Here is a 230686-nt window from a genome sequence, read left to right on the forward strand (position 1 = left end):
ATCAGCTCGGGTTCGGCCGCGAGCGCGCGGGCGATGCCGATGCGCTGGCGCTGGCCGCCGGAGAACTCGTGCGGCCGGCGGTTCAGCGCCTCGCGCGGCAGCCGCACCGTGTCCATCAGGGAGGTGACGCGGACCTCGAGATCCTCGGCGGATTTGGCGAGGCCGAAATTCCGGATTGGCTCGGCCAGAATGTCACGCACCCGCATGCGCGGATTGAGGCTGGAGAACGGATCCTGGAACACCACCTGCACGCGCCGGCGCATCTGGCGCATCGTGCCCGGATGTGCGTCGTCGATACGCTGGCCGTCGAGGATGACTTGGCCCGCGGTGATGTCGAACAGCCGCAAGATGGCGCGGCCGACCGTCGACTTGCCGCAGCCGGACTCACCGACGAGCGACAGCGTCTCGCCGCGCGCGATCTCGAAGGAGACGCCGTCGACCGCATAGACGAATTCGGACTTGCGGCCGAACAGGCCGGACTTGACCGGAAAGTGCTTCTTGAGGTCGTTGACCTGGAGCAGCGGAGGGCTCATGCCGCGACAGCTCCTTTGGCCGCATAGTGGCAGGCGGCGACGTGACGAGGGCCCTTCTCCTCGAGCCCCGGCGCATATTGGCGGCACAGATCGGTCGCGAGCGCACAGCGACCGGCAAAGACGCAGCCGGTGATCGGCTTTCTGAGATCGGGCACCTGCCCGGGAATTTCGGCGAGCCGTCTTGCCGTGCCCGTGAGCGACGAGCCGAGCCGCGGCACCGCACCTAACAGGCCTTGCGTATAGGGATGACGCGGCGAGCGGAACAGTTCCGCCACCGGCGCCTCCTCGACCTTGCGGCCCGCATACATCACCATGACCCGCTCGGCGATCTCGGCGACGACGCCGAGGTCGTGGGTGATCAGGATGATGGCGGCGCCGACACGGCGCTTGAGGTCCAGCATCAGCTTGAGGATCTGCGCCTGGATCGTCACGTCGAGCGCGGTGGTCGGCTCGTCGGCAATGAGAAGCTTGGGATTGCAGGCCAGCGCAATGGCGATCATCACGCGCTGGCGCATGCCGCCGGAGAGCTGGTGCGGATATTCGCGCACGCGCCGCTTCGGCTCGGGAATGCCGACCAGCGTCAACATCTCGATCGCGTGCGCCTCGGCGGCCTGCTTGTCCAGGCCCTGATGGATCATCAGCGTCTCGCGGATCTGCCGGCCGACGGTCAGCACCGGATTGAGGCTGGTCATCGGCTCCTGAAAGATCATCGAGATGTCGTTGCCGCGGATCGCGCGCATCTCGCGATCGGAGAGTTGCAGCAGGTCTCTCCCGGCAAAGCGGATCGCACCTGCGATCCTGCCTGGCGGCTCCGGGATCAGCCGCATCAGCGACATCGATGTCACCGACTTGCCGCAGCCGGACTCCCCGACGATGGCCAGCGTCTCGCCCTCGTTGACATGGAAAGACACCCCGTCCACCGCGCGGTTGATGCCGCCGGGGGTGCGGAAATGAGTCTGGAGGTTATCGACTTCGAGCAGCGCCATCGCGATCAGCCCCGGTCAGAGACGCTTGGCCATGCGCGGATCGAGCGCATCGCGAAGGCCGTCGCCGAGCAGATTCACCGCAAGCACGGTGACGGACAAGAAGGCCGCCGGAAAGAACACGATGTAGGGCTTGACCTGCCACAGCGCGCGGCCCTCGGCCATGATGTTGCCCCAGGACGGAATGGTCGGCGGTGTTCCGGCGCCGATGAAGGATAGGATCGCCTCGGTGATCATGGCGCTGGCGCAGATGTAGGTCGCCTGCACCAGCATGGGCGCAAGCGTATTGGGCAGGATGTGGCGGAGGATGATCATCGGTGTGCGCGTGCCGCAGGCGACCGCGGCATCTACATAGGGCTGCTCGCGCAGCGACAGCACCACGCTGCGCACGAGCCGCGAAACGCGCGGGATCTCGGCGACGGTGATGGCGAGGATGACGTTGCCGACGCTCCCCCGCGTCAGCGCCATCAGCGCGATCGCCAGCAGGATCGGCGGGATCGACATCAAGCCGTCCATGAAGCGCATCAGGATGCCGTCGGCCCAGCGGATGAAGCCGGAGACCATGCCGATGGCAAGACCCGCCACGGATGCGAAGATCGCGACCGACAGGCCGACCGTGAGCGAGACCCGCGCCCCGAACAGCACGCGCGAGTAGATGTCGCGGCCGAGCACGTCGGTGCCGAACCAGAAATCGGCGGACGGCGCACGCGTGCGCTTGGCAGGGGCGAGCGCGGTCGGATCGACCGTTCCGAGATAAGGCGCGAAGACCGCGATAAGCACGAGCGTCAGCAGCAGCGCGCCACCAATGGCGACCGTCGGATGGCCGCGCAAAAACCCGACGAAGCCGCGCCGGATCGTGACCGGCCGCAGGATTTCCGGCAGTTGTGGCGCAAGAACGAGCCCGGCCGGGAGCGCCTGCGGATTGAGGGTCGTGTCGGTCAATAGCGGATCCTCGGGTCAACGAGCGTATAAATGACGTCGATCATCAGATTGACGAGGACGTAGACGAAGCTGAACAGCAGGACGATGCCCTGGATGACGGGATAATCGCGGCGCAGGATCGCATCGATCGTGAGCCGGCCGAGGCCGGGGATCGCGAACACGCTTTCGGTGACGACCGCGCCGCCGATCAGGAGCGCGATGCCGATCCCGATCACGGTCACGATCGGCACCGCCGCGTTCTTCAGCGCGTGAATGAACAGGATGCCGCCCTGCCCGAGGCCCTTGGCGCGCGCGGTGCGGATATAGTCCTGCTGCAACACTTCGAGCATGGCGGCGCGCGTGATGCGCGCCACCAGAGCGATGTAGACGCAGCCGAGCGCGATCGCGGGCAGGATCAGGTTCTCGAGCCACGGCCAGAAGCCTTGGTTGAGCGGCGTATAGCCCTGCACCGGCAGCCATTCGAGCTCGAGCGCGAAGATGTAGGCGAGCATGTAGCCGACCACGAAGACGGGCAACGAGAAGCCGAACACGGCAAAGCCCATGATGACGCGGTCGATCAGGCTGCCGGCCTTCCAGGCCGCCACCACGCCGAGCGGCACCGCCACCACGATCGTCAGCAGCAGCGTGACGATCATCAGCGACAGCGTCGGCCCTAAGCGCTGTCCGATCATCGCCGAGACCGGCAGATTGGTGAAGATCGAGGTGCCGAGATCGCCGTGCAGGATGCGCCAGACCCAGCCTCCGAACTGGACCAGGAAGGGACGGTCGAGACCGAGGCTCTGGCGGATGCGCTCCACATCCTCCGGGCTCGCCTGGTCGCCCGCGATCACCACGGCGGGATCACCCGGCGCGATGTAGAGCAGGCTGAACACGAACAGCGCGACGATTGCCATGACCGGCAGGGTCGCGACGATGCGACGGAGGATATAGGAGAGCATCTGGCCTCAACGCACGATCATGCAGACTTCGACACGCCCCAGAAGAACGGCAGCGGCCCCTTGGTGATGCCGGAGACGTTCTTGCGCCAGGCCGTGTAGGTCAGGAAGAAGCCGGTCGGCGCATAGACGACATCCTCGAGCGCCGCCTTGTTGACCCGCCCGATCGCCGCCTTCTCTTCCTCGAGATTCTTGGCGTCGAACCAGGTCGTGATCTCCTTCTCGGTATTCGGACTATTGGGCCAGCCGAACCAGGCCTTCTCGCCGTTGGCGCGGATGGCGGTATAGGCGGCGGGCGTGATGCAGTCGGCGCCGGCGTGCCAGCTGTGGAACATGTTCCAGCCACCCTGCCCGGGCGGCGTCTTCGCCGCGCGGCGCGAGCCGACCGTGCCCCAGTCCGTCGCGACGAAGTCGACATTCATGCCGAGCCGCTTCAGGAGATCCGCGGTCACGTCGCCTTGCGCCTTGGTGATCGGCTGATCCTGCGCCACCAAGCAAGTCACCGGCTGGCCGGAATAGCCGCTTTCGGCCAGCAGCTTCTTGGCCGCATCGAGATCGCGCTTGCCCTTCAGGATCTCGCCGCCGAGCTCGCTGTAGAGCGGCGTATCCGGCGTGAAGAAACCCGGCAACGCCTTCCACAATGCGTTGTCGTCGCCGACGATCGCCCGCATGTAGTCTTCCTGGCTCATCGCCATCAGCACCGCGCGCCGCGCCCGCACGTCGTTGAACGGCGCGAATAGATGGTTCATGCGGAACGAGCCGATATTGCCGAGGGGATCGCCGATGTCGACGCTGATGTTCTTGTTCTTCTTCAGCACGGGCACGAGATCGGCGATCGGATTCTCCCACCAGTCGACCTCGCCGTTCTGCAGGGCGGCGGCCGCGGTGGCCGGATCCGGCATCACGATCCATTCCACGCGATCGACCAGGATCTGCTTGCCGCCGGCAAGCCAGGAGGCTTTCTCCTGCCGCGGGACGTAGTCTGCGAATTTCTCGAACACGGCCTTGGCGCCGGGGACCCATTCGCCCTTGGCGAATTTCATCGGACCCGAGCCGACATACTCGGTGATCTGCTTGAACGGATCGGTCTTGGAGATACGCTCGGGCATGATGAAGGAGCACGGCGCGTTGTTCTTGGCGAGAGCGTAGAGCATCTTCGGGAAGGGCTGCTTCAGGACCCATTTGAAGGTGCGGTCGTCGACGGCGGTCAATTCCTGCTGGATCGCAATGATCATCAGGCCCATCGGATCGCGCGCAGCCCAGCGCGACAGGCTCGCAATGACGTCCTTGGCCAGCACCGGCTCGCCGTCGTGGAACTTGAGACCGGGGCGCAAGCGGAACGTCCAGGTCTTGCCGTCGTCGGAAGTCTCCTCGGACTCGACCATCTGGCGCTGCGGCTGCAACGAGGAATCGATGCCGTAAAGCGTATCCCAGACCAGCGCGGCGGCATTCCGCACGACATATTGCGTGCCCCAGATCGGATCGAAATTGGCGAGATTGGCCTGCGGCACGAAGCGAAGGGTGCGGGCTGATGCGCCTTGCGCGATCGCGGGGGCCGAGAGGCCCGTCAATGCCAGACCGCCCGCGCCAGCCAGTCCCTTCAATACGGTCCTGCGATCCATGAAGTCCTCCCAATAATGCCGTGATGCCGGCCATCGTTGGCCAAGAGCAGGTGAAACCAGAACCCATTGGCGTGCAAATGGTATGCCACTAACCGGACCTTCGCCAGCGGGATCTCAACGTCATTTGGGCCGGCCCAGGCCTCACAGAGCTGCCGCCAGCATCTCGCCGGTCTCGATATGCGGGATGGCCTCGACCAGCTTGCGCGTGTAATCGGTCTTCGGATTGTCGAACAGCGCCCGGCTCTCGCCCTGCTCGACGATTCCGCCATTGCGCAGCACGATGGTGCGGTCGCAGAGCATGCGCACCACGTTGAGATCGTGGCTTACGAACAGCAGCGCGATGTCGTTCTCGCGCCGCAAGCGGTCGAGCAGTTGCAACACAACCGCCTGCACCGAGACATCGAGCGCGGCCGTCGGTTCGTCCAGCACCAGAAGCCGCGGCCGGCAGGCGATGGCGCGGGCGATGCCGACGCGGGCCTTCTGGCCGCCGGAGAGCTGGTGCGGAAACCGCGGCAACAGATCCAACGGTAATCCCACCCGCACGGCGCATTCCTCCACCCGTTCGCGAAGCGCCTCACCCGGACGCATGCCGCCAAGCCGCATCAGGGGGTGGGCGATACAATCGAACGCCGTAAAGCGCGGATTGAGGCTCTCGTTCGGATCCTGGAACACCATCTGGATGTCTTTGCGCAAGGGCGAGCGGTGAAAGTCGCGCGAGGCCACGTGTCCGATCGAATGCCCGTCGAACACGATGTCGCCTTCGCTCGGGTCGATCAGGCGGCAGATCATCCGCGACGTCGTGCTCTTGCCGGAGCCGGACTCCCCGACGAGACCGACGCTCTCGCCGCCGGCCATCGTCATCGAGAAGTCGGCCACCGCGGCAGAGCCCTCGTCGAAGCGTTTTGCCAGTTTTCGCACTTCCAGGAGCGGCGGCGTGCCATGCACGAGTTCCGCTCGGGGCTTGCTGGCGACAGTCGCGGAGCGCTCTTTCTCCTCTTCCGTCACGAGGTCTTCGATACGGGACGTCGCGGTCGGCGATGCCGCGACCAGGCGCCTGGTATAAGCGTGCTGCGGCGCGCCGAAGAGTGTCCTGGAACTCGCCTCCTCGACGATGCGGCCACGTTCCATCACGGCGATGCGGCGGCAATAACGCGCCGCGAGCCCGAGATCGTGCGTGATCAGGATCGTGGCCATGCCGCGCGCGGCGGCGATATCCGCCAGGAGATCCATCACCACTTTCTGGGTGGTGACGTCGAGGCCGGTGGTCGGCTCGTCCGCGATCAGCAGCGCGGGATTGCAGGAGATCGCGATCGCTATCATGACGCGCTGGCACATGCCGCCGGAGAGCTCGTGCGGATAGGCGTTCATCCGCGCCTCGGGTTCGCGGATCTGAACGGCGCGCAGCAGGTCCAGCGCCTCGGCGCGCGCGGCGTCCTTGGAGATCCGCTTGTGGGTGAGGATCGCGTCCGCGATTTGCAGGCCGATGGCCCGGATCGGATTGAGCGCCGCCCGCGGGTTCTGGAAGATCATCGACATCGCGGCGCCCTGGAGCTGACGAAGGTCATCGCCCCTGAGTTTTGTCACGTCCCGTCCACGAAACAGGATCCTGCCGCCGGTGACGCGCCCCGCTGCGTCGAGCAGCCGCGTCGTGGCGAAGCCCGTCACAGACTTGCCCGAGCCGCTCTCGCCGACGAGGCCGAGCATCTCGCCCTTCTCGACCGTGAGCCTCACGCCGCGCACGGCCTCGACCATGCCGCGTCGCGTCGAGAACGCGACGTGGAGGTCGTCAATGCTGAGCAGCGCCTCGCTCATGTGCGCATGCGGGGGTCGAGAATGTCCCGCATCCCGTCCCCGAGGAGATTGAAGCACAGCACGGCCATCATCAGCGCCAGACCCGGAAATGCGACCAGCCACCACCGCCCGGTCGAGATGAAGCGCGCGCCTTCCGCGACCATGATGCCCCATTCCGGCGTCGGCGGCTTGACGCCCAGACCGATGAAGGACAGGCCCGCGGCGTTGAGAATGGCCCAGCCGAGGTTGAGCGAGATCTGCACCGCCATCGCCGGCAGGATGTTCGGCAGCAGGAAGCGCAGCACCACCGAGAAATGGCTCTCGCCGCAGGCCCGCGCCGCCTCCACCCAACCGACATTCCGGCGGACATTGACCTCGGCCCGCGCGAAGCGGATGTAGAAGGGAAGATTGATGATCGCGGTCGCGATCACGATGTTCTCGATCCGGTTGCCGAGGGCTGCGACCATGGCCATCGCCAGAACGAACAGCGGAAAGGCCATCATCACGTCGACGAAGCGGCCGACGCCGCGATCGAGCCGGCCACCGGCATAGCCACAGAACGAGCCGACCACGGCTCCGATCGCGAAGGAGATGCCGACGGCCGAGACCGCTATGGCAAGATCTAGACGCGCGGCGATGATGAGACGGCTGAACACGTCGCGCCCGAGCTGGTCGGTGCCGGCAATGTGCGCCGCGCTCGGCGGCAGCAACGCCTCCGAGACATTGGAGGCCACGGGATCGTAAGGCACGATCCACGGTCCGAAGATCGCGACCAGCACGAACAGGAGCACGCCGGTGGCGGCAACGGCGGTGAGCGGGTTTCCGCGCAGGATCCAGACCGAATGGCGGAGGGTTGCGCTGGTCATCCGATCGACACCCTGGGATCGGCGATGCCGTAGCAGATGTCCACGACCAGGTTGACCAGCACAAACAGGCTGGCCATCAGCAGCACAAAGCCTTGCACCGGCGCATAGTCGGAGGACAGCAGCGCATCGAGCGCATAGGAGGCAACGCCCGGCCAGGAGAACACTTTCTCCACCAGCACATTGGCGCCCAGCATGGTCGAGAATACGATGCCGGCGATGGTGATCACGGGGAGGATCGCATTGCGTAGCGCGTAGGTCACGACCACCTTGCGCCAGGACAGTCCGACCGAGCGCGCGGTGCGCACGAAGTCACTGCCGAGCGAGACCAGCATCGAGGCACGCGTGATCCGCGCCAGCGGCGCAATCACGAACAGCGCCATGCTCACCGCCGGCAGGATCAACTGCTTGCAGGCCGCCCACCAGCCCTCGAAATCGCCGGCGAGCAGGAAGTCGATCGAGAGAAACCCGGTGTGCTGCGGCGGCAGCGACGTGAAGACGTCAATCCGCCCTGTCGGATCGGGTGCAAGGCCGAGCAGATAGTAGAAGACGTAGATCAGCAGCAGGCCCGACACAAAGGTCGGCACGCAGACGCCGAGCGCGCAGAACAGCCGGACGCCGTGATCGACGACGGAGCCCGGCCTCAAGGCCGCGAGCACGCCGAGCGGCACCGCGGCGATCAGCGCGATCAGGAGCGCGGTGAAGGTGAGTTCGAGCGAGGCCGGCAGCCGCTCGCGCAGATCCTTCAGCACCGGCTGCCCGGTCATCATGGAGCGGCCGAGATTGCCGCGGCCGATGTCGGAGAGATAGAACACGAGCTGCTCCGGCACCGACTTGTCGAGCCCCATCTGCTTGCGGATCTGCTCGATCTCCTCCTTGCCGGCGTTGGGCCCGGAGGCGAAGAACACCGCGGGGTCGCCGGGCAGGACGCGCATCAGGAGGAAAGTGAAGACCAGCACACCGAACAGCGCCGGCAGCGACGACAGCAGCCGCCCGCCCGCCCGCACCATCGTTGCGCCAAGACCGGTCCTCACCTTCCAGAGCTCCTTTCGTCTGACGCTATCACTTGCGGCTGACATCGCGATAGTCGACCTGGCGGTGGAACTCGTAGGTGTAGCCCTCGATCGAGGACGCCATCACCGCATCCTGATTTGGCTGCCACAGCATGATTTGCGGCATCAGATCGAAATGCATCGCGTTGAGCTTGCGGCCTGCTTCCTCGTACTTCGCCTTGTCCGGCTCGAAGCGGGCTTCCTGCGCGATCGCGGCGAGCTCCGCGTTGTTGATCGAGCTGTAATTCCAGCGCTGATTGCCGGTGTAGAAGTTGCGGTAGAAGTAGTCCGTGGACGGCAGCCAGGCGACGATGCCTTCGGTGTAGAAGGGCAGCTTCTTCTCGTTGATCTGCGTCGACATCTGCGCATCCGGCAGCTTCTGGATGTCGACCTTGATCCCGATCTTGCCGAGCGATTCCTTCACCAGCGCCGCCATCGGCTCGGCGGTCGAGGCTTGGCCGACATTGAAGCTGAAGGTGGTCGAGAAGCCCTCGGGGAGCCCGGCGGCCTTGAGAAATTCCCTGGCCTTGTCGAGATCGATCTTGACGGGTTGCTGGAACGGATAGATGCCGTTCAGCGGCTTGCCGTCCGGCCAGCTCGCACCGAACAGCGGCGCGCCGCGGCCGAACAGGGCGGCCTTGAACATGTCGTCATAGGGCAGCGCGAAGGCGACGGCGCGGCGGACATTGACGTTGTCGAAGGGCGGGATCTGATTGTTCATCGAGACGAAGGTGATCGAATTGTATTGCGGCGTCGAGATCACCTTGAGCTTGCCCTTGGCCTCCAGCGACTGCACGTCGCTGGCCTGCAGATCAACGACGAGATCGGCATCGCCGCGCTCGACCAGATTCGCGCGCGTCGCCGGCTCCGGCACCGACTGAATGATCACGCGCTTGAAGAACGCCGGCTTATCGGGCGAGCCACGATTCCAGGCCTCGTTGCGCTTGACGATCACCTGCTCGCCCGGCTTGAACGTCTCGATCACATAGGCGCCGCTGCCGGCGGTGTGCTCCTTCAGCCAGGCGGTGGCCCAGGGATCATCCGCTGTCGCGTGCTCCTTCGCCACCTTCGAATTGATGATCATGGGATAGACGGTGGCCAAGTTCGGCAGCGCGAGCTTGTCGGGCTTCGGCAACGTCACCTCGATCGTGAGGGGATCGATGACCTTGAACTGGTCGGCCGACGTCAGGGAGCCGGTCAGCAGTTGCGCCTTGCCGAGGATCGGCGCGGTGACGCAGCGATCGAGCGACCATTTCACGTCCTCGGCCGTGACCGGCGAGCCGTCCTGGAATTTTGCATCCTTGCGCAGGCGGAAGGTGAGCTTCAACCCGTCGGGGCTGACGTCGTAGGATTCAGCGAGCTCGCCGGTGATCTTGTCGAGATCGAACACCCATTTGCCATTGAGCTGCTTGCGACCGAACGCCACCAGCCGGTCGTAGGTGCTCATGCTCAGCGCGAAGGATTCGCGGGTCGAACCGGGGATGTTGGGATCGAGCGTGTTGACGGATGCGCCGGTGACATAGCGCAGCGTCTCCGCCCGGGTTTGCGCCTGCGAAGGCGCGGTGGCGATGAGCAACAGCGCAGTGGCGGCGAGCACGGAGGACGCCGGCCTGAAGGACACAAAACGCATTCGTTTTCCCCAAGATTTCGACAACAACGCCAGCAAGGCAGGTTAAGAAAGAAGCAAGTTGCGCGCCAGTCTCATGATGCGATTCTGCGGACGCTTCGTCGCGGCGGCGCATGGATGATCATCGCAATTCCCCGCTGCTTCGCGCTTGCCGCGTGACCACGGCCTGCGGCACGTCATAGGCGCTGAGCGAGGCCCAGTGCCGCGCAACATCGGCGCGGAACAGGCCACGCGTCAGGCCATGAACCAGCTTGGGCACCGCGGTCGTCATCGCGTTGATCGACGATCCCGACGGGCCGAAACTCATGGTCGAGGCGATGGCGAACAGATGGATGTCGGAAATCCAGGGTGTCTCACCCGGCACGCGCTCGGTGAAGGCATAATCGTCGGCGAGATACGGGAAACGGCCGAGCCGCGCGTTGCGTTCGTTCGAAGGCGGCAGATAACGGTCGGTCCAGGTCGCGATATTGCCGGCAAAATTGGAGAGCTCACCGCGGCCGGCAAAGTTCATGTCGATGCCGGTGCCGCAGATGACGAAGTCCGCCGCGATGGTTCCGCGCGGCGTGTGCAATTCAATGCCTTTTCCGGTCGCGCACGCGGCTTCGATCGGCGCGCCCTCGTGCAATGTGAAATTGGCGTGGCGCGCGCAGCGGTCGTAGGTCGCTTGCGGAAATCCCTCGCGCATTTCCAGGATCGTGCGCATGAAACGCCAGCGCCAGGCATCATCGAGATCGCTGAGATGACGCAGGAAGCCGCGGAAGGTCAGCCAGCGATAGGGCTGGATCACCTGGATCTGCGCACGGCGACACAGTAGGTGCACTTCCGCAGCCCCCGCCTCCAGCGCCGTGGCCGCATTGTCGAACGCAGATGCGCCGGCACCGATCACGGCGACGCGCTTGCCGCGAAGGTTTTCGAAATCGATCTCGTCGGCGACAGTTGCGACCGACCCGGCCGGCAGATCGCGCAGCGGCTCGGGGATCATCCAGCCGCCCATGCCCTCCTGCCCCGTCGCCAGCACGATCTTGCGCGCATGGAGCGTCTCGACGCCGTCGGCACGTGTCACGAGGGCAGCCAGCAGGCCGTCGGCCGCTGGCGCAATCTTCAGTAGCTCGCAGCCATTGCGCACCGGCAACGCGATCGTGCGCCGCAGCCAGAGCAGATAGTCCGCCCAATGCTCGCGCTCGATCAGGCCAAGCCCCTGCCAGCTCTCCTTGCCGAAACGGGCTTCATGCCAGGACTGATAAGTCAGGCTGGGGATATCGAGGTCGGGCCCCGTATAATCCTTCGGGCTGCGCAGCGTCGGCATGCGGGCATAGGTCAGCCACGGGCCCTCCATCCCCTCCGCGGCCTTGTCGAGCAGCAGGATGTTGCTGACGCGGGAGCGCATCAGGCCGAAGCCGATAGCCACGCCGGATTGGCCGGCGCCGACGATGAGCACGTCCAGCGCAGGCTTGCCGTCCGGGCCCATCTTCGGCTCGAGCCAGGCGGCGCCGGGATGCGCGATCCTGGCGAGATCGGCGCGAATGCCCCCTTCGAGTTCTGTCAGCGCATCGCTCATGCCGCGAGCCAACCTCCGTCGATGATGGCCGAGCGCCCTTGCGGTGGCATGTCAAATCTCCTCCCGGTGCTGCATCCACCAGGTGCTCATCGCCGCCGCAGACTCTGCGCAGCCGAACCGCGCGTGCCAGCCGAATTCGTCCGCCATCCGTGTAACCGAGAGCGGAGCGCGTTCCGGCCCTTGCAGTCTGATGAAGGTGCTCTCTCCGGGTGCCGCCAGCCGGCATTGCAAACCGGGATGCAAAGCCGCAAAGGCCTCGCCCCATTGCAGCGCAGACCACGCCGCACCGCTGGAGATGTTGTAGAGCCGGTGGCGTGGCCGCTCGGCCTCGATCAGCACAGCGACGGCTTCGGCGGCGTCTAGGGCATAAATCCAGTCCTTCACTCCTGGACCTGGCATGAGCGCCAGCCCGCAGCGAGCGAACTCGGCAAGGATCTGAAACTGAAGGCTCGGCGTATCCCGCACTTTGCCGATCCGCTCCCAAGGACCGAACACCGCGCTCAAACGCACGCTCAGGAAATCACCGCCAAAGAGCTCGGCGTGCCGCGCCACCGATCGTTCCGAGGTGAATTTGCTGATCGCGTAGAAGGAAATGGGATCGCACGGCGTTTCCTCGTCGAGGACCGGGTAACGGTGCCCCGCGGCACCATAGGCGGACGCCGAGGACAGATTGATCACGCGCCGAACGCCACGGCGGATCGCCGCGCTCAGGATCGGCATCTGAGCCATCACATTAATTTCGAGGATGTTCGAGGTCGTGGATCGCTCGAGCTGATCACCGGCCGTTATCGCAGCGCCAAGGACAATCGCATCGAAACCCTGTTTCAGAAGTACGTCGATCCTCTCGACGTCCGTGATCTCGCCCTGAACAAGGGTAAGCCGCTCCCGGTCGTCGACGAAGGATCGCTCCGCTCCCGCCGGCAATTGCTTGCGGTCATACAACGTCACCTCATGCCCGCGCGCGAGCAGCACCTCGGCGAGGTTGAGCCCGACAAAGCCGGTGCCGCCGAAGATGACGATCCTCATCGCGCGCGATCCGCGATCACAGCAGTTTTGCCCCGAAATTCCGTTCCGGGTCCATGTCGGCGACGAGACGGCCGGTGGGCTTGGCCGCCTCGCCGCCGCTGCGTGCCAGGAATTTTCCGCTGCCGGCATCGGCGAGGCACTTGTTGCCGTCGATGATGACCCGGCCGCGCGACAGCACGCTGACCGGCCAGCCCTTCAGCTTGCGGCCTGCAAACGGCGTGTAGCCGGCGAGGTCGTGCATCATCTCATCCGCGATCACGGTCTCGCGGTTGGGATCCCAGATCGCGATATCGGCGTCGGCACCGATCGCGATCGAGCCCTTGCGGGGGTGCAGATTGTAAATCTTGGCAGGCGCCGTGGACGTCAGCTCGACGAACTTTTCCAGGCCCAGCCGCCCCTTCGACACCATCGCATCGAACAGCAGCGGCAGCCGCAGCTCCAGCCCCGGCAGGCCGTTCGCGACTTGCTTGAAATTCGGATTGGGTCCAGCGCGCAGCTTGCCGGTCTCGTCAAAGCGATACGGCGCGTGATCCGACGAGATGGTCTGGAGATCGCCGAGCGACAGCGCCTGCCACAGCGCCTCCTGGTCTGCATGCGTGCGCGGCGGCGGGCTGCACATCCACTTGGCGCCTTCCGCGCCGGGCTTGTCGAGATCGTTCGCGGTCAGGAACAGGTATTGCGGACAGGTCTCGGCAAAAACCTTCAACCCCTGCCCGCGCGCGTCTCGGATCACCTTGGCGCCTTCGGCGGTCGAGACGTGGAAGATCATGATCGGCTGGTCGATCAGCGCGGCCATGCCGATCAGCCGGGTGAAGGCTTCCGCTTCCGACACGCGGGCATGGCTAACGGCGTGGTATTTCGGCATCGTGTATCCGCGCGCGAGCAATCGTTTCACCATCCAGGCAATGATGCCGTGGTTCTCGGCATGGGCGCACAGCATCGCGCCGGACTGGCGCGCGGCGAGCAGGATGTCGAGCAACGGCTCGTCGTCGACCTTGAGCCGGTCATAGGTCATGAAGATCTTGATCGAGGCGTGGCCCTGCTTCACCAGCGCGGGAATGTGCTCCTCGACCGTCTCCTTGGTCGCGTCCGCGATGATCATGTGAAAGGCGTAGTCGATCACGGCGCCCTTCTTCGCCAGCTCATGATAATCCTCCACCACCTGCGGCAGATTCATGCCGACGTGTTGGGCGGCGAACGGGATCACCGTCGTGGTGCCGCCGAAAGCGGCAGAGACAGTCGCGCTCTCGAACGTATCGGCGTTCATGATTCCGGCGGCGGACAGCTGCTCGATATGGGCGTGGCTGTCGACGCCGCCGGGCAGCACCAACTTGCCGCGCGCGTCGATCTCGCGCCTGGCCGCCGGAAGCCCGCGGCCGACCGCCGCGATGGTCTCGCCGGAGATGGCAACGTCGGCCTCGAACACGTCGGTGGTGGTGGCGACGCGTCCGCCGCGGATGATCAGGTCGTAGGTGGGTTCAGTCATGAGGCACTCCGTGATAGGCTTGGGCAAATGCTCTCCATTTCGCAGGAAGACCATCATGTCCCGGCCGCGCATTCTCGTCATCAATCCGAACTCCAACCCCGCGGTCACGCAAGGGCTGGAGGACGCCTTGAGGCCGCTCGGTTTCGAGGGTGGACCGAAACTGGTCTGTCAGACGCTGGCCGAAGGTCCGTTCGGCATTGAGAGCCAGGCCGATGTCGACGGCGTCGCGATGCCGCTGCGACGGCTGGTGGAAGGTGACAACAGCTCGGCTGCCTTCGTCATCGCCTGCTACAGCGATCCCGGTCTTCAGGTCTGCCGCGAAGGCACCGAACGGCCCGTGTTCGGCATTGCCGAGTGCGGCGTGCTGACGGCGCTCGCCCGCGCCGAAACGTTCGGCGTCATCGCCATCGCGCAGCGCTCGATCCCGCGTCACATGCGCCATCTCAGGCAGATGGGACTGACCGATCGCCTCGCCGGCGAGCGGCCGCTCAATATGAGCGTTGCGGAGACCGCTTCGGGCGAAGGCACGCTGGCGAGGATGATCGACGTCGGCCGCGCACTGCGCGACCAGGACGGCGCCCGCGCCATCGTGATGGGCTGTGCCGGCATGGCACGGCACCGTCGCCCGCTCGAAGACGCGCTGGGCATCCCCGTGATCGACCCGACACAGGCGGCCGTCAGCATGGCGCTGGGTACGGTGCAGTTCTCGGCTCACTAGGCGTCCTTCAGCTCTTTGGCATCCTGCCGCGCGCGCCATTGCGCATGGCTCTCGCGCGTCAGCGAAAAGACATCCCGCTGGGTGGTGTAGAGATTGCCAAACATGCGGCCGATCGGCCGGTAAGCGTCGAGATCGACATACATGTTGGCCTCGTCGACCAGGCCCTCGCGGGCGTGAATCCTGAGCACCTCGCCAACCAGCAACTCCCGGTCAGGCGAGAAAGTCAGCACCACATGGCGGCGGCATTCCAGCGCAAAGGGCGCAGCAGCGAGCCGCGGCACTTTCACATCGACTGAGGGAAGAATCGCAAGCCCGGTCGCAGCGACCTCGCTGTCGCCGGAGGGGAAATCGACCGCGCAATCGTTCATCGCGACCGACAGCGCCTCGTCCACCATGTGCACGACGAACTCGCCGTCGCGATGGATGTTGCGGGTGGTATCCTTCGGGCTGTGATCCGGCTTGTGCTGAAGACCGAGCACGATCAGCGCGGGGCTCTCGGAGAACACATTGAAGAAGCTGAACGGGGCCGCATTGACCGCCCCGTTCTCGTCCAACGTCGTCACCAGCGCGATCGGCCGCGGCACGATTACGCCGCAGAGCAGCTTGTAGCGATCGCGCGGATCAAGCTCGCGCAAGGAAATGCCATGATCCGACATCGGCGTCATTTCTGCGGCGGCGGCACCGCGCCGGTTTGGCTGGTGATCAGGCCGTAATGCTCGATCCGGCGATGCTGCGCGAAATTGAAGATCGTGGTCTTGCCGAAATTTGTGGCGTCGAGATCGCAGGGATGGACCAGAAGCTCGTCGTCCTCCGTCCTCGCTTCCGCGACGATCTCGCCGTTGGGATCGACGATCAGGCTGCCGCCGAACAGCGGATGGCCATCCTCATTGCCGGCCTTGGCCACCGCGACGACCCAGGTCGAATTCTGATAGGCGCCGGCCTGCACGGAGAGGCGGTTGTGAAACAGGCGCTTCTCGACGCCCTCCTCGCTTCGCTCCGCATTGACGGAGGGCGTATTGTAGCCGATCAGCACCATCTCGACACCTTGCAGGCCCATGACGCGATAGGTCTCCGGCCAACGCCGGTCGTTACAGATCGCCATGCCGATGATGCCACCCAGCTCGCGCCAGACGTTGAAGCCGAGATCGCCCGGCTCGAAATAGCGCTTCTCCAGATGCTGGTGCGAGCGCTTGGTGTCGTACTCCACATGGCCCGGCAGATGGACCTTGCGATATTTGCCAACGATCTTGCCAGACTTGTCTGTCAGGATCGCCGTGTTGAAGTGATGGCCGTCCGGCGTCAGCTCCGCATAGCCGAAGTTCATTGCCATCCGGTGCTGCGCCGCGCGCTCGAACAGCGGCTTCGTCGCCTCGTTCGGCATCTCGCGCTCGAACCAGATGTCGAACTCGGCGCGGTCCTCCGCGTACCAGCGCGGGAAGAACGTCGTCAGTGCCAGTTCCGGATAGACGATAAGGTCGGCGCCTTTGGCCTTGGCTTCGTCCATCAGCGCGATCATGCGCTTGACCACGGCCTCGCGGCTATCGGCCTTCTGGATCGCGCCCATCTGGGCGGCGGCGACATTGACGATACGCATCAGCGATTTCCCGGTGATCTCTTGGAGGAAGTGAAAGCTTCAACGAATTGCCGGCGCGCAACATAACGCGGCACCGCCGATGGTTTCCAGCCGGATGGGCTGGACGGCTTGCAAGGCGTGATCGGCGCTCATCGGTGCTCCTCGTCGGCAATATCGAGGCCATGGTCGAGCGCATCCAGAAGCTGGTCCGCCTCGCGGTCGGAAATGACGAGTGGCGGTGCCAGGAACAGCGAAACCTGCTCACCGCTGGTTCCGATCACCGCGCCGGCTTCCAGCGCCCGCGTCGCGACGCGCGAGGCGATCGGATCTTCGGTAGTGTCGGCGCGCCAGGAGCGCCAGTCCGGTCCGTGCAGCTCCACCGTCCAGTGCAGCCCCTGCCCCGCCACGCGCTGCACGCTGGGGTGTTTCTGAGCGATCGCAAGCAAGCGGCGGCTGAACAGCTTCTCGAGGCTCTTCACATGCTCGAGAATATTGTCTTCGCTGACAACCTTCAGGTAGGCGCTGACGGCGGCCATGCTGATCGGATGGCCGCGCAAGGTGCCGTAATTCTGCCAGCTCGTGCCCTTCAATCGCTCGACGATCTCCTTCGACACCACGACTGCAGCGACGGCGGCGGCACCACCGCCAAGCGATTTTCCAAGCGTCACGATATCAGGACGGCTTTGCGCGCCCTGAAACGCGAACCAGCGCCCCGCGCGCCCTGCACCGGTGACGACCTCGTCCGCGATCCAGTATGATCCAGCCTCTCGCGCGCAGCGGGCGACTTCGTCCTGATAGGCGCCGTCGTAATAGATGCCGCCCTGGGTGTAGTCGATGATCGTCGCCGCGGTATCCGACAGCAGACGCGTGGCGTCGGCCAGATATTCGCTCGGTGGCTTGTTGTTGGCCGGCCCACCGTAGATCGCGCCATCCGGCGGCGGCAGGATTCGCACCGGCGCCATCGGCGCCGGCAGCCTGGAGCCGCCGGAGTGCACCGCAAGGCCGCCATGCCATTGCGGCTGCACGGTCATGCTGCGCGACAGGCCCGTGATGCCGTGATAGGCGCGCTCGCGCGTCGCCAGCGCCGAGCGCTGAGTCAAGGCCTGGCAGAGCGACAGCGCCATGTCGTTGGCCTCGCTGCCGCTGATGCAAAAGCGCACCGCGCCGACCCAATCGTCCTCGCCCTTGAACGCAATGGCCATCAGATCGTCGGCGGCCTGCTCGCGACCGACCCAGGTCCAGCCCTCGTTGACCACGGGCGTGTCCGCCGCCCGGCGGATCGCCTCCACCATCGCGGGATGACGGTGACCGAGACCGCCGCCGGTGTTGCTGCCGTCGATGAGCTTGCGGCCGTCCGCAAGATGAAAATAGACGCCCTCGCCGCCGACCACGGCCATGGGCGCGCTGTCGCCCGCGTTCAGCCCGGTTCGCAACAATCTGCTCATCGCAATCCCTTCACTCCGCAGCATCAGCGCCGTAGCCACCGCCGCCGCAAGTCTCGACGGTGACGAGATCGCCTTGCTGCAGCACGAGGTTGGATTTGCCGTCGATCGCGACGTTGGCGCCCTGCCTGACAAGCGAGATGCGACAGGCCTTGCCGGGTTCACCGCCCTGCATCCCGAATGGCGGAATCACCATGCGCTCGATGCAGGTCGTCAGATGCATCGAGGGCGCCAGAATGCGGTAGGCACGCACGACACCATCGCCGCCGCGGTGGGCGCCAGCGCCGCCGGATTGCCGGCGAATGGACTGCTGCTCGAGGCGGATCGCGTAGTTCGCCTCGATCACCTCGACCGGCGTGTTGGAGGTGTTGGACAGATGCACCCGGGTCGCCGAGATGCCGGCCCGATCGTGCCGCGCGCCTTCGCCGCCCCCGTGGACCTCGTAGAGCATCTTCCAGGAACCGTCCTGCCGCGGCTGCGCAAAGAACAGGACGCCCGCGGTGGTCGCGCCGCCCGCGGACAATCGTTCGGGGATGGTATCCTGCATGGCGCGGAAGATCGCATCGACGATGCGCATCGACGTCTCGTGGTTGCCCGCGGCGACGGAGGCCGACCAACCCGGCTCCAGGATCGAGCCCGGGCGGGTGACGATGGTCAGGGGGCGGAGCGCACCGGCATTCTGCTGCATGTCGCGCCCGCTCATGATGCGCGCGGCATAGGCGACGGCCGAGCGCGCCATGAACGGCGTCGTGTTGCAGAAATTCGAGACGCGGTCGCAGCTCCCCGAAAGGTCGAAGGTCGCCTCGTCGCCGGCAATGGTAATCCTGACGTGGATACGCGCGGGCGCGTCGTTCACGCTGCCGTCGTCGAGATGGTCTTCGCCCTCGTAGACCCCGTCCGGCAACGCGCGGATAGCCTCGCGCATCTCGATTTCGGAGAGGTCGTGCAGGCGCGACTGCGTCGCGGTGAACACCGCCTTGCCGTGCTCGCGGCAGAGGTCGACGATGCGCCGCTCGCCGGCCTTGGTCGCCGCGATCTGCGCGAGCAGATCGCCCTCACAGGATTCGGCGTCCCGAACATTGGCCTTGAGCAATTGCACGATCGGCGCGTTGATTCCGGCCGCGGTCGCGATCAGCACTGGCGGAATGCGCATCGCCTCCTGAAACGTGTCGATGGCTTTTGCAAAATAGCTGCCGGGCCAGGTGCCGCCGATATCCGGCCAGTGCGCGAGGCTGACCGCGAACGCCACGATCTCGCCATCGACAAAGACAGGGCGGACGACCTTGACGTCGTTGAGATGATTGCCGCCGAGCGCGCCGACATTGTAGATCAGCACGTCACCGTCGTTCAGGCTGTCGCGCGGCACCACCTTCAGCAATTCGGGGACCGTGTAAGCCATCGCGCCCAGATGGATCGGGATGTCGCGGCCCTGCCCGACCAGGCCGCCATGGCCGTCCGTGATCGCCGACGACAAATCGCCGGCCTCGCGCAGCAGCGGCGAGCGCGCCGAGCGCGTCATCACCAGGCTCATCTCCTCGGCCGCAGCCGAGAGCCCGTGCCTGATGACCTCGACGACGAACGGATCGAGCTTCATGTCGCCCTCCGCGCCAGGAACAGATTGCCTGAAACGTCCGGCCTCGCCTGCCAGCCCGGCGGCACCACCACCGTCGACCACGCGTCTTCGATGATGGCCGGGCCACTGACGGTGTCGGCCAGCGATGCGCGGTCGATAATCCCTGTCGCGATGTCGTGGAAGCCGTCGAACGAGCAGAGGCGCGTGCCTGATGACAGCGCCCTCGCCGCCGTCGCCGGCCGGCCCACCACCGTTGTCGACGGCCGACGCGCCTGTATCCGCACGGATTCGATGACGCAGGGCTCGCTCGTCGCATAGCCGAAGAGTTCGTGATGCCGCGCCAGAAAATCGCTCTTGAGCCTGATCACGTCGAGCGGCAGTGCGAGCGGGACTGGAATGGCGTCGTTCTGCGCCGCGTAACGCATCAGCGCCACCAGCTCGACTTCGATCTCCGCCTTCGCGACACCGTTGGCGATCAGGGGCGCCGACGCATCGTCAATGAGCGTCCCAATGCGCTCCGATACGCGCACGAGATCGATGCCGTCGAGATCGGCGCGCAGGGTCTGCTGCTGCAGGAAGCTGAAATCGGCGGTGAGACAGCCCAGCGCCGAGAACGCGCTCGATGCGCTGGGCACGACGACCTGCGCAATCCCGTAGAGATCGGCGAGGCCCGCAGCATGCATGGGGCCGCCGCCGCCGAAGGCGAGCAGCGTGCAGTCGCGCCCGTCGATGCCGCGCTCGACCGTGACGCGGCGCAGCGCGCGGGCCATCGTCGCGTTGGCGACCTTGATGATGCCGAGCGCCGTTTCGGTCAGGCTCAGCCCCAACGCCCGCGCGATCGGCGCGATGACGCGCTTGGCCGCATCGATGTCGATGCCGATGCGGTCGCCAAGCTTCGTTTCGGGATTGAGATAGCCGAGCACGGCGTTGGCGTCGGTGATCGTAGTCTCGGTGCCGCCGCGGCCGTAGCAGGCCGGACCCGGCTCGGAACCGGCACTCTCCGGCCCGACCGTCAGGCCACCCGGGCCGTTGCGCACGATCGATCCGCCGCCCGCCCCGATGGAGTGAACCGCAAGCATCGGCTGACGCAGCGGCTTGTCGCCGAGCATGCGGCCGTCGGTCATCTCGGCCTGGCCGTCGACGATCAGGCACACGTCCGTCGTGGTGCCGCCCATGTCGAAGGTGAGCATGCGCGGCGTGCCGAGCTGGCGCGCGATGCTGACCGACGCCGAGACGCCGGCGGCCGGGCCCGACATCGCCATCACAAGCGGGCGACGCTTCACCGTGGAGATCGGGATCATCGCGCCGGCGGAATGAAACACTTGCAGGCCGGGGCCAATCGGCAGGCGTTGCTCCAGTTCGCTCAGATACTCGACCGCAATAGGCATCGCGGCCGCGTTGAACACGGTCGCCGAGGTCCGCTCATACTCGCGTGCCTCGGGGTTGACCTCATGTGACAGCGAGACATGGGCGACGACGTCCTTGAGGCGCTCGCCGAGCATTTTTTCGTGCACGGGATTGGCATAGGCGTGAAGGAGAGCCACCGCGACGCTCTGAACGCCGGTCTCCTTCAGCCAGGCCACCAGGCGCTCGATCTCCGCTTGTTCCAGCGGCTTCAGCACCCGTCCCTCGTGATCGAGGCGCTCGGCGAGCCCGAAGCAGCGCTCAGGCGGCACGAGCGGCGGCGATTTCGGCGGAATGTCGAGACGGTAGAGATCGCGGCGGCGATAACGCGCGATCTCGAGCACATCGGCAAATCCCTCGGTCGCGACCAGCGCCACCTTCGGCAGTCGGCCCTCGACGATGGCGTTGGTCACGCGCGTGGTGCCGTGGACGAAGCGCCTGACCTCGCTTCTGCGCAGGCCCACCGCCTCGATCGCCTCCAGCATCGCCTGAACCGGAGCGTCGGGGCGCGACGGCACCTTTGCAATCCGCGCCTCCGATGAATCGCGCCGGATCGCGACGATATCGGTGAAGGTGCCGCCGATATCGGTGCCGACCTCCCAGTGATTTTCGGAGGAGCTCATGTGCGGGGGCAGCGACGGATGAGGTCCGAACCGGACGCCGGGCTGTTACCGTCCATCGCGACATCCAATGCCCAACCGAGAGCGCTCATCATGCATCCCTTGTCTTGCCATTGTCCGCGAGTGTGCGACAGAGCGGTCAGGTCGGGATAGAGCCAGGTTTGTCGCAAACCACCGGGCCGGCGCCGCGAGCTGCAAGTTCGGTTGCACGTTTTGGTGCAGCAGTGCCCGCGCGGAGAGCATGCAGATGTCGACTGCTGGACACCAGCAGAGTGCATCGCACCACGGATTTTTCGGCGCAAACCGTCACGTCCGTTGCACTGCAATCCGAACATCCAAAATCACCTGTCTAATTTGCAGGCGATCGAGGGGCGCTGCGCGAGGTTCGGATGCCCATGAGCTATGCACGGCAGGCGGCTCAGCCTTTCTTTATTGTACGGTCAGTAAGCGAGGATATCGTCCGGTCCAATCGATGGGCGACAGCGCAGCCATCCGTTGGGACCAGCTCGTTAGAAACCATCGAGATTCGGACATCCTGCGTTGAAAGTCGCGATCGCGGGCCAGATATTGCCTGAACCCGCCAGTCAGTTCGGATCGACCATCGCCTGCATGCCCTTCTTCCGGCTCAACGACGACCATATGAACCCCGATGATCTCGGGGATTTCGATCCTGAAACCGTGCCGCGCGCCGTCGCCGCGTTCGGGGGCCACATGGTCACCAAGGGCATGGAGCTGGCCATGCACGAGCATCGCAAGGACGAGCTCGTCCTGACCATGCGTGGCATCGTCAGGCTGGAGGCCGGACACGGCGTCTGGATCGTCCCGCCGCGCTGTGCGGTGTGGATTCCCGGCCATGTTCCGCACAGCGTTAGCGTCGCTGGCGACGTCGAGATGCATTGCCTGTTCGTCGAACCGGATGCGGTGCCGGCGCTCCCGCGGCAATGTTGCACGCTGACGATCTCGCCCTTGCTCGAGCATTTGCTGGTGCACGCCACCCACATGCCGGTCATGTACGATCCCGACGGCGCCGACGGCAGGATCGCCGCGGTGCTGCTCGACCAGCTGTCGCTGGCCCCCGCCGAAGAGCTGCGATTCCCCATGCCGGCCGATGCCAGGCTGCGCCGGATCGCCAGCGCGATGATGACCGATCCTTCCGATCGCGCGACGATCGAGGATTGGAGCCGGCGCATGGCCGTCGCCCCGCGCACCCTCACCCGCATCCTGCAACGCGAGACCGGCATGAGCTTCGGCCGCTGGCGCCAGCAGCTCCACATCCTGATCGCGCTTCAGCGCCTCGACCAGGGCGCATCGGTCCAGGCCGTGGCGCTCGATCTCGGCTATGAGGGGGCCAGCGCCTTCGTCACCATGTTCCGCAAGGCACTGGGCAAGCCGCCAGCGCGATATCTGGCCGAACGCCGCATCGGCGCACACTGACCGGAATTCGCAATCGATTGTCCCGTTCGCGGAATGCGGTCTGAAGGACCATTTCGTATCCAGGCTCCGAAGCGCCCGGGGGGGCATTGCAAGGAGCCGACCGACATGGATTCACTCAGCAAGGGCGTCGTCGCCGACGTCCTCCATCGTCTTCATCAGGAAGCGGAGATCGCCGACGGCCAACTGATGCAAACCTTCGCGAACGAAGCGAAGAGCCGGGATGAGATCATCAGCAAGGCCATCGCGGCCGAGAGCCGCGATCTGAACGAAGTCTATCGCGAACTTGCGGACAATTTCCTGAGCGTCTCTCCGCGGTTCGGACGCTTCCTCTACATGTGCGTCCGCGCCTCCAAGGCACAGCGCATCGTCGAGTTCGGCTCCTCGATGGGGATTTCCGCGATTTACATGGCGGCGGGCTTGCGCGACATCGGTGGCGGCCGCCTGATCGGGACCGATCTCGAACCCGGCAAGATCGAGCGGGCGCGGGCGAATCTTGCCGCCGCGGGGCTCGCCGACCTCGTCGAGTTCAGGCACGGCGATGCGCGCGAAACGCTCAGCTCCGGCCTTGGCGACGAGATCGACATGGTGATGCTCGATGGCGCTTTCACTCTCTATCTTCCCATTCTCAGGCTGCTGGAGCCGCACTTGAAGCGCGGCGCGCTCATCGTCGGCGAGAACGCGCTCGAGGAAGCCTCGGGCTATATCGACTACGTGCGCGATCCCGAGAACGGTTACCTCTCACTGTCGCTGCCCTTCGAGCCGGGACGCGGCAACGAATTCACGATCAAGACCAGATGATCGGCATGGCGGTGAACCCTGCGATGGAGCCAAACTTGAACGAGCCCGCTCACGAGCCACAAACGTCAGAGCCATCGCGGGCACCGCAGGGACGGGTCACGCGGATGTTGCTGCGATGGCTGATGCGCCCTGCGCGCGTTGCCGGCATCAAGACGCTCTCGCCGCACTTCCGGCTCGTCGAGCTCGAAGGCGAAGCGCTCAGAAACGTCGCCTGGGCGGCCGGCGACAATATCCAGGTCGCGATGGGCTCGGGCCTGAGCGCGCGCACCTATACGCCGATGTCGTGGGACGCCGGCAACGGCAGAACGCGGCTGCTGGCCTTTGCACATGGCGAAGCCCCCGGCAGCCGCTGGGCTAGCAGTTTGCGCGAAGGTGACAGTTGCCAGTTCTTTGGTCCACGCCGCTCGCTCGACCTTGCCGACCTCCAAGCGCCCATCGTTCTGTTCGGCGATGAAACCTCGTTCGGCCTTGCGGCGGCGTTGCGCGACAGCCTGCAGGCTGGCGGCGCGCTCCATCTGTTCGAAGCCGCTGATATCGCGGAGTCGAGACTTGTGCTGGACTCCATCGGCCTCGGCCACGCCAGGCTAATGGCACGCAGCGCCGATGACACCCATCTTGCAACCGCCGAATCCGAGTTGCTCCGCCTTGCCGCAAACGGCGCACGGTTCGTCCTGACCGGTAAGGCATCCTCGATCCAGCGCGTCGGCCGCGCCTTGAAGGCCGCCGGCGTCGCATCATCGCGGATCAGGGCAAAAGCCTATTGGGCACCGGGCAAGACCGGCCTGGACTAGAGAGGAGCCGATAGAACCGCCGGCCGTTGGTCAAGACACGCGGTCTCGGTCAGGACCGCAGACGCCGCCAGCCAATCGCGATCCCGGTGACGGAGAACGCCAGTCCCAACGCACACAGTCCAACGATAAGGGTATCGCGCAGACGCGGATGCGCCAGCAGGACCGGAAAATCGAGCGTGTGGAGCGCGCTGTAGAACCAGCGGTAGGCTCGCCGCGAGGCATCCAGCCTTTGCAGCACACTGCCATCGGCACCGTCGATATCGAACCAGAGGTCGCCGCAGCGCAAGCGGTAGACGGGCGCACCGGGAATAGCCGATTGCGCGGGGTAGTCGTCGTTGCCAGCAAGAACGGACGGCGCGCCGCAGCCGGCGGCGAGGCGCGCCACCAGATTCTGGATCTCATGCACGTCCAGAAATTCCGTTGGTCCATCGCGGGGCGCGTCCCCTGCCTTGATCAAGACCTGACGGTCGAGGCCCACCCGGTCGCGCCGGTAGACAGTGCCGTTGAAGGCAAACCATTCGATCTCCCGGGCCGAGGGCGATATCGGCTGCCGATCGAGCCATGAGGCAGCCACCCAATCAGGCAACGCGTTCATCACGCCGGATTCGGCCGCGGTCAATTGTCCGCGCGAGAACAGCCGGCCGTGATCCATGGAGAGCCAGCCGCTGAGGCTCCATGTCAGCACGAACATTGTTGCCGTGAGGCCAATGACGTGGTGCAACGCGTGCCAGCCACGATAGGGCGAGGACATCCGGCGCCCTCGCAGCTGCACCCGCGCGATCCCGAGCACCGCACCAAGCATCGCCGCGATCAAGGCCAGCAAGGACAGCGTCCAGACGACGCGATCCCACAGCGACCAGTTGCTTCTCAGGACTGTCGGGTAAATCCAGTGCAGCACACTGCCGGCCCAATTCCAGCCCCGCTCGCGCCGCCTCGTTTCCAGGACGATCTCGCCGGTGGACGAGGAGACATAGACTTCCGTCCCGGCAGCATCGCCGAGCGCCACACGAAACAGCGGCCGGTGGCGATCGAAGCCGTTCGGCACGCTCCACTGATCGTAGTCCGAACGCGCAACGACCGCGGCCCGCGCGGCATCGAGCCCGCGATTGCGCGCGTGCTCCCGCGCGATGGCAAGCGCAGCATCGGCAATTGCGACCGACGCATCCGCTCCGTCGAAAGCGCGGACCGCGCGCACGCGCGACGATCCCGACACGATGTAGACCGCTGCATCGCTCCGCTGGATCAGCCGGACGCGCACGGCGCCCGCGACCCCGCTCGCAGCGACCGCCTCCACAACCGGGATCCTCGCCGCTCCACGATCCACCGACGCAAGGCCGGCAAACCGTTCCGCTTCCGTCAGCGACGGAAACGGAACGAAGTGCATCACGATCCCCGTCGCAAACCACATCGCGAACAGCAGGCAGAACGCGATCCCGAGCCAGCGATGCGTAACGACGATCGCGCTCATCATCCGTTCAGCGCCCTACCATTTGAACGCGGCCGAGAGCTCATAGGTGCGCGGCGCACCGAGGAGGATCTGGTCGGGATAGAACGGATCGCCCCAGATCGCATAGCGCTTATCAGTGATGTTGCGCACGCGGAAGGTCAGGCGGGCCTGGTCGACCGCGTTGAATACCGTCTTGGGGATATCGACGAAGGCGTAGACGTCGGCGACGGTATACGCCTTCATCGTCACGACATTGGCATCGGTGTTGTAGCGGTCGCCGACATGGCGGCCGGTGATGCCGAGCTCCACCGGCCAGGGCGTGAAGAAGCGCCAGGATGCACCCGCATTCGCCACGATGCGCGGCACGTTCGGCGGCGTATTGCCGGAGAACGAGCCGCCGACGAAATTGTAGTCGGCATAGCGGGCGTCGACATAGGCGATGTTGCCCCACAGACGCAGTGGATCGATCGGACGGACCGAAGCGGCGAGCTCGACGCCCTTCGACTCCTGTCGCCCGGCGATGTTGAGCGCCATGCCGCCGGCCGCGGCATAGACGTTCTTGCGCACGATGTCGTAGGCCGAGAAAGACCACTCCGCCCTGTTGTCCCAGAACAGGTGCTTGACGCCGGTCTCGTAGGTACGCGAGGTCGTCAGGTCGAGCGGCTGGGTCGGCGACAACAGGAAGCTGGTGTTCGCGGAGACGTCGGCGCCGGTCGCGTACTGGCTGAAGAAGGTCAGGCCGGGCACGGCCTCCCAAGTGTAACCAATGCGGCCCGTCACCGGCGCCCAGTCTTTCGTGAACGGGAAGCCCGCGTTCACCAGGCCGGCGGCATCCGTCGAGTTGCGATCGAGCCCGATGTGCTCGACGCGCAGGCCGCCGATCAGCGCGAAGGTCCGCGTCAGCTTCAGCCGGTCCTCGAACGACAGCGCCTCGTTGTCGATACGCGCGGTCTGCTGCTTGGTCGTGAGCAGACCGTAGAAGCCGCGGTTGGGATCGACCAGCGAAACATAATCGTTCGGGAAGTTTGCCGCGCCCGGCCTGACGAAGTCGAGATAGCTCGACGACAGCGTCGTGACCAGCCGGTTGTCGAAGCCTGCGATATTCGTGTCCCAGATCAAATCGGTGATGTTGCCGACGAGGCGCTGGCTGTGCGCGACATAGAAGCGCTCGCGATACACCTGGTTGTTGGTGGAATCGAACGCCTCGATCTCGTTGTTGAACCAGGTGCGCTCGGCACCGTAACCATAGGCCTGACTTTTCAGCGTCAGGTCCGGCGCCAGCTTCAGCTCGAAACCACCGCGCAGCCACACCTCCTGCGCGACATTGCGGTTGTCGAGGACATTGTAGTTGGTATTGAAGGTGCGGTCGTCGATCGTGACAGCCCCAAGATCAGTCCTGTTGAAGTAGTTGCCGGAGACGATCCCCGTCGTCGCGTGCGATCCAGTGAAAGCGATCGGCACCAGCGGCGCGCCCCAATAGGCTTTCGAGCGATCCTCGCGATACTCGATCGCGCCCCAGATCTTGAGACTGTCCGAGATGCGATAGTTGAGCTGGCCCGACACATCGAGCATCTTGGTATTGGTGTCGTCGGCAAAGCCGTTGAGCGCCGAACGGCTGATGTCGAAGCGGTAGTCGAGGCCCTGCACATTGGTGCTGCCGCCCGAGCCGTAATGCGCGCGGAACGAGCTGAGCGAATCCCAGGAGAAATCAGCTTCGTTCCGGATCGCTCCCGTGTGCGGCTGCTTGGTCACAAAATTGATCGCCCCGCCGGCGGCGCCCTCGCCCGAGATCAGCGATGCCGGGCCCTTCAGGAATTCCACGGCTTCCAGATTGGCGGTGTCCATGATCCGCGAGGTCATGTTCTGCGGACCGATCTTGATGCCGTTGTAGAGCGTGTTGATCTGGCTGTTGGTGAAGCCGCGCATCGAGAAGGCGGAAGGCTCGGCCGGATTATCGCCGGAGGTGACGCCGACCGCCCCCTGCGCCACGTCGGACACGGTGCGATAACCCTGCTCGCGCATGGTCTCCGCGGAGATCACCTCGACGGTCGCGGGCGTCTCGCGCACCGTCAGGCCGAGCCGCGAGGCGCTTTCGGCCACGGCATTGCTGTTGAGCGGCGTCGGGGGTGCCGCAGTCGGCACGGCAGGCTTCGGCATCGCTGCTGCGGTCGCCGGCCTGCGCGCTGCTGCGCGGCGCGTGCTCTGCGCCTCCCGGCCGGCAGGCTTGGCCTGCTTGCGGGATTGGGCCGGCGACACCTCGACCGGCGGCAGGGGCTCTCGGGCCTGCTGCGCCAGCGCAGCGGGCGGATCGAGAGCGGCAAAGGATGTGAGTGCCGCGGAGGCGAGCAGGAATTTTCGCGGTCGTACGATACGGATGGAAGACACGGTTTCGGGCCTCGGTATGACGTCAGTGGCACGTCACAGCGAACGAGGTCTCACCTTTTGGCCCTTCAGCCGTCCGATGAAGCCGAATGTCTGTACTCCCCGACCGACATCTTCGCGTGTGACCACGGCTGACGGCAGGTCTCCTGGCTCGCGGGTCATCACCACTTCGTCGCCTTCCCGGGACCGAGGACCCAGTGGCTTCTGACGAAGGATTATCCGCTCACAGTTGCGGGGGCAGCCACGGCGTTGGGGACAATGTCCCCGCACCGTATTCCCTTTTCATCCCCTCTCGGGAAAACCGTCGCGAGCATCTAGGATTACCATCACAACAGAGTCAATGTGCCAGTTGCGGCGTTATGGCCACAACGACCAACTTCCTTGGAGATGAGCATGGAAGGCGAGACCTTCCTCTGGTTGATACGGCACGCGCCCGTCGCGGGCGTCACAGGCACGATCCACGCGTCCGACGCGCCGACCGATCTCAGCGATCGCGCGCAACTGCACGCTGTGCGGCGGCGCTTGCCACCGGATGCCGCCGGCTATGCCAGCCCGTCGCGGCGTACGGTCGAGACGGCGCGCGCGCTGGGCCTCGAACCGGAGCCCGTCAGTGAATTCCGCGAGCAGGATTTTGGTGACTGGACCGGCCATCGCCATGACGAACTCGAGGCGACCCGCGGTGAGGCCTATGCGCAGTTCTGGAACGATCCAGCTGGCGGACGACCGCCGGGCGGCGAGAGCTTTGCGGATCAGGTCGCGCGTGTCCGGCTGGGCCTGTCGCGGATCGCAGCCGGATCGGCCACGCTCGTCGTGCATTCCGGCACCATCCGCGCCGCACTCTGCATCGCGCTGGACCTGACGCCGCAGGCGGCCTTGCGCTTCGTGGTCGATCCGCTGTCGCTGACCCGGATCGATCGCCTCCTGAGCGGCTGGCGCGTCGTCTCCGTCAATCAGCGGATCAGCTAGGACGATCCGGCACATTGGCCTGCGCAAACGTCGCCATGCCATTGTGGAGGCTGCAGGCGAGGCGCACCAGCGGCAGCGCGATGGCGGCGCCCGATCCCTCGCCGAGCCGGAGATCGAGGCTGATCAACGGCTGCACGTTCAGCGCGCGCAGCACCAGCCGATGCCCTTGCTCCGCCGATTGATGCGACGGCAGCAGGAACGGCTGGCACGACGGATTGAGACGTGCCGCCGCCAGCGCCGCCACCGATACGATGAAGCCATCGATCAATACAGGGATGCGGCGCTGCGCGGCCGCGATGATCGCACCTGAGATCGCCGCGATCTCCAGGCCGCCAACGGCGCATAGGATTTTTTCCGGCGAAGCGCCGCCAACGCCGTGACGCGCGATCGCAGCATCAATCACACGGGCCTTGTGCGCGCGCCCCGCCGCATCGATCCCGGTGCCGCTCCCCGCAATCTCTTCGGCGCTGATGCCGAGCAGGCCCGCCGCGATTGCCGCCGAGGTCGTGGTGTTGCCGATCCCCATCTCGCCGAAGATCAGGAGATCAGGCTGATGGGCAGCCGCACGTGCGACGGCGCGCTGGCCGGCCTCGAACGCATACCCCAGCTCGGCGGGTGCGAGAGCGGCTTCGACGCTGAAATCGCGTGTGCCGTGGCGCGGCTTGTCGGTGACGATTCCTGCCATCTCGTCCTGCGCCAGCGTGCCGGCGTCGACCACCTCCAGGCTCGAGCCAAGCTCGCGCGCCAGCACCGAGATCGCGGCGCCGCCGGCGGCGAAATTCGCCATCATCGCGATAGTCACGGCTTGCGGATAGGCCGATACGCCCTGCGCGACGATGCCGTGGTCGCCGGCGAAGATGATGATCGGCACCCGTGCGGCACGCGGCTGTTCGGTCGCCTGCAGGCCCGCAAGCTCGATTGCGAGCTGCTCGAGCCGGCCGAGCGCGCCGGTCGGTTTTGTCAGTTGCGCCTGCCGCGCAATCGCCGCCTCGCGATGGGCCGCGGAGACATCGGGGCAGTTCTGGGGGACCCATTCGGGGAGCATGCTGCCTCGCTTAACGTGCGCGCTTGAGAATGTAGCTGTCCATGATCCAGCCGTGCCGCTCGCGCGCTTCCTGCCGCGCCGCGACGATGCGCGGGCCAACCTCGGCGAGCGCGCCGGACATGATGATCTGGTCGGGCATGCCGAGATAGGCGCCCCACCAGATCTGCAAGCCCCGCTGATCGAGCGATTGAAACGCCGTGCCGCCGTCGAGCATCACCACCACGGTATCGACATCTTGCGGCCAGCCGCCTTCGCGCAAGCGCCGCCCCGTCGTGACCAGAAAAGGCTCGCCGATGTCGTTGAGCGGCAGCGCATGCGCCGCGCACAGCGCCTGGATCGAGGTGATACCGGGCACGACCTCGATCGTCGGCAACGGATTGAGCCGTCGTGCAATGCGCAGCGAGGAGTCATAGAGCGAGGGATCGCCCCAGATCAGCAGCGCAACCTTGCCTTCGCCTTCGAGATGGTTTGCGATCGCTTTCGACCAGGCCGCGGCAACCGCATCATGCCAATCGTCCACGCCCTTGCGATAGTCAGCTTCACCAGCGTCGCGCACGGGAAGGTCGAATTCGGCAATGATTGTCTTGTCGCTGGTGAGCACGTCCGCGCAGATCGTCCGCCTGAGATCGGCGAGATCGGACTTTGCCGCCCCCTTGCGCGGAATCAGGACGAGATCGGCGGCGTTGATCGCCTGAACAGCGGCGCGCGTGAGCTGGTCGGGATCGCCGCAACCGATGCCTATCAGGGAGAGTGTGAGCATCGCGAACGCGACGGGCGGCCCTGCTGGCCGCCCGTTCGCTTGTCTCTCAGGCCGCGTTGTGCAGGCGCGGGGTGACGAGGCCGGGCGCGGTGACGCCGCGCAGCGACTTCGCCAGTGCCAGCACCGCGAGATCGGCGAGCGGCTCGATCACGATGACGAGCGCATAGGACGCCGCGAACGTCGCGATGTTGGCGAGGTTGCTCATCGCAAAGCCCGAACCATAGAGCGCCCAGAACGCCACCCAGGCGATCACGCCGGCCTGGTAGGTCGTCGAGAGCGCCAACGCCTGCCGATACTTCAAATCGACATAGGCGGTGTTGCGCGAGATGATCCGTGTGGCGATCGCCTGGATCGTGAACAGCGGCACCAGCAGCGTGGTGACGTTCATGCCGTATTGCGGGATGTCGGCCGGCTCGAAGAACACGCCCTGGAGCAGCAGACCGAAGGCAAGGCCGAATGCCGCCGGCGCCGCGCCGAACAGCAGGAACAGTGTCGAGCCGAGAATGAAGTGCACCTCGGAGACGCCGACCGGGAAGTGCGGCAGGATCTCGAAGAAAGTGAAGACGAGGACTGTGGTGGCCAGCGTCCGCGCCGCGAACGACGTGATGCCCTGCTCACGCACGGTCTCGACCGCGAGCTTCAGCGCAACGCCGCCTGCGGCGATGCCGGTTGCGTAACTCAACACGAGCTTGGCGCCCGTCACGACCCCGGGTTCGATATGCATGGCTCAGTTCCTTCCTGCCGTCACACCCGACGGCCTTGGCCTCAAAACGTGCAGGGCCGGTCTCCTGGCTCGCGGTTCCCCGGGATTTCCGGCCTTCCCGGACCTTGCGGCCCAGTGGCTGATCGGAGTCCCTCACCGCTTACAGTCGCGGGGGCGGCTGGGGTTTTGGGCGCCGCAACTGGGTCCGCCCACCCCCATTCCCGATTATGCTCCGGCGCTTTGCGCCGCGTCGAGCACCATGCCTCTCTTGTGTGCCCCTTTCGCTGAGCCTGCGTCAAGGGGCGAACGGCGGCCAAGGCCGTCATGTGGGATAATCCCCCGCCAGCGCCCCAAACAGGATCACGGCGGCCGTCGAGGCGGCCCCGCCGCGCGCAAGCTGCTCGGCAAGCTCGGCGATGGTGGTGCGGACCAGCCGTTCGTCGGGGCGTCCGAGGGATTCGGCGAACAATGCCGGCGTGGTTGGGGCGAGGCCGTGCGCGATCAATTTTGCAGCAAGCGCTGGGAAGGTGCGCCGGCCCATATAGACCACGGTCGTCGCTTCCGGGTCGGCCAGTGCCCCCCAGTTCAGGTTAGGCGGCAACGCGCCGGTGACATCAGCCCCGGTCACGAACTGCACCCGGCGCGAGGTATGGCGCCGGGTCAGGGGAATGCCGGCTTGCGCCGCGGCAACGCAGGCCGATGTCACGCCGGGAACGATCTCGTAGCCGATGCCGGCCTCACGCAGCGTCTCAAGTTCTTCCTCGAGCCGGCCGAAAATGCCGGCGTCGCCCGACTTGAGCCGCACCACGCGTGCGCCTGTCGCCGCATAGTCGACCAGCAGGCGGTTGACGTGGTGCTGCTTGGTCGAGGGACGCCCTGCCCGTTTCCCCACCGCGACGAGATTGGCGCCTGGCCGGGCGAGATCGAGGATCGCGCCAGAGGCAAGATCGTCATAGAGCACGACGTCGGCTTCGCGCAGCCGCGCGGCGCCCTTGAGCGTGAGAAGCTCGGGGTCGCCGGGCCCGGCGGAGATGAAGGAGACGAATCCGCTCACCGGTCCTCCGCGATCAGATGAAAGAAGGTGCCGGTGGCGTGGCCGCGCTGCGAGCCGGTCTCGGCGATGACTGCGCCAGTCGCATCATGCACGACCGCCAGCGGCGTATCAGGCTGGGCAAGAATGGTCGAATAGTGGAATTCGTGGCCGCGCAGGCGCGCGCCGGAGCGATGTCCCGGCATCGGCGCGGCGAGTTCGGCCAGACGATAACCGAGATGCATGCGGCGCTTGGCAAAGCTCGTCTCGAGGCCAAGCAGGCCTGTCATCTCGTGGCGGATTCCGTCCGCATCGGTCAAAGCGGTTCCCAGCACCATATAGCCCCCGCATTCGCCGTGCACCGGCCGCGTTTCGGCGAAGGCGCGCAGGCCGCTGCGAAAACGCGCATTGGCCGCGATCTTGCCGGCATGCAACTCGGGATAACCGCCGGGCAGCCAGCACACATCGGCGCTCGCGTCAGGCGCTTCATCGGAGAGCGGCGAGAATGTCGAGATCTCCGCGCCCGCCCGGCGCCAGGCTTCCAGCATATGCGGATAGACGAAGGAGAACGCCGCATCGCGGGCGAGCGCGATGCGCTGGCCCGGTGGCGTCACGTTCAGCCCCTTCGCGGCAGGTTGCGGCGACCAGCTGGCAGCCGATCGCAGCACCGCATCGACATCGACATGCTCGGCGACGAAGCGCGCGGCCTCGTCGATCAGCTTGCCGATCTCGCCCTGCTCTTCGGCCTGCACCAGGCCGAGATGTCGCTTCGGCAGGCTGATCTCGGCATGACGCGGCAGCGCGCCGAACACGGCAATGCCGGAATCGTTGAGCGCACGCCGCACGAGGTCTTCGTGGCGCGGGCTGGCAACGCGGTTGAGCACGACGCCCGCAAGGCGCACACCGGGGCGATAATCGCGAAGTCCCGCGGCGATCGCCGCCGCGGTCTGCGCCTGACCGGAAGGATCGATCACCAGCACCACCGGCCAGCCCAGCATCTCCGCAATGTCGGCGGTGGCACCGGTGCCGGAGACACCGCGCGCGGCGACGCCGTCGAACAGGCCCATCGATCCCTCGGCGAGCACGACATCGGCGTCCGCGCCGCGGCTGACGAGATGGGCGATGCCCCCGCGGTCCATCGCCCAGCTATCGACGTTGACGGAAGCGCGCCCCGTGGCGGCGGCGTGGAAGGCGGGATCGATGTAATCGGGACCGCTCTTGAAGCACTGCACGTTCAATCCGCGATTGCGCCAGGCGCGCGCGAGCGCCAGCGTCAGCGTGGTCTTGCCGACGCCGGAAGCCGGCGCGGAGATGACGAAGCCTGCCGCCATCACGAGGCCTCCGGAAAGCGTGGCTCGGCACCGACAGGCCGATAGCGACGATCGTAGTCGGCGGCATAGAGGCGGCTCTCGTCGAAATCCGCAGCACCAAGCGTTCTGCCGACCAGAATGATCGCGGTGCGCTCCATCTCGGTGCCGACGGCAGCATCGAGCGTAGCAAGCGTGGCGCGGACGATGCGCTGGTCCGCCCAGCTCGCGCGCCAGACGATGGCGACCGGGCAATCCGCGCCATAATGCGGCGCGAGCTCGGCGACGACCTTGTCGAGCAGATGGATCGACAGATGGATCGCAAGCACCGCACCGGTCGCGGCGAATGCGGCGAGCTTCTCGCGCTCGGGCATCGCACTGGCGCGGCCGGGCGTGCGCGTCAGCACCACCGTCTGGGCGAGACCGGGCAGCGTCAGCTCAGCCTCCAGAGCGGCGGCGGCGGCGGAGAAGGACGGCACGCCAGGCGTCACGGTGAAAGGGATACCGAGTGCGCGCAGGCGGCGGAGCTGCTCGCCCATCGCCGACCAGACCGAGAGATCGCCGGAATGCAGGCGAGCGACGTCCTTGCCTTCGGCATGCGCGGCGGCGATCTCCGCGATGATCTCGTCGAGCGATAGCGGCGCGGTATTGACGATGCGCGCGCCCGGCGGGCAATGCGCCAGCATGCCTTCGGGGACCAGTGAGCCCGCATAGAGGCAGACCGGACAGGCCGCGATCAGGTCGCGGCCGCGCAACGTCAGCAAATCGGGCGCGCCCGGCCCTGCCCCGATGAAATGCACCGTCATGCGCCGTCTCCTTCCGCGATCGCGGCGGTCGCGGTGCGATCCTGCGAGACAACGCGTGTCGAGATCAGCCGTGCACGCGGCCCCGCCGCAGCGAGAGCTGCAGCTTCGGCAACCGATCCGATGCCGAACTTCTCCATCACGAGTTTGGACTGGGTCGGCGTGGCTATCCTGGCCAACATGTCGGCCGGAACAGCCTTGATCGGCAGGCCGCACTCAAGCGCGAGCTGCTTCAACGGCTCCGCGTCGGCCTTGTCGCTGACAGTTGCCATCGCAGTGAGGCCTTCGGGATCACCCGCAGCCAGCAGCGCTTCGCGCAGCGAAGCGAGAGTGACATCTCTCCTGAACCCAAACCCGGCCACCTTCATCGGACCGTACTCCACTGCACCACCGGCCGTGCCGCCTCCCAGGACCGGTAACGGCCGAGCGGGCCAGCATAAGCGATGTCGACCCGCATCAGCTCGCCGCCGTGGCGCTGGTGCAGACCGCCGAGCAACGCTTCCGTCTCCAATGTGACCGAATGTGCAACCAGCCGTGTGCCCGGTGCAAGCCGCGACCAGATCGCATCGAACATCGCGATGTCGAGGCCGCCGCCGATGAAGACCGCATCCGGTGCTTCGAGTGCAGCAACAGCTTCAGGCGCCCTCCCCGTGACGACGGTTATCCGGTGCGAAAGTCCAAACGCCGCTGCATTGCTGCGGATGTTTGCGACGCGATCCTCGCGCGGCTCGATTGCGGTCGCCGTCCCGCCGCACAGCGCCCACTCGACCGAGATCGACCCCGAACCGGCGCCGATATCCCACAGCCGTTCGCCCGGACGCGGCGCCAGCGCCGAAAGCGCGAGCGCACGCACCGGCCGCTTGGTGATCTGGCCGTCATGGACGAACAGATCGTCAGGACGCCCCGAGGCGTGGGGCATACCATGCGTGCCCTTCGCCTCAACGGCGACGGTGATCAGGTTTCCAGCGGGATCACCGGCGAAACCGTCGGCGCGATGTTCTTGGATGCTTTCGCGCGGACCACCGAGTGCGGCGAGCGTCCAGAAGGACGAGGCGCCCCATCCACGCTCGCTCAACCATTTTGCGAGATCGCTTGCCGCTTTCCCATCGCGCACGAGGCAGATGATGCGCGCCCCTCGCGCCAGATGCGGAACGAGACGTTCGAACGGTGCGGCGTGAAGCCCGAGGCAGACGGCGGATTCGAGCCGCCAGCCCAGCCGTGCGGCCGCAAGCGAGAAGGTCGACGGAGCGGAATGCGCGGTCCACTCGCCGGTCTGCAGCTTCTCGGCGAGACCTGCACCTGCGCCATGCCAGAACGGATCGCCGGAAGCGAGCACCACTGTCGGCCGGCCGCGGCTGCTCAGAACGACGTCGGCGTCGAACGGCACCGGCCACGGACGGCCGCGGCTGCCGACGCCGGCAAGCGCGAGATGCCGTGCACCACCGAAGACGGTTTCGGCCTCATTGAGCGCCTTTCGGCTTGCTTCGGACAGCCCGGCAAGGCCATCTTCGCCGATACCGATGATGGTCAGCCAGGGATCAGCCAAGGAATCAGCCATGACGCGCGCCCTCATTCTGGGCGGAACTGCCGATGCGAGCCTGCTCGCCGCGGCGATCGCGCGCGCAGGCATCGAGGCCATCTATTCCTATGGCGGCCGCACCCGCGCGCCTGCGGATCAGCCGCTGCCGACCCGCATCGGCGGCTTCGGCGGCGTGAGCGGGCTTGCCGACACCATCCGCAGCGAAGGCATTACGCATGTGATCGACGCGACGCATCCTTTCGCTGCGGAGATGAGCCGCAATGCGGTCGAGGCGTGCGCGGAAACCGATACGCCGCTGATCGCGCTGGAGCGCTCGCCTTGGACCGGGATGTCCGGCGACAATTGGATTGAGGTCGCGAATGTCAGCGCCGCGGCCGCGGCGCTGCCCGAGCCGCCCGCAAACGTGTTCCTCGCCATCGGCCGCCAGCATATCGCGCCGTTCGCGACGAAGCCGCAGCATGCCTACACGCTGCGGTTCGTCGATCCGCCGGAATCGCCGCTGCCCTTCGCCGCCGATGTGATCGTGTCGCGTGGACCGTTCACGTTGGACGGTGAATTGGAGATGATGCGCGAACGCGGCATCGGCTGGATCGTCGCCCGCAATTCCGGCGGCGATGGCGCGCGCGCCAAGATCGACGCGGCCCGCATGCTCGGCCTGCCCGTGATCATGATCTCGCGGCCGAAGCTGCCCGAGCGGCCGCGGGTCGAGAGCGTGGCCGAGATCATGCGGTGGCTCGGTCATTCTACCCGCCTCGGCGCATAGACCCAGCGGCCGACCCGGCGCGTCTGCGAATTGCAGACGATCACCAGCGTCCGCATGTCGGCCATCTCGGGCCGAGCTTCGTGCAGCGTGACAGTTTCGATCCTCTCGTCAGCTGTGCTGACCGCGCGCGCAAAAATCACGAGGCGCTCGCCGCAACCGGCGTCCTTCAGCACCGCGAGCGCGCGGCCGAATCCTTCCGGCCGACTTGCCGAGCGCGGATTGTACATCGCAATCGAAAAATCAGCTTCGGCGGCGAGCCGCAGCCGCTTCTCGATGACTGCCCACGGCTTGAGATTGTCGGAGAGATTGATCGCGCAGAAATCATGGCCGAGCGGCGCGCCCGCGCGCGCGGCAGCTGCCAGCATCGCCGTGATGCCAGGCAGCACGCGAATCGAAAGATTCCGCCATTGCGGCGCCTGTTCGAGCGCCTCAAACACGGCAGAGGCCATCGCGAAGACGCCGGGATCGCCGGAGGAGACGACGACGACCTGCCCGCCGTCTGCGGCAAGCCGCAGGGCTTCGCTCGCGCGCTGCAGCTCCTCGCGGTTATCCGAGGGATGCAGCTTGAGCCCAGCGCGCGCGGGCACGCGCGCGACATAGGGCGCATAGCCCAGAATATCGGTTGCGGAGGCCAGCGCAGCCGTGACCTCGGGCGTCACCAGAGCATCGCTGCCCGGCCCGAGGCCCGCGATGGTCAGCGTGCCCGTCATTCGGCGGCGTCCAGGTGCCGGCCCTTGCCGTGTACCAGCACGATCGCGAAGTAAGGACAGTCGGCGCCGTCGACCTCGGCAAGCCGCACCACGCGCTCGCCCGCCATGGTGCCGCACTCGACCAGCCAGGCATCATCGAGCCGGCCGGCTGAGCTGAGCGCGCGGCGCACCTTTGCGAGATTGCGCCCGGTCTTCATGACGACAACCGCATCGGAATCGCGCATGCGCCGCTCGAGCTCGTCCTCGGCCAGCGTTCCCATCAGCACGGTCGTCACGTCATCGCCGAGCGCGATCGGCTGCCCGACGCCGTTCCAGCAGCCGACCATGCCGGGAATGCCCGCAATCACCTCGATCTCGACACGGCCCTGCAGGCGTATGTGCAGATGCATGAAGGAGCCGTAGAAATAAGGGTCGCCCTCGCAGAGCACGACGACGTCGACCGCGCGCGAAAGCCGCGCCAGACGCTCCGCCCACTCGTCGTAGAAGCCCGCCAGCAGCTGCACGTACTCGGCGCTGTCGAAGGCGATCTCGGTGGTGACCGGATATTCCATGGGATATTCGGTGACATCGGCCGCCAGCATGCCCTCGACGATCCGCCGCGCCTGGCCCGGCCGGCCCTTCTTGCGGAAGTAGGCGACGTGGCTTGCGGCGCGCACGGTGCGATTGGCGCGCACGCTCATCAGATCAGGATCGCCAGGGCCGAGACCGCAGCAGATGATGCGCCCCATCGCTATTCGCTCCGGCTCGCCAAGGCGTTCACGGCGGCAACGGTAATCGCGGAACCGCCGAGGCGGCCCTCGACCGTCAGCGCCGGCGCCGGCGGATCGGCCATCAGCGCGGCCTTGGATTCGGCAGCGCCGACGAATCCGACGGGACAGCCGATGATCGCCGCGGGCCGTGGGCAGTCACGGTTCTCCAGCATGTTGAGCAGATGAAACAGCGCGGTCGGCGCATTGCCGATCGCAACGATCGCACCATCGAGATGCGGCCGCCACAGCTCCAGCGCCGCGGCCGAGCGGGTGTTGCGCATGGATTGCGCCAGCGCTGGAACGGCCTCGTCGCCGAGCGTGCAGATGACGGCATTGGCTGCCGGCAACCTCGCGCGCGTAATCCCTTCAGAGACCATACGCGCATCGCACAGGATCGGCGCGCCTCGTTGCAGGGCGGCGCGCGCAGCGGTCGCCATGCCCTGCGTGAAGCGGATATGCGCCTCCAGGCCGACCATGCCGGCGGCATGGATCATCCGCACCACGATTTGTTCTTCGTCCGGCGTGAAGCGGGCAAGATCGGCCTCGGCGCGGATGGTCGCAAAGGACTGCCGGTAGATCGCCGCGCCGTCGGTCTCGTAAGTGTGCGGCATCAGTTTCCTCCCACCAGAATGGAGGGATCGCTGACGATGTCCGCGCCGTTCAGGCCGCGCAGCACCGGCTCGTCGCGGATCGAGCCGTCACGGACGAGATCGAAGCCGGCGCGGGTCGCCACCAGCGTGACCGCGGCCGTGCCGGAATGGGCACAGCCCTTGCCGCAGCCGGAGACGTGGAGCCGCGCATCGGCGGCGATGCGCGGGGCGAGCGCTGCCGCGAGCGCACGCGTATCGGCATGAGCTTCGCGGCAGCGCGGCGCGCCGCTGCAGGCGATGACGCGCAGCGCGGGATCAAAGGGCTCGGTGATCAGGCCCGGCGCGCTCGGCATCTCGCGCTTGCCTTCGCTCAGCACCATCCGCCAGGGCGTCATGCGCAGCGCATGTCCACAACCGGCGAACTGATGCAGCGTCGTGTGCAGCATCTGCCCGAACGCGACGCCGACCATCGCGCCTTGCGGATAGTGCCCGGGACGCGAGGCGGCCATCACGGGCGCGGGCTCGATCTCGCCGCGCAGCGATTGAGGCAATGCCGCGCCGGACGCGATGTGGGCCGCCATGCGCCCTCGCCCGCCTGTCGCGCCGCCGGAGACCAGGAACCAGCTCGCGAGCGCGAGCGCCGTGCTCACGGCTTCTCCGCGTGCGACGGAGCGGCCCAGCTTTGCGCCATCGGCCCGCACCAGGAGACGGCCTGTGCGATCGCGCTCGATGCGGATGTCGGCGGAATCGCCGGCGAGCACGCGCGAGGTCCCGTCATCGATGGCGAAGCCGAATTTCGTTGGAAGCGCGAGCGAATTATCCTCGAGCGCTTCTTCCAGCTCGGCGGCAAGCGATTGTGTTGCGTCGCCAGCGCGCCAGAACGGCGTGACGAGGATGTTGCGACGGGCTTCCGTGGCCGGATCGGGATCGAGCAGCGCCAATCGTGCAAGGCCGTCGATCAACGGCCTATGGCCTGCTTCACTGACGCCCCTGATCTGCAGATTGGCGCGGCTCGTCACGTCGATCAGACCATTGCCGTGTTGCCCGGCGAGCTCGGCAAGTCCGGAAATTTGCGGTGCTTCCAGCCGTCCACCGAACGGACGCACGCGCACCACGAGCCCGTCGCCCGAGAGCATCGGGCGCAGCGCGCCGGGACACCAGCCCTTGACCGTGGCCGCGCTCATGAGGCCTCCCGCAGCGCCGCGGCGATCGAATTGCGGCGCGTTTGCCAAAGCGCCGCATCGTGCAGGCGCGCAAAACAGGTTTCCATCGCGGCGAGCGCCGACGGATTTTCACGCGCCATGAAAGCGCGGACGTCATCATTGCCGAGCGTTGCATCGTAGTAGAGATCGAACAGATGCGGCGGCACGGTGCCGGCGAGATGCGCGAAAGCGGCCATGTGCTCCAGCGTCGCGGTGATTTCGGCGGCGCCGCGAAAGCCGTGACGCATCATGCCGGCGATCCAGGCCGGATTCGCGGCACGCGCACGGACGACACGCGCGATTTCCTCGGTCAGGGTGCGCGCATGCGGCTGCTCGGGACGCGTCGTGTCGAGATGATAGAGCGCCGGCCCTGCCGCGCCGAGATGCGCGGCCGCGGCCGCAACGCCGGCTTCATGCGCGGCATAGTCGGCCGCGAGCAGCAAATCGGTCTCCGGCAAGTCCTGGACATGGACAAAGCCATCGGCCGCAGCGAGGCGCTGTTCGATGCCGGCGCGATTCGGCTGCATCTCGCCGTCGGCCGAGAACGCCCAGGACGATGCCGCCAGCCAGGCTTCACCGGCTGCCTCGCGGGTCTCCGGCGTGAAGGCATCAGGGATCGCGGATAGGCCCACGCCGTATTGTCCGGGGCGCGGCGCGAACACGCGGGAGGCGCGGTGGCGGTACGGATTCTCATCGCCCTCGTCCTCGCGCGCCGCAAGCGCTTCGGAGGCGGCCTCGAACAATTGCGCAAGGCCTGAGAAGACGTCGCGGAACAGGCCGGACACGCGCAGCGTGACGTCGATGCGGGGGCGGCCGAGCTCGGCCGGCGCGACGATGTCGTAGCCGGTGACGCGGCCGGAGGCGTGATCCCAGCGCGGCGCAAGGCCGGCCAGATGCAGCGCCATCGCGAACTCTTCGCCCGCGGTGCGCATCGTTGCCGAACCCCAGAGATCGACGACGAGCCCCTTCGGCCAGTCGCCGTGATCCTGCAGATGGCGGCGCAGCAGCTCTTCGGCGAGTTTTATCCCCTGCGCATGTGCCGACGGCGTCGGCACGGCGCGCGGATCGACCGCAAAGAGATTGCGCCCGGTCGGCAGCACGTCTTGACGGCCGCGATAGGGCGAGCCCGACGGTCCCGGCGCAACGCGCTGGCCGGCAAGCGCGGCGCGCAGCGCTCCGCGCTCCGCCTCGCCGCAGGCGCCGCGGCCGAATACGTGCAGGCCGTCCCCGAATTGGCTTTCCTTGAGATCGCAGACGAAGCGATCAATCCGCGGAATGGCTTCGGCGGGCGCGGCCGAGGCATCCAAACCGAGATCGTCTTCGAGGCCTGCCACGCGCGCCTCGTCGCGGATCGCGGCAATCAGCCGTTGGCGGCGCGCGGGATCGAGACCATCAGCGGTCGAATATTCGTCGAGAAGTCGTTCGAGCCGGCGCAGGGCCTCCGGCACCGAGGATGTTTCCAGCGGCGGCGGCAGATGGCCGATGGTGACGGCGCCAATGCGCCGTTTCGCCTGCGCGGCCTCGCCGGGATCGTTGACGATGAAGGGATAGATGATTGGGAGATCGCCGATCAGGGCTTCCGGCCAGCAGTGCGATGACAGCGCCACGGATTTTCCGGGCAGCCATTCCAACGTGCCATGTGCGCCCATATGCACGACGGCATCGCAGGCCTGCTGCCGGAGCCAGAGATAGAACGCGACATAACCGTGGCGCGGCGTGCGGGCGAGATCGTGATAATCGATATCGCGCGTGGTCGCATCGCCGCGTTCCGGCTGAACCGCGATGATCGACTTGCCGCAAGCGACGGCCGCGAATTGAAACGCGCCGTCCTGGCTGCTCGGATCATCCTCCGGCGCGCCCCAGGCTTGCGCGAGATCATCCTGCAAGACTTGCGGCAGGCGCGAAAGCGCCGCGCGGTAATCGACGATGCTCCAGGTGAGCTGCGGCCTCAGCAGCGTCGCGCCGAGCGCATGGACGGGCGCAACATCGAAGCCGGCCTCCGCGAGATCCGACACCAGCGCCTCGACCGAAGCCAGCGCATCGAGACCGACCGCATGCGCGATCTGATGCGGCCGGCCCGGATAATTCGAGAGCACGATCGCAATGCGCTTCTCGGCCGCTGGCTTCTCCGCGAGGCCCCGCCAAGCCGCGACGCGCGCGGCGACGGCCGTCACGCGCCCTTCATCGGCGCCGTGCGCAAGACGCGAAAATTGCAGATCGGGGTCACGCATCCCCGCCGATTTGAAGCTCACCACGCCCGCGAACAGGCGGCCATCGACCTCGGGCAGCACCACATGCATCGCGAGATCGCCGGGCGACAGGCCGCGCAGCGACTCCGTCCAGTCCTCGCGCCGCGCGGTGGAGAGCGCGACCTGAAACACCGGACAGGATGCGGCGTCGAATGGTGTCGTGCCGTCGTCGCCCATGGCCGAGAACGCCGTCGCATTGACGATCGCCGCCGGAGGATTTTGCGCAAGATACGCGCGCAGCCAATCCGCAACGCCCGCAGCCTTCAGCGACGTGACGAACGCGCCACAAGTGTCAAATCCCTTCTGACGCAACGTCGCGATCAGGGCATCGACCGGGCCGGTGTCGGCAGCGGTGAGATAGGAGCGATAGAACGTCACCAGCGCGCGCGGCCTGCCCTCGCCGCCCACCGGCGCAGCAATGACACCACGCGCGGGATCGTAGAACCCCATCTCGGGCACGGTCGTCTCGCCGATAACTGGCCCGGCATAGAGGCCCGAGGCCAGCGCGAGCTGTGCAATCGCGGCCTGCGCCGCGACCGGGCCGCCGGTGTCGCAGAGCACCTTGAGCCGGCGCAGCGTCGAGACCGGCAAGGTCGAGTATGCATCGAGCCGCGTGTCGTCACGGCCATCGGCCGGCAGCACGGCCAGCACAATGCCACGGTCCTTCGCGAGCTGTTGCAGGGCCGCAAGCCCATATGGCCAGTAGGACTCCCCGCCGATCAGCCGCACCAGAATGCCGCGCGCCTGCGACAGCGTGCGCTCGATATAGGTGTCGACCGACAGCGGATGACGCAGCTCAGCAAGGTTCGCGAGCCGCAGCGTCGGCAGGTTCTCGCGACCACGCCGCCAGCCGGCTGCGAACGCCGCGAGATCCGAATCCGAATACGAGAGCACCACGAGATCGGCCGGGTCCTGGCCGATATCCCTTGGCGTCGCGGTCTCCTCCAGACCACGGCTCTCGCGGAAGACGACGTGCATCAGATACCTAGTCCTGCCTTGATGGCGGCCTCGTCGATATCGCCGTGCTCGCCGATCACGACGAGCTTCGACCGCCTGTGACCGGCGCCCCACGGCTTGTCGAACTGGTGGCGCACGCGCTCGCCGACGGCCTGCAGCAGCAGCCGCATCGGCTTGCCCGCGACCGCGATGTAACCCTTGGCCCGCAGCACGTTCTGCTCGCGTGCCAGCTTCTGGACGGATGCGACCAGCGCATCGACGTCGGCGACTTCAGGAAGGTCGACCACGACGGAGGCGAAGTCATCGTGCTCGTGCTCCTCCTCGCCGTCATGATGCGAGGGGCGCGCAGCGAGATCGTTCTCGGCGGCGGCGCCGAGACCGAGGATGACGCGCGCATCGATCGCGCCGTCGGTCACGGGGAGCATCGGCACGCGGCGCGGCATCTCGGCAATAATCGCCGCCTTGGCCGCTTCAAGCCCCGCCGCGCCCGCAAGATCGGCCTTGGTCAGCAGCACGATATCGGCGCAGGCGATCTGATCCTCGAACACCTCCGACAGCGGCGTCTCGTGATCGAGATTTTGGTCTGCCGCCCGCTGCGCTTCGACGGCATCAGGATCCGGTGCAAAGCGGCCGGCGGCGACAGCCTCGGCATCCGCGAGCGCGATCACGCCGTCGACGGTGATGCGCGAGCGGATCTCCGGCCAGTCGAATGCCTTCAGCAGCGGCTTCGGCAGCGCCAGGCCCGAGGTCTCGATCAGGATGTGATCGGGGCGCACGGGCCGCGCCAGCAGTTTCTCCATGGTCGGAATGAAATCGTCCGCGACCGTGCAGCAGATGCAGCCATTGGCGAGCTCGACGATGTTCTCCTCCGGGCAATTGGCATCGGCGCAGGATTTCAATATCTCGCCGTCGACGCCCTCACTGCCGAACTCGTTCACGAGCACCGCGAGCTTCTTGCCGCCGGCATTGCTGAGCAGATGCTGGATCAGCGTCGTCTTGCCGGAGCCGAGAAAACCGGTGACCACCGTCACAGGGACTTTTGCGAGCGAGTTCATTCGGCGGCCTCCGGCACGACGGCAATGGGGGGTATGCGGGCAAGCGATTGCTTGCGGAATATTTCCGGCCGGCTGCGCCAGGGCACGAGACCATCCGGCGCCGCCGCATAGGCCGCCGCCCCCGCGACCACATCCTGCGCATTCGCATCCGACAGGCGGCCATAGACATACGACCAGCGGCCGGGCGCGCTGAGCGCGACCGAGCAGCCCTGATTGCAGGCCGACAGGCATTCGACGGGAACCACATTGACGCCCTCGGGCACGCCGGCGTCGAGGATCGCCCCATGCAGGCGCTTGCCGGGCGTCGCCTCGCCCTCGCCAGGCGTCTCGCCGGCACGGCAGGTGATGCAGACGTGAAGTGTGACGGTCATCGCCTCTTCCAGATAACAGCGGGAGGCGATGAGGCACACGGACCATTCTTCAGAAGGCCCGTTTCCCCGTCGCGGAACACCCCGTCCGCCGGTCCAAAACTCGTCCGCGCTGGCAGGTCTCCCGGCTTGCGGAGCAGGGTTTTCCCCTTCGATCCCCGCCTTCCCGATTCCCGCGGGAATCAGTGGCTTCGGGCATCTCTCCGGTCACGGTCGCGGGGGCGGCTGCATTTTGGACCCAAATCTTGCCGATTCGGACCCTATCGCATTCCCTCTTCGCCTGTCATAGGACAGGAACCAACGCCGGGCCACCATTTGCCGGTGGCCGCCACTTGTCAAGCCGAAGGACCGGGACCGATGACGCCTGAACCGGATACAAAAACGGCCGAGGAAACCGACGCCCGCCACGCCACGAAAATGGCGAAGAAGAAGGCCGCCCGCGACAAGATCATGGCGACCAAGAGCGGCGAAAAGGGCCTCATCATCGTCCACACCGGCGCCGGCAAGGGCAAGTCCTCCTCGGCCTTCGGCATGATCGTCCGCTGCGTCGCCCATGGCTTCCCCTGTGCGGTCGTGCAGTTCATCAAGGGCGCCTGGGATACCGGCGAGCGACGCCTGCTCACCGGCCATTTCGGCGACCTCTGCCAGTTCCACGCCATGGGTGAAGGTTTTACCTGGGAGACGCAGGACCGCGCCCGCGACATCGCCGCCGCGCGCGCCGGCTGGGAGAAGGCCAAGGAGCTGATCCTCGATGAGAGCTTGCGCATGGTCGTGCTCGACGAGATCAACATCGCGCTGCGCTACGACTATCTCGACATCGCCGAGGTCGTCGAGTTTCTGACCACCTCGAAGCCGCCGATGACGCATGTCGTCCTCACCGGGCGCAACGCCAAGGACGAGCTGATCGAGATCGCCGATCTCGTCACCGAGATGACGCTGGTCAAGCATCCCTTCCGCTCCGGCATCAAGGCGCAGGCCGGCGTCGAGTTCTGAGTTCGATGGCGCGCGCATTGATGATCCAGGGGGCCGGCTCGGACGTGGGCAAGTCGCTCATCGTCGCAGGCCTTGCGCGTGCCTTCACGCGGCGCGGCCTGCGCGTGCTGCCGTTCAAGCCGCAGAACATGTCGAACAACGCCGCCGTCACCATCGATGGCGGCGAGATCGGCCGCGCCCAGGCGCTGCAGGCGCTGGCAGCAGGCGTCGAACCGCACACCGACATGAACCCCGTGCTGCTCAAGCCCGAGACCGATGTCGGCGCGCAGGTGATCGTCCACGGAAAGCGCATCGCGACTGCGCGCGCGCGTGACTACGCCGCGATGAAGCCCTCGCTGATGGGCGCGGTGCTGGAGAGCTTTGAGCGGCTGAAGGCACGCGCCGATCTGGTGCTGGTGGAAGGCGCCGGCAGTCCGGCCGAGGTGAATTTGCGTAAGGCCGACATCGCCAATATGGGTTTTGCGCGCAAGGCCGACGTGCCGGTCGTGCTGATCGGCGACATCGACCGCGGCGGCGTCATCGCCCAGCTCGTCGGCATCAAGACGGTGATCGACCCCGACGATGCCGCGATAATCCGGGGTTTTGTCATCAACAAGTTCCGCGGCGATCCCACCCTGTTCGACGACGGCTACAGGCTGATCGAGCAAAAGACCGCGTGGCGCGGCCTTGGCGTGCTGCCCTGGTTCGCCCGCGCCGGCGAGCTGCCGGCCGAGGATGCGCTGGGCCTCAGCGACGCGCGCAAGCCGGGCCAATGCAAGATCGCCTGCCTCGCGCTGTCGCGGATCGCCAATTTCGACGATCTCGATCCGCTCAAGCTCGAGCCGGGCGTCGATCTCGTGATGGTACGCCCCGGCGAAGCCATCCCAGGCGATGTCCGCCTCGTCATCGTTCCCGGCTCGAAATCCACCCGCGGCGATCTCGCCTTCCTGCGCACGCAAGGCTGGGACATCGATCTGCTCGCACATCACCGCAGGGGTGGCTATGTGCTCGGCCTCTGCGGCGGCTATCAGATGCTCGGGCGCAGCGTTGCGGACCCAGAGGGGATTGAAGGTCCCGCAGGCGACACGGCGGGGCTCGGGCTGCTGGATGTGGACACGGTGATGAGTCCGCAGAAGACGCTGACGCGGGTTACGGCTGTGCATGCCGCCACGGATCAGCCGATCGAGGCGTACGAAATTCACATCGGCCGTACCGATGGGCCCGATCGTGCGCGCCCGTTTGCGACACTGAACGGCGAGACCGAAGGCGCGATCTCGCGCGATGGCCGCGTGCAGGGCAGCTACCTGCACGGCCTGTTCACGTCGGATGATTTCCGCAAGGCGTACCTCGCAAAGCTCGACATTCCCGCTGGCAACGAGCCCTACCACGCCCGGGTCGAGAGTGCGCTCGATGCGCTGGCCGACCACATCGAAAAGCATCTCGACGTCGAAGGTCTGCTTGCGCTAGCGCGCTAGCACCTCGGCAAGGCGCATCCATTCGGCTTCGCTGCCGGGAAGCCCGAGCCGAAGCCATGTCGGCTTTTGCGCGAAGACGCGCGACCAGATCTGGCTTTGTGCCAGTCTGTCTTGCGCGGCGAGCGCGTCGGGTGTCTCGTAGAGACGGAACAGCGGCGTCCCCCCAAGCAGCATCCAGCCTTGCGCTTGCGCTATGGCATCGAGGCGAACACAGTCCCGGGCAAGTCGCGCTGACGTGGTCTCAGCCCAGGCGTCGTCGCGCAGCGCGCGACAGCCGATCGCGATCGCCGCTCCCGAAACCGGCCATGGACCCGACATCGACGCAAGCTTGCCAATGTCGGCGGCATTGCCGATCGCGAAGCCGAGCCGCAGGCCGGCAAGGCCATAGAACTTTCCGAACGAGCGCAGGATCAGCAGTCCCGGTCGATCGGCTTCCGATGCAAGCGACAGCTGCGAAACGGCGTCGACGAAGCTCTCGTCGATGACGAGGCGGCCGACGCGCGGCAGCAGTGCGAGCAGATCCTTTGGTGCACGATGCTGTCCGCCGGGGTTGTTGGGATTGACGATCACCGCAAGATCCGCGCCCGCCAGCGCGTCGAGTTCCCTGACCTCCTGGACATCCCAGCCTGCGGCCGACAGAACCCCTGCGTATTCATTGTACGTCGGTCCGAAGATGCGGGCGCGGCCGGTTCGTAACAGCCGCGGCAGCAATTGAATGGCAGCCTGCGCGCCGCCCATCGCAACGATCGGTGCGCTGGTGCGATAGGCATGCTGCGCCGCCTGATGCAGGGCGTTGATGTCGGATTGCGAGGGCAGCGCATTCCAATAGTGCGCATCGATCTCGCCGACGGGATAAGGCAGCCGGTTGATCCCTGTCGACAGATCGATCCAGTCTTCCGCGCGTCCGCCGAAACGCTGCTGTGCCAGATCCAGATTTCCACCGTGCTCGCGCATGTCCCGTTCTTTCATGCGAAAGCCAGGATCGCAAGGGTGCCAGCGAGCAGCACCATGGCGCGGCGGTAGACCGTCAGTGCCTCGGCGATATCAGCGGCGCGCGGATCGCGCGCGCCCTCGTTGAGCCAAGGCTCGTCGGTCGCGCTGCCGTGATAGATGCGGGGGCCGCTGAGCCGGACGCCAAGCGCCCCCGCCATGGCCGCCTCCGGCCAGCCGGCATTGGGCGAGCGGTGACGGCGTGCGTCGCGCGTCATGCACGACAGCGCCTCCGATCGCCGCGGCGCTAGCAGCACGAACAAAAATCCGGTCAGCCGCGCCGGAATGAAATTGGCGACATCGTCGATGCGCGCCGCCGCCCAGCCGAAGGCCTCGTGCCGCTCGTTGCGATGGCCGATCATGGAGTCTAGCGTGTTGATCGCCTTGTAGCCGAGGATGCCCGGCAGGCCGAACAACGCGCCCCAGAACACCGGCGCCACGATGCCGTCGGAGGCATTTTCCGCAAGGCTCTCGATCGCCGCGCGCGCGATGCCGGCTTCATCGAGCGCTGCGGGATCGCGGCCGACGATCCGCGAGACCGCGTCGCGCGCGGCGGCGATATCGCCAGCCAGCAGAGGATTCGCGACCGCGGCGACGTGATCATATAGCGAGCGCAGCGCGACCAAGGGCCAGGCCAGGATGCCAATCAGCACGACCTGGATCCAGCCCAGGGACAGCAAGGATTGAAGCATCCAACCGAGTGCGACGGAGAGCGCGATCACGAGAAGCGCGCCAGCAATGCCCGCGCCGCGGCGAAATGCCGGCGGATCGGACGAGCGGTTCCAGGCAATGTCGATGGCACCGATCAGCCGGCCCAGCCAGCTCACGGGATGCCCGATCCGCGCGAACAGAGGCGACGGCCAGCCCAGCAGGGCATCCACCGCCATTGCCACCACCATCGCGCCCGCAAAACCCACATTCGTCTCCTGTCCCGCCCCTGTTGCGCAAAGCGAGGGGCGAGCGCAAGCCCCTCGCCTCCCGATTTCGGCTTTGTCTTTGGCCGCGTTTGATGATTAGTCAGGCCCGCAGGAGACCTTTTATGGCCGTCATCTTGATCACCGGCGGAGCTCGATCGGGCAAGAGCAAGCGCGCGGAAACGCGCGCCCGCAGCTTCCCGGGCCAGCCCGTTTATGTCGCGACGGCCGAGGCGCTTGATGCCGAAATGGAGGCGCGCATCGCCAGACATCGTACGCGCCGCGGAACCGACTGGATCGAGCGCGAGGTGCCGCTCGATCTCGTGCCGGCGCTGGTTACAAGCGATAGCGGCGGCGCGCGGCTGGTGGACTGCCTGACGCTGTGGCTCTCCAACCTGATGCATGCGACGCGCGACTGGGAGCACGAGGTGACCGAGCTCGCCGCCGCCCTGCCCCGTCTCAAGAGCCCGGTCGTCCTCGTCACCAACGAAGTCGGCCTCGGCATCGTGCCCGACAACGCGCTCGCTCGCAGCTTTCGCGACGCCGCCGGGATCATGAACCAGGCCATCGCGGCCGTTGCCGACGAGGTTGAGTTCGTCGTTGCCGGCCTTCCGATGAAATTGAAATGATGCCGCGCGCCGAGCTTCTGAAAGACATCGTCGCCGATCTCAGGATGGCGGTATCGTTCGTGACGATCCTCCCGGTGGCCTTGTCCAAGCCCGCGGCTGACGGCACCGTCGCGCGCGCGACCTGGGCGCTTCCCGTCGCGGGACTGCTGGTCGGCCTTGCCGGCGCTTTCGTCTACAAGGTTGCCATCCGCTTCGGACTGACGCCGAACATTGCCGCCCTGCTCGCACTCGCGAGCACCGCCCTCATCACCGGCGCGCTGCACGAAGACGGTCTTGCCGATACCGCCGATGGGCTCGGCGGCGGCCGCACGCGCGAGCGCAAGCTCGAGATCATGCGCGACAGCCGGATCGGGACCTACGGCGTCTGCGCGCTGATCCTGTCGTTCGGCCTGCGCTGGAGCGCACTCGCGGCGATCGCCGATCCCTTGCTGGTGACATTTGCGCTTTGCGCCGCGCACGCCGCCGCCCGCGCGGGCGTGCCGGCCTTCATGTCACTGGTACCGCCAGCGCGGCCTGACGGGCTGTCGGCGAGCGCGGGATCGCCGCCGGGCCGCAGCGTCGCCATCGCCTTCGCTCTTGGAACGCTCGCGCTCGCTCTCGCGTTGGGGCCGGGCAAGGCGCTGGTCGGCCTGATCCTGCTGTCGCTCGCCGGCCTGTTGCTGGCGCGGCTTGCCGTGCGCCAGATCGGCGGGCAGACCGGCGACATCCTCGGTGCGTTCGAGCAGATCGGCGAGATTCTCATTCTGCTGGTCGCGGCATCGTTCCGGATGGGAGGCTGATCTCATGGTCGAGTTCGACGACACCTTCCGTCAGCACTTGCGCGAGCTGTTCGTGTGGCGCCGCGACGTCCGCCGCTTTCGAGCTGACCCGCTGCCGGCCGGCGCCATCGATCGCCTGATCGAGACGGCCTGCCTGTCGCCCTCGGTCGGCCTCAGCCAGCCCTGGCGCTTCGTCACCGTCGATGATGCTGCACGACGTCGCGCCATCATCGATGATTTCACGGCGTGCAACGCCGACGCACTGAATTGCTATTCCGGCGAACGCGCGGCCCGCTACGCCACGCTGAAACTGTCGGGCCTTGAGCAGGCCCCCGGTCACCTCGCCGTGTTCGCCGACAAGGCCAGCGACATCGGCCACGGCCTCGGCCGTGCGACCATGCCGGAGACGACCGAGTATTCCGTGGTCGCCGCCATCACCGCGATGTGGCTCGCCGCGCGCGCCGAGAGCATCGGCATCGGCTGGGTCTCAATCCTCAACCCGGATCGCATCCACGTCGTCCTCGACGTGCCCGATACCTGGAAGTTCATCGCCTATCTCTGCATCGGCTATCCGGAAGCCGAATGCGACCAGCCCGAGCTGGAGCAGGCGAAATGGGAGCACCGGCGCGGCGCGGACGAGTTTACGTTGCGGCGTTAAGCGGATCGCGCCCCAACTCGCCCGTCAGATACCAGCAGTCGATCCATCCTCTGTCATTGCGAGCGAAGCGAAGCAATCCAGGATCGCAAGGGCTCCTGGCAATGACGGCGGAGAGAGCGGCACAACCTTCCGTTACGACCTGCTCCTGCCGGCCACTGCCGCCACAGGCGCGGGTGGCTCCGGCTTCTGGAACATCAGCAGCGGGCGGAAGATGACGCGGCCATAGGCCTCGTAATGGTTCTGGGTCGAGACCGCCATCTTCAGTGGCGTCGCGTAATTTGCCTCGAAGGTCATGAACTGCGCATAGGTCCAGGAGAAACCGACGCCGACCGAGGCCATTTCGGTGACGCCGGGGAAGGTCGAATACACCGCACCCCAGTCGGTGAAGATGTAGGTGTCGAAACCCCTGAGCCATTGCGACCAGTTGTAGTGCAGCTCGGCGCTGAGATAATAGCCGCTGTCGCCGGAGGCCGCATTGGAGGGATAACCGCGTACGGTGGTGGGGCCGCCGATCGAGAAGATCTGATCGCCCGGCAGCAGCTTCTCCTGCGTGTACTGCCAGCTCGCCAGCACATTGGCGCTGAAGTTCTGGGGCCCTGCGGCGCTCGTCGCGATCAGCGAGCCGGTATAGGTGTTGAACGCGCGGTTGTTGCCGAGCACATAGTCATGCCACGCGACGTAGTTCACTGCCGGCGAGACCGTGATCGAATAGGTGTTGCCGGACTTGGTCACCGAGATTCCAGCCGTGGTCTTGTCGTAGTGGTCGTCGGTGACGGCGACCGTGGCAAAGCGGCTGACAGTCTTGCCCTCGGTCAAGGCCGCGTTGAGCAGCACCAGCCAGTCCTGCGTCACCCAGACCGGCTGGCTGAAATTGACAGCGGCCTGGCTCGAGCGACCGGTGACGTCGAGCGCGACGAACGGCCCCTGGACGATCTTGATCTTGCCTTCGGTATAGCTGACGCCGGCGCGGCCGCCCCAGGGATTGACCGGGATGCTGTAGGCGACATTGCCGTTGAGATTGCCGTCGGAGCGGACGCCGTAGAAGGTCAGGCGGTCGTCGACGCCGAACAATCCGTGGCGCTTGTAGAAGGCGCCGCCCTCCCAACGCCCGGTATTTTCGGAACCCTGATTGTCGGTGAAGAGCTGCAAGGTGTCGACCGGCGGCTCGATCACCGCGAACTGGAGGTCGGTGAGGCCGAAGCTCGTGCCGGGCTGCAGCAGCGCCTTGATCTGCACGTCGTTGGTCCGGTTGAACCAGATCACGTCGCGGTTGAGCTTTGGAACGTCGAGGACCTCGCCTTCGGGCTCCTTCACGCGATCGAGGATGTAATCGGTGCGAGTCTGCTTGTTGCCCTCGACGGTCGTCTTCTGCAGCCGTCCCTCGGTCAGCTTGACGCGGACGACGCCGCCCTTGGCATCCTGCTCGGGCAGGGTCGCGATGCCCGTGACGATGCCGCGCGCGGCATAGACCGCATTGATGTCGGCAACGAGCTGCAACAGCGAGGCGATGTCGACGTCCTTGCCGACATATCTCTTCGCGATCTCATCCAGCTCCGCCGGCGTGATGAACTTGGACTCGTCGAACGTGACCTTGCGCAGGCGAAATTTCGGCCCGCCTGGCTTCAGGAGCTGGGACTTTTCCCGCTCGCCGCCGATCACCGCCGGCCCGGTGAGCTTGGGCGGCGCGCTCTGCTGCTCGAGCTGCCGCCGCTGCCGGTCGACGTCGTTCTGGATCACGCCGGGATTGATCGACTGGGCGCGCGCGGACGCGATGCAGCAAGCTGCAAGCCCGATCGCCAACGATGCCCCCAGAATCCGCATCCCGAATCCAATTACCATGCCTGTGCGAGACGGCCAACGGCCGGCTTTTCCGTTTCAACCGCCGCATCCTTCCAGCCCGGACGTCCCGCACGCTGCCCCTTCTGGCGCAGCTTGCGCATGTCGCTGAGCCCTTCGACGTTGACGGCGGGGCCGGAGCCGACGGCCTCGACCGGCCGTGGCGTCAGCAGCGCGTCCAGCCGCGCCTGGCCGGAGAGACCGAGCAGGTAGAAGGTCCCCCCATCCTTCTTTGCGAGCCAGGTCTCGATGCTCTCTTTGCCCTCGCCGTCGACCGAGATGTTGCGCACCATGCTGGCACCGGTGAAGACATTGCAGCAGCCGTGGGTCGACCCGTAATTGGTGACGGTCGCCGAAACGTCGCCGGTATAGAACACCACATAGGCATTGCTGACATTGGCGTTGCCGACCTGGCTCATCGTGAACACGCCGCCCGGCTGATACAGCTGAAGCGACGGCCAATTGGACGGCGCCGGCGTACGGTTGTTCAAGAGTATCTGCTGGGTCGCCGTGGTGAGCATGAGCTGGCCCGGCACGTAGCCGTTCAGGATCGAGACGGCCGGCGCATCGGTCCAGAAGGTCGCGTCCACCACCCTGAACTGGTTGACGATGATGTGGTCGGGGTCGATCGAGATGTTGGCAGACTTCGCAACGCCGCCGTTGTAGCCGGTGACGTTCAGGATCAGCGGGACCGCCGGGTTCGAACGGATCTGCTCGCCCTTGACGTTAATCGTATCAGCCGCGAGGTCGAGCTCCCGCACGACGCTGACCCAGTTGATCGTCAAATCACCCGACGAGGTCATCTTGACGATGTCGCCGCTGATCCGGTCGAGCGAGACCGGTCCGACCACATCGAAATGCGTGTCGCCGTGGGCGGAGATCGATCCGCCGCGGAGCGAGCCCGTGTCGGACTTGACGTTGAGATCGCCGGCATCGCCCGGGATCCCCGTCGTGGTGAGCTGGCTGAAGACGACGTCGTTCACGGCATGCAGGGTCTGCGTGCCGCCGCTGATGGCGGTGTCGACGGTGATCCCTCCGGTCGTCGCGGTGACGTCGAGCGTGCCGCCAACGTTGAGATTATCCCAATGAACGACCGTGCCGCTGAGGACTGCATTGCCGGCGGTGGCCGTGAGGTTATGCCCGGTGTTCGCACCCGCCGCGATCAGTCTCGCCGAGCCGTGGGCCGAGACCGAGCCCAGCGTCGGCACGCCGCCTGAAATCACGGTCTGCGCGAGGATGAAACCGGTGTCCGCGTTGACGTTGATGCTGCCGGCATCGCCGTTGATGCCCGTCGCCGTCAACGCGTTGAAGGTGACGTTGTCATGGGCGTGGATGGTCTGCGTGCCGCCGCTCTGCGCTGTCTGGAACGTGATGCTGCCTTGCCCCGCGGTCGCGCCCAGCGTCGTCCCGACATTGAGGACGTTCCAGTTGATCGGGCCGGTGGCAGTCAGCAGGCCCGAGCCCGTCGAAGCCGCGAGCGTGTTGCCGGTGATGGTCGTGGCCGCAACGAGGCTCGCCGAGCCGTGGGCCGAGACCGAGCCGAGCGTCGGCACGCCGCCTGAGGTCACCGGCTGCGCCAGGATGAAGCCGGTGTCGGCGGTGACGTTGATGCTGCCGGCATCGCCGTTGATGCCCATCGCGGTCAGCGCGTTGAAGGTGACGTTGTCGTGGGCGCGAATGGTCTGCGTGCCGCCGCTCTGCGCGGTCTGGAGGGTGATGCTGCCCTGCCCCGCAGTCGCGCCCAGCGTCGTCCCGACGTTGAGCGTGTTCCAGTTGATCGGGCCGGTTGCCGTCAGCAGCCCCGAGCCGGTCGTGGCGGCGAGCGTGTTGCCGGTGATGGTCGTCGCCGCTAGCAGTGTCGCCGAGCCATGGGCCGAGACCGAGCCGAACGTGGTCACACCGCCCAACGTCACCGTCTGCGCCAGGATGAAGCCGGTGTCGGCGGTGACGTTGATGTTGCCGACGTCGCCGCTATTGCCGGTGGCCGCGAGCGACTTGAACGTCACATTCTGGGTCGCGTGGACCGTCTGCGAACCGCTGCTCTCGGCGGTGCCGATGAGGATGCTGCCATTGTTCGCGACGGCGCGGAAAGATCCGCTCGCGCCGGTCGCCGTGCCCGCCAGCACCTGGTCGAGCCTCAGTCCGCCGGTGCCGATGATGTCCACACTGCCCTTCACCGCGGACAGCAGGCTCACCTCGGTGTCAGCGAGAACCTTGACGTAGATATCGCCGGCGCTCGCGCTCGCAGACAGCCGCGCGGCACTCAAGGTAAACCGCCCGGTCGCACCGCCGATGCCGTTCGATGCGCTCAGCGAGAGCTCGGCGCCCGCGCCGGAGGCGATGAACTTGGTCTGGCCGTCGCCATTGTCGATGATCGCACCGAGCGAGGCGACGCCGCCGGCGGTGACGATGATCGACGGGGCGTTCGAGGCGGCAGCGTAGGACAGCGAGGAATTCAGCTGGCCGATCGTCGCATCACCCGTGGTGGTCACCGAGATCAACCCGGGCGCGTTGATGGCCGAATAGGCGCCCATCGATAGCGTCGCGGCAACCAGCGTCACGCCGCCCGTGCTGCTGGTCGCAACCACCGGCGCCGCACTGATGCCGGCCGCGAAGGTCATGCCGCGATTGGCGAGCAGCTGCATCAGGCCGTCGCTGGTGATGCCAGTATTGATGGTGAGCGCGCCGCGCGCCACGTTCAGCGTCAACGCGCCGCCAGCCGTCAGCGCCCCATAGGGGCCGCTGGTGCCGACCGCGAGATCGCCGGTGACCGCGAGGATGCTGACGTCGCCGACCGCCGAGCCGGTCACCGCGCCGGAGATGTTCACCTGCAGCGGCTGGAAGGCCCCGCCGTTGAAGCCGATGCTGCCGCCGGCGCGCAGGTCGAGGTCGGTGCCAAGGATGTGGATCGCGGAGCGGTCCGTGAAGCCGGCCTCGGCGTAGATGCTGCCGGTCGCGGCGAGGTGGATCGCATTGCCGGCGGCGATGTTGCCGAGGATGAGATCGCCGGTGGTCTGCTTCACATAGATGCCCTGCGCCGACGAGACCTGGTCGAGCTGGTCGTTGCCCGGATCGGCAAAAGCGATCTGAAGCGCGTTGGCGTTGGTCGCGGGATTGCTTCCGGCAGCGCCCGGCGCGCCGACATTGCCGTGCTCGGCGATCAGGGTCAGGTTGGCGATATCGCCCGAGATCACGGCCCCGCCCACATTGGCGGAGATGCTGGTCACGGCGTCGAGCTTGACGTCGCCGCGGCCGGTCACCTCGATGCCGTTGGTCTGCGCGGCCGTGACCGGGCCGTAATTGGCGGTGACGCCGCCGAGCGCGAGGCTGTTCTTGCTGCCGAGATAGACGTTGGTCAGTGCCTTGGCCGAGATCGCGATCGGGTTGTCGACGACGACGAGGTTCTGCTGCGACAGGCTGACCGTATAGGTCGTGACATGGGTCGTCGGATCCGTGACCGCGCCGACGGTGAGCTGGCCGGGGCCGGCGGTGGCCAGCAAGCCCCTCTGCTCCGGCGTCAGCGACGAGGAATCGACGCTGGTGAAGGTGAAGGTCTGGGGCGCCGCCGAATTGCCGACCGAGCCGCGCGGCGCGTAGAGCATGATCTGGTTGGCGCTGACATTGGCGATGACGTTCTCGTCGATCGGCGGCGGTGCCGCACCGACGGCCGACGACGACACCGTGTAGGCCAGCTGGCTCTGGGTCCACTGCGAGCCCGCGGTGATGATGCTGTAGACCCGCTCGGTCGATGCGAGCGTGTAGCTGTAGTTTGCATTGTAAGCGCCAAGCGCCGTTTGCAACGCCGTGTTGCTCGGCATCCGCTGGCTGGTGGTCGCCACGCCGTCGAACAGCTTGGTGAACAGGGTCGCCGACAGCGAGCTGCCGAACACGGTCCCCAGCGGATCCGCGGGAGCGGCACCGAGCAATGTCGTCAGCGAGGTCTTGAGCTCGTCGGTGGTGATCTTGCCGAGCAGGAACTGATCCCTCAGGAACCGCGTCGTGGCCTCGGTCTTCATCTGCGTCGCGGTGACGTCGGCAGGGTCGATGCCGAGCTTGGCCGCCACCTGCGCCCGCAGCACCGTCTGCCCCACCGAGGTCGGGTTGTAGGTGCTGCCGTTCGTAAAGGCGATGTTCTTGAGCTGGAAATAGTCGTTGTAGGCCGACGTCACCATCGACTGATAGCTGTTGACGGCGTTGGTGGCGGCGTTGCCACTGACAAGGTCGAGGCTGGCCTGGACGTCCTGAAGATGCTGGCTCTGTGCCTGGGTCAGGCCGACCGCCGCCCGGCCGTTCAGGATGTTGGCCTGGTTGCCGTCGGAGCCGGCGGCCTCCAGGAACACCGGGCCACCGGTCGACTGGATCGTGCCTAGGCGGAGGTCGCCCTTGGACTGAATGATGTAGGTGCCGGTGGCCGAGGCGCTGTCGAGCACGCCGCCATCCACGCTGCCGCCCGCCTGAACCGTCCCCGTCGCCTGGATCACCAGCGGATTGATGTTGGTCAGGGTGGACGCGCCGTTGACCACCGCGCTCGTCGCGCCGATGGCACCGGAGGCGGAGTTGATCTCGATGTTCTTGCCGATCACGACGGGATTGGCGGGGTTGTAGGCGGAGGCCGAGTTGATGTCGCCGGTCGCCGACAGGAACACGTTGCCCTGCGGCGTGGCGCCTGCCGAATTCACCTTCACCTGGTTGATCGACAGCGCGCCGATGGCCGAAATCGCGATGTCGCGGTCGATCGAGCTGGCGGTCAGGCTGCCACCATAGATCTGCACCTGGACGGGCGTCCTGTTGGCGCCGAGCGTGCCGATGCCGCCGTCACCCCGAAGCGTCACGCTCGTACCCGAGATCACCGGGTTGTTGGCATTGGCGCCGACCGTGATAGACGAGTTGGCGCCGGTGGCGGCCAGCGTCGTCGTTCCCTGCTGGTTGTTGATCGACCCGTTGATGACGATGCCTGAGGTCGAATTGACCACGACGTCGCTGCTACTGCCACCGGTGAACTTGATGTTGATCGGGTTCGACGCCTTGACCGTGTTGGTCAGCGAGAGCGTCAAATGATCATAGATCGCCTGGTACCAGTTGTACTGGGCATCTGCGCCGCAGCACGCGTTGGAGTGGGTGTTGAGTCCAACGGGGCTCCCGTCCGGGTTCGTGCCGCCCGCCCAGTGATAGCTGCCGGTGGCGGTCGTGACCTTCTGGTAGTTGGTGCTCTGCGTGCCTGAAACCAGGCTGGTCGAGCGAGTCCAGCTCTCGCCGGTGGTCTGATTGGGCGTGAAGCTCCAGCCGTAGTCGAACTGCGTGCTGGTGGGTAGACGATCCAGCGTCGCGGTGTCGACCCATTGATAGAGCATGTTCTCCTTCGTCGCGTACTGAATACCCGCCGTACCGGTCCTCGCTGCAAGCATCGACGGGTCGATCGCGGCCGCAGTGACACTGTTGGTCTCGTACCGCGACACCTGCTGGCTGCTTGCAGCCTTGGGATCGTAGACCCACCACGTCGTCTTCCCCTTGAGCTGGTCGACGATCTCGACCACGCTCTGGGCAGTGACGCTGGTATTGATGGTGTTGGTGACGAGCTGGAGCCCGCTGGTGTTGTTGACGGTGACCGTGCCGGCGCCGCCTTTGATCTCGATGTTACCCTGGGTCTGGGTGCTGTCGGTCGAGGTCGAGATGATCTTGCCGTTGAGGTAGACGTAGCCGCCGGCGCCCTGCGCCACGCCATTCAGGATGAGCTGGTCGGTGAGAGCGTTGTACCTGACCCCGATCTTGGCGTCGCCGCTGGCCGACGCCGTCACGGAGCCCGAGATATCGTAATAGACGCCGTTGCGCGCATTGGCCTGGGCCGCGGCAAAGTCCGCGCCGCCGTTGCGGTTCTTGAGGCCGTTGCTGCCATAGATGGCATCGTACGCCGCGGCGCCGATGTCGACCGAGTAATTGCTGCTCGAGCCGGCCTGGATGGTGCCGTTGATGTTGATCACCGACGCCGAGATGATGACCGCCTGGCCGCTGATGGTCCGGGAGGCTGTCGCGGTGGCCGGCGAATTGGCGGTCTTCGGCGTGATCGCATCCGGCTGGATGTTGATCACCTGGAAGAAGCCCGAGCTGTCGCAGGCTGACGCACAGTTGAACGGCGTCTTGTACGGACCGCTATCGGTGTAAACGTTGCGGCCGTCATAAGTCGTTTTCTTCCACTGCGCGAGCACGACATTGGTCGAGTCCTGCGACTGCCCCTCGATGATCTTGAGGGTCGCGATGTCAGGCACGCTGCCGGCATCGGGAGTGCTGGTGTTCCCAGGCGTACCCCTGCCCACCGGTAGGAAGATCGATGAATAGAGCGAGGTGCCGTCGTAATACGTCATCAGCATGCGCGCGGTGAAGATCGTGCTGGCGTCGGCGTTGCCGACGGGTTGATACACGCCGTGGCTGCCGTCGGTGCAGCAGTAATAGAAATAGGGGTGATCGGTTCCCGAAGCGATATGCGGAGCGGTATAGTAGTCGCCGTAGGCGCCGAGATAGGTCGCCGCCGTCATCACCGCGGTCAGCGTGTCTTCCGGCCTGTTTTCAGTGGTGGCCCATTGCGAGGTGACCGCGCTGCCGCTGTCGTAGAAGCTCCCGATACCGCCGAGGAAGGTGAAGGTGCCTTTTGGCACCACGATCTGGACGGTCGCGGCACTGAGCGACTGCGATGCGACGACGCTGCCGAGATTGTTGATGATCTTGAGCAGGCCGTTCGCGTTGTTGACGGCGCCATTGAAATAGATGTCGGGCGTGCGGGTCAGCACGTTGCCGTTCTGGTCAATGCCTTGACCGGAGTCAGGATCCAGGCGGTTATAGGTGGCCGAGATGTCGATGACCGGTGTTGCGCTCGGCATCGCGGTGAAGGTCACATTGGAGTGCGAATCCGGGTCGACATGGTCGATCTGGCGGTAGGTGATGTTGCCTCCGCTCACGTCGGTGACCGTGAGGTTGCCGAGGCTCATGAAGTCGAGGCCCTTGTTCTCGATCTTGATCAAGGGCGAGCTGCGCGCGATGACCGCGGGCGCGGCCGGGTTCGTGCCGCTGTTTCCGGTCAGCTTCTGCGCCAGGATCGAGACGTTGCCGGCGGACACCAGCATGTCGCCGAACGCGAAGGCGTTGCCGGGTGCGTCGGAGGTGAACGGCGCCTGCTTGATCAGCGTGTCGATCTGGCGCTGGATGTCGCCGGTCGGATCGGTGCCGGACGGCGCCATCGTCGCGGGCGCCGTAGGCGTGGCCGCCGCGAGCTGGGAGCGTACTTGCGCCTCTGTCAGGCCGGTCAGCGACGCCAGCTGGTTGACCACCAGCTGGTACGGATTGAAGTTGCCGACCACAGTGTACTGGACCGTCTGGTGGTTCCAGCTCATCACCGGGCTGAAGTGATTGACGTCGGAAACGGCCTCGAGGGTCAGCGCGGAGTAAGGGCTGGTCGTGCTCAGGGTCGGCGTGCTCGCGCCGAGCTCGATCGTGATGGTCACGTCGTTGTTGATGCCCGCCACCACCAGGCCGTTGAGCGCGACATCGCCGGTTCCGCTGGTGTGGCTGTGATTGTCGCTGTTCTTGGCGCTGAAGATGTCCAGATACGGATTGTAATTGCTGCCGTTGCCGGCGGCCGTGACCTGCCCTTGCGTTGCGCCCAGATAGATATTCCGCGCGCCGAGGATGCTCGAGGTCGGGGCCAGCGTCAGGCTCGTGCTGTCGTCGGCATTGGCCGTGCCGCGGTACAGCGTGGAGATCGGAATGGCGGTGTTGTTGTAGACGACCGTCGTCGCCGTCGCCTGCACGCTGCTGAAAACGAGGCCATCGCCGGACAGGCCGGCATACATGGTGATGTCACGCCAGGCCATGATCTTCGCGCCGGCGCCGACATTGACGGACTGGTTGGCGTGAACCCAGCTGTTGGTGCTGGCGCCGACGCCAGCGATCGCGCCATAGAGGCTGGCATTGGCGTTGGTCGCCGCCGCCATCTTCGCGGCCGTGCCAATATAGATCTTGCCGGCGCTGAACAGCTCGCGGGCGTTGATGTTGACCGCGAGCGTGGCGTTCGCCGTCATGTTGGATTCGGCGCCGCCGCCGGCGAAGAAGCTGGCGGTGGCAAGGCTCGCGGTGTCGTTGGTGTTCAGCGTGTTGTAGGCCTCGATGTTGATCACGGCCGTCGAGGTCCTGGGATCGTCGTTGAGGCTCAGCACCGTGCCGGCGCCGATATTGGTGGTGACGTTCTGCGTCACAAAGGACTCGCTGAGCGCGGCCGCCCCTGAGAACGAGCCGCCGGAACCCGAACGCGCGCCGCCGCCACCCTGGTTGACGATGTCGTTGGCGATCACGACCATGTCGCCGGCCGCCGAATTGATGATCAGATGCGTCCCGATCTCGGCCGTGGTGGTGGAGTCGACGTCGTTCCGCGCCTTGCCGGCGGATACGCCGGCCGTGGACGCCTGATAGGCATCGCCGCTCGCCGCGTAATTCGTGGTGTGCTTGGCATTGATGCGGAGACCGCCGAAATAGAGCGTGTCATCAGCCGTGCCGCCGTCGAAGCGCGCGTTGGTCACGGCGGTCGAGCTGGTCGTTGCGACCGCGGCCGCGCCGGCATAGGTGCCGCCCGCGCCGACCGTCGCGTTGGAGACGTTGGTATCCGTGCCGGTGGCCGTGATCCGCAGGATACCGATGTAATTGCCGTGATTCAGATTATCCATGTCGGCAGGCGCACCCAGATAGGCGTAGGTATGCGCGCTGGACGAGGTCTGCGCGACGGTGGCGCCGAGCGCCAGGAATCCGGTCGAAAGACCCGTCGCCTCGGCGTATTGGGCGCTGTCGTTTTCGGCCGCGACGGTCACATCAGCGTTGGGCAACGTAATCCCCGTCCCGCCATAGGCGCTCACGGTCGCGTTTTCCGACGCCTTGGCGTAGCTGCCCTGCGCGCCGATCAGCGAGCCGCCGCCGCCCGCGAGCGCCTTGGCCCACGTCGTCGTGCCGCTGGTCGGAACCAGCGCCATGGCGGTCACCGCAAGCGCACCACCCGAGAAGCTCGTGTTGTCGCCAACATCGGCAGTGACCGTGGCGCCGACCGTGGACTGGGCGATGGCGACGCCGACCGCGGCACCGCCGACCGAAACGCCGATCGCCTCGCTCGATAGATTGGGCGTGATCGAGGCCGACACCAGTGTGCCGACGCCGGTCGCGGATGTCGTGATCGAGGCACTGCTGCCGATCTCCGCCAGCACGGACGAGTTCTCGTGCGCCTCCGCATCCGCACCGACGCCCGCGACGATACCGCCGCCGAGCGCGGTGGCCGTCGTCGTCAGCGTGCCGGCACCGCTTGCGCCAACTGCCAGAGTCGCGACGTTGACGGAGGAGCCGTTCAGAACCCTCGCGGCGACCGAACTCGCTCGGCTTGCCGTTGCGACCGAAGCACCGGCCGCCACGGCACCGCCGGTGACGCCGCCGGTGAAGACGACCTGGGTCGTCGAATCCTGCGCCATGACGGCGGCGCCATTGCCGGTGCCGCCCGTGCCGGTGATCTGGCCGCCGAGCATGGCCACCACGGAGTTGCTGACATTGCCGACCGCGACAGCCGCCTGGGCGCCAAAGTAAAGCGCCGCACCGCCGGCGATGGCCTCGGTGTCGACGGTCTTGCCGGCATAAGGCCCGGTAGTCGCGTCCTTGACGACCGCCGCAACGGTGACAATCGGCGCCGAGACCGCCAAAGGCGTATCGGCGGCCACCAGCACGCCGGAGCCGTTGCGTCCGTAGTCACTCAGATTGGCGAGCACGGTGCTGTTGACGCTGGTGTAGCCGATGCCCGCACCGATGCCGACATTCTTGGCAAAGCCGGCGCCGAGCAGATACATCTTGGCCGCGTTGGCGCTGGTGGCGGCGACGTTGACCTGCGTGCCCGTGACGTTGCCGCCCGCGATCTGCGCGACGACGACGTCGTTGCCGCCGCTCAGCACGTTGCTGACGTCGTAGGTCGAGCTGACATTAGCACTGTTCGGATTGCCGGCCGTGCCGCTGGCGACGGCGTTGCTACCGTGGGTGTTGCTGGTGCCACTGTTGACCGACGCGATGGTGCCGGTGCCGCCCTGATTGAGCTGACCGGTCTGCTGGCCCTGGGTGTCGGCATCGGCGGTGTTGGTGCCGATGATGATGACGCCGACGGTCGCGCCGATGCCGACGCTGCCGCCGATGCCGGCGGTGACCGCGTAGGACAGCACCTCCTTGGTGCTGAGCGCATTGACGTTGATCGCGCCTGACGAGTTCAGATTGCTGTTCCAGCTCTCGGCAACGGTCCGGCTCTTGAACACGATGACGTTGGCTGCGGCGCCGACGCCGACGCCTCCCCCGCTGGCGCCGACCGCAAGTGCGCCTGCGATCTCCTTGATCGCCACGTCTTCGTTGGCGTTGATCGTCACCGCGCCGGCCGTACCGCCCGTCACCCCATGCAGCGTGGTGTCGTAGACGCCGGCGATGGTGGTGTTGTTGGCGACCTCAATGTTGGCCATGCCGGCGATAGCCGCCGTCCCGGTCGAGAGCGCGCCGCCGATCGCATAGGCCTCGAAACGGTTCTTGGTCTTGGCCTCGACGTCGAGCGCGCCGCTCAGATTGAGCGCGGTGGTGTGTGCGGCACCATTGCCCTGATAGCGGAACTCGTCACCGACATAGGCCAGCGTCCGGTTCGAGGAGACCTGGACCAGGAACGCCGCGCCAATCGCGGCCTGGCTGCCATAGGCGCCGGAGCCGTTCGCGGAGAAGATACCGGTGTTGTTGTTGGCGTTCACCGTCAGTGACGAAGCCGTCAGCGCGCCGCCGTCAACATAGGCTTCCGTGGTTGCCTGGAAGACGTTGAGCCCGACCGAGCCGGTGTTGAAACCGATCGCGATCGACGACGCATCCTGCTCCGCATTGGCCTTCACAGTGACGGCGCCGACCGTCTCGCTCGACGACTGCACGCCGCCGACTGTGGCATTCGTGATATAGGCCAAGGTCTCGCGCGACATCGTCGTCGAGATGATCGTCGCGCCACCGCCGCCACTGCTGCCGTAAGCGATGCCGGCGCCGAACGCGCCGGAATAGGAGAAGCTCGACGCGGCGACCTCGATCTGCGGCTTGAGCGTCGAGGAGGTCAGGCGCGTGTCGATGGCCGCGCTGTCGATATAGGCTCGCGTCGCCCCGCTCATCACATTGGTGATGGGGTTGATCATGATCGCGATGCTGGAACTCGCGGCAAGCGAGGCGACGCTGGTCACGACGGCCTGGTGCGAGCTCGCGACCACGGCAAGGCCGCGCACGGTGTCCTGGTTCTCGGAGAGGTCGGGCGTGGTGTCGGTCGGCGCATGGGCGGTGCCGAGATCGAACGCGTGGACGAGCGTGCCGTTGTTGACCGACAGCGTATCGGACGAACTGGTTCCGAGCGCATCGACTTTGGTGTTGGCACCACTGATATAGGCTGCGGTGGTTCCGGTGATCTGGTTGGTCACCAGCGAACCCGCGCCGCCGGCCGCCCCCTTGCTGATCGACAAGGCACCGGCGAACACCGCCGCCTTGTCGTTGTTGCCGGCGATCACGCCGACATTGTTGGTGGCGGTGACGTCAGCGCCGTTGATGCCGTTGGTGCCGGCCGCGGTGATGCTGGCCGTGACATTGGTCCCCATCAGATTGGTGGCGACCGAACCGGCCAGACCGACCTGCGAGGACATCGCGACACCGACGGCGACCGTCGAGATGCTGGCATTCGAGTTCGCACCGACGGCAACGCTGCCCGAGGCCGTCAGCTTGGAGCCGGTGACGCCGGCGCTGACGTTGTTGGCGATGCTGCTGTAGACCAGCGCCAGACCTGCGGCGCTGCCTTGCGACGCGGCGCTCGCGATCGCGGCGGTTCCGGTGATACTGGAATTGTCGGTCGCACTGACGGAGATGTTGCGGGCCGTGACGGACGATTGCGTCGTGCTGGACAGATTGTTGCCGATGGTCGCCGAGACGGTATTGGCGATCGAGCTGATCGTCGTGCCGCCGACGCCTGCAAACTGTCCGGTCGCCAGACCGAGGCCGATCGTGACCGATTGGATCTTCGAGGAATCGACCGCGCTCACGCTGACATTGCTGCTCGCCGTCATCAGGACGTTGGCGATATAGGCCGAATGCGTGGTTGCGATGGTGTCGTAGATGATCGAGGCGCCGACATTGTTCTTGCCGGCCTGGATGAGGCCCGCAACGGAGATGATGCTGGCGCCCGGACCATTCCCCGTGCCGTCGTTAAGCGCCGCCGCGCCGAAGTCGATGCAGTTCTGCCCGCCCGTGCCGCCGGCGACCGTGCAGGTGTCCGTGGCGAGATGATTGTTGTTCGACTTCTTGACGAGGTTGCCGAGCGCTGTGTCCAGCGCCGACACGGCGCCGCTGTCCGCCAGCACCGTCACGCGCCCGACGTTGATGCTCACCGTCGCGCCGCTGTTGATGTAGGCCGTCGTGGTGGGCGAGATCTCGCTGACGACGATCGCGCCGGCAAGCCCGTTGGACCCCGCCCCGCCCGAGGCCGCGCCGGCCGCGATCACGCTGGCGCTGTCGGCCAGCACCAGCAGGGTGTCGTAGTTCGAGATCGAGGTGCTGCGGATATGCGCATCGGTCGCGTTGCCGCCGGTGGGATCGGCGATCGAAGCATAGGTCAGCCCGATGCCGACGCCAGCCTGGCCACCCGAGATATAGAGCGAGCCGCCACCGATCGCGATGTTCGTGGTCTGGTAGGCGTCGACCTCGAGCGCGCGGTTGACGCCGGAGGATTGGCCCGTGATCGTCGAACTCTCGATGTAGGCGTTGGCGCTGTCGGTGATGATGCCGACCGAGGCCGACAGCGACGCCGCATTGGATTTAGAGCCCGCCACGCCGAGGGCGACGACGGTCTCCGAGCCGCCATTGAGCGCCTGCACCGTCACCGAACTCTGGTTGTTCATGGTGGTGCCGTAGATATAGGCGAGCGTCGAATTGTTCGACATCGCCGCCGCGATCGCACCGCCGATCGCGGCCCCCGTGGCGGACCCTCCGGCCAGATTGAGCGCCGCAGAGCCGGAACCATTGTTGAGCATGGTGTCGTTGAGGGCCTGAACGATCGTGTTGGTCACCACCGCACCGGTCGTGGTGTACTTGTTGACCGTCGTGTTCCTGATATAGGCGCTGGTAACCAGCGAGACGTCGCTCACTGACGAGCTGCCGGCGAGATCGAGGCTGAAGCCGCTGGTGCTAGATCCCGAGGTCGAACCGATCTTGCCCGCCGCCGTCGTCACGCCGGCGGCGCCTCCGGTCGAGGCGGCGCCGGCAGCGCCTGCCTTGTCGGAGAAACTCGACGACGCCGGGTCGGAGACGGCTGCCGCGACGGCGGCAGCGGTGATGCGCCCCGAAGTGGTCGCGCTGAGTGTCAGATTGTCGACATTGACCGCCCCGCTTCCGCCGCTGGTGCCGGCGAACGGATCGTTGGCGCTGAACACGCCGGGCCGTATGTCGGAATGGTTGTCGCCGATATAGGCGGAGGTGTCGGCATTTGCGCCGAGATAGGCGACCGACAAGCCGACCGCCGAACCGCCGCTCCCGTTATAGCTCATCGCGCCGGACAGCGTCACGACCGACAGATCCTGCTGCGCCAGGATGCCGACGGTCGGTGCATAGACGGTGGCCTGGCTCGAGATCGACGCATGCGTCGTGTTGTTCAGGAAACCGAGCGAGGTGATGCCATTCAGCGCCAGCGTGCCGGCAGCCTTGCCGGACGACGGTGCGACAGCGACGAACCGGTCTGAAGTGATCGCGTTGACGGCGATGTCGTCCGCCGCACGCAGCGTCGCGCGGTCCGAAACGCCAGCGATGGTATTGGTGTTGAACTGGACGAGATTGAGCGCGCCGCCGACGGAGGAGCCGCCCGAGGTGTTGCCGAACAGGAAGCCGAGCGTGCCGACATTGCCGGCGGCGTCGATCGACGCCGTGGTCGTGGTGGCCGCGATCTGGAGGCTGGCGTCGTAGGTATGGACGTCGCCATTGTCCATCCCGACCGACCAGCCGGTGCCACTGCCGCAGGCCGCGGTCGCGCAGGTCGCCGTCAGGCTTGCGCTGCCGGCCACCCACGCCGTCGTGTTGTTGTTCACGACGAAATGGTTCAGCGAACCGGCGATGCCGATCGTGTCGCCGGCGTCCGCGGTGGCATTGGCGTAGCTGGTCAGGATGTTGCCGCCGACGCCGAGATTGCCGTTGAGGTGGCTCAGCACGGCGCCCAGACCATCCCACTTCAGCCAGGTGTTGGTGATCGGCAATTCGGTGGTGGCATCGACGGCGATATTCGCCGCGTTGATCAGCGTGCCATTGCCGACATAGGCGTTCGAATTATGCGTGAAATTGCCCCAGGCGACGGCCGCGCTGATCGCGGTGCTCTCGCCGGACACCGGGTCTTTCGTGATCGCGCTGGACGTCGCGTTGCTGCGAACGCCGCGATCAATGACATTGCTGGCGACGGCAACGTTGCCGCTGGCATAGATGCTCGGCGCGCCGCCGCTCGGATTCTGCGCGATCGCAGCGGTCGCGCTCTGGGTGCTGTTGGCCAGCGACAGCGCGGCTGCGACCTTGAAATCGAAGCTCAGCGGCACCAGCGATCCCATGTGGTCCCTGATGATCGACGTCGGCGAGGTCACGGCGCGCAGTCCTCGTTCGATCGCCGCGATCAGCGCCGGTAGGCCGGCGATGGACGAGGCCATCGTGGAATTGCTCGTCGTGTCGGACGTCGCTTCGACCAGAACGGAGGCGTTCATCCGGTTGTTGATATCGGTTCCGAGCGATGCGCCGAGCGTCGCGGTCGCGGACGTCGTGATGTCGCTGATGGCGAACGCGCCTCCGACAGCACCGCTCGCCCCCGTTCCGGGCGCCGCAACCGACGTTGCGCTGGTCGAGAACGAGTTGTTGTTGATCGCGCGCACCTTCAGGGTGCTGCCGCTCGTGTTCACCGTGCCGGCAGCAATATGCGCGCCGGTCGCAACGTTTGCGGTCGTCGTCACCGAGCCCTTGGAATAGGCCACCGTCGGGACGATCTGCGCGCTCGTCGATGCCGCGAGGGCAGAGACGGCGATGGTCGCATCGTTGAGCGCCTTGATCTCGAGGTTGCCGCCGGCGTTGATCGTCGCGCCCGAGGCGATGTTGGTGGTCACGTTGCCATCGATCTTACCGACGACCACGCCGGCCGCGACCGGCGTGAGACTGCCGAGCAAGGTGGATGCGACCGCCGGATCCGACGCGGTCTCGGTGGCATGTGCGGAAATGGTGACGTCGCCGCGGCCGTTGATGTCGGCATGGCTGTTGATGTTGATCGTCGCGGTCGCGCTGGCCGCGACATAGCCGCCATTGAGCCCGAGCAGCGAGGCGGCGAGCGTCGAGCCGACGAGCGCGAGATCACCGACCGCAGAACCGTTCAGGAAGCTCGACACGGCCGTCGAGGTCGCGGTGATCGAGACGGTACCACCGGTAATCTTGCCGTCGACCGTGATCGCCGTCGTGGCTGTGGCCTGACCGGACAGCGTGATGTCGCTCGCCGTTGCCCGCAACGTCACATTGCCGTCGGCGTAGGTGGTTCCGCCGAAATTGACCGACTGCGCCAGGATCTGCGCGCCATTCATGATCTCGATGTTCGGCGCGTCGATGATGACGTTGTTGGCGTTACCGGTCGAATGGCCGGAGCCATCGAGACGACGGGCGTCGATCATCGCATGCGCGGCGAGCGTGATCGAATGATCCGCCTGGATGAGGTAGTCGGAACCGGCGCTGAGCCCGGCGAGCGCCGCCGCGACGGAGCTGTTCGACAGCGTCACGCCGGTATCGCCCTGGGCGGCATCGCCGACGACCAGGTCGGTCGGATCGATCAGCAGCGTGCCGGCCTTGCCGTTGGCCGCGCTGAGATTGACCTTGATGCCCCGGCCGATGTCGATGACGCCGTTCGCGCTGAAATCGACCAGACCTGCATTGCCGGTCTTCGCGCTGGCGTTGAACCTGGCCCCGCCCGTCACGGTCAGATTCTGCGCCGCCTTCAGACGGATCTCGCCGGCATCGCCGTTCCTGCTGGCGATATTCAGCCTGGCGTTCTTGCCGATATCGATGTTGTTGCCGGCCTGCACCGTGATGTTGCTCGGCGTCGAGGTCTTGCTGTGCGCGGTCAGGCGGCCGTTGACGCGAGCGTTGTTGACGGCGCCGATATGGATCGAACCGTTGCTGACGGTGATCGAGCTGGCGCTGCGCAGGCCCTTGGAATTAACGGATGCCGCGAACTGGGCGGCGTGGTCGAGATTGGCGATGTCGCGCTGGGTCGCGCCGCCGACAAAGACGTTCTGCCCGGTCAGACGCACGCCGTCCTGGGCATTGACCCGGCCGTAGATGCGGATGTTGCCGTCCGGCGAGACCGGGAACGAGCCCGCCATGAGATTGCCGACGGCCGTGCCGTTGATCGCGCCGCCGGGACCGATCAGGCTGTCGGTGAACTCCCGTGTCGGAGTCGAGACATTGAGGCTGCCGACATTGACCACGCCGCTGCGGCCGACCACGAACCCCTTGGGGTCGGCGAAATAGACGTTACCGCCGATTGAGCCGTTCATGTAGGAGTTCAGCGTGCCGTTGACGTAGACCGGCGCGTCGCGAACGATGTTGACGAGATTTCGCGTCCCCGTCGGCAGTTGCAGGTTGACCGTATTGCCCTGCCCGACGCTGAACTGCGAGAAGGAGTTGAAGGCGTTGTTGCCCGAGACCGTCGACGTCGTGACGTTGGTGACGCTGCCGGAAGTTTGAAGGCTGGTCCCGGTCCGTCCATCGGGAACGATGACGTTCGCCGTCTGCGCCTGAAGGCGGACGCTGAACACCGGCAGAAAGACCATCTGCATCGCGCAGAGCAGCGACATCGAGCGGAACCGCGCCAGCCGGCGCAGCGTCGTCCGCTCGTCATCGTTTCGCGCCGCAGATGGTCCGCGCATGTCAGATCCTCGTCATCGGCATTGGCGCCGACCCACAACCGGGTGGGAGAATGTCGTGCGATCCAGACATCAGAACTGGCCGGGCGGCAGCTTGAAGATGTCGGGGCTCTTGGCGTCGGCCACGTAGAACAGCAGCAGGCTGGTCGGGGTCAGCACACGCTGGTTGTTCTCCTTGTTCTCGAACGTGCCCTGGAGGAGCAGGATCACCGAGCGATCCCTGGCGTCGCTGCCGCGGAACATCACGATGCCGCCGGCGACGGGCATGTTGACCGCGATGGAGTCGGGCTTGAAGCCTTCACCCATGAAATGGGCGCGCAGGATGTTGGCGTTGGAGAACAGCTTCTCCGGCGTGATCGCTGCGTCAGTCGCCTTCGACCAGACCGCGCCGACCTGAATCAGCGACTTCGACTTGTAGCCGAACACGTAGGAGAGTTCGGCGGTGCCGCCGTTCGGCAGCAACTCCGGAACGGACAGCAGAATGCTGTGCGTCAGCTCGGACGCGTTGTCCTGTGACTTGATGGCGTCGGGCTTGGCGTTGAAATCCTTTGTCATCGCCGCGCGCACATCGGCCTCGTTCATGCCGAACTTGGCGGAGCGGAAACCGTCAATCGCCTTGATCTTGTCGTCCGCGGCCGGTGTCTCGGCCGAATTCGCCCCGGCGGCGACGGGCGTGCCGGCTGCAGCGGGGGCGCCGGCCGCAGCCGCTCTGGGTGCCGGCGCAGCCTTCTGCTTCGGTACGGCGCCCTGGGCCGCGAGCGGTCCGGCAGCAATGACGGTGAGCAGGCCGACGACGGCCGGAATGAGATAGATTTTGCGCATCGAGAACCTTCGAAACAACTTGAAACAACGCTTCAAAAATCGGCAGCTGCGAAATCGCCTTCCGCGAACCGTCGTCGCAACCGAGACGGAAAATGTTGCAACGCGAAGGCGTTACAAGGCGTCACGAAGGAGACAACGCTCGAAGCAGCGACTCTTTGGCAGCGTAGGAATACGGTATCGGGCTGCCAAACGCTGCGAATGAGCATTCATAAGCGCATTTTTTCATCAATTGTGGATGCCGGCCGTTCGCGCTAAGCATCCGCTCCGGGGCAAGCCATCATGCGAAGAGTTTCATGACCGAACGGCCTTCCGCTCTCGCGGTCGATCGCCGCGGGTTCATTCGCCTTGCGGGCGCAACCGCCGCGGGATGGGTCGCGCTCGGCGCAACGTCGGATCGCATGCGGATCGTCGGATCGCTGACCGCATTGCCGCTCGACGACGAGCTGACCCGGCGGAGCCTGATCGACAGCACGACCTCCCGCCTCGGTGGCCTCGTCGCCGGCTTGAGGCAGCGCGGCTGGGTCGAAGGCGTCAACTTCCGCCTCGAGCTCCGTTCGACCTTCGGCGCACCGGACCGGCTGAAGGCCGCGATTCAGGAATTGCTGGAGCTGAAGCCGGACGTGATCCTGACGGGGTCGACGGTCGAAACCGCGGCGGTCCTTGCCGCCACCAGGACCATCCCGATCGTCTTCGCGACCGCCAACGATCCCGTCGGCAATGGCTTCGTCGAAAGCCTTGCGCATCCCGGCGGCAACGTCACCGGCTTCACCAACAGCACCGCCGAGATGGGTGGCAAATGGCTGCAGCTGATCCGCGAGGCCGTGCCCGACCTTGCGCGCGTCGGTATCCTGTTCAACCCGGCGACCACCCCTCGCGGCGGGCGCTTCTTCCTCGACTCGATCGAGCAAGAGGCGGCCGAGTCCGGAGTGTCCGCAATCCCCGCCCCCGTCGACGCGCCGGCGGACATCGACGAAGCCGTCAGGCGCTTCTCCGAGCCGCCGAAGGCGGCGATGATTGCGCTGGTCGACAGCTTCCTGGTCGTCAACCGGAAGGCGGTCGTGGCGGCGGCCGCCAAGTATCGCGTGCCCACGATCTATCCGTTTCATTACTTCATGGACGCCGGCGGGTTGATGAGCTACGGGCCGACGCTGGAAGTGCGCTCGGCCGACTATGTCGATCTCATCCTGCGCGGCACCAAGGCCGGCGACCTGCCGGTGCAATCGCCGCGGAAATACGAGCTGCTGATCAACCGCACGGTCGCCCGCACGCTGGGATTGACCATACCATTCACGCTGCTCGCGCGCGCCGACGAGATCCGCGAGTGAACGAAACGGTCGACCAGGGACATTTGCGAACGCCTCCCGGCCGGCTGTTCCGCAAATATCTCTACTCGATCGTCGCCCTCGCCTTTGCCGCGCTCGCCATCAACACGGGCTTCGACGTCTGGTTCTCCTATCGCGAGCAGAAGCAGCTTCTGGCGGCGACCCAGCGCGAGCAGGCAGCGTCCGCGGCGATTCAGATCGGCCAATTCATCGGCCAGATCGAAAACCAGATCAGATGGCTCTCGCGCCTGCCGCCGGAGCTGTCGACCAACGAAGACGAACGCCTGAACGCCATCCGTCTCCTGCGCCTCTCCCCGGCGATCGCGGAAATCGCCGAGCTCGACTCGCACGGGCTTGAACAGATGCGTGTGTCCCGCCGTGTGGCAGACCGAATCGGCAGTAAAGCCGACCTCTCCGCCTCGCCCGCCTTTCGCGGAGCCAATGAAAGCCGGGCCTATTACGGGCCGGTCTACTTCTTCGGCGATACCGAACCCTTCATGACGCTCGCCACGCGGGGGATTGGCCGCAATCCCAATGTGATCGTCGCCGAGGTCAATTTGCGTTTCATTTGGGACCTCGTCGCCGGGATCAGGGTCGGCAACACCGGCAAGGCCTACGTGGTGGACCGCACGGGTATCTTGATCGCGCATCCCGATTTGTGGCGAGCCCTGCAACGCAGCGATCTCTCCGGCCATGCCGACGTCCGCGCCGCGCTCGACGGCGTGGGGCCGCCCTCCGGCGGCCTGATCAAGGAGGATCTGTCCGGCCAGCGCGTGCTGTCGACCTATGCGACGGTCCCCTCGCTCGGCTTGCTGGTGTTCGTCGAGCTGCCGCTCAGCGAGGCCTATGCGCCGATCTATGCGTCGATTGGCCGTTCGACCTTTCTCCTCGTCGTCCTGCTGGCCGGTGCGGTGCTGGTCTCTCTCTTTCTCAGCCGGCGCATGACGGGGCCGATCCAGCTGCTGACGCAGGGCGCACGGCGGATCGGGAGCGGCGATCTCGGCCTGCGGCTCGCGATCAAGACCGGCGACGAGCTGGAAGCGCTCGGCGACCAGTTCAACCGGATGGCCGCGCAACTGCGCTATTCCTACGCGACGCTGGAGCGCAAGGTGATCGAGCGCACCTCGGAGCTGGAGAAAGCGCGCGATCAGGCCCTTGCCGAGCACGATGCCGCCGAGCGCGCGCGCAGCGCGGCGGTGGCGGCCAATGAGACCAAATCGCGCTTCCTTGCCGTCGTCAGCCACGAGCTGCGCACGCCGCTGAACGGCGTCATGGGCGTGCTGCAGCTGCTCGACGACGGCAAACTCGGCGAGGCGCAGCGGCGCCACCTCACGACCGCGGCGGCATCGGGGGAGACGCTGATCGCGCTGGTCGATGCCATCCTGGAATATGCGCGCCTGGAGGCCAGCGCCGAAGCCCTGGAGCCGCGTAATTTCCACCTCGACCAGCTGATCGAAACGGCCGCCGACCTGATGCGGCCCCAGGCCTTCGGCAAGGGACTGACCTTCGACCTTGCCTGCGATGCCTCGGTCAGGACCTCGGTGCACGGCGATCCCGTCAGGCTCAATCGCATCCTGCTCAATTTGATCGGCAACGCCATCAAGTTCACGCCATCAGGCGCGATCGCCGTCAACGCAGCCGCCGAGCGCCATGATGGTCATGTCCTGCTGCGCGTGACCGTTCGCGACACCGGCATCGGCATCGCCCCCGACATGCATGAGCGGATTTTTGAGGATTTCGTGCAGGCGGACGACAGCATCGCGCGGCGGTTCGGCGGCACCGGCCTCGGACTCGCGATCGCGCGGCGTCTCAGCCGTTTGATGCGCGGCGAGCTGACGGTGGAGAGCACGCCGGGCACGGGTAGCACGTTCACACTCGAAGTGCCGCTCGATCCGGCCGTCAGCGGCATCGCCCAAGGTGCACTTCCGCCACCGTCGCGGCGCCTCCGCGTGCTGCTGGTCGACGACGACCCCATCAATTGCGAGGTCGGCGAAGCAATGCTGAATCGGCTCAGCCATCATGCCACGATCGCCAGAAACGGCGCCTCGGCCGTCGCGCTCGCCCGCGATCACGCGTTTGACGTCATCCTGATGGACCTGCACATGCCCGACATGGACGGCGTCGAGGCGGCGTCGCGGATCGGCAAGCTCGGTCTGCCGAGAATGCCGCGCATCATCGCCGTCACCGCGGACGTGTCCTCCAGCGCACGCGAGCGGCTCGCCGACGCAGGCATTGTCCAGATCGTCAGCAAGCCGATCCTGATCAACGCGTTGCGCGAGGCGATCGAGGACGATCCGGAGGTCGCGCCGGCAGCCGTGCAACTCGCCGCGGGCGCCTTGATCGACCGGCACTATCTCGACGACCAGAAGGAGCTGCTCGGCGCCGCGCAAATCACAAAGCTCCACCACTTGCTGGAGGAGACCAGCGAAAAGCTGATCGACGACATCACCAAGGCTGCCGCGACCGGCGACCATAAACAGCTCGCCCGACAGGCACATCAACTCGGCAGCGCCGCCGGAGCGCTCGGCCTCGTCCGCCTGTTCGAGCGCTGCCGCGAGATCGAGCTGGCGTCGCCTGCGATGTCGGCGCCTGAGTGCCAGAGCGCCGCGCGCGAGCTCGCTGCGCTGCGAGCAGCCTCGATGAGCGCGCTCGACGATCTGCTCCGGCCTGCCGAGCAGCGGTCGGTCAGCTAGATTTGTTCAGATCGAGCTCTTGGCGTTTTGCCCCCGAGCAGACCAAGACGGCTGAAATCGCACATTGACGTCTGCGAGCCCCCGGCGTTGAATGGTGTCTTCGATGTGGCGGAGGAGCTGCGGCGTCCCGTCGCCCGACAAGCGGTCGGTTAGCCGCTCCTGATCTTCGCCTTCGGGAAGTACAGTTTGGCTTCACCGACGCGCTGGGAGGTCGAGAGCCATGAGATTTCCGACCGCTCTATGGGTGTTCTCGTTGGCATTGCTCACCGCGGCGGGGGCGCGTGCGCAAATCCAGGAGGGCCCGCCAGCATGGGCCTACCCGGTCAACCCGCCCAATTTTCAACGCACGCCTGACGATGGCACGATCAGGCACGTTCCTGACAGCGCCGCCGGTTTTACGCTCACGCAAGTGCGCGATCTGTTCGCCGCGCCCGACTGGCATCCGGACGATCATCCACCAATGCCAGACATCGTGGTGAGGGGGAGAAAGCCAGAGGTGTTCGCGTGCGGCGTCTGCCACCGGGCAGACGGACCGGGCGGTCCTGAGAATGCCAGCCTATTTGGCCTCTCCGCGGAATACATCATTCAGCAAACGGCGGAGTTCAAGACGGGCCTGCGCACGAACTCTGCGCCTCGCGTCGCCACCGACCTGATGATCAAGTTGTCCAAAGCGGTGACAGATCAAGAACTCGCAGAGGCGGCAGCCTACTTCGCCTCCATCAAGCCGAGATCGAATATTGTCGTCGTTGAAGCCGAGGCGGTGCCAAAAACACAGGTGAGAGACCTGTTCCTTGCTCCGCTGGACGGCGCCGAGAAAGAGCCCATCGGCCAGCGCATCATCGAGATACCGGAAAACGTTGAACACTTTGTCAGCCGGGACTCGCGCGCTCGTTTCACCGCCTACGTCCCGGTGGGCAGCGTTCAGAAAGGACGGACGCTGGCAACGAACAGCGATCCGCGCGTCCAGTGCGGGACCTGTCACGGTGCTGACCTCAGCGGGACTGCCATCGCGCCGGGGCTTGCGTCCCGTTCGCCCACTTACATGTTCCGGCAGCTCTATGACTTCAAATCGGGTGCGCGGAAGGGCGCCAACAGCGAAGTCATGAAACCGGTTGTCGAGAATCTCGGCGTCGACGACATGATCGCACTGGTCGCCTTTTCAGCGTCGCTCAAGCACTGAAATTCTTCAGTTGCTGTGCAAGCCAGCCGGCGCGCTTGGCGCGATTCTTCAGCAGGTCGCCCGGACGGCAATGTGCCGCCGGCCGGGCCAACACGCCACCCAAGGAATCAACTTCCTTCGTGTGGGACCTGTGACCATTGCGCTGTCACGAACCGGACGTCTTAACGACGAGCTTTATGTTCAGCAGGTTGACGCCCTTGAATGGGTTCGGCGCGCTTTCGATTGTTCCCGTGCCCGTGGCGTTCGCATAGGCACCTGTGCCCGACAGGATGGTGTATTCGCCCGTCGATTTGCCGTCTTTGGCCGAACCGGTGTAGCGCGCGGTAATCGAGCCTTCCTCGAATGTGTACGTGCTGTAGCCGAAGAAGGGGCCCGACCCTTTGAGCAGGTCCGAAGTATTGACGAACTCTTTCACTCCGATACGGCCATCGTTGAAGACGGCGACCCCAAAGAATTTGCCAGACACAACCGTCTGTCCCTCGACGTTTGCGGCCTCTATGACCTTGAGGTCGATCGGCTTCGTAACCAGCTTGAACTCAAGCACCCGCTCACCGGCTACGGCTGTTGACGCCGCGACGGCCAATGCCACGCCAGAAAGGAAAAGGGTGAGAGACTTCCGCATAGCTTCCTCCTGCGCTTGTTGAAATCAAGTCGAGAAGTGTGAGCTACTCATCGTGCCCGGCTCTTCGCGGTGGCACGGAAGAGAGCCCTCGGAACGCCCCGACAGCGGTTGAACTCTTTCTGTCCTGAGGCGCGAAGTCGGGACGCTAATATGAGTCCCAAGGCGCGGGAAGAAAGTTCAACTTTCCGGTGCGGTATAATCGTATCAAGCCACTGCGCGGACTCTCAGCAAAGGCACAACCATCATGGCCTTTGCTGGTAGCCGGACTTCATCCAGTCGTTCGCGGGGAGAGCAATTCCGAGGAATCACTGTCAGCAACGTTGACAATAGAAGAACCCTTGCCGCTCACCCTTTCAAAGGAAACCCCCCGACTGCCGTGTAGCTCGCCTTCTTGACTCATCGCGAGAGATCGCTGCGAGCCGTTGCCCGGGCAGAGTCATGGCTTCCCGACCCAGCCTCAGCCCCCCTGCGCGCCGACTTCTTCATCGCGGCCAAACCGCTCAACGAGAAAGTCGATGAAGAGCCTGACCTTCACCGACAGGTGCCGCGTCGGCGGATAGACCGCATAGAGCGCGAGCGGCGGCGCAAAATAGTCTTCCAGGACGGCGCGCAGCTTGCCTGTCCGCAACGCGTCGGCAGCGATGAACTCCGGCAGCAGCGCGAGCCCCCTGCCCTTGATCGCGACGTCGCGCAGCACCTCGGCATTGTTCACGCACAGCGACCAGGCCGGCTGGATCCAGTGATCGCCGTCGGCGCCTGTAAGCTTCCACTGATTACCGGTGAGCAGGTAGCCGTAGGTCAGCGAGGCGTGCTCGCGCAGATCCTGCGGGTGCTTTGGCGTGCCGTGACGTGCGAGATAATCCGGCGAAGCGCAGATCATGCGCGCCACCGGCATGATTTTTCGCGCGATCAGGCTCGACGATTCCAGTTCCGCGATCCGCAAGGTCACGTCAAAGCCGTCCTGGACGGGATCGAGCAGGTCGTCACTGAGCACGATCTGGAGCTGGAGCTCGCCATAGCGCGCCATGAAATCGGCGAGCACGGGCCCGAGTCGCATCGTGCCGAACGACATCGGCGCGTTGACGCGCAACAATCCGCGCGGCGCCGAATGGGCCTGCGTCACCGCCTGGTCGGCCGCCTCGATCTCCGAGAGGATGACGAGCGCGCGTTCGAAATAGCGCTGGCCGTTCTCGGTCGGGCTCGCATGCCGTGTGGTCCGGTTCAACAGCTGGACGCCGAGGCTCTCCTCGAGGTCGGCGATGTACTTGCTGATCGCCGAGCGCGACAGCCGCAGCTGCCGGCCCGCTTCCGCAAAGCTGCCGCTTTCGACCACCTTCACGAAGGCCCGGAGACTGCCAAGCTTATCCAAGAGCTGCACCCGCCGATTGTTTCCAAATCGTAGACATAGCCGTCATATTTGCATGGATTGTCTCCAATCCAAAGCGGAACGATATTTCCGGCCAGAGCAAGACGCTCCCCGAACCCTGGAGGACGACAATGTCTGGACTGCACCATGTCACCGCGATCGCCGGCGACCCCATCAGGAATTTCGGCTTCTACACCCGGGATCTCGGCCTGCGCTTCGTCAAGAAGACGGTCAATTTCGATGATCCCGGCACCTATCACTTCTATTATGGCGACGAGACCGGCCGCCCCGGCACCATCCTGACCTTCTTTCCGTGGGCGGGCGTTCCGGCCGGGCGCCGCGGCGTCGGCGAAACTCATCAGACCGCCTTCCGCGTGCCGCAGCGCTCGCTCGGCTACTGGACCCAGCGTTTCACCGAGAAGGGCATTGCCTACGAGGCGCTGGAGAAGCGCTTCGGCGAATCCGTGCTGCCGTTCACCGATCCCGATGGCATGGCGCTGGCGCTGGTCGGCATTCCCGGCGCCGAGAGCGAGCCCGGCTGGAGCAACGGCGACGTGCCGGCCGAGCACGCGATCCGCGGTTTCCACGGCGTGACCTTGCTGCTCGACAGCGCGGCGAAGACGGCCGCTGTCCTCACCGATGTGTTCGGCTTCAAGGAGACCGGCCGTGAAGGCTCGGTGATCCGCTTCAAGGCGCCCGGCGATGTCGAGGGCAGCGTTGTCGACATCTATGAGGCCAAGGGCTTTTTGCGCGGCCATCAGGGCGGCGGCTCGGTGCATCACATCGCGTTCCGCGCGGCTGACGATGCCGAGCAGGGCAAGATGGCGCAAAAGCTCGTGAGCAATCACGGCCTGCATCCGACTGAGCAGAGGGACCGCAACTACTTCCGCTCGATCTACTTCCGCGAGCCCGGCGGCGTGCTGTTCGAGATCGCGACCGACATCCCCGGCTTCGCCGTCGACGAACCCGTCGCGACGCTGGGACGTGACCTCAAGCTGCCTGTTTTCCTCGAAGCGCAGCGCAAGCAGATCGAGGGTGTTCTGCCGAATCTGGAAGAGACCGTGTCATGACCGAGACTGAATTCATCCATCGTTTCGAGCCCGCGGCCAGCGCGGGCTCCCCTCCGCTCCTCCTGTTGCACGGCACCGGCGGCGACGAGAACGACCTGCTCGGGCTCGGCAAGATGATCTCGCCGGGGTCCGCCCTGCTCTCGCCGCGCGGCCGCGTGCTCGAGCACGGCATGCCGCGCTTCTTCCGCCGTCTCGCCGAAGGTGTATTCGACGAGGACGACGTCCGCCGCCGCGCGAACGAACTCGGCGAGTTCGTCAACGCGGCGCGGCAGCGCTACGGCATCGCCGCGCCGGTCGCCGTCGGCTTCTCCAATGGCGCCAACATCGCAGCCGCGCTGTTGCTGCTGAAGCCGGAGGTGCTTGCAGGCGCGATCCTGCTGCGCGCGATGGTGCCGCTGTCGGATCGGCCCAAGGCCGAGCTTGGTGGCAAGCCAGTCCTGCTGCTGTCCGGGCAGGCTGATCCGATCGTGCCGGCCAGCAATTCGGCCAAGCTTGCGGCTCTGCTCTCGCAAGCAGGCGCGAGCGTGACCCACAGGGTCCTGCCGGCGGGCCATCAATTGTCGCAAGCCGATTTGACGCTCGCCCGCGACTGGATCGGCAACGTCGACGCCAAGGCAGCATGACCTGGCAGGCAGCGCATCGTTTCCAAACGGTGCGCCGCCGCCTTCACTCGAACCGCCCATCGTAGGTCGCACCCATACGGCCTTGATCGCGCCGAAGGGATGCTCGACTGTCTCACGTCGCGTCCGCATGGCGTCTGGAGTGGAATCGAGCAGTCTCTCAACTCTCAAGAAGCGAGCGTCTCGCTACTAGCAAACGCATTGCCTATGCGGTGGGCGTCGCGCCGAGCGCTGAGTGCGATGGTACACCCCTTACGAAGTCTATGAATGCGCGCAACGGCGCCGGCACGAGACGTCGACCAGGATAGTAGAGAAAGGGACCCGAAAAGCTTTGCCACCAGGGTTCGAGGACCGGCTCGAGCTGACCACCGGCGAGATGGGGACGAAGCCAGTCCTCGAAGAGGGTGACAATGCCGGTCCCGGCGATGGCGGCGGCAACGGCTAGATCTGTCGCCGCCCCGACGCTGACCAGCAGCGGTCCTTTGGGTTCGACGCGAACGATTTCGCCCTCCCGTTCAAACTCCCACGGAGCCACCATCGCGCCGGACGAAAGACGACTGCCAAGGCAAGCGTGGTCGACAAGCTCGCGAGGATGATTGGGCCGGCCGTAGCGATCCAGATAGTTTGGAGAGGCAGCGGTTGCAAAGCGCTGAACGCGAGGGCCGATTGGAATCGCCATCATGTCCTGCTCCAGACGCTCGTCGTATCGGATGCCAGCATCACAACCAGCAGCCAGAACGTCGATAAAGTTATTCTCCGCAATCACTTCAAGCCGGATGTCAGGATAAGCGGCGAGAAAGGGCGGCGCGATGGTGGGCAGCACGAGGCGTGCCGCACTGACCGGTACGTTCAGACGCAGGGTACCTGCTGGCCTGTTGCGGGAGCTGTTAACGACATCGACGGCAGCTTCCACCTCGGCGAATGCTGGCCCGAGCCGCTCGAGGAGACGTTGACCTGCCTCAGTGGGCGCCACGGTTCGCGTCGTCCGGTTCAACAATCTGACGCCGAGTTGCGCTTCCAGTCTGGTTACCGCTTCGCTGAGTCCTGACGCACTCGCCCCGCTCGACCGAGCTCCGTCCCGAAAGCCTCCGGCCCGCGCGACGGTCACAAAAGCGTTCAGTTCACCCAGATCGACTTTCACTGTTCGCTTCTCCGAACAACCCGTTCGGATTGTACCCGGTTATCGATCGCGCGGGCAACGTCTACCTACCGGCCATTGGTTCTTATGGAGATGACCTATGCCCAACACCGCCCTAACTGCCAGCTTTGACCTCGGAGACCGCCGCGTGAAGCGGCTTGGCTACGGTGCCATGCAGCTTGCAGGCCCGCACGTGTTCGGTCCGCCCAGGGATCGCGCCGCCGCGTTGGCTGTGCTGCGAGCGGCCATCGCGTCCGGCGTGAACCATATCGACACGGCCGACTTCTACGGCCCGCATGTCACAAACCAGTTGATCCGTGAGGCGCTGCACCCCTACCCCAAGGATCTCGTCATCGACACCAAAATCGGGGCTCTGCGTGGCGCGGACGCCTCATGGAATCCGGCCTTCTCGCGCGAAGAGCTCACCCAGGCAGTCCACGACAATCTGAAAAATCTCGGGGTCGACGCACTCGATGTCGTCAACTTTCGCGTCATGATCGACCGGCATGGCCCGGCCGAGGGCTCGATCGAAGCGCCACTGAATGTCTTGGCCGATCTCCAACGTCAAGGCCTGATAAGGCATATTGGGCTGAGCAACGTGACCGCGACGCAGGTCGCGGAAGGACGCAAGATTTGCAAGATCGTCTGCGTGCAAAATCAATACAATCTGGCCCACAGGTCTGACGACGCCTTGATCGACGACCTTGCCCGGGACGGCACTGCCTATGTGCCGTTCTTTCCGCTCGGCGGGTTCACCCCCCAGCAATCGTCCACTCTAACCGATGTGGCTGCTCGCCTCGGTGCAACGCCCATGCAGGTCGCGCTTGCTTGGCTCCTTCGTCGCTCACCTAACATCCTCCTTATCCCCGGCACTTCGTCGGTCGCGCATCTGCGCGAGAATCTCGCCGCGGCCGAACTCGATTTGCCGGATGATGCGATCGATGAGCTGAATGGCCTTGCCAGGAGCCCCGGTTGAGACGGTCTGCGGGCACAGCATGGCGACAGTGCTGCCTCATGCCAAATGGGGGCCGACCGTATGAAACTGGAAACGCTCAAGGACATCGGACGTCGCCATGCCCTCAAGACCCTGGCCGGCGCCGAGGTTGGGGGTATGGCGCTGCGGCGGTTGGCGCAGCCGCTGCGGCCGGTGCTTACGGATACTACAACTCCGGCTGCGACGATGACAGCTACGGACAGTATATTTGTCCGGGGCGCAATACACTTACCGGAATTGATCAGCCAAAGTTTAGGACGGCGGTTCGAAGCCGCCGTACTCATGCCTCGGCCAGAGCGCCGCTTCGTCAACGGCCATCGTGAGTTTGTAAGATGGCCAAGATGCCCACCGCGTGGCGGCGTCTACAATCTGAGACTGGGACCTGAGTTGCAGCTTTTGCAGCAGCCGCTTCCGCTGTTCGCCAACTTGATCAACTCTTCCGCCGATCTGAACCGCAATGGTGTGCTGAACTCGGGGAGCAACAGCCGATAATGCTCCTTCCGTCACCGCGAGACTGTTCACTTTTGGCCACAGCCGCCATCGTTGATGCAATTCGCTTATGCGCAGCAAGTGCGGGACGAACCGATCATAATTCGATAGAAACGGTCATATGACCGACCAAACTGCTGACGTCCAGGCTGCTATGCAGTATTTGACCTGGGCACTGGAAAAGATCGAAACGATGGGCAACCAGAAAGCAGCCCACCACGCCCGTATAGCCTTAGAGGCGCTGCGCAAGGGTTCAGCTGGTAAGACTGAATAATCAGCTTCGGCCTGGCACAGCAAGCCCGCTTCGGGTCAGAAGCGGTCGTCCAAGCGCGGAAGCGGTAGCGCTGCTGGGCGGCCAAGAGTGCAACCCGCGTCTCGCCCCGCCGCGGGCGGAGCGAGATCGTTGCGCCCAAACCAACTCGCTCAGATGAGGAAGTCGGTCTGGTGCAGGCTCGCCGTTTGCACGCCGTCAAGCGTGATGGTGTCGCTCGCCGACAGATGAATCACGGCGTCGCCGGCGGCATTGTCGCTGATCAGGCTCGACAGCGCCGCCCAATCCGCGAACCCGTAATCGTGCACATTGATCAAATCATGCTCGGTCACGGTGCTGCCGACCGCCTTGTTGCCCTGGTCGAAATCAGTGATCAGGTCGTAGCCGGAGCCGGCGTTGAAGACGAAGGTGTCGCTGTTTCCCCCGCCCGAAAGCTGGTCATTGCCAGCGGCGCCGTTGAGGACATCCCTGCCGCCGGTGATCGAGCCCGGCGTTGCGGGGGCATAGTTCGCGGCATCACCATAGAGGTGATCGTTGGTTGCTCCGCCGGTGAGAATATCGTTACCGCCTTGAGCATTGCCGGACATGGTCCGCGCATCGCCGAAGAGCTCCGGGTTCGTATAATGGAGGCTGTCGATGCCATCGAACTCGACTGTGAGAATATCATCTCCCCCCTGGGCATTGTCGGTCAGCGAGGTCGCCGAATCTCCGTAGCCGAATCCGGCGGTCCAGACGACGTCGGTGCCGAAGGTGAAGGTGAGGTTGTCGTTGCCACCATGCGCATCGCCGCCGATGGAGCCGATGGAATCGCCGCTCGCTGTCGCAAAGCCCTGCATGGTGTTCACAGTGATGTCGAGCGTGTCATTGCCGCCCTGAGCCGTGCCGCTCATGGAACCGCCGGCATCGCCGGCGTACACATGGTCGTAGCTTCGCCAGCCCACCGCGCCCGCGATGGTGTCACTGCCGCCATGCGAATTGCCCGACATGTCGCCGGCGGCATCGCCGAAAACATGCACGTCGGTGTACATCCCCGTAGCTTGGACATTGATCGTGTCGTTGCCGCCCTTGGCGTCGTCGGTCATCGCCTGAGCATCGCCAATCACGAGGAACGTGTTCCAGCCGTAATTCAAATTAACGGTCAGGGTGTCGTTGCCGCCGTGGGACTGGCCATGCAACGTCGTGTTGTCGTCGCCGAAGATCGTGACGTCTGCTTCGGGCTGGATGGCGGTTGCCGTCACGGTGTCGTTGCCGCCCCAGGCGTCCGCGGTGGTCGGGAAGTTCGGATCGCCGTAGATGGTTTCGATTTGACCAAACTGGTCCAGCAGGACGTCGATGGTGTCGTTCGGCAGATGCTGCATGGCGTAACTCCCATTTCATTGTCGGAAACGGGCCTGACGCCTGCAGAGCTGCTTTTTGCAAGACGCGTTGTTGACCACGCTTCACCGGGAGCGAATCTACCTTTGGTAGATGGCAGAGATTTGCAGGAATTCGGGAGAGAGTTTGATTGGGCGCATGGAACCGCGCTGACACCGCGAGGAACCTCGCCGCAGGTTGCGCATCCGTGAAACTCTGATGACCTGCAAAAGCGCGCTGGCGCACGCGAGCATGTCCGCCTGCTACGGCACCAGGCGGAACTGGCCTCCGTCCACCGTGATCAGGAAGGCGGAGCGCTCGTCGTACCCGTTGTGGTCGGTCGGGCTCGTCGTCGACAGGGCGTTGTCGAGATCGTGGTTTGCCCGACGGGTCAATGTCCAGCGCATTGCGCCAACCAACGAAGTTCGCAACGCGCAAGCTATTGAAATCCCCGGCTGCTGTGCATGGGGTTGTTTCTCGGGCTCTTGTTTTGGACGTACCAAACGATTGGCCTCTCCCAATGGGGAGAGGCCAGATTGAAACGAGAGGCTCGACTCGATCGAGCGCTCCTACTCCCAAGACCACGTCGAGAAATCGTTCTCGTATTGCGGGACGTCCTTCCAGACGCCCTTCAACTTCTTGTTGGTGATGGTGATGAGCTGCGGCTGGTACAGGTAGGCGGAGACGGCGTCGGTCGCGAGCATACGCTGGGCGTCGCCGAGCAGTTTTGCGCGGGCGGCCTCGTCCGGCGTCGATACGATCTGCTTGTAGAGTGCGTTGAACGCCTCGTTGTTGTAGCCGAGATAGTAGTCCGCCTCGGTGATCTTGACGAGATCGAACGGCTCGACATGGCTGATGATGGTGAGGTCGAAATTGTGCGGACCGTTGCCGGCGAACACCTGCGACAGCCATTGCGCCCATTCGACGTTCTCGATCTTGGCGACGATGCCGACCTTGGCGAGCTGGGCCGCGGCGATCTCGCCGCCCTGCCGCGCATAGGACGGCGGCGGCAGCTTGAGCGACACTTCGAGCGGCGTGGTGACGCCGGCTTCAGTGAGCAGCTTCTTGGCCTTCTCGGGGTCGTAGGGATTGATGCCGGTGGTGTCGACATAGCCGAGCGCCCCCGGCACATAGAAGCTGCCTATCGGCGTGCCGAAACCGTCGACGGCGCCGTCGATCATGGCCTTGCGGTCGATCGCGGCGAGGATGGCGCGGCGGACGCGGACGTCATCCAGCGGCTTCTTGCGGTGGTTGATCGCGACGATGGTCTTGGCCCTGGAGCCGCCGACCAATACCGTGAAGCGCGGATCGGCCTTGAACTGGGCAATGGTGCGCTGGGCCGAGACGCGCGGGAACGCATCGACGTCGCCCGAAAGCAGCGCCGCGGTCTGCGCGGCCGGATCGGAGATGAAGCGGATCGTCACCTTGGAGAGCTTGACCGCGGCGGCGTTGCGGTAGTCTGCCCATTTGGTCAAGGTGATCGAGGAGCCCTTGGCCCAGGCACCGAGCTGATAGGGCCCGGTGCCGACCGGCTGCGTGACGTTGGAGGCAGCGCTCTTCGGCTCGACGATCGAGCCGCCCGCCTGACCCAGCAGGAACGGCAGGTTCGGCTCGCCGTATTTCAAGGTGATCACGACCGTGTCGGCATCGGGCGCCTCGACCTTCTCGAAGGCCTGGTAGAGGCTCTTGTCCTTGTTGGTGCTGTTCGGCGCGGCGTTGCGCTCGAACGAGAACTTCACCGCGGCAGAATCGAATACCTCGCCGTTGTGGAATTTGACGCCCTTGCGCAGCTTGAACGTATAGGTCTTCAGGTCGGGCGAGGCTGTCCAGTTCTCCGCCAGCAAGGGCGAAACGGAGCCGTCCTCGTTGATCTTGGTCAGGGTCTCATAGATGTTGTAGAGCGTGACCTCGGCGATCGCGGCAGCGGCCGCATTGGTCGGATCGAGCCCCGGCGGCTCCAGCGCCATCGCCATGACGACGCTGTCCTTCTTGCTCTGCGCAAGCACCGGCAAAGGCGTTGCGACCAACGCGGCGGCAAATGCAACGATCGACAATTTCCTGAACATGCGTAACTCCCCGGCCAGTTCTGTTCTAAGCCTACGCCAATCCTGCTCCGGACACTAACCTTCCATGGCCGCCTGCGGCAACGCCATCACAGCCTCGGCCTTGTGGCAGGCGGCAAGGTGCCCCTCGCCCACCTTGCGTAACTCAGGCATGGCCTCGCGGCAATGCTGGTCAGCGAGCGGACAGCGCGCGACATAGGGGCATCCGGTCGCGGCCGCCGATTGCGAGGCGATCGCCTGGCCACCGCGCCGCCGCCGGCCGCCGCCGGCGCGCGCCCGCGGCACCGCCTCCAGCAGCGCCCGCGTATAGGGATGGGCGCAATGCTCGAACAGGTCTTCGGGCCGGCCCTGCTCGACGATCCGGCCGAGATACATCACCGCGACCTCGTCGCAAAGATAGTCGACGACGGCGAGGTCATGGCTGATCAGGATGTAGCTCAGGCCAAACTGCTCCTGCAGATCCTGCATCAGGTTCAGCACCTGCGCCTGCACGGAGACGTCGAGCGCGGAGACCGGCTCGTCGGCGACGATGAGCTTCGGCTGGGTGATCAGCGCACGTGCAATGGCGATGCGCTGGCGCTGGCCGCCGGAGAACTCGTGCGGATATTTCTCCATGTCGGCATCGCGCAAGCCGACCTGGCGCAGCACTGCGGCGACGCGCGCGCGAAAGGTGGTACGGTCGGCGTCTTCCAGCACGGTGAGCGGCTCGGCGACGATGCGGGCGACGGTCTGGCGCGGATCGAGCGATCCGTAGGGGTCCTGGAACACCATCTGGAAATCGCGCCGGGCGCGACGCAGTTCGTCGGCCGAGATGCGATTGAGATCACGGCCGAGCAGCGCGACCTGGCCCGACGTCGGCCGCTCCAGCGCCATCACCAGCCGCGCGAAGGTCGACTTGCCCGAGCCCGACTCGCCGACGACGCCGAGGCTCTTGCCGGCGGCGACCTGCACGCTCACGCCATTGAGCGCGCGCACCTGCCCCGGCGGACGGAACAGGCTTTCCCGCGGCAGGGCGTAGCGCTGTTCGAGATCCTTCACGTCGAGAAGAGGCGCAGCGGTCATGCGGTCACCGCTCCAACGTTCTCAGCCATTGAGACATCCGTCCTGATGCAACGCACGAAGTGCCCGGGTCCGACGTCGACCATCCGCGGAAGCGCGGCGCGGCATTGATCGATCACGAACGGACATCGGTCGGAGAACGTGCACCCCGCCGCCAGATCTGCGAGCTCCGGCACGGTGCCCGATATCGTCTTCAGCCGCGTCCCCTTGCGCGCGCCGAGCTTCGGCCGGGCGCGAAACAGGCCCTGCGTATAGGGATGCCCCATCCGGCGAAACACCTCGTCGGTCGGCCCGCTCTCGACGACGGTGCCGCCATACATCACCATCATGCGCTGCACGTTCTCGGCGATGACGCCGAGATCGTGCGAGATCAGGATCATCGACATGCCGCGCTCCTCGACGAGATCGGCGATGAGGTCGAGGATCTGGCCCTGGATGGTGACGTCGAGCGCAGTGGTCGGCTCGTCCGCGATCAACAGATCCGGCTCGCAGGCGAGCGCCATGGCGATGGTGATGCGTTGGCGCTGGCCGCCAGAAAACTGATGCGGATAGGCATCGACGCGCCGCGCGGGATCGGGCAGCCCGACGCGGTCGAGCAAGGCGATCGCCTCCTTGCGCGCCTGCGCCGCCGAGTGCTTCTTGTGACGTCGCAGCGGCTCGGCGACCTGATGCCCGATCGTGTGCATCGGATTGAGCGCAGTCATCGGCTCCTGGAAGATCATACTGATGCGGTTGCCGCGCAGACGGCAATAATCCGCATCCGGCAATCGCGCGAGCTCGTTGCCGTCGAGCTTGATGCTGCCCGAGACCACGGCGCTATCGGGCAGCAGCCCCATCAGGGACATCGCCGTGACCGATTTGCCGCAGCCGGACTCGCCGACCAGCCCCAGTGTCTCGCCGCGCTTCAGGGCAAAGCTGACGCCGCGCACGGCCTGCGCCGGCCCGCGGCTGGTATTGAGGCGGACGCCAAGATTTTCAACCTCGATCAGCGGCATGACGCGTTGCTCGCCCATCGTCATCGCTCCCGTGCCAGTCTGGGATCGAGCAGGTCGCGCAATCCGTCACCGAGAAGATTGAGGCCGAGCACCGCGATCGCGATCGCAGCGCCCGGATAGACCGCGAGCATCGGCGACTGGAACAGCAGCGTCTGCGCATCGTTCAGCATCCGTCCCCAGGACGGCTGCGGCGGCTGCGTGCCGAGGCCGAGATAGGACAAAGCGGCTTCGGCGAGGATCGCGAGCGCGAACTGGATGGTGACCTGCACGATCAGGATCGACAGAACATTCGGCAGCACGTGCTCGATGGTGATGCGGAAGGCACCCTTGCCTGCCGCGCGCGCGGCCAGCACGAATTCGCGCGCCCAGATCGCGTTGGCGGAGCCGCGCGTCAGCCGGGTCAGCGTCGGGATCTGGAAAATGCCGATCGCGACGATCGAGGTGACCATCCCCGGCCCCACCACCGCGGCGAGCATGATCGCGGAGAGCACCGCCGGAAAGGCGAAGGTGAAGTCGGAGAAGCGCATGATGATCTCTTCGGTCCAGCCGCGCCGGGCCGAGGCGATCAGGCCCAGCGTGACGCCGAAACTTAGACCGATGCTGACGGCGATGACGCCGACCATGATGGTGGAGCGGGCGCCGGCGAGCAGCAGCGAGACGATGTCGCGGCCGAAGGAATCGGTGCCGAGCCAGTGCGCCGCCGAGGGCGGCCGCAGCTTCGAGGCGATGTCGATCTCGTAGGGCGACCACGGCGTCCACACCAGCGAGAGCAGCGCCGAGGCAAGCACCAGCAGGCTCAGCGAACTACCGAGCACGAAACTGCGATGGCGCAGCGCGCGGCCCCAGAAGGTCCTGGCCGGCAGGCGGCGTGTTGCGACCGGCGCGTCAATCGGAGTGGTCAGGGGGGTGCTCACAGGTCGTGGACCTTGATGCGGGGATCGATGAAGGCATAGAGCACGTCGACCACGAAATTGACGATGACGACCATGGTCGCCAGCAGCATCACGCAATTGCGCACCACGATCAGGTCGCGGTTGGCGATCGACTGGAAGATCAGCCGGCCGAGGCCCGGCAGATAGAACACGTTCTCGATCACGATAGTGCCGGCGAGCAGATTGGCGAATTGCAACCCCATGACCGTCATGACGGGGATCATCGCATTGCGCAGCACGTGGCTCCAAAGCACCTCGCGCTTGCCGAGCCCCTTCGCGCGGGCGGTGCGGACGAAGTCCTCGCGCAGCACTTCGAGGACGGCCGAGCGCGTGACACGCGCGAGGATCGCAGCCTGCACCACCGCGAGCGAGATCGCCGGCAGCAGCAGCGACTTGACGCCGAGCCAGATGCCTTCCTCCCAGCCGGAGAATCCCCCCGCCGAGAGCCATTGCAGCCGTACCGAGAACAGGAGAACCAGCAGGATCGCGAACCAGAAATTCGGCAACGCGATGCCGACCTGCGTCAGCGACATCACGCCGACGTCGCCGAGCTTGTTGTGGTTGGCGGCGGTGTAGATGCCGGCCGAGAGCGCCAGCGTCACCGTGATCGTCATCGCCATGATCGCGAGCGGAACGGTCAGCACCAGCCGCTCCGCGATCAGGCTGGCGACCGACGTGCCGTAGACATAGGAGTTGCCGAGATCGCCGACGAGGAGGCCCTTGATCCATTGCAGATAGCGAACCGCCAGCGGCTGGTCGAGCCCGAGCTTGACGGTGAGCGCACGCACTGCGTCTGGCGAGGCATCGGCGCCCATCAGCATCTGCGCGGCATTGCCGGGGAGCGCATCGAGCACCAGGAAAATGATCAGGGATGCGCCGACCAGCGTCGCCAGCAAGGTCAACAGACGTCGGAGGACAAATACGCTCATGCGCGCTCGGCTTCAGGGCTCAGCTGCGGCACGATCAACATGTCCGGGCGGCTGAGGCAAGCCTTTTGCACACAAGTCCTTTGCACCCGAGCCCTTTGCTGCATGCCCCTCTCCTCAAGCCGGCCAGCGGGACAGGAGGTCGTGCGAGGCTTCGAACAGTGCGCTGACACGCAGCAATTCCGCATCGGCACGGAAGCGGCCGACGAGCTGAAGCCCGATCGGCAGGCCGTCGCGGCCGAAGCCAGAGGGCAGGCTGACGGCGGGATGGCCGGTCATGTTGAACGGCATGGTCCAGGGGAACCAATGCGGCCGGACGCTGTCGAAATGCGCTCCGTCGATCTCGATGGTGCCGAACAAATCCTGCTTGATCGGCAGCGCGGTGCGCGTGAGCGTCGGCATCGCCAGGAAGTGTCCGCGCGCAAGCAGCGATTGCACGCGCCGAAACAGCGCGGTGCGCGCGAACATCGCCTCCTGATAGTCGACGCCGCTGACTTCGGTCGCAAGCGCGAGCTGCTTGAGGAAGGCCTCGCTCAGCTCGTCCTTGTGCTCGGCTGCGAGTTTTGCAAAGCGCGTGCGCCAGACCGTGTGGTTGATGGCGCGCCAGATCGGCTCGATGTCGAAACCGTCGCCGGAAAATTCCTCGAGCTCGGCGCCGAGCCCCGCCAGCCGGTCGAGGCTCGCCTTGAAGCTGGCTGCGACCTCGGCGGACACCGGACGGCCCGGCGGCGTCAGGCAGTACAGGATCCGCTGCCCGCGCAAATCGCCGCGCGGGGCGGCCGTGCCGATGAAATCGGGCACGGGAACGCCGATCGACCAGGGGTCGCAGGCATCGTCGCCTGCCATCGCCTGCATCATCAACGCGGTGTCGGCGACGGTCCGCGTGGTCGGCGTGACATAGGTCTGGTTGCCGAACACATCCAGCGCCTGGCTGTGCGGGATCACACCGTTGCTCTGCTTCAAGCCGACCACGCCATTGCAGGCGGCGGGAATTCGCGTCGAGCCGCCGCCGTCGGTCGCGATCGCGAGCGGCGCGATGCCGCTGGCCACCGCCACCGCCGCGCCGCCGCTGGAGCCGCCGGAGGAACGGCACGCGTCCCAGGCATTGCGGGTGCGACCGAACAAAGGCGAATCCGTCAGGCACTTGCTGCCGAATTCCGGCGTCGTGGTCTTGCCGATCAGAATCGCGCCTTCGCTGCGCAGCCGCGCCACCGCGACGGCATCCTCGGTCGGCACATTGTCCTTGTACGGAACGGCGCCAAAGGTGGTCTTGACGCCCTTGGTGTTGACGATGTCCTTGACGGTGACGGGGATGCCGTGGAGCAGGCCGAGCGGCTCGCCGGCCATTATTTTGCGCTCGGCGACGCGCGCCTGCGCCATCGCCTCGTCGCCACACAGCGTGATGAAACAGTTCAGCTCGGGCTGGAGCGCCTCGGCGCGCGCGAGCACGGCACTGACGATCTCGACGGGGGAAATCCGCTTTTCGGCGATGAGGCCGCGCAGTTCGGTTGCGGACAGCAGACAGGGATCGCCGTTCATCGTCACATCACGCTCCGAGGCGGGCCGTCGTTGGCCCAAAGCATTGACAGCGAGAATGACAGTTTTGTTAACTCGCCGTCCAATACGATTTTGGTCGCCAGCCCATACGTTTTCGGTATGCCAATGGATCTTCGCCGCCTCCGCTATTTCGTCGCCGTCGCCGAGACACGCAGCGTCGGCAAGGCCGCCGAGCGGCTACGGATGGCTCAGCCTCCGCTGTCCGTCCAGATCCGCAAGCTCGAGGCCGAGATCGGCGCGCCGCTGTTCCGCCGCGGCACCCGCGGCATGGACCTGACCGAGGCCGGCCAGGCGCTGCTGGCGCGTGCGAGCGAAGCTCTGGCGCTGGCCGTCGACGGCGCCGAAGCCGCGCGCGCGGTCGCCACCGGCAAGCGCGGGCGGCTCTCGGTCGGCTACATGTTCGTCCTGGCGAATGCGATGCTGCCGCGGCTCATCCCTGAGCTGCGCCGCTCGGTTCCGGGCGTCGATCTCGACTTTGCCGAGCTCAGTGCATCGACGCGCGAGGCCAGACTGCTCGACCGCAGCGTCACGGTTGCGCTGTGCATGCCGGCCATCAACCATCCTGAGATCCAGGTGGCTCGGATCGGTGCGCAGCCATTTATGCTGGCAGTGCCGATCCGCTCGCCGCTCGCACGTCTCGGCGCCGTGCCGATGGCGCGGTTGCAGGGCCGTCCGCTGATCGCGTTGCCGCCTCCGGAGCAAGATCCCGCCTCCTCCGCGGTCGCAGCCCTGCTGCGCCGACATCAGATCGTGATGCCGATCGCGAGCCGGGTGGAGACCGTGCATTCGGCGATGAGCCTGGTTCTCGCCGGCGAAGGTCTTGCGATCGTGCCGGCCTGCGCCCAGCTCGGCGCGCCACGCGGCATCGTGTTCAGGCCGCTGCGCGATGCGGCCGATTCCATCGACATCGCGGTGTGCTGGCGGAGGGATTCCCAGAGCCCGCTGATCTCCAGGTTCATAAAATGCGCCGAGAAGGCCGTTGCGCGGATGTGAGGCGGCGCTACCAGCTCCAATTGATCTCACGGCTCCAGGGCGGATCGGCGCCCGGGCGGGTGCAGGTCAAGCCGGCGCAATTGGCGGCAAAGGACAGCGCCCGGCGGAGCTCGTCGACATTGATGTCCTTCAGTGCTTTCCGGGCAATGCGCCCCTGCTTGTGCAGGGCAAAGAGCAGCGCCGCCTGAAAACTGTCGCCCGCGCCGATCGTGTCGGCGACTTCGACCTTGGGCGCGGCGACCTCGATCTGCCCTGCCCCCGCGTGCCATGCGATGGCACCGTTGTTGCCGCGGGTGATGACGACGAGGCCCGTGCCCTGCCCGAGCAGCGCGCTCGCCCGCTGCTGATACGGCTCGTCGCCGAAGAGATAGGCGAAGTCGACGTCGGACATCTTGATGAGATCGGCGTGGCCAGCGAACTCGGCCATGCGCGCCAGGTAAGCCGGCTTGTCCTTGACCAGATTGGGCCGGCAATTCGGATCGAAGGAGACCGTCGATGACGCCCGCGCGTCCGCGATCAGGGCTGTCGTCTCCGCCGCGCCCTGGTCGTTGACGAGCGTGGTCGAGCCGACATGAACGGCTTCCACATTCGCGAACGGAATCGTCCCGCGCTGGTAGGTCCAGTTCCGCGTCGCGGTTCCCGCGTCGTAAAAGGCGTAGTGCGTCTCGCCCGCGACGATGCGGACGAAAGCCAGCGTGGTCTGGTGATCACTGCGGGTGGCGAGATTGAGGTCGACGTTGGAGGCCGCCGCATGATCTGCGATCATCCGCCCGAACATATCGGTCGAGATGCCGCCGACGAATCCGGTGGGTGCGCCCAGCCGGGCCATGCCGATGGCAACGTTGAGACAGGAGCCGCCGACGGCCGGCATCACTGCCTCGCGTCCTTGCGCATTTCGCGTCGGCACGAAATCGATCAGCGCGTCACCGCAGGCAATCAGCATGTCCGTCAACCTCTCGCGATGTCGGCCATCGCCGCGCGGCTGCCGCGATCGACGTCGCGCAGGAGCTTATAGACCTCCCGTTTGCGGGTGTGAAACGCGGCCATGTCGGGCGCGGTCGGCTCGCTCTTCCGTCCCAGCGCCGACATCTTTGCCATGGTCTCGCCGATCGAGGCATAGGCGCCGCCGGCCATCGCCCCCAGCATCGCAGCCCCCAGCAGCACCGGCTCCCTGGTCTGCGGCAGCGCGACGGTGAGGCCCGTCGTATCCGCCATGATCTGCCGCACCAGCGGGCTGCGGCTCGCACCGCCCCCCATGATCATGATGCTGGAGCGAACGCCATGCGCGGCAAAAGCCTCGATCACCTCGGCGAGCCCATAAGCGAGCCCGCACAGGCCGGCGACGAACAGCCGCTCCATCGCGGCGATGTCGGTGTCGAGATCGAGGCCCGCGATCACCGCGCGCGTATCAGGGTCGGCATAGGGCGAGCGGTTGCCGATGAATTCGGGGAGAACATGGATGTCGCGGGCGAGCAGCGCGGCACGGCTGGCGCTGCCTGCGCGCGCGATGATGCGGCGCTCGAGGAAGTCGATGAGGTCGAGGCCCTCGCTGCGCGCCGCCGCGCTCGCCTCGGTGTGGCCCGGATGCGACTTGAGCAGATGGTCGATCGCCGCCCCCGCGGCCGACTGGCCGCCCTCGTTGAGCCAGAAATCAGGAACCATGCCGGAATAATAAGGCCCCCACACGCCGGGAACGAAGCACGGCTCCGTCGTCGTCGCCATGATGCAGGCCGACGTTCCCATGATGTAGGCAAGCCGGTCATTGACATCGCTCGCCCCGCCCGATCCGTCGCGGCCGCCGATCGCGCCGATGCCGCCGGCATGGGCATCGATCAGCGAAGCGCCGACCGGTATGCCCGGCGACAGGCCGAGCTCGGCAGCAGCTATACGGGTGAGCCCCGCACCGAGCCGCGTGCCGGGGGCGACGATCTCGGTGCCGATGCGGGCGTATTTCTCGTTGACGAAATCAGACAGGCCGATGCGCTTGAAGAATTGCGCGCTCCAGCCGCCGCGATCATGGGCGAGATAGTTCCATTTGCAGGTGACGGTGCAGGTCGAGCGCTGGAGCGAGCCGGTCGCGCGCCAGGTCAGATAATCCGCGAGATCGAAGAAGTGGCCCGCGGCGTCGAAGCTCGCGCGCAGATGCCGCTTCAGCCATAGCAGCTTCGGCATCTCCATCTCTGGCGAGATCGAGCCACCGACATAGCGCAGCACGGCGTCCTCGGTCTCGTTGATCAGCCGCGCCTCGGCGATGGCGCGATGATCCATCCAGACGATGACATTGCGTTGCTTGTCGCCGGATGCGCTGACCGTGAGCGGCTCGCCCTGCCTGTCGAGGACAACCAGCGAACAGGTCGCGTCAAAGCCGATGCCGCTGACGCTGTCGGGCGCGATGGCGGCTTCCGCCATCGCGGCCCGCACCGATGTCGCGCAGGCGTCCCAGATGTCCTGGGACGATTGCTCGACGATATCGCCGGCCTCGTGCCAGATCCGGATCGGATGCCGGGCGGTGGCCAAAAGCGTGCCGGCCTCGTCAAACACTCCGGCACGCGTGCTCGTGGTCCCCACGTCGACGCCGATATACGCTCGCGGCATTGTCGCTCCCGGTCGCTTTCCGTCAGCTTTGACGGTGAGCCTACCAGCAAGTATAGCCGCCATCCACCAGCACGATGCTGCCGGTCATCAGGCTCGCGGCCTCCGACGAGAGGAACAGCACGACCGAGGCGATCTCCTCGACCTGCCCCATCCGCGCCATCGGGGTTCCGCCGATCCAGGCGTCGTACATTTTGGCGTTACTCTTCACGAAAGCGTTGAGCGGCGTCTCGATATAGGTCGGCGCCACCGCATTGACGCGGATGCCGCGCGCGCCCCATTCGGCGGCCAGCGATTTGGTCAAATGATGCACCCCCGCCTTGGAGGCATTGTAGAAGCACTGCTCCTGCGGCTTGTTGACGATGAAGCCGGACATCGAGCCGACATTGACGATGGCGCCGCTTTTCGCCTTCAGCATGTGCTTGCCGAACTCGCGGCAGCACCAGAAGGTGCCGTTGAGATTGACGTCGATGACGTTGAGCCAGTGCTCGTCGGTCACGGTCTCCGCCGGGGTTTCGCTGCGGGCGATGCCGGCATTGTTGACGAGGATGTCGACCTTGCCATGGCGGGCGAAGAGGTCGTTCGCGACCTCCGCCACGCGCTTGGTGTCGGTCACGTCCATGATCGCGGTCTCCACGTCAAAGCCCTTCGCCTTCAGGGTGGCCTTGGCGCTGTCGGCGACCTTGCTGTCGCGGTCGCCGATGATGACCCTGGCGCCGGCTTCGGCCAGCGCTTCCGCGCAACCAAGGCCGATGCCCTGCCCGCCGCCGGTGATGAACGCGGTCTTGCCGTTCAGCTTGAATTTTTCCAGGTACATGGTGATCTTTCCGTTTCTTGCCGTTTTCTTGTCAGTTCCGAAGCGCGTTGCCGCTCGAGTCGAAGCGATGAATGCGCGCGGGGTCCGGCACCAGCGACACATGGTCGCCGGCATGCAGGCTCAATTCACCGATATAGCGTGCGGTCAGCATCCCGAGCGGGCCGGCATCGACATAGAGGAATGTGTCGCTGCCAAGATGTTCGGCCACCGCGATGGTCCCCTGCCAGCCTCCGGTGCCATCGCGGTCGATCTTGAGATGCTCCGGCCGGACGCCGATGGTGGCAGCACCACGTTGCAACGCGAGCTCGCCCGTGACGAAATTCATCTTGGGCGAACCTATGAAGCCGGCGACGAAGAGATTGGCCGGCCGCTCGTAGAGCTCCAGGGGCGAGCCATATTGCTCGATCTTGCCGCCGTTGAGCACGACGATCTTGTCGGCCATCGTCATGGCCTCGACCTGGTCGTGGGTGACGTAGATCGCGGTGGTGCCGAGCTGCTTCTGCAGCCGCGTCACCTCGATTCGCATCTGCACGCGCAGCGCCGCATCGAGGTTGGACAGGGGCTCGTCGAACAGGAACGCCTTGGGCTCGCGCACGATGGCGCGGCCAATCGCGACGCGCTGGCGCTGGCCGCCGGAGAGCTCGCGCGGCTTGCGATCGAGATAGGGCGTAAGGTTAAGCGTTGCGGCGGCGGCCTCGACCTTGCGGTTGATCTCGTCCTTGGCGAGGCCCGCCATCTTCAGGCCGAAACCGATATTGCCGCGCACGCTCATATGCGGATACAGCGCGTAGGACTGGAACACCATCGACAGCCCGCGCTTGGCGGGCGGCGTATCGACGACGTTCTTGCCGTCGATCAGGATCTTGCCGCCAGAGACGTCTTCGAGTCCGGCGATCAGCCGCAAGAGCGTGGTCTTGCCGCAGCCGGACGGACCGACAAACACCACGAAGGAGCCATCGGCAATCTCGAGATCGGCGCCCTTGATGATGTGCACGGGGCCGAAGGATTTCTGCACGTCCTGAAGTGTGATCTGACCCATGATCCGGCAGCCCCTCTACTTCACCGCGCCGAAGGTGAGCCCGCGCACGAGCTGCTTCTGGCTGAACCAACCGAGGACGAGAATGGGCGCGATCGCCAGCGTCGAGGCCGCCGACAGCTTTGCCCAGAACAGCCCTTCCGGGCTCGAATAGGAGGCGATGAACGTGGTGAGGGGCGCCGCGTTCGAGGTGGACAGGTTGAGCGTCCAGAACGCCTCGTTCCAGGCGAGGATCAGATTGAGCAGCATGGTGGAAGCCAGCCCCGGGATCGCCATCGGCGTCAGCACGTAGACGAGCTCGCGGCCGATGGTGGCGCCGTCCATGCGCGCGGCTTCAAGGATGTCGCGCGGGATCTCCTTGAAATAGGTGAACAGCATCCAGATCACGATCGGCAAGTTTCCGAGACACAGGATGAAGACGAGGCCGATGCGGGAATCGAGCAGGCCGAAGGTCTTGTAGATCAGGTAGATCGGCACCAGCACGCCGACCGGCGGCATCATCTTGGTCGAGAGCATCCAGAGCAGGATGTCCTTGGTGCGCTTGGTCGGCGAGAACGCCATCGACCAGGCCGCCGGGATCGCGATCAGAAGCGCAATCAGCGTCGAGCCGCCTGCGATGATGACCGAGTTCATGGCGTGGTGGAAATAGTCGCTGCGCTCCTGCACGGTCGCATAGTTTTCGGTAGTCCAGTGGAAGAACAGAAAGGATGGCGGGATGGCGAAGGCCTCCAGCTCGGTCTTGAAGCTCGCCAGCACCATCCAGAGAATCGGGAAGAAGATCAGGAAGCCGAACAGCCAGGCTACCGCCGTCGAGACCACCACCCGCCGCGTCGTCGCCATCCGTGCCATGCTTCAAGCCTCCAGATTGCGGCCGACGATGCGGACGAGGAAGAAGGCGACGACATTGGCGATCACCACCGCGACGAGGCCGCCCGCGGAGGCGCTGCCGACGTCGAACTGGATCAGCGCCTGCGAATAGATCAGGAAAGCGATGTTGGTGGTTGACAGTCCCGGGCCACCGCCCGTGGTGACATAAATTTCCGCAAAGACCGTGAGCAGGAAGATCGTCTCGATCAGGATCACCACGGTGATGGGCCGCGCCAAGTGCGGCAGCGTGATGTAGATGAAGGTCGAGACGGCGCTGGCGCCGTCCATCTCGGCGGCCTCCTTCTGCTCCTCGTCGAGCGACTGCAGCGCGGTGAGCAGGATCAGCGTCGCGAAGGGCAGCCACTGCCACGTCACGATCAGGATGACGGCAAACAGCGGCAAATCGTTGAACCAGTCGATCGGCGTCAGATGGAACAGCGAGGCGAGCCAGGCGAACAGACCGGACACCGGATGCATCAGCAGGTTCTTCCAGACCAGCGCGCTCACCGTCGGCATCACGAAGAACGGCGCGATCACCATCAGCCGCACGAAATTGCGGCCGATGACCGGTTGGTCCATCAAAAGCGCCAGGGGAATGCCGAGCAGGATCGTCAACGCCAGCACCGAGCCGACCAGCACCAGCGTGTTCTGGAGCGAGGCCAGGAAGGCGGGATCGGTGAGGAAGTAGCGGAAGTTCTCCAGCCCGACGAATGATTCCGAGCCGGGATCGAGCAGGCTGTAATGCAGCGTCGAGAAATAGATCGTCAGCGCCAGCGGGACGATCATCCAGATGAACAGCAGCCCGACGGCCGGCGTCAGGAGCGAGCGCGCAAGAGTCTGCGTCTGCCGGGTTGCCATCAACGCTTCTCCGCTGGCGGGAAGAAGGCGGCCATCCATGACCCTGGATGGCCGCAAGTCTGAGCTCAGGAGGAAGAGCTCGGGTTCACTTGATGTAGCCGGCGCGCTTCATCTCGCGCTCGGTCGCGGACTGCGCGGCAGTCAGCGCGGCATCGACCGTCATCGAGCCCGCAAGCGCGGCGGAGAATTGCTGGCCGACCTGGGTGCCGATGCCCTGGAATTCGGGGATCGCAGCGTATTGCACGCCGACATAAGGCACCGGCTTCACCGTCGGCTTGTTCGGATCGGCCGCGTCGATCGAGGCCAGCGTCAGCTTGGCGAACGGGGCGACCTTCAGATATTCATCGTTCTTGTAAAGCGAGGTCCGCGTGCCCGGCGGCACGTTGGCCCAGCCCTCCTTCGATGCCACGAGCTTGGTGTAGTCCTTGCTCGTCGCCCAGGCGATGAACTTCTCGGCGGCTTCCATCTTCTTGGAGCCGGCGGGGATCGCGAGATTCCAGGCCCACAGCCAGTTGGCGTTCTTGCCGAGCCCGGTGTTGGGCGCGAGCGCAAAGCCGACCTTGTCGGCGACCTTGGAATCCTTCGGATTGGTGACGAAGGACGCCGCCACCGTGGCGTCGATCCACATCGCGCATTTGCCGGCGTTGAACAGCGCCAGATTCTCGTTGAAGCCGTTGGAGCTTGCGCCGGGAGGGCCGGCTTCCTTCATCAGATTGACGTAGGTCGTGAGCGTCGTCTTCCATTCCGGCGTGTTGAACTGCGGCTCCCACTTCTCATCGAACCAGCGCGCGCCGTAGGAATTGGCCATCGCGGAGAGAAACGCCATGTTCTCGCCCCAGCCGGCCTTGCCGCGCAGGCAAATGCCATAGGTGCCGGCGCTCTTGTCGGTGAGCTTCTTGGCGGCATCGACCACGAAATCCCAGGTCGGCTTCTCCGGCATCTTCAGGCCGGCCTTCTCGAACAGATCGGTGCGATACATCACCATCGAGCTCTCGCCGTAGAACGGCGCGGCATAGAGCTTGCCGTCGGCGGTGACCGCGTCCTTGATCCTGGGCAAGAGGTCGGCGACGTCGTAGTCGGCGCCGAGATTGGCGAGCGGCACCAGCCAGCCCTTCTTGGCCCAGATCGGCACCTCATAGGTGCCGATGGTGAGCACGTCGAACTGACCGCCCTTGGTGGCGATGTCGGTGGTGACGCGCTGACGCAGCACGTTCTCCTCCAACGTCACCCACTTCACGGCGATATCCGGGTACTTCTTGGTGAACTCGGCCGTCAGCCCCTGCATGCGGATCATGTCGCCATTGTTGACGGTCGCGATCGTCAGGGTCGTTTCGGCCATCGCGGGGACGGCCAACAACAGAACAGACGCGCCGCAGACGGCGCCCAAGACATGTTTCACGGTGACCTCCCTCAAACTCGCGTTTTGAGCATATGCCCACGCGTTGGGCGTATGTTCAACGCAAGGGAGGAGGATTGTCAAGCAGGCGCGAAGCCGTTTGCGCAACTTATGAGTGCTGCGGTGCGGGAGTGGGTGGAGTGAATGGAAACCGGTGGCGCGGCTTGCTCCACCTCTCCCGCTTGCGGGAGAGGTCGTATCGCATCGCCAGATGCGATACGGGTGAGGGCTTTTTCCTCTAGGGGAATATTGCGAGCGGAGAGACCCTCTCCCGCAAGCGGGAGAGGGAGCCGAGACCCGCAGTCGCGCTAGCCCGCCTACCGCTCCAAAATCGCCCTTGCCGTCGTCTCGTCGGTAATCAGCCCGTTGATCAGCCCGCCGTTCAGCGCCGCCGCGATCGCCGGCACCTTGGCGGCACCGACCGCGGCGGCGATGGTCGTGGTCTTCGCCGGCACTTCCGGCGGGATGCTGGTGAGGCGCTTGTTGGTGCCGGCCTTGAGCAGGCGGCCCTTGGAATCATAGGCCCAACCGGTGATCTCGCCGATGGCACCCAGCCGCATCATCTCGAACAATTCGTCGCGAGTGACGAAACCGTCGACATGCACCTGCGCCTTCTGGTCCATCTGGCCGATGCCGACGAGGCGCAAGTCCGCCTTGGCCGCGACCGCCTTCACCTTGGCGATCGGCTCGATGCGGACCATCTTGTTGCGCTCGTCCTCGGACGACATCAGGAACGGCAGCGGCATCGGATAGTGCCGCGCTCCCGTGCGGTCTGCGAGTCGGCCGACGGTGTCGTAAAAGCTCGCCGAACCGTCCGCGGAGATGGTGCCGACCAGCGAGACGATCTGATGGTTGGGCCTGTCGATCGGCGTGACGCGCTCGACCGCGGCGCGCACCGCACGGCCGGTGCCGAGCGCGACGATCACCGGCGTCTCCGAACGCAGCGTCGCATCGAGCAGATTGGCGCAGCGTTCGGCGATGCCTGCAGTGGCCTGCGGCGCGGCGGGATCAGCGGGCACCACCTCGCAATGAGCAAGGTCGAAACGCTCCTTCAGGCGCGCCGCAAGCTCCATGCAGGCGGCGATGGGATGTTCGAGCCGGAAGGTGATGAGGCGCTCGGCAAGGCACAGCGACACCAGCCGCTGCGCCGAGGCGCGCGAGACCTGCAGCATCTTTGCGATCTCGTCCTGGGTGTGACCGGCGATGAAATACAGCCAGCCGGCGCGCGCGGCGTCGTCGAGTCGCGACTTGTCGTTCTCGGCGGCCATGCGGGCCTCACGCCTCCCAGAAATCGCTCATGCGCGCGAAGACCCGATCGGCCCCCGCCTCGGACAATATAGCCCGCCCGTCGCGTCCGCGGTAATGGCTGCCGCCGACAAATCCCCAGACGGTCATGCCGGCCGCCTTGCCGGCCTTGACGCCGCTGACGCTGTCCTCGATCACCAGCGTGCGCGCAGGTTGCACTCTCATCTTTTCTGCCGCGAGGAGAAAGAGGTCGGGCGCCGGCTTGCCATGCCGGACCATCTGCGCGGTGTAGAGCCGCTCGCCGAAATGCGCCCGCAGGCCTGTGACGTCGAGGGAGAGCGCGACGCGGTCGAGGTCGCTGGACGAGGCCACGCAAAACGGCACGGACAGGTCGGACGTCACGCCGGCAATGCCGGGAATCGGCTCAAGCGAAGCTGCGAACGTCGACAGCACTTGCGACTTCAGGCGCGGCAGAAAGCCGTCGGGCACGATCTGCCCGAGATCGCGATAATGCTGCTCGATCGCCTTGGTGCTGCGCCCGAGAAAGAGCTCGAGCGCCTGCTCCTGGCTGAGCGCGATGCCGAACTCGGCCAGCACCTCGGACAGGCATCGGCAGCTCAACAGCTCGCTGTCGACGAGCACGCCGTCGCAATCGAAGATGATCAGATCGGGTCTTGGCTGGCCGCGGTCCATCCGGCCATACGATCATATACTCACGCTATGAGCAATAGTTCACCGGAGGACCGGGCGCCGCGGGGCGCGCCGGATGAGTGCGCGACCGGATTAGTGCGCGACCTGCCGGTAGATCGCCGGCAGCGCCGCGGGTAGCCGCTTGATGTTCCCGACGATGGCATAGCCGCCACGGCCGAACAGGGTCGGGAAATAGGATTGCGCGGTTGCGTCCACCGTGACGCCGAAGGCGGCGATGCCGAGCCGGCGCGCCTCCTGCACCGACTTGCGGGTGTCTTCGAGCGCGAAGCGGCCCTCGTAATGGTCGACATCGTTCGGCTTGCCATCGGTGAGGACGAGCAGCAGCTTCTTGCGCTGCGGCTGGCGGGCGAGCTCGGCCGCGGCGTGGCGCACCGCCGCGCCGATCCGCGTGTAATAGCCGGGCTTCAGCGCGCCGATGCGGCGCTCGACCGTCCCGCTCATCGGCTCGCCGAAGGCCTTGACCGTCTCGAGCCGCACCCAGGACCGCCGGCGCGACGTGAAGGTGAGGATGCTGTGGTGATCGCCGCAGGCCGAAATCCCGTGGGCGAGCGCCAGCAGCGCCTCCTTCTCGACGTCGAGCACGCGATAGCCGTCGACCCAGGCATCCGTGGACAGCGAGACGTCGACGAGCAGCGTGACCGCGAGATCGTGCCCTTGCGGGCGCATCGCGACGTGAATGCGATCAAGACCGCTGCCGCCGCTGCCGGCGCGGAGGTCGCACCGCGCACGTACCAGCGCGTCGAGATCGAGGTCGTGTCCGTCGGCCTGAGCGCGCATCAATTCATGGCGCGGCCGCAACACCTCGAAGCGGCGGCGCACCTGGCGGATGTGCCGGCGCATGGCGTCGTCAGGCGTCCAGCTCTCACCGTGCTCGGAGGCCGCACCGGCCAGCACGCGGCAATGATCGGGCAGATAGGAGCCGCTGCGGTAATCCCATTCGGGATAGGTGAGGCCCGCGTTCAGCCGCGATGCATCGAGGGCTTCCGGCGGCAGGTCGAGGTCGAACTTGAACCGGCTCGCCGGCTTGCCGGTGCGGCGGCTGAGCGTGATCTCCTCGAGATCGTCGGCCGCTTTCTGCGCATCCTCGTCCTCACTGTCGTCGGCCGGACGGTCGACATTGACCATCTCGGCCATCGCGAGGATCTTCTCGAAGCGGTTAAGCACGAAAGGATCGCGGCGATTGGCATTGTCCTCGCGCTCGCGGACGGCAAAGCGCTTGCGATTGTCCTGGGCCTCGGGCTCGGCGCCCGGCGCGCACTCGTCCTCGCCGGCATGTGCGGGCGAGAGCTCGCGCGTCCAGCAATCCCCCCAGAGCGGGCACGGCAGGATCGAATGATAGCCCGGCGGCGCCTTGTCCGGCAGCGGGCCCGTTCCCATCATCGCCGGCCACAGTCTGCCCGCAGGCGCCTTTCCGGCGCCGAGCAAGGCCAAGACGATCTGCTCGACCTCCTGCTCGATGCGTGGCAAGGGGCGACGAGGCCGGGCCTCGGCGGTTGCCGCGGCGAGCTGGGCGTAATCGGCGACAAGCCCGGGGAATTGCGTGAGCACCCAGACCGCCGTCTCACTTGCCCGGCGCAACACCAGAAGATCCCGCCGCAGCGGATCGGCTTCCGTGATCGTCTCGATCGGTGCGACTGCGAACCATGCCGCAAGCCAGCGATAGAGCGCCGCGTTCAACGCGCGGTCGGGAAAGATCGAGATTCGATCGGGCAGGAAGATGGTCGCGGCATCGCGACCCGGCTGCTCAAGGCGCTCGTCACCGAGGCCGATGCGCTGCCGCCAACCGAGACGGTGCCCCGATTTTCGCGCGCCCGCGCTTGCGATCTGAACCCCGGTCTCGCCGCCAAGCGCGCGGAACATCACCGCGAGCCGGCCTCTCACCTCGGTCAGTGCAACGGCGTGATCATCGTGAACCGGATAGCTCGCGGTGCCGCCGACCATCCTGTGCCAGGCGCGGCCGACCGTCTCCTCCAGTTCGAGGAAGTCGAGCATGGGCGCGGCCTCACCCGACGACGGCGCGTGCGACGTCCAGCAGGGCAGCCTTCACGTCGGAATCGTCGGTCAGCGGTTCGATCATGCCGGCCAGCACGGCATCGGCAATCGGCGTGCCCGCGGCAATCAGGGTCGCGCAATAGACCACGAGCCGGGTCGAGACACCCTCTTCCAGATCGTGGCCCTTGAGCGCGCGCAGCCGGCCAGCCAGCCCCACCAGCGGCCGCACGCGCTCCGGCGACAGTCCGCTTTCGGCGGACACGACGGCGATCTCCTGCTCAGGCGGCAGGAAGCCGAATTCGATGGCGATGAAGCGCTGCCGCGTCGATGGCTTCAGCGCCTTCAGCAGCGTCTGGTAGCCGGGGTTGTAAGAGACCACGAGCATGAAGCTGTTCGGCGCCACCAGCTCCTCGCCGGTCCGCTCCAGGGGCAGGATACGGCGGTCGTCGGTCAGGGGATGCAGCACTACTGTGACGTCCTTGCGGGCTTCCACGACCTCGTCGAGATAGCAGATGCCGCCCTCGCGCACGGCGCGCGTCAGCGGACCATCGGTCCACACGGTGTCCCCGCCCCTGAGCAAATAGCGGCCGGTGAGATCGGCGGCGGTGAGATCGTCGTGACAGGCAACCGTGTGAAGCGGCAGGCCCAACCGCGCCGCCATATGCGCGACGAAGCGGGTCTTGCCGCAGCCGGTCGGCCCCTTGAGCAGAACCGGCAGACGACGCCGCCAGGCATGCTCGAAAAGCTCGCATTCGTTTCCGGATGGAACATAGGCCGGCAGCTCGGGCGCCGAGGTTACCGTGTGAAGGGCAGCTTTCATGATGTCTCTCCGGATTTTCCAGGAAGCAGGCGGCCGCGGCGAACCGCGGCCGCCCTTTCTCGTTTACTCGGCCGGCTGCAGCACGGCGGGAATGATCGCCTGCTTCTCGCGGCCCGGCACCAGCACGGCCCACACGAACATCAGCGCGGAGATCGCGACGAACACGCCGGAGCCGAGCCGGACCCAGTAGAACATCGCGAGCTGGTCCTGCACGTCCATGTAGCCCTGGCCGAGCACGCGCTGGAGATGGACCTGGACCACGCCGGCAAAGGTCAGCGCGAAGGTCATGGTCATCATGGCCGTGCACATGATCCAGAAGCTCGTCATGGAGAGCCACTGATTGTAGGGCGCACGTCCCTTGATCTGCGGGATCGCATAGGCCATCACCGACAGGTTCAGCATCACATAGGCGCCGAAGAAGGCGAGATGGCCGTGCGCGGCGGTGACCTGGGTGCCGTGGGTGTAGTAGTTCACCGAGGACAGCGTGTGCAGGAAGCCCCAGACGCCGGCCCCTAGGAACGCCATCACCGAGCAGCCGACCGACCACAACAGCGCAGCGCGGTTCGGATGCTTGCGGCCCGCCTTCCAGGTCATCTGCACGGTGAAGATCACCATGGTGAAGAACGGCGCGACTTCGAGCGTGGAGAACAGCGAGCCGATCCACTGCCAGTAACCGGGCGCGCCGATCCAGTAGAAGTGATGGCCGGTGCCGAGAATGCCGGAGAACAGGGCAAGGCCGATGATGACGTAGAGCCACTTCTCGACGACCTCACGATCGATGCCGTTGAGCTTGATCATGAGATAGGCGAGCACGGAGGCCATGATCAGCTCCCAGACGCCCTCGACCCAGAGATGGACGACGTACCACCAGTACATCTTGTCGACGGCAAGGTTCGCCGGGTTGTAGAAGGCGAACAGGAAGAAGATCGCAACGCCCCACAAGCCGAACAACAGGATGTTGGTGACCGTGGTCTTGCGGCCCTTCAGCGCCGTCATCGTGACGTTGAACAGGAACATCAGGCAGACGACGACGATGCCGACCTTGATGATGAAGGGCTGTTCGAGGAACTCACGGCCCTCGTGGTAGTGGAAGAGATAGCCGACCACGGCGACGCCGGCTGCGCCGAAGAACATCCAGAACTGGATCTTCGCCAGCAGCGGGCTATAGAGCTCATTCTCGGTCTCTTCCGGGAGCAGATAGTAGGTCGCGCCCATGAAGCCGATCAGCGACCACACGATCAGCGCGTTGGTGTGGATCATCCTGACGATGTTGAATGGCAGCAGCGTCGACAGCGTATTGGGTAGGACGTAGATGGTCCCGGCGAGCAGGCCGAACACGACCTGGGCCAGGAACAGGGTCAGCGCGCCGTAGAAATACAGCATCGCGACTTTCTGGGTTTGGTACTTCATCTCGGGTTCTCTCTGTCTTGAAAGAGGAAAGCTGTGCTCAGCCCGCCTTGTTCGGCGGCCAGCTCTGGCGCTTGATCGTGCTGGTCCATTGCAGGAAGTCAGCGAGATCGTTGAGTTCCTGGTCGGTCAGGTTGAACTGCGGCATCTGCCGCCGGCCCTCCGCGCCCGAGGGCTGCGATTGCATCCAGGCCTTCAGCGTCTCGCGCGCGGCGGCCGGATCCTCGTTGCCGCCCCAGCGATCCCAGACGTTGCCGACCTCTGGGGCGAAATAGGCGCCCTCGCCCAGCAGCGTGTGGCAGTTGATGCAGGAGTTCTTCTCCCACACATGCTTGCCGCGGGCGACCGACGACGTCAGCGTCTTCGCGTCGGTCGAGGTCGTGGCCATGTAGTAATGGCTGTGCGCCGTCAGCCCTATGAAAATGGCGAAGAAGAAGGCCGAACCGCCGTAGAAGACATTTCGAGCGGCCGACTTGGTCAGGCGTTCAGCCATTGCCAATCCTTTCCGTTTGATTCCTGAGGAAGATGCGATCCTGCGATTTATTGCCGATTGCCAGGGGGCACTCTTTGACGAAGCGCAAGCAGCGCGACGATGCGCAACCGCCAGTCAGATCAAGGCAACGACGGCCGATGCGAGCCAGGCAAACAGCACCACGATGAAGACCCAGGCGCTGACGATGCCGCGCCAAAGCGCCGGCGCTGAGCGAAGATCGAGGAAATCGAGCACGATACGGCGACCCTTGAGGGCGGCGAACGTCAGCAGCAGGGCATTGGCGAACAAGGCACGCGACACCAGCGGCGGGACCAGAATGGTCGCGAGCGCAAGGCCGATCAACACGATCCAGGTGATGTCGAGACGATCCGGAATCACGGGTGCACCAGATAGATGATGGGAAACATGACGATCCAGAGCAGGTCGACCATGTGCCAGAAAGCCGCTCCGGTCTCGACGCCCGCCGCTCGGGCACCCCGGGACACTACGGCCAGAATCACGATGCCGAGGCCGACATGCAGGAGATGGAAGCCGGTGAGGAGGAAGTACAGCGTGAAGAACGGGCTGGTCTCCAAGCCGTTTCCTAACGCGATCTCGCCGGCATATTCGAACAGCTTGACCGCGATGAAGACGACGCCAAGCGCCATGGCGCCGAACAGCCAGCCGCGCGCACGCCGGCTTTCGCCCGCCCGTGCAGCAGCCGCCCCGCGCGCGGCAGCCCAGCCGCTGGTCACGAGCACGATGGTGTTGATTCCGGCCAGCTGCGCATCGAGACTGGCCTGACCGGCCGCGAAGACCGCCGGGTGAAGCGCGCGCGCGATGACGAAAGCGCCAAGGAACAGGCCGAAGGCGGCGAGCTCGCTGAAGATCAGCACCCAGATCATGGGATCACCGGGAAGATCTTCCAGGATTCCCCAGCCGGTTCCCTGTTGTTCGCAATCCGTTGCCGACATCTGACTTCCGCATCAAGACGCCGAACAGATATCCCACCGGCGCGATTCCAACTTTGTCGCCGGACAAATAGTGCAACTGGCCAGAGGCGGGTTTGCGCTATCGCAACGTCCCGCCCGCCTCACCGTCATAGGGTGGATGCATCCGGCGGTTCCGCAAAATGGCGAGCGATGCAATGAGCGATGCACAAATCGGGCTGATAACCGCGACCCCCATCATCATCGTGTTCGCCATCGCGCTGCGGCGAATGGGGGTGCTGTCGACCGTGGCGACCGTATCGGCGGTGACCCTTTCCGTCGCGATCGCGACGGTGTTGTTCACGACGCAATCACCGCTGCCGTAGCGCCGTTGCGGCTACCGCCGCTGGTTATACACGTCGATACACACCGCCCCGAGCAGCACCAGGCCCTTGATCACCTGCTGGTAGTCGATGCCGATGCCGAGGATGGACATGCCGTTGTTCATCACGCCCATGATCATGGCGCCGACCACGGCGCCGCCGACGCGCCCGACCCCGCCATAGGCCGAGGCGCCGCCGATGAAGCAGGCGGCGATGACGTCGAGCTCGAAACCCAATCCCGCCTTCGGCGTCGCGGTGTTGAGGCGCGCGGCGAAGACGAGGCCGGCGAGCGCGGCCAGCACGCCCATGTTGACGAAGGTGAGGAAGGTCAGCCGTTCGGTCTTGATGCCCGACAGTTTTGCCGCCTTCGCATTGCCGCCGACCGCGTAGACTTGCCGGCCGATCACGGTGCGCCGGGTGACGAAGCCATAGAGCGCGATCAACGCGGTCATGATGACCAGCACGTTCGGCAGGCCGCGATGCGAGGCGATCAGATAGGTGAAATAGAGCACGGCGCAGGCGAGCAGAACGCTCTTCCCCAGGAAGAACACGTAGGGCTCGACCTCGATGCCATGCGATTGCTCGCGCGAACGGCCCTTGGCACTGGCATAGACGAGCCCGAGCGCGAGCACGGCACCGATCAGCATGGAGGTCGGATGCAGCGTGCCGGCTTCGGGCAGCAGTTCCGGAATGAAGCCCGACGACAGCTTCTGGAAGGTCGCCGGGAACGGGCCGAGCGACTGCCCCTGCAGCACCGCGAGCGCGAGGCCCTTGAACACCAGCATGCCCGCCAGGGTCACAATGAAGGACGGAATGCCGAAGAAGGCCACCCAATAGCCCTGCGCCGCGCCGATCGCCGCCCCCAGCAACAGGCAGGCGATGAAGGCGAGCGTGTAATCGATCTTGTAGGTCACCATCAGCACGGCGGCCACCGCGCCGACGAAGCCGGCGACCGAGCCGACCGACAGGTCGATATGGCCGGTGACGATCACCAGCAGCATGCCGAGCGCCATGATGACGATGTAGCTGTTCTGCAGCACCAGGTTGGTCAGGTTGAGCGGCTGCAGCAGCGTGCCGCCGGTCATGACCTGGAAGAACAGCATGATCGCGATCAACGACATCAGCATGCCGTAGTTGCGCAAATTGTTCTTGATGAAGCTGCCGTGCCGGCGCTCCTCGGGCAGCGATACCGTCTTGTCGGTCATGGCTGCATTCCTCCCATTTCCGCGGCCGCGGGCGCGGCGTTCCCAATGTTTCGTTCGTTGCGCATGATGGCGCGCATGATCTTTTCCTGCGTCGCGTCCGCACCCTTGAACTCGCCGACGAAGGCGCCGTCGTTCATGACGCAAATCCGGTCGCAGATGCCGAGCAGCTCGGGCATCTCCGAGGAGATCACCACGACGCCGCGGCCGGCTTCCGCCAGCTCGTTGATGATACAGTAAATCTCGTATTTGGCACCGACGTCGATGCCCCTTGTCGGCTCGTCCAGGATCAGCACCTTTGGGTCGGTCATCAGCCATTTCGACAGCACAACCTTCTGCTGGTTGCCGCCGGAGAGCTGGCCGGTCTCCTGGTAGACGTCGGAGCAGCGGATGCGCATGCGGGTGCGATAGTCGCTGGCGATCTTCAGCTCGGCGATGTCGTCGATCACGCGTTTGGGTGCAACCTGATCGAGGCTGGCGAGCGTGATGTTCTTGCGGACGTCGTCGGCCAGGATCAGGCCGAGCTGCTTGCGGTCCTCGGTGACGTAGGCAAGGCCGGCGTCGATCGCCGCCGCGACGCTCGGCAGCACCATGTCTCTGCCTTCGAGCCGGATGCTGCCGCTGATATTGCTGCCCCAGGAACGGCCGAACAGGCTCATGGCGAATTCAGTGCGGCCGGCGCCCATCAAGCCAGCAATGCCGACGACCTCGCCGCGCCTGACGCCGAAACTGACGTTCTTGATCACCTGCCGCTCGGGATGGATGGGGTGATAGACTGACCAGTTCGCGACGTCGAGCACAGGCTCGCCGATCTTCACGCTGCGCTCCGGGAAACGGTGAGCCATGTCGCGATTGACCATGCTGCGGATGATGCGGTCTTCCTGGATCGGCTCGGCGCGACAATCGATGCTGTCGACGGTGCGGCCGTCGCGGAGCACGGTGATGTGGTCGGCGACCTTGGCGACCTCATTGAGCTTGTGCGAGATCAGGATCGAGCCGATGCCCTGCTCGCGGAACGCCATCAGGCGTTCGAGCAGCGCGGCGCTGTCGGCCTCGTTGAGGCTCGCGGTCGGCTCGTCCAGGATCAGCATGCGCACCCGCTTGGACAGCGCCTTCGCGATCTCGACCAGCTGCTGCTTGCCCACGCCGAGATCAGTGATCAGGGTGTCCGGGGATTCCTTCAGGCCGACCTGTGCCAGCAGCTCACGTGTACGACGGTAGACCTCGTCGCGGTCGATGACGCCGAGCTTCGACGGCGGATGCGACAGGAAGATGTTCTCGGCGATCGACATCAGCGGGATCAGCGCCAGCTCCTGGTGGATGATGATGATGCCGAGCGCCTCGGAATCGTTGATGTCGCGGAAGCGCCGCTCCTCACCGTCGAAGACGATGGTGCCCTCGTAGCTGCCATGCGGGTAGACCCCGCTGAGCACCTTCATCAGCGTCGACTTTCCGGCGCCGTTCTCGCCGACGAGCGCGTGGATTTGCCCGGCGTGAACCGAGAAGTTGACGTCGCGCAGCGCCTGCACGCCGGCAAAGCTCTTGCTGACGTTGCGCATCTCCAGCATGGCGGTCATGGCGTCGTGTCCTTGGAAACTTTCGTGAATCCCTCCGCCGTCATTCCGGGGCGATGCGAAGCATCGAACCCGGAATCTCGAGGTTCCGGAGTCGCCCTTCGGGCGCCCCGGAACGACGGCACGAGAACTCTACTGGAACTGCGACTTCTTGTAGTAGCCGCTCTCAACCAGCACCTTCTCCCAATTGTCCTTGTAGACCACGACCGGCTTGAGCAGGTAGGACGGCACGGTCTTGACACCGTTCTCGTAGGTCTTGGTGTCGTTGACCGCGACCTGCTTGCCGGCCAGCGCGGCGTCGACCATGTCGGCGGTCACCTTGGCGAGGTCGCGGGTGTCCTTGAAGATGGTCGAGTACTGATCGCCGCGCAGCATCGCCTTGATCGAGGGCACCTCGGCGTCCTGCCCCGAAATGATCGGCATCGGCTGATCGGCGCTGCCGTAGCCGACGCCCTTCAGCGAGGAGATGATGCCGATCGAGATGCCGTCATAGGGCGAGAGCACGGCGTTGATCTTCTTGTTGCCGTAGTAGGCGCTGAGCAGATTGTCCATGCGGGCCTGGGCAGTGGCGCCGTCCCAGCGGAGCGTCGCGACCTTGTCCATGCCCATCTGGCCCGAGGCGACGACGAGCTTGCCGCTGTCGATATAGGGCTTCAGCACGCTCATCGCGCCGTTGTAGAAGAAGTAGGCGTTGTTGTCGTCGGGCGAGCCGCCGAACAGCTCGATGTTGAACGGGCCCTTGCCGTCCTTCAGCCCGAGCCCCTGCGCGATCGACTGCGCCTGGAGCACGCCGACCTGGAAATTGTCGAAGGTCGCGTAATAGTCGACGTTCGGCGTGCCGCGGATCAGGCGGTCATAGGCGATCACGGTGATGCCTTTGGCCTTGGCCTGCTTGAGCACGTCGGACAGCGTGGTGCCGTCGATCGCGGCGATCACCAGGGCTTTCGCGCCCTTGGTCACCATGTTCTCGACCTGCGAGAGCTGGTTCGGGATATCGTCCTCGGCATATTGCAAGTCGGTGTTGTAGCCGCGCTCCTTCAGCACCTTGACCATGTTGTTGCCGTCGTCGATCCAGCGCGCCGACGATTTGGTAGGCATCGCGATGCCGACGGTCGCCTTGTCCTGGGCGGAGGCGGTGAGGCCTGTGGCCATCGTCGCAGCGCCGGCCAGCGCCAGTGCGAGGAATGTCGTCTTCAGTTTCAGCATGTTTTACTCCCTTGGGTGTCAGACTGTTTCTTTATTTCGTCGAGAACGTCGTCGTGGGCTGCCTCCGGTCTCCTATGCGAGCTTGACGTCGGGCTCCGCGCGACCGCGCGCGGACGCCTCCAATAGAAACGTGCAACCGGCTTGCGGATCGGCGGCGCGCCCTGCCGCGTCCATATCCTGCCACGCTGACGTGACAAGGAGGCGCGACAGATCGGAACCGACGAAGGCGGGACAGCTCGCCTGCTTCGCCGGCACGCTCAGTGAGCGCAGACGCTCGCCTTGCGGGGAATAGACATCGATACGGCTCGCGCCCCAGCAGGCATTCCAGATGTTTCCGTCGGCATCGCACACCGAGCCATCGAGGCCGCCGATGCCGGTGTGGCGCAGCAGCACCTCCGGCTCGCCGCGCGGCAGGCCGGTCGCGGGATTGAGCGGGACTGCATAGAGCACGGCGCGCGCAGTGTCGGTGAAATAGCCAATGGCGCCATCCGGCGAGAAGCAAATCGAGTTGGGAATGCTGATGCCGGGAAACAGCGTCGAGATCTTGCCGCGATGGAGCGCGTAGATCGCCCCCGCCTTCGGCTCGGCCTTCTTGCCCATGGTGCCGATCCAGAACGTGCCGGACTGGTGCACACGGCAATCATTGGAGCGCGTGGCAGGATTGTCCGCCTCGAGCGGACAGAACAGCGTCATGGCGCCGTCGGCAAGCTTGCGGATATACAGACCGTCCTCGGCGACGATCAACTGGCGCTCGGCATCGATGCGCCCGAGCGCGCTCGCCATCCGGCCGAGCGCATGGACGCGGATGCTGCCGCTGCCGAGTTGCGCCTCGAACAACCGTCCTTCGCGGATGTCGAACCACCACGCCGTATCGGTGGTCACGTCATAGGTCGGGCCCTCGCCGAGATGGCAGGGATCGTCCGAGAGAACTGATGTCGGCACCTGTTCCATCATGACGTCCTCACACCGAAGCGATAGACCGTGTGGTGCCGATAGGCTCCGCCGGGATCGAGGCGCGGGCTCGGAAAATCCGGCCGGTTCGGCGCGTCAGGCCAGATGTGCGGCTCCAGGCACATGGCATCCGATTGCCGGATCAGCTTGCCGCCCTTCCCCGAAATCGTGCCATCGAGATAGTTGCCGGAATAAACCTGAACGCCGGGCTGATCGGTGAACAGCTCCATGACGCGCCCCGAGCGCGGTGCCTCCAGCCGGGCAGCAAGTGCGAGCTTGCCGTCGCGCGCGAGGCAGTAGGTGTGGTCGTAACCCCTGCCGCTCTGCAATTGCTCATCGCTCTGCCGGATGCGCTCGCCAACCTGCCGAGGCTCCCGGAAGTCGAACGGCGTGCCGGCCACCGCGCGCGGCGGTCCGGGCAGCGGAATGGCGGTGGGATCGATGGCGAGGAAATGTTCGGCGGCAACCGTCAGCCTGTGATCGAGAATGGGCGTGCCTGACGTTGCGCCTTCCAGATTGAAGAAGCTGTGGTTGGTCAGGTTGACGATGGTGGGACGGTCGGTCCGCGCCTCCATGCTCAACGACAATTCGGTCGGGCCGGTGACGCGATAGGTCAGGCGGACATCGAGCTGGCCGGGATAATTCTCCTCGCCATGCGGACTGACATAGGTCAGCGTCACCGCGGGCTCGGCGCCGTCGTCGATCTCCGCAATCTGCCAGAGCTTGCGGTCGAATCCATCGAGGCCGCCGTGCAGCGCGTTCGGCCCGTTGTTGACGGGAAGTTGCACCGTCTCGCCGTCGAGCGAGAACTGCCCCTTGGCAATGCGGTTGGCATAGCGGCCGACGGTGGCCCCAAGGAACTTTCGCTCCGCGAGATAGCCGGCGAACGCGTCATGGCCGAGCACGACGTCGTCATGACCGCCCTTCGCATCCGGCGCAATCAGCGCCTGGATCACCGCGCCGTGGGTGATGATGCGCGCCTCGAAGTCGCCCTCGCCGCGCAGCACGATGCGCTCGACCTTGCGACCGTCAGGCAGTGTGCCGAAGATGTCTTTTGTGATTTTTGATGCGGCCATGTCTAATCCACAAACGGTTCGACGACGGTGCGCCTGCCGAGCAGGAAGGCGTCGGCAACGAGGCGAAGCGGCGTCAGATCGACGTCGCTTGCGCCGGTCGCCGCGAGCTCGACGAAGCGCCGGTAGAGCCCGCGATATTCTTCATCGGGCGCCTCGGCAAGCACCTTGCCGTCGACCTCCAACCGTGCGCCACCGCTGGACAAAGTCATCCGGCCCTGGTCGGTATCGACGAGGATATCCCAGCTCTGCGGTCCGGTCTGGCGGAAATCGAACTCGGCGGTGACAGCAAGGCCGTCGATGTCCGTCAGCGTCAGGTTAGCCGCAATCGGTGCCTGGCAATTGGCGGGAAACGCCAACTCGGCCGCGGTGACGAACACGGGCTTCGGCAGGATTTTGGTCAGGATCGACAGCGCGTTGATGCCGGGATCGAACACGCCGAGGCCGCCTGGTTCCCAGATCCAGCCCTGACCGGGATGCCAGACGCGAACATCCTCCTTCCAGCTGACGTGCACCGACTTGATGCGTCGCTCAGCGAGCCATTGCCGCGCGGGCTCGACCGCCGGCGCATGGCGCGAATGCCAGGTCGCAAACAGCGTGCGCTTTGCCTCCGCCGCCATCGCTACAAGCGGATCGAGCTCGGCGACACCGATGCCCGGCGGCTTCTCCAGCATGACATGCTTGCCGGCCGCGAGCGCCGCGGCGGCCTGCGCGCGCCGCACCTGCGGCGGTGTGCAGAGCGAGACCGCATCGATCGGCGGTCCCTTTTCCAGCAGCTCCTCGATGGTCGCGAAATGCGGCAGTCCCGGCAGCGAGGCGTTACGGCTGGCAATGGCCGCCAGCGCCGCGCCCGGCACGGCGGCGATTGCGCCGACATGCTGGTCACGCGCGATCTTGCCGAAGCCGACGATGGCGATGCGAAGTTCCGTCACGATCCCTCTCCAGATTCCACGGAGGCCGGTGCGGTCTCGATGACCGTGCCCTCATGGCGATGCATGCCGTTATGAATGACGAAAATCATCGCCTCAGAGGCGGCCTCCGCATCGCCGGCCGCAATGGCATCGACGATCTTCTGGTGCCAGAGCAGCACCGTGTCGCGGTCTTCCAATTCGACCGGCGCACTCAGCAGGAACGAGGCGCGAAGCGCGGCCTCGATGACGTGACCGATCGAGCGCATGAACAGGTTGCCGGAGGCGCGCGCCACGGCGACGTGGAGTGCGAGGTCGGCATCGGCAAAGCCGACCGAATCGGACGCTTCGAGCCGCATGCGGTCCATGCTGCGCCGAAGCTCGGCCAGGTCCTCCTCCGACCGCTGCGCGGCCGCCAGCATCGCCGCGCGCGGCTCGACCGCGAGACGGATCTCGGCGAGGTCGTTGAGGAAACGCTTGTCGATGCCGGCGTCCAGATGCCAGGCCAGGACGTCGGCGTCGAACATGTTCCAGGCGGCGCGTTCGCGTACGACGGTGCCGACGCGCGCCTTGGTGGTCAGCAGGCCCTTGGCGACCAGGGTCTTCACGCTCTCCCGCAGCACCGGCCGCGACACGCCGAACATCGCGATCATCTCGGCATCACCAGGCAGGCGAGTACCCTCGGCGTAGCGGCCGGCGATGATGTCGATGCCGATCGAGCGGGCGACCTCCGCATGGTTGGAGTGAGCCCGCCGCGTCGGGATGACGACGATGCGCGATGTCATGTGGCGGCTCCTGCGCTCTTCGCCAGCGGCCGGCGCGCGAGCGCGACCAGTCCCTGCTGCAAGGCAATAAAGGCGAACAGCAAGATACCGGTCGCGATCTTGGTCCACCAGCTCGACAGCGTGCCGTCGAAATTGATGTAGGTCTGGATCAGGCCCTGGATCAGCACGCCGAGGAAAGTACCGATCACCGAGCCCTGCCCGCCCGTGAGCAGCGTGCCGCCGATCACGACGGCGGCGATGGTCTCGAGCTCGACGCCGACGGCGGAAAGCGAATAGCCGGCGCTGGTGTAGAACGAGAAGACAATGCCGGCGATGCCTGCGAGCAGGCTCGACAGCATGTAGATCTTCACCGTCATCTTGCCGACCGCAACGCCCATCAGGCTCGCGGTCGTCCGGCTGCCGCCGAGCGCATAGACGTTGGCGCCGAACCGGGTGAGATGCAGCAGCAAGGCTCCGCCGATCACGATCGCGAGCATGATGATCGCAATTGCCGTCAATCGCCCGCCACCCGGCAATCGCAAGGCGAAGTCCGACACGGTGGAATAGATCGGCGCGGTGATCGGTATGGATTCGGTGGAGAGCAGGAAGCTCGCTCCGCGCGCCAGGAACATGCCGGCGAGCGTCACGATGAAGGGTGGCAAATCAAAGACATGGATCACCGCGCCCATCGCCGCACCGAAGGCCGCCGAGAGTGCGAGGACGGCGACGAAAGCAACCAGCGGCGGCATGCCCCAGCGCTCGATCGCGAGCGCAACGAAGACCGTGGTGAAGCCGATCACCGAGCCGACCGAGAGATCGATGCCGCCGGAGATGATGACGAAGGTCATGCCGGCCGCGACGATGCCGAGGAAAGCGTTGTCGGTGAGGAGATTGCCGACGACGCGGGTCGAGGCGATGTTGGGAAACTGCACCGCGCAGGCTGCGAAGCCCGCGACCAGCACGATCGCCGTAATGAGGGCGGGCGGCAGACCTCTCATGCCTTCGTCCTCCGCAGCCGCGCAGAGATGCCGGCAAAGCCGGTCAGCTTCGGCGATTGCAACAACAGCACCGTGAGCACCACTACCGCCTTGACCAGCAGGTTGAACTCCGGCGGATAGCCGGACAAAAGGATGCCGGTGTTCATGGTCTGGATGATCAGCGCGCCGAGTACGGCCAGCACGAGGCTGAAGCGGCCGCCGAACAACGAGGTGCCGCCGATCACCACGGCCAGGATCGCATCGAGCTCGAGCCAGAGGCCGGCATTGTTCGCGTCTGCCCCCATGATGTCGGCCGCCGCGATCACGCCAGCCAGCGCGGCGCAGACGCCGCACCAGACATAGACCGACAGGATCATCGCACGGGTGCCGACGCCGGCAAGCTCGCTCGCCCGCGCGTTGCCGCCGGTCGCCTCGATCAGGAGCCCCAGCGCCGAGCCACGTACCACCGCGCCGGTGAGGATCAGCATGCCGAGCGTAATCACGACCGGTACCGGCAGGCCGAGCACCGAGCCATTGCCGAGCCAGACCAGATCCGGCGAGGAGAACGTCACGATGCGTCCCTCGGTGATGAGCTGGGCGATGCCGCGTCCGGCCACCATCAGGATCAACGTCGCCACGATCGGCTGCATGCCGAGTACCGCGACAAGGAAGCCGTTCCACAGCCCGCAAATCAGGCCCGCGCCGAGCGCTGCCGCCAGCACGACGGCCAGACTGTGAGTGTCGGCGAGGCTCGCCGCGATCGCGCCCGCGATCGCCATGACGGCGCCAACCGACAGATCGATGCCGCGCGTCGCGATCACCAGAACCATGCCGAGTGACAGCAGCGCCACCGGCGTGCCGCGGTTGAGCACGTCGATCAGGCTGCCGAACAGACGGCCGTCCTGGAGGCGCAGGTCGAAGAATTGCGGCGACACAACACGGTCGACCGCGAGGATGACGATCAATGCGAGGATCTGGGCAAGGCCGCGGCGCGGCAACAGCGCTGTCATGTGTGGGCCTCAAGCGCAACAGCGACGCTATCGGCGGCAATGGCCGCGAGAATGTTGCCGACGTCGACCGCGTCGCCCGCCAGCTCCTCGACATGGGCGCGGTCGCGCAGCACCACGACGCGGTCGGAATAGGTCACGATCTCATCGAGCTCGGAGGAGATCACGAGCAGCGACAAGCCGTCGTCGCAGAGCTCGCGGATCAGGCAGATGATCTCGGCATGCGCGCCGACGTCGATGCCGCGGGTCGGCTCGTCCAGCACCAGAAGCCGCGGCGAGGTCGCGAGCCAGCGCGCCAGCAGAACCTTCTGCTGATTGCCGCCGGACAACAGGCCGACGGGGCGCTCAGCATCGGGCGGACGGATGTCGAGCATCTTGACGTAGCGGCGCGCGATCTCGTCCTGCTCGCGGCGCGACAGCGGCCGATGCAGGCCGCGTTTGGCCTGGAGCGCGAGCACGATGTTCTCGCGCACCGTGAGCTCGGCAACGATGCCGTCGGTCTTGCGCTCCTCCGGGCAATAGCCGAAGCCGTGGCGTACGCCGTCGCGAGGCGACTGCAGCCGCACCGGCACACCTTCCACCCTCGCCTTCCCGCCATCGGCGCGCTCGGCGCCGAACACCAGCCGCGCCGTCTCGGTCCGGCCCGAGCCGAGCAGGCCGGCGAGACCGACGACCTCGCCATGGCGCAGCTCGAGATTGAACGGCGCGACATAGCCGGCCTTGCCGTAATTCTCGAAACTCGCGCAGATTTCGCGCACCTTGTGCTCGCCCGCTGATGCGCGTGCGCTGGTGGTCTCGGCCAACTCGCGGCCGAGCATCAGCCGGATCAGCTCGAGGCGCGGCAGCGAGGCGGTCTCGCGCTCGCCGACGAGGCGACCGTTGCGCAGCACGGTGATGCGATCGGAGATCTCGTAGACCTGGTCGAGGAAGTGACTGACGAAGACGATGCCGATGCCGCGTTTCGCGAGCTGGCGCATGATGCCGAACAGGATCTCGACCTCGTGACGGTCGAGACTCGCGGTGGGCTCGTCCAGGATCAACACCCGCGCGGAGAGATCGACGGCGCGCGCGATCGCGGTGACGTGCTGCACGGCGACCGAATAGTTGCCGAGCGGCGCGGCGACGTCGATGTCGAGGCCAAACTCCGCAAGCAGCGCCTTGGCGCGGCGGCGCATCTCGCCCTCACGCACGATGCCGAAGCGCATTGGCTGGCGATCGAGGAACAGATTCTGCGCCACCGACAGGTTCGGCAGCAGATTGACCTCCTGGTAGACGGTGGCAATGCCCGCGGCCAGCGCTGCCTTGGCCGAGCGCGGCGCGACCTCTTCACCGCCGATCCTGACGATGCCGGCGTCGCGTGGGAATACGCCGGTGACGACCTTGATCAGCGTGGACTTGCCGGCGCCGTTCTCGCCGAGCAACGCATGGATCTCGCCGGCGCGCAGCGTGAAGTCGACCTCCTGCAGCGCGCGCACAGCGCCGAAGCTCTTGCTGATCCCGCGCACCTCAAGAAGGGGCAGAGCAGGATCGGGGCTGTTCTGCATGGCAAATTCGCTCCCACGGGTGCCCGCCATTGAAGCGGACACCCAGCCTAGTCGTTCGTGCAGCGGTTTCGAAGGGGGGCGACGGACCACCGGAAGCGGTCCGGCGCGGCGCCCGCCTCAGTAACCGAGGCCCTTCTTGCTGTCGTAGATCTTCTGCGGATCATCGGCGGCAGTATAGAGCTTGGACTCGGTCTGAATCCACTTCGGCGGTACCGTGCCCTTGCCCTTGAAGGCTGCGACGGCATCCAGTGCTGGGCCGGCCATGTTCGGCGTCAGCTCCACCGTGGCGTTCGCTTCGCCGGCAACCATCGCCTTGAAGATATCGGGGACCGCGTCGATCGAAACGGTGAGGATATCCTTGCCGGGCTTGAGGCCGGCTTCCTTCATCGCCTGAATCGCGCCCACCATCATGTCGTCGTTGTGGGCGTAGACCGCGCAGATGTTCTTGCCGCCGCCTTCGGCCTTGATGAAGCTTTCCATCACCTCCTTGCCCTTGGCGCGGGTGAAGTCGCCGGTCTGGCTGCGCACCACCTTCAGGTTCGCGTGCTTGGCGATGGCGGTGTCGAAGCCTTTCTTGCGGTTGGTGGCGACGCTGGCGCCGACGGTGCCCTGCAGCTCGACGATGTTGCAGGCCTTGGCGCCGACTGTCTTGGCCAGCCAGTCGCCGGCGACCTCGCCCTCATGCACGCTGTCCGAGGTGACCGCGGTGAGATAGAGCTCCTTGCCGGACGGATCGATGTCGCGGTCGAGCAGCACGACCGGGATCTTGGCTTCCTTGGCCTCCTTCAGCACCGAGTCCCAGCCGGTCGAGACCACGGGCGCGAGGAAGATCGCATCGACGTTCTGCGCGATGAAGGAGCGGATCGCCTTGATCTGGTTCTCCTGCTTCTGCTGCGCGTCGGCGATCTTGAGATTGACCTTGCGCTTGGCGGCCTCCTGCTTGGAGACCGACGTCTCGGCCGCGCGCCAGCCGGATTCCGATCCGATCTGCGAGAAGCCGATGGTGAGCTCGGCGGCATTCGCCGGCAGCGCGAGCAGCAAGGCGGCCGTGGCGCTGGCCGCAAAGAGGGCTTTGAGGATCATCAGGCGAGTCTCCCAAGATGTTATCCGGGGCGCCTATTGGTAACATGGCACCCGCAGGCCGGCCTTCGAGGCGGCGGGAGGGACTATTTCACGGAAGAAGAGTTCCGACTAGTCATATTATTTGACTATTTAGAGGAAATCGCGCCGAGCGGCGGCAGGCGATTCTAAGACACGCCAAGCGCGATTTTGTTCCCCCGATGCAACGGGAAGATGAAGGAGGTTTGTAGGTGAGTCCAGCCACGGACAACCGTCATGGCCGGGCCTGTCCCGGCCATCCACGCCTTACTTCGCCTGACAAAGAACGTGGATGCCCGGGACAAGCCCGGGCATGACGGCCTCATAGACGTTCGCGTGGGAGGTCAGCTGCGAGACGTGAAGCGCTAAATCAGCTTCCGCTGCGCCAGGTTCTTCATCAACGCACCGATGCCGAAGGTCCAGGGCTCGCACTCGTCGCTGGTGCGCATGCGGTTGACGAGCTTGCCGAGCTGGGGCGCTGCGATCGTGACGATGTCGTCGCGCTTGTGGGTGAACCCCTGCCCCGGCGCATCGCGATCCTTGACCGGCGCGAACATCGTGCCGAGGAACAGCACAAAGCCATCAGGATATTGATGCACCTTGCCGATGGTCTGCTCGACCAGATCGGTCGGATCACGGCTGATCTTGCTGATCGAGGAATGGCCGTCGAGAACGAAGCCGTCCGCCCCCTTCACGTTCAGGCTGATGTCGAGCTTGCGCGCATCGTCGAGCGTAAAACTGTCGTCGAACAGGCGCAGCAGCGGTCCTATCGCGCAGGAGGCGTTGTTGTCCTTGGCCTTCGACAGCAGCAGCGCCGAGCGTCCTTCGAAGTCGCGCAGATTGACGTCGTTGCCGAGCGCGCCGCCGACGATCTTGCCGCGGCTCGACACGAACAGCACGAGCTCCGGCTCCGGATTGTTCCAGGTCGATTTCGGATGCAGGCCGGCATCCATGCCGGTGCCGACCGAGGACATGGTCGGCGCCTTGGTGAACACTTCGGCATCGGGACCGATGCCAACCTCGAGATATTGGCTCCAGGCGTTCTGGTCGATCAGCACCTGCTTCAGATGCATCGCCTGGTCGGAGCCAGGCTTGAGCTTCGACAAATCATCGCCGATCAGCCGCGTCACTTCCTTGCGGATCGCTTCGGCCGAGGCCGGATTGCCCTTTGCGCGCTCCTCAATCACGCGCTCCAGCATCGAGATGGCAAAAGTGACGCCGGCAGCCTTCAGCGTCTGCAGGTCCACGGGCGCAAGCAGCCAAGGTTTTTGGCGATCGCGCTGGTCCGGCGCCGTGTTGGCCACGATGGCGTCGAGATCGCCGATGCGCTCGCCCTTGGTCAGGCTCAGCGCCTTGGCCGGGTTGTCCTCTTCGCAGAGCGCGCTGATGGTCGGAAATCTTGCGGTGACGTCGAACACGCCGTCGCCACGGACGGCGACCACGGCCGGACCGTTCGCCTGCGGCAGCCAGACGCGGCCGGCGAGTGCGCCGCGTGTTCCGTCCTCAGGGAGAAGGTCTTTCACCGTCAATGTCGTCATGGCCGCGCCCTCGTTGTTTCTCGGATCAGCCGCAGCCGATCACATTGGCGAAAACCAATAAACGTCTGGCGGGGGAAGTCCAGAGAGCGCGCCGCTCACTTGAACCAATGCACCAGTGCGATGCTGATGCCGAGCAGCAGCATCAGCGACAGCGTTACCGCGGCCGTCACCCGCCCGCCGACATTGGCGAGCACGCGTACGTCGACGCCGAGACCGAGAGCCGCCATCGACACCACGGTGAGAAAGCTCGTGATCTTGGTCACCGGACCAACCACCGTCCCCGGCACGATTTCGAGGGAACGCAAGGTCGCCAGCGCCAGAAAGCCGAGGATGAACCAGGGCACCAGGCGGAAGAAGCCAACATGGGTCTTCTTGGCATCGCTCTGCCAGCGCGAGGCGGCGAGCGACAGGCCGACCACGACCGGCCCGAGCATCAGCACACGCATCAGCTTCACGAGCGTGCCGATCTGCGTCGAGACGAGCCCGGCCGGGACCGTCGCGGCCAGCACCTGCGGCACCGCATAGACCGTGAGGCCCGCGAGGATGCCGTATTGCGTGGCAGACAATTGCAACAGCGGAATCAGCAGCGGCAGGCCGAGCACCATCATCACGCCAAGGATCGCGGTGAAGGAGATTGAGGATGCGATCTCGTCATTGTTGGCGCCGATGATCGGGGCCACGGCGGCGATCGCCGAATTGCCGCAGATCGAGTTGCCGCAGGCGATCAGGATCGACAACCGCGTCGACAGACCCAGCATCCGGCTGATGCCAAAGGAGACGCAGAGCGCAATCACCACGACCGCTGCGATCGACGCCAGCAGCGCGACGCCGGAGGCCGCGATGGCGGCGAAGCTGATCGAGGCGCCCAGCAGCATGACCGCGACTTCGAGGAGCTGTTTTGCGCTGAAGGCGATGCCGGCCTGCCAGCGCGGCGCGGGTTTCCAGAAGCTGCGCAGGGCCATCCCGAGCAGGATCGCCATCACCAGCGCCTCGACATAGGGATGCTCGAAAACGCCAAGCTCCGCCCTTTCGAGCAGGGCCGAGACACCGGCGACGGCGACACAGAGGAGGATGCCTGGAATCAGCGCGAAAATACGGCTCGCGGCGGTGGCCGGCTTGGCATCGGCCGGGCTGGATGCTTGATTCTGCGACACAAATCTCTCCCAGAGGAGAAAGATTTATACGCAGCGCCAGCTCAATGGGGAATAAGTTTTCGACATATCAGGGCCGAGGGAAGTTCTGTCCTAACCCGGAATAAACGGCCTCAGAAGATTAGGCTCTTGGCGAGCGAGGCCACACGGCTGAACCCGTCGTAAACGCCGGGTTCGAAGAACGCTGCACGCGCGAGCACGATTCCGGCCACGAGCGACCAGAACACCCCGGTGCCGACCCGCAACAGGAGCTTTGACGCGCGCGACTTCGGCTGGGCATCCGTCGCGGATACCAACTGCTCGCCAAAGGGCTCAAATCCAGTGCGTTCCATAGCAGGCCAATCCATCAATTCGTGGCTGAAATGTCGTCTTTTCGACCCCAAACAGCAATGGAAGCGATTGGCTTTTTTGGTCCCCCGCGGGGAAACTCCTTCCGCCGGAATGACCTCGGACAACCGCTTTCTTCTTCGGGCCTATTCGGACACCGCCCGCCCGGCTCAGAGGGCCAGATAACGCCGGCGGATGGCGTCGTTGGCCTTCAGCTCGTCGATTCCGGCGGCATAGACGATTTGGCCCTTGTCGATGACCGTGGCGTGGCTCGCGAGCCCCAGGCAGAAATGCATGTTCTGTTCGGCGATCAGCACGGTCGATCCGATGCTTCGAAGCTGCCGCAACAATTCGCCGATCCGCTGCACGATGATCGGCGCAAGCCCCTCGCTCGGCTCGTCCAGCAGCAACAGCGCAGGATTGCCCATCAGCGTGCGCGCGATGGCCAGCATCTGCTGCTCGCCGCCCGAGAGACGCCCGGCAATGCGATGGCGCAGCGGTTCCAGCAGCGGGAAGACCTCATAGATGCGCTTGATCGGCCATTCGTCCTGGCCCTCCGGCCCCCTCTTCTTCCCGATGACGAGATTGTCCTCGACCGTATGCTCCGGAAAGATCTGGCGGTCCTCCGGCACGAAGCCAAGACCGGCGCGCGCAATATGATGCGGCTTCCGGCCCGAGATCAGAGCACCGCGCAGGCTCACTTTGCCCCGTCGCGGCGGCGCCAGCCCCATGATCGCCTTCATGGTCGTCGATTTGCCGGCCCCGTTGCGGCCCAGGAGTGCCATGGTCTCGCCTTGCCGCACCGAGAGGCCGACACCGAACAGGATCTGGCTGGTGCCATAATAGACGTCGAGATCGGCGACCTCGATGACGACAGAGCTCATCCGGCCGCTCCTGCATGTTCGGTGCCGAGATAGGCTTCGATCACGGCGCTGTCGTTGCGGATCTCCTCGGGCGTGCCGGTGGCGAGGATGCGGCCGTAGCAGAGCACGACGATTTTTGGCGCAATCTTGAAGACGATGTCCATGTCGTGCTCGATGAAGACGACCGTGATTTTTTGCGTCTCCCAGAGCTCGCGCACCTTGTCGATCATGCGCCAGCGCTCCTCGGGGCCCATGCCGGCGGTGGGCTCGTCCAGCAGCAGCACCTTCGGTTCGAGCACCAGCGCCAGCGCAATGTCGAGCAGCTTTTGATCGCCATGTGACAGCGTCGCGGCCGTGCGATGGCGCTTGCCGGCAAGGCCCAGCAGCTCCATCACGTGCTCGGCGCGGTCGCGCGTCTCCGGCAGAGGAAAGCGCTTGTGCAGCACTGCCGAGGTGCGCTGGTCGGCACTGACGGCGGCTAACATGGTCTCCTGCACCGTCAGCGACTTGAAGATGCTCGCCACCTGGAAGGCGCGGCCGATGCCGTGACGGACGATCTCCGGCGGCGAGCGGCCGGCGAGGTCGACACCGTCGAGCAGCACCTGGCCGGTGTCAGGCTTCAACGCGCCGGTGATCAAATTGAAGAAGGTGCTCTTGCCCGCGCCGTTCGGACCGATCACCGCAGTGAGCGAACCGTCGGGGAAATCCAGCGAGACGTCGTTGGTCGCCTTCACGCCACCAAAGGATTTTGCGAGGTTGCGGATCTCCAGCATCGCTAGCGGCCCTCGCCTGCGTCACGCCGCTGCGAGAACCACTCGGCGACGAAATCCAGCAGGCCCTTGCGCAGGCCCAGCGCGAAGAACAGGATGACCACGCCGAGCACGATGCCGTGATACTCGGTGAACCGCGTCACGGTGTCGTTGAGCAGCAGCAGCAGCACGGTGCCGACCATCGGCCCCAAAAAGGTTGAAACGCCGCCGAGCATGTTGATGAAGATGCCTTCACCCGAGATGGTCCAATAGGCGAATTCCGGATAGGCGCCGGAAACGAACAGCGCCATCACCATGCCGCCCATCGCCGCGAACAGCGCCGCCAGCACGAACACGGTGAGCTTGGCGCGCCAGACGTCGATACCGAGAAAGCTCGCGCGCGCGGCATTGTCGCGGATCATCCGCAACGTGTAGCCGAACGGCGATTGCGCGATCTGCCGCATCGCGAGCAGCCCAAGGATCAACAGCGCGCAGCTCGCGATGTAGAGATGGACGTGGTTGGCCAGATCGATGCCGAGAAAGACGGGTCGCGGAATGCCGCCGCGCAGGCCCTGGTCACCGCCGGTGAACGAAGCCCAGGACAGGATGGTCGAGTGGATCAGCATCTGGAAGGCGAGCGTGACGAAGGCGAAATAGATCTCCTTCAGCCGCACGCAGATCGCGCCGATCACGGCCGCGATGAGCGCCGTGATCGCCAGCGTCGCAACGAAGGCGACCGGAATGGGCACGCCGAGCTTCTGCATGATCAGGCCGAAGCTGTAGGCGCCAAGGCCGAAGAACATGCCATGGCCGAACGAGGTCAGGCCGGTGTAGCCGACCAGGAGGTTGAGCGAGGTCGCGAACAGTCCGTAGGCGGAGCAGCGGATGACGAAATCGAGCAGCGCCTTGCTGCCCGTCAACAGCGGCAGGCTCGCCAGCACGGCAAAAGCGATCAGCGCGATCAGGACGTCGCGATAGCGTTGCAGCACCGAGCCACCGCGCACGGGTGCCAGCCCTTGCGCGTGTCCGGCCTCCAGCTCGGTCATGCCGCCTCCTTGCCGAACAGGCCGGTGGGTTTCGAGACCAGCACGATCACCATGAACAGATACATCAGGCCTTCCGTGAACAGCGGAAAGCCGAGCGAGCCGAACGAGCGGATCAGGCCGAGCAGCAACGCGCCGATCAGGGCGCCCAGGATCGAGCCCATGCCGCCGATCACGGTGACGATGAAGGATTCGATCAGCACCGAGAATCCCATCCCGGGCGTGAGCGAGCGCACCGGCGCGGCGAGCGCACCCGCGAGGCCCGCCAGCATGCCGCCGAGCGCAAACACGCCGCCATAGATCAGGCCCGTGTTGATGCCGAGCGCGGACACCATGCCGGGATTTTGCGCGGCGGCGCGGATCACCTTGCCGATGCGGCTGCGCGACAACCCGATGCCGAGCACGACAGCCGCAACGAGCGCAACGCCGATCAGCAGCAGATAATAAGGCGGCACCACGCCGCCGGCGATGAACAGCGGCATCACCTGGAACGCGGACGGCATGCCCATCGACTTGAATTCCGGCCCCCAGATCAGGCGCACGACATCGTCGAAGATCAGCACGAAGGCGTAGCAGACGAGGAGCTGCATCAAGACGTCCGCGCCATAGACGCGGCTCATGAAGACGCGCTCGAAGATCAATCCGAGAATGGCGGTGCCGGCCGCGCCCGCCAGCATCGCGAGCGCGAAGCTCCCGGTGAGCTGATAGGCGGTCATCGCGAAATAGGCGCCGAACATGTAGAAGGCGCCGTGGCTGAAATTGACCACCTTGAGCACGCCGAAGATCAGCGTCAGCCCGACCGCAACCAGGAACAGCAGCATGCCGATGATGAGGCCGCTGGTGGTCTGCGTCACCAGGCAGGCGGAGCTGGAGAGGCAGCCGGCAAGCGCGTCGAGATCCACGGGAGCACTTTCATTGCGGCGCGCCTGACACGGCGCGAAAATCAAACGAAAACGGCGAAGACGGTCGCCCGTCTCCGCCGCACATCAGATCAGGTGTAACCCTTGCTTTTCTTCCACTCGGCCTCCAACTCGAAGATCGTCTTCCAGTCGCCGGCCTTGACCTCCGGCACATACGGCTCCTGCGGGATCGTGGTGCCCCAGCCGATGGCGTAGCCGACCAGCGTGTGGTCGTCGCCGCGCATCGTCACGGTGCCGTCGGCACCGAACGGGCACTTGATGGTGAGGCCCTTCAATGCCTCCGCGATCTTCTTGCCGTCGGCGGAGTTCGCCTTCCTGGCGGCCTCGGCCAGGAACATCACGGCGGTCGCGTTCTGCCACGACCAGTTGGTCGGATACTCGTTATACTTCGCCTTGTAGGCATCGCCCCAGGCCGCGTTCTCCGGCGTGGTCGGAAAGGTCTTGATGTAGCGGTTGCCGGAGTGGATGCCCTTGGGCAGGTTCTTCACGACGGTGAGCGCGGTGTAGTCGGCCATGTTGACCGCGAACACCTCCATCTGGCTGAACATCGCGTAGATGTTGGCCTGGTCGATGTAGGAGGTGAGATCGCCGCCCCAGAGGCAGGAATAAAGCGCCTGCGGCTTGGCTTGGAGGATCTTCGTCACCACCTCGGTGTAGTCGGGCTGGAACAGCTTTGGCCAGGACTCGCTGATGATCTCCACATCAGGCGCGAAACGTTTCAGGTACAGCGTGAATTCGCCGGTGGTGTCGCGGCCGTAGGCATAGTCGGGCGAACAGGTCGCCCATTTCTTCAGGCCCTTGGCCTTGGCGATCGCGGCGGCGTAGCTGCCGCCGACGATGGAATCGTGGATGCCCTGGCGCACGCAGCGGAACGCGTTCGGGATGTGCTGCTTCGGATCAGCGGTCAGCGAAGAGGCTTCCGAGCAGGTATGGACGCAGAGCACGCCGAGATCGCGCGCGACCTCATGCACCGCGAACGATCCGGAGGACGCCTCGCCGTCGAGCAGCAATTCGCAGCCGTCGGTGTTGACGAGCTCGCGCGCGACGCGGGCGGCTTCCTGCGGCTGGCCCTTGGAATCGCGGATCACCATTTCGATCTGCCGGCCGGCCAAGCCGCCGGCGGCGTTGACCTTCTCGACCTCGAGCATCACCGCATTGCGCGAGGACGTGCCGAGCTGCGCCACGCGGCCCGACAGGATCGTCGGCATGCCGATCTTGATGGTCTTGGCTTGCGCACGCGCCACCCAAGGCGCGGCAACACTCATCGCACCGGCGCCCATCAGCGCCAGCGTTGAACGGCGGCTGATGCCCGGCGTGCGGGTCCTCGTCATTTTTCCCTCCCTCTGTCGGGTCGGCGTGTCCTGATCCCTGTCGGAGATCGTCTCGTCTCCGTGCTCCCAAGGATTTCAGAGGGTGGGGGGTGACGTCAAGCCGAAGATGAATTACGAGTCAGAATTCATCGAGGGAGGAAGCGAGGCCGATGACCGGCCCAAGATCCGCAAAATGATCAATCTTTCGAGCTTCATCGCCTTTCATGCCCGGCGCACGCCGGACCGGCCCGCGCTGAAATATCGCGGCGAGGAGATCTCCTACGCGGCGCTCGATGCGCGTGTCCGAATGGTGGCAGGCTGGCTCGCCGCGCAGGGCATCAGCGCCGGCGACATCGTGGCGGTGCTGATGAAGAACAGCGCGGCGTTCCTGGAGCTGGTCTTCGCCACCAGCCATCTCGGCGCGGTGTTCTTGCCGATCAACTTCCGTCTCTCCCGCGACGAGGTCGGCTACATCACCGGCAATGCCGGCGCACGGCTTCTGATCGTCGACGAGGAATTGGCTGCGAATGCCGCGGGCACCGGGATTGTCGTGCTCGACGACGCCGCGCAGCAGAGCATGACGCATCTCGCAGGCGATGTGCCGCCCGCGCCGATGCATGGTCGCGCGCCATCCGACCTGATGCGGCTGATGTATACCTCGGGCACGACCGATCGTCCCAAGGGCGTGATGCTCTCTTACGATAATTTCTACTGGAAGTCGGCGGACCAGACGATCGCGCTGGGGCTCAGCGCCGAGACGCGACTGCTCGTCGTCGGCCCGCTCTATCACGTCGGCGCGCTCGACCTGCCCGGCCTCGCCGTGCTCTGGCATGGCGGCTTCATCCGCATCGAACGCAATTTCGAGCCGGAGACGACGCTCGCGGCGATCGCCGAGGACAAGCTCAACGCGGCATGGTTCGCGCCCGTGATGACCAGCGCGATGCTCACCTGCCCGACGCGTGAGCGCTACGACGTCTCCAGCCTGCGATGGGCCATCGGCGGCGGCGAGAAGACGCCGGAGCTGCGCATCCGCGCCTTCTCGCAACTCTTCCGCAATGCGCGCTACATCGATGCCTATGGCCTCACCGAGACCGTCGGCGGCGACACCTTCATGGAGGCCGGCCGCGAGATCGAGAAGATCGGCTCGACGGGGCGTGCGATTGCCCATGTCGAAATCGAGATCCGCGACGAGGACGGCAAGGTCGTGCCGGCGAACGTCAACGGCGAGATCTGCTTGCGCGGACCGAAGATCACGCGCGGCTACTGGAAGGATCCGGAGAAGACGGCGTCCGCCTTCTTCGGCGACTGGTTCCGCAGCGGCGACGTCGGCTATCTCGATGAGGATGGCTTTCTGTATCTGACCGACCGCAAGAAGGACATGATCATCTCCGGCGGCGAGAACATCGCCTCTTCCGAGGTCGAGCGCGTCATCTATGAATTGCCCGAGGTACGCGAAGTCGCGGTGATCGGCCTGCGCGATCGGCGCTGGGGCGAACGGCCGGTCGCGATCGTCGTGCTGACCGAGGGCGCCAGGCTCGAGCTCCCTGCCCTCACCGAGCATTGTCGCGCGCGGCTCGCGAGCTTCAAGGTGCCGAAGGAGCTCATCATTCGCGACAGCCTCCCGCGCAACCCGTCTGGAAAGATTCTCAAGCGCGTGCTGCGCGCCGAACTGGAGACCGTGGCATGACGCAAGGCCCCGCCACCGCGAAGATCACAAAGCTCAACCGCGTCGAGCGCAACGCCTGGACCAAGCAGAAGATCTTCGAGGCCGCCACCAAGGTCGTCGGCAAGCATGGCTATGCCGAAGCCTCCGTCGCCCGCATCACCGAACAGGCCGGCGTCGCGCAGGGCACTTTCTACAATCATTTCGAGAACCGCCAGGAGCTGCTCGACCAGCTGCTGCCGAAGATCGGCCTCGACATGGTCGAGTTCATCCGCGCTCGCACCGGCACGGCGGATGCGGCGCGGCAGGAGATCGAGCGCTTCGCCGCCTTCTTCGACTTCATCCGCGAGGTGCCGGAATTTTTGCGCATCCTCAACGAGGCCGAATTCTTCGCACCCATCGGATACCAGAAACATCTCGACAACATCTCGGTCGCCTATGTCCGCATCCTCCGCCGTGCGCGCCTTGCCGGCGGCATCGAGGATTTCAGCGACGACGAGTTCGAGGCGATCGTCCACATGCTGATGGGCGCGCGCGGCTATCTCAGCCGCCGCTACTCCTACTCGGCCGGCGGCGTCACCGCCGTGCCCGAGCACGTCATCTCCGCCTATCGCAAGCTGATGACGCGCGGCCTCTTCACCGCCTCCGGAGACCAGGACACGCCATGAACATCGAATCTCCGCACAGGCCGCTCGACCTCGCCTCGACCATCGCGGAAGGCGACATCCGCTGCCTCCTGATGGTGCTGGTGCATATGACCGGCGACGAGAAATGGCTCGCGGCGCCGTACTTGCCCAAGCGCGACATCCGCCTCATCCCCGATCCCGAGGCCGGCGTGCCCAAGGAGATCCAGGACGAAATCCGCGCCGCCGTGGTGAAGCTCTTCGCCGATGGTACGCCGAAGCCTGTCATCGCCGACCCTGGCGACGAGCTACTGCTGAAGATGATGCGCGCCTGTCTCGGCGAGAATGTCGCGCCGGAATATGCCCCTCTGATGCGCGAGGAAATGGGCTTCGTATCGCGCGAGGCACGTTGGACCAAGCGTCCTGCCGACGACAAGCTTGCCGACCAGCACGTGCTGATCGTCGGCGCTGGCGTCTGCGCCATTGCGCTCGGCGTGGCGCTCGGCCATCTCGGCATTCCCTACACCATCGTCGAGAAGAACGCCGAGCTCGGCGGCACCTGGTGGATCAACCGCTATCCCGGCTGCGGCGTCGACACGCCGAACCACTCCTATTCTTATTCCTTCGGCTCGGGGAATGCTTGGACGCGCTATTTCTGCCGGCGCGAGGAGCTGCTCGGATATCTCCAGAAAGTCGCCGACGAATACGGCATCCGCGAGCATCTGCGCGTCAACACCGAGCTGACCTCGTCGCGCTGGGACGAGGGCAAGCTGCGCTGGATCTCGACGCTCAAGACCGAGACCGGCGAGGAGACCTTCGAATCCACCGCGCTGGTCTCCGCCATCGGCCAGCTCAACGATCCCTCCCGCGCCCGCTTCAAAGGCGAGGAGGACTTCAAGGGAACGATCCTGCATTCGGCGCTGTGGTCGAGCGATATCAATCTCGACGGCAAGCATGTCGCCGTGATCGGCACCGGCGCAACCTCGATGCAGCTGGTGCCGTCGATCGCCGGCCGCGTCGCCTCGGTCGCCGTCTATCAGCGCAGCGCGCAATGGGCGCGGCCGGTGAAGGGTTATGCCGATCCGATCAGCGAGGGCGCGCGCTGGCTGCTGGCGCATCTGCCGTTCTATGTGCAGTGGTACCGCTTCAACATGTTCTGGCGCTATGGCGACGGCCTCTTGCCGTTCCTGCGCAAGGACCCGGCCTGGCCGCATCCGGAGCGCGCCGTCAACAAGGGCAACGACCGGCACCGCCAGGAGTTGACCGACTTCATCCTGTCGGAATTGCAGGGGCGGCCGGACCTGATCGAAAAATGCGTGCCGACCTATCCGCCCTACGGCAAGCGCATCCTGCTCGACAACAACTGGTTCAAGACGTTGACGCGGCCGAACGTGGAACTCGTCACCGACGCGATCGACCATTTCGATCGGGGCGGCATCGTCACCGCCGACGGCAGGCACCGCCCGGCCGATGTCATCGTGGTCGCGACCGGGTTCAAGGTGACGGAGATGGCGGCCCGCCTCAACATCAGCGGCCGCGACGGCAAGAATTTGCGCCAGGCCTGGGCCAACGACAATCCGACGGCGTTCCTCGGCCTCACCGTGCCCGATTTCCCCAACTTCTTCTGCATGCTCGGCCCCAACTCCGGCCCTGCGCATGGCGGCAGCGTGATCTTCCAGTCGGAATGCCAGAGCCGCTACATCGCCGCCTGCCTAGCCGAAATGATCGAGCACGACGTCGCTGCCATCGACGTCCGCCCTGATGTGCTCGACGACTACGTCCGAAAGGTCGACACCGAGCACGAGACAATGATCTGGACCCATCCGGGCATGAGCACCTACTACCGCAATTCGAGTGGCCGCGTGTTTTCCGCGATGCCGTGGCGGTTCGTCGACTATTGGCGCATGACGCATGATCCGGATCTGGGGCAGTACAGGCTGACGAAAGCTTGAGGTCATTCGTCGGGACGAACTCAGGCTGAAGCTTGTCCCACATCGTCATTGCCAGCGCAGCGAAGCAATCCAGACCCTTTCCGCGGAGGGATTCTGGATTGCTTCGCTTGCGCTCGCAATGACGGCCTATTCAGGCCGCGAGCCCAGTCTCCACCGGCGCAAACTCCAGCCCGAGGCTCTCCGCCACCGCCTTGTTGGTGATGCGGCCGCGATGGACGTTCAGCCCGTTGCGCAAATGCGGGTTTTCCAGCACCGCGGCAAAGCCCTTGTTCGCGAGCATCAGGCCGAACGGCAGCGTCGCATTGTTCAGCGCCTGGCTCGACGTCACCGGTACCGCGCCCGGCATATTGGCGACGCAATAGTGCACGACGCCGTCGACCTCGTAGGTCGGGTCGCTGTGCGTGGTTGCGTGCGAAGTCTCGAAGCAGCCGCCCTGGTCGATCGCGACGTCGACCAGCACGGCGCCCGGCCGCATCGATTTCAGCATCGCGCGCGTGACCAGCTTGGGGGCGCTGGCGCCCGGCACCAGCACCGCGCCGATCACCACGTCGGCGGCGAACACCTCGTCCTCGACCGATTCGATGGTCGAGAAGCGGGTACGCACGCGTCCGGCAAAAAGATCGTCCAATTGGCGCAAGCGCGGGATCGAGCGGTCGATCACGGTGACTTCGGCACCGAGGCCCGCGGCCATGCGCGCCGCCTGCGTTCCGACCACGCCGCCGCCAAGCACGACGACGCGCGCCGGCTGCACGCCGGGCACGCCGCCCAGCAGCAGGCCGCGGCCGCCTGCCGAGCGCTTGAGCGCGGCGCCGGCGGCCTCGATGGCGAGGCGGCCGGCGACTTCGCTCATCGGGGCGAGCAGCGGGAGGTGACCGTTCGCGTCCGTGACGGTTTCATAGGCGATCGCGGTACAGCCGGAGGCAAGCAGGCCCTTGGCCTGCTCCGGATCCGGCGCAAGATGAAGATAAGTGAACAGGATCTGGCCTTCTCGGAGCTGGACCCACTCGCTCTTCTGCGGTTCCTTCACCTTCACGATCATGTCGGACTTGGCAAAGATATCGCGGGCGCTCTCGGCGATGGTGGCCCCTGCCCGCCGATACACCTCGTCGGGCGCGCCGATGCCGCCGCCGGCGCTGGTCTCGACCGTGACCTGGTGTCCGGCCGCGACATATTCGCGGACCGCGCCCGGGGTGAGCCCGACGCGATATTCCTGCACCTTGATCTCCTTGGGCACACCGACGCGCATCTTTTGGGCTCCTTTGCCAACGCCTTGATTCGGTTCCTCATCGTAGCGACGGGGCCGGTTTGGTTTCGTGCAAATATCCGCTAGTTTCGGCAGGCCCGCGCCGGTTTTCGGCGCCAAGCCGCCCTTTCACGCTGGAAACGAAACATTGGCCCTCGACCGGAAAGACCTCGCGATCCTCGCGGAACTCACGACCAATGCACGTGCCAGCCACACCGAGCTTGCCAACAAGGTAGGGCTCTCCAGCACGGCGCTGGCCCGGCGGCAGAAGGCACTGGAGGACGAGGGCTACATCCAGGCCTACCAGGCCGCACTCGATCTGGCCCAGTTCGGCCTCACCACCACCGTGCTGGTTCGCATCGCGCTGGAGAGCCAGAGCGACGACGCATTGAAGGCGTTCGAGGCCGAGGTGGTGAAATGCCCTTCCGTCGTGCGCTGCTTCCTGATGTCGGGAACCGACGACTACATCCTGATCGTGCTCGCACGCGACATTCAGGATTTCGAGCGCATCCACCGCACCGAGCTGTCCCGCCTGCCGCGCGTCGCACGCGTGCAATCGAGCTTTGCCCTACGCGACATCGTCAACCGTGCGGTGCCGACCGTGGTGTTCGGCGAAGCGAAGCGGTAGCCGGGGCCATCCCGCTCCACTGTCATAGAACTGTCATCGAATGTGCCGAGAGCTGTGCTTCTCGCACATTCGGGACAGACCATGGATTATTTCAAGCGCTTCAACTTCCTGTTCGCCGCACCAGTATTCGACGCCGACGATCTCGAAGGCGTCCGCTTCAACCAGATCATCGAGGAGATCCAGCGCTCCGGCTTCGAGGTGGTCCGGGCGCGCAAACTAGAAGATGCCGAGATGGCGGTGCAGACCGATGCCGCGATCGGGTGCATGGTGGTGGACTGGGGCAAGAAGGGCCTGGAGGGCAAGACCTCGGCGCTGATCAACCTGATGCGCCGCCGCGGCCTCGATTTCCCGATTATCCTGCTGATCCGGCGCAAGCGCTTCGAGGACCTGCCGGTCGAGGTGCTCGATTTCATCGACGGCTACGTCTTCCTGTCCGAGGAGACGCCGACCTTCATCGCCAAGAATCTGATCAGCCGGCTCAAACAATATGCCGAAACGCTGAAGACGCCGTTCTTCGGCGCCCTGGTCGACTATGCCGAGGAAGGCAACCAGCTCTGGACCTGCCCGGGGCATAATGGCGGCGTATTCTACAACCGCAGCCCGATCGGCCGGGTCTTCGTCGAGCATCTCGGCGAATCCGTGTTCCGCGACGACCTCGACAATTCCGTGCTCGATCTCGGCGACCTCCTCACCCATGAAGGGCCGGCGCTGAAGGCGCAGAAGGAAGCCGCGCAGATTTTTGGCGCGGAGAAGACCTATTTCGTGCTCAACGGCACCTCGACCTCGAACAAGGTCGCGCTCGGCGCCCTCGTTACCGACGGCGACCTCGTGCTGTTCGACCGCAACAATCACAAGGCCGCCCATCACGGCGCGCTGATGATCAACGGCGGCGTCCCGGTTTACGTGCCGACCATCCGCAACGCCTGGGGCCTGATCGGACCGATGCGCTGGGACGTGCTGGACGAGAAAACCTTGCGCGAGGCGATCCGCAATCACCCGCTGGTCACGGACAAGGAGGCTTGGCGCAAGGAGCGGCCGTTCCGCGTCGCCGTGGTCGAACAGTGCACCTATGATGGGACGATCCACAGCGCCGAGATGATCCTGAAGCGCATCGGCCATCTCTGCGAGTACATCCTGTTCGACGAGGCCTGGGCCGGATTCATGAAATTCCACCCGCTCTATGCCGGCCGTTTCGCCATGGGGCTGGCGAACCTTCCGCCGGAAGCACCGGGCATCATCGCGACGCAATCGACCCACAAGCAGCTTGCCAGCTTCTCGCAGGCCTCACAGATCCACATCAAGGACCGCCACATCCGCGGTCAGAAGCGGCGCGTCGAGCACCGCCGCTTCAACGAGAGCTTCATGCAGCACGCCTCCACGTCACCCTTCTATCCGCTGTTCGCCTCGCTCGACGTCGGCGCCCAGATGATGAAGGGCCGCTCAGGCGAAGTGCTGTGGGACGACACCATCCGCCTCGGCATCGAGCTGCGCAAGAAGATCCGCGCGATGCGGAGGGAGTTCGAAGAGAAGGAGCAGAACGCCGATCGGCGCTGGTTCTTCGAACCCTTCGTTCCCGACCGCGTCGCCATTCCCGATGTCGGCCGCCCCCGCACCGTCCACAACGTCGCCTGGGAAACCCTCTCGACCGATGAGCTCGCCACCAATCCCGCGCTGTGGCAGCTCTCTCCCGATACCAACTGGCACGGCTTCCCCGGCATGGCCGAGGGGTTTGCCATGACAGATCCGAACAAGCTGACGCTGCTCACCCCCGGCTTCGACCGCTCAGGTGCCTATGCCGAGCACGGCATCCCCGCCCCCGTTGTGGCGCAATATCTGCGCGAGAACCGCATCGTTCCCGAGAAGAACGACCTCAACTCCCTGCTCTTCCTGCTCACCCCCGGCGTCGAGGCGAGCAAGGCCGGCACGCTGATCTCCGGCCTGGTCGCCTTCAAGAAGCTGCACGATGACAATGCGCTGCTGTCCGACGTCATTCCGGAGTTCTACCAGCGGCGGCAGGCGCGCTATGCCGGCGTGCGCTTACGCGATCTCTGCGGCGAGATGCACCGGTTCTTCCGCACCGCCGACGTCAGCGCGCTTCAGGCGAAGCAGTTCATGCCCGAGCACATGCCTGAGATCGCGATGTCGCCTCGCGATGCTGCCCGCTATCTGTTCAAGAACGATGTCGACTACCTGCCGATCGAGGCCATCGCTGGCCGCATCGCGACCACGCCCTTCGTGGTCTATCCGCCAGGCATCGCCACCATCGTGCCCGGCGAGCGGCTGACGGAACGGGCCAAGCCCATGGTGGATTATCTCAAGATGTTCGAAACCTGCTTCAACACGTTTCCGGGCTTCGACGTCGAGATCCAGGGCGTCTACAAGGAGATCGATGCCCAGGGGCGCATCGGGCTCTATACTTACGTCGTTGCCGAGTAGGTGAGAATGAACGAAACAGCTGCGCGCGCGAGCGACGAAGCCGTCCTGGTCAGGCCGTCACGCGACAGCGATGTCGAGGCAATGTTGGCGATCTACCGCCATCACGTCCGCAACGGCGTGGCGCGCGACATCGAGGGAACCGGCGCGCCCGAGCCGGACGATCTGCGCGACCGGCGCAAGAACCTCAAGCAGACCCGCCTGCCGCATCTGGTCGCAACGTTTCGCGGCGAGGTGGTCGGCTATGCCTATGCGGTGCTGTTCCGCAAGCGCCCGGCCTATCGCTACACGGCCAAGCATTCGATCTACGTCCACCACGAGCAACTCGGCCGCGGCGTCGGACGGTTGCTGCTGCAGGAATTGATCGATGCTTGTGCGGCGGCCGGCTTCCGCCAGATGATCGGCTATATCGACGCCGACAACGCGCCTTCGCTGGCGCTGCACGAGAAGTTCGGCTTCGCGCGCGCCGGCCTGCTTTGCGGCGTGGCCTATCGCCACGGCCGCTGGTCTGACACTGTCATGGTGCAGCGATCGCTCGGCGCGGGGACCACGGCGCCCCCGCCCGTCACGGCGCCGGGCCGGTAGACCTCAAGACGGAAAGTCGGCCGCTCGCACATGGATGCGGTCGGCATGCAGCGACCAGTGATGCAGGGCCTGGTCCTTGCAGAACCTGGCCTTCGCCCGCTCCCTGGCCTCGTCCTCGTCGGAGGCGTCGATTTCCAGCGTACCCTGGCAAATCTCGCTCTGCCGGCCGTACTCGCCGAGCACATCCTTCATGAACTTGACGACATAGGTTGACATGGGACCTCCCTGCTGCCCCGGCCGCACTCTAGTCCCATTTAAGCCGAACTGGGGAAGGAGATTTTGACGCGGATCAAAGGCCGGCAAGGTTCCCGCCGCCCATTCCGGCGGCAGTCCGCCTCATGTGGTTATATCGAGAAGCGACTCTGTCGTTTCCGCGTAAGCCTGAATGACTTTCGCATTGGCAATGAAGCTGTACTTGGCGGCCGCCAGTTGAACGAATTCGCTGGCGATATCGACATTCGGCGCTGCGACCAGCCCATCCTGGTTTGCGAAGGAAGCGCTTGGGTCTGATTGCGCGGTATAGCTCGGCGATACCGTCGACACCTTCACGGTCGTGCCGCCCGGCGTCGAGCCGCTCGATTGGTCGACCTGATCGACGCGCAATGGCACGTAAGCCGCGGGAAACGTCGGAGCAATGCCCGGACTGCCTGTAACGGCCGACGGGCTCGACCCGCCCGAGGTCGGCAGCGGGCCGGTCGTTCGAACATTGGCGATGTTGCTCGCGGCCACGTTCACGCGCAAACTCGCCGCGGAAAGTCCGGATGTCGCAATCGAGAAGATGCTCATGGGCTTTCAACTACAGGACAAGTGATACGCGTTCACTTACCCGCTCGATAAGATGCGGCGCTTTGCCTTTCCGTCGTGGTAACCAATGATCGGAGCGCTGACCCTTCGCGCCCCTACCCCGGCGTCACGCCAAAAGCCTGCTTGAAGCGCTCCGCATAACGCGGCCAGACCTCGGGATTGATGATGCGTGGCGGGCGCTTGCCGTCGAGCGTGTCCAGCACCTGCTCGGCCGCGATCCGGCCCATGTTCTGGCGCGCCTCGATCGTGACGCCCGCGGTATGAGGGCTTGCCAGCACGTTGTCGAACTGGAGCAGCGGATGCTCCGGCGGCGGCGGCTCCTTGGACCAGACGTCGAGGCCGGCACCGGCGATGCGCTTGTCGCGCAGGGCCTGGAGCAGCGCATCCTCGTCATGTATGAAGCCGCGCGCCGTGGTGATGAAATACGCATGCGGCTGCATCAGCCCGAACTCGCGCGTGCTGATCATGTTGCGGCTGCCCTTGTCGAGCGGACAGGAGATCGAGACGAAATCGGCGCGGCGCAACAGCTCGTCGAGCTCGACCTTCTCGCCGCCCCGTTCGGCCATCACTTCGGCCGACAAATATGGGTCGTAGGCCAGCACCTTCATGCCGAGCAGGCCCTTGCACAGCGCGGCGATGCGACGGCCGACATTGCCGAGGCCGATGATGCCGACGGTCTTGTGCTCGACCTCGTTGCCGACCAGATCATTGCGGTTGACGTCGCGCTCGCGGCGCAGGCGGCGATCGGACTGGATGATGCGCTTGGACAAGGTCAGCATCATCGCCAGCGCGTGCTCAGCGACGGAATGGGCATTGCCGCCGGACTGGTTGACGACCAGCACGCCCGCATCCGTGCAGGCCTCGACGTCGACAGGGTCGAAGCCCGCACCATTGCTGGAGACCAGCAGCAGGTTCGGCGTGCGCTTCAGCAAGGCGGCGCCAACGTGGAAATGCGGGGCGAGCTCGTCCCGGGCGGCGCCGATCTGGTAGACATGCGCCGCGCTCAGGATCGGCGCGTAGACATCTTCGGGGCTCTCGTTCTCGATACGATCGAGCCGGACGTCGGACCGCGCCTTCAGGATGTCGATATAGATCGGATTGGCCAGGTATTTGACGTAGAAGACGCGCTTATTGTTGACGGACATCAGGACCCTTCCGGCTCTCCAGGGAGATCCGCAAGGTCGGCGCGATGCGCGCCCGTCCGTGCCCCCTCCCGTTTTCTCGTTGTCGCCGCTTATGACATGGCGGTGCCGACCACGACAGGCCGTTCAGCGCAGATCACGGTGCGGCCCGGACATGTTGACAATCCCGCCCGCTCCGTCAAGTTCGGCCGGTCGCGCGACGGAAAGAACCAAGAAGATGCGCGGCCCAAGAAAATACGCCAAGGGAGAACGCAATGGCGATTGCGGAACAGCAGACGCAAGCGGGACAGGCGTCCAGCGACGGGAGCTGGCACGGCATCGTCCTGCAGACCCTGAAGCGGAACGAGATCAGCCTCGTCCCTTACGTGCCCGACCGGGTGCTGACGCCCCTGATCAAGAACCTGCATGCCGATCCCTTCTTCACCACCTTCGCCACCGCCCGCGAGGAGGAAGCCGTCGGCATCGTCTCTGGCGCCTGGATGGGTGGGCGGCGCGGCGCGGTGCTGATGCAGACCTCCGGCTTTGCCACCCTCGCCAATGTGCTCGCCTCGCTCGCGGTGCCCTACCAGATCCCGCTGATCATGTTCGTGTCCGAGCGCGGCACGCTCGGCGAGTTCAACTACGGCCAGTCGCTGGTCTGCCGCACCATGCGTCCGGTGCTGGATTCGCTGGCGCTGGAGCACCACACCATTACCCGGCTCGACGAGCTCGAATTCATCGCCGACCGTTCGATCAAGCAGGCTGTCACGACACAGGCGCCGGTGGCCCTGATCCTCAACCCGCTGCTCACCGGCGGCAAGGTTTTCGACAAGTGAGCGCCACCATGAACACTGGCAATACCAAGGTGATGAACCGGTTCGATGTGACCTCGCGCCTGATCGCAAAGCTCAAGCACGAGGAAGCGGTGATCGGCGGCATCGGCAACACCAATTTCGACCTCTGGGCCGCCGGGCATCGTCCGCAGAATTTCTACATGCTGGGCAGCATGGGCCTCGCCTTCCCGATCGCGCTCGGCGTGGCGCTCGCGCAGCCCGACCGCCGCGTCTTCGCGCTCGAAGGCGACGGCTCGCTCTTGATGCAGCTCGGCGCGCTCTCGACGATCGCGACGTTGAAGCCGAAGAACCTCATCATGATCGTGATGGACAACGGCATCTATCAAATTACCGGCGCGCAGCCGACACCCGCGGCAAGCGTCGCGGATATCGTTGCCATCGCCGCAGGCTCCGGCCTTGCGAATAGCGCCTGGGCTGCGGACGAGGAGGATTTCGAGCGCCTGGTCGATGCGGCGATGTCCGCCGCCGCGCCGAGCCTGATCGCGGTCCGCATCGACCACAAGCCGGGCGTCGGCACCACAAGGCGTGATCCCGTACAAATCCGGGAACGCTTCATGCACGGGCTCGGCGTACGCGAGCCGCTTTAACATTTTGTCATTAACTACACAGCGATCTGATGGAGGGACTGTACCGGTCCGCTGCCAATCTGTGCTAAGCGAACCGGATGTCCATTTTGATACGTTCATTTGCCTGGCTGCTCGCGGCCGCCGTTACTTTCGCCACCCTCGGTCCCCCCGGCCTGCGGCCCCATTCCGACCTCGGCCAGGACGGCGAACATGCGCTCGCCTTCATTCTGGTGGGACTGGCCTTCGGCCTCGCCTATCCGCGGCGGCGCCTGCCGGGCGCAGGAGCCGCGGTCGTCCTGATTGGCGTGCTCGAGCTGATGCAATTTTGGGCACCCGGACGCCACGCCCGGCTGGAGGACTTTCTGGTCGACGCGCTCACGGCCTGCTTCGGCTTTGCGCTCGCGGCGGTCACCGATTGGGCTATGACACGCTTTCGCGCAAGCGCCTCTGCAGCAAGCGAAGGCCCCGCGGAGTAGAACTCCGCAGGGCCCCCTTTCCCCTCCACGCCTGTGGCCGGCCTGGATCAGTCGATGATCTTGACTACCCGACGCGTGCGCGGCTCGACGATCACGCGGCGATCGTTCACGACCGCATAGCGATACTCGGTGTAGTTCGGTACGGGGCGGAGCACCACGGTCGGCGGCAGCGGCTCGCCTACCACGACGCGCTCCTCAACCACGACGGAATCGCTGCGAGGAATTCCGCCGAGGACCGCATTCGGAATCTCGAGGCCAGCGCCGACGGCCGCACCAACGGTGCCGCCAACCATGGCGCCGATCGGTCCGCCAATATCGCCGCCCGCACGCGCGCCGTCCCTGGCGCCTTGTTCGGTCGTCGACTGGGCAAAGGCTGCGCTCGACGCCAGCAGCGACGCTGCAGCCAACGTAATCGCAAGACGGGTTTTCATGTTGATTTGTCTCCAGTGATTGTCCTGCGCCTTCAACCGCGGGGCCGGAGCATTGTTCCGGTTCCCCCGAAGCGAAGACGCCTCAAAAACTGGAGACTGTTACCGCGTAACAGTTCAGGCTGCGGCGATCTCGTGACCTGCCATCAGTTCCAGTGCCCGCACCATCGCGGAATGATCCCAGCCCTTGCCGCCATGCGCGGTGCAGGCCGAGAACAATTGCTGCGCCACTGCCGTGCTCGGCAACGAAAGGCCCAGCGAGCGCGCGCCTTCGAGCGCAAGATTGAGATCCTTCTGATGCAGCTCGATGCGGAAGCCGGGAGCGAAATTACGCTTCACCATGCGCTCGCCGTGCACTTCGAGGATGCGCGAGGAGGCAAAGCCGCCCATCAGCGCCTGCCGCACCAGCGCCGGATCGGCCCCGGCTTTCGATGCGAACAACAACGCCTCGCTCACCGCTTCGATCGTGAGCGCGACGATGATCTGGTTGGCGACCTTCGTCGTCTGCCCGTCGCCATTGGCGCCGACGCGGGTGACATTCTTGCCCATCTTGTCGAACACCGGCTTCATGGTGCCAAAGGCCCGCTCCGGCCCGCCGACCATGATGGTGAGGCTCGCGGCCTTGGCGCCGACCTCCCCGCCTGAGACCGGCGCGTCGAGATAGTCCGCCCCGAGCGCCTCGATCTTCTTCGCGAACTCCTTCGTCGCCAGCGGCGAGATCGAGCTCATGTCGACGACGATCTTGCCCTTGGAGATGCCGCTCGCAACGCCGTCCTTGCCGAACAGCACCGCTTCCACATGCGGCGTATCCGGCACCATGATGATGACGGCATCCGCGCCCTCCGCGACTTCCTTGGCCGACTTGCAGGCGATGCCGCCCGCGGAAATCAGCTCAGCCGCAACCGGCGCAACATCGTGCAGGAGAACACGATGGCCAGCGCTAAGGAGATGGCCGGCCATCGGCCGTCCCATGGTGCCAAGTCCGATGAAGCCGATGTTGGTCATGTCTCATTCCTCCAGATTTAGGCCAAGTCGATCCACAAGCTCGGTGCACCTCTCCCGCTTGCGGGGGAGGTCGGCGCGTAGCGCCGGGTGGGGGCTCTATCCGCTTGGGGGCTTTCACCGCATCTCGATCGAATCTTTTCGCGGAGATACCCCCACCCCAGCCCTCCCCCGCAAGCGGGAGAGGGAGCGCACCGTCGCTGTGGGTGCATTCTCACGTCTCGAACGTCTGCGCCGCGTGCCACGAAAGCCCTTCCAGCGTCGTGGTGCGCGGCTTGTATTCGCAGCCGATCCAGCCGCGATAGCCGATCGCATCGAGGTGGCGGAACAGGAAGGGATAATTGATCTCGCCGGTGCCGGGCTCGTGGCGGCCCGGATTGTCGGCGAGCTGGATGTGGGCGATCTGGGGCAGATATTCCTGCATGGTGCGGGCGAGATCGCCCTCCATGATCTGCATGTGATAGATGTCGTACTGGACGAACAGATTGTTCGACCGCACCTCGGAGATCAGCTGTATCGCCTGCTCGGTGCCGTTGAGGAAGAAGCCGGGAATGTCGAGCGTGTTGATCGGCTCGACCAGCAGCTTGATGTTCTCGCGTGCCAGCGTGGAGGCGGCGAAGCGCAAATTTCCCACCAGCGTCTCGTTGAGTTCGCGCGGATCGGCATCGGCAGGCGCAATACCCACGAGGCAGTTGAGCTGCTCGCAATCGAGCGCCTTGGCATAGTCGATGGCGCGAAACACGCCGTCGCGGAATTCGGCGGTGCGATCGGGCAGGATCGCAATGCCGCGCTCGCCCCCGGCCCAGTTTCCGGCCGGCAGATTGTGCAGCACCTGGGTCAGGCCGTGGGCTTCCAGCTGCTCGCGCAGCTGCGCCTTGTCGAAATCATAGGGGAAGAGATACTCGACCCCGGAAAAGCCCGCCGCCTTCGCCGCTGCGAAGCGGTCCAGGAACGGCATCTCGTTGAAGAGCATGGTGAGGTTGGCAGCGAATTTCGGCATGATGAGGTCCCCTCTCCTATTCCGCCGGCTGCAGCACGCCTGGGCGCGCCCGCTCGACCTCGTCGAGCGGCAGGTCCAGCACCTCCTCGAACTCGACGATGTTGTCGATCTCCGTGCCCATCGCGATGTTGGTGACGCGTTCGAGGATGAACTCGACCACCACGGGCACGCGGTGCTTGGCCATCAATTCGCGCGCGGTCGCGAACGCGGCCTGCGCGTCCTTCGGATCGGTGACGCGGATCGCCTTGCAGCCGAGGCCTTCGGCGACCGCGACGTGGTCGACGCCGTAGACGCCGATCTCGGGCGCGTTGATGTTCTCGAAGGAGAGCTGAACGTGATAGTCCATCTCGAAGCCGCGCTGGGCCTGGCGGATCAAGCCGAGATAGGAATTGTTCACGACGACGTGGATATAGGGCAGATTGAACTGCGCCCCGACCGCGAGCTCCTCGATCAGGAACTGGAAGTCGTAATCGCCGGAGAGCGCGACGATGTCGCGATCCGGGCACGCGGCACGCACGCCGAGCGCGGCGGGCAGTGTCCAGCCGAGCGGCCCCGCCTGACCGGCATTGATCCAGTTGCGTGGGCGATAGACGCCGAGGAACTGCGCGCCGGCGATCTGCGACAGGCCGATCACGGTGACGTAGCATGTGTCGCGACCAAACGCCTTGGTCATCTCCTCATAGACGCGCTGCGGCTTGATCGGGACGTTGTCGAAATGGCTCTTGCGCAGCATCGTCTTCTTGCGATCGCGGCAGGCCGCGGGCCACGCCTGGCGCTCGCGCAGCTTGCCTGACCGGCGCCACTCCCTGGCGACGGTGACGAACAGCTCGAGCGCAGCCTTCGCGTCCGAGACGATGCCGAGATCGGGATTGAACACGCGCCCGATCTGGGTCGGCTCGATGTCGACATGCACGAAGGTGCGGCCCTTGGTGTAGGTCTCGACCGAGCCGGTGTGGCGGTTGGCCCAGCGGTTGCCGATGCCGAGCACGAAGTCGGATTCGAGCATGGTGGCATTGCCGTAGCGGTGGCTGGTCTGAAGGCCGACCATGCCCGCCATCAGCACGTGATCGTCGGGTATCGCGCCCCACCCCATCAGCGTCGGGACAACAGGCACGTTGGCAATCTCGGCGAATTCGACCAGGAGATCGGAAGCGTCGGCATTGATGATGCCGCCGCCCGCGACGATCAGCGGCCGCTCGGCGGCGTTGAGCATCTCCAGCGCTTTCTCGACCTGCTTGCGCGTCGCTGTGGGCTTGTAAACCGGCAGCGGCTCATAGGTCTCGTCGTCGAACTCGATCTCGGCGAGCTGCACGTCGAGCGGCATGTCGATCAGCACCGGCCCCGGCCGGCCCGAGCGCATGACATGAAACGCCTGGCTGAACACGCGCGGCACCAGCGCCGGCTCGCGCACGGTCACCGCCCATTTCGTCACGGGCTTTGCGATCGACTCGATGTCGACGGCCTGAAAGTCTTCCTTATAGAGCCGCGCGCGCGGCGCCTGCCCGGTGATGCAGAGGATCGGAATGGAATCGGCGATCGCCGAATAGAGCCCGGTGATCATGTCAGTGCCGGCCGGCCCCGAGGTTCCAATGCAGACCCCGATATTACCGGCCTTCGCCCGCGTATAGCCCTCGGCCATATGCGAGGCGCCCTCGACATGCCGCGCCAGGATGTGCCGGATCGTGCCGCGCTTCTTCAGCGCCGAGTAAAGCGGATTGATCGCGGCCCCGGGAACGCCGAAGGCGGTGGAGATGCCTTCCTTCTCCAGAATTCGCACGGCAGCATCGATAGCTCGCATCTTCGCCATATCGGACCTCGCTCAAGTTGCGTCAGCGAGCGAGATCATCGGGTGCGCAGAAGCCGATCTCAACGAGATCGATTTTATTTTCCACGATGCGGCAGCCGCGGAAAAATAGCGGCGGTCTCAAACGGTTAGATCGAGAGTTGCATGAAAGCGGATCACTCGAACAGCGGCGCCAGTTCCATCTGCGGCACCAGCACCAGGCCCTTGTCGGTGATGCGAATTTCCGGAATGACCGATAGGGGAATCAAATTGAAGCCCATATAGGGGATGGTGCAGCCGGCCTCGGCCCATTCCTTCTTCAGCGCCTTGACCTCTTCGGCCACCTCCGTGACGCGCTTGTCCGAGAGAAGCCCCGCGATCGGCAGCGGAACCAGTGCCTTTACCTTGCCGTCGGCGACGACGCAGACGCCGCCCTGCTGGTCCTTGATGGCCGCGATCGCGACCTGCATATCGGGCTCGTTGGTACCGGCGACGATGATGTTGTGGCTGTCGTGTCCGACGCTGGAGGCGACCGCGCCGCGCTTCAGGCCAAAATCCTTCAGCAGTCCGTAAGCGACATTGCCGGCCGACTTGCCGTGGCGCTCGATGACTGTGACGAAGCACAGGCCGTAACGCGCGAACAGCGACGGCCAGTCCTTTGCTGGCTCGATCGCGACTTTGTCATGGATCAGCGTGATACCCGGCAAGGCTGTCTTGATGGCATTGACGGTGCAGGCCTTCGCCGGCAGATCCGGCGTCAGCTTGACCTTCTCCGGCAGCTTCACGGTCGCGTAGGCTGCCTTTGGATATTGATAGCGGTGAGACAGCGCCTGATCGAGCAGCCCGGTGATCTCGCCGTTCTCGACCACGAGCTCGCCGCCATACCAGGTGCATTGTGGCTTGAGCTGGTCGTCCATCAGCACGAGATCGGCGCGGCGGCCGCCGCCGAGGCCACCGATGTCGCCATCCATGCCGAAGCGCGTGGCGCCGTGCAGCGAGCCCATCGACCAGGCCTGCTCCGGTGACATCCCGGCCTTCACGGCTTCGCGCACCACCCAGTCGAGACCGAACATCAGGAGGTCGTCGGCGTCGCGGTCGTCGGTGCACACCGCCGTGCGCTTGTGCGAGGCGCCGAGCTCGGTGATGGTGCGGATCGCCTGCGGCAGCGAATGCCATGGCGTGGTCGGCGGACCGCCGCGCAGGAATATCCAGACGCCGGCATCGAGCAGATCGTCGGCGATGTCGCGATCAATGGCTTCATGGGTATCGGTCACACCTGACGCCGCATAGGCCGCGACGAAGTCGCGGCCGTAGACATGGCCGGACACCGGACGTCCCCGCTTCAAGGCGGCCGCGAGGATCGCGTGGCTGCGCTCGTCGCCCATCGTGACCGGGACAAAATCCATCTTCTCGCCGAGCCCCACGGCTTCGGGCCAGCGGTCGAACAGGCCGGCGATCTTGTCCGGTGTAAGGTCTCCTCCCGCCGTTTCGAGCTCGGCCGAAGTCGCAGGGACAGTCGACGGCACCGTCAAAAAGATCGAGAGCGGCGCCTCGCGCGCGTCTTCCAGCATCGCCTCCACGCCGGCGACATCCATGACGTTGCCGATCTCGTGGCTGTCGCAGAAGATCGTGGTGGTGCCGTTGAGCAGCGCGGCCTCCGCATAGGCGCAGGCCGTCACCATCGAGGATTCGATGTGGATGTGCGGATCGACCAGCCCGGGTGCGATGACGCCGCCAGCGGCATCGTAGATGGCCACGTTGGGCCAGATCTTCTTTGCCGCGCCTGATGGCTTCACCGCCGCGATGCGCCCGCCGGTGATCCAGACCTCCCGACCGGGATGGATGCGTTCCGAATAGGTCGAGAGCACCCGCGCGCCGGTAATGACCAGATCTGGCGCGAGACGCGCGGACGCGACATCGGCGAGACGCCGGGTCATCGCATGCAGCGGGGCGACGGTGAAGCGGTTGAGTTTGGTCATCGGGACCCTCGCGCGGCGTTACGGCCCGGCGATGGTTACGCCCTGCACCAAACCGGGCAAGTGCAAATATGACGGCACGCCCTGCTTACGCCTTGGGCGCCGCACCGCCTGCCGTTCCCGACCTGGCAGATCGGCGCGGGTTCCGCGTTCTCGCCGGCGGCGCCGCAGCGGGTTTGACCCGGATCCGCATCGACCGGCCCTTCGGCTCATCGATCTCGAACGAATTCGTCTTCCGCACCAGGTCGCTCAGCTTGCGGAAGCCGTAGGTCCTCGGATCAAAATCGGAAGCGAGATTGGCGAGCTGCCGTCCGACTTCACCGAGCGCGACCCAGCCGTCCTCGCTCTCCATCTGGGTGATGACCTTCTTGATGATGGGCGTGGCGGCATCGGGCGGCTGAAGCGGCGCTGAGCGTGAAGATGCGTCCTGGGCGGTCGCCGTGCCGGCAAGCAGGTTCTCCGTATAGACGAACCGTCGGCAGGCCTGCCTGAAGCTTTCGGGCGTCTTCTGCTCGCCGAACCCAAAGACATCGATGCCCTGCTCCCGGATGCGGGCCGCCAGACGGGTAAAGTCGCTGTCGGATGACACCAGGCAGAAGCCGTCGAACCGGCCGCTGTGAAGCAGGTCCATGGCGTCGATGACCAGCGTGATGTCGGATGCATTCTTGCCCGTCGTATAGGCGAACTGCTGCTGCGGGATGATGGCGTGCTTCGACAGAATGTCGGCCCACCCCCTGGACCGCGCGTTGGAGAAGTCGCCGTAGATTCGGCGGACGCTGGCCTCGCCGATCTTGGCGATCTCCTCGAACAGTCCGTCCGCGATTTTTGCCGACGCATTGTCGGCATCGATCAGGACGGCGAGACGGGGCGAACGAAGTTCTGACGGCATGGAATGTCCCCACGAGATGGACGCAGCATCACAAGATGCCAGCGCCGGGATGACTAATCTTCGGTCGCCTTGAACCGGCCCAGCCCCTTCAACACGAAGGGCGCCAGCAGCGCGATCAGTGCCAGCGCCAGCAGCGTCGCCGAGATCGGGCTCTGCAGCAGCGTCATGGGATCGCCGAGGCTGATCGCGAGCGCCCTGCGCAACTGGCTCTCGGCGATCGGGCCGAGGATCAGGCCGACCACGACGGGGGCGATCGGAAAATCGAACCGGCGCATCAAAAAGCCGAGCACGCCGAAACCGGCGAGCATGGACAACTCGACCACCGACGGTTTTGCGGCGATGGTGCCCATGGTCGCGAATACGAGGATGCCGGCATAGAGCCATGGCTGCGGGATCGCAAGCAGCCGCACCCACAGGCCGACCAGCGGCAGATTGAGCACCAATAGCATCACGTTGGCGATGAACAGGCTCGCGATCAGGCCCCACACGAGATCAGGCCGCTCGGCGAACAGCAGCGGTCCCGGGTTGAGGCCGTATTGCTGGAAGCCCGCCAGCATCATCGCGGCCGTCGCCGAGGTCGGCAGTCCCAGCGTCAAGAGCGGCACCAGCGTGCCGGCGGCGGAGGCGTTGTTGGCGGCTTCCGGCCCCGCGACGCCTTCGATCGCGCCCTTGCCGAACTCTTCGGGGTGTTTCGTCAGCCGCTTCTCGGTCGAATAGGACAGGAAGGTCGGGATCTCAGCGCCGCCCGCCGGCAGCGCGCCGATCGGAAAGCCGAACATGGTGCCGCGCAGCCACGGCTTCCACGAACGCTTCCAATCCTCCCTGGTCATCCACAGCGAGCCGCGCACCGGCTCGAGCTTCTCCTCGCTGTGGTGGCGGCGCGAGGCGACATAGAGCGCCTCACCCACCGCGAACAGGCCGACCGCGAGCGTCGTCACCTCGACGCCGTCGAGCAGTTCAGGAACGCCGAACGCAAGCCGCGCCTGACCAGTCAACTTGTCGATGCCGACGAGGCCAAGCGTCAGGCCGATGAACAGGCTGGTCAGGCCGCGGATCGGGGAATCGCCGAAGGTCGCCGACACCGTGACGAAGGCGACGCACATCAGCGCGAAGTAATCCTCAGGACCGAAGCGCACGGCGAAATCGACCAGCCACGGCGCGAGGAAGGCCAGGCCGATGGTGGCGATGGTTCCGGCGACAAAGGAGCCGATCGCGGATGTCGCAAGCGCCGGCCCGCCGCGGCCGGCCTTGGCCATCTTGTTGCCTTCGAGCGCGGTCGCCATCGAGGCGCTCTCGCCGGGCGTGTTGATCAGGATCGCGGTGGTGGAGCCGCCATACATGCCGCCATAATAGATGCCGGCGAACATGATCAGCGAGCCGCCGGGATCTAGCTTGTAGGTGACCGGCAACAGCAGCGCGACCGTCAGCGCCGGGCCGATGCCGGGCAGCACGCCCACGGCGGTGCCGAGGAATACACCGATCAGGGCATAGAGCAGGTTCATCGGCTGAATGGCGACGGCCATGCCGTGCGCCAGCGCCGCAAAAGTGTCCATCACAGCAGTCGCTCCAGCGGGCCGGTCGGAAGGCTCAGCGTCAACAACCGGTCGAACGCGAGATAGATCAGGATCGACATCACGAGGGCGATGATGCTGTCGACGAGGATGGCACGGCGGCCGAAGGCGGCCGATGTCGTCACGAACAGCGCCGACGTCGCCAGGATGAAGCCGCCGCCAAAGCCGATGATGGCGATCAGCAGCGCAAGACCGATGAGGATCAGAACCACGGGCACGGGATCGGCGCTCTCGCGCGCCGGCAAATTGCCGCGCAGCGCGTCGATGAAATTGCCGATCGCAAGCAGCGCAAGGCCGCTGGCGATCACGACAGGCATCGCCTCCGGCCCCATGCCGTACATCGCGGTGGACGACAGGCCGCGCGCGTCGAAGACCAGCACCGCGGCGAGGCCTGCGAGCAGTGCAGCGATGACGATGCCGGCGCGATCGACGCGCCGCGGCGGCTGGGCCGGATCGCCCGAGGTCATGACTTGACCAGGCCGACCGATTTCAGCACGTCGGTGACCCGCACGGTTTCCTTCTTCAGGAAGTCGGCGAAGGCGTCACCGCCGAGATAGGCGTCTTCCCAGCCCTTCTGCTTGAGGATTTCCTTCCAGGCGTCCGACTTCACCATCTTCTCGACCGCATCGCTCAGGGTTTTGCGCTGCTCCGGCGTGATGCCGGGAGGCGCCACCACCGAGCGCCAGTTGGCGATCACGAGGTCGATGCCCTGCTCCTTGAAGGTCGGGATGTCGCTGCCCTGGATGCGCTTCTCCGAGGTCACGCCGATCGCGCGCAGCTTGCCGGACTTGATCTGCCCTTCATATTCGCTGAGGCCCGAAATGCCCGCGGTGACCTTGCCGCCGAGGATCGCCGCCAGCGACTCGCCGCCGCCGGAGAACGGGATGTAGTTGATCTTCTTGGCATCGGCACCGACCGCGCCGGCGAATAACGCCGCCATCACATGGTCGACGCCGCCGGCCGAGCCGCCGGCGAAAGTCACCTTGGCGATATCGGCCTTCACCGCGGCGGCCAGATCCTGCGCAGTCTTGATCGGCGAATTCGCGGGAACCACGATCACCTGGATTTCCTCGGTGAGGCGCGCGATCGGCGTCACCTGCTCCAGCGTCACCGGCGACTTGTTCATGGCGAGCGCGCCCACCATGACGAAGCCGTTGACCATCATCTGATTGCCGTCGCCCTTGGCGCCGTTGACGAATTGCGCGATGCCGACACTGCCGCCGGCGCCGGGAACGTTGGTGACCTGCACGCTGCGCGCGACGCCCGCGGCCACCAGCGCCTGCTGCATGGAGCGCGCGGTCTGGTCCCAGCCGCCGCCCGGGGCCGCCGGCGCCATCAGCTTGAGCTCGAGCTGCTGGGCAAGGGACGGCGTCGCTGCCGCAAGGGTCAGCGCGACGGCTGCGCCGGCAAGGCGCGCGGAAAATTGAAACATGAGGACGCTCTCCAGGCTCATGCGGACGTTTGCCGCATTGTGTCGTTTGGTCGCATATCAGCCAAAACGGCCGATGCTGTCCAGCGACAGTGCCCGGGTTCCCCAGTTAGCGCGGCGCCGGCATCACCCCACCGAGCGCAACCGTCAGCTCGCCGGCGACCTCGCGCACGATTTGGCCGATTTCCGGCAGCCTGTCGTCGGTCAAACGGCTGGTCATGCCTGAGACGGAAATCGCCGCGAGCGGCTCGGCACAGTCGTTGTAGACCACTGCGGCAATACAGCGCAGCCCCATGCTGGCTTCTTCATCGTCGAGGGCAAAACCCTGCTTGCGGATCTTTTCGAGCTCCTTGAACAGGTCGCTCGGCCGCACGATCGACTTCTCGGTCAGCCGGGGCATGCCGTGATGGCGGATGACGGCGCCGACGTCCTCATCGGAATAGGTTGCGAGCACGGCCTTGCCGACGCCGGACGTCACCATGGGGACGCGGCCGCCGACCAGGGTCAGCGAGCGCATGATCTCGCGGCTCTCCATGCGGGTCAGCACGATGATGAACTCGTCGTCGACCACGGCGAGATTGGCGGTCTCGCGGGTGAGATCGCGCAGCTTGCGCAAGTAAGGAATCGCCTGCGCGGAAAAATTGCGCCGCCGCGCAAAGCTCGCACCCACCGTGAAGGCGCGCGAGCCGACATGCCATTTTGATTGCGTGCGGTCGAACTGCACGAAGCGGCGGCTCTCCAGCGTCGCCAGCAGGCGGTGCACCGTGGAAGCCGACAGGCCGGTCCGCACCGCGAGATCGCTGAGGCGATAGCCTTCGTCGTCCTCGGCCAGCGTTTCGAGGATCGACAGCGCGCGATCGACGGACTGCACGCCGCCGTCGCGCGTGTCGTTGTCGGCCTCCGATGATCGAGGCTCGAGCGATTTGCGCCGGATCACGTTCTTGCTCATCGCGACCTGACAGTTGTCACCTCTCCCCGCGAGCGAGGAGAGGTGAAGTCTTCGTCTCAGAGCAGCCCTGCCCCGCGCGCCCATTTGTACTTGGCGCCGAGGACCTCGACCGGAAGCTCGGTCGAGTAGGCGTAGGCCGGGATGCCATTCTGGTAGAGATATTCGGCGGCTTCCTCGACCTCGACGTCGCCCGCGAGCGAGGCGACGATCGGCTTCACGAAGCCTTTCGCCTCCATCTCCTTCTTCACCTCGACCATGTTGCGGGCGAACACCATCGGCGGCGTGACGATGGTGTGCCAGTAGCCGAGGATCAGCGAGTGGATGCGCTCATCGGAGAGGCCGAGCTTCACCGTGTTCACGTAGGTGATCGGAGGCTCGCCGCCGGTGATATCCACAGGATTTCCGGCCGCACCAAACGGCGGGATGAACTTGCGGAAGGCCGCATCCAGATCCGCCGGCATCGACATCAGCGACAGGCCATTGTCGACGCAGGAGTCCGACAGCAGCACGCCCGAGCCGCCGGCACCGGTGATGATCAGCACGTTCTCGCCCTTCGGCGTCGGCAGCACCGGCACGCCGCGGGCGAATTCGAGCAGTTGCCGCAGCGAACGAGCGCGGATCACGCCGGACTGCGCCAGGACGTCCTCGTAGATCTTGTCGTTACCGGCGAGCGCGCCGGTATGCGACGAGGCCGCCTTGGCGCCCGCCGAGGTCCGGCCGGCCTTGAGCACGACGACAGGCTTCTTCTTGGAGACGCGCTTGGCGGCTTCCGCGAAGGCGCGGCCGTCCTTGAGGTCCTCGCAATGCTGCGCGATCAGGTTGGTGTTCGGGTCCTGCTCGAAGAAGGCGAGCAGATCGTCCTCGTCGATATCGGACTTGTTGCCGAGGCCCACGATCGCCGACACACCCATTTTCGCCGAGCGCGAAAAACCGATGATGGCCATGCCGATGCCGCCCGACTGCGACGACAGCGCCGCGTGGCCCTTGACGTCGTAGGCGGTGCAGAAGGTCGCGCAGAGATTGGCGGGCGTATAGTAGAACCCGTAGATGTTCGGCCCCATCAGGCGGATGTCGTATTTCTTGCCGACCTCGACGATCTCGGCCTGCAGCTCCGGCGCGCCGGCCTCCGCAAAGCCCGACGGAATCAGCACCGCACCGGGGATTTTCTTCTCGCCGCATTCGGTGAGCGCCGCCGCCACGAACTTCGCGGGGATCGCGAACACGGCCGTGTCGATCACGCCCGGCACGTCCTTGACGCTCTTATAGGCCTTGTAGCCGAGGATCTCGGTGGCCTTGGGATGAATCGGATAGATGTCGCCCTTGTAGCCGCCGTTGATGAGGTTCTTCATCACGGAGTTGCCGATCTTGCCGTCCTCGGCGGAGGCACCGACCACGGCGACCGCCTTCGGCTGCATGATGCGGCTCATCGCCGCGACGATCTCCTCGGTCGGGCGCGGCTTCGGCTTCGGCACATAGGCGAAGTCGACGACGATGCGCACGTCGGCGGCGGTCGCGCCCTTCGCCGTCGCGAACACCGGATTGAGGTCGAGCTCGACGATTTCAGGGAAATCGGTCACGAGCTGCGAGACCTTGACGATGACATCGGCGAGGGCGTTGCGGTTCACCGGCTCGCCGCCGCGCACGCCCTTGAGGATCTCATGCGCCTGGATGCCGTCGAGCATCGAGAGCGCGTCTTCCTTGGTCGCGGGCGCGAGACGGAAGGTGATGTCCTTGAGCACTTCGACCAGCACGCCGCCGAGGCCGAAGGCGACCAGCTTGCCGAACGAACCATCGGTGATCGAGCCGACGATGACCTCGGTGCCGCCGGCCAGCATCTGCTGCACCTGGACGCCGTCGATCTTGGCGTCGGCCTTGTACTTCCTGGCGTTGCCGAGAATGGTCTCGTAGGCCTTTTCGGCATCTTCGGCGGTCTTGAGGCCGACGATGACGCCGCCCGCTTCGGTCTTGTGGAGAATGTCGGGCGAGACGATCTTCATCACCACCGGGAAGCCCATCGACGAGGCCATCTTGCCGGCCTCGCCCGCCGACTTCGCCACGCCCTCCTTCGGCACCGGAATGCCATAGGCGTCGCAGACCAGCTTGCCTTCCGGGGCCGTCAGGCTGGTGCGGTTGTCCGCCTTGACCTGGTCAAGCACCTTGCGGACGGCTTCTTTGGAATTGGACATGTGGCTTCTCCCTTGACCTCAGTTCGTTCTTTTCAAAGCGCGCGCGTGGTTTTGCGGCTGCCCGTGATGCTTGCCATTCGCCGCGCTCTGTTCCATTCCGCGGAACGGAGCGGCATAAGCGCCAGATTACTCCGCCGCCGTGGATCAAAAATGGCTGGCGATGGCATTTGGTATGCCAGAAGCCAACTTGTCAAGCTGCGGCATCGCTTAGAACGCCGCAAAAAATAGCCAGCTTGACATTCTGGCATGTGGTATGCCAAAAACTTTCCCGTTAATAATCCTGTAAAAGACGACTCCCACTGGAGGAGATTCGTCGTGTCACTGCGGAAACCAACCAAGGCGTTGCCGAACATGGCCGAGGCAGATATCGCAATCGTTCGTATTGCCCCGGAGAGCAGCTTCAAGAACAAGGCGTATGACGCCTTGAAGGAAGCCATCCTCAGGATGGACATCTATTCGACGCCCGAGCCGGTGATGCTCGACGAGCGCGCGCTGTCCGAACGTCTGGGTGTCAGCCGCACCCCGATCCGCGAAGCCATCGCGATGCTCGAGCAGGACGGCTTCGTGAAGACGGTGCCCCGCCGCGGCATCATGGTGGTGCGCAGGACCAAGAGCGAGATCGTCGACATGATCCGCGCCTGGGCTGCGCTGGAGAGCATGGCTGCGCGCCTCATCACCACCACCGCGCGCAAGAAGGACATCACGGCGCTGCGTGACTACTTCAAGGATTTCGGCAAGGACCGCCTGCCCGAGGATCACGTCGAGGAATATTCGCGCGCCAACATCGCCTTCCATCAGGCGCTGATCTCGCTGTCGGAATCGCCGGTGCTGGTCGATCTCACCAACGACCTGCTGCTGCACGTGCGCGGCTATCGCCAGCTGACCATCGGACGCAAGGACCGCACTGCGACCTCGCTGCCCGAGCATCTCGGCATGATCGAAGCACTGGAGGCACGCGACACCGAGCTCGCCGAGAAGCGTGCCCGCGACCACACTCTCGGCCTTGCCGCTTACGTCGAAGCGCACGGCCAGGAACTGTTTACGTAACCTAGCAACGTTCACCAGAAGGGCGAACAATTCGCCCCACTATCTGAGACCAGGGAGACAAGGCCCATGCTGAATACCGCGACCAAGTCCGAGGCACCGGGCACCGAGCAGGAGCTGACGGATGGCTTTCATCTCGTCATCGACGCGCTCAAGCTGAACGGCATCAACACCATCTATAATGTGCCGGGCATCCCGATCACGGATTTGGGCCGCATGGCGCAGGCCGAGGGCATCCGCGTGATCTCGTTCCGCCACGAGCAGAACGCCGGTTACGCCGCAGGCATCGCCGGCTACCTCACCAAGAAGCCCGGCGTCTGCCTCACGGTCTCCGCGCCCGGCTTCCTCAACGGTCTCACCGCGCTCGCCCACGCCACCACCAACTGCTACCCGATGATCCTGGTCTCGGGCTCATCGGAGCGCGAGATCGTCGACCTGCAGCAGGGCGACTACGAAGAGATGGACCAGCTCGCGATTGCCAAGCCCCTGTGCAAGGCGGCCTATCGCGTGCTGCACGCCCAGGACATCGGCATCGGCCTGGCCCGCGCCATCCGCGCCGCGGTCTCGGGCCGTCCGGGCGGCGTCTATCTCGACCTGCCGGCAAAGCTGTTCGGCCAGGTGATGAGCGCCGATGCCGGCCAGAAGTCGCTGGTCAAGGTGATTGATGCTGCGCCCGCGCAGATCCCCTCGCCCGCTTCGGTCAAGCGTGCGCTCGACGTGCTCAAGGGTGCCAAGCGTCCGCTCATCATCCTCGGCAAGGGCGCGGCCTACGCGCAGGCCGACGAAGAGATCAAATCCTTCGTCGAGAAGAGCGGCGTGCCCTTCCTGCCGATGAGCATGGCCAAGGGCCTCCTGCCCGACACCCATCCGCAGTGCGCCGGTGCGGCCCGCTCGACCGTGCTGAAGGAATCCGACGTCGTCATGCTGATCGGCGCGCGGCTGAACTGGCTGCTCTCGCACGGCAAGGGCAAGAGCTGGGGCGAAGCGCCCAAGAAGTTCATCCAGGTCGACATCGAGCCGCGCGAGATGGACTCCAACGTCGAGATCGTCGCGCCCGTCGTCGGCGACATCGGCTCGGTCGTCTCCGCCTTCAACCAGGCGATGGCTTCCGGCTGGACCGCCCCGCCCGCCGAATGGACCAAGGCGATTTCGTCCAAGCGCGAAGAGAACGTCGCCAAGATGGCGCCGAAGCTCATGAACAACAAATCGCCGATGGATTATCACGGCGCGCTCGGCGTGCTGAAGAACGTCATCAAGGAGTACCCTGAGGCGATCCTCGTCAACGAAGGCGCCAACACGCTCGACCTCGCCCGCGGCGTGATCGACATGTACCGCCCTCGCAAGCGTCTCGACGTCGGCACCTGGGGCGTGATGGGCATCGGCATGGGCCAGGCGATCGCGGCTGCGCTCGAGACCGGTCACCCCGTGCTCGCAGTGGAAGGCGACTCGGCCTTCGGCTTCTCCGGCATGGAGGTCGAGACCATCTGCCGCTACAACCTTCCGATCTGCGTCGTGATCTTCAACAATGACGGCATCTATCGCGGCACCGACGTCAACGGCGCCAACGCCGATCCCGCGACGACGGTATTCGTCAAGGGTGCGCGCTACGACAAGATGATGGAAGCCTTCGGCGGCGTCGGCGTCAACGCCACCTCGCCGGACGAGCTCAAGCGTGCCGTCAACGAAGCCATGAAGTCCGGCAAGCCGACACTCATCAACGCGGTGATCGATCCGGCCGCGGGCTCGGAGAGCGGCCGCATCGGCAACCTCAATCCGCAGAGCGTTCTGCAGAAGAAGAAGTAAGTCCACCCCTCAACCCTTAATTCCCTGCGGTTGGCGGGGGCAGACACAGAGTACGGAGCAACAGCATGACCAAAGCGCTTACGGGCGTTCGCATTCTCGACTTCACCCACGTTCAATCAGGACCGACCTGCACGCAGCTGCTCGCCTGGTTCGGCGCTGACGTGATCAAGGTGGAACGTCCGGGCGTGGGTGACATCACCCGCGGCCAGCTGCAGGACATCCCGAACGTGGACAGCCTGTATTTCACCATGCTCAATCACAACAAGCGCTCGATCACGCTCGACACCAAGAACCCCAAGGGCAAGGAAGTCCTCACCGAGCTGATCAAGAAGTGCGACGTGCTGGTGGAAAACTTCGGCCCCGGCGTGCTCGACCGCATGGGCTTCCCCTGGGAGAAGATCCAGGCGATCAACCCGAAGATGATCGTCGCCTCTATCAAGGGCTTCGGCCCCGGACCGTACGAAGACTGCAAGGTCTATGAGAACGTCGCGCAGTGCACCGGCGGCGCCGCCTCCACCACCGGCTTCCGCGACGGCCTGCCGCTCGTGACCGGCGCGCAGATCGGCGACAGCGGCACCGGCCTCCACCTCGCGCTCGGCATCGTCACCGCGCTCTACCAGCGCACCGTCACCGGCAAGGGCCAGAAGGTTACGGCTGCGATGCAGGACGGCGTACTCAACCTCGCCCGCGTCAAGCTGCGCGACCAGCAGCGCCTCGCCCATGGCCCGCTGAAGGAATACAGCCAGTACGGCGAAGGCATTCCGTTCGGCGACGCCGTGCCGCGCGCCGGCAATGATTCCGGCGGCGGCCAGCCCGGCCGCATCGTCAAGTGCAAAGGCTGGGAGACCGATCCCAACGCCTACCTCTATTTCATCACCCAGGCGCCGGTCTGGGAGAAGATCTGCGACGTGATCGGCGAACCCGGCTGGAAGACCCATCCCGACTACGCCAAGCCGCCGGCCCGGCTGTCGCGCCTCAACGAGATTTTTGCGCGCATCGAGCAGTGGACGATGACCAAGACCAAGTTCGAGGCGATGGAAATCCTCAACAAGGACGACATCCCCTGCGGCCCGATCCTGTCGATGAAGGAGATCATCGAGGACCAGTCGCTGCGCGCCACCGGTACCTTGGTCGAAGTCGACCACCCCACCCGCGGCAAGTACATTTCGGTCGGCAACCCGATCAAGCTGTCGGATAGCCCGAGCGACGTCGAGCGCTCCCCGCTGCTCGGCGAGCACACCGACGAGATCCTGCGCTCCGTGCTCGGCTTCAGCGACCACCAGGTCGCCGACATCCACAAGTCCGGCGCGCTCGACCCGCCGCAGAAGCAGGCCGCGGAGTAAGCAAGCTCGCTGCAAGCGCGAAAGGCCGCCGGTTTCGGCGGCCTTTTTGTTCGCGCCAAAGGAACCGAACCGCACACCGGCCGTTGCTTCTTCGACCGGCATGCTCTCAGAAATGCGAACGTGCCGCCTCCACGGCGAGTGACCGAACCTCGCGCCAGACCCGCCCAACACTGAAGGATGATCCACCCTCCCGTTCGGAGGGTGACCAATCAATCCATATCGGCTTGCAGGCGGGAGGCGTCGCGTCAGGCGCTCCCGGGCTACGCCCATTGATCGAAGTGAGGTCGAAATGTTGAGAGATCAATCCTCTGATCGGGCCAAGCGCGAAGCCAACAAGGCGTTCAAGCCAGTCAAGACGCAGAAGCCGATGAACGACTATGCCAAGGACCAGCACTCCCTCAACGAGAACCGCGAGCGGCTCAAAGCGGAGCGATTGGCCCGCGAGGCGAAGTCGAAAGAGCAGCTTGAAAAAGAGCTGCTTGAAAAAGGCTTGCCCGAATAGGAAGCGTCTTGTCGCTGGTTACGATCTGCATCCGGCCGGCTGAAAACCGCCGTACGTTTTCCGGATCATGCTCTAGAGCATCGAGAGAAGGACGACGCCGTCCTCGAGCTCCCCGGACGCCAGCCGGGTCCGCGCGATGCGCTCAAACTCGGTGCGGTGCTTCTGAAGATAGCTGAAGGCCTGTTTCTGCGTTTGGAACGTGGTCGCGAGCCGGCACATCTGTCGGCCAGCGCCAAGCGCCAGAAAAAAGGTGATTGTGCCACCGCCGTCCGACTTGGCTCTAGGCACGACCCGCACTCTTCGGCATGTGACCGGTCCTCTCCAGATTTCATCGGTGGCGCTGCTGAAGTCGATTATTGCGGCGGCTTCCTCTTGCGCTTCGTCGGGGGCGATGCCGGCAACGATGCTCGAAGGGTCGCGTCGGCCGCTTCCTTGGCTTCGCGCAGTTCGCGCAGCCGCGCCATGTTCTTGCGAACGTCGACCGCCTGTTTTACGGCATCCGCCATGGCGCGCGCTCCTTCTTCAGCCGCCAATCGTTGGCGGTTGGAACGCGCGATACCTTCGGGTGACGGTTCTGCCGATTTCCTGGCGCTCATCCCTCACCCTGCTCCGAAAACAGACAAAACCCGCTCAATCCCTAGGATCGAGCGGGCAGCGTGGCCGTTTCAGTACATCCGTGAAACGGCACCAGGGAGCTCAGGCCAGCGAGAGATTCTCTGCGCTGACTTTGCCCCGCATCTTGTCGGTCTTGGCCTCGAAGTTGACCTTTTGGCCTTCAGCGAGACCCGCAAGACCAGCCCGCTCGACCGCGCTGATGTGAACGAACACATCTTGGCCGCCGTCGTCGGGCTGAATGAATCCAAAGCCTTTCTGGCCGTTGAACCACTTCACGGTACCTGTCGTCATTTTCTTCTCCAAAGCGCGCAAGCGCACATTCCGCGTGACGCTCACGCAGAACCAATTCAATTCGTCGATGTCTCTGGAAAAGGAGCCCGCGGGCGCATTCAACAAGGCACAGCGGCTGAACGAACAACTTTTAAGGTATACCTCACCGTCTCTACTTGCAAGGCTTGTCCAAGCTTAATTGCACCAGCACCTCGGCGGAACATTCCCAGGTTTGAGACGACTACGCGGGGCCTCCCTCTGGCGAAACGCTGAGGAGTTGAACGAGGAACGGCTGCGGAATTGTGGCTTCCGCTGACGAGGCGTAGACATTGGGGCTGATCTTGCTGCGCAGGATGGGAGGTCACCATGTCACTACTGGGCAAGGCCGCCGTCGCGATGTGGTGGAGCGTTCGCCCCGAACAGCGCAGCGAGTTCGGCGACTGGCATTCGCATGAGCACTTTCCGGAGCGGATGAGCATTCCCGGTTTCCGGCGCGGCTCGCGCTGGACCAGCACGACGGACGCAGAGGGCTTCTTCGTGCTCTACGAGCTCGAACAGTATGAGGTGCTCACGTCGAGCGGATATCTCGACCGGCTCAATGCGCCGACGCCGTGGTCGGCGAAGATGATGCCGCATCATCTCGGCATGGTCCGCAGCCAGTGCCGGGTGGCGTCGAGCTTCGGCGGCGGTGTGGCGACATCGCTGGCAACCATCAGGCTGTCGCCCCAGGCCGGACGGGAGACGGAGCTTCAAACGCGCCTCTCGGAAACGCTCAGCGCATTGGCGCTGCAGCCGGGGCTGACAGGCGCCCACCTCCTCTTCACCGACACGCCTCGCACGAGCGCGCCCACCACAGAGCAGCAGATCCGCGGCAGGGACGGCGCTGCCGACTGGATCGTCCTGCTGTCGGGTTACGATGCCGATGTGGTTGACGCCGGGGTCGCCGGCCAATTCTCGCCGTCGTCGCTTCACGCGGCGGGTGCTCGCGAGGATATCAAGATCGGCCGCTACAGGCTGGCATTCACGATGACGCCACAGGATGTCGCAGCGATCTAGCAACCCGGCCAGAAGGACCGCCGACAAAAAAAACGAGATGCCATGTCGGATCGGCGGCTTCCCGGTCGTCCTCGTGACATGAAAGGGCCATAGACGCCAATCTCGGGCCCATCAATCACTGAGGATAACAACCATGCCCAGCACGATCCGCCTGCATCGCGTTCTCGCCACCAGCCCGCAAAAAGTCTATCGCGCTTTCCTGGAGGCCGATGCGATGGCGAAATGGCTGCCGCCGAATGGCTTTACCTGCACCGTGCATCATTTCGAGCCCAAGGTCGGGGGCACGTTCAAGATGTCGTTCCGGAATTTCACGACGGGCAACAGCCATTCGTTCGGCGGCGAATATGTCGAGCTCGTGCCCGGCGAACGTCTCCGCTACACCGACAGGTTCGACGACCCCAACCTGCCCGGCGAGATCGAGGTCACCGTGATCCTGAAGAAGGTCTCGGTCGGCACCGAGATCGACATCACGCAGGCCGGCATCCCCGACGTGATCCCGCCGGAGGCCTGCTATCTCGGCTGGCAGGAATCGCTGCGCAATCTGGCGAAGCTCGTCGAGCCCGAGATCAATCAGTAGCGGTGACGAAAGTATCGTAGTTGGTGTCGTAGGGTGGGCAACGGCGCACTTGCGCCGTGCCCACGATCTTTCTCGTACGGCGACAGACGCGTGGGCACGCTTCGCTCTGCCCACCCTACGGCACTGTTCGATCTGATGCGCCGCTCTACCCACGCGGTCATTCCGAGCGCAGCGAAGCAATGACGGACAATCGTCAAGCGCCCGCCTTCGCCTCCAGCCCGCCACCTGCCGTCCAGCGGTCCGGGTCGGGACTGTGCCCGATCAGCGCGAGGCCATAGGCGATCGACTCGAACTGATCGCCCGACATCAGCCGTTCGTTGCCGAACCGCTCGGCGAACAGTTTTCGGACGGCCGGCACGAAGGACGTGCCGCCGGTCAGGAACACCTTCTCCACCTCGCGCGCGGTGACGCCGGCTTGGGCCAGCACCTTGTCGACGGTGGCCCCCAGCCGGGCGATGTCATCTGCAATCCAGGATTCGAAATTTTTCCGCGTGATGGTCGATCCGATATCGACCCCGCCGCCCTTGAAGCGGAAATCCACCTCGTCCTGCGCCGACAGCGCAACCTTGGCATTTGACACTGCACGGTACAGCGAAAAGCCGAGGTCGAGATCGACGATGGTGATGAAATCCTCGAGCAGCTTCGGCTTCAGCGCGGTGCGTGCAAGCTCCCGCAGCTCACGCAGATCGCCGTTGCTCTTCATCATCGCGAGCTGATGCCAGCGCGCGAGGTTGGTGTAATGGCCGCTGGGGATCGGCAGCACCTTGTCGAACGAGCGGAAGCTGGAGCCCTTGCCGAGCCGCGGCGAGACGACGTGGTCGACGATGCGGTAGTCGAACGTGTCGCCGGCGATGCCGATGCCGGCGTGGCCGAGTGGCTCGGCGCGAAGGCTGCCGCCCGCGCGCGAGAAACGCATCACGGAGAAATCGCTGGTGCCGCCGCCGAAATCCGCGACCAGCACGGTGGCATCGCGCTCCAGCCTCCGGGCAAAGGAGAACGCCGCGCCCACGGGCTCGTAGACGTAGCGCGCATGGCCGGCGCCCAGGCGCTCGAACGCGGCGCGGTAGCGCTGCATCGCCAACGCCTCGTCGGGATTGCCGCCGGCAAAGCGCACGGGACGGCCGACCGTGATGGTCGAGGTCTCGAAGCCGAACCTGTCGCCGCCATGGCGCGCCAGCGTCCGCAGGAACGCCGCCAGAATATCCTCGAACTTGAAGCGTTGCCGGAACACTTGCGTGGTGTTGAAGCTGCTGCTCGCCGCGAACGTCTTGAACGACTGCAGGAAGCGGTAGACGTGGCGTCCTTCGAGGAACGTCTCGATCGCCCAGGGGCCGCCTTCGGCCTGGGCACCGGCGCCCGGCCGATCCTCCCAGAAGCACAAAGCCGACACGTAGACGCTGTGGCGCTGTCCGCCGTGATCGAAGCGGATGGCCTCGACCCGGCGGTCGTCCGCCGCAAGGGCGACGACCGTATTGCTGGTTCCAAAATCGATGCCGATCGAGACGGCGGGCGAGGCGCTCGACATGAACCACTCTGACAGATGATTGGAAGGGGGCAGACCACTAGCGGCTTTGACTTGCCCTGCCAAGCCTTGCCTGCAAAGCCTTGCCCTGCCAAGCCTTGCCCCGCAAAGCCTTGCCCTGCAAAGCCCTCGGCCATTGCGGCTCGCTTCAGGTTCGCGCGGTGGGCCCCGGTTTCCCCTTCAAGCGTATGGATATGCCTCTGGCAGGTACGCTTCGGCGTCCGGAGACGGCGTCTAAGCCGGAAAGCCCCGTTTGGAGGCCATTTAAGCCCGAACCGACCTCATTAACCCCGCATTATGCTGCAATGCGGGACTTTGTATGCTGCTATGCAAACAAGCGCGTAGACAGTGGCATCTGGTATACATAGTTTCATCCCCAGACGAGACGCCAAGACTGATCGTCTCAAGAAAGGGAATTCCAATGTCCAAGACCGCTTCCGTCGCTTTCGCCCCCTCCTCCTCGCTGTTCAGCCGCTTCATGGCTGCGGTCGACCGTTTCCTGATGGCGAGCGCCGAGATCTCGAACCACAATGGCGACCTGCCGCGTTTCGGCCTGTAAGAAGGCCTTCCCCGCGCAGCCGAAACGGCGCGCGGCAGGCAACCGCAGACGATAGGTTTGATCAATGGCCCCCTCGTCGGGGCCATTTTCTTTTGGTCCCCGCTTCGCCCGCGAACACAACTGCGACGATTGGTCCGCCGATTTGGCCGGCCGTCCAATTGTGAGCCAGCTGGCATCTCGCATACCATTCGACAACCAAAACGATTGCACGACCAAGGTGCTAGATGGGGATGCAGAGCGCGGGACAGGAACGGCCAAGGAAATGGCACGTTTGCCAATCAGGGCGGAGCCTTAGCCCAAAGGAGCGGATGTCGCGCCTTGTCCCCGCTCATAAACTTCTGGTTGGTGAGGCTGCAATGGAAGATCGACCGCAAAGGTGACCCCAAGCGTGTGAATCCAGATGGGCTGACGCGAGCTGGCAAAGAACGGCCGCGTTTCGACAGGGAGAGAAACGAGATGAAGTCATTCGTTCTGAATGTCGCTTTGGCGGCAATGGCGATGTCGTGCGCCGGCAGCACTGCAAGTTTTGCGGCCTGGGAGCCGGTTCGTCCGGTCGAGTTCATCGTGCCCGCGGGCACCGGCGGCGGCGCTGATCAGATGGCACGAACCATCCAGGGCATCGTCACCAAGCATAATCTCATGAAGCAGCCGCTGGTCGTCATCAACAAGGCCGGCGGTGCAGGCGGTGAAGGCTTTCTCGACGTGAAGACGTCGTCGGGCAATCCGCACAAGATCATCATCACGCTCTCGAACTTGTTCACGACGCCGCTGGCAACGGGGATTCCGTTCAACTGGAAGGATTTGACTCCGGTCGCGATGCTGGCGCTGGATGAATTCGTGCTCTGGGTGAATGCCGAAAAGCCGTACACCAGCGTCAAAGATTACGTCGACGCCGCAAAGAAGGCCCCAAGCGGCTCATTCAAGATGGGCGGCACCGGCTCGAAGCAGGAAGACCAGATCATTACGGTCGGCATCGAGAAGGCGATCGACGCGAAGTTCACCTACATCCCCTACAAGGGTGGCGGCGAGGTCGCGGTTCAGCTCGTCGGCAATCACGTCGATTCCACCGTCAACAATCCGATCGAGGCGGTCGCGCAATGGCGCGGCGGCAAGCTCCGTCCGCTCTGCGTCTTCGACGCCCAGCCGATGGCCTATGACGAGCCGATCGCAGAGGGCAAGGCCTGGAAGGATATTCCGACCTGCAAGTCGCAGGGCCTCGCGATGGAATATCTCATGCTGCGCGGCATCTTCATGTCGCCCAAGGCCACCAAGGATCAGGTCGAGTATTACGTCGAGCTGTTCAAGAAGGTTCGCGCCACGCCGGAATGGCAGGACTTCATGAAGAGCGGCGCCTTCAACACGACCTTCCTGACCGGGGCCGACTACGCCAAGTGGGTCGAGGCGGAGGAGAAGCGGCACGAGGGCTTGATGAAGGAAGCCGGTTTCCTCGCGCCGGGCAATTGATCCCGGGATTGACCCGCGACACCGATGACGGATGAGGACGCCGGTCGTCCTCCCGTCTGCTGCGAAACAGTCCGATTCCGCCTGGAGCTCCCATGACTGAACAATCCGAATCCGGCCCGACCCACAAGACGCTGGAGATCGGCATGGCGCTGTTGATCGGCGCCTTTGGTCTCGTCGTGATCTTCGGCAGCATCAAGGCCGGCATCAACTGGGGCGCGGAAGGCCCGCGTGCCGGATTCTTCCCGTTCTATGTCGGCGCCGCCATCGTCGGCGCCAGCGCAATCAATCTCTGGAGCGCGCAACGCGACGACGACGGCCGCCTGTTCGCGGCATGGGGACAGCTTCGCCAGGTCATGAGCGTCGTCGTGCCCACCGCGATCTATGTCGGCTCGATGCCGTTCATCGGCCTCTACATCGCCTCGATGGTCTTCATCGCCTGGTTCATGCGCTGGCTCGGCGGCTATCGCTGGCTGACGGTCATCGCGGTGGCGGTCGGCATGCCGGTGGTGACCTATCTCGTTTTCGAGCGCTGGTTCCTGGTCCCGCTTCCCAAGGGGCCGTTCGAGGAGTGGCTCGGTCTGTAAGGGCCACGCATTCATTCAATTGCTGCTGCAGGACGTATCGATATGGAAGAGTTGGCCAATCTATTTCACGGCTTCGCGGTCGCCCTGCAGCCCTACAACATCATGCTGATGATCATCGGCATCACGCTCGGCGTCATCATCGGCGTGCTGCCGGGGCTCGGGGGCGCCAACGGCGTGGCGATCCTGCTTCCCCTGACCTTCAGCATGCCGCCGACGTCGGCGATCATCATGCTGTCATGCATCTATTGGGGCGCCTTGTTCGGCGGCGCCATCACCTCGATCCTGTTCAACATCCCCGGCGAGCCCTGGTCCGTGGCGACCACCTTCGACGGCTATCCCATGGCGCAGCAGGGCAAGCCCGGCGAAGCCCTGACGGCCGCCTTCACCTCCTCCTTCGTCGGCGCGCTGTTCGCCGTCATCATGATCACGCTGGTCGCGCCGCTGGTCGCGGGCTTTGCGCTGCGATTTGGTCCGGCGGAGAAGTTCGCGGTGTACTTCCTCGCCTTCTGCAGCTTCGTCGGCCTCAGCAAGGAGCCGCCGTTCAAGACCATCGCGGCGATGATGATGGGCTTCGCGCTCGCCGCGGTCGGCCTCGATTCGATCACCGGCCAGTTGCGGCTCACCTTCGGCGTCACCGAGCTGCTCAACGGATTCGACTTCCTGATCGCCGTGATCGGCCTGTTCGGGATCGGCGAGATCCTGCTGACCATGGAGGAAGGGCTCGCCTTCCGCGGCGGCAATGCCAGCATCAACCTTCGCGTCGTGCTTCAGACCTGGCGAGAGCTGCCGACCTACTGGATGACCTCGCTGCGCTCCTGCCTGATCGGCTGCTGGATGGGCGTCACGCCCGCCGGAGCGACGCCGGCATCCTTCATGAGCTACGGCATCGCCAAGCGGCTGGCGCGGCGCGGCAACAATTTCGGCAAGGGCGAGATCGAAGGCGTGATCGCGCCGGAGACGGCCGCGCATGCGGCAGGCACCTCGGCGCTGCTGCCGATGCTGTCGCTCGGCGTGCCCGGCTCGCCGACGGCTGCCGTGCTGCTCGGCGGCCTCCTGATCTGGGGCCTGCAGCCAGGTCCGATGCTGTTCGTCGAGCAGAAGGAATTCGTCTGGGGCCTGATCGCCTCGATGTATCTCGGCAATCTCGCCGGCCTCATCGTCGTGCTCACCTGCGTGCCGCTGTTCGCCGCGATCCTTCGCGTGCCGTTCGGCATCATCGCCCCGCTCATCCTGGTGCTGTGCGCGATCGGCGCCTATTCGGTGCACAACAGCACCTTCGACGTCATGCTGATGCTGGTGTTCGGCGTGCTCGGCTATCTCCTGAAGAAGTGCAACTACCCGCTCGCACCTCTCGTGCTCGCCATCGTGCTCGGCGACAAGGCCGAGGAAGCCTTCCGCCAATCGCTGCTGGGATCGCAGGGCTCGCTCGGCGTGTTCTTCTCCAACGGCCTCGTCAGCACCATCATGGCGCTCGGTCTGGTCGCCCTGTTCTGGTCCGCGATCCAGGAAGGCTACAGCCGGCTGCGCATGTCGATGGCGTGAGGCGCGCGCGCCGGCGCAATCGGCGTCGGCGGCCGCCGCCGACCCCGCCGCGCGGCCGAACTTCTGGAATACAGAATTCCAGGACTGAGCAGCCGGGCACCGATGTGCGAGGGGGCAGCGCGCTCCACCGACCCAGAAGCTGAAAATTGTGGATGCGCACGTTCCCACCGCCGCTTGCGGCTTCGCCGCAACGGGGAAGACTTCTCACGAAATCAATGGGTTGATCGCAGGCCGGAAGCCGATTGAGCTTTACAATCGAGCAGCCATGGTGCATGTGAAGAATCCGCGATATTTCGCCGCACCCTCCAGTCCCTCGCTTGAATCTTGGCATAATGAATACCAGGATGCGAACCAGCGCACGCATAAAAATGATCGGCGCCTTCGGGAGGGTTTTTTATGACAGACATGGTGCAGTCAACAGCGGCCCCAAGCGTCGCGCGCGTCAGCGATGCCTATCGTTGGACGCAGTTGGCGGTTGGCGTCGCCGCGATGGTGATGATTGCCAATTATCAATACGGCTGGACGTTCTTCGTCCCTGACATCCAGAAGAAGTTCGGCTGGGATCGCGCGTCGATCCAGTGGGCCTTTACGCTCTTTGTCCTGTTCGAGACCTGGCTGGTCCCGGTCGAAGGATGGTTCGTCGACAAATACGGTCCGCGCATCGTCGTGCTGGTCGGCGGCGTGCTCTGCGCCATCGGCTGGGCGATCAACGCCCAGGCCACCACGCTCAACGGCTACTATCTCGGCATGATCATCGCCGGCATCGGCGCCGGCGGCGTCTACGGCACCTGCGTCGGCAACGCGCTGAAGTGGTTTCCGGACAAGCGCGGTCTTGCGGCGGGCATCACGGCCGCGGGCTTCGGTGCGGGCTCCGCGCTCACCGTCGCGCCGATCCAGGCCATGATCAAGGACAGTGGATTCCAGACCACCTTCCTCTATTTCGGCCTCGGACAGGGCATCATCATCTGCATCCTCGCCTTCTTCCTGCTCGCGCCGAAAGCGGGTCAGGTGCCGAACGTGGTGGCCAATGCCAATCTGCTGCAGACCCGGCGCAACTACCAGCCGACCGAGGTGCTGCGTCAGCCGATCTTCTGGCTGATGTACTTCATGTTCGTGATCGTCGGCGCCGGCGGCTTGATGGTGACGGCCAACCTGAAGCCCATCGCGGCCGACTGGAAGGTCGACAACGTGCCGGTCACGCTGATGGCGGTGACGATGACGGCGGTGACGTTCGCGGCCACGATCGACCGCGTGCTCAACGGCCTGACGCGTCCGTTCTTCGGCTGGATCTCCGACATGATCGGCCGCGAGAACACGATGTTCATCGCCTTCGGCATGGAAGGTTTCGGCATCTGGATGCTCTACCTCTGGGGCCACGATCCGATCTGGTTCGTGCTGCTCTCGGGCTTCGTGTTCTTCGCCTGGGGTGAGATCTACTCGCTATTCCCCTCGACCTGCACCGACACGTTCGGCGCCAAGTTCGCGACCACCAATGCCGGCCTGCTCTACACTGCGAAGGGCACCGCCGCACTGCTGGTGCCGATCGGCAACTACATGCAGCAGTCGTCGGGCACGTGGGACAGCGTGTTCATCATCGCGGCCGGCGCCAACATCCTGGCTTCGCTGCTGGCGATCGCGGTGCTCAAGCCCTGGCGCAAGGTCGTGGTCGCCAAATCGACCGTCTGACACGCTCCATCGCAGCTCTTCATCGAGCAAACGCCCGGCCTCACGGCCGGGCGTTTTCGTTTGGCGACATCTTGCAGCGCCGGTCCCGCTCCAATGGAACCGCAGATTTGTGACAATCCGCCGCAGATAGGGCTTGCATTCTGGAATATGGTATACCAAGCTCCGCGCCGCGCTTGCGACGATAAGCCACAACATTTGCGACACTGGGTCATCTTGCAATCCAAAGTCGTGATCAATCAGGCGCGTTGGGAGGTTCTTGATGATTTCCAGCACGGACGGCGCCGTCACGGCCGCGCCTCTTCGCACCGGTTTCCGTTGGCTCCAGCTCGTCATGGGCATCGTCTGCATGGCGATGATCGCCAACCTGCAATATGGCTGGACGCTGTTCGTCGATCCGATCGATGCGGCCCATCACTGGGGACGCGCCGCGATCCAGCTCGCCTTCACCGTCTTCGTCGTTACCGAGACCTGGTTGGTGCCGATCGAGGCCTGGTTCGTCGACAAATACGGCCCGCGCATCGTCGTCATGTTCGGCGGCGTGATGATCGCGCTGTCCTGGATTCTCAACTCCTATGCCGACAGTCTCACCTTGCTCTACGCGGCCGCGATCATCGGCGGCATGGGTGCGGGCGCGGTGTACGGCACCTGCGTGGGCAACGCGCTGAAATGGTTTCCCGACCGCCGGGGCCTTGCCGCCGGCGCGACCGCCGCGGGCTTCGGCGCGGGCGCCGCGCTCACCATCGTGCCGATCGCGACCATGATCGCATCGAGCGGCTATCAGCACGCCTTCTTCACCTTCGGCATCGGCCAGGGCGTGATCGTGTTCGTGCTCGCCTTCTTCATCCAGCCGCCGCGGCTCTCGATCCCGCCGAAGAAGAAGCAGCTCAACCTGCCGCAGACCAAGATCGACTTCACCCCGCCGCAGGTGCTGCGCAGCCCTATCTTCTGGGTGATGTATCTCGTTTTCGTCATGGTCGCATCAGGCGGCCTGATGACCGCAGCGCAGATCGGCCCGATCGCGCACGACTTCAAGATCGCCGATACCCCGGTCACGCTGGCCGGCTTCCAGATGGCGGCACTGACGTTCGCGATCTCGCTCGACCGCATCCTCGACGGTTTCGGACGCCCCTTCTTCGGCTGGGTCTCCGACACGATCGGCCGCGAGCACACCATGTTCATCGCCTTCGGCACCGCGGCGCTGATGCTGCTGACGCTGTCGGCTTACGGTCATGTCCCGGTCGTGTTCGTGCTCGCGACCGCCGTGTATTTCGGCGTGTTCGGCGAGATCTACTCGCTGTTCCCGGCGACCTGCGGCGACACCTTCGGCTCGAAATTCGCGACCACCAACAACGGCATGCTCTACACCGCGAAGGGCACCGCCTCCCTGCTCGTCCCGCTCGCCAGCGTGATCTCGGCGACCTACGGCTGGAAGGCCGTGTTCGTGGTCGCGGTCGCCCTGAACGCGACCGCGGCGCTGACGGCGCTGTTCGTGATCAAGCCGATGCGCCGTTCCTTCATCCTCGGCAAGGAAGCCGAGAGCGCGAGCACAGCAACCGGCAGGGCCGAGACCACTGCAAAGACCGAGACGGCGTAGCCGCCACTGACATTGCAGGGATCAACAAGGGGCGCAGCGATGCGCCCCTTTCTTTTCGCACCAAGCAAACGTCAGCATTCCTGTCGCAACATTTTTCGGATCGCCCAAACCAGCGCTTGACGATTGGCATTATGTATACCACACTTCCTGCAACATTCACCCAGGGAGGTTGCAATGCTGGTCGGAGACATTCTGCGCAAGAAGACGCCGCGCGTTGTCACGGTGCGAATGAACGAGACGGTGGGTATCGCCGCCAAGCTGATGCGCGCCAACAACATCAGCGCTCTCGTGGTCAAGGACGTGGTCCGCTCCGAGGGCAACACCGCCGTCGGCATGTTCACCGAGCGTGACGTGGTGCGCGCCGTCGCCGAGCACGGCGCGAATGCCGTCAACGTCAAGGTCTCGCAGCTCGTCTCGGTGCAGCAGCTGGTGTCCTGCACCTCCAGCGATACGATCGAGCAGGTCCGGCATCTGATGAACCGGCATCACATCCGCCATTTGCCCGTCATCGACGATTACAGCCTCGTCTCCGTCATCAGCATGCGCGACATCGCAGCTGCCATGGACGAGGCCATCAACGGCACGCCGCAAGCGGCCGCCTGAAGCGACGCACACTTCCCCTGTGACTACCGGCCGGCTCGGACACGTTCGAGCCGGACCGGATCTTTCGTCCCAAAATTCCGGTCTCCCGCGAGGTTTTCATGAAGATCTGCATCTACGGCGCCGGCGCAATCGGCGGATATCTCGGGGTTCAGCTTGCGCGCGCAGGCGCCGATGTCAGCCTCATCGCGCGCGGCGCGCACCTTGCCGCAATGCGCGAGCGCGGCCTGACGCTGCTCGCGGGCGAGGAGACGCACATCGTGCATCCGCGCTGCACCGACGATCCCGCCGAGCTCGGCGTGCAGGACTACATCATCATCACGCTGAAGGCGCACTCGATCACCGGTGTGATCGAGAAGATGCAGCCGCTGCTCGGCCCTCACACCCGCATCGTCACCGCCGTCAACGGCATCCCCTATTGGTACTTCTACAAGCACGGCGGCCAATACGAGAATTCGACGCTGGAGAGCATCGACCCCGGCGGGCGGCAGTGGCGCGAAATCGGCGCCGAGCGCGCCATCGGCTGCATCGTCTATCCCGCCACCGAGATCGAGGCGCCCGGCGTGATCCGCCACGTCTACGGCAACAACTTCCCGCTCGGCGAGCCCTCCGGCGAGATCACGAGCGACGTGCAGCGCCTTGCCGATCTGTTCGTCGCGGCCGGCCTGAAGGCGCCGGTGCTCGACCGCATCCGCGACGAGATCTGGCTCAAGCTGTGGGGCAATGTCTGCTTCAACCCGATCAGCGCCCTCACCCATGCAACGCTCGACGTGATCTGCACCGATCCGTCCACGCGTGCGCTGTCGCGCGCGATCATGGTGGAGACGCAAGGCATCGCCGAGACCTTTGGCGTCAAATTCCGCGTCGATGTCGAGCGCCGCATCGAGGGCGCCCGCAAGGTCGGCGCGCACAAGACCTCGATGCTGCAGGATCTCGAGCGCGGCCGCCCGATGGAGATCGACCCGCTCGTCACCGTGGTGCAGGAGATGGGCCGCATCACCGGCATCGCGACGCCCGCGCTCGATTCGGTGCTGGCGATGGTGACCCAGCGCGCCCGCATCGCCGGGCTCTATGACGGCGTCTCGACACCTTCAGATCCCCGCGCACTGGCGGTGGCCTGATGGCGGGCGAGATGAAGCAGTGGCTGCGCTTCCGGAACAATGGCGCGACCGGTTTCGGCACGCTGACGCCACCGGGCATCAGCGTGCACGAGGGCGAAATGTTCGGCCGCCATGCGGCCACCGGCAAGATTCTGGCGCTGTCGGAGGTCGAGCTGCTGGCGCCTTGCGCGCCCAGCAAGATCGTCGCGCTCTGGAATAATTTCCACGCGCTCGCGGCCAAGCTCAACCAGCCCGAGCCGCCGGAGCCGCTTTATCTGCTGAAGGCCACCACCACCATCACGACGCCCGGCGCCGTGATCCGCCGTCCCTCTTATTACGATGGCAAGACCACCTATGAAGGCGAGCTCGGCATCGTCATCGGCAAGACCTGCGCGCGCGTCTCCCCCAGCGAAGCCAACAGCTGCATCTTTGGCTATACCTGCGTCAACGACATCACCGCCAACGACATCCTGACCAGCGACCCCACCTTCCCGCAATGGGCCCGCGCCAAGGGCATCGACGATTACGGCCCGTTCGGCCCGGTCATCGCAACCGGCCTCGATCCGGCCAAGCTGACCGTCCGCACCATTCTCAACGGCGCGGAGCGGCAGAACTACCCGATCTCCGACATGATCTTCTCGGCGCAGGAGCTGGTCAGCAGGATCTCCCACGACATGACCCTGCTCCCCGGCGACCTCATCGCCGTCGGCACCTCCGTCGGCGTCGGCGTGATGAAGGAGCCCGTGAACACGGTCACCGTCGCGATCGACGGCATCGGCGAGCTCACCAACGAGTTTCGGCTGTAGCTGCAAACACCATCCCGAGCCCGGATGAGCGAAGCGATATCCGGGACGGCTCTTCGCTGTGGTCCCGCATGTCGCTGCGCTCATGCGGGCGACTGACTTATTCTCGCTGCAGCGCGGCAAAATTGATCCGGCGCAAATCGCACCGGCACGGCCGCCTTATCCTTCCCGGCAATCAATTTCTGACGCCAGGGAGGACGCCATGACGAATGCAAGTAATGCACTTTTGTGGACGGCTCTGTACTTTGCTCTCGCGTTCGGTGCGATCTTCGCGGTCTGGTTCGCCGACAGGATGCGCTCGAACTTCCTCGGGAAATAGCGCACGGCGCCGCAGTCCGGATGAGCCAAGCGACATCGGGGACGACTCTTCGCATGGTCCCGCATGTCGCTCCGCTCGCGCGGGCTTCTAACGCTGCTCGATCCGCCATGGCCGGCCTTGTCCCGGCAAGCCGGGCATGACGCGTGTGCGGAACGTCTGTCCGGGAAAACCCGGCACCTTCCGCGCCGCCCCACCCATCGGCCAACGCAACCAGCCGTGGATCACGGCGCCCGAAACAGCCCAAAAGCCTGCCCGCCCCTTGCGCTCGGTTCCGCTCTTGGCAATCATGGCGAAAATGTGCGCCGGCGTGTGGAATTCACGATGTGGCTGTTTTTCCTGATTGCCTGGTTCGGCCTGTTGGCCATCGTCGCGGTCGTCGCCCAGCAGGCGTTCGGTCACGACATCAGCCACCTGCCCTCCTGGTTCGAGGGCCTGCCGGTGCCGCAGCGCATCGCGACCGGAATATTCCCCGCCCTCGCGCTGACCCTGATCGGCGCTTCAGCCTGGCGGCTGTCGCGCCAGGACCGCAGCCTGAAGACGCTGCGTGACCGGCTGAAGAAAACCCGCGAGGACGTCGTCGTTGCCCACGCTCTGCAAAACCACTTGGATGCCACCGTCCAGCATTTGATCGAGAGCGACCCGAGGGAGGCGGTCTCTGCGCTGCACGACAAGCTGGGCGAGACCGAGCAGCGCGCGCTGCTCCAGCAGGGCCGCAACCAATCCACCGACATGCACGACCAGCTCGCCGAAATCCGCAGTCGCCAGCAGCACCTGCGCGACATGGTCGGCAAGGTCGCCGAGCAGCGCCGCGCGGTCGAGCCGGTCTTCACCGAGATCCGCGACCGCCAGAACCAGCTCGAACGCTCCCTGCACGATCTCGAGACCGACGACCGCAAGAACAACCTCGCCGATCGGCAGAGGGACATCGCGCGCGACGTGGCAGCGCTTCTAGGACGGGTGAACAGCGTCCAGGAGACATTTGCGACACTCAACCAGTACAAGGAAGATCTGGCGAAATCCCATGCCGAGCTGGTGCCGCTGCGTGCCTCGGACGCCGGCATCAACGCCCTGATCGGCGAGCTCAGCCTCGGCCACGAGCGCCTTGCCAAGACCATCGACGAGCTCGAGACCGGCGGCGAGACGCCGCTTGCCAGCCGCGTCGAGACGTTGTCGAAGAACAGGATCGAGATCGAGCAGCGCCTCGCCCGCATCGACGACAGCTTCAACATTCTCAAAAGCATCCGGCTCGACTTCGAGGAGCTCGGCCAGCGCCAGGCCCAGCTCGAACGCTCGCTCGCCGATGTCGAGACGGACGCCAACGGCAAGACCCTTGCCGACCGCCAGAACGCGCTGAACGATTTCGTCCTGCAGTCACGCCAGCGCCTCGGCGCCCTGCAGGAGACGCTGGCGACGCTGAACGCCTTCAAGACGGAGCTGTCGAAGTCGCAGGCCGACCTCGTCCCGTTGAAGGCCCCAGTGTTCGGCATCGAGGCCTTGATCGCGGAGGTCGGTGCCACCCGCGATCTCCTCGCCAGGACCGTCGGCGAGATCGAGACGAATGGCGACGTCACCCTCGCCTCGCGTGTCGATGCGCTGACCCAAAGCAAGCGCGAGGTCGAAGACCGCCTCGCCCGCATCTTCGACAATTTCAACGCGCTCGATGCCTTGCGCAAGGACATCGGCGGCATCTTCTCGACGATCAGGAACAGTTTGAACCGGATCGGGTGAGAAGCCTGATAGCAGCACTCCGAAACATCCAGACACATCACATCTGCGCGCGTCAGAGATATGCCGCCAACATGTCGCGGGGGTGCCGCAACTTGGTCGCATTCGGACGTCCATCTCTGAGGCGTGTCTGGGGGGCACGGCACTGCCGTGTTTGGACCAAACCTTCTAGGGGTATCAGCTGTGAAGAAGATTGTAATTGCTCTGGGTGCCACGCTTGCTCTGGTGACGGCTGCGAACGCTGCGGATCTGCCGCGCCGCCAGCCGGTACCTGTCTATCCGGCGGAGCAGGCGCCGATCGGCAAGATGCCGATTGGCAAGAGCCCGGTTGGAAAGGCCCCGATCGGCAAGGCGCCCGGCCCGGTCGCTGCGCGCTACTGACGCGCAACAGACCAAGCGCAAAACTGGCGTAAGCGGCCGACAGTCGAGGGGCACAGCGTGACGAACAAACCTGATCGATCGGGACCCTGCATCCTTGCGGGGTTCGCCCTCGCGGCCATGATCGCGTGTACGACGCCCTCGGCCTCGGCCCACGAAGCGAACAAGCGCGTTGCCGACGCCAACGCGCTTGCCACGACCGACTCCACATCGCGGCCTCAGCCGCAGTCGACGCGGCGCTCCGTCGCGCGCGCGGAGAAAGGTCCCTACTACGTCGACTTCCGTGCGCGAACCGCCGCGAGCTGGGGCCACGCCTTCGTCTGGTACGGCAAGACCAGCGAGAAGGCGGTCGAGGTCGCCGGGCTCACGCCGGCCGGCGACACGCTCGCCTACGTGCTCGGCCACGTCACCTTCGTGCCGTCGGAAACCGGTGCGAGCTACGGCGATCTCGATCCGGAATATCTGACCGCGAGCTATCGCGTCTACCTGAACGAAGCCGACGCCAAGCGCGTGTTCGCCTACATCAAGAAGAAGCAGGCGAACTCGCCGGTCTGGAACGCCGAGACCATGAACTGCACCGGCTTCATCGGCGACATCGCCGAGTACATGGGCCTGGAAGTTCCCAATCGCTGGCAACGCCCGGAAAACTTCGTCAACCGCCTCAAGGAAATAAACGGCGGCCGCCAGATGGTGCGGCTGTCGGCAGAGTAGCCCGGCAGCCTGCACCACACGACGCCGCCGTCATTGCGAGCGCAGCCCCTGCCCGTCGGGCAAAACACCCCGCCAAATCCTCCCTCTCGCCTGTCAAGCCCAGCCGCGTCAAATATTCCACTTTACCGAAATTCTGATTTGCCGTACAAGCAAGTCACCCTGGCCCGAGACAAGGGGCGGATCGCGATCGTCACGAACCGCGGACCGGGGTGCGATGGACGCGACGGCGTCGGGCGCGAGCAGCATTGCAGGGCGGGAAACCGTGAGCAAAGCGCTTTCCGCGCATACGACCCGGCGCCGACAGCGTCTTCGCATGGCTTCGGGCGTGAGCACACGCCAGCACTCGAAGTCCCAGCGAAGACGTGCGCGGACGGTCAAGTCGTGTGGTCCTGACGCCCGGGGTCTGTGCGTCAAGTCCTGCGGTGATGTGGCGGCCAACCGGCGCGCGCATCAATCACCCGCAAGGCGACGGGGGCAATAGTGCATCGCTCCCCGAGGAGAGCACGAAGTACGCCGTAAGCCATCGCGCAGGGAAGGCCGGGCGTTCGGCTCACCTGTGGTCCACCCCGTGTGCATCTTCGTAGCGCACGGACTTACGGGTGCCAGCCGGCGCCCGGCCTTCCCTGCGCCCTTGTCTTTCATGAGGGCAACGCGACGACGCAAAACTCGGGCGGAGATGCCGCGAGAGGGCGAAGGTGTGTCTAGTGTTTGAAGAACCGGATCGAGGTTATCCGTGCCCAGGACGCAGCGCAGCGTCCCTTCGACGGTGCGCTGCAGAGCCGGGGCCCATCTTTCAGAGCCCTCGCTGAGCATGGGTCCCGCTCTGCGCCGCAACGTGAAGGACGTTGCAGCACATCCGGGACACGAGCCCCAGGATTATCCGCGCCACGGAATCCTCCCTCTCCCTGCATGCTCGCCCCGCCCCCACCGCACGCCCCGCTGATAGACTTTTACCACCCCCGGCGGCATCCTTCCGCCATCACCGACAACAGAGCCTGCGGGCCATCCAGGGGGAAACACAGCATGTTGCAGACACGGTTCACGAAACTCGTCGGCGTCGAGCACCCGATCGTCCAGGGCGGCATGCAATGGGTCGGCCGCGCCGAGCTGGTCGCCGCCGTTGCCAATGCCGGCGCGCTCGGCTTCATCACGGCGCTGACCCAGCCGACGCCGGAGGACCTGACCAAGGAGATCGCGCGCTGCCGCGACCTCACCGACAAGCCGTTCGGCGTCAACCTCACCATCCTGCCCGCGATCAAGCCGCCGCCTTATGCCGAATACCGCGCGGCCATCATCGAGAGCGGCATCAAGGTGGTCGAGACCGCCGGCAACAAGCCCCAGGAGCATGTCGATGAGTTCAGGAAGCACGGCGTCAAGGTCGTGCACAAATGCACCAGCGTCCGCCACGCGCTCTCGGCCGAACGCATGGGCGTCGACGCCATCTCGATCGACGGCTTCGAATGCGCCGGCCATCCCGGCGAGGACGACACGCCCGGCCTGATCCTGATCCCCGCCGCCGCCAACAAGATCAAGATCCCGATGATCGCCTCGGGCGGCTTTGCCGATGCCCGGGGCCTCGTCGCAGCGCTGGCGCTGGGCGCCGACGGCATCAACATGGGCACGCGCTTCATGGCGACCAGGGAGAGCCCGATCCACCAGCTCATCAAGGAGAAGATCGTCGCCAATGACGAGCGCGAGACCGAGCTGATCTTCCGCACCATGCGCAACACCTCGCGCGTCGCCAGGAACGAGATCTCGACCAAGGTCGTCGCGATGGAAAAGGAAGGCGCCAAGTTCGAGGACATCCGCGAGCTGGTCGCGGGTGCCCGCGGCAAGATGGTCTATGCGACCGGGAACTCCGACGAAGGCATCTGGTCGGCCGGCCAGGTGCAGGGCCTGATCCAGGACATCCCGACCTGCGCCGAACTCATCTCCCGCATCGTGCGCGAAGCGGAAGCGATCATCCGCAGCCGGCTCGAAGGCATGATCGTTCAGCCGCAACGCGAAGCCGCCGAATAATCACCGCAAGAAGCGAGAGCAATCCATGAAGGCTTACGTCTACGGCCCTGAGGGCGCTAGGATTTCCGACGTCGCTCAACCAAAACCGAAGGGCACGCAGGTGCTGGTGCGCGTCCGCGCCTGCGGGCTCAACCGCGCCGACACCGGCATGCGCAAGGGGCACGCCCACGGCGCGGCCGGCGGCGCCGGCACCGTGCTCGGCATGGAATGGGCCGGCGAGGTCGCCGAGCTCGGACCGGATGCCCAGGGCGTGAAGATCGGCGACCGCATCATGGGCTCGGGCGGCGCTGCGTTTGCCGAGTACACCCTCGCCGATCACGGCCGGCTGTTCCGCGCGCCCTCGAACATGAACTTCGAGGAAGCCGCCACCCTCCCCGTCGCGCTCGCGACCATGCACAACGCCGTCGTCACCGTCGGCGGCGTGCAGGCGGGCCAGAGCGTGCTGATCCAGGGCGCCAGCTCTGGTGTCGGCCTGATGGCGATGCAGATTGCAAAACTCAAGGGCGCAAAGCTCGTGATCGGCTCCTCGACCGATGCCACGCGCCGCGGCCGGCTGAAGGAGTACGGCGCCGACCTCGCCGTCGACAGCTCCGATCCGAAATGGGTCGAGGAGGTCCTGAAGGCGACGAACGGTGAAGGCGTCGACCTCATCGTCGACCAGGTCTCGGGCAAGGTGGCGAGCCAGAACCTCGCCGCGACCAAGGTGAAGGGCCGCATCGTCAATGTCGGCCGGCTCGGCGGCACCCATGCCGATTTCAACTTCGACCTGCATGCCGCGCGCCGCATCGACTATGTCGGCGTCACCTTCCGCACCCGCACCATCGAAGAGGTCCGCGAGATCTTCGAGGAGGTCAGGAAGGACATCTGGGGCGCGGTGGAATCGCGAAAACTGCAGCTGCCGATCGACAAGGTGTTCGCGTTCGACGACATCGACAAGGCGTTCGACCACATGGAGGCGAACAAGCACCTGGGGAAGATCGTGGTGACGGTGTGAGGGATACCGCGGTCCCGTAGGGTGGGCAAAGCGAAGCGTGCCCACGATCTGTATCCATCACTGACGAATGGTGGGCACGGCGCTTTGCGCCTTTGCCCACCCTACGAGACTAGGCACGACGCGGATTGCTCCTGCAAATCACTAGCGACTACTCCTGTGGATCATCACTTGATGTCCCGCGCTAGGCTGCTAAATCCCCCGCCATGACCTCCCAGCACAGCAAAACCTCGGTCGCCGCGATCTCCATCTTCGCCAGCGGCGGCATGGCGGCGGCCAAGTTCGCGGTCGGCATCGCGATCGGCTCGCTCGCGCTGATCTCCGAGGCCCTGCACTCCTCGATCGACCTGGTCGCGACCATCATCACCTGGGCTGTGGTGCGGGTGTCCGACAAGCCGGCCGACGAGGAGCACCATTACGGCCACGGCAAGCTGGAGAGCGTCTCGGCGCTCGGTGTGACCGCCCTGCTCTACGTGCTTGCCGGCGGCATCCTGGTCGAGGCCTACAGCCGGCTGCGCGAGGGAACCCCGCCGCCGACCATTTCGGCCGTGCCGTTCGTCGTGCTGGTGATCGACATCGTCGTCAATCTCTGGCGCGCCCGCGCCCTGCACCGCGCCGCGCGCGAGACCAGGAGCCAGGCGCTCGCCGCCGACGCGCTGCATTTCGCCTCCGACGTGATGGGCTCGTTCGCCGTGATCATCGGCCTGATCCTCGCCGCCCTCGGCTTCTGGTGGGGCGACGCGGCCGCTGCCGCCGCGGTTGCCGTGATGATCGCCCTGCTCGGCCTGCGCATGGCCGGCTCGACCGTGCAGACGCTGGTCGACCGCGCCCCGCAGGGTGCGCAGGAGAAGGCCACGGCCGCGATCCGCAGCGTCCCGGGCGTGATCGACGTCGAGCGGCTGCGCGTGCGCATGGTCGGCGCGACCACGTTCATCGACACCATCGCCAAGGTGCCGCGGACCTATCCGATCGACCGCGTCGAGGAGATCAAGCGCAGCGCGCAGGCCGCCGTGGACAAGGCATTCGGCGATGCCGACCTCACCTTCACCGCCGTCCCCGTCGCCCGCGACAACGAGACCGTGCGCGACCGCATCATGGTGATCGCGCACAATTCGGGCCTCGCCGTCCACCACGTCACGGTGCACGATCTCGGCGGCAAGCTGATCGTCAGCATCGACCTCGAGGTCGACGCCGCCATGCAGTTAGAGGCAGCCCATGACGTCGCCAACACGCTGGAGCGCAACATCCAGGAGGAGTTCGGCGCCGACGTCGAGGTCGACGTCCATATCGAGCCGCTGGAGCCGGAACTGCCGTTCGGGGTCGATGCCGCGCCGGAACGCGTCCAGGCCATCGCCGCCGCGCTGACTGAATACGCCGCCGGCAGCGAGATCCACGACATCCATAATGTGCGCGTCCGCAACACCGACGCCGGCGAGATCGTCAATTTCCACTGCCGCGCCGCGCCGTCGATGAGCGTGATCAAGGTGCACGAGCACGTCGACGCCATCGAGCGCGCGCTGCGGCGCGCGTTCCCGAGCGTGAAGCGCGTGATCAGCCACGCCGAACCGCCGCGTGCGTGACTGGGAGCGCGCTAGGAGTCGCACGTTCTCGTTTCGGACTCCTCGCGCCCGTGCGTTTGCGGACGCGCGCTACGCAAACTGCGCATTGGATAAGAATAATTACGCGTTAACGATTCATTGACTCTCGACACCCCGCGAAAACTGGATTCAAATCGCTGTGATTCGGAAGCGATGTGGGGCTGCCTCCGAACTTCAGTTGCAAGCAGGTTTTTAGGGGGCCAAAGGCATGTCGCGTGCAGACGCCGCGAACGCGTGCGTCCAATCCGATTCGATCAAGGGATTGGCGCAATCGATCGCGAAACCTGCCTATCATCGGCTCTTGATTGCAGAGCCGGCGCTTCGTCGCGCCGTGCCGACGCTCATCATCGCGTTCCTGATCACGATCTGCCTCGGCGCGTTCGTGCAGGTCGTCGATCAGACGCGTCAGAAGCGGCTGGTGATCCGGCACGACATCTCGGCGCTGGCCGACCTGCTCGCCGAACGCATCGACCGCCTCACCTCGGCGCGACAGGAGCGGCTCAAGAACATCGAGAGCCTGCCGGCGCTGTTGCCGGATATGATCCCGTCCTGGGGCACGGCCTCGGGCCGCCACGTCATCGTCACCTCGGCCGGCGTCGATCGCCGTCTCCTCGCCCGCGTCCCGGTCGACAGTGACCCTTCCGGCAACGACCGCCTGCTCGATGCCATCACGACCGCACAATTGCTCGCGGCGCCGACGCGCGACGGCAACGTCTCCGACATGACGCTGCCGAGCGGCAACGCCGCGATGGCGACCTCGCGGCAGATCAAGTCGCTGCCCGGCTTCATCACCGTGATCCAGGAGCGCAACGAGCCGATCTGGGGCTCCGATGCCGCGCTCTCGGTGACGCTGTCGGCGACGACCGGATTCGTCGTCCTGATCCTGGGCTTCGCCTTCCACTGGCAGTCCACCCGCGCCCGCGAAGGCGACCTCATCAACGACGCCGTGCGCGGCCGGATCGACACCGCCCTCAACCGCGGCCGTTGCGGGCTGTGGGACTGGGACCTGTCGCGCGGCCGGATATTCTGGTCGCAATCGATGTTCTCGATGCTGGGCCTCGACGGCCGCAACGAGCTCCTCACCTTCGGCGAGGTCAACGCGCTGGTGAAATCCGACGACATCGACCTGTTCGCGATCGCCGACCAGCTCATCTCCGAGAAGATCGACCACATCGACCAGACCTTCCGCATGCAGCATGTCGACGGCCACTGGATCTGGCTCCGCGTCCGCTGCGAGAAGACGCGCGGGGCGACCGATTCCAGCGTGCACCTGATCGGGATCGCCGTCGACATCACCGAGCAGAAGAGCCTCGCCGAGAGGACGGTGGAAGCCGACCTCCGCCTGCGCGACGCGATCGAGACAATTCCGGAGGCCTTCGTGCTGTGGGACGCGAGCGACCGCCTCGTGCTCTGCAACTCGCACTTCCAGCGCCTGCACAAGCTGCCCGACACCGCCGTGATCCCCGGCACCTCCTACGAGACCGTGCTCGAAGTCGGCCGCATGCCGGAGGTGCGCACCCGCCACAACGAGACCGCCGCCCAAGGCCCCGGCGCGCGCACCTTCGAGGCGCAGCTCGACGACGGCAGCTGGCTGCACATCAGCGAGCGCCGCACCAAGGACGGCGGCTACGTCTCGGTCGGCACCGACATCACCCGCATCAAGGAGCACGAGCAGAAGCTGGTCGACAACGATCTGCGCCTGCGCGCCACCGTCATCGACCTGAAGCGCTCCCAGGCGGCGCTGGAGCGCCAGGCGGTCGAGCTTGCCGACCTCGCCGAGAAGTACCAGCGCGAGAAGACCCGCGCCGAGGAAGCCAACCAGACCAAGTCGAAATTCCTCGCCAATATGAGCCATGAGCTGCGCACGCCGCTGAATGCCATCATCGGCTTCTCCGAGATCATGGGCTCCGGCATGTTCGGCGAGCTCGGCAGCGAAAAGTACCAGGAATATTGCCAGGACATCCTGACCAGCGGCCACTATCTGCTCGAGGTCATCAACGACATCCTCGACATGTCCAAGATCGAGGCAGGCCGCATGAAGCTCGACATGGAGGAGCTCGACCTGGCGCAGACGCTGGCGGAATCCTTGCGGGTCGTCACCGGCCGGGCCCAGGACAAGCACCTGACGCTCGACGCCGACATCGCAAAATCCATCTCCGTCGTCGCCGACCGCCGCGCCACCAAGCAGATCATCGTCAACCTGCTGTCCAACGCGGTGAAGTTCACGCCGGACGGCGGACGCATCGTGGTGCGCAGCCGGCAGCTCGACGACCGGATCGTGCTGATGATCGCCGACACCGGCATCGGTATCGCGCCGCATTCGCTGGCGCGGCTCGGCCGCCCGTTCGAGCAGGTGGAGAGCCAGCTCACCAAGACCTATCACGGCTCGGGCCTCGGCCTCGCGATCGCCCGCTCGCTGGCGCAGCTCCATGGCGGCTCGATGCGGCTGCGCTCCAAGCTCGAGGTCGGCACCGTCGTGCGCGTGACCTTGCCACGCGACGCGATCAAGGCGGCGTCCGGGATATCGGCGGCAGCGTGATCCCTACAGCTGCAGCGACGGCGCGACTTCCCTCGCGACATTGACCAGCGCCGCGATCAGCGGCGTCATCGGATCGCGCTGCGGGATCACCATGCCGATGCTGTAATTGACGTCGGGATCGGTGATCGGGATCGAGCGCACCGTGTCGGACAGGCCGAGCGTCTCGGCGAGCTTGGCCGGCATCACGCTCGCCCAGCGTCCCGTCTTCACATGCGTGAACAGCACCAGCAGCGAATTCGAGGTCAGCGTCGGCGTCGCCTCCGCGCCGACGGAGCGTAAGGCGCGATCGATGATGCGGCGGTTCTGCATGTCCGGCGTCAGCAGGCACAGCGGAACCTGCCCGACCTCGGTCCATGTCACCGTCTCGCGGTCACCGAACATGCCGTCCGGCGCAGTCAGAAGACGGTAGCTCTCATTGTAGAGCGGAATGGTGCGCACCTTGCCGATTGGCTCGTTCTCGATATAGGTCAGCCCCGCATCGACCTCGAGATTTTCGAGCAGCCCCAGCACCTCGGACGAGGTGGTGGACTGGATACGGAAGCGCACCTCGGGATGCCGGGCGCGAAACGGCGTCGTCAGCGCTGCGACCATGCCGAGCACGGTCGGGATCGCGGCGATGCGGATCTCGCCGGAGAGCTGATGCTTCAGCCCGTTGATCTCGTCGCGCATCGCGCGGGCATCGCCGACGATCCGCCGCGCCCAGTCCAGCGCCCGCTCACCTTCGGGAGTGAACCCCTGGAAACGGGACCCGCGCTGCACCAGCATCACGCCGAGGATCTCCTCGAGCTGCTTGAGCCCGGTCGACATAGTCGGTTGCGTCACGCCGCAGACCTCCGCCGCGCGGCCGAAATGCCGCTCCTTCGCCAGCGCCAGCAATAGTTCAAGCTTGTCGATCAACCGGTCGTCCCCTCGGATTCCATCGTGGCATGCAAGCTAGCACGCCGGGCCTGCAGCAACACGCAAAAACCGGCAGCCGATACAACTTTCATTACCAATTCGCATCGGTCGATTGCGGTTGCAAATCGATCCGAATTCGCAATCGCAGCACGGGACAGCTTTATTGATCTGCGAATGATTCCAACTAGTTTGCACCGAGGAAACGCTCAGGTTGAGAACGAAGAATGACAGCGGTTTTTGAGCCTTGGAACGAGACGCGCGGCGCCGAGATCATCGCCGAACACGCCAACCGGGAGGGCGCGACGCTGGTCATCCTGCACGCGCTGCAAGAGGCGTTCGGCTACGTGCCGGAGGCGGCCATTCCCATGGTGGCGCAAGCGCTCAACCTGTCGCGCGCCGAGGTCCACGGCGTATTCACGTTCTATCATGATTTCCGCCACAAGCCGGCCGGCCGCCACGTGCTGAAGCTCTGCCGCGCGGAAGCCTGCCAGGCCGCGGGCGGCGATGCATTGGCGGCGCGCGCAGAAGCAAAGCTCGGCGTGTCACTCGGCAATACCACGGCCGACGATCGCGTCACGCTGGAGCCGATCTACTGCCTCGGCCTGTGTGCGACCGCACCGTCCGCCATGCTCGACGGCCGCCTCATCGGCAGGCTCGATCAGAAGCGCCTCGATGCGTTGATTGTGGAGGCACAGCGATGAGCTTGCGTCTGTTCGTCTCACGCGACGCCGGCGCGATTGCCGTCGGTGCCGACGAAGTTGCTCTGGCGCTGGAGCAGGCTGCAGCCAGGCGCGGCGTGGCGATCGAGATCGTCAGGACCGGCTCGCGCGGTATGTACTGGCTGGAGCCGCTGGTCGAGGTAGCGACGCAAGGCCGCATCGCGTTCGGCCCGGTCACTGAAGCCGATGTGCCGTCCCTGCTCGACGCGCTCGCGAGCAACACGCCGCATCTGTTGCGGCTGGGTGCGACCGAAGAGCTCCCCTGGCTGAAGCGTCAGACCCGCCTCACCTTCGCCCGCTGCGGCGTGATCGATCCGCGCTCGCTCGACGACTACCGCGCCCATGGTGGCTACAAGGGGCTGGAGCGGGCACTGTCGCTCGGCACGGATGCGATCCTCAACGAAGTCACGGCGTCGGGCTTGCGCGGCCGCGGCGGGGCCGGCTTTCCGAGCGGCATCAAATGGAAGACGGTCACGCAGGCCAAGGCCGACCGCAAGTTCATCGTCTGCAACGCCGACGAGGGCGACAGCGGCACCTTCGCCGACCGCATGATCATGGAAGGTGATCCCTTCCTGGTGATCGAGGGCATGACCATCGCCGGCATCACCGTCGGCGCGACAAAGGGCTACATCTACATCCGCAGCGAATATCCGCATGCGGTGGAAGCGATGAACGCTGCGATCCGGACTGCCAAGCGAGGCGGTTATCTCGGCGACAAGATCGGCGGATCCATCCACAGCTTCGACCTCGAAGTGCGGGTCGGCGCTGGCGCCTATGTCTGCGGCGAGGAAACTTCGCTGCTGGAGAGCCTCGAAGGCCGCCGCGGCATCGTGCGTGCAAAACCTCCGCTGCCGGCGCATCACGGCCTGTTCGGCAAGCCGACCGTCATCAACAACGTGTTGTCGTTCGCGGCCGTCCCCTTCATCCTCGCCGAAGGCGCCAAGGCCTACGCGGATTACGGCATGGGCCGTTCGCGCGGCACGATGCCGATCCAGCTTGCCGGCAACATCCGCCAGGGCGGGCTGTTCGAGACCGCCTTCGGCGTGACGCTCGGCGAGCTCGTCGACGACATCGGCGGCGGCACGTTCACGGGCCGGCCGGTCCGCGCCGTGCAGGTCGGCGGTCCGCTCGGCGCCTATTTCCCTCGTGCCCTGTTCGACACGCCATTCGACTACGAGGCCTTCGCCGCGCGCGATGGCCTGATCGGCCATGGCGGTATCGTCGTGTTCGACGACAGCGTCGACATGCGCAAGCAAGCGCGCTTCGCGATGGAGTTCTGCGCCGTCGAATCCTGCGGCAAGTGCACGCCGTGCCGGATCGGCTCGACCCGCGGCGTCGAGACCATCGAGAAGATCATCAACGGCGAGCGCGTCAACGAAAACCTCGCGCTGGTCGAAGACCTCTGCAACACCATGAAATTCGGCTCGCTCTGCGCGCTCGGCGGCTTCACGCCCTACCCCGTGCTCAGCGCATTGAAGCACTTCCGGGAAGATTTCGCACCCGCACCGACCACGCTCCAAGCCGCGGAATAGGAGAACGACAATGTCTCTGATCGAAGAAATCGACTTCGGCACGCCGGCTTCCAAATCGGAAACGATGGTGACGCTGACCATCGACGGCAATGAGGTCACGGTGCCCGAGGGCACCTCGATCATGCGGGCCGCGATGGACGCGGGTCACCAGATCCCAAAACTCTGCGCGACCGACATGGTTGACGCCTACGGCTCCTGCCGTCTCTGTCTCGTCGAGATCGAGGGCCGCGCCGGAACGCCTGCCTCCTGCACCACGCCGGTGATGCCCGGCCTCGTCGTGCACACCCAGAGCGAGCGGCTGAAGAAGCTGCGCAAGGGTGTGATGGAGCTCTACATCTCCGACCATCCGCTCGACTGCCTCACCTGCGGCGCCAACGGCGATTGCGAGTTGCAGGACATGGCGGGCGCGGTCGGCCTGCGCGACGTGCGCTACGGCTATGACGGCGAGAACCACGTCTTCGCCAAATCGCGCGGCTGCTCCAACGACAATTGGATGCCCAAGGACGAGTCCAACCCCTATTTCACCTACGATCCCTCCAAGTGCATCGTCTGCTCGCGCTGCGTCCGCGCCTGCGAGGAGGTGCAAGGCACCTTCGCGCTGACTATCTCCGGCCGCGGCTTCGACAGCCGCGTCTCGCCGGGCATGAGCGAGAGCTTCCTCGGCTCCGAATGCGTCTCCTGCGGCGCCTGCGTGCAGGCCTGCCCGACCGCAACGCTGACCGAAAAGTCGGTGATCGAGATCGGCCAGCCCGAGCACTCCGTCGTCACCACCTGCGCCTATTGCGGCGTCGGCTGCACCTTCAAGGCCGAGATGCGCGGCGAGGAAGTCGTGCGCATGGTGCCCTACAAGGACGGCAAGGCCAATCGCGGCCATTCCTGCGTCAAGGGCCGCTTCGCCTGGGGCTACACCAACCACGGCGAACGCATCCTCCATCCGATGATCCGCGAACGGATCGAGGATCCCTGGCGCGAAGTGTCCTGGGACGAGGCGTTCTCGTTCGCGGCCGCCAAGATGCGCGGCATCCAGAAGACATACGGCCGCGATGCCATCGGCGGCATCACCTCGTCCCGCTGCACCAACGAAGAGACCTATCTGGTGCAGAAGCTGATCCGCGCCGGCTTCGGCAACAACAATGTCGACACCTGCGCCCGCGTCTGCCACTCGCCGACCGGCTACGGCCTCGCCACCACCTTCGGCACCTCCGCCGGCACGCAGGATTTCGACTCGGTCGAGGACACCGACGTCGTCCTCGTGATCGGTGCCAATCCGGCCTCCGCTCATCCCGTGTTCGCGTCCCGCCTGAAGAAGCGGTTGCGCCAGGGTGCCAAGCTGATCGTGATCGATCCGCGCCGCACCGAGATGGTGGAATCGCCGCATGTGAAGGCGCTGCACCTGCCCCTGATGCCGGGCACCAACGTCGCGGTCATGACCGCGCTGGCGCATGTCATCGTCACCGAAGGCCTCGTCAACGAAGCCTTCGTGCGCGAACGTTGCGACTGGAGCGAGTTCGAGGAGTGGGCGGCGTTCGTCGCGCAGCCCAAGAACAGCCCGGAAGCCACCGCGATCCTTACCGGCGTCAACCCGAAGGATCTGCGCGAAGCCGCGCGCACCTACGCCACCGGCGGCAACGGAGCGATCTATTACGGCCTCGGCGTCACCGAGCACAGCCAGGGCTCGACCACCGTGATCGCGATCGCGAACCTTGCGATGGTCACTGGCAATATCGGCCGTCCCGGCGTCGGCGTGAACCCGCTGCGCGGCCAGAACAACGTGCAGGGCTCCTGCGACATGGGCTCGTTCCCGCACGAACTGCCCGGCTACCGCCACATCTCCGGTGACGCGGTGCGCGACCAGTTCGAGGCGCTGTGGAACGTCAAGCTCAACCCCGAGCCGGGCCTGCGCATTCCCAACATGTTCGATGCCGCGGTCGAAGGCACGTTCATGGGGATCTATGTGCAGGGCGAGGACATCCTCCAGTCCGATCCCAACACCAAGCACGTTGTGGCTGCACTGTCCGCGATGGAATGCGTCATCGTCCACGACCTCTTCCTCAACGAGACCGCGAACTACGCCCACGTCTTCCTGCCCGGCTCGAGCTTCCTCGAGAAGGACGGCACCTTCACCAACGCCGAGCGCCGCATCCAGCGCGTGCGCAAGGTGATGACGCCGAAGAACGGCATGGCCGACTGGGAGGTCACCATCGGCCTTGCCAAGGCGATGGGCTTCGAGATGAACTACAGCCACCCATCCGAGATCATGGACGAGATCGCGGCGCTGACGCCGACCTTCGCTGGCGTCTCCTACGCCAAGCTCGACGAGCTTGGTTCGGTGCAGTGGCCTTGCAACGAGAAGGCGCCGGAGGGTACGCCGGTGATGCATATCGACGGCTTCGTTCGCGGCAAGGGCAAGTTCGTCGTCACCGAATATGTGGCCACCGACGAGCGTACCGGCCCGCGCTATCCGCTGCTGCTCACCACGGGCCGCATCCTCAGCCAGTACAATGTCGGCGCGCAGACGCGGCGCACCGAGAACGTGGTCTGGCACGCCGAGGATCGTCTCGAGATCCATCCGCACGATGCCGAACAGCGCGGCGTGCGCGACGGCGACTGGGTGCGGCTGAAGAGCCGCGCCGGCGAGACCACGCTGCGTGCGGAGATCACCGATCGCGTGGCGCCCGGCGTCGTCTACACCACCTTCCATCACCCGGACACCCAGGCCAACGTCATCACGACCGACTATTCCGACTGGGCCACCAACTGCCCTGAATACAAGGTCACGGCGGTCGAGGTCTCGCCCTCGAACGGCCCGTCCGACTGGCAGAAGGCCTATGACGCGCAGGCGCGGCAGTCCCGCCGCATCGCGCCAGCCGAGGCAGCGGAGTAACCGCATGCATGTAGCTGTCAAGGCGATTGATCGCGGAATCTGGCGCAACAGCGTCGCGTCCGAAGGAACGCGGTTCATTCCGGAGGAGACGCCGCTGGCGCTGACCTATAATGGCGGCACCTATGCCGTCATGATGGGGACGCCGCAGAACCTGGAAGATTTTGCCGTCGGCTTCAGCTTGAGCGAAGGCATCATCAAGTCGGTCGATGACATCAAATCGCTCGACGTCGTTCGCCTCGACGACGGCATCGAGCTCAGGATGTGGCTAACGTCTGAAGATGCGGCACTCATCAGCGAGCGCCGTCGCCACGTCGCGGGGCCCACCGGCTGCGGCATCTGCGGTATCGAGTCCATCGCTGAAGCCGTGCGCCCCGCGGCGGTCGTGCCGCAGGGGCAGACCTTCACGCCGGAAGAGATCATGGCGGCGATGCAGGCGATCGCGCCGCTGCAATCGATCAATCTGCAGACCCGCGCCGTTCACGCCGCCGCGTTCTGGTCTACTACCGGCCACATCGTCGCGCTGCGCGAGGATGTCGGCCGCCACAATGCGCTGGACAAGCTCGCGGGCGCGCTGGCGCGCAGCCGCACGGATACGCGCGGCGGCATGGTGCTGCTGACGAGCCGCGTCTCGGTCGAGATGGTGCAGAAGGCCGCCGCGATCGGCGCGCCGGTGATGGTCGCGGTGTCCGCGCCCACCGCACTCGCAGTACGCACTGCGGAGGCCGCAGGCATCACGCTGATCGCCATTGCCCGCCAGGACGGGTTCGAAGTGTTTTCGCATGGTGACCGAGTCGCCGCTCGCCATGCCACGGAGGTTGCCGATGTCGCCTGACCGCCTGATCTACATGGCCAACCAGATCGGCAAGTTCTTCGAGAGCCAGGGCCACGGCAAGACCGTGCCGGGGATTGCCGAGCACATCAAGAAGTTCTGGGATCCTCGGATGAAGCGCGCGATCTTCGCCCATCTCGACGCCGGCGGCGCGGGCCTGGAGCCTGACGTCCGCCAGGCGCTCAGCTCGTTGAAGGCGACGTCCCTTCCAGCAGCGCCCTGAACACGCGCCGCACCTCGCTCTGGGTCTCCTTCACACGCGCCTCCAGCGACGAGAAATCCGGCGCGTCGCCGGCGCGCGCCATCACACGCTGCAGATCGATGCCGGCGGTTTCGGGCTTGAAGCGGTCGCTGACGCAAAGCCGCAGGATCTGCGTCAGGTCGTGATAGAGCCGCACCGCGGCGCGCAAGATCTCGGTCTCCGATTGCGGAAGGACGCCGAGCCTGCATGCATTGTCCAGCACCTGCATCGTGCTGACGTCGAGGATCTCCGGCTTGTCGTGAGCGTGCACGAGCTGCAGATATTGCGCGATGAAGTCGATGTCGACCATGCCGCCGGCGGCATGTTTGAGGTCCCAGCAATCGGCCTCGCCCTTCTCCTGGGCGATGGCGCGCCGCATGTCGGCGACGTCGTTGGCGGTGATGGCGGAATCGCGGCGACGGGTCAGGACGTCGCGAATGACGTGTTCGATCCGTTCCCGGAATTCGGGCGAAGCCGACACCACGCGCGCCCGCGTCAGCGCCATATGCTCCCAGGTCCAGGCCTCGTTGGCCTGGTAATCCGCGAATGAGACCAGGCTCGAGGCGACGGGACCGGCGCGGCCTGAAGGACGCAGCCGCATGTCGATCTCGTAGAGCACGCCGTAATTGGTGCGCGTCGTGAACGCGCTGATCAGCCGCTGCGTGAAGCGCGCGAAGTAGTGCGCGCCCTGCAGCGATTTCGGTCCGTCCGAGTCCGGATTGTCGCTGTCGAAATCGTAGAGCAGGATCAGGTCGAGATCGGACGAGGCCGTCATCTCGCGGCTGCCGAGCCGGCCCATCGCGATGATCGCGGTCTCCTGTCCCTTGATCCGGCCATGCTGGGCCGCGAAGCGGTCGGCAACGAGGCCGTGCACGGTGTGGACGATGCCTTCGGCGACATCGGCAAAGGCCGTGCTGGCCTGCTGCGCCGACACGGTGCCGGAGAGGATGCGCGTGCCGATCAGGAACAGGCTCTCCTGCCCGAACAGGCGCAGGCGATCGAGGAACTCTTCGTATGAGCCAGCATCCTGCACGGTCGCAGCTAACCGTCCCGACAATTCCTGCCTGTCCGGCATGGCGCCGAAGAAGCGCGGATCGATCAGGCCATCCATGAGCTGCGGCTGCCGCGCCAGCATCTCGCCGAGCCGCGGCGCAGCGCCGAGCACCAGCGCCACCAGCGCGACGAGCTCGCGGTTCTGGCCGAGCAGCGTGATCAGCCGGCCACCGCGCTGGAGCGCCCCAAGGAATTGATCGAACGCCACGACGGCGCGATCCGGCTCCTCGGCATGGGCGAGGCCGTCGATCAGGGCCGGCACGAACTCGACGAAGGCGCTGCGCGTCGCCTCATTGCGGAACACGCGGTAGTCGCCGGTGATCCAGTCGCGCACCGTCTGCGCGACGGCGGCCGGCTTCTTGAACCCGAGCGTCGCCAGATGATGGAGCAGGCGCGGATCGTCGGGGCCTGCGCTGTAGTCGAGCGCGGGCAGCCTGGCCGTGCCGGTCGGATCGTCGCCTTCGAACAGCTTTTCGTAGTGCCCCTGCACGATCTTGAGCTGCCGCAGCAGCTCGCCCGCGAAGGCCTCGCGATCCGTATAGCCGAAGAAGCGCGCAAAACGCTCGACCGCGTCCTTGTCTTCGGGCAGCGCGTGGGTCTGCTCGTCGGCGATCATCTGGAGGCGATGCTCGACCCGGCGCAGGAATTCATACGCAATGGTCAACTCGTCGCGCGCAGCAGGGGTGATCCAGTTCCTGGACGCGAGAATGTCGAGCGCCCTCAGCGTCGGCCGCACCCGCAATTCCGGATGGCGGCCGCCGGCGATCAATTGCTGGGTCTGCGCGAAGAACTCGATCTCGCGGATGCCGCCGCGACCGACCTTGACATTATGCCCTTCCACCGCGACCTCGCTCTGGCCGCGATAGGTCTGCATCTGCCGCTTCATGTCGTGGACGTCGGCGAGCGCGGCGAAGTCGAGATGCTTGCGCCAGACGAAAGGCGCGATCTCGGCCAGCAATGCTTCACCCGCTTTGGCATCGCCGGCGCAGGCGCGCGCCTTGATCATCGCGGCGCGCTCCCAGGTGCGCCCTTCCCGCTCATAATAGTTCAGCGCGGCGTCCCTGGAGATCGCGACCTGCGTCGAGGATGGATCGGGACGCAGGCGCAGATCGACGCGGAACACATAGCCGTCATAGGTGCGCTGCTGCAGGATGCGCGCCATCCCCTGCGTGACCCGGACGAAGAACGGCTGCGGCTCGATATCGGGCGCGAGCGTCGTGGCATCAGGATCGAAGAACACGATGAGATCGATGTCGCTGGAATAGTTCAGCTCGCCCGCGCCCATCTTGCCCATGGCGAGCACGATCAGCCCGCAGCCTTCCTCGGGCGCCTCGGGATTGGGCGGCGTGAGCTTGCCACGTGCGGCTTCCTGCCGCAGCAGGTACTGGAGCGCCGCCTGCACCGAGGACACCGCGACGTCCGTGAGCGCTGCCGTCACCCGCATCACCGGCCAGACCCCGCCAATGTCGCACAAGGCGGTCAGGAGCGCGGCCTCGGCCTTCATGCGGCGAAGCAGCCGCATCACCTCGGCCTCGTCAGGGGCCGCGAGCACCGCGCCCCTCGCCTCCGCGATCAGGGCCGTCAAATGCGCATCCGGATTGCACTCCAGCAGCCGGATCAGGCGCAAGGTATCGGCGCGCACCAGATCGAACAGATAGGGCGAGAATTCCGCGATACCTGCCAAGATATCCTGCGCAAAGGGATGCGCCAGCAGCGTTTCGAGACGCGCCAATTGGGCCGGCTCGAGCTCGGACAGCCAGCTTTCAAGACGTCGTTCGTCGGTTGTGGAAGCGGCAATATGGGGAGCCTCCGCGAAGCGCGCGGCCAGCCTCTCACCATGCTTGTCCGCGTTTCCCGGCGCGGAGTGGTTCATGCCACCTTCTGTGGCACATCCGGTATTGGCGGAGCAACCCTGTCGCCGGCCCCGGCGCGCGCGGGCAGCACCAGCGTGGCGACGAGACCGGGCTGGGCATCGCCCAATTTCAACTCACCGCCGTGCAATGTCGCAACAGCAGAGGCGAGGCTGAGACCAAGGCCCGAGCCCGGCAGCGTGCGGCTCGCTTCCAGGCGAACGAATCGTTCGACAGCATGCGCGCGGTCGGCTTCGGGGATGCCGGGACCGCGATCGGTGACGCTGAGCAGCACCTTGTCGCCGTCGCGTTTGGCCTCGATCGTGATCAGCCTCGCATCCATGCTGACCACGGTTCCACCGGTCTGTGCGACCGGCTTGCCGTATTTGATCGCATTCTCGACAAGATTGGCGAGCGCCTGGCTGATCAACTCGCGATTGGCGTGAACCGGTGTCGGCTCGCACCTGACCTTCAAGGTCATGCCGTCGTCCTCGGCCAGTGGCTCGTAGAGCTCGTGGATGCCGTTTGCGACATCGGCCGCATCGAAATCATCCATGTTGCCGCGCGCCTGCCCGGACTCCGCGCGCGCGATCATCAGCAGCGCGTTGAAGGTGCGGATCAGACCGTCGGATTCCTCGATGGTCCGCTCCAGCGCCGCGCGGTAATCGGCTTCGCAGCCCGATTTCGCCAGCGCCTCCTCGGCGCGGTTGCGCAAGCGCGTCAGCGGCGTCTTGAGGTCGTGGGCGATGTTGTCGGAGACCTCCTTCAAGCCAGCCATCAGCGCCTCGATCCGCTCCAGCATGGCATTGAGGTTTTCCGCGAGGCGGTCGAGCTCGTCGCCGCTACGCCCCACCGGTAGACGCCCGCTGAGATCGCCGGTCATGATGCGCTGCGCGGTCCCGGTCATCGCGTCGATGCGCCGGAGCACGCGGCGCGCGACGAAGATGCCGCCGCCGAGACCGAGCACGACGACGATCAGGATCGACCATTGCGCCGCCTTGGCGACGATGCCGAACAGGCGACGCCGCTCGGCGAGGTCGCGGCCGATCAGAAGCCGGAAGCCGTTTTCCAGTTCGGTGACGCGCACGAGCGCACGATGGTCGCGGTCATCGGCGTCCTCGATCCGCCGGTAGGCGGTCTCCGACCAGCCGCGCGTCGCCATCACGCCGGGTGCCAGCGAGCCGACATTGCCGGCGATCGCCTGCCCTGTGGGCGTCGTCACGAGATAGAGGTTGGCGCCCGGGCGTAGCGCCCGATATTCGATCGCGAGCACGAGGCCGCGCAGGCCGCGGCGGCCGTAGATCTCGGAGATCTCCGAGGTCTCGGCATTGACCGTCTGCGTGATTTCCTCGGTGATCAGCCGCCGCGTATTCCAGGCGAAATAGGCCAGCAGCGAGGCCGCGAACATCGCGAACAGCAGCAGATAGACCAGCGTCAGCCGGAACGCCGTGGTGCGGACGAGTTTACCGAATGCCGTCACGGATCATGTACCCGGCGCCGCGGATCGTGTGCAGCAGCGGCCGCTCGAAGCCCTTGTCGATCTTGGAGCGCAGCCGCGAAATGTGCACGTCGATCACGTTGGTCTGCGGATCGAAATGATAGTCCCAGACGTTCTCGAGCAGCATGGTGCGCGTCACCACCTGGCCGGCATGCTTCATCAGATATTCGAGCAGGCGGAATTCGCGCGGCTGCAGCGTCAGCTCGTCCTTGCCGCGGGCGACGCGGTGGGAGAGCCGGTCGAGCTCGAGATCGCCGACGCGGTAGAGCGTGTCCTCGGCAGGTCCCCCGCGGCGGCGCGACAGCACCTCGACCCGGGCCAGCAGCTCGGCGAAGGAATAGGGCTTTGGCAGATAGTCGTCGCCGCCGGCGCGCAGGCCCTTGATGCGGTCGTCGACCTGTCCGAGCGCGGACAAAATCAGCACCGGCGTGGTGTTGTCCTGGTCGCGCAGCGCACCGATCAGCGACAGGCCGTCGCGCTTGGGCAGCATGCGGTCGACCACCAGCACGTCGTAATCGCCGTTCTCGGCCATGGCGAGGCCTTCCTCGCCGTCGGCGGCGTGGTCGGCAATGTGTCCGACCTCGCGAAACGCCTTCACGAGGTAGTCGGCGGATTCGCGGTCGTCTTCAATGATGAGGAGGCGCATCGTGCGTTCGGCGGCGGTCAAGGAGGTCAACCTTCTCTAAACATGGCGCGAGCGGCAATCGCATGCAAGCCGAGTGGGAGACTCTGGCATCGAGAAAAAGGCGGGCGGTGAAGCTGGGGGGACCTCACCGCCCTAGGCCTTCCGACGGAGGGGGGCGTAATTCCACCGGAAGGTAGAGAGGGGAAGCGAACGTTGCGCTGCTTCCCCGAAGGGCGCCGTCGGCGGGGGCGACTGATGCCGGCGACACCCTTCATCTCGTAGGCCTCCTGAAGCCTCAGCCCTTGGCGAGGGGCACCGCGACGAAGCGCGACTGGCCGCCGCTCTTCACGCGCATCAGGACGCTGTTCTTGTTGTCGGTCCGCGCCATGTTGATGGCGTCGCGGACTTCGCCGGCGGTGGCCACGCTCTTGCCGCCGACTTCGAGAATCACGTCGCCTTCCTTGAAACCGCGCTCGGCCGCGGCGCTCTTCGGATCGACCTCGGTGACCACGACGCCTTCCTTGCCGGCGCCGGCCACCGAATTGGCGGGGGCAACGGTCATGCCGAGCTTGGGCACGTCGGTGCCCTTGCTCGCACCCTTGCCGCTATCATTGTCGTTGTCGGCCTTGGCCTCGACCGTATTCGGCAGCTGGCCGAGCGTCATGTTCACGACCTTGTCCTGGCCCTTGTGCAGCACGTTGAGCTTCACGGTCGCGCCGGGCGCCATGCCACCGATGGTCCGGGCAAGCTCGCGGGCGTCCTTGACGGACTCGCCGTTGACCGCGGTGATCACGTCACCGGACTCGATGCCGGCCTTCGCGGCCGGACCGTTGGCCTGAGGCTCCGCCACCAGCGCGCCTTCGGCCTTCTTCATGCCGAGGCTGTCGGCGATGTCGGAGGTGACAGGCTGAATCTGCACACCGATCCAGCCGCGGCTGACCGAGCCCTTGTCCTTGAGCTGGGCGACCACGCTCTTGACGGTGCTCGCCGGAATCGAGAACGCGATGCCGACGCTGCCGCCGGAGGGCGAGTAGATCGCGGTGTTGACGCCCATCACCTCGCCGTTGGTGTCGAAAGCGGGACCGCCGGAATTGCCCTTGTTCACGGGCGCGTCGATCTGGATGAAATCGTCATACGGACCGTTGCCGATGTCGCGGCCGCTGGCCGAGACGATGCCGGCGGTCACGGTGCCGCCGAGACCGAAGGGATTGCCGACCGCGAGCACCCAGTCGCCGATGCGCGGCTTGGCGTCGGCGAGCTTGGCGAACGGGAAGTTCGAGCTGCCCTCGACCTTGATCAAAGCGAGGTCGGTGCGCTGGTCGGTGCCGATCACCTTGGCGGTGTAGGTCTTGCCGTCATCGGTGGTGACCTCGACCTTGTCGGCGCCGTCGACCACGTGGTTGTTGGTCACGGCAAAGCCGTCGGCCGAAATGAAGAAGCCGGAGCCCTGGCCCTGCACGACGCGGCCACGGCCGCCCTTCAGGCCCGGGAAACCATCCGGACCGCCGAAGCGGCGGAAGAAGCGCTCCATCGGCGAGCCCGGCTGGAACGGCGCGGAGGAATCATCGCCGTCGTCGTTGCTCGCGGTCTTCTCCTTGATGTTGACCTTCACCGAGATCACCGACGGCTTCACACGCTCGACGATGTCGGCGAAACCGACCGGGCGTTCGACCTTGCGGACCTCGTTGTTGACCTGCGCATGCGCCGGGCTCGAGAACAGGTCGGCCGGCGAGGTCGAGGGGCTGAAGCCATAGACGGCCGCGCCGAGACCGGCGACGACCGAGGCCATCAGCGCGAACTTGCGCGCGGAAAACACCGACCGGCGCGGCTGCCGGTAGGACGGAAGGTTCGAGAGGTCGGGACGGTCGGTCATGCGGAGATCTCCAGGGCCTTGAAATCCATTTGGTGCCCGATGGCGGCACCTTACGGTCCTGAAGATGGGGGCTCCCGCCTTACCGTGCGCTGGCGGCGGGGTTAAACTTTTGTAATGAAGGGCTAGCTGCGATGCGGCAGTTCAGCGCACACCGAAAATTGTGGCTTCACAGGAACTTAACCGAGTTCCCGTGATGGCGTCGCAAGCGCGTTTTGGCGCGCTCAGCTTGCCCTGACGCTGACGATGAACTCGTCGACTTCGCGCTTCAGGGTCGCGGCCTGCTGCGACAGGTCGACCGCGGAATCCCGCGCCTCGGCGGCCATGCGGCCGGTCTGCGCGGAGGTCGAGGTGATCTGGACGATATGGTTGGAGACGTCGAGGGTTCCGTGCGCGGCGCTCTGGGCGCTGCGCGTGATCTCCTGCGTCGCGTTGCGCTGCTGGGCAGTGTCGACCTCGATGCCGGACATGATGGACGAGATCTCCGACAGCGTCTTGGAAATGCCGTCGATCGCGCCGCGCGTCTCCGCGGTGATGCCCTGTATGCTGGCGACATGAGAGGTGATCTCCTCCGTCGCCTTGCTGGTCTGATGCGCCAGATTCTTCACCTCGGAGGCGACCACCGCAAACCCCTTGCCGGCCTCCCCTGCCCGCGCCGCCTCGATGGTGGCGTTCAGCGCCAGCAGATTGGTCTGCGATGCGATTGCCTGCACGAGTTGCACGACCTCGCCGATCTTGTCGGCGGCATCAGACAGCGTGTGGATGGTGTCGCGGCTCTTCTCCGCCTGGGACGCCGCGCCCTCGGCGCGCTGCGTCGCGTCGGTGACGCGGCGGCTGATCGTGCCGATCGAGTTCGTCATCTCCTCGGCAGAACCGGCGACCGTCTGCACGCTGGCGCTGGCCTGGCTCGCCGCGCTCGCAACCGCATTGGCCTTGGTGCTGGTGTCGTTGGCGGTCCGCGACAGCGTCTCGGCGTTGCTCTTCAGATGCACCGCCGATGAGGCCACGTTGTCGACGACGCTGGCGACGAGGTCGTTGAAGCGCTTGATCCGGTCGTCCAGGAATTTCGATCGCTCGGCCTGGTGCTGGGCTTCGCGCAGCTGCTGCTCGGTGAGGTGGCGTCGCTCGAGCCCGTTGGTCTTGAAGACCTCCAGCGCACCGGCGAGCAGGCCGATCTCATTGGTGCGGCCGAGCCCCGGAACCGATGTCTGGAATTTCTGGTCCGCGACCTCGCGCATGGCATGCACGATCGCGGCCAGCGGACTGAGGATGCCGTTGCGCACGGCGAACCAGGTGGTGAGGCAGATCGCGACGGCGACGACGGCGATCACGCCGCAGGCCATCAGGAAATAGGAGAACGCGGTCTGCGCCTGCTGGTAGATCTGCATGGCATGGTCGCGCGCGGGGCCGCTCAGTGCTGCGAAGTCCGCCGACAGGCTGGTGATCTCGTTGTTGAGATAGAGCACCGCGATGAAGCCGGTGCCGCCGCCGATGCCCAGCAGAAACAATAATGCAGCGACGACGGCGCCGACCAGGAAGCGGATCGTCAGATTGCTGTTCGCGAACATCGGGGGACTCAAAGGCTGGAATCGAATCTTGCGACAAGCTTCCAGACAAAGGTCAACAGAGCATGAAACAAGCTGCGCCCAGCGGCGTAAGTATCACTACGTAGGCTAGGACGACTTCGCATCATCGGACATCAACGCGGCGAGCCGCGCCTGTTCGTCCGCAGTGAGCGGCGGAGCAGGTATGTCTGCACCACTCCGCGAGCGACGGCGGATTTGCAGCCACAGCGCCAGGCCACCGCCGATCAGAAGCAGCGGCCCGAGCAGCCACAGCAGCAGGGTCTGACGTTCGAAGCGTGGCTTCAGCAGCACGAACTCGCCGTAGCGCGCGACCAGGAAGTCGAGCACCTGCGAGTTGCTGTCGCCGGCGCCGATGCGCTCGCGCACCAGGAGCCGCAGGTCGCGCGCCAGCGGCGCATCGGAATCGTCGATCGACTGGTTCTGGCAGACCATGCAGCGCAGCTCGCGCGACAGCTCCCGCGCGCGGGCTTCCTTGGCGGGATCCGGCATGATCTCATCGGGCTGCACGGCGTGGGCCGCAGGCAAGGCCAGCAGCATCAGCAGGACGAACGCGGCCATCATCCGGCGCATCGGATCACTCCGCCGGCTGGAGGCGCTGCTTGGCCCGCGCCGGCTTCGGCGCGCCGACCCGCAGCCGCCGGTCAGACAGCGACAGCACGCCGCCGAATGCCATCAGCACCGGCCCCCACCAGATCAGGAGCACCAGCGGCTTGTGATAGATGCGCACGGCGATGGCGCCCTCGGCATTGGCCTCGCCGAGCGAAATGTAGAGCTGGCTCGCGCCGCGCGTCAGCAGTGCGGCCTCGGTGGTCGAGGAGCCGCGGGTGGTGAAGCTGCGCTTGGAGGGCGTCATGACGCTGAGTGGCTTGCCATCGAGGCTGACGTTGAACTCGGCGATCATCTCGCGGTAGTTCGGGCCCTGACGCTGCAGCACCCCGTCGAGCTTCACGTCGAAGCCGGCGATGTGGGCGACGTCGTTCTGCTTCATGGTCGCGATATATTCGCTGTTCCAGGTGGTCTCGCAGACGATCCCGATCAGCGCGACGCCGAGGCCGGCATGCGCGAACGTCGTGCCCCAGGCCGAGCGCGGCAGGCCGCGCGCCCGGTGCAGCACCGTTGCAAACGGCAGCCGGACGAGCCCGGTCCGCTCGACGATGTCGGTGACGGCACCGCCGATGACGAAGATGCCGAGCCCGATCGCGAGCGGCGCCAACGTGCTGCCGCCGCTGGCCCAGCCCCAGGCGATGGCGACGGCGACGAGCCCGGCGACGCCCGCCGCGAGCAGGCGCTGCGTGACGCCGAGCAGATCGCCGCGCTTCCACGCCAGCATCGGCCCGAACGGCACGGCAAGCAGCAACAGCGTAAACAGCGGCGCGAAGGTGAGGTTGTAGAAGGGCGCGCCGACCGACATCTTGAAGTCGGCGAGCATTTCCATCGCGAGCGGATAGAGCGTGCCGAACAGCACGACCGCGCAGGCCACGGTGAGCAGCAGATTGTTCAGCACCAGCGCGCCCTCGCGCGAGATCGGCGCGAACAGGCCGCCCTGCTTCAACGACGTGGCGCGGCCCGCGAACAGGGACAGGCTGCCGCCGATGAACAGGCAGAGGATCAGCAGAATGAACACGCCGCGGGTGGGATCGGTGGCGAAGGCGTGCACGGAGGTGATGACGCCCGAGCGCACCAGGAAGGTGCCGAGCAGCGACAGCGAGAAGGTCAGGATCGAGAGCAGGATGGTCCAGACCTTCAGCGCGTTGCGCTTCTCCATCACCAGGGCGGAATGGAGCAGCGCGGTGCCGGAGAGCCACGGCATCAGCGAGGCGTTCTCGACCGGATCCCAGAACCACCAGCCGCCCCAGCCGAGCTCGTAATAGGCCCAGTACGAACCCATGGCGATGCCGAGCGTCAGGAAGATCCAGGCGACCAGCGTCCACGGCCGCACCCAGCGCGCCCAGGCCGCGTCGATCCGGCCCTCCATCAGCGCCGCGATCGCGAAGGAGAACGAGATCGAAAAGCCGACATAGCCGAGATAGAGCATCGGCGGATGCACGGCGAGGCCGATGTCCTGGAGCACCGGATTGAGATCGCGCCCCTCGATCGGCGGGGTGGCGATACGCAGGAACGGGTTCGACGTCACGAGGATGAACAGGTAAAAGGCGCTGGCGACCCATGCCTGCACGGCAAGCACGTGCGCGCGCAGCGACAGCGGCAGATTATTGCCGAACGCCGCAACGAGCCCGCCGAACAACGCGAGGATCGACACCCACAACAGCATCGAGCCTTCATGGTTTCCCCACACGCCGGTGATCTTGTAGAGCAGCGGCTTCATCGAGTGGGAGTTCTCGTAGACGTTGGCGACGGAAAAGTCCGAGTTCACGTGCAGCATCACGAGAGCTACGAACGAGGCACCGACGAACAGGAGCTGCGCCAGCGCCGTGGATCGCGCCACATTCATGAGCGCGACATCGTAGAGGCGCGCGCCAATCAGGGGCACGATTGACTGGATCAGTGCGAGCCCAAGCGCCAGCACCAACGCGTAATGTCCGGATTCTGCGATCACCGCATTGCTCCCCGCGGATTGCCCTGTGCGGTCGTCGCCGCGGGCTTGCCCGCATCGGACGTCTTGCCGCTATCAGAGGGCTTGCCGCCGTAATCGTCCTTCCAGTGCCCCTGCTTCTTCAGGGCATCGGCAACGTCCTTGGGCATGTAGGTCTCGTCGTGCTTGGCCAGCACGGTATCAGCCTTGAACACGCCATGGGCGTCAAGCGCGCCCTCGGCGACGACGCCCTGCCCTTCGCGGAACAGGTCGGGCAGGATGCCCTTGTAGGCCACCGGCAGCTTGGCGTTGCCATCGGCAACCTCAAAGGTCACCGCGAGATTGTCGCCGCGCTGGAGCGAACCGGGCTGTACCAGCCCGCCGAGGCGAAACCGCTTGCCGGGCTCGACGTGCTTCTCGGCGACCATGGTCGGCGTCGAGAAGAACACGATGGAGTCGCGAAGTGCGTTGAGCACCAGCGCGGCCGCGAGCGCGAGCACGGCGAGCGAGCCGCCGATGATGGTCATACGTCGCTGCTTGCGCGTCATGGCGTATCCGTTCTCCGCGTCTCTTGTCCCGACATCGTCATCCGCCGAGCCCGAGAGTCCTGAGGCCTTCATCGAGTTGGCGCAGCCGCTCGGCGTCGCTGGCAACCGCCTGCCGGGCATCGGCCGATGCCCCCATGGCCTTGTCCCGCTCGCCCATCACGAGATAGGCGCGCACCAGCCGCAGCCATCCATCGACGTCGTCGCCGTTCTGCTTCAACCGGGTGGCCAGACGATCGACCATGCCGCGCACCATCGCGTTGCGATCGCCTTCGGCCATATCCTTGGACGCAGCAATCGTCTCGTCGGACAGCGCCGGCATCGTCCCGCCACCGACCCGCACCAGCGAGGACTGCACCAGGGCACGCCACGGCGCATCCGCGGGCGCTTTCGCAAGCAACGCGCGCCAGATCGTGGCTGCATCGTCCTTGCGGCCGTCCTGCTCGGCGGCAAGGCCGAGGAAGTAGTTCGCCTTGGGATCGTCCGCGTTCAGGGCGTGCGCACGCTCAAATTCCGCCTTGGCCTCGACGGTCACCACACCCCCGGCGGCAGCCGAGATCGCTTCGCCGAGATCGGACCGGCGTTCCGCGCTCTCGCCATTGTAGGTGAGCGAGTTGCGATAGGCGCGCACGGCATCGTCGAAACGGCCGAGCCGCTCCAACACCGGCGCAAGCACATTCCAGCCGCGCCCGTCGGTCGGATTCTTCTCCAGATGTTGCTGGACCTGCACGACGAGATTCTCGAGCGACTGCGCCACGCCGGACCCGGATCCACGCTCGCGCTGCGCCAGGGGAAAGTCCTGAAGCCGGGGCGAGCCGAGTGGCATGTAGACGCCGATCGCAACGAGCGGCAGGCCAGCGAGCGCCAGCACGGCCGCCGCGCGGCGCCATTTGAGATTCGATTTCGGCGCCACGACGGGCTCGCTGGCGGCCGCGGCGAGCAGCCTGCGGCTGATCTCGACGCGCGCAGCCTCGGCGTCCGGCGCAGGAATCAAGCCTGCGGCGAGATCACGCTCGATCTCGGCCAGCTGGTCCTTGTAAACCGCGACCTCGCTGCCCTGGTCTTGCGCGCGTCCATTGCGGCCAAGCGGCCAGAGCACGGCGAAAATCGCCGCGACCGTCATCAGCGCGAACACGAACCATAGCGTCATCTGGCAAGCTTCCGGCAGCGCACGAACCGCGCCCATAGGTGGCTTTACACCACGGCCGGATGATGCGGCAATTGACAATTGTCAATTTGGCGCGACCGCGCACGGTCTCGAAACGGTGAAAATCCAACGGCTTAGCCGATCTCGAAGTCCGTACTTTGCGCGGCGTCCTCACCGTGGCCGTTGAAGGCCCTCAGGAAGTATGTTCCCGGCTTGACTGCGTCCGGCAATCTGATGCGCAGCGCTCCGACGGGAACCGGGGATGCAACCCTCGTGATTGTCTCGGAGAGTTGCCGACCGCTTGCCTTCTCGACCAGCACCACTTTGGCGCCGACCATCAGTCTTTGATACTTGGCAACAATGATGCGGTTCTCAATTTCGATGGAGCTGATTACGGGTTTCATGCGCCCACAAATAGAAGTTCCCCGGACTTGCACGGGGACCGTACGGCGCACCACCGGCACCGTCAACCACAAATTGTGATCACGAAAATATGCGCTTAGGCTAGCTTGCGCGCGACGATTTACGCTCGCCGGTCGCTGCGTTCTCCGCGGCCCGGCTCATCAACGAGGCGTAATCATCGCCAAACAGCACCTGGCAGAAGCGAATCGCGGCCTGCACCTGCTGCTGCCGATAGGTGCGCACCTTGTGATCGGCGGCGCGCAGCGACTGCACCAATTGCTCGGTCGAGCGTTCGACATACTGCTGAAGGTCGGAATAGGTGCGCAGCGTCACCTCGTTGATCGCAAGCTCGCTCGCATAATTGCGGCAGGTCGCGACGAAATCGATCAGCGCCGCCGTTTCCTCCACCTCGGTGCTGTCGATCCGTGCGCCCGGCGGAATGTCTTTCTCGGGGCGCTGGCGCAGGATGCGGCGAACGCGGCCGGGAACGCTGTCGATCTCGGATTGCAGCGCATTGGAGATGTCGGCCCGGATCGAGGTCAATTGCTTGCCCCAGGCGGAATCGTTGCGCAGGTCGAGCTCGGTGCGCAGGCCGCGCACGCCGTCGTGCAGCGCCTTGAGGTTGCCGGCAACGTTGTCGAAATGGCCGCGCTTGATGTCCATGCGCAGGGTAGCGGCAACACAGGACAGGTCGTGCAGCGCGATCGTGACGGCAACGCCGTAAGGCGTCGCCGCGACGCGGATCTCGTCGTCGGACGCGGCAATCTTGATGGCGAGGCGGATGATCTGCCACGGGGCAGTCATCCGCTGCACCACGATCGACAGCGCGAAGGGCAGCATTTGCGGCGTCTGCAGGACCGGAATGTTGAGCGCCGACGTCACCGAGGCGATCTGCGGATCGCCGAAAGCGCGCAGAGTGCGCGGCAGCTTCTCGTTCAAGCCGGCGATGGCCTCCCGGACCTGAAGCACCGCTCCGATCGAATAGAGGTCCTCGATCACGTTGGGCGGGCCGACCCGGGCGAGCGCGCGCGACTTGTCGCCGCCGCCGGGACCGGTCAGCTCGAAAATGGCATCCGCAGCCACCCCCTGGAGCTTCTGCGCGAGGGCCTCGACCTGCCCCGCACTATCGGGGGGCATCCGCGCCAGCGCGGCCTCGAACTCGTTCACCTTGTCCGGTGCGCCGTCGCGGCCGAGCCATTGCCAGATCGGCTGCAGCGAAGTGCGGCGGATCTGGCCGACCCGCAGCGGGACGCCGGCCTCGATCAGGAACGGTTCCAGCGCCTGGAACAACAGCCGCGACAGATCGTCCGTGCGCGGCGGCGGGGCTTCATCGGCTTCCGACTTGCGGACGATCTTGCGCAACTGCTCGAGCACGAGGGTCGCGACAGCCGTATCCTGGCCGCGCTCGAGCGCGCGCTCGAACTCCCGCATCAGCAGCGCCTGCGCCTGCGGCGGGAGCTGCGCGAGATATTCCCTCAGCCGCTCGATCGATGTCTGGCTCATGCGCCCGGGTAATGCACGGTAAAATGGCGGACATGGGATGGGTCCGGCGCGATCATAGGAGGCCCCCACTTAAGAAGCCGTTTAGGACGTCGGAGCGAATCCCACAGGTTTGCTGCGGCCGGGCGTCGGTGAGGACGAATATCCCTGTCGGAACAACGGATTATACGCCCGGAAGGACCAGCTCGGCACGCAGGCCGCCGGTCGGCGCACCACCGAGCGAGAGGCTGCCGCCATAAAGCGCGGCGAGATCGACCACGATGGACAGGCCCAGCCCCGAGCCGGGCTTGGACTCGTCGAGCCGCTGGCCGCGCCGCGAGACCTGCGCCCGCTCGGCTTCCGACAAGCCGCGGCCGTCGTCATCGACGATGATCCGCAGCCGCGGGCCCACCCCGGCCTGGTGCGGCGCTTCCACGAGGACCTCGATGAAGACGCGCGAGGCCGCCCATTTGCAGGCATTGTCGACGAGATTGCCGACCATCTCCTCCAGATCCTGCCGCTCGCCGCGAAATTTTGCCGACGGATCGGCCTTGGCGTCGACCATGATGCCACGGTCGCGATGGATCTTCTCCATGGTCCGCCGCAGCGCCTCGATGGCAGGCGCCACCTCCGTCACCGTCCCAACGACCGAGACCCGCGCCGCGATGCGCGCACGCTCCAGATGATGGGCGACCTGGTCGCGCATCACATCCGCCTGCTCCATCACCTTGGCCGCGAAGGGATCGGCGATGTGGGCGCCGGCCTCGTTGACGATGACAGAGAGCGGCGTCTTGATCGCATGGGCGAGATTGCCGACATGGGTGCGTGCGCGCTCGACGATTTCGCGATTGGCATCGATCAGCGCGTTGGTCTCGCGCGCCAGTGGCGCGATCTCGACCGGGAATTCGCCCTCGAGCCGCTCAGCCCGCCCGGAGCGGATATCGGCGATCGATTCCGAGATGCGCTTGAGCGGTGCGAGGCCGAAGCGGACCTGGAACACGGTCGTCAGCAGCAGCACGATGCCGAGCGCGGTGAAGGTGCCGCCGAGATAGTAGTCGAAACTGCGCGTCTCGTCGAAAATCTCGGTATCGTCGCCGGCGACGCTGACCAGAAATTTGCCGTCGGCGCCGAGATCGACGGGACGCTCGACCATGCGCAGATTCTGCCCCTCGGGCCCGTCGACATAGGCCAGCCGGATTCCGGCGGCGGTGAGCTCGGTGCCCTGCTCTTCCAGCTTCGGCAGCTTCTTGTCCCAGAGCGAGCGCGAGGAGCGCACCTCCGGCTTTTCGGTGTCGGTCCGCGTGATCTGCCAGTACCAGCCGGACAACGGCAGCTCGAACAGCGGCTCGCCGAGCGACTGGAACTGGCGGTCCGGCGGCTCGTCGGGGGTCGCGACCTCGGCGATGAGGGTGCGGAGATAGAGATTGAGCCGGCGGTCGAAGGCGCGCTCGGTGGCGTTCTTGTAGACCGACGACAACACCACGCCGGTGATGGCCAGAATCACCACGAGCCAGGCGGTCGCCGACAGGAACAGGCGGGTCGCAAGCGAACTAGCGGCCATCGGAATGATCCGGGAAGGCGCAGGGTGGCGGGCGTCAGAACTCATGTCCCGGACCAAGGCCCCTGTCAGGCTGCCCGTCAAGCCCCGGAACGCCTCAGGCGGCCGGCGGGGTTAGGAGATAGCCGAGGCCGCGGACAGTCTGGATGATGTCGACGTCGAGCTTCTTGCGGATGCGGCCGACGAACACCTCGATCGTATTCGAGTCGCGGTCGAAGTCCTGGTCGTAGAGGTGCTCGACCAGCTCGGTGCGCGAGACCACCCGGCCGGAATGGTGCATCAGGTAGGCCAGAAGCCGATATTCGTGTGAGGTCATCTTGACGGGATTGCCTGACACGCTGACGCGGCCGGTCCTGGTGTCGAGCGTGACGGGGCCGCAGCTGAGCTCGCTCTGGGCATGGCCGGTCGAGCGGCGCAGCAGCGCGCGGATACGGGCCAGCACTTCCTCCAAATGGAACGGCTTTGCGACATAGTCGTCGGCGCCGGCATCGAAGCCCTGCACCTTGTCGCTCCAGCGGTCGCGTGCGGTGAGGATCAGGACCGGCATGGTGCGGCCGTTGCGGCGCCAGGCCTCCAGCACCGAGATGCCGTCCTTCTTCGGCAGGCCGATGTCGAGCACGACGGCATCATACGGCTCGTTATCGCCGAGATAGTGCCCCTCCTCTCCGTCGAAGGCGCGATCGACGACATAGCCGGCGTCGGTCAACGCCTTGGTGAGCTGGCGATTGAGATCGGGGTCGTCCTCAACAACGAGCAGGCGCACGCTTCTCTCCAGACATAGGCCGCATCAACACCGCCCCAGATGAGCAATTCCGGCGTGAACTGAATATGAACGCGGGGAACCGGGCGCGTTACTTTTTGGTCATATACGATGTGTCCGCAGCCCATGCGACTGCGCCCGCCATGCGACCGGACGAGCCGGCAACATGGCGGGCGCAGTGTGCCGCGTCCCGCGGCAGGTCCGCCCTTCCCGTGATTCGGCCGTCAGGTCCGGAAGAACACGAACCAGATGACGGCGAGGATCAGGATCGCAAGCCCGGTCGAGATGGCGAGCAATGCGGCAACTGACGGCCCAGGTTCGCCCTGACGCGCCTCGGTTGGTGTTTCGACGATCTGACGCTGCTCTCGCGTGGTTGCCATGATGCCCTCAATCTCTGCGTGTCGCCTCCGATGACCGCGACCTCCTCGCAGCCGTGCATGTGGAGCCAACGCCCGATCCGATGTGATGTTCCGGCTTTTCCCACCCCAATGGACCGCGACCCCACGCCCGGCGGCCGGTTAACGCAGTTGCAAGATTCAACGCCCGGCCTTGCTATGATTCGCTGTTTCCCGATGGTATCCTCATAGGTCTGTCCTTGTTGCGTTTGGAGTAGCCCATGGCCCCCCGCGCCAATTGGAAGGGTTTTCTGCGTTTGTCGCTCGTGACCTGTCCGGTCGCGCTCTATCCGGCCACTTCGGATACCGAGAAGGTCTCCTTCAACCAGATCAACCGCAAGACCGGCCACCGGATCAAGTACCTCAAGGTCGACGCCGAGACCGGCGACGAGGTGACGTCCGAGGACATCGTCAAGGGCTACAAGGTCGACACCGACACCTATATCGAGGTCACCAAGGACGAGCTCGACGACATCGCGCTCGACTCGACCCACACGATCGATATCGACGAGTTCGTGCCGAAGTCCGACATCGACAACCGCTATCTGATCCGCCCCTATTATCTCGTGCCCGACGGCAAGGTCGGCCATGACGCCTATGCGGTGATCCGCGAGACCATCCGCAGCATGGACAAGGTCGCGATCGGCCGCGTCGTGCTGACCAACCGCGAGCACATCATCGCGCTGGAGCCGCTCGAAAGCGGGCTGATGGGCACGCTGCTGCGCTACCCCTACGAGGTCCGCAGCGAGGCCGAATATTTCGACGACATCCAGGACGTGAAGCTGACCAGGGACATGCTCGACCTCGCCAAGCACATCGTCGAGAAGAAGTCCGGCGCGTTCGACCCCGAGCTGTTCGAGGACCATTACGAGACCGCGCTGATCGATCTCATCAACAAGAAGCGCAGCGGCGCCCCGATCACCGCCAAGGCCGCGCCGAAGAGCGGCGGCAACGTCATCAACTTGATGGACGCGCTGAAGAAGAGCATCGCGAGCGAGAAGGACGCCGCGCCTGCGGCGAAGGTCGCCAAAGAGACCGCGAAAGCCAAGAAGCCGAAGAAGCGCGTCGCGGGCCAGCGCGAGATGCTGCTGCCGATCGCCGGCAAGGGCGGCAAGGATGCTGCTGCGAAGACGGCGACCAGGGAAGCGACCAGGGAAACTTCGAAGAAGGCCGACAAGCCGGTGCGCGCGCCTGCTCGGGCGAAGAAGGCCGGCTAGCCGCATCCCCCCGCGATCGCGCCGTGATGCCACACCTCGCCGATCTGGCGGCCTGACATGCCCTGGTCGAGGGCGTTCGACGATCCCGTTCGCGTCAGCAACAAGCGCCAGCTGCTGACGCTTCAGGAGGCGGCCGACTACATCATGCGGCTGCCCGAGGACGTCCAGCACGAGCCGCGCTGGCAGACCGCCATCGAGACCTTGATCAAGGCGGCCGAGACCGGCGGCGGCTGGGTGATGTTCGCCCGCATCGCCATGTTGCGGGCGCTGAATGCGGACGACCGGCGCGGATGAGCGCCATGGTGTCCTCGCCGGCCCGTTGGCGAACAGGCTCAACAATTGGTTAAGCGGCGCCGCGATGACGCACTGACGGGCGCTGTGCCCGCGCAGCCCTGGGGTGGCTTGGCGATATCGATCCAGTTGCACGGATCGATGGAACCTTAATTTAATGAATGCCGTCGTATGAGCAGTGGCGCGCTCGCCCGGGCTTAATACTTTTGGCGCGCATGAAGACTTATTCGATCTATTTGCAAGTCCGATAGCGACGCGGCCATACGTTGGATCGGATGAACGGGAGTTGGCAATGCGTTTGCTTAGGTCCTTCCTTGCCGATGAGAATGGTGCAACCGCGATCGAGTACGGCCTCATTGCCGCAGGCATCGCGCTGGCGATCATAACGGCCGTGAACACCATGGGCGGCGCCCTCCTCAACAACAAGTTTGTCGCGATCAGCACGGGGATAAAGTAGCCCGCTCCCCGATTTGGCCGGCCAACATCGGCGATATCGCCACGGCATTCGACTTCCCCTGTCATTTCCAGACCGACGCGCCTGCAGCAGCGCGCCTGCGTGACGGCCCGCCGCAGCCCACCCATGTCCCGCGCGCGGGCCATGATCTGGGTCAACAGCATCAGGACGGCGACGTCTAAGCATGGAGGCCGGGTTTCCTCCCTGCCGGCCAGTCCATGCATCCAGACCTTCCGTACTCCCAATTGAAGATCCGCCGCGTCCGGCTCGATACCGGCCGCGAGAACGTTGTCGTCGTCTCCAGGCAGTCGAAGGCGCTGCGCGCGGAGATCTTCCGCGGCTTCAGCCGCGTCGAGCTGCGTCAGGGCAGCAAGGTCCTGCTGGCGACGTTGCTGATCACGGACGACGATACGCTGGTGGCCCCGGACGAGATCGGACTCTCTGAACCCGCGTTGCGGCGTTTCGGGCAAGGCGCCGGCACGCTGGTCACGGTGAGGCCCGCGGCGCCGCCGGAGAGCCTGGAAGCGGTGCGCGCGAAGATCCGCGGGCGAACCCTGAGCCCGGCCGAAATCGGCGCGATCATCAACGACCTCGCACATTATCGCTACTCGGACATGGAGATCGCCGCCTTCCTGATCGGATCGGCGAGCTTCATCACCAGCGACGAGTTGCTCGCCCTCACCGGGGCGATGGCGCAGGCCGGCACGCAATTGGTGTGGCCAACGCCTGTCGTCGTCGACAAGCATTGCATCGGTGGCATTCCCGGCAATCGCACCTCGATGGTCGTGGTGCCGATCGTCGCCGCCCATGGCCTGCCGATCCCGAAGACTTCTTCGCGCGCCATCACTTCGCCTGCCGGCACCGCCGACACGATGGAGGTGCTGGCGCGGGTGAATGTCGGCGTCGAGGAGATGAAGGCGATCGTCTCGGCCTGCAACGGCTGCCTGATCTGGGGCGGACACGTGAACCTGTCGCCGGCCGACGACGTCCTGATCTCGGTCGAGCGCCCGCTGAGCCTCGATACCCGCGAGCAGATGGTCGCCTCCATCATGTCCAAGAAGATCGCGGCAGGCTCGACGCATCTGTTGATCGACATTCCGGTCGGGCCGACCGCGAAGGTCACCAATGGCGTCGAGGCGATGCGGCTGCGCAAGCTGTTTGAACTCGTCGGCGACCGTTTCGGCCGCACGGTCGAGGTGATCACGACCGACGGAAGCCAGCCGATCGGCAACGGCATCGGGCCGGTGCTCGAGGCCAATGACGTCATGGCCGTGCTCGGCAACGACAAGGATGCGCCGCGCGACCTGCGCGAGAAATCGCTCCGGCTCGCCGCCCATCTGCTGGAATACGATCCGAAGCTGCGCGGCGGCGCCGGCTATGCGAGGGCGCGCGAACTGCTCGACAGCGGCGCGGCGCTGAAGCAGATGCAGAAGATCATCGACGCCCAGGGTCCGTCGACATGCAGCAGCGAGCTCGGATCGCTCAGCTTCGACGTCAAGGCGGCGCATGACGGCACCGTGTCCGCGATCGACTGCCTGCGTCTTAACCGCCTCGCCCGCACCGCCGGCGCGCCGCTCGACAAGGGCGCCGGTATCCGCCTGTTCAAGAAGATCGGCGATCGCGTCGAGCAGGGCGAGCCGCTCTATCGTGTCTACACGTTCGACCGCCCCGAGCATGATCTCGCCGCCGATGCCGCCACCGAGGAGACCGGGTTCGTCGTCAACGGTCATGACGCCCTGCAAGGCAAGTCGGCGCCGTGAGCACGATCGCGCTTCAGACCCTGCCCGGCGGCAGCGATGCGGCAAAGCGCCTCGCGGCGCGGCTCGGGCTTGCCTGCAGCGAGATCGCCGTGCATCGTTTTCCGGACGGCGAGCTGCGTGTCGCCGTCGCGCCGGCGGCCGACACCACAATCCTCTATGCCCCGCTCGATCAACCGAACGACAAGCTGATCGCCCTGCTGTTCGCTGCGGAGGCGCTGCGACGCAACGGCGCGAAGCGGCTGGTGCTGGTCGCGCCCTATCTCTGCTACATGCGGCAGGATGCTGCATTTCATCCGGGCGAGGCCATCAGCCAGCGGGCCATGGGCAATCTGCTTGCAACGACCGTGGACCGTATCGTCACCGTGGATGCGCATTTGCACCGCACCCCCGACATCAGATCGGTCTTTCCGGGTATCGAAGCGGAGAACCTGTCCGCCATGCCAGCGATCGCGAACGCGCTGGCGACGAGCGGCATCGATCCCGCGACAATCGTGATCGGACCCGACAGGGAGTCCGAGCCCTGGGTGAACGACATCGCGAGCCGGCTGCGACTGCAGCACACGGTGGCGCAAAAGACGCGGCACGGCGATCGTTCCGTGGCGATCAGTTTTGCCGATCCCGGCCTGCTCGCGGGACGGCCGGCGCTGCTGGTGGATGACATCGTCTCCTCCGGGACGACGCTGATGGCCGCGGCGAAGGCCCTGACGGCGATGGGCGCCACCGCCGTCGATGCGGTCATCACGCACGCGCTGTTTCCACCCGCGATGACCGTCGCGTTCGCCAGCGCCGGCATCCGGTCAATCCGCTCGACCGACAGCGTTCCGCATCCGACCAACGCGATTTCCCTCGACGAGAGTCTCGCGGCCGCCTTGCGGTCCGAGCTGACGACGACACTTCCCCCGGAGACGACGCCATGAGCATCACCGTTCGATTTTGCGGCGCCGCCCGCACCGTGACCGGTTCGAGCTATCTGTTCCAGACCGCGACCGGCCGCTTCCTGGTCGATTGCGGCCTGTTCCAGGGCCAGAAGACGCTGAAGGAGCTCAACTACGGCGCCTTTCCGTTCCGCCCCGCCGATATCGATGCCGTGCTGCTCACGCACGCCCATATCGACCATAGCGGTCTCTTGCCGAAGCTCGTGCGCGCGGGATTCGACGGACCGATCCTGGCGACGCGCGGCACGATCGACCTCTGCTCCTACATGTTGCCAGACGCCGGCAGCATCCAGGAATCGGAGGTCACGCAGCTCAACCGTCGCAATGCCTCGCGCGGACGAAAGCAGGTCGCGCCGATCTACACGCAGGCCGATGCCATTGCATCGCTGCAATCGTTTCGCGCGGTCGACTATGAACGCTGGACCGACGTGATCCCGGGCGTCCGCGCGCGCTACTGGAACGCCGGCCATCTGCTCGGCTCGGCCTCGATCGAGCTCCAAATCGCCGAACGGGGCGCGCCACGTCCACTGCGCGTGCTGCTGTCCGGCGATGTCGGGCCGGAGGCCAAGCTGCTGCAGCCCGATCCCGAAGCGCCGGCCGATTTCGACTACGTCATCTCGGAATCGACCTACGGCGACCGGCTGCGCGAGGCCACCACACCTGAGCTCCGCCGCAAGCACCTCGCGGCCGAGGTGCATGATGCCGCGACGGCCGGCGGCGCACTGCTGATGCCTGCCTTCGCGGTCGAGCGCACCCAGGAGCTGATCGTCGATCTCGTCGACCTGATGGAGCACGGCGAGATTCCGACCGCGCCGATCTTCCTCGATTCTCCGCTCGCGATCCGCGCCACCGAAGTGTTTCGCCGCCATGCCGAGAGCCTCGACCCATCCGTCGATGCCGCGCGCCTGCTCAACTCCCCGCATCTCAAATTCACCGAGACCGCAGACGAGAGCAAGGCGATCATGCGCCTGTCCGGATTCCATATCATCATCGCCGCGAGCGGCATGTGCGACGCCGGCCGCATCCGCCATCATCTGAAGCGCTGGCTGTGGAACGAGCGCGCGACGGTGCTGCTCGCCGGCTTCCAGGCCAACGGCACGCTCGGCCGCTTCCTCCAGAACGGAGCCAAGGCCGTGCGGATCCAGGGCGAGGAGATCAAGGTCGCGGCTCGCATCCGCATGATCGACGAATATTCGGGCCATGCCGACGGCGCCGGCATCGCCAGCTGGATCGCGGCGCGCCGACCCATTTCCCGCGGGCTGTTCCTGGTCCATGGCGAGGAAGGCGCGATCGCGGGGCTCGCCGAACGCGTCGCCGAGCGCATCGTTCCGGCGGCCAGGGTCTACCAGCCGGTGCTCGACGATATCTACGAGCTCGCCGCTGCCGAACCGCGCGTGCTGGACGTCGATCACCGCCGGCGGCTCGCGCCGGAGGCCGTGACCCGTCTCGACTGGCACAACGAGATGTCGGAGCTCATGCTCGACATCAACGACAGGGTTGGGGCAGCCGCCGACGACCGCGCCCGCGGCGTCATCATCCGAAGGCTGCGCCGCGCGCTGGAGGAGAAGGCGTGACGGGACATGACGGCGCTGAAACGCGCCTCTCTCTTGTCCCGGACGCGCTGCAGCGTTCTTACGCTGCTGCGCAGAGCCGGGACCCAGACGGCTGCACATTCCGCCGGTGCATGGGCCCCGGCTCTGCAGCGCACCACGCCGCGGAGATGCGGCGCGCTGCGCTACGTCCGGGGCACGAGAACGCCGTTTGGCGATAGACATGGCTGCTCATCCTCGCGGCGCGTTTCGCCCGAGCTTTGCTATCCTCTTCCGCCCTTATCTCAGCAAGGGCGCGGGGAAGGCCGGGCGCCGGCTGGCACCCGAGGTCCCGTGTGTGCGAAAGAAACGCGCACGGGGTGGACGACAGGTGATGCCGGTCGCCCGGCCTTCCCTGCGCGATGGTTTTCACGGTGTCCTTCGTGCTCTCCCCGGGGAGCGATGCACTATTGCCCCCGTCGCCTTGCAGATGGCTGATGCACGCGCCCGGTCGGGCCGCCACATCACCGCAAGCCTTGACGCACAGACCCCGGGCGTCAGGACCACACGACTTCTCCGTCCGCGCACATCCCCATCCGCATCCCCGACGGCTGGCGTGCGCTCGCCATCGGGGCCGAACAAGGACGCTGTCAGCGCCGTGTCGTATCGCGCCTTGCCGCTGCTCACGGGATCTCCGCCCTGCAACCAACATGACGCGCCGACGCCGTCGCGGCCACCGCATCCCGGCCCGCGTCTCGTGACGATCGCGAAACGCCCCTTGTGGCGGGCGGGATGTGTCGGCTTGTACGGCAAAACAGAATTTCTGTAAACGCGAATATTTTGAGGCGTAGCCATAGACCCACCGCTGGTGTGTTTTGCCCGACAGGCAACACAAGCGATCGTAGCCCCCGATGCCGCGGAGCCGAATTCGAGCGCCGCTCCCACAGATGCATCTTCCCCGGATCCGGCTGCGGAACTTTGACCGCCATGTGAGTCCTGATAGTCTTCAGCAGGGCGTGGCTCGACGAACCATGCTGTCAATCGATGGACCGGAGCTGTTGAAGATGCGGATGAGAAGCGTGACGCTCTTGGCACTCAGCCTCTTGCTTGCCGGCGTCTGGTCTCAGGACAGCGCGAGGGGACAGACCGCGCCGCCGGTTTCGCTTGCTCCGCCCAAGGCATCGCCGCCACGGGCGAATGCCAAAAATTCCCCGGCAGCGTCGGACAGGATCTCACCGACACCCCCGACTGGCGGACTTCCACAAGCGCCGAATTCTGCCGCCGACTATGACGGCTTCCGTGCCACCAGTGACGACAATGACACTCCGGATCGGACGACGCGACCGATCAGGTCGCGCGCGGCAAAGGGCTCCACGCCCAATCCGGATACGCAAGGCAACACGGCTCAGCAATTGATCGATCAGGAAGATGAGGCGTTGAAGCGCAAGCTGATGATCTGCCGAAACTGCAAGTAGGACGGAGCTTCCCGTCGGCCGGATGGAGCGAAAGCGAAATCCGGGGCCGGCGCAGCGGGTGCAGCTATCCCCGATTGCACTTCGCTCCCTCCGGGCTATGGCAGCGCGCTGCATAGCTGACCTACCGCCTCCTTCGCGTCCCGCACTTTACCCTCCCGCAATTTCCTGATCCTCTCTCTCCCCAACGCCGGACCAACCGGCCTGCCCAGGGAGAGACGCCATGAAGCTCGGCACCGCCATTGCGGAAATCATGCGGCGCGAGGGGATCGAGATCCTCTGCGGCTATCCCGTCAACCATCTGATCGAGCACGCCGCCAAGGCCGAGATCCGCCCTGTGATGGTGCGGCAGGAGCGCGTCGGCATCCACATGGCGGATGCGATCTCGCGGGTGACGTCGGGACGCAGCATCGGCGCGTTCTGCATGCAGCATGGGCCCGGCGCGGAGAACGCGATGGGCGGCGTCGCGCAATGCTTCGGCGAGTCCGTTCCCGTCCTGGTGTTGCCGATGGGCTATCAGCGCCGGCTGGCGCATATCGAGCCGAACTTCAATTCCAGCGAGGCGATGAAGCCCTTTGCGAAATCGTCCGAGCCGATCATTCTGGCGACCGAGGTCGCCAACATCTTCCGCCGCGCCTTCACCAAGCTGAAGAACGGCCGCGGCGGCCCAGTCATCGTCGAAATCCCCTCCGACATGTGGAACGAGGAGGTGCCGGAGCCGCTCGACTACACGCCGGTGCTGCGCACCCGCTACGGCGCCGACCCCGTGCATGTGAAGGAGGCCGCCTCCCTGCTCGTCAATGCGAAGCGGCCTGTGCTCTATGCCGGCCAGGGCGTGCATTACGCGCAGGCCTGGCCGCAACTGAAGCGGCTCGCGGAGCGGCTGGCGATTCCCGTCACCACCAGCTTAGGGGGCAAATCCTCGTTCCCGGAAACCCATCCGCTCTCGCTCGGCTCCGGCGGCCTCGCGGTGCCGCGCGCGGTGCCAAAATTCCTCGCCGAGGCCGACGTCATCCTCGGCATCGGCTGCTCGTTCACCGAAACGAACTTCGGCATCGCGATGCCGAAGGGCAAGACCATCATCCATTCCACGCTCGATCCCAATCATCTCAACAAGGATGTGGAAGCGAAAATCGGCCTCGTCGGCGACGCCGGGCTCGTGCTCGACGCGCTGCTGGAGGAGGTCGGCAAGTCCGTCACCGCGGACCGTGATGCCTCCGCGGTCGCGGCCGAGATCGCGGCCTCGCACGAGGAGTGGCTGGCGAAATGGATGCCGAAGCTCACCAGCAATGACGCCCCCTTGAGCCCCTATCGCGTGCTATGGGACCTGCAACACACCGTCGACATCGACAACACCATCATCACGCACGATGCCGGCAGTCCGCGCGACCAGCTCTCCCCGTTCTGGAAATCGACGAAACCCCTCACCTATCTCGGCTGGGGCAAGACGACGCAACTCGGCTACGGCCTTGGCCTTGCCATGGGCGCCAAGCTCGCGAAGCCCGACAAGCTCTGCATCAATGTCTGGGGCGATGCGGCGATCGGCTTCACCGGCATGGATTTCGAGACCGCAGTGCGCGAGCGCATCCCGATCATGTCGATCCTGCTCAATAATTTCTCGATGGCGATCGAGCTGAAGGTGATGCCGGTCTCGACCGAAAAATATCGCTCGACCGACATCTCCGGCGACTATGCCGCGATGGCGCGGGCCTTCGGGGGCTATGGCGAGCGGGTGACCAAGCCCGAAGACATCATCCCCGCGATCAAACGCGGCATCCAGAAGACGCAGGAAGGCGTTCCGGTGCTGCTGGAGTTCATCACCAGCAAGGAGACGGAGGTGTCGCGGCCGGGGACGTGAGACGGGCCTCCGCCGCAACCGCTGGCTCAGGGCGCGGAAGATGTGATAATCCGGGCAGGTGCCGCGCATGTCGCGGCATCGAGCCGGATCAGGAATGACGTCCCCTTCCAACGAAATCGAACAACTCGAGCGCCGATTGCTGTCGGCCGCAGCCGAGACCGCGCAGCTGCGCAGTGAGCTCGCGACTGCGCGGGATCGCCAAAGCGCCAGCGCCGAGATCCTGCGCACCATCGCGGCCTCGCCCTCCGATGCCCGGCCGGTGTTCGAGGCGATCGCGTCGAGTTCCAAGCGCTTGCTCGACGGCTTCTCCGCCACCGTGCTTCAATTCATCGGCGACGAGCTGCATCTCGTGGCGTTCACGCCGACCAGTCCGGAAGCGGACGAAGGGCTCAAGGCGTCGTTCCCGCGCAAGATCGCGGAGTTTCCGACCTTTGCGCTGGTGCGTGGCGGCGAGACGATCCAGTTTCCCGACAGCGAAGCCGCCGACGTGCCGCAGCTGAACCGCGATCTGGCGCGGCTGCGCGGCTTCCGCAGCGTGCTGTTCATGCCGCTGATGAACCGGGGCACCCCGGTCGGCATGATCAGCGTCACCCGCGCCGAGCCTGGCGCGTTCACGCCCGACCTCGTGCAGCTGCTCCAGACCCTTGCCGACCAGGCCGTGATCGCGATCGAGAATGCACGGCTGTTCAACACGACGCGCGAGGCACTGGAGCGCCAGACCGCCACGGCGGACATTTTGAAGGTGATGGCGGCCTCGCCCTCGGACGTGCAGCCGGTGTTCGAGGCCATTGCGGCCAACGCCAACCGGCTGATCGGTGGCTTCTCCACGGCCGTGCTGCGCTATGTCGACGGTGCTGCGCACCTTGCCGCCTTCACGCCGACAGATCCGGCCGGCGATCGTGTGCTGCAGGCCTCGTTCCCGGTGCCGTTCGCGCAGTTCCCGCCCTACCAGCTCGTGGCCAAGGGTGCGGCGGCGCAACTGCCCGACACCGAGCTCGAGCCGGCCGCCCGCGACATCGCCCGCGCCCGCGGCTATCGCAGCATGCTGTTCGCGCCGCTGATGAGCGAGGGCGAAGCGATCGGCATCATCATCACGACGCGCCGTGCGACCGGCGCCTTCACTGAGCATCATGTGCGGCTGCTGCAGACCTTCGCCGATCAGGCGGTGATCGCGATCAAGAATGTCAGCCTGTTCAATGCGACGCGGGAGGCGCTGGAGCGTCAGACCGCGACCGCCGACATCCTCAAGGTGATCGCGGCTTCGCCTGCCGACGTCACGCCGGTGTTCCAGGCGATCTCCGACAGCGCCAAGGCGCTGATCGGCGGACATTCCTCCGCCGTCACCCGCGTCATCGACGGCCTGCTGCACCTGGCGGCCTTCACCACCGACAACGAGGCCGGCAACGCGGATCTGCTCAGCTCATTCCCGGCGCCGCTGGCGGCATCCGGCATTCACAGCCGGGTGGCGACGAGCGGAAAGTTCGCATTCCGCAGCGACATGCAGAACGAAGGCGACCTCACGGACGCCATGAAGGAGCTGGCGCGCACCAGAGGCTATCGCAGCATCCTCGTGATCCCGATGCTGCGCGACGGCGTTGCGATCGGCACCATTGGCGTGACGCGGCCCGAGGCCGGTCCTTTCCCGGACAAGGCGATCGCCCTGCTCCAGACCTTTGCCGACCAGGCCGTGATCGCCATCGAGAACACGCGCCTGTTCAACGAGGTGCAGGCGCGGACGCACGAACTTGCGGAGTCACTGGAGCAGCAGACTGCAACATCGGAGGTGCTCAGCGTCATCAGCCGATCGGCCGGGGATCTCGCGCCGGTGTTCGAGGCGATGCTCAGCAAGGCAATGCAGCTCTGCGGCGCCAGTTTCGGCGTACTCAACACCTACGACGGCATGCAGTTCCGCACGGCCGCAACTTACGGCCTGCCGCCTGCCTACGATGAATTCCGGCGCAAGGCGCCCCTCAACTATGGTCCGGCCACTGCGCCGGCGCGTCTTTTGAAGGGCGAACCGTTCGTCGAAATCGTCGACCTGCTGGAGTCCGACGTCTATCGCAGCGGCGAGCCGAACCGTCGGGCGCTGGTCGATCTCGGCGGCGCCCGCTGCCTGCTCGCGGTGCCGCTGCTCCAGGACGAGCGCGTGGTCGGCAACGTCATGATCTTCAGGCAGGAGAACCGACCCTTCTCGGAGAAGCAGATCACCTTGCTGAAGCAGTTCGCGGCGCAAGCCGTGATCGCCATCGAGAACGCGCGGCTGCTCGGTGAATTGCGTCAGCGCACCGAGAATTTGACCGAGTCGCTGCAACAACAGACGGCGACTGCCGACGTGCTCAAGGTTATCAGCCGCTCGGCGTTCGACTTGCAGGCCGTGCTCGATACGCTGGTCGAATCGGCGGCGCGACTATGCGAGGCCGATATGGCGGCGATTACCCGCAAATCCGGCAGCACCTATTTCCGGGCGGGCTCCTACGGCTTTCCAGCCAAATTCGTCGAATATGTAAGAGATCTTCCGGTCCGGCCGGACAGGCGTACCATCACGGGCAGGACTCTGCTCGGCGACAAGGTTGTTCATGTCACCGATGTGCTCGAGGACCCCGATTACTCCTTTGAAGGCCAGGAATTGAGCGGAAATCCGCGCAGCTTCCTGGGCGTGCCCCTGCTGCGCGAAGGCAGCACTGTTGGCGCTATCGTTCTCGCACGTCGCGCGATCCGGCCGTTCAGCGAAAAGCAAATCGAACTCGTTACCAGTTTCGCCGACCAAGCCGTCATCGCGATCGAGAATGTGCGCCTCTTCGACGAAGTGCAGGACCGCACGCGGGAGCTTGCGAAGTCGCTCGACGATTTGCGCGCGGCGCAGGATCGGCTGGTCCAGACCGAGAAGCTCGCCTCCCTCGGCCAGCTCACCGCCGGCATCGCGCATGAGATCAAGAACCCGCTCAACTTCGTCAACAATTTTGCCTCGCTGTCCGCCGAGCTGACCGACGAACTGAACGAGGTGCTCGCGCCCGTGACGCTCGCCGGTGATGTCCGCAGCGAAGTCGACGAGCTCACAGGGCTTCTCAAGGACAATCTCGGGAAAATCGTCCAGCATGGACGGCGCGCCGATTCCATCGTCAAGAACATGCTGCTGCATTCGCGCGAGGGCGGCGGCGAGCATCGGTTGAGCGACGTCAACGCCGTGGTCGAGGAGAGCCTCAACCTCGCCTATCACGGCGCACGGGCCGAGAAGCCGCAGTTCGACGTGACGCTGAAGCGCGAGCTCGATCCGGCGGCAGGCTCGGCCGATGTGTTCCCGCAGGAGATCACCCGGGTGCTGCTGAACCTGATCGGAAACGGATTCCATGCGGTCGCCAGGCGCAAGGCGGAGACCGCGGCGACGGGTTACGAGCCGGTCGTGACCGCCGCGACCCGCGACCGCGGCGATCACGTCGAGATCCGCATCCGCGACAACGGCACGGGCATCCCGGACGAGGTGAAGGAGAAGATGTTCAATCCATTCTTCACCACCAAGCCGGCCGGTGAAGGCACCGGCCTCGGATTGTCGATGAGCCACGATATCGTGGTGAAGCAGCATGGCGGCACGATCGACGTCGCGACCACGCCCGGCGAGTTCACCGAATTCACGATTGTGCTGCCGCGCAAGAGCAGCTTTTCGGACAAGCCCTGAGGACAACTTCGCCCGGGAGGCGTTTTGATGAATCTGGCGCGGTTCATTCGGCGACAACTCCTCTCGCTATCCGGCGTCGGCCTCATGCTCGGTGCGCTGTTCTTCGCGGCTGCACTGACGCCGACGCTGATCCCCAGGAGCTATCTCACGCAAGGTGTCCTCGCCGGCGGCTGCTTTGCGATCGGCTATTTCGCCGGCGTGCTGTGGCGGCGGCTGTGGCACTATCTCGAGCTGCCCGAGCCTTCGGCGCGCGCCAGATCGATTGCGAATGCGCTGGCGGCAGCCGCCTGCCTGCTCGTCGTCATCGTCTTCCTGTGGCGCGCAGCCGAATGGCAGAACTCGATCCGCGCCGTGATGAAGATGGCGCCGGTCGAGACCGCGCATCCGCTCAAGGTCTGCGTCATCGCCCTGGTCAGTTTCGTCGTGCTGCTGGTGCTGGGACGGCTGTTCGCACTCCTCGCCCGCTTCCTCGCCACGCATATGAGGCGCGTCATTCCGCGGAAACTCGCCAACGTCATCGGCGTACTCGCCGCAGGCCTGCTGCTCTGGTCGATCGCCAGCAATGTCCTGATCAACACGGCGTTTCGCGCACTCGATTCGTCCTTCCGCGAGCTCGACGCCTTGCACGAGCCCGAGCGGCCGCAACCGACCGCCGCCGATCGGACCGGAAGCCCGGCGTCGCTGGTGAAGTGGAACGAACTCGGACGCACGGGACGCCGGTTCATTGCCTCGGGTCCGAACGCAACCGAGATCAGCGCCGTCAGCGGAAGGCCGGCGCAGGACCCGGTCCGGGTCTATGTCGGCCTCGCCGGCGGCGCCACCGCGCAGGCGCGCGCCAGGCTTGCGCTCGAGGAGCTCAAGCGCCAGCGCGGTTTTGATCGCAAGATCCTGATCGTCGTCACGCCGACCGGCACCGGCTGGATCGACCCTGCTGCGATGGACACGGTCGAATATCTCCACCATGGCGACGTCGCCAGCGTTGCGATGCAGTACTCCTATCTCAACAGCCCGATGTCGCTGTTGTTTCAGCCCGAATACGGCGCGGAGGCGGCGCGCGCGCTGTTCGCGGAGATCTACGGCTATTGGACGACGCTGCCGAGGGACAAGCGGCCGAAGCTGTATCTGCACGGGCTCAGCCTCGGCGCCATGAATTCGGAGAAATCCGCGGAACTGTTCGAGATGATCGGCGATCCCATCGCCGGCGCGCTATGGAGCGGGGCGCCGTTCGAGAGCCGCCTGTGGCGCTCGATCACGGCGAACCGCAATCCGGGATCGCCGGCGTGGCTGCCGGAATTCCGCGACAACCGCTTCGTGCGCTTCATGAACCAGAACGGACCGACGGTCCCGGCAGACGCGCCGTGGGGTCCGATGCGCGTCGTCTACCTGCAATATGCCAGCGACGCGATCACCTTCTTCGCCTATCGCGATGCCTACCAGGCCCCGGCCTGGATGAGCGCGCCGCGCGGGCCGGACGTGTCCCTGGAGCTGCGATGGTATCCGATCGTGACGATGCTCCAGCTCGCCCTCGACATGGCGGTTGCGACCAACACGCCGATGGGCTTTGGCCATGTCTATGCGCCCGAGCATTATGTCGATGCCTGGATCGCAGTGACCGATGTCCATGACTGGTCCGCTGGCGCGCTGGCACAGCTCAAAGAGCAGCTTGCGGCGAAAGCCCGGAAGACGGGCGCAGGCAATATCGACGACGATTCCGACCGCGGCGGCTAGGCGCCTACTCCGCCATCTCCACCGGCTGCGCCGTGGCGGGACCGGCCAGCGGCCGCTCCTCCATCGCGATCAGGCACAGCGCGGCAATGGTCATCAGCGCGGTGGCGGCGCCGAACACGTAGCGGAACGCGTGGCGCATGTCCTCAGCGGGAATGGCGACGGCGCCCGCGGCGTGGTGCTCGCCGGCGAGCGGAACGTCGATGCCGAGCGCGATCAGCAGGATCGCGGCGAACGCGGCGACCGTGAACGATGACATCAGCGAGCGGAAGAAGTTCATCGCGCCGGTGATGGTGCCGACCTGCGGGCGCGCGACCGAGTTCTGCAGCGAGACCACGCACACCGGGAAGGTGGTGCCGAGCCCGAGCGCGAACGCCGCCATCAGCGTGAGCAAGCCCCACAGCGGCAGAGTGGTGAGCGTGAGGCCGAGGCCGCACAGCGCGGCCCAGGACGTGCCGATGATCGCGACGCGCTTGTAGTGTTTTGCGCGCGCCATGGTGCGGCCGGCGACGGCCGCACCGACGGTCGAGACCGCCGCGAGCGGGATCAGCGCAAGGCCGGCCTCGCTTGCGCTCAAATGGTAGACCGACTCGTAATACAGCGGCAGCTGCACGGTGAGGCCGGTGATCGCCCCGAGCCCGCAGCCGCCGGCAGTCAGCGCGAACGGCGCGACCGATCCGGTCAGCAGCTTCAACGGCAGGAACGGCTCGTCGGCCCGCCGGGCGTGCCACACGAAGCTGACGGCGAGCGCGACGGCACCGCCCACCATCGCCAGCACGGTCGGCGACAGCCAGGGATAGCGCGTACCGCCCCAGGTCAGCACCAGCATGAAGACGACGGCGGACGCCATCAGCAAAACGCCGCCGAGCCAATCGACCTTGCGCTTGCGGTGGAACACCGGGATCTTCTTCATCTTCGGCAGCAGCATCACGATGGCCGCGGCCGCGAGCGGCAGGTTGATCCAGAAGATCATCGACCAGTGCAGATGCTCGGCGAACACACCGCCGATGACCGGGCCCAAAATCCCGCCGACCATCCAGACGCTGGAGAAATAGGCCTGGTACTGGCCGCGCTCGCGCGGGGAGACGACGTCGGAGATCACGGTCTGCACGACAGGCATGATGCCGCCGCCGCCGAGCCCCTGAAGGCCGCGCGCCAAAATCAGCATCGGCATGTTCGGCGCGATCGCGCACAGCACCGAGCCCGCCACGAACAGGCTGAGCGAGATGATGATCATGACGCGGCGGCCGTAGATGTCGCTGAGCGTGCCGAACACCGGCGCGACCGCGGTCGAGGCGAGCAGATAGGCGGTGATGACCCAGGAGAGATTGGAGACGTCCTGGAACTGGCGCCCGATGGTCGGCAGCGCGGTCGCCACGATGGTCTGGTCGAGCGCTGCCAGGAACATCGTCAGCATCAGGCTGATGACGATGGTGCGGACCTCGTCCTGTGACAGCGGCACCGGCGGCGCGATCGACGGCGCGTCATCGACGCTGATGACTTCGCTCGGAAGCCGGGACAGCTCCTCGGCGATATCGTCAGGCAAAGTCTGGATGTCGGCAGAACTGCTCTGCCGGTCGAACTTGTTCATCTCGCTCGGATGCCGTGTGGCGGCACAACGCCGCAAAGGATTCGTTCTATGCAGCCCAATGTAGACAGCAAAGTTTGTCCCGGGCAGGCACCGCGGCGCATGGGTGCATCCCGCCCCCGGGCCATCCCGAAGACGTGATCGCCGCGCAAGACCTGACGGCAGCTCAGTCCTTCGGACGTCGCTTCAGGCGGGCTCGTTTCGGCAGCAGCGCCGGCCATTGCACGATGTGGTCCTCGAGCTCCTCGTCCGGGATCTCGTCCTCGCTGCCTTCCACCCGTCCGCGCACGGAGACGCCGGCGTCATGCACCGTGTTTGGATCACCGGAGACCAGCGGATGCCACCAATAGAGATCGCGCCCTTCGGCGACCAGCTTGTAGCCGCAGCTCGGCGGCAGCCAGTTCAGGGTGCGGACATTGGCCGGCGTCAGGCGGACGCAGTCGGGAACCTTGTCGGAGCGATTCGGATAGTCCTTGCAGGCGCAGCTCATCCCATCGAGCAGCTTGCAGCCGATATGGGTGAAATAGATCTGCCCGGTGTCCTCGTCCTCGAGCTTGTTCAGGCAGCAGCGCCCGCAGCCGTCGCACAGGCTTTCCCATTCGCCCGCCGACATCTCTTCCAACGTCTTGGTTTTCCAGAAGAATCCTTCCTGGCCTGAAGGTCGTTTGGGAACTGCGGTCATGCGCCTCAACAAAAGTTCGAAAGAGCTACGGCTCGAGCCATCTAGGGCGTGCGGCCGGGGTGGTGCAAGCAACCAACCTTTGAGGCCCGTAATGATCCGGGGTCAATTAGGCCTGTTGTTCAAAATCGCGAGCGTGACCATTGGTTTATGGGCCCCGCTCGGCTAGAAGGAACAGCAAGCCCCTCGGATGCTGGCCGGGCGCCTTGGGTTTGCCGCAACATTCCCTCAAGACGTCTCGATGCCGCCCCCGGCCGGGTGCTTGAACGCTTTCGAACCAAGCCTCAAGGGTTCTAGGTGCGCCAGATCATACCACCGCATTGGAAGCAGAAGGTCCGGAATTTCTTCCTGGACCTCGATGCGCGCATCGACTCCTCGCTGTTCTCCTCGGCCAAGGGCATCCGCGAGCTCTACGAGCGCTACTCGACCTTCATGGACCGCTTCTATGTCGGGCGCTGGAAGCGCTGGGTGTTCATCGAGCCGCTGTCGGAGGCCGCCACCCTCGGCCTCGGCGGCCTGGTCGTGATGCTCACCCTCGCCATCCCCGCCTTCCGCGAGACCGCGGACGAGGACTGGCTGAAGAAGTCCGATCTCGCCGTGAGCTTCCTCGACCGCTACGGCAACCCGATCGGCAGCCGCGGCATCAAGCACAACGACTCGATCCCGCTGGAAGATTTCCCGGACGTGCTGATCAAGGCGACGCTGGCGACCGAGGACCGTCGCTTCTACGAGCATTTCGGCATCGACATCGCCGGCACCGCGCGCGCGCTCGTGACCAACGCGCAGGCCGGCGGCGTCCGCCAGGGCGGCTCCTCGATCACCCAGCAGCTCGCCAAGAACCTGTTCCTCAGCAACGAGCGCACCATCGAGCGCAAGGTCAACGAGGCCTTCCTCGCGGTCTGGCTGGAATGGCGCCTGACCAAGAACGAGATCCTCAAGCTCTATCTGGACCGCGCCTATATGGGCGGTGGCACCTTCGGCGTCGACGGCGCGGCACATTTCTACTTCAACAAGTCCGCGCGCGACGTGACGCTGGCGGAAGCTGCGATGCTCGCCGGCCTGTTCAAGGCCCCGACCAAATACGCCCCGCACATCAACCTGCCCGCCGCCCGCGCCCGCGCCAACGTCGTGCTCGACAACCTCGTCGATGCCGGCTTCATGACCGAGGGCCAGGTGTTCGGCGCCCGTCGCAATCCGGCCTTCGCGGTCGATCGCCGCGACGAGGCTTCGCCGAACTACTATCTCGACTACGCCTTCGACGAGATGCGCAAGCTGGTCGACACTTTCCCGAAGTCCTACACCGAGCGCGTCTTCGTGGTGCGCCTCGCCATCGACACCAACGTGCAGAAGGCCGCCGAAGACGCGGTCGAGAACCAGCTACGCCAGTTCGGCCGCGATTATCACGCAACGCAAGCGGCGACCGTGGTGTCCGATCTCGACGGCGGCATCCGCGCCATGGTCGGCGGCCGCGACTATGGCGCCAGCCAGTTCAACCGCGCCACCGACGCCTACCGCCAGCCGGGCTCCTCGTTCAAGCCCTACGTCTACACCACCGCGCTGCTGAACGGTTTTACGCCGAACTCGATCGTGGTCGACGGCCCGGTCTGCATCGGCAATTGGTGCCCGCAGAACTATGGCCATTCCTATTCCGGCTCGGTGACGCTGACGCAGGCGATCACGCGCTCGATCAACGTCGTGCCGGTGAAGCTGTCGATCGCGATCGGCCAGAAGGAGCAGCCGAAGGCGCCGAACCCGGCCAAGATCGGCCGCGCCAAGATCGTCGAAGTCGCGCGCCGCTTCGGCCTCAAGGCGCCGCTGCCCGACACGCCGTCGCTGCCGATCGGCTCGGACGAAGTCACCGTGCTCGAGCACGCGGTCGCCTACGCGACCTTCCCCAACCGCGGCAAGGCGGTGACGCCGCATTCGGTGCTCGAAGTGCGCACCGGCGCCGGCGACCTCGTCTGGCGCTGGGACCGCGACGGGCCGAAGCCGCGGCAGGCGATCCCCGCCTCCGTGGCCGCCGACATGGCGGGCATGATGAGCCACGTCGTCAGCGAAGGCACCGCGCGCCGTGCCGCGCTCGACGGCATTCCGACCGCGGGCAAGACCGGCACGACCAACGCGTATCGCGACGCCTGGTTCGTCGGCTACACCGGCAATTTCACCTGCGCGGTCTGGTACGGCAACGACGACTACTCGCCGACCAACCGCATGACCGGCGGCTCGCTGCCGGCGCAGACCTGGCACGACATCATGCTCGCGGCGCATCAGGGCGTCGAGGTCCGGGAGATCCCCGGCATCGGCATGGGCCAGAAGCTGCCGCCGCAGCATGTGAGCAACGCGCAGGCCAACGCGGCGCCGAAGGTGCTGGAGACCAAGCCGGGTCCGCCGCCGGTGCTGACCAAGCGCGGCGCCGACATCCTGGTGCGCGTCGAGAAGCTGCTGGATGACGCTGCCAAGACGGCGAAGAAATCGGCCGATGCCGACACCAAGGCGGCGAGGCCGCCTTCGGCGACGAGCGCGCTCGCCTTCCCGCAGAACTATGCGGAAGAGAATGCCAACGCCTCCGCCCCGCGCAAGAACTGATCGAAACAAGTGCGGCTGATCCTGATCACATTGACGGCCCTTCTGCTCGCGACGGTGGTCGGCTTGGGCGCGACCTGGATGACGACGACGCGCGGCACCGAGATCGGCGCGCTGACCATCGGCGCCTGGACCGCGCGCCCGCGCACCGGCACCGCCGACGTCGATCCCTATTCGCGCGCCACCATCGTGCGCAACGGCGAGCTGCCGATCGGCACCGGCGACGGCGTCGCCTTCACCGCCACCACCGACGACAAGAAGAAGGCGCTCGACGGCCGCTGCGACGTGATCGTCTCCGGCGTGACGCCGCCGGCGCGATTCTGGACGCTGACGCTGTACGACCGCAAGGGCCATCTCGTCGCCAATTCGCTTGCCCGCTACGGCTTCACCAGCCAGGAGATCGTGCGGCAGTCGGACGGTTCGTTCGAGATCCGCATCGCCTCGCGCTCGCGCGCCGGCAACTGGCTGCCGACCGGCGGCATCGAGCGCTACGCCCTGATGCTGCGGCTCTACGACACCCCCGTCGGCGTTGCCACGCGCACCCAGCGCGATGCGCCGATGCCCACCATCACGACGGCGGGCTGCTCATGATCCGCCTCTTGTTCACCGTCGTTGCCGGCGTGGTGCTGGGCCTCGTGGTCCACCTCGTCAGCGTGCTGGCGCTGCCGCGGATCGCGACGCAGGATGCCTATTCGCGACTGACGCCGATGACGAAGCTCAATGGCGTCAGCCAGCTTCCCCTCGCCGATCCGCAGACGTCACCGATGCCGTTTATGGACCCGGCCTTTGCGCTGGCGATCTGCCGGTATGACCTCACAAGCGGGCCGATCAAGCTGACGGTGCCGGTGAGCCAGGCCTACACCTCGGTGTCGTTCTACACCCGCAACGAGATCGCCTATTACGCCATCAACGACCGCTCGGCGGGCCGCAAGGTGATCGAGCTCGACCTGATGACGGAAGCGCAGCACAACGAGCTGCCCGAGGACGAAGAGGTCACCGCCGCCGACCGCCTGATCATCGATTCCCCCAGCACCACCGGCCTGATCGTGATGAAGGCGCTCGCCCCCGAGCCCGGCCTGATGCCGCAGGCGCAGGCGACGCTTGCGGCCGCGAGCTGCGGCCCGCAGACCGAGCCGCCGGCCAAGGCCGAGGCGCCGCGCGGCCGGCGCTGAGCGGGGCTGTTCAGGCGTTCGCAAAACAAAAGCGCGAAAACAACCCCATGCACAGTAGCGGATGCATCTCCTCAGATGCCGGAACTCGCCGTTTCGGCTTTCATCGCGGCCTGATGCATATCGATGACCGCCACCGCGATGAACGTAATCGCGACGCAGAAGGCGATGACGGCGAAGAACATGGTCGCACCGTAGTTGAGTGCGAATGTGCCGATATACGCGCTGACAATGGCCCCCGCTCGGCCGAAGCCGGCGGCCGCACCGACACCGGTCGACCGGACGTTGGTTGGATAGATGTGGGCCGCCAGCGCATAGAGAGAGCCCTGCGCGCCGAGCAGACAGAAGCCTTCGATGCACAAGAGAGCCATGAGCAGCGGCTGGGTTTCGGTCGAGAGCGGTATCGATGCCAGGATCACTGCGCCGATAGTTGCCGCGCCGGCAACAGTCAGGATCGCGACGCGCGTTCCATACCTGCCGATCGCCCAACCGGTGACGATGCAGCCACCGACGCCCCCGAAGTTGAACAGTGCCAGACCGAAGCTCGCCGTCTGCACGTCAAAACCCTTGCCGGTCAAAAGAGTGGGAGCCCACGCGTAGAGGACGTAGACCGGCAACAAACAGAAGAAGAACGCGATCCAGAGCGCCGTCGTCGTACGACGAAATCCGGCAGTGAACAATGCGGTGAGCGAAGCACGTTCGACACCGACGTCGCGCCGGTCGATGAAGGCTTTGGAAGCGGCAGCGGCCTGGTCCAGGATCCGAACGGATTTCGCCACCTTTTCCATGTCAGCGCCACGCCCCCGGCGATTCCGGCAGTGCGAACATCAGGACCGCTGCGACGATCACCGGCAACACGCCGCTGACCACGAAGAGCATGCGCCAACCATATTCGGGCTGCAGCTGAGCGGCGATCAGGCCACCAATCATGCCTCCGATGGGGATGCAGACAATGCCCAGCATCACGGAAAGACTGCGATTCCGCCTAGGCGTGAATTCTGCGATCAACGCGGTCGCCGCCGGAAGGGCACCGCCAAGTCCAAGGCCCGCCAGGAAACGATACAAGCCGACCTCGCCGACACCATGAGCGACCGCAATCGCAAAGGTCGCCGCACCAAACAGGAAGACGGATGCGATGAGGGCAACCTTGCGTCCGAGCCAGTCGCCGACGACGCCCCCGATCGGCGTGCCGATCGTCATGCCCACGAAGCCCAACGCGAGGGCCGGAGCGAAATCGCTGCGCGTGACGCTCCACTCCTTGATCATCGATGGTATGGCGAAGCCGAGAATTTGATTGTCCAGACCGTCGAGGACGATGGCGAGAGCGCAGAGCAGGAGCACCTGCTTTCGCGAGGCGTTCCACGTCCCCTCCTCTGCGAGTGAACCGATGTCGATAACCCGCTGCTGCGGTGCGTCCAGGACCTGTGTCGTCA

General features: G+C 65.4%; 192 protein-coding genes and 3 riboswitches (2 of these 195 cut by a window edge). Of the genes, 70 read left to right on the plus strand and 122 right to left on the minus strand.

Annotated features, from left to right (window positions below):
• From GDN70_RS25730 to hydA, 12 genes are all read right to left on the minus strand, one after another.
• Positions 1-533 carry the 5' portion of an ABC transporter ATP-binding protein gene (locus GDN70_RS25730; RefSeq protein WP_091952731.1) on the minus strand. 460 nt of this gene lie to the left of the window's left edge, so the window shows 533 of its 993 coding nt (coding positions 1-533); it begins with the start codon at positions 531-533; its stop codon lies beyond the left edge, outside the window.
• The gene (locus tag GDN70_RS25735) at positions 530-1519 is read right to left on the minus strand and encodes an ABC transporter ATP-binding protein (protein WP_028142477.1); all 990 of its coding nucleotides are present in this window, start codon (positions 1517-1519) and stop codon (positions 530-532) included. Before GDN70_RS25735 ends, GDN70_RS25730 begins: the two co-directional genes overlap by 4 nt.
• Positions 1520-1534: 15 nt before the next feature.
• Positions 1535-2458, minus strand: coding sequence for an ABC transporter permease (locus GDN70_RS25740; protein WP_152103202.1), 924 nt, complete (start codon positions 2456-2458; stop codon positions 1535-1537).
• Positions 2455-3396, minus strand: a complete 942-nt coding sequence (locus GDN70_RS25745) for an ABC transporter permease (protein ID WP_152103203.1) — start codon at positions 3394-3396, stop codon at positions 2455-2457. The genes GDN70_RS25740 and GDN70_RS25745 overlap by 4 nt, the downstream gene beginning before the upstream one ends.
• A gap of 17 nt (positions 3397-3413) precedes the next feature.
• On the minus strand, positions 3414-5015 hold the full coding sequence (locus tag GDN70_RS25750) for an ABC transporter substrate-binding protein (RefSeq protein ID WP_152103204.1): 1602 nt from the start codon (positions 5013-5015) through the stop codon (positions 3414-3416).
• 141 nt (positions 5016-5156) lie between these two features.
• The gene (nikE, locus tag GDN70_RS25755) at positions 5157-6827 is read right to left on the minus strand and encodes an ABC transporter ATP-binding protein (RefSeq protein ID WP_152103205.1); all 1671 of its coding nucleotides are present in this window, start codon (positions 6825-6827) and stop codon (positions 5157-5159) included.
• Positions 6824-7672 (minus strand): ABC transporter permease, encoded by an 849-nt coding sequence (locus tag GDN70_RS25760; RefSeq protein ID WP_018315991.1) that lies wholly within the window; start codon positions 7670-7672, stop codon positions 6824-6826. Before GDN70_RS25760 ends, nikE begins: the two co-directional genes overlap by 4 nt.
• Positions 7669-8703 (minus strand): ABC transporter permease, encoded by a 1035-nt coding sequence (locus GDN70_RS25765; RefSeq protein WP_028142472.1) that lies wholly within the window; start codon positions 8701-8703, stop codon positions 7669-7671. Before GDN70_RS25765 ends, GDN70_RS25760 begins: the two co-directional genes overlap by 4 nt.
• Positions 8704-8731: 28 nt before the next feature.
• A complete protein-coding gene (locus tag GDN70_RS25770) occupies positions 8732-10351 on the minus strand; it encodes an ABC transporter substrate-binding protein (protein WP_028142471.1) in 1620 nt (539 codons plus the stop codon).
• A 118-nt stretch (positions 10352-10469) separates the two neighbouring features.
• Positions 10470-11906 carry an NAD(P)-binding domain-containing protein gene (locus tag GDN70_RS25775; RefSeq protein WP_152103206.1) on the minus strand — a complete coding sequence of 479 codons (1437 nt, stop codon included), beginning with the start codon at positions 11904-11906 and terminating at the stop codon, positions 10470-10472.
• A 51-nt stretch (positions 11907-11957) separates the two neighbouring features.
• Complete coding sequence (locus tag GDN70_RS25780; protein ID WP_038970504.1) at positions 11958-12932, minus strand: NAD(P)-dependent oxidoreductase; 975 nt, start codon at positions 12930-12932, stop codon at positions 11958-11960.
• Positions 12933-12948: 16 nt separating this feature from the next.
• Positions 12949-14418, minus strand: coding sequence for a dihydropyrimidinase (gene hydA / locus GDN70_RS25785; RefSeq protein WP_152103207.1), 1470 nt, complete (start codon positions 14416-14418; stop codon positions 12949-12951).
• Between the two features lie 55 nt (positions 14419-14473).
• Between hydA and GDN70_RS25790 the strand changes: the two genes are divergently transcribed.
• On the plus strand, positions 14474-15136 hold the full coding sequence (locus GDN70_RS25790) for an aspartate/glutamate racemase family protein (RefSeq protein WP_038970515.1): 663 nt from the start codon (positions 14474-14476) through the stop codon (positions 15134-15136).
• Here the strand turns inward: GDN70_RS25790 and GDN70_RS25795 are convergent.
• From GDN70_RS25795 to GDN70_RS25815, 5 genes are all read right to left on the minus strand, one after another.
• Positions 15133-15801: a flavin reductase family protein gene (locus tag GDN70_RS25795; protein ID WP_038970516.1), complete on the minus strand. Its 669-nt coding sequence runs from the start codon at positions 15799-15801 to the stop codon at positions 15133-15135. The genes GDN70_RS25790 and GDN70_RS25795 overlap by 4 nt on opposite strands.
• Positions 15798-16730, minus strand: coding sequence for an N-carbamoyl-D-amino-acid hydrolase (locus GDN70_RS25800; protein ID WP_038970517.1), 933 nt, complete (start codon positions 16728-16730; stop codon positions 15798-15800). Before GDN70_RS25800 ends, GDN70_RS25795 begins: the two co-directional genes overlap by 4 nt.
• A 128-nt stretch (positions 16731-16858) precedes the next feature.
• On the minus strand, positions 16859-18154 hold the full coding sequence (locus tag GDN70_RS25805) for an aspartate aminotransferase family protein (protein ID WP_152103208.1): 1296 nt from the start codon (positions 18152-18154) through the stop codon (positions 16859-16861).
• Between the two features lie 10 nt (positions 18155-18164).
• Complete coding sequence (locus GDN70_RS25810; RefSeq protein ID WP_038970519.1) at positions 18165-19745, minus strand: hydantoinase B/oxoprolinase family protein; 1581 nt, start codon at positions 19743-19745, stop codon at positions 18165-18167.
• Entirely contained in the window at positions 19742-21751 is a 2010-nt protein-coding gene (locus GDN70_RS25815) for a hydantoinase/oxoprolinase family protein (RefSeq protein WP_152103209.1), read from the minus strand. Before GDN70_RS25815 ends, GDN70_RS25810 begins: the two co-directional genes overlap by 4 nt.
• A gap of 537 nt (positions 21752-22288) precedes the next feature.
• Here GDN70_RS25815 and GDN70_RS25820 point away from each other — a divergent pair.
• The 3 genes from GDN70_RS25820 (at position 22289) to GDN70_RS25830 (ending at position 24771) form a co-directional block, all read left to right on the plus strand.
• Positions 22289-23182 (plus strand): helix-turn-helix domain-containing protein, encoded by an 894-nt coding sequence (locus GDN70_RS25820; protein ID WP_240536280.1) that lies wholly within the window; start codon positions 22289-22291, stop codon positions 23180-23182.
• Between the two features lie 105 nt (positions 23183-23287).
• Entirely contained in the window at positions 23288-23980 is a 693-nt protein-coding gene (locus GDN70_RS25825) for an O-methyltransferase (RefSeq protein WP_038970521.1), read from the plus strand.
• A 122-nt stretch (positions 23981-24102) separates the two neighbouring features.
• Positions 24103-24771: a siderophore-interacting protein gene (locus GDN70_RS25830; protein WP_240536281.1), complete on the plus strand. Its 669-nt coding sequence runs from the start codon at positions 24103-24105 to the stop codon at positions 24769-24771.
• Positions 24772-24820: 49 nt separating this feature from the next.
• On the opposite strand, the gene GDN70_RS25835 is transcribed toward GDN70_RS25830, so the two are convergent.
• Positions 24821-26242 carry a PepSY domain-containing protein gene (locus GDN70_RS25835; RefSeq protein ID WP_152103210.1) on the minus strand — a complete coding sequence of 474 codons (1422 nt, stop codon included), beginning with the start codon at positions 26240-26242 and terminating at the stop codon, positions 24821-24823.
• Positions 26243-26254: 12 nt separating this feature from the next.
• Entirely contained in the window at positions 26255-28603 is a 2349-nt protein-coding gene (locus tag GDN70_RS35165; protein ID WP_038970527.1) for a TonB-dependent siderophore receptor, read from the minus strand.
• Positions 28604-28718: 115 nt separating this feature from the next.
• Positions 28719-28921, minus strand: a riboswitch (cobalamin riboswitch).
• Between the two features lie 72 nt (positions 28922-28993).
• On the opposite strand from GDN70_RS35165, the gene GDN70_RS25850 reads away from it, so the two are divergent.
• A complete protein-coding gene (locus GDN70_RS25850) occupies positions 28994-29566 on the plus strand; it encodes a histidine phosphatase family protein (protein ID WP_038970534.1) in 573 nt (190 codons plus the stop codon).
• Here the strand turns inward: GDN70_RS25850 and cobT are convergent.
• From cobT to cbiE, 8 genes are all read right to left on the minus strand, one after another.
• A complete protein-coding gene (gene cobT / locus GDN70_RS25855; RefSeq protein WP_038970528.1) occupies positions 29559-30611 on the minus strand; it encodes a nicotinate-nucleotide--dimethylbenzimidazole phosphoribosyltransferase in 1053 nt (350 codons plus the stop codon). The two genes, GDN70_RS25850 and cobT, sit on opposite strands and share 8 nt — an antisense overlap.
• 10 nt (positions 30612-30621) lie before the next feature.
• Positions 30622-31371 (minus strand): precorrin-6A synthase (deacetylating), encoded by a 750-nt coding sequence (gene cobF / locus GDN70_RS25860; protein WP_028142454.1) that lies wholly within the window; start codon positions 31369-31371, stop codon positions 30622-30624.
• A gap of 46 nt (positions 31372-31417) precedes the next feature.
• Positions 31418-32095 (minus strand): energy-coupling factor ABC transporter permease, encoded by a 678-nt coding sequence (locus tag GDN70_RS25865; protein ID WP_038970529.1) that lies wholly within the window; start codon positions 32093-32095, stop codon positions 31418-31420.
• Between the two features lie 36 nt (positions 32096-32131).
• Positions 32132-32351: riboswitch (cobalamin riboswitch) on the minus strand.
• Positions 32352-32396: 45 nt separating this feature from the next.
• The gene (gene cobA, locus GDN70_RS25870; RefSeq protein WP_038970530.1) at positions 32397-33128 is read right to left on the minus strand and encodes a uroporphyrinogen-III C-methyltransferase; all 732 of its coding nucleotides are present in this window, start codon (positions 33126-33128) and stop codon (positions 32397-32399) included.
• Positions 33125-34435 (minus strand): cobyrinate a,c-diamide synthase, encoded by a 1311-nt coding sequence (locus GDN70_RS25875; RefSeq protein ID WP_152103211.1) that lies wholly within the window; start codon positions 34433-34435, stop codon positions 33125-33127. Before GDN70_RS25875 ends, cobA begins: the two co-directional genes overlap by 4 nt.
• Positions 34435-35217: a precorrin-4 C(11)-methyltransferase gene (gene cobM, locus GDN70_RS25880; protein WP_152103212.1), complete on the minus strand. Its 783-nt coding sequence runs from the start codon at positions 35215-35217 to the stop codon at positions 34435-34437. The genes GDN70_RS25875 and cobM overlap by 1 nt, the downstream gene beginning before the upstream one ends.
• Positions 35214-35582, minus strand: a complete 369-nt coding sequence (locus GDN70_RS25885; protein ID WP_152103213.1) for a cobalamin biosynthesis protein — start codon at positions 35580-35582, stop codon at positions 35214-35216. The genes cobM and GDN70_RS25885 overlap by 4 nt, the downstream gene beginning before the upstream one ends.
• A complete protein-coding gene (gene cbiE / locus GDN70_RS25890; RefSeq protein ID WP_152103741.1) occupies positions 35579-36760 on the minus strand; it encodes a precorrin-6y C5,15-methyltransferase (decarboxylating) subunit CbiE in 1182 nt (393 codons plus the stop codon). Before cbiE ends, GDN70_RS25885 begins: the two co-directional genes overlap by 4 nt.
• Before the next feature lie 10 nt (positions 36761-36770).
• On the opposite strand from cbiE, the gene GDN70_RS25895 reads away from it, so the two are divergent.
• Positions 36771-37517: a cobalt-precorrin-6A reductase gene (locus GDN70_RS25895; protein WP_152103214.1), complete on the plus strand. Its 747-nt coding sequence runs from the start codon at positions 36771-36773 to the stop codon at positions 37515-37517.
• On the opposite strand, the gene cobJ is transcribed toward GDN70_RS25895, so the two are convergent.
• From cobJ to GDN70_RS25930, 7 genes are read right to left on the minus strand one after another with little or no spacing between them, the layout of a single operon-like run.
• Entirely contained in the window at positions 37493-38227 is a 735-nt protein-coding gene (cobJ, locus tag GDN70_RS25900; RefSeq protein ID WP_038947919.1) for a precorrin-3B C(17)-methyltransferase, read from the minus strand. The genes GDN70_RS25895 and cobJ overlap by 25 nt on opposite strands.
• Positions 38224-38955, minus strand: a complete 732-nt coding sequence (locus tag GDN70_RS25905; RefSeq protein WP_038970536.1) for a precorrin-2 C(20)-methyltransferase — start codon at positions 38953-38955, stop codon at positions 38224-38226. Before GDN70_RS25905 ends, cobJ begins: the two co-directional genes overlap by 4 nt.
• Positions 38956-38957: 2 nt before the next feature.
• On the minus strand, positions 38958-39587 hold the full coding sequence (locus GDN70_RS25910) for a precorrin-8X methylmutase (RefSeq protein ID WP_028142444.1): 630 nt from the start codon (positions 39585-39587) through the stop codon (positions 38958-38960).
• Positions 39587-40750: a precorrin-3B synthase gene (gene cobG, locus GDN70_RS25915; protein ID WP_152103215.1), complete on the minus strand. Its 1164-nt coding sequence runs from the start codon at positions 40748-40750 to the stop codon at positions 39587-39589. Before cobG ends, GDN70_RS25910 begins: the two co-directional genes overlap by 1 nt.
• The gene (gene cobN, locus GDN70_RS25920; RefSeq protein ID WP_152103216.1) at positions 40747-43995 is read right to left on the minus strand and encodes a cobaltochelatase subunit CobN; all 3249 of its coding nucleotides are present in this window, start codon (positions 43993-43995) and stop codon (positions 40747-40749) included. The genes cobG and cobN overlap by 4 nt, the downstream gene beginning before the upstream one ends.
• Entirely contained in the window at positions 43995-45029 is a 1035-nt protein-coding gene (gene cobW / locus GDN70_RS25925; RefSeq protein WP_097668709.1) for a cobalamin biosynthesis protein CobW, read from the minus strand. Before cobW ends, cobN begins: the two co-directional genes overlap by 1 nt.
• The gene (locus GDN70_RS25930; protein ID WP_018315957.1) at positions 45026-45400 is read right to left on the minus strand and encodes a DUF1636 domain-containing protein; all 375 of its coding nucleotides are present in this window, start codon (positions 45398-45400) and stop codon (positions 45026-45028) included. Before GDN70_RS25930 ends, cobW begins: the two co-directional genes overlap by 4 nt.
• A 93-nt stretch (positions 45401-45493) precedes the next feature.
• Positions 45494-45714: riboswitch (cobalamin riboswitch) on the minus strand.
• A 40-nt stretch (positions 45715-45754) separates the two neighbouring features.
• On the opposite strand from GDN70_RS25930, the gene cobO reads away from it, so the two are divergent.
• The gene (gene cobO / locus GDN70_RS25935; RefSeq protein WP_028142439.1) at positions 45755-46390 is read left to right on the plus strand and encodes a cob(I)yrinic acid a,c-diamide adenosyltransferase; all 636 of its coding nucleotides are present in this window, start codon (positions 45755-45757) and stop codon (positions 46388-46390) included.
• Positions 46391-46395: 5 nt separating this feature from the next.
• Complete coding sequence (locus GDN70_RS25940) at positions 46396-47844, plus strand: cobyric acid synthase (protein WP_038947913.1); 1449 nt, start codon at positions 46396-46398, stop codon at positions 47842-47844.
• Here GDN70_RS25940 and cobD read toward each other — a convergent pair.
• Complete coding sequence (gene cobD, locus GDN70_RS25945) at positions 47833-48798, minus strand: threonine-phosphate decarboxylase CobD (protein WP_173015961.1); 966 nt, start codon at positions 48796-48798, stop codon at positions 47833-47835. The genes GDN70_RS25940 and cobD overlap by 12 nt on opposite strands.
• Positions 48799-48809: 11 nt before the next feature.
• Entirely contained in the window at positions 48810-49751 is a 942-nt protein-coding gene (cbiB, locus tag GDN70_RS25950; protein ID WP_173015865.1) for an adenosylcobinamide-phosphate synthase CbiB, read from the minus strand.
• A gap of 122 nt (positions 49752-49873) precedes the next feature.
• Here cbiB and cobU point away from each other — a divergent pair, with 122 nt between their 5' ends.
• From cobU to bluB, 3 genes are read left to right on the plus strand one after another with little or no spacing between them, the layout of a single operon-like run.
• Positions 49874-50377: a bifunctional adenosylcobinamide kinase/adenosylcobinamide-phosphate guanylyltransferase gene (gene cobU / locus GDN70_RS25955; RefSeq protein ID WP_173015866.1), complete on the plus strand. Its 504-nt coding sequence runs from the start codon at positions 49874-49876 to the stop codon at positions 50375-50377.
• On the plus strand, positions 50374-51156 hold the full coding sequence (gene cobS, locus GDN70_RS25960; protein WP_152103219.1) for an adenosylcobinamide-GDP ribazoletransferase: 783 nt from the start codon (positions 50374-50376) through the stop codon (positions 51154-51156). Before cobU ends, cobS begins: the two co-directional genes overlap by 4 nt.
• Before the next feature lie 4 nt (positions 51157-51160).
• Positions 51161-51793, plus strand: coding sequence for a 5,6-dimethylbenzimidazole synthase (gene bluB / locus GDN70_RS25965; protein WP_152103220.1), 633 nt, complete (start codon positions 51161-51163; stop codon positions 51791-51793).
• Between the two features lie 132 nt (positions 51794-51925).
• Here bluB and GDN70_RS25970 read toward each other — a convergent pair whose 3' ends face one another.
• The 3 genes from GDN70_RS25970 to GDN70_RS25980 all read right to left on the minus strand — a co-directional run bounded on the left by GDN70_RS25970 (position 51926) and on the right by GDN70_RS25980 (position 71439).
• The gene (locus GDN70_RS25970) at positions 51926-53614 is read right to left on the minus strand and encodes a ShlB/FhaC/HecB family hemolysin secretion/activation protein (RefSeq protein WP_152103221.1); all 1689 of its coding nucleotides are present in this window, start codon (positions 53612-53614) and stop codon (positions 51926-51928) included.
• An 11-nt stretch (positions 53615-53625) separates the two neighbouring features.
• Positions 53626-70620 carry a leukotoxin LktA family filamentous adhesin gene (locus tag GDN70_RS25975; RefSeq protein WP_152103222.1) on the minus strand — a complete coding sequence of 5665 codons (16995 nt, stop codon included), beginning with the start codon at positions 70618-70620 and terminating at the stop codon, positions 53626-53628.
• 69 nt (positions 70621-70689) lie between these two features.
• The gene (locus GDN70_RS25980; protein ID WP_028142430.1) at positions 70690-71439 is read right to left on the minus strand and encodes a hypothetical protein; all 750 of its coding nucleotides are present in this window, start codon (positions 71437-71439) and stop codon (positions 70690-70692) included.
• A gap of 293 nt (positions 71440-71732) precedes the next feature.
• Here GDN70_RS25980 and GDN70_RS25985 point away from each other — a divergent pair, with 293 nt between their 5' ends.
• The 3 genes from GDN70_RS25985 to GDN70_RS25995 all read left to right on the plus strand — a co-directional run bounded on the left by GDN70_RS25985 (position 71733) and on the right by GDN70_RS25995 (position 76634).
• Positions 71733-72764 carry an ABC transporter substrate-binding protein gene (locus GDN70_RS25985; RefSeq protein ID WP_152103223.1) on the plus strand — a complete coding sequence of 344 codons (1032 nt, stop codon included), beginning with the start codon at positions 71733-71735 and terminating at the stop codon, positions 72762-72764.
• Entirely contained in the window at positions 72761-75454 is a 2694-nt protein-coding gene (locus GDN70_RS25990; protein ID WP_152103224.1) for a hybrid sensor histidine kinase/response regulator, read from the plus strand. Before GDN70_RS25985 ends, GDN70_RS25990 begins: the two co-directional genes overlap by 4 nt.
• A gap of 220 nt (positions 75455-75674) precedes the next feature.
• Complete coding sequence (locus GDN70_RS25995; RefSeq protein ID WP_244625826.1) at positions 75675-76634, plus strand: c-type cytochrome; 960 nt, start codon at positions 75675-75677, stop codon at positions 76632-76634.
• Between the two features lie 145 nt (positions 76635-76779).
• On the opposite strand, the gene GDN70_RS26000 is transcribed toward GDN70_RS25995, so the two are convergent.
• Both GDN70_RS26000 and GDN70_RS26005 read right to left on the minus strand, forming a co-directional pair.
• Entirely contained in the window at positions 76780-77256 is a 477-nt protein-coding gene (locus tag GDN70_RS26000; RefSeq protein WP_028142426.1) for a hypothetical protein, read from the minus strand.
• A gap of 457 nt (positions 77257-77713) precedes the next feature.
• Positions 77714-78625 (minus strand): LysR family transcriptional regulator, encoded by a 912-nt coding sequence (locus GDN70_RS26005; RefSeq protein ID WP_173015962.1) that lies wholly within the window; start codon positions 78623-78625, stop codon positions 77714-77716.
• Between the two features lie 128 nt (positions 78626-78753).
• On the opposite strand from GDN70_RS26005, the gene GDN70_RS26010 reads away from it, so the two are divergent.
• Positions 78754-79692 (plus strand): ring-cleaving dioxygenase, encoded by a 939-nt coding sequence (locus GDN70_RS26010; protein ID WP_028142425.1) that lies wholly within the window; start codon positions 78754-78756, stop codon positions 79690-79692.
• Positions 79689-80315 (plus strand): alpha/beta hydrolase, encoded by a 627-nt coding sequence (locus tag GDN70_RS26015; RefSeq protein WP_152103225.1) that lies wholly within the window; start codon positions 79689-79691, stop codon positions 80313-80315. The genes GDN70_RS26010 and GDN70_RS26015 overlap by 4 nt, the downstream gene beginning before the upstream one ends.
• 202 nt (positions 80316-80517) lie before the next feature.
• Here the strand turns inward: GDN70_RS26015 and GDN70_RS26020 are convergent, their stop codons facing one another.
• Positions 80518-81453: a LysR substrate-binding domain-containing protein gene (locus GDN70_RS26020; protein ID WP_152103226.1), complete on the minus strand. Its 936-nt coding sequence runs from the start codon at positions 81451-81453 to the stop codon at positions 80518-80520.
• A 97-nt stretch (positions 81454-81550) separates the two neighbouring features.
• On the opposite strand from GDN70_RS26020, the gene GDN70_RS26025 reads away from it, so the two are divergent.
• From GDN70_RS26025 to GDN70_RS35175, 3 genes are all read left to right on the plus strand, one after another.
• On the plus strand, positions 81551-82426 hold the full coding sequence (locus tag GDN70_RS26025; RefSeq protein ID WP_152103227.1) for an aldo/keto reductase family oxidoreductase: 876 nt from the start codon (positions 81551-81553) through the stop codon (positions 82424-82426).
• A 60-nt stretch (positions 82427-82486) separates the two neighbouring features.
• Positions 82487-82936 (plus strand): hypothetical protein, encoded by a 450-nt coding sequence (locus tag GDN70_RS35170; protein WP_173015867.1) that lies wholly within the window; start codon positions 82487-82489, stop codon positions 82934-82936.
• Between the two features lie 118 nt (positions 82937-83054).
• The gene (locus tag GDN70_RS35175) at positions 83055-83207 is read left to right on the plus strand and encodes a hypothetical protein (protein WP_173015868.1); all 153 of its coding nucleotides are present in this window, start codon (positions 83055-83057) and stop codon (positions 83205-83207) included.
• A 149-nt stretch (positions 83208-83356) separates the two neighbouring features.
• On the opposite strand, the gene GDN70_RS26035 is transcribed toward GDN70_RS35175, so the two are convergent.
• From GDN70_RS26035 to GDN70_RS26065, 8 genes are all read right to left on the minus strand, one after another.
• A complete protein-coding gene (locus tag GDN70_RS26035) occupies positions 83357-84562 on the minus strand; it encodes a calcium-binding protein (RefSeq protein WP_152103229.1) in 1206 nt (401 codons plus the stop codon).
• 258 nt (positions 84563-84820) lie between these two features.
• Positions 84821-84952, minus strand: coding sequence for a hypothetical protein (locus GDN70_RS35705; RefSeq protein WP_256379461.1), 132 nt, complete (start codon positions 84950-84952; stop codon positions 84821-84823).
• A 174-nt stretch (positions 84953-85126) separates the two neighbouring features.
• A complete protein-coding gene (locus tag GDN70_RS26040) occupies positions 85127-86623 on the minus strand; it encodes an ABC transporter substrate-binding protein (protein WP_095426501.1) in 1497 nt (498 codons plus the stop codon).
• A gap of 54 nt (positions 86624-86677) precedes the next feature.
• Positions 86678-87682: an ABC transporter ATP-binding protein gene (locus tag GDN70_RS26045; RefSeq protein ID WP_152103230.1), complete on the minus strand. Its 1005-nt coding sequence runs from the start codon at positions 87680-87682 to the stop codon at positions 86678-86680.
• Positions 87679-88692 carry an ABC transporter ATP-binding protein gene (locus GDN70_RS26050; protein ID WP_028142419.1) on the minus strand — a complete coding sequence of 338 codons (1014 nt, stop codon included), beginning with the start codon at positions 88690-88692 and terminating at the stop codon, positions 87679-87681. Before GDN70_RS26050 ends, GDN70_RS26045 begins: the two co-directional genes overlap by 4 nt.
• A gap of 2 nt (positions 88693-88694) precedes the next feature.
• Complete coding sequence (locus tag GDN70_RS26055) at positions 88695-89588, minus strand: ABC transporter permease (RefSeq protein WP_038970558.1); 894 nt, start codon at positions 89586-89588, stop codon at positions 88695-88697.
• Positions 89585-90535: an ABC transporter permease gene (locus tag GDN70_RS26060; protein WP_028142417.1), complete on the minus strand. Its 951-nt coding sequence runs from the start codon at positions 90533-90535 to the stop codon at positions 89585-89587. The genes GDN70_RS26055 and GDN70_RS26060 overlap by 4 nt, the downstream gene beginning before the upstream one ends.
• 114 nt (positions 90536-90649) lie before the next feature.
• Complete coding sequence (locus GDN70_RS26065; protein WP_173015963.1) at positions 90650-92071, minus strand: amidase; 1422 nt, start codon at positions 92069-92071, stop codon at positions 90650-90652.
• Between the two features lie 123 nt (positions 92072-92194).
• On the opposite strand from GDN70_RS26065, the gene GDN70_RS26070 reads away from it, so the two are divergent.
• On the plus strand, positions 92195-93082 hold the full coding sequence (locus GDN70_RS26070; RefSeq protein WP_152103231.1) for a LysR family transcriptional regulator: 888 nt from the start codon (positions 92195-92197) through the stop codon (positions 93080-93082).
• 7 nt (positions 93083-93089) lie between these two features.
• Here the strand turns inward: GDN70_RS26070 and GDN70_RS26075 are convergent, their stop codons facing one another.
• The 15 genes from GDN70_RS26075 to GDN70_RS26145 form a co-directional block, all read right to left on the minus strand.
• A complete protein-coding gene (locus GDN70_RS26075) occupies positions 93090-94025 on the minus strand; it encodes a carbohydrate kinase (RefSeq protein ID WP_038970560.1) in 936 nt (311 codons plus the stop codon).
• 5 nt (positions 94026-94030) lie between these two features.
• Positions 94031-95677 (minus strand): FGGY-family carbohydrate kinase, encoded by a 1647-nt coding sequence (locus GDN70_RS26080; protein ID WP_152103232.1) that lies wholly within the window; start codon positions 95675-95677, stop codon positions 94031-94033.
• A gap of 40 nt (positions 95678-95717) precedes the next feature.
• A complete protein-coding gene (locus tag GDN70_RS26085; protein WP_028142412.1) occupies positions 95718-96491 on the minus strand; it encodes an SDR family NAD(P)-dependent oxidoreductase in 774 nt (257 codons plus the stop codon).
• 31 nt (positions 96492-96522) lie between these two features.
• Positions 96523-97530 carry an ABC transporter ATP-binding protein gene (locus GDN70_RS26090; protein WP_038947891.1) on the minus strand — a complete coding sequence of 336 codons (1008 nt, stop codon included), beginning with the start codon at positions 97528-97530 and terminating at the stop codon, positions 96523-96525.
• A 15-nt stretch (positions 97531-97545) separates the two neighbouring features.
• Complete coding sequence (locus GDN70_RS26095; protein ID WP_028142410.1) at positions 97546-98376, minus strand: carbohydrate ABC transporter permease; 831 nt, start codon at positions 98374-98376, stop codon at positions 97546-97548.
• Positions 98377-98379: 3 nt separating this feature from the next.
• Entirely contained in the window at positions 98380-99252 is an 873-nt protein-coding gene (locus GDN70_RS26100) for a carbohydrate ABC transporter permease (RefSeq protein WP_038947890.1), read from the minus strand.
• An 85-nt stretch (positions 99253-99337) separates the two neighbouring features.
• Positions 99338-100651: a sugar ABC transporter substrate-binding protein gene (locus GDN70_RS26105; protein ID WP_152103233.1), complete on the minus strand. Its 1314-nt coding sequence runs from the start codon at positions 100649-100651 to the stop codon at positions 99338-99340.
• A 314-nt stretch (positions 100652-100965) separates the two neighbouring features.
• A complete protein-coding gene (locus GDN70_RS26110) occupies positions 100966-101916 on the minus strand; it encodes a sugar-binding transcriptional regulator (RefSeq protein ID WP_028142407.1) in 951 nt (316 codons plus the stop codon).
• A 7-nt stretch (positions 101917-101923) separates the two neighbouring features.
• Positions 101924-102586, minus strand: coding sequence for an HAD family hydrolase (locus tag GDN70_RS26115; RefSeq protein ID WP_152103234.1), 663 nt, complete (start codon positions 102584-102586; stop codon positions 101924-101926).
• 90 nt (positions 102587-102676) lie between these two features.
• Positions 102677-104596: a nitric oxide reductase activation protein NorD gene (locus tag GDN70_RS26120; protein WP_038970563.1), complete on the minus strand. Its 1920-nt coding sequence runs from the start codon at positions 104594-104596 to the stop codon at positions 102677-102679.
• 10 nt (positions 104597-104606) lie between these two features.
• On the minus strand, positions 104607-105416 hold the full coding sequence (locus GDN70_RS26125; RefSeq protein WP_152103235.1) for a CbbQ/NirQ/NorQ/GpvN family protein: 810 nt from the start codon (positions 105414-105416) through the stop codon (positions 104607-104609).
• Positions 105417-105479: 63 nt separating this feature from the next.
• Complete coding sequence (locus GDN70_RS26130) at positions 105480-106826, minus strand: cbb3-type cytochrome c oxidase subunit I (RefSeq protein WP_038970565.1); 1347 nt, start codon at positions 106824-106826, stop codon at positions 105480-105482.
• Between the two features lie 37 nt (positions 106827-106863).
• Positions 106864-107316 carry a cytochrome c gene (locus GDN70_RS26135; protein WP_018315916.1) on the minus strand — a complete coding sequence of 151 codons (453 nt, stop codon included), beginning with the start codon at positions 107314-107316 and terminating at the stop codon, positions 106864-106866.
• 114 nt (positions 107317-107430) lie between these two features.
• Positions 107431-107691, minus strand: coding sequence for a cytochrome C oxidase subunit IV family protein (locus tag GDN70_RS26140; protein WP_028142402.1), 261 nt, complete (start codon positions 107689-107691; stop codon positions 107431-107433).
• Complete coding sequence (locus tag GDN70_RS26145; protein ID WP_097668722.1) at positions 107691-108269, minus strand: cytochrome c oxidase subunit 3 family protein; 579 nt, start codon at positions 108267-108269, stop codon at positions 107691-107693. The genes GDN70_RS26140 and GDN70_RS26145 overlap by 1 nt, the downstream gene beginning before the upstream one ends.
• A 173-nt stretch (positions 108270-108442) precedes the next feature.
• Here GDN70_RS26145 and GDN70_RS35180 point away from each other — a divergent pair, with 173 nt between their 5' ends.
• Positions 108443-108610 carry a hypothetical protein gene (locus GDN70_RS35180; RefSeq protein WP_085967637.1) on the plus strand — a complete coding sequence of 56 codons (168 nt, stop codon included), beginning with the start codon at positions 108443-108445 and terminating at the stop codon, positions 108608-108610.
• Positions 108611-108621: 11 nt separating this feature from the next.
• On the opposite strand, the gene mmsB is transcribed toward GDN70_RS35180, so the two are convergent.
• From mmsB to GDN70_RS26240, 19 genes are all read right to left on the minus strand, one after another.
• On the minus strand, positions 108622-109812 hold the full coding sequence (gene mmsB, locus GDN70_RS26150; RefSeq protein WP_152103236.1) for a multiple monosaccharide ABC transporter permease: 1191 nt from the start codon (positions 109810-109812) through the stop codon (positions 108622-108624).
• Positions 109809-111386, minus strand: coding sequence for a multiple monosaccharide ABC transporter ATP-binding protein (gene mmsA, locus GDN70_RS26155; protein WP_152103237.1), 1578 nt, complete (start codon positions 111384-111386; stop codon positions 109809-109811). The genes mmsB and mmsA overlap by 4 nt, the downstream gene beginning before the upstream one ends.
• A 129-nt stretch (positions 111387-111515) precedes the next feature.
• Positions 111516-112589, minus strand: a complete 1074-nt coding sequence (gene chvE, locus GDN70_RS26160; RefSeq protein ID WP_028142399.1) for a multiple monosaccharide ABC transporter substrate-binding protein — start codon at positions 112587-112589, stop codon at positions 111516-111518.
• A gap of 72 nt (positions 112590-112661) precedes the next feature.
• Positions 112662-113540, minus strand: coding sequence for an SMP-30/gluconolactonase/LRE family protein (locus tag GDN70_RS26165; RefSeq protein ID WP_028142398.1), 879 nt, complete (start codon positions 113538-113540; stop codon positions 112662-112664).
• A complete protein-coding gene (locus tag GDN70_RS26170; protein ID WP_028142397.1) occupies positions 113540-114616 on the minus strand; it encodes an aldose epimerase family protein in 1077 nt (358 codons plus the stop codon). Before GDN70_RS26170 ends, GDN70_RS26165 begins: the two co-directional genes overlap by 1 nt.
• Positions 114617-114618: 2 nt before the next feature.
• Positions 114619-115545: a Gfo/Idh/MocA family protein gene (locus tag GDN70_RS26175; protein ID WP_028142396.1), complete on the minus strand. Its 927-nt coding sequence runs from the start codon at positions 115543-115545 to the stop codon at positions 114619-114621.
• On the minus strand, positions 115542-116306 hold the full coding sequence (locus tag GDN70_RS26180) for a FadR/GntR family transcriptional regulator (protein WP_038947151.1): 765 nt from the start codon (positions 116304-116306) through the stop codon (positions 115542-115544). Before GDN70_RS26180 ends, GDN70_RS26175 begins: the two co-directional genes overlap by 4 nt.
• On the minus strand, positions 116303-117283 hold the full coding sequence (gene yjfF, locus GDN70_RS26185) for a galactofuranose ABC transporter, permease protein YjfF (protein WP_028142394.1): 981 nt from the start codon (positions 117281-117283) through the stop codon (positions 116303-116305). The genes GDN70_RS26180 and yjfF overlap by 4 nt, the downstream gene beginning before the upstream one ends.
• Entirely contained in the window at positions 117280-118272 is a 993-nt protein-coding gene (locus GDN70_RS26190) for an ABC transporter permease (RefSeq protein ID WP_028142393.1), read from the minus strand. Before GDN70_RS26190 ends, yjfF begins: the two co-directional genes overlap by 4 nt.
• Positions 118269-119813 (minus strand): sugar ABC transporter ATP-binding protein, encoded by a 1545-nt coding sequence (locus tag GDN70_RS26195; RefSeq protein ID WP_152103238.1) that lies wholly within the window; start codon positions 119811-119813, stop codon positions 118269-118271. The genes GDN70_RS26190 and GDN70_RS26195 overlap by 4 nt, the downstream gene beginning before the upstream one ends.
• Positions 119814-119930: 117 nt before the next feature.
• A complete protein-coding gene (ytfQ, locus tag GDN70_RS26200; protein WP_018315902.1) occupies positions 119931-120896 on the minus strand; it encodes a galactofuranose ABC transporter, galactofuranose-binding protein YtfQ in 966 nt (321 codons plus the stop codon).
• 380 nt (positions 120897-121276) lie between these two features.
• Entirely contained in the window at positions 121277-122449 is a 1173-nt protein-coding gene (locus GDN70_RS26205) for a fumarylacetoacetate hydrolase family protein (RefSeq protein ID WP_152103239.1), read from the minus strand.
• Between the two features lie 95 nt (positions 122450-122544).
• Positions 122545-123603 (minus strand): YeiH family protein, encoded by a 1059-nt coding sequence (locus tag GDN70_RS26210; protein WP_038947144.1) that lies wholly within the window; start codon positions 123601-123603, stop codon positions 122545-122547.
• Between the two features lie 110 nt (positions 123604-123713).
• On the minus strand, positions 123714-124055 hold the full coding sequence (locus GDN70_RS35585) for a hypothetical protein (protein WP_240536282.1): 342 nt from the start codon (positions 124053-124055) through the stop codon (positions 123714-123716).
• Between the two features lie 42 nt (positions 124056-124097).
• Positions 124098-124811, minus strand: a complete 714-nt coding sequence (locus GDN70_RS26220) for an ABC transporter ATP-binding protein (protein WP_038970575.1) — start codon at positions 124809-124811, stop codon at positions 124098-124100.
• Entirely contained in the window at positions 124808-125563 is a 756-nt protein-coding gene (locus GDN70_RS26225; RefSeq protein WP_038947140.1) for an ABC transporter ATP-binding protein, read from the minus strand. Before GDN70_RS26225 ends, GDN70_RS26220 begins: the two co-directional genes overlap by 4 nt.
• A 2-nt stretch (positions 125564-125565) precedes the next feature.
• Positions 125566-126585 carry a branched-chain amino acid ABC transporter permease gene (locus GDN70_RS26230; RefSeq protein ID WP_038947138.1) on the minus strand — a complete coding sequence of 340 codons (1020 nt, stop codon included), beginning with the start codon at positions 126583-126585 and terminating at the stop codon, positions 125566-125568.
• The gene (locus tag GDN70_RS26235) at positions 126582-127484 is read right to left on the minus strand and encodes a branched-chain amino acid ABC transporter permease (protein WP_028142386.1); all 903 of its coding nucleotides are present in this window, start codon (positions 127482-127484) and stop codon (positions 126582-126584) included. The genes GDN70_RS26230 and GDN70_RS26235 overlap by 4 nt, the downstream gene beginning before the upstream one ends.
• 89 nt (positions 127485-127573) lie before the next feature.
• A complete protein-coding gene (locus GDN70_RS26240) occupies positions 127574-128833 on the minus strand; it encodes an ABC transporter substrate-binding protein (RefSeq protein WP_028142385.1) in 1260 nt (419 codons plus the stop codon).
• Positions 128834-129005: 172 nt separating this feature from the next.
• Here GDN70_RS26240 and GDN70_RS26245 point away from each other — a divergent pair, with 172 nt between their 5' ends.
• The 3 genes from GDN70_RS26245 to GDN70_RS26255 are packed head-to-tail and all read left to right on the plus strand — an operon-like array spanning position 129006 to position 133050.
• Entirely contained in the window at positions 129006-130499 is a 1494-nt protein-coding gene (locus GDN70_RS26245) for an AMP-binding protein (RefSeq protein WP_152103745.1), read from the plus strand.
• Positions 130496-131143 (plus strand): TetR/AcrR family transcriptional regulator, encoded by a 648-nt coding sequence (locus GDN70_RS26250; RefSeq protein ID WP_028142383.1) that lies wholly within the window; start codon positions 130496-130498, stop codon positions 131141-131143. The genes GDN70_RS26245 and GDN70_RS26250 overlap by 4 nt, the downstream gene beginning before the upstream one ends.
• Positions 131140-133050 carry an NAD(P)/FAD-dependent oxidoreductase gene (locus GDN70_RS26255; protein ID WP_038947135.1) on the plus strand — a complete coding sequence of 637 codons (1911 nt, stop codon included), beginning with the start codon at positions 131140-131142 and terminating at the stop codon, positions 133048-133050. The genes GDN70_RS26250 and GDN70_RS26255 overlap by 4 nt, the downstream gene beginning before the upstream one ends.
• A 130-nt stretch (positions 133051-133180) precedes the next feature.
• Here the strand turns inward: GDN70_RS26255 and ald are convergent, their stop codons facing one another.
• The gene (ald, locus tag GDN70_RS26260; RefSeq protein WP_038970577.1) at positions 133181-134296 is read right to left on the minus strand and encodes an alanine dehydrogenase; all 1116 of its coding nucleotides are present in this window, start codon (positions 134294-134296) and stop codon (positions 133181-133183) included.
• Between the two features lie 145 nt (positions 134297-134441).
• Here ald and GDN70_RS26265 point away from each other — a divergent pair, with 145 nt between their 5' ends.
• The 3 genes from GDN70_RS26265 to GDN70_RS26275 all read left to right on the plus strand — a co-directional run bounded on the left by GDN70_RS26265 (position 134442) and on the right by GDN70_RS26275 (position 137939).
• Complete coding sequence (locus GDN70_RS26265) at positions 134442-134921, plus strand: Lrp/AsnC family transcriptional regulator (protein WP_028142380.1); 480 nt, start codon at positions 134442-134444, stop codon at positions 134919-134921.
• Positions 134922-135002: 81 nt separating this feature from the next.
• Positions 135003-137357: an Orn/Lys/Arg decarboxylase N-terminal domain-containing protein gene (locus GDN70_RS26270; RefSeq protein WP_152103240.1), complete on the plus strand. Its 2355-nt coding sequence runs from the start codon at positions 135003-135005 to the stop codon at positions 137355-137357.
• A 6-nt stretch (positions 137358-137363) separates the two neighbouring features.
• Complete coding sequence (locus GDN70_RS26275; protein WP_028142378.1) at positions 137364-137939, plus strand: GNAT family N-acetyltransferase; 576 nt, start codon at positions 137364-137366, stop codon at positions 137937-137939.
• A 3-nt stretch (positions 137940-137942) separates the two neighbouring features.
• Here the strand turns inward: GDN70_RS26275 and GDN70_RS35185 are convergent, their stop codons facing one another.
• The 3 genes from GDN70_RS35185 to GDN70_RS26290 form a co-directional block, all read right to left on the minus strand.
• The gene (locus tag GDN70_RS35185) at positions 137943-138155 is read right to left on the minus strand and encodes a hypothetical protein (protein WP_018315882.1); all 213 of its coding nucleotides are present in this window, start codon (positions 138153-138155) and stop codon (positions 137943-137945) included.
• A 120-nt stretch (positions 138156-138275) separates the two neighbouring features.
• Positions 138276-138725 carry a flagellar basal body rod protein FlgC gene (locus tag GDN70_RS26285; protein WP_152103241.1) on the minus strand — a complete coding sequence of 150 codons (450 nt, stop codon included), beginning with the start codon at positions 138723-138725 and terminating at the stop codon, positions 138276-138278.
• A gap of 113 nt (positions 138726-138838) precedes the next feature.
• Positions 138839-139888: a hydroxyacid dehydrogenase gene (locus GDN70_RS26290; protein WP_152103242.1), complete on the minus strand. Its 1050-nt coding sequence runs from the start codon at positions 139886-139888 to the stop codon at positions 138839-138841.
• A gap of 251 nt (positions 139889-140139) precedes the next feature.
• Here GDN70_RS26290 and GDN70_RS26295 point away from each other — a divergent pair, with 251 nt between their 5' ends.
• The 3 genes from GDN70_RS26295 (at position 140140) to GDN70_RS26305 (ending at position 141760) form a co-directional block, all read left to right on the plus strand.
• Positions 140140-140700, plus strand: a complete 561-nt coding sequence (locus GDN70_RS26295) for a thiamine pyrophosphate-binding protein (protein WP_152103243.1) — start codon at positions 140140-140142, stop codon at positions 140698-140700.
• Between the two features lie 8 nt (positions 140701-140708).
• Positions 140709-141305 (plus strand): thiamine pyrophosphate-dependent enzyme, encoded by a 597-nt coding sequence (locus GDN70_RS26300; protein ID WP_173015869.1) that lies wholly within the window; start codon positions 140709-140711, stop codon positions 141303-141305.
• Positions 141306-141382: 77 nt separating this feature from the next.
• Positions 141383-141760 (plus strand): hypothetical protein, encoded by a 378-nt coding sequence (locus GDN70_RS26305; protein ID WP_028142373.1) that lies wholly within the window; start codon positions 141383-141385, stop codon positions 141758-141760.
• A gap of 47 nt (positions 141761-141807) precedes the next feature.
• Here the strand turns inward: GDN70_RS26305 and GDN70_RS26310 are convergent, their stop codons facing one another.
• The 11 genes from GDN70_RS26310 to GDN70_RS26360 form a co-directional block, all read right to left on the minus strand.
• Positions 141808-142191, minus strand: a complete 384-nt coding sequence (locus GDN70_RS26310) for a DUF1236 domain-containing protein (protein ID WP_018315876.1) — start codon at positions 142189-142191, stop codon at positions 141808-141810.
• Positions 142192-142305: 114 nt separating this feature from the next.
• Positions 142306-143193 (minus strand): 2-hydroxy-3-oxopropionate reductase, encoded by an 888-nt coding sequence (locus tag GDN70_RS26315; RefSeq protein ID WP_152103245.1) that lies wholly within the window; start codon positions 143191-143193, stop codon positions 142306-142308.
• Between the two features lie 211 nt (positions 143194-143404).
• Positions 143405-144190 (minus strand): hydroxypyruvate isomerase, encoded by a 786-nt coding sequence (gene hyi, locus GDN70_RS26320; protein WP_038947129.1) that lies wholly within the window; start codon positions 144188-144190, stop codon positions 143405-143407.
• A gap of 16 nt (positions 144191-144206) precedes the next feature.
• Positions 144207-145997, minus strand: coding sequence for a glyoxylate carboligase (gene gcl / locus GDN70_RS26325; RefSeq protein ID WP_038974256.1), 1791 nt, complete (start codon positions 145995-145997; stop codon positions 144207-144209).
• Positions 145998-146149: 152 nt separating this feature from the next.
• Complete coding sequence (locus GDN70_RS26330) at positions 146150-147952, minus strand: adenine deaminase (RefSeq protein ID WP_152103246.1); 1803 nt, start codon at positions 147950-147952, stop codon at positions 146150-146152.
• Positions 147953-148037: 85 nt separating this feature from the next.
• A complete protein-coding gene (locus GDN70_RS26335) occupies positions 148038-148838 on the minus strand; it encodes an NYN domain-containing protein (RefSeq protein WP_028143048.1) in 801 nt (266 codons plus the stop codon).
• A 53-nt stretch (positions 148839-148891) separates the two neighbouring features.
• A complete protein-coding gene (locus tag GDN70_RS26340) occupies positions 148892-150391 on the minus strand; it encodes a tripartite tricarboxylate transporter permease (RefSeq protein ID WP_152103247.1) in 1500 nt (499 codons plus the stop codon).
• The gene (locus tag GDN70_RS26345) at positions 150391-150876 is read right to left on the minus strand and encodes a tripartite tricarboxylate transporter TctB family protein (RefSeq protein WP_038947126.1); all 486 of its coding nucleotides are present in this window, start codon (positions 150874-150876) and stop codon (positions 150391-150393) included. Before GDN70_RS26345 ends, GDN70_RS26340 begins: the two co-directional genes overlap by 1 nt.
• Positions 150873-151841, minus strand: a complete 969-nt coding sequence (locus GDN70_RS26350) for a tripartite tricarboxylate transporter substrate binding protein (protein WP_038947124.1) — start codon at positions 151839-151841, stop codon at positions 150873-150875. Before GDN70_RS26350 ends, GDN70_RS26345 begins: the two co-directional genes overlap by 4 nt.
• 106 nt (positions 151842-151947) lie before the next feature.
• Positions 151948-152787: an IclR family transcriptional regulator gene (locus GDN70_RS26355; RefSeq protein WP_152103248.1), complete on the minus strand. Its 840-nt coding sequence runs from the start codon at positions 152785-152787 to the stop codon at positions 151948-151950.
• 56 nt (positions 152788-152843) lie between these two features.
• The gene (locus GDN70_RS26360) at positions 152844-154973 is read right to left on the minus strand and encodes an acetate--CoA ligase family protein (protein WP_028143043.1); all 2130 of its coding nucleotides are present in this window, start codon (positions 154971-154973) and stop codon (positions 152844-152846) included.
• Positions 154974-155324: 351 nt separating this feature from the next.
• On the opposite strand from GDN70_RS26360, the gene GDN70_RS26365 reads away from it, so the two are divergent.
• The 4 genes from GDN70_RS26365 to GDN70_RS26380 all read left to right on the plus strand — a co-directional run bounded on the left by GDN70_RS26365 (position 155325) and on the right by GDN70_RS26380 (position 159665).
• On the plus strand, positions 155325-156020 hold the full coding sequence (locus GDN70_RS26365) for a GntR family transcriptional regulator (RefSeq protein ID WP_161966556.1): 696 nt from the start codon (positions 155325-155327) through the stop codon (positions 156018-156020).
• Positions 156021-156086: 66 nt separating this feature from the next.
• On the plus strand, positions 156087-157820 hold the full coding sequence (gene oxc / locus GDN70_RS26370) for an oxalyl-CoA decarboxylase (RefSeq protein WP_028143042.1): 1734 nt from the start codon (positions 156087-156089) through the stop codon (positions 157818-157820).
• Between the two features lie 65 nt (positions 157821-157885).
• A complete protein-coding gene (gene frc / locus GDN70_RS26375; RefSeq protein ID WP_018315863.1) occupies positions 157886-159163 on the plus strand; it encodes a formyl-CoA transferase in 1278 nt (425 codons plus the stop codon).
• A 289-nt stretch (positions 159164-159452) separates the two neighbouring features.
• Positions 159453-159665, plus strand: a complete 213-nt coding sequence (locus GDN70_RS26380; protein WP_028143041.1) for a hypothetical protein — start codon at positions 159453-159455, stop codon at positions 159663-159665.
• Between the two features lie 72 nt (positions 159666-159737).
• Here GDN70_RS26380 and GDN70_RS26385 read toward each other — a convergent pair whose 3' ends face one another.
• From GDN70_RS26385 to GDN70_RS26395, 3 genes are all read right to left on the minus strand, one after another.
• A complete protein-coding gene (locus GDN70_RS26385) occupies positions 159738-159962 on the minus strand; it encodes a hypothetical protein (RefSeq protein WP_028143040.1) in 225 nt (74 codons plus the stop codon).
• A 56-nt stretch (positions 159963-160018) separates the two neighbouring features.
• The gene (locus GDN70_RS26390; protein ID WP_028143039.1) at positions 160019-160261 is read right to left on the minus strand and encodes a hypothetical protein; all 243 of its coding nucleotides are present in this window, start codon (positions 160259-160261) and stop codon (positions 160019-160021) included.
• A gap of 100 nt (positions 160262-160361) precedes the next feature.
• A complete protein-coding gene (locus GDN70_RS26395; protein WP_028143038.1) occupies positions 160362-160571 on the minus strand; it encodes a cold-shock protein in 210 nt (69 codons plus the stop codon).
• Between the two features lie 345 nt (positions 160572-160916).
• On the opposite strand from GDN70_RS26395, the gene GDN70_RS26400 reads away from it, so the two are divergent.
• Both GDN70_RS26400 and GDN70_RS26405 read left to right on the plus strand, forming a co-directional pair.
• A complete protein-coding gene (locus tag GDN70_RS26400) occupies positions 160917-161606 on the plus strand; it encodes a hypothetical protein (RefSeq protein WP_038970586.1) in 690 nt (229 codons plus the stop codon).
• Positions 161607-161739: 133 nt separating this feature from the next.
• The gene (locus GDN70_RS26405; protein WP_028143036.1) at positions 161740-162183 is read left to right on the plus strand and encodes an SRPBCC family protein; all 444 of its coding nucleotides are present in this window, start codon (positions 161740-161742) and stop codon (positions 162181-162183) included.
• Between the two features lie 193 nt (positions 162184-162376).
• Here the strand turns inward: GDN70_RS26405 and GDN70_RS26410 are convergent, their stop codons facing one another.
• The gene (locus tag GDN70_RS26410; RefSeq protein ID WP_028143035.1) at positions 162377-163708 is read right to left on the minus strand and encodes an Hsp70 family protein; all 1332 of its coding nucleotides are present in this window, start codon (positions 163706-163708) and stop codon (positions 162377-162379) included.
• A gap of 418 nt (positions 163709-164126) precedes the next feature.
• On the opposite strand from GDN70_RS26410, the gene GDN70_RS35190 reads away from it, so the two are divergent.
• The 16 genes from GDN70_RS35190 (at position 164127) to GDN70_RS26500 (ending at position 183917) form a co-directional block, all read left to right on the plus strand.
• Positions 164127-164264 carry a hypothetical protein gene (locus GDN70_RS35190; RefSeq protein ID WP_162832240.1) on the plus strand — a complete coding sequence of 46 codons (138 nt, stop codon included), beginning with the start codon at positions 164127-164129 and terminating at the stop codon, positions 164262-164264.
• A 456-nt stretch (positions 164265-164720) separates the two neighbouring features.
• Entirely contained in the window at positions 164721-165728 is a 1008-nt protein-coding gene (locus GDN70_RS26420; RefSeq protein WP_028143034.1) for a tripartite tricarboxylate transporter substrate binding protein, read from the plus strand.
• A gap of 92 nt (positions 165729-165820) precedes the next feature.
• Positions 165821-166312: a tripartite tricarboxylate transporter TctB family protein gene (locus GDN70_RS26425; RefSeq protein WP_028143033.1), complete on the plus strand. Its 492-nt coding sequence runs from the start codon at positions 165821-165823 to the stop codon at positions 166310-166312.
• A 42-nt stretch (positions 166313-166354) separates the two neighbouring features.
• On the plus strand, positions 166355-167854 hold the full coding sequence (locus GDN70_RS26430; RefSeq protein WP_028143032.1) for a tripartite tricarboxylate transporter permease: 1500 nt from the start codon (positions 166355-166357) through the stop codon (positions 167852-167854).
• 396 nt (positions 167855-168250) lie between these two features.
• Entirely contained in the window at positions 168251-169540 is a 1290-nt protein-coding gene (gene oxlT, locus GDN70_RS26435; protein WP_028143031.1) for an oxalate/formate MFS antiporter, read from the plus strand.
• A gap of 259 nt (positions 169541-169799) precedes the next feature.
• Positions 169800-171134 (plus strand): oxalate/formate MFS antiporter, encoded by a 1335-nt coding sequence (oxlT, locus tag GDN70_RS26440; RefSeq protein ID WP_028143030.1) that lies wholly within the window; start codon positions 169800-169802, stop codon positions 171132-171134.
• A 174-nt stretch (positions 171135-171308) separates the two neighbouring features.
• Complete coding sequence (locus tag GDN70_RS26445; protein WP_028143029.1) at positions 171309-171737, plus strand: CBS domain-containing protein; 429 nt, start codon at positions 171309-171311, stop codon at positions 171735-171737.
• A 98-nt stretch (positions 171738-171835) separates the two neighbouring features.
• Entirely contained in the window at positions 171836-172855 is a 1020-nt protein-coding gene (locus GDN70_RS26450) for a 2-dehydropantoate 2-reductase (protein ID WP_152103249.1), read from the plus strand.
• A complete protein-coding gene (locus GDN70_RS26455; RefSeq protein WP_244625828.1) occupies positions 172855-173640 on the plus strand; it encodes a fumarylacetoacetate hydrolase family protein in 786 nt (261 codons plus the stop codon). Before GDN70_RS26450 ends, GDN70_RS26455 begins: the two co-directional genes overlap by 1 nt.
• A 637-nt stretch (positions 173641-174277) precedes the next feature.
• The gene (locus tag GDN70_RS26465; protein ID WP_173015870.1) at positions 174278-175684 is read left to right on the plus strand and encodes a hypothetical protein; all 1407 of its coding nucleotides are present in this window, start codon (positions 174278-174280) and stop codon (positions 175682-175684) included.
• A gap of 180 nt (positions 175685-175864) precedes the next feature.
• Complete coding sequence (locus GDN70_RS26470) at positions 175865-176062, plus strand: hypothetical protein (protein ID WP_018315845.1); 198 nt, start codon at positions 175865-175867, stop codon at positions 176060-176062.
• Between the two features lie 57 nt (positions 176063-176119).
• On the plus strand, positions 176120-176770 hold the full coding sequence (locus GDN70_RS26475) for a hypothetical protein (RefSeq protein WP_152103253.1): 651 nt from the start codon (positions 176120-176122) through the stop codon (positions 176768-176770).
• A 1023-nt stretch (positions 176771-177793) separates the two neighbouring features.
• Positions 177794-178789 (plus strand): nitronate monooxygenase family protein, encoded by a 996-nt coding sequence (locus GDN70_RS26485; protein WP_028143024.1) that lies wholly within the window; start codon positions 177794-177796, stop codon positions 178787-178789.
• 25 nt (positions 178790-178814) lie between these two features.
• A complete protein-coding gene (locus GDN70_RS26490; protein WP_028143023.1) occupies positions 178815-179783 on the plus strand; it encodes a zinc-binding dehydrogenase in 969 nt (322 codons plus the stop codon).
• Between the two features lie 203 nt (positions 179784-179986).
• On the plus strand, positions 179987-181360 hold the full coding sequence (locus tag GDN70_RS26495; protein ID WP_028143022.1) for a cation-efflux pump: 1374 nt from the start codon (positions 179987-179989) through the stop codon (positions 181358-181360).
• 226 nt (positions 181361-181586) lie between these two features.
• Positions 181587-183917, plus strand: a complete 2331-nt coding sequence (locus GDN70_RS26500; RefSeq protein ID WP_028143021.1) for a PAS domain-containing sensor histidine kinase — start codon at positions 181587-181589, stop codon at positions 183915-183917.
• Positions 183918-183920: 3 nt separating this feature from the next.
• Here the strand turns inward: GDN70_RS26500 and GDN70_RS26505 are convergent, their stop codons facing one another.
• Positions 183921-184814 (minus strand): LysR family transcriptional regulator, encoded by an 894-nt coding sequence (locus GDN70_RS26505; RefSeq protein ID WP_028143020.1) that lies wholly within the window; start codon positions 184812-184814, stop codon positions 183921-183923.
• A gap of 224 nt (positions 184815-185038) precedes the next feature.
• Here GDN70_RS26505 and GDN70_RS26510 point away from each other — a divergent pair, with 224 nt between their 5' ends.
• The 5 genes from GDN70_RS26510 to GDN70_RS26530 are packed head-to-tail and all read left to right on the plus strand — an operon-like array spanning position 185039 to position 191001.
• Complete coding sequence (locus GDN70_RS26510; protein ID WP_028143019.1) at positions 185039-185515, plus strand: formate dehydrogenase subunit gamma; 477 nt, start codon at positions 185039-185041, stop codon at positions 185513-185515.
• Positions 185512-187065 carry an NADH-quinone oxidoreductase subunit NuoF gene (locus tag GDN70_RS26515; RefSeq protein ID WP_152103254.1) on the plus strand — a complete coding sequence of 518 codons (1554 nt, stop codon included), beginning with the start codon at positions 185512-185514 and terminating at the stop codon, positions 187063-187065. Before GDN70_RS26510 ends, GDN70_RS26515 begins: the two co-directional genes overlap by 4 nt.
• Before the next feature lie 10 nt (positions 187066-187075).
• A complete protein-coding gene (gene fdhF / locus GDN70_RS26520; RefSeq protein ID WP_152103255.1) occupies positions 187076-189949 on the plus strand; it encodes a formate dehydrogenase subunit alpha in 2874 nt (957 codons plus the stop codon).
• A gap of 4 nt (positions 189950-189953) precedes the next feature.
• Entirely contained in the window at positions 189954-190781 is an 828-nt protein-coding gene (gene fdhD, locus GDN70_RS26525; RefSeq protein WP_152103256.1) for a formate dehydrogenase accessory sulfurtransferase FdhD, read from the plus strand.
• Positions 190771-191001 (plus strand): formate dehydrogenase subunit delta, encoded by a 231-nt coding sequence (locus GDN70_RS26530; protein ID WP_173015871.1) that lies wholly within the window; start codon positions 190771-190773, stop codon positions 190999-191001. Before fdhD ends, GDN70_RS26530 begins: the two co-directional genes overlap by 11 nt.
• Here the strand turns inward: GDN70_RS26530 and GDN70_RS26535 are convergent.
• The 14 genes from GDN70_RS26535 to GDN70_RS35195 all read right to left on the minus strand — a co-directional run bounded on the left by GDN70_RS26535 (position 190961) and on the right by GDN70_RS35195 (position 208305).
• Entirely contained in the window at positions 190961-193945 is a 2985-nt protein-coding gene (locus GDN70_RS26535; protein ID WP_152103258.1) for a bifunctional [glutamine synthetase] adenylyltransferase/[glutamine synthetase]-adenylyl-L-tyrosine phosphorylase, read from the minus strand. The two genes, GDN70_RS26530 and GDN70_RS26535, sit on opposite strands and share 41 nt — an antisense overlap.
• Complete coding sequence (locus GDN70_RS26540; RefSeq protein ID WP_152103259.1) at positions 193942-195402, minus strand: ATP-binding protein; 1461 nt, start codon at positions 195400-195402, stop codon at positions 193942-193944. The genes GDN70_RS26535 and GDN70_RS26540 overlap by 4 nt, the downstream gene beginning before the upstream one ends.
• The gene (locus GDN70_RS26545) at positions 195386-196066 is read right to left on the minus strand and encodes a response regulator transcription factor (RefSeq protein WP_038947105.1); all 681 of its coding nucleotides are present in this window, start codon (positions 196064-196066) and stop codon (positions 195386-195388) included. The genes GDN70_RS26540 and GDN70_RS26545 overlap by 17 nt, the downstream gene beginning before the upstream one ends.
• Before the next feature lie 274 nt (positions 196067-196340).
• Entirely contained in the window at positions 196341-197918 is a 1578-nt protein-coding gene (locus GDN70_RS26550) for a Do family serine endopeptidase (protein WP_028143012.1), read from the minus strand.
• A gap of 221 nt (positions 197919-198139) precedes the next feature.
• Complete coding sequence (locus tag GDN70_RS26555) at positions 198140-199483, minus strand: methyl-accepting chemotaxis protein (protein WP_038947102.1); 1344 nt, start codon at positions 199481-199483, stop codon at positions 198140-198142.
• A 105-nt stretch (positions 199484-199588) separates the two neighbouring features.
• Entirely contained in the window at positions 199589-200071 is a 483-nt protein-coding gene (locus GDN70_RS26560) for a cytochrome c-type biogenesis protein (protein ID WP_038970597.1), read from the minus strand.
• Between the two features lie 4 nt (positions 200072-200075).
• Positions 200076-202058 (minus strand): heme lyase CcmF/NrfE family subunit, encoded by a 1983-nt coding sequence (locus GDN70_RS26565; RefSeq protein ID WP_152103260.1) that lies wholly within the window; start codon positions 202056-202058, stop codon positions 200076-200078.
• Positions 202055-202582, minus strand: a complete 528-nt coding sequence (gene ccmE, locus GDN70_RS26570) for a cytochrome c maturation protein CcmE (RefSeq protein ID WP_152103261.1) — start codon at positions 202580-202582, stop codon at positions 202055-202057. The genes GDN70_RS26565 and ccmE overlap by 4 nt, the downstream gene beginning before the upstream one ends.
• A 37-nt stretch (positions 202583-202619) precedes the next feature.
• Complete coding sequence (gene ccmI / locus GDN70_RS26575; protein WP_028143007.1) at positions 202620-203729, minus strand: c-type cytochrome biogenesis protein CcmI; 1110 nt, start codon at positions 203727-203729, stop codon at positions 202620-202622.
• Between the two features lie 131 nt (positions 203730-203860).
• Positions 203861-204130, minus strand: a complete 270-nt coding sequence (locus GDN70_RS26580) for a hypothetical protein (protein ID WP_028143006.1) — start codon at positions 204128-204130, stop codon at positions 203861-203863.
• 100 nt (positions 204131-204230) lie between these two features.
• Positions 204231-205631, minus strand: a complete 1401-nt coding sequence (locus GDN70_RS26585; protein ID WP_028143005.1) for a hypothetical protein — start codon at positions 205629-205631, stop codon at positions 204231-204233.
• A gap of 160 nt (positions 205632-205791) precedes the next feature.
• Positions 205792-207168: a sensor histidine kinase gene (locus GDN70_RS26590; RefSeq protein WP_038947098.1), complete on the minus strand. Its 1377-nt coding sequence runs from the start codon at positions 207166-207168 to the stop codon at positions 205792-205794.
• Between the two features lie 94 nt (positions 207169-207262).
• Positions 207263-207928 carry a response regulator transcription factor gene (locus GDN70_RS26595; RefSeq protein WP_018315821.1) on the minus strand — a complete coding sequence of 222 codons (666 nt, stop codon included), beginning with the start codon at positions 207926-207928 and terminating at the stop codon, positions 207263-207265.
• 221 nt (positions 207929-208149) lie between these two features.
• Positions 208150-208305, minus strand: a complete 156-nt coding sequence (locus tag GDN70_RS35195) for a hypothetical protein (protein ID WP_018315820.1) — start codon at positions 208303-208305, stop codon at positions 208150-208152.
• 236 nt (positions 208306-208541) lie between these two features.
• On the opposite strand from GDN70_RS35195, the gene GDN70_RS26600 reads away from it, so the two are divergent.
• The 10 genes from GDN70_RS26600 to GDN70_RS26650 all read left to right on the plus strand — a co-directional run bounded on the left by GDN70_RS26600 (position 208542) and on the right by GDN70_RS26650 (position 223237).
• Positions 208542-209537 (plus strand): Ku protein, encoded by a 996-nt coding sequence (locus GDN70_RS26600; protein ID WP_152103262.1) that lies wholly within the window; start codon positions 208542-208544, stop codon positions 209535-209537.
• 57 nt (positions 209538-209594) lie between these two features.
• Positions 209595-209831, plus strand: coding sequence for a hypothetical protein (locus GDN70_RS26605; RefSeq protein ID WP_038947096.1), 237 nt, complete (start codon positions 209595-209597; stop codon positions 209829-209831).
• Between the two features lie 289 nt (positions 209832-210120).
• Complete coding sequence (locus GDN70_RS26610) at positions 210121-210285, plus strand: Flp family type IVb pilin (protein ID WP_018315817.1); 165 nt, start codon at positions 210121-210123, stop codon at positions 210283-210285.
• 215 nt (positions 210286-210500) lie between these two features.
• Positions 210501-212042: a thymidine phosphorylase family protein gene (locus GDN70_RS26615; protein ID WP_038970600.1), complete on the plus strand. Its 1542-nt coding sequence runs from the start codon at positions 210501-210503 to the stop codon at positions 212040-212042.
• Positions 212039-212959, plus strand: a complete 921-nt coding sequence (locus GDN70_RS26620; RefSeq protein ID WP_038970601.1) for a ribose-phosphate pyrophosphokinase — start codon at positions 212039-212041, stop codon at positions 212957-212959. The genes GDN70_RS26615 and GDN70_RS26620 overlap by 4 nt, the downstream gene beginning before the upstream one ends.
• On the plus strand, positions 212956-214551 hold the full coding sequence (locus GDN70_RS26625) for an MBL fold metallo-hydrolase (protein ID WP_038970602.1): 1596 nt from the start codon (positions 212956-212958) through the stop codon (positions 214549-214551). Before GDN70_RS26620 ends, GDN70_RS26625 begins: the two co-directional genes overlap by 4 nt.
• A 902-nt stretch (positions 214552-215453) precedes the next feature.
• Positions 215454-215981: a hypothetical protein gene (locus GDN70_RS26635; RefSeq protein ID WP_338128792.1), complete on the plus strand. Its 528-nt coding sequence runs from the start codon at positions 215454-215456 to the stop codon at positions 215979-215981.
• Positions 215982-216201: 220 nt separating this feature from the next.
• A complete protein-coding gene (locus GDN70_RS26640) occupies positions 216202-217836 on the plus strand; it encodes a thiamine pyrophosphate-requiring protein (protein ID WP_038947866.1) in 1635 nt (544 codons plus the stop codon).
• Between the two features lie 94 nt (positions 217837-217930).
• Complete coding sequence (locus GDN70_RS26645; protein WP_038947865.1) at positions 217931-221509, plus strand: GAF domain-containing protein; 3579 nt, start codon at positions 217931-217933, stop codon at positions 221507-221509.
• A gap of 27 nt (positions 221510-221536) precedes the next feature.
• The gene (locus GDN70_RS26650) at positions 221537-223237 is read left to right on the plus strand and encodes an alpha/beta-hydrolase family protein (RefSeq protein ID WP_173015872.1); all 1701 of its coding nucleotides are present in this window, start codon (positions 221537-221539) and stop codon (positions 223235-223237) included.
• A gap of 4 nt (positions 223238-223241) precedes the next feature.
• On the opposite strand, the gene GDN70_RS26655 is transcribed toward GDN70_RS26650, so the two are convergent.
• Together GDN70_RS26655 and GDN70_RS26660 are read right to left on the minus strand one after the other, a co-directional pair.
• Complete coding sequence (locus GDN70_RS26655; protein ID WP_038971505.1) at positions 223242-224825, minus strand: MDR family MFS transporter; 1584 nt, start codon at positions 224823-224825, stop codon at positions 223242-223244.
• Positions 224826-224988: 163 nt separating this feature from the next.
• Positions 224989-225504 carry a YcgN family cysteine cluster protein gene (locus tag GDN70_RS26660; RefSeq protein ID WP_018315810.1) on the minus strand — a complete coding sequence of 172 codons (516 nt, stop codon included), beginning with the start codon at positions 225502-225504 and terminating at the stop codon, positions 224989-224991.
• Positions 225505-225798: 294 nt separating this feature from the next.
• On the opposite strand from GDN70_RS26660, the gene GDN70_RS26665 reads away from it, so the two are divergent.
• From GDN70_RS26665 to GDN70_RS26675, 3 genes are read left to right on the plus strand one after another with little or no spacing between them, the layout of a single operon-like run.
• Positions 225799-228087: a transglycosylase domain-containing protein gene (locus GDN70_RS26665; RefSeq protein ID WP_018315809.1), complete on the plus strand. Its 2289-nt coding sequence runs from the start codon at positions 225799-225801 to the stop codon at positions 228085-228087.
• A 9-nt stretch (positions 228088-228096) separates the two neighbouring features.
• The gene (locus GDN70_RS26670; RefSeq protein ID WP_028142994.1) at positions 228097-228675 is read left to right on the plus strand and encodes a DUF1214 domain-containing protein; all 579 of its coding nucleotides are present in this window, start codon (positions 228097-228099) and stop codon (positions 228673-228675) included.
• The gene (locus GDN70_RS26675; RefSeq protein WP_028142993.1) at positions 228672-229256 is read left to right on the plus strand and encodes a DUF1254 domain-containing protein; all 585 of its coding nucleotides are present in this window, start codon (positions 228672-228674) and stop codon (positions 229254-229256) included. Before GDN70_RS26670 ends, GDN70_RS26675 begins: the two co-directional genes overlap by 4 nt.
• A gap of 71 nt (positions 229257-229327) precedes the next feature.
• Here GDN70_RS26675 and GDN70_RS35710 read toward each other — a convergent pair whose 3' ends face one another.
• Positions 229328-230041, minus strand: coding sequence for an MFS transporter (locus GDN70_RS35710; RefSeq protein WP_152103263.1), 714 nt, complete (start codon positions 230039-230041; stop codon positions 229328-229330).
• 1 nt (position 230042) lies between these two features.
• Positions 230043-230686, minus strand: the 3' portion of a protein-coding gene (locus tag GDN70_RS35715; RefSeq protein ID WP_173015873.1) for an MFS transporter. The gene runs 1 nt beyond the window's last position; 644 of the gene's 645 nt are visible here — the last part of the coding sequence; only part of the start codon is in view: it crosses the right edge, with 2 bases visible at positions 230685-230686; it ends in the stop codon at positions 230043-230045.

The sequence above is a fragment of the Bradyrhizobium sp. TM102 genome (assembly GCF_009176685.1).
GTDB lineage: Bacteria > Pseudomonadota > Alphaproteobacteria > Rhizobiales > Xanthobacteraceae > Bradyrhizobium > Bradyrhizobium ottawaense.

Excerpts from the sequence above, each read along its gene's own strand:
- GDN70_RS25735 (WP_028142477.1), bottom strand. The coding sequence starts at position 1,519 with ATGGCGCTGCTCGAAGTCGATAACCTCCAGACTCATTTCCGCACCCCC.
- GDN70_RS25745 (WP_152103203.1), bottom strand. The coding sequence starts at position 3,396 with ATGCTCTCCTATATCCTCCGTCGCATCGTCGCGACCCTGCCGGTCATG.
- GDN70_RS25750 (WP_152103204.1), bottom strand. The coding sequence starts at position 5,015 with ATGGATCGCAGGACCGTATTGAAGGGACTGGCTGGCGCGGGCGGTCTG.
- nikE (WP_152103205.1), bottom strand. The coding sequence starts at position 6,827 with ATGAGCGAGGCGCTGCTCAGCATTGACGACCTCCACGTCGCGTTCTCG.
- GDN70_RS25760 (WP_018315991.1), bottom strand. The coding sequence starts at position 7,672 with ATGACCAGCGCAACCCTCCGCCATTCGGTCTGGATCCTGCGCGGAAAC.
- GDN70_RS25770 (WP_028142471.1), bottom strand. The coding sequence starts at position 10,351 with ATGCGTTTTGTGTCCTTCAGGCCGGCGTCCTCCGTGCTCGCCGCCACT.
- GDN70_RS25775 (WP_152103206.1), bottom strand. The coding sequence starts at position 11,906 with ATGAGCGATGCGCTGACAGAACTCGAAGGGGGCATTCGCGCCGATCTC.
- GDN70_RS25780 (WP_038970504.1), bottom strand. The coding sequence starts at position 12,932 with ATGAGGATCGTCATCTTCGGCGGCACCGGCTTTGTCGGGCTCAACCTC.
- hydA (WP_152103207.1), bottom strand. The coding sequence starts at position 14,418 with ATGACTGAACCCACCTACGACCTGATCATCCGCGGCGGACGCGTCGCC.
- GDN70_RS25790 (WP_038970515.1), top strand. The coding sequence starts at position 14,474 with ATGTCCCGGCCGCGCATTCTCGTCATCAATCCGAACTCCAACCCCGCG.
- GDN70_RS25795 (WP_038970516.1), bottom strand. The coding sequence starts at position 15,801 with ATGACGCCGATGTCGGATCATGGCATTTCCTTGCGCGAGCTTGATCCG.
- GDN70_RS25800 (WP_038970517.1), bottom strand. The coding sequence starts at position 16,730 with ATGCGTATCGTCAATGTCGCCGCCGCCCAGATGGGCGCGATCCAGAAG.
- GDN70_RS25805 (WP_152103208.1), bottom strand. The coding sequence starts at position 18,154 with ATGAGCAGATTGTTGCGAACCGGGCTGAACGCGGGCGACAGCGCGCCC.
- GDN70_RS25810 (WP_038970519.1), bottom strand. The coding sequence starts at position 19,745 with ATGAAGCTCGATCCGTTCGTCGTCGAGGTCATCAGGCACGGGCTCTCG.
- GDN70_RS25815 (WP_152103209.1), bottom strand. The coding sequence starts at position 21,751 with ATGAGCTCCTCCGAAAATCACTGGGAGGTCGGCACCGATATCGGCGGC.
- GDN70_RS25825 (WP_038970521.1), top strand. The coding sequence starts at position 23,288 with ATGGATTCACTCAGCAAGGGCGTCGTCGCCGACGTCCTCCATCGTCTT.
- GDN70_RS25830 (WP_240536281.1), top strand. The coding sequence starts at position 24,103 with ATGCGCCCTGCGCGCGTTGCCGGCATCAAGACGCTCTCGCCGCACTTC.
- GDN70_RS25835 (WP_152103210.1), bottom strand. The coding sequence starts at position 26,242 with ATGATGAGCGCGATCGTCGTTACGCATCGCTGGCTCGGGATCGCGTTC.
- GDN70_RS25850 (WP_038970534.1), top strand. The coding sequence starts at position 28,994 with ATGGAAGGCGAGACCTTCCTCTGGTTGATACGGCACGCGCCCGTCGCG.
- cobT (WP_038970528.1), bottom strand. The coding sequence starts at position 30,611 with ATGCTCCCCGAATGGGTCCCCCAGAACTGCCCCGATGTCTCCGCGGCC.
- cobF (WP_028142454.1), bottom strand. The coding sequence starts at position 31,371 with ATGCTCACACTCTCCCTGATAGGCATCGGTTGCGGCGATCCCGACCAG.
- GDN70_RS25865 (WP_038970529.1), bottom strand. The coding sequence starts at position 32,095 with ATGCATATCGAACCCGGGGTCGTGACGGGCGCCAAGCTCGTGTTGAGT.
- GDN70_RS25875 (WP_152103211.1), bottom strand. The coding sequence starts at position 34,435 with ATGGCGGCAGGCTTCGTCATCTCCGCGCCGGCTTCCGGCGTCGGCAAG.
- cobM (WP_152103212.1), bottom strand. The coding sequence starts at position 35,217 with ATGACGGTGCATTTCATCGGGGCAGGGCCGGGCGCGCCCGATTTGCTG.
- GDN70_RS25885 (WP_152103213.1), bottom strand. The coding sequence starts at position 35,582 with ATGAAGGTGGCCGGGTTTGGGTTCAGGAGAGATGTCACTCTCGCTTCG.
- GDN70_RS25895 (WP_152103214.1), top strand. The coding sequence starts at position 36,771 with ATGACGCGCGCCCTCATTCTGGGCGGAACTGCCGATGCGAGCCTGCTC.
- cobJ (WP_038947919.1), bottom strand. The coding sequence starts at position 38,227 with ATGACGGGCACGCTGACCATCGCGGGCCTCGGGCCGGGCAGCGATGCT.
- GDN70_RS25905 (WP_038970536.1), bottom strand. The coding sequence starts at position 38,955 with ATGGGGCGCATCATCTGCTGCGGTCTCGGCCCTGGCGATCCTGATCTG.
- GDN70_RS25910 (WP_028142444.1), bottom strand. The coding sequence starts at position 39,587 with ATGCCGCACACTTACGAGACCGACGGCGCGGCGATCTACCGGCAGTCC.
- cobG (WP_152103215.1), bottom strand. The coding sequence starts at position 40,750 with ATGAGCGCGGCCACGGTCAAGGGCTGGTGTCCCGGCGCGCTGCGCCCG.
- cobN (WP_152103216.1), bottom strand. The coding sequence starts at position 43,995 with ATGCACGTCGTCTTCCGCGAGAGCCGTGGTCTGGAGGAGACCGCGACG.
- cobW (WP_097668709.1), bottom strand. The coding sequence starts at position 45,029 with ATGAACTCGCTCGCAAAAGTCCCTGTGACGGTGGTCACCGGTTTTCTC.
- GDN70_RS25930 (WP_018315957.1), bottom strand. The coding sequence starts at position 45,400 with ATGACCGTCACACTTCACGTCTGCATCACCTGCCGTGCCGGCGAGACG.
- cobO (WP_028142439.1), top strand. The coding sequence starts at position 45,755 with ATGACGCCTGAACCGGATACAAAAACGGCCGAGGAAACCGACGCCCGC.
- GDN70_RS25940 (WP_038947913.1), top strand. The coding sequence starts at position 46,396 with ATGGCGCGCGCATTGATGATCCAGGGGGCCGGCTCGGACGTGGGCAAG.
- cobD (WP_173015961.1), bottom strand. The coding sequence starts at position 48,798 with ATGCGCGAGCACGGTGGAAATCTGGATCTGGCACAGCAGCGTTTCGGC.
- cobU (WP_173015866.1), top strand. The coding sequence starts at position 49,874 with ATGGCCGTCATCTTGATCACCGGCGGAGCTCGATCGGGCAAGAGCAAG.
- cobS (WP_152103219.1), top strand. The coding sequence starts at position 50,374 with ATGATGCCGCGCGCCGAGCTTCTGAAAGACATCGTCGCCGATCTCAGG.
- bluB (WP_152103220.1), top strand. The coding sequence starts at position 51,161 with ATGGTCGAGTTCGACGACACCTTCCGTCAGCACTTGCGCGAGCTGTTC.
- GDN70_RS25970 (WP_152103221.1), bottom strand. The coding sequence starts at position 53,614 with ATGCGGATTCTGGGGGCATCGTTGGCGATCGGGCTTGCAGCTTGCTGC.
- GDN70_RS25975 (WP_152103222.1), bottom strand. The coding sequence starts at position 70,620 with ATGCGCGGACCATCTGCGGCGCGAAACGATGACGAGCGGACGACGCTG.
- GDN70_RS25980 (WP_028142430.1), bottom strand. The coding sequence starts at position 71,439 with ATGCGCAAAATCTATCTCATTCCGGCCGTCGTCGGCCTGCTCACCGTC.
- GDN70_RS25985 (WP_152103223.1), top strand. The coding sequence starts at position 71,733 with ATGACCGAACGGCCTTCCGCTCTCGCGGTCGATCGCCGCGGGTTCATT.
- GDN70_RS25995 (WP_244625826.1), top strand. The coding sequence starts at position 75,675 with ATGAGATTTCCGACCGCTCTATGGGTGTTCTCGTTGGCATTGCTCACC.
- GDN70_RS26000 (WP_028142426.1), bottom strand. The coding sequence starts at position 77,256 with ATGCGGAAGTCTCTCACCCTTTTCCTTTCTGGCGTGGCATTGGCCGTC.
- GDN70_RS26010 (WP_028142425.1), top strand. The coding sequence starts at position 78,754 with ATGTCTGGACTGCACCATGTCACCGCGATCGCCGGCGACCCCATCAGG.
- GDN70_RS26015 (WP_152103225.1), top strand. The coding sequence starts at position 79,689 with ATGACCGAGACTGAATTCATCCATCGTTTCGAGCCCGCGGCCAGCGCG.
- GDN70_RS26025 (WP_152103227.1), top strand. The coding sequence starts at position 81,551 with ATGCCCAACACCGCCCTAACTGCCAGCTTTGACCTCGGAGACCGCCGC.
- GDN70_RS35170 (WP_173015867.1), top strand. The coding sequence starts at position 82,487 with ATGAAACTGGAAACGCTCAAGGACATCGGACGTCGCCATGCCCTCAAG.
- GDN70_RS35175 (WP_173015868.1), top strand. The coding sequence starts at position 83,055 with ATGACCGACCAAACTGCTGACGTCCAGGCTGCTATGCAGTATTTGACC.
- GDN70_RS26035 (WP_152103229.1), bottom strand. The coding sequence starts at position 84,562 with ATGCAGCATCTGCCGAACGACACCATCGACGTCCTGCTGGACCAGTTT.
- GDN70_RS26040 (WP_095426501.1), bottom strand. The coding sequence starts at position 86,623 with ATGTTCAGGAAATTGTCGATCGTTGCATTTGCCGCCGCGTTGGTCGCA.
- GDN70_RS26045 (WP_152103230.1), bottom strand. The coding sequence starts at position 87,682 with ATGACCGCTGCGCCTCTTCTCGACGTGAAGGATCTCGAACAGCGCTAC.
- GDN70_RS26050 (WP_028142419.1), bottom strand. The coding sequence starts at position 88,692 with ATGGGCGAGCAACGCGTCATGCCGCTGATCGAGGTTGAAAATCTTGGC.
- GDN70_RS26060 (WP_028142417.1), bottom strand. The coding sequence starts at position 90,535 with ATGAGCGTATTTGTCCTCCGACGTCTGTTGACCTTGCTGGCGACGCTG.
- GDN70_RS26065 (WP_173015963.1), bottom strand. The coding sequence starts at position 92,071 with ATGAACGGCGATCCCTGTCTGCTGTCCGCAACCGAACTGCGCGGCCTC.
- GDN70_RS26070 (WP_152103231.1), top strand. The coding sequence starts at position 92,195 with ATGGATCTTCGCCGCCTCCGCTATTTCGTCGCCGTCGCCGAGACACGC.
- GDN70_RS26075 (WP_038970560.1), bottom strand. The coding sequence starts at position 94,025 with ATGCTGATTGCCTGCGGTGACGCGCTGATCGATTTCGTGCCGACGCGA.
- GDN70_RS26080 (WP_152103232.1), bottom strand. The coding sequence starts at position 95,677 with ATGCCGCGAGCGTATATCGGCGTCGACGTGGGGACCACGAGCACGCGT.
- GDN70_RS26085 (WP_028142412.1), bottom strand. The coding sequence starts at position 96,491 with ATGTACCTGGAAAAATTCAAGCTGAACGGCAAGACCGCGTTCATCACC.
- GDN70_RS26090 (WP_038947891.1), bottom strand. The coding sequence starts at position 97,530 with ATGGGTCAGATCACACTTCAGGACGTGCAGAAATCCTTCGGCCCCGTG.
- GDN70_RS26095 (WP_028142410.1), bottom strand. The coding sequence starts at position 98,376 with ATGGCACGGATGGCGACGACGCGGCGGGTGGTGGTCTCGACGGCGGTA.
- GDN70_RS26100 (WP_038947890.1), bottom strand. The coding sequence starts at position 99,252 with ATGGCAACCCGGCAGACGCAGACTCTTGCGCGCTCGCTCCTGACGCCG.
- GDN70_RS26110 (WP_028142407.1), bottom strand. The coding sequence starts at position 101,916 with ATGGCCGCCGAGAACGACAAGTCGCGACTCGACGACGCCGCGCGCGCC.
- GDN70_RS26115 (WP_152103234.1), bottom strand. The coding sequence starts at position 102,586 with ATGGACCGCGGCCAGCCAAGACCCGATCTGATCATCTTCGATTGCGAC.
- GDN70_RS26120 (WP_038970563.1), bottom strand. The coding sequence starts at position 104,596 with ATGCTCGACTTCCTCGAACTGGAGGAGACGGTCGGCCGCGCCTGGCAC.
- GDN70_RS26125 (WP_152103235.1), bottom strand. The coding sequence starts at position 105,416 with ATGAAAGCTGCCCTTCACACGGTAACCTCGGCGCCCGAGCTGCCGGCC.
- GDN70_RS26130 (WP_038970565.1), bottom strand. The coding sequence starts at position 106,826 with ATGAAGTACCAAACCCAGAAAGTCGCGATGCTGTATTTCTACGGCGCG.
- GDN70_RS26135 (WP_018315916.1), bottom strand. The coding sequence starts at position 107,316 with ATGGCTGAACGCCTGACCAAGTCGGCCGCTCGAAATGTCTTCTACGGC.
- GDN70_RS26145 (WP_097668722.1), bottom strand. The coding sequence starts at position 108,269 with ATGTCGGCAACGGATTGCGAACAACAGGGAACCGGCTGGGGAATCCTG.
- GDN70_RS35180 (WP_085967637.1), top strand. The coding sequence starts at position 108,443 with ATGAGCGATGCACAAATCGGGCTGATAACCGCGACCCCCATCATCATC.
- mmsB (WP_152103236.1), bottom strand. The coding sequence starts at position 109,812 with ATGACCGACAAGACGGTATCGCTGCCCGAGGAGCGCCGGCACGGCAGC.
- mmsA (WP_152103237.1), bottom strand. The coding sequence starts at position 111,386 with ATGACCGCCATGCTGGAGATGCGCAACGTCAGCAAGAGCTTTGCCGGC.
- chvE (WP_028142399.1), bottom strand. The coding sequence starts at position 112,589 with ATGCTGAAACTGAAGACGACATTCCTCGCACTGGCGCTGGCCGGCGCT.
- GDN70_RS26165 (WP_028142398.1), bottom strand. The coding sequence starts at position 113,540 with ATGGAACAGGTGCCGACATCAGTTCTCTCGGACGATCCCTGCCATCTC.
- GDN70_RS26170 (WP_028142397.1), bottom strand. The coding sequence starts at position 114,616 with ATGGCCGCATCAAAAATCACAAAAGACATCTTCGGCACACTGCCTGAC.
- GDN70_RS26180 (WP_038947151.1), bottom strand. The coding sequence starts at position 116,306 with ATGACATCGCGCATCGTCGTCATCCCGACGCGGCGGGCTCACTCCAAC.
- yjfF (WP_028142394.1), bottom strand. The coding sequence starts at position 117,283 with ATGAGAGGTCTGCCGCCCGCCCTCATTACGGCGATCGTGCTGGTCGCG.
- GDN70_RS26190 (WP_028142393.1), bottom strand. The coding sequence starts at position 118,272 with ATGACAGCGCTGTTGCCGCGCCGCGGCCTTGCCCAGATCCTCGCATTG.
- GDN70_RS26195 (WP_152103238.1), bottom strand. The coding sequence starts at position 119,813 with ATGCAGAACAGCCCCGATCCTGCTCTGCCCCTTCTTGAGGTGCGCGGG.
- ytfQ (WP_018315902.1), bottom strand. The coding sequence starts at position 120,896 with ATGATCCTCAAAGCCCTCTTTGCGGCCAGCGCCACGGCCGCCTTGCTG.
- GDN70_RS26205 (WP_152103239.1), bottom strand. The coding sequence starts at position 122,449 with ATGACGACATTGACGGTGAAAGACCTTCTCCCTGAGGACGGAACACGC.
- GDN70_RS26220 (WP_038970575.1), bottom strand. The coding sequence starts at position 124,811 with ATGAGCTCTGTCGTCATCGAGGTCGCCGATCTCGACGTCTATTATGGC.
- GDN70_RS26225 (WP_038947140.1), bottom strand. The coding sequence starts at position 125,563 with ATGCTGGAGATCCGCAACCTCGCAAAATCCTTTGGTGGCGTGAAGGCG.
- GDN70_RS26230 (WP_038947138.1), bottom strand. The coding sequence starts at position 126,585 with ATGACCGAGCTGGAGGCCGGACACGCGCAAGGGCTGGCACCCGTGCGC.
- GDN70_RS26240 (WP_028142385.1), bottom strand. The coding sequence starts at position 128,833 with ATGACGAGGACCCGCACGCCGGGCATCAGCCGCCGTTCAACGCTGGCG.
- GDN70_RS26245 (WP_152103745.1), top strand. The coding sequence starts at position 129,006 with ATGATCAATCTTTCGAGCTTCATCGCCTTTCATGCCCGGCGCACGCCG.
- GDN70_RS26250 (WP_028142383.1), top strand. The coding sequence starts at position 130,496 with ATGACGCAAGGCCCCGCCACCGCGAAGATCACAAAGCTCAACCGCGTC.
- GDN70_RS26255 (WP_038947135.1), top strand. The coding sequence starts at position 131,140 with ATGAACATCGAATCTCCGCACAGGCCGCTCGACCTCGCCTCGACCATC.
- ald (WP_038970577.1), bottom strand. The coding sequence starts at position 134,296 with ATGCGCGTCGGTGTGCCCAAGGAGATCAAGGTGCAGGAATATCGCGTC.
- GDN70_RS26270 (WP_152103240.1), top strand. The coding sequence starts at position 135,003 with ATGGATTATTTCAAGCGCTTCAACTTCCTGTTCGCCGCACCAGTATTC.
- GDN70_RS26275 (WP_028142378.1), top strand. The coding sequence starts at position 137,364 with ATGAACGAAACAGCTGCGCGCGCGAGCGACGAAGCCGTCCTGGTCAGG.
- GDN70_RS35185 (WP_018315882.1), bottom strand. The coding sequence starts at position 138,155 with ATGTCAACCTATGTCGTCAAGTTCATGAAGGATGTGCTCGGCGAGTAC.
- GDN70_RS26285 (WP_152103241.1), bottom strand. The coding sequence starts at position 138,725 with ATGAGCATCTTCTCGATTGCGACATCCGGACTTTCCGCGGCGAGTTTG.
- GDN70_RS26290 (WP_152103242.1), bottom strand. The coding sequence starts at position 139,888 with ATGTCCGTCAACAATAAGCGCGTCTTCTACGTCAAATACCTGGCCAAT.
- GDN70_RS26295 (WP_152103243.1), top strand. The coding sequence starts at position 140,140 with ATGGCGATTGCGGAACAGCAGACGCAAGCGGGACAGGCGTCCAGCGAC.
- GDN70_RS26300 (WP_173015869.1), top strand. The coding sequence starts at position 140,709 with ATGAACACTGGCAATACCAAGGTGATGAACCGGTTCGATGTGACCTCG.
- GDN70_RS26305 (WP_028142373.1), top strand. The coding sequence starts at position 141,383 with ATGTCCATTTTGATACGTTCATTTGCCTGGCTGCTCGCGGCCGCCGTT.
- GDN70_RS26310 (WP_018315876.1), bottom strand. The coding sequence starts at position 142,191 with ATGAAAACCCGTCTTGCGATTACGTTGGCTGCAGCGTCGCTGCTGGCG.
- GDN70_RS26315 (WP_152103245.1), bottom strand. The coding sequence starts at position 143,193 with ATGACCAACATCGGCTTCATCGGACTTGGCACCATGGGACGGCCGATG.
- hyi (WP_038947129.1), bottom strand. The coding sequence starts at position 144,190 with ATGCCGAAATTCGCTGCCAACCTCACCATGCTCTTCAACGAGATGCCG.
- gcl (WP_038974256.1), bottom strand. The coding sequence starts at position 145,997 with ATGGCGAAGATGCGAGCTATCGATGCTGCCGTGCGAATTCTGGAGAAG.
- GDN70_RS26330 (WP_152103246.1), bottom strand. The coding sequence starts at position 147,952 with ATGACCAAACTCAACCGCTTCACCGTCGCCCCGCTGCATGCGATGACC.
- GDN70_RS26335 (WP_028143048.1), bottom strand. The coding sequence starts at position 148,838 with ATGCCGTCAGAACTTCGTTCGCCCCGTCTCGCCGTCCTGATCGATGCC.
- GDN70_RS26340 (WP_152103247.1), bottom strand. The coding sequence starts at position 150,391 with ATGGACACTTTTGCGGCGCTGGCGCACGGCATGGCCGTCGCCATTCAG.
- GDN70_RS26345 (WP_038947126.1), bottom strand. The coding sequence starts at position 150,876 with ATGACCTCGGGCGATCCGGCCCAGCCGCCGCGGCGCGTCGATCGCGCC.
- GDN70_RS26350 (WP_038947124.1), bottom strand. The coding sequence starts at position 151,841 with ATGTTTCAATTTTCCGCGCGCCTTGCCGGCGCAGCCGTCGCGCTGACC.
- GDN70_RS26355 (WP_152103248.1), bottom strand. The coding sequence starts at position 152,787 with ATGAGCAAGAACGTGATCCGGCGCAAATCGCTCGAGCCTCGATCATCG.
- GDN70_RS26360 (WP_028143043.1), bottom strand. The coding sequence starts at position 154,973 with ATGTCCAATTCCAAAGAAGCCGTCCGCAAGGTGCTTGACCAGGTCAAG.
- GDN70_RS26365 (WP_161966556.1), top strand. The coding sequence starts at position 155,325 with ATGGCCGAGGCAGATATCGCAATCGTTCGTATTGCCCCGGAGAGCAGC.
- oxc (WP_028143042.1), top strand. The coding sequence starts at position 156,087 with ATGCTGAATACCGCGACCAAGTCCGAGGCACCGGGCACCGAGCAGGAG.
- frc (WP_018315863.1), top strand. The coding sequence starts at position 157,886 with ATGACCAAAGCGCTTACGGGCGTTCGCATTCTCGACTTCACCCACGTT.
- GDN70_RS26380 (WP_028143041.1), top strand. The coding sequence starts at position 159,453 with ATGTTGAGAGATCAATCCTCTGATCGGGCCAAGCGCGAAGCCAACAAG.
- GDN70_RS26390 (WP_028143039.1), bottom strand. The coding sequence starts at position 160,261 with ATGAGCGCCAGGAAATCGGCAGAACCGTCACCCGAAGGTATCGCGCGT.
- GDN70_RS26395 (WP_028143038.1), bottom strand. The coding sequence starts at position 160,571 with ATGACGACAGGTACCGTGAAGTGGTTCAACGGCCAGAAAGGCTTTGGA.
- GDN70_RS26400 (WP_038970586.1), top strand. The coding sequence starts at position 160,917 with ATGTCACTACTGGGCAAGGCCGCCGTCGCGATGTGGTGGAGCGTTCGC.
- GDN70_RS26405 (WP_028143036.1), top strand. The coding sequence starts at position 161,740 with ATGCCCAGCACGATCCGCCTGCATCGCGTTCTCGCCACCAGCCCGCAA.
- GDN70_RS26410 (WP_028143035.1), bottom strand. The coding sequence starts at position 163,708 with ATGTCGAGCGCCTCGCCCGCCGTCTCGATCGGCATCGATTTTGGAACC.
- GDN70_RS35190 (WP_162832240.1), top strand. The coding sequence starts at position 164,127 with ATGTCCAAGACCGCTTCCGTCGCTTTCGCCCCCTCCTCCTCGCTGTTC.
- GDN70_RS26420 (WP_028143034.1), top strand. The coding sequence starts at position 164,721 with ATGAAGTCATTCGTTCTGAATGTCGCTTTGGCGGCAATGGCGATGTCG.
- GDN70_RS26425 (WP_028143033.1), top strand. The coding sequence starts at position 165,821 with ATGACTGAACAATCCGAATCCGGCCCGACCCACAAGACGCTGGAGATC.
- GDN70_RS26430 (WP_028143032.1), top strand. The coding sequence starts at position 166,355 with ATGGAAGAGTTGGCCAATCTATTTCACGGCTTCGCGGTCGCCCTGCAG.
- oxlT (WP_028143031.1), top strand. The coding sequence starts at position 168,251 with ATGACAGACATGGTGCAGTCAACAGCGGCCCCAAGCGTCGCGCGCGTC.
- oxlT (WP_028143030.1), top strand. The coding sequence starts at position 169,800 with ATGATTTCCAGCACGGACGGCGCCGTCACGGCCGCGCCTCTTCGCACC.
- GDN70_RS26445 (WP_028143029.1), top strand. The coding sequence starts at position 171,309 with ATGCTGGTCGGAGACATTCTGCGCAAGAAGACGCCGCGCGTTGTCACG.
- GDN70_RS26450 (WP_152103249.1), top strand. The coding sequence starts at position 171,836 with ATGAAGATCTGCATCTACGGCGCCGGCGCAATCGGCGGATATCTCGGG.
- GDN70_RS26455 (WP_244625828.1), top strand. The coding sequence starts at position 172,855 with ATGGCGGGCGAGATGAAGCAGTGGCTGCGCTTCCGGAACAATGGCGCG.
- GDN70_RS26465 (WP_173015870.1), top strand. The coding sequence starts at position 174,278 with ATGTGGCTGTTTTTCCTGATTGCCTGGTTCGGCCTGTTGGCCATCGTC.
- GDN70_RS26485 (WP_028143024.1), top strand. The coding sequence starts at position 177,794 with ATGTTGCAGACACGGTTCACGAAACTCGTCGGCGTCGAGCACCCGATC.
- GDN70_RS26490 (WP_028143023.1), top strand. The coding sequence starts at position 178,815 with ATGAAGGCTTACGTCTACGGCCCTGAGGGCGCTAGGATTTCCGACGTC.
- GDN70_RS26495 (WP_028143022.1), top strand. The coding sequence starts at position 179,987 with ATGACCTCCCAGCACAGCAAAACCTCGGTCGCCGCGATCTCCATCTTC.
- GDN70_RS26500 (WP_028143021.1), top strand. The coding sequence starts at position 181,587 with ATGTCGCGTGCAGACGCCGCGAACGCGTGCGTCCAATCCGATTCGATC.
- GDN70_RS26510 (WP_028143019.1), top strand. The coding sequence starts at position 185,039 with ATGACAGCGGTTTTTGAGCCTTGGAACGAGACGCGCGGCGCCGAGATC.
- GDN70_RS26515 (WP_152103254.1), top strand. The coding sequence starts at position 185,512 with ATGAGCTTGCGTCTGTTCGTCTCACGCGACGCCGGCGCGATTGCCGTC.
- fdhF (WP_152103255.1), top strand. The coding sequence starts at position 187,076 with ATGTCTCTGATCGAAGAAATCGACTTCGGCACGCCGGCTTCCAAATCG.
- fdhD (WP_152103256.1), top strand. The coding sequence starts at position 189,954 with ATGCATGTAGCTGTCAAGGCGATTGATCGCGGAATCTGGCGCAACAGC.
- GDN70_RS26530 (WP_173015871.1), top strand. The coding sequence starts at position 190,771 with ATGTCGCCTGACCGCCTGATCTACATGGCCAACCAGATCGGCAAGTTC.
- GDN70_RS26535 (WP_152103258.1), bottom strand. The coding sequence starts at position 193,945 with ATGAACCACTCCGCGCCGGGAAACGCGGACAAGCATGGTGAGAGGCTG.
- GDN70_RS26545 (WP_038947105.1), bottom strand. The coding sequence starts at position 196,066 with ATGCGCCTCCTCATCATTGAAGACGACCGCGAATCCGCCGACTACCTC.
- GDN70_RS26550 (WP_028143012.1), bottom strand. The coding sequence starts at position 197,918 with ATGACCGACCGTCCCGACCTCTCGAACCTTCCGTCCTACCGGCAGCCG.
- GDN70_RS26555 (WP_038947102.1), bottom strand. The coding sequence starts at position 199,483 with ATGTTCGCGAACAGCAATCTGACGATCCGCTTCCTGGTCGGCGCCGTC.
- GDN70_RS26560 (WP_038970597.1), bottom strand. The coding sequence starts at position 200,071 with ATGCGCCGGATGATGGCCGCGTTCGTCCTGCTGATGCTGCTGGCCTTG.
- ccmE (WP_152103261.1), bottom strand. The coding sequence starts at position 202,582 with ATGACGCGCAAGCAGCGACGTATGACCATCATCGGCGGCTCGCTCGCC.
- ccmI (WP_028143007.1), bottom strand. The coding sequence starts at position 203,729 with ATGACGCTATGGTTCGTGTTCGCGCTGATGACGGTCGCGGCGATTTTC.
- GDN70_RS26580 (WP_028143006.1), bottom strand. The coding sequence starts at position 204,130 with ATGAAACCCGTAATCAGCTCCATCGAAATTGAGAACCGCATCATTGTT.
- GDN70_RS26585 (WP_028143005.1), bottom strand. The coding sequence starts at position 205,631 with ATGAGCCAGACATCGATCGAGCGGCTGAGGGAATATCTCGCGCAGCTC.
- GDN70_RS26590 (WP_038947098.1), bottom strand. The coding sequence starts at position 207,168 with ATGGCCGCTAGTTCGCTTGCGACCCGCCTGTTCCTGTCGGCGACCGCC.
- GDN70_RS35195 (WP_018315820.1), bottom strand. The coding sequence starts at position 208,305 with ATGGCAACCACGCGAGAGCAGCGTCAGATCGTCGAAACACCAACCGAG.
- GDN70_RS26600 (WP_152103262.1), top strand. The coding sequence starts at position 208,542 with ATGGCCCCCCGCGCCAATTGGAAGGGTTTTCTGCGTTTGTCGCTCGTG.
- GDN70_RS26605 (WP_038947096.1), top strand. The coding sequence starts at position 209,595 with ATGCCCTGGTCGAGGGCGTTCGACGATCCCGTTCGCGTCAGCAACAAG.
- GDN70_RS26610 (WP_018315817.1), top strand. The coding sequence starts at position 210,121 with ATGCGTTTGCTTAGGTCCTTCCTTGCCGATGAGAATGGTGCAACCGCG.
- GDN70_RS26615 (WP_038970600.1), top strand. The coding sequence starts at position 210,501 with ATGCATCCAGACCTTCCGTACTCCCAATTGAAGATCCGCCGCGTCCGG.
- GDN70_RS26625 (WP_038970602.1), top strand. The coding sequence starts at position 212,956 with ATGAGCATCACCGTTCGATTTTGCGGCGCCGCCCGCACCGTGACCGGT.
- GDN70_RS26635 (WP_338128792.1), top strand. The coding sequence starts at position 215,454 with ATGCATCTTCCCCGGATCCGGCTGCGGAACTTTGACCGCCATGTGAGT.
- GDN70_RS26640 (WP_038947866.1), top strand. The coding sequence starts at position 216,202 with ATGAAGCTCGGCACCGCCATTGCGGAAATCATGCGGCGCGAGGGGATC.
- GDN70_RS26645 (WP_038947865.1), top strand. The coding sequence starts at position 217,931 with ATGACGTCCCCTTCCAACGAAATCGAACAACTCGAGCGCCGATTGCTG.
- GDN70_RS26650 (WP_173015872.1), top strand. The coding sequence starts at position 221,537 with ATGAATCTGGCGCGGTTCATTCGGCGACAACTCCTCTCGCTATCCGGC.
- GDN70_RS26655 (WP_038971505.1), bottom strand. The coding sequence starts at position 224,825 with ATGAACAAGTTCGACCGGCAGAGCAGTTCTGCCGACATCCAGACTTTG.
- GDN70_RS26660 (WP_018315810.1), bottom strand. The coding sequence starts at position 225,504 with ATGACCGCAGTTCCCAAACGACCTTCAGGCCAGGAAGGATTCTTCTGG.
- GDN70_RS26675 (WP_028142993.1), top strand. The coding sequence starts at position 228,672 with ATGATCCGCCTCTTGTTCACCGTCGTTGCCGGCGTGGTGCTGGGCCTC.
- GDN70_RS35710 (WP_152103263.1), bottom strand. The coding sequence starts at position 230,041 with ATGGAAAAGGTGGCGAAATCCGTTCGGATCCTGGACCAGGCCGCTGCC.